We start from the raw sequence: 226,080 nt of genomic DNA, 5'->3' as shown, positions 1-226,080 counted from the left end.
TTGAGTTCGTGGGCGATGCTGGTGGACATCTGGCCGATGGCCGCCAGTTTTCCGGCCTGGACCAGTTCATCCTGGGCCCGGCGCAAGGTCTCTTCGGCCTGGCGTCGCTCGCGGATCTGGCCCTTGAGTCGTTCGTTGCTGGCGCGCAGGTCGGTGGTGCGTTCGGTAATCCGACGCTCCAGCTGATTGTTGGCTTCCTGCAAGGCTTCCCGGGCCGCAAGGCGGGTGGCGATGACCTTGCGCCGTTCGTTCCAGGCGATCAACAGGAACGCCACCAGGGCGAAGGCCACGGCCACCAGGATGCCTTGGTTGATCGCCTGGCGACGCAGGTCTTCAAGGGGCGTCAGCAGGGTGAAGTTCCACGGGGTATCGCTCAAGGGCCGGGTTTGCGACAAGTAGCTGATAGCGCGCTCGTCGGACACCAGTTCGGTGTTGGCCGGGAAGGTCAGCTTTTCCATGCCTTCGGCCAGGCGTTCCCGGGCCAGGGGCACCAGTTCGTTCAGAGGAAACCAATAATATTGCAGGCTGCGGGCCAGGCGTTCCTTGGTCTCGTCGCTCAGCGGCCGCACCGACTTGAGCCGTCGCGCCGGGTCGCTGGAAAGGATGATGATGCCGTTCTCATCACTGACGAACGCTTCCAGCCGCGCTCGCTGCCAGCGTTCCTCCATGGCTTCGAGGCGCACCTTGACCACGGCGACGCCGATGATCTTGCCTTGTTGTTCCAGGCCGTGGGCGAGGTAGTAGCCGGGCTCGCCGCTGGTGCTGCCGATGCCGTAGAAACGCCCAGGCTGGCCGCGTACGGCGTTCTGGAAATAGGCGCGGAAGGACAGGTCTTCACCCAGGTAACTGTCGACGTCGCGCCAGTTGCTGGTGGCCATGACCCGGCCGGTGGTGTCCATCACGTAGATGGCCCGGCTGCGGCTGCGGCGGTTCAGGCCTTCGAGGTATTCATTGACGGTCTTGCGATGCTCGGGCGTCGGATCGTCCAGCAGTTGCGAGACACTCGATTCAAGCTCCAGCAGGCTGGGCAGGTAGGTGTACTTGCTGATCTCGCTCTCGACCGCACGGGCGTGCAGTTCCAACTGGCGCTCGCCATTCTCGGCGAGGCCACGTACGCCATAGTGCTCGCTGATCCAGAAGCCGAGGTAACCCAGGCCGATCATCAGCGCAATGACCAGCGGCGGCAGGAACAGATGGCGGATCAGGCGGGGTTTCACGGCGAGTGATGGCGGCGCGGCGCGATAAAGGGTGGGGTCGCATTTCATCACAGAAGCCTTGGGTCAACCAGTGTGGCGGCGGTCGTCCTTCGAACGCGGTCCTGTGGCCAGAGATTGCTCCCGCTCGGCTCTGTAGGAGCTGTCGAGTGCAACGAGGCTGCGATCTTTCCCCTGTCACTTGGATCTCAAGCGAAAGATCAAAAGATCGCAGGCTTCGCCAGCTCCTACAGGGTCCAGCGAGAGCAATCTCTGGCCACAAGGACAAGCGCGCCTAAAGAAGGCGACGCTTTAGTGCTGCAGGATTTTCTCGAGGAAATGCTGCGCGCGTTCGGAGCGGGCGCTGATGTCGCCGAAGAACTCTTCTTTCGGGCAATCCTCGATGATCTGGCCCTGGTCCATGAAGATCACCCGGTTCGCCACTTTGCGGGCGAAGCCCATTTCGTGGGTCACGCACATCATGGTCATGCCTTCGTGGGCCAGTTGCACCATCACGTCGAGCACTTCGTTGACCATTTCCGGGTCAAGGGCCGAGGTCGGTTCGTCGAACAGCATCACCACCGGGTCCATCGCCAGCGCACGGGCAATCGCCACGCGCTGTTGCTGGCCGCCGGAGAGCTGGCCCGGGTGTTTGTGGGCGTGGGCGGAAAGGCCAACGCGCTCAAGCAATTGCAGGCCTTTCTTGGTGGCTTCTTCCTTGCTGCGACCCAGCACCTTGATCTGCGCGATGGTCAGGTTCTCGGTGATGGTCAGGTGCGGGAACAGTTCGAAATGCTGGAACACCATGCCCACGCGCGAGCGCAGTTTCGGCAGGTTGGTCTTCGGGTCGGCGATGGAGGTGCCATCGACCACGATGTCACCTTTCTGGAACGGCTCCAGGGCGTTCACGCATTTGATCAGTGTGGACTTGCCCGAACCCGATGGCCCGCACACCACCACAACCTCACCCTTGCTGACCTCGGTGCTGCAATTGGTCAGTACCTGGAAGTCCCCATACCACTTGTTGATGTTCTTGATAGAGATCATACGGCGAACCTTTTTTGCAGACGCTTGACCAGCAGCGAGGCGGCAAAGCTGATTGTGAAGTACACGAGACCTGCGATGATCAGGAACTCATTGGAGCGGCCGATGATGTCGCCATTGGCCCGCGAAGCATTGAGGAAGTCCACCAGACCGACCGTGTAGACCAGCGAGGTGTCCTGAAACAGGATGATGCTCTGTTGCAGCAGCAGCGGGGTCATCTTGCGAAACGCCTGGGGCAGGATGATCAGGCGCATGACCTGGCCATAATTCATGCCCAGTGCCTGTGCCGCGCCCATCTGGCCCTTGGGGATCGATTGCACGCCGGCCCGGACGATTTCGCAGAAGTACGCCGCCTCGAACATCATGAACGCCACGACGCAGGAACCGAACGCGCCGATTGGCGTGTCTTCGCCGGTGATCCAGCGCAGCACGAACGGCACCGCCAGGTAGAACCAGGTGATGACCAGCAGCAACGGGATCGAGCGGAAGTAGTTGACGTAGGCGCCGGCGATATTGGAGACCAGCTTGTTGTGGGACAGGCGCATCAGCGCCAGGATGGTTCCCAGAATGATCCCGCCGACGACGCCGAGGGCCATCAGCTTGAGGGTCATCACCATGCCATTCCACAAGCCGGGAATGGCCGGGATGATGCCTGTGAAGTCGAATTCCATTATTTACCCCCCACGGAGATCAGGCCGGGCACCGCGACTTTCTTCTCGACCATACGCATGAGCAGCATCAGGCTCATGTTCAGGGTGAAGTAGATCAGCGTCGCCAGGGTAAAGGCTTCGAACAGGTTGGCGGAGAACTCGGCGGTCTGCTTGGTCTGCGCGAGCAGTTCCATCAGGCCGATCAGCGAGGCCACGGACGAGTTCTTGAAGACGTTGAGGAATTCCGAGGTAAGCGGCGGAATGATGATCCGATAGGCCTGGGGCAGCAGCACGTTCCAGTAGATCTGCGGCAGCTTGAAGCCCATGGCGCGGGCGGCGGATTCCTGGCCGCGGGGCAGCGCCTGGATGCCGGTGCGCACTTGTTCGCAGACCCGGGCGGCGGTGAACAGGCCCAGGCACACCACGACGCTCAGGTAGGCCGAGGTGGTCGGGTTCAGGTCCTGCTTGTACCATTCCTGCATATCGGCGGGCAGCAGGTCCGGCACCAGGAAGTACCAGATGAACAGCTGAACCAGCAGCGGCACGTTACGGAAAAGCTCCACGTAGCACGTGGCGATACCCGACACCAGCCGGTTCGGCACGGTACGCATCACACCCAGGATCGAACCCAGCAGCAGGGCAATGATCCAGGCGACGACGGCGATGGCGATGGTCCAGCCCAGGCCGGCCACGTACCAGTCGAGATAAATCTCGCTGCCCACGCCGGTGGACTTGAAGAACACGCCCCAGTCCCAGTTGTAATTCATTAGGGTCTCCCCTCAGATCGTTCGATATACAAATGCCCGCCTGGGGAACTCCGTTCCCGCCCGGCTTGGAGGCCAGGCACACGCGATCGGCTCGACAGCCACCGGTTCGAGTGTTTCCAGATTTGCCAGCAGGGAGTGACCATCCCCTGAAAGGGCCGGGCCCCTTCAGGAGATAAGGTTAGTCAGAAATCAGGATTTCTTTTCGTCAGCCGCTTTGTCGGTCGGGTTGGCGATCAATGCCTTGAGTTCGTCGCTCATCGGGAAGCTCAGGTTCAGGCCTTTTGGCGGGATAGGTTGCATGAACCATTTTTCGTAGATCTTGTTGATCTCGCCCGAAGCGTAGGTGGCCTTGATGGCGTCATCGACAGCCTTTTTGAACGGCTCGTCGCCCTTGCGCATCATGCAGCCGTAGATTTCATAGGACTGTGGGGTGCCCGTGACGGCCCAGTCCTCGGCCTTCTTGGCCTTGGCGGCTTCGCCGGCCAGCAGGGCGTCGTCCATCATGAACGCAACGGCACGACCCGATTCCAGCATCTGGAAGGATTCGCCGTGGTCCTTGGCGGAGATGACGTTCATGCCCATCTGCTTGTCGGCATTCATTGCCTTGAGCAAGCGCTCGGACGTGGTGCCGGCGGTTGTCACGACGTTCTTGCCCTTGAGGTCGTCGAAATCCTTGTACTTGGAGTCTTTCTTGGACAGCAGTTTGGTGCCGATCTCGAAGATGCCAACGGAGAAGGCGACTTGCTGCTGGCGCTCGACGTTGTTGGTGGTGGAGCCGCACTCCAGGTCCACGGTGCCGTTCTGCACCAGCGGGATACGGGTTTGCGAGGTGACCAGGTTGTACTTGACCTGCAGGTTCGGCACGTCCAGCTCTTTCTTCAGGGCTTCGACGACTTTTAGCTGGATGTCATGGGAGTAGCCGACCGGTTTGCCGGAAGCGTCCGCGATGTAGGAGAACGGAATGGAGGCGTCGCGGTGGCCGAGCGTGATGACGCCGGACTCTTTGATCTTTTTCAGCGTGCCGGTCAGTTCGGCTGCGAAAACCGGAGTGCTGATCAGAGCGGCAGCAATGGCTGCGCCCAGGAGATGGGGAACGATACGCATCGATGTTTCCTCGACATTGTTTTTTTTATTTCGGCCGGTTCGTCGGCCCTGAGTACTTCGAAATGCCTGGCAGCTCCTGTTGTGTTGGCGTACAGGCATTCGTCTCGAGGAGTGTAGAGCATGAGTCGTGCCAGGCCAGTCGAGTCTGTGTAGGTTGTTGTTTTTAAAGGTAATTAATGTTTTGTTTCAGGTCTGTGCAGCCTGATTTATCCGGTTAGCCGAACTGACTGGCGGGTCGTGTTCGGAAAACCGAATGCTTTGAGCCCCACTAATCCCTGTGGGAGCGAGCCTGCTCGCGATGGCGATCTATCTGGCGATACTTATGTTGGGGCTGATGGCCTTTTCGCGAGCAGGCTCGCTCCCACAGGGTTCTGTGGCGGAGTCCAGATAGCAAAAAGCCCCTGAATCGCGGGATTCAGGGGCTCTTGGGTTCAGCCGGGTATCGTTCAGGCCGCTTCGATCTTGCGACGGTTATGCTCGACCTTGTCCAGGTACTGCTGCAGCTTCTCCTGCTCGGGCGCGGTGGTGAACAAGCCCAGCTTGCTGCGGCGCCAGAGGATGTCCTGGGCATCGACGGCCCACTCGTCGCTGCACAGATAATCGACTTCGCGGGTGTAGAGGCCGGCACCGAGGTGCTCGCCCAGGTCGCCGAGGTCATGCACGCCTTCGAGCATGCGCCAGGTACGGCTGCCATAGGTGGTGGCCCAGCGACGGGCGATGTCGGTGGGCAGCCAGTCGAACTTATCGCGAATCGCCGAGCATAGCGCTTGTGGGGTGGTCATGTTTTCGCCGCCGGGGAGGGCCTCTACGGCGGTCCAGCTCCCGCGCATCTGCGTGAAGTAGGGGGCCAACTGCGCCATGGCTGACTCGGCCAGTTTGCGATAAGTGGTCAGCTTGCCGCCGAACACTGACAGCAACGGGGCTTCTTCGCCGCCGCCCGACAGCGCGAGGGTGTAGTCCCGGGTCACCGCCGATGGGTTGTCGGATTCGTCGTTGCACAGCGGACGTACGCCGGAATAGCTGTGCAGGATATCGTCGCGGCTGATCTGCTTCTTGAAGTGGGTGTTGACCACCTTCAGCAGGTAATCGGTTTCGCCCTCGGTAATCGCTACCTTGGCCGGGTCGCCGGTGTATTCGCGGTCCGTCGTACCGATCAGGGTGAACTGGTTCAGGTACGGAATGGTGAACACAATGCGCTGATCTTCGTTTTGCAGGATGTGCGCATGCTCGCCTTCGTAGAGTTTCGGCACGATCAGGTGGCTGCCCTGGATCAGGCGGATGCCGTAGGGCGACTCCAGCTTAAGGTCATCGCGAATGAACTTGGCGACCCACGGGCCGGCAGCGTTGACCAGCGCCTTGGCGCGGATCGAAAACAGGCTGCCGTCGGCACGTTCCAGGTGCAAGTGCCACAAGCCTTTGCTGCGACGAGCGTTCACGCAACGGGTGCGGGTGTGCACATGCGCGCCTTTTTCCCGGGCGGCCATGGCGTTGAGCACCACCAGCCGCGCGTCGTCGACCCAGCAGTCGGAATATTCGAAGCCTTTGGTGATCTCGCTTTTCAAGGCGCTGTCGGCACCGAACTTCAGGCTCTTGGAGCCGGCGAGCTGTTCACGTTTGCCCAGGTGGTCGTAGAGAAAAAGGCCGGCGCGAATCATCCAGGCCGGGCGCAGGTGTGGGCGGTGGGGCAGCACGAAGCGCATTTGCTTGACGATGTGCGGGGCCTTGGTCAGCAGCACTTCGCGCTCGGCCAGCGCTTCGCGCACCAGGCGGAATTCATAATGTTCAAGGTAACGCAGCCCGCCATGGATCAGCTTGCTGCTGGCCGACGAGGTATGGCTGGCCAGGTCATCCTTTTCGCAAAGGAACACCGAAAGGCCGCGACCGGCAGCGTCCGCGGCAATCCCCACGCCATTGATACCGCCGCCAATGACGGCGACGTCATAGATCTCGGCGAGAGGGGGCGTAGGCAAGGTAGAAGTGGGCATCGGCTGGCCTCGGGCTCTTTTCGAATATTTGAATTCGAACATAAATGTTCATTTGCGAAAATACTAGCCCATAAGGACGGCAACAGCCAGTCGTCTTTGATTGAAAATACTGATCAAAGGAAGTTGAAAGGAAAATTTTCGAACAAAAAAGAGGATTGTGGAATGCTTCTGTGGCGAGGGAGCTTGCTTCCGCTGATGGCGAAGCCATCCCAAGCAGGCTGGCGTTTTCCTTCGGGCTAACCGCATCAGGCCGATTTTACGACGGCTACGCCGCCGAGCGGGAGCAAGCTCCCTCGCCACAGGGGATAGGGGGTGAAGTCAGACCACTTCCAGCCGAATCTTGTGCTGGCTCAGCAATTGCGCCAGGGCCGGCACGGGTTGCTGGTCGGTCACCAGGCAGTCGATCAGGCTGATGGGGCCCAGGCGGACCATGGCGTTGCGCCCGAATTTGCTGGAGTCCGCCGCCAACAGCACTTGCCGGGCGTTGGCGATGATGGCCTGGGAAACCCGCACTTCCTGGTAATCGAAGTCCAGCAGGCTGCCGTCTTCATCGATCCCGCTGATGCCCACCAGGGCAAAGTCGACCTTGAACTGATTGATGAAGTCGACGCTGGCCTGGCCCACCACGCCGCCGTCACGCCGCACGTTGCCGCCAGCGATCAGGACTTCGAAGTCGTCCTTGGCGCTGAGGATCGACGCCACGTGCAGGTTATTGGTGATGACCTTCAGATGATTGTGATTGAGCAACGCCCGGGCAATGGATTCGGTGGTGGTGCCGATGTTGATGAACAGCGAGGCGTGATCGGGGATCTGGGCGGCGATGGCTTCGGCGATGCGTTGCTTCTCGTCGCGCATCTGGTCGGCGCGCATGGCGTAGGCGGTGTTTTCCACGCTTGAATCGTAGGCGGCGCCGCCGTGGTAGCGGCGCAGCAGGTTCGCTTCCGCCAGTTGATTGATGTCGCGGCGGATGGTTTGCGGGGTGACGACGAATAACTGCGCCATTTCCTCGATGCTGACATAGCCGCGTTCGCGGACCAGTTCGAGGATTTGCTGCTGGCGGGGAGGCAGATTCATGGGGCTTCCTTTGGGCTGCCGTACAAAATTTGCCCATGATGCCGCAGGAATCCACTTCCGACCAGTTTCAGAACCTTATCGGGCCTTATTCAGCGTCTTCGTGAGGCTCCCAATCGCGAGTGCGGCTGACCGCCTTCTGCCAGCCAGCGTAGAGTTTTTCTTTCGCCGGCTCGTCCAGTTGCGGTTCGAATTCGCGCTCGATCACCGCTTTGCCGCGCAGTTCTTCCAGGCTGCCCCAGAAGCCGCACGCCAGGCCGGCCAGGTAGGCAGCGCCCAAGGCCGTGGTCTCGCGCATTTTCGGCCGTTCGACCCGGGTGCCGAGGATGTCGGCCTGGAACTGCATCAGGAAGTTGTTCGCCACCGCGCCACCGTCGACGCGCAGGGCCCTGAGGCGTTCACCCGAATCCTGCTGCATGGCGTCGAGTACGTCGCGGGTCTGGTAGGCAATCGACTCCAGCGCGGCGCGAATGATGTGATCGACCCGTACGCCGCGGGTCAGGCCGAACAGTGCGCCACGGGCATAGGGGTCCCAGTACGGCGCGCCCAGGCCGGTGAAGGCGGGCACCAGATACACGCCGTTGCTGTCCTTGACCTTGTTGGCAAAGTATTCGGTGTCCAGGGCGTCGTTGATGATCTTCAGTTCATCGCGCAGCCATTGGACCGTGGAGCCGCCATTGAATACGGCGCCTTCCAGGGCGTAGGCCACTTCGCCACGGGGGCCGCAGGCGATGGTTGTCAGCATGCCGTGATTGGATTTCACGGCCTTCTTGCCAGTGTTCATCAGCAGGAAGCAGCCGGTGCCGTAGGTGTTTTTCGCCTGGCCCGGCTCCACGCACATCTGGCCGAACAGGGCGGCCTGCTGGTCGCCGGCGATGCCGCCGATGGCGATGCCGCTCTTGGTGCGGCCATAGATTTCCGAGGACGATTTCACTTCCGGGAGCATTTCGCGGGGGATGTCGAGGATCTCGAGCATCTTCGCATCCCATTCCAGGGAGTGAATGTTGAAGAGCATGGTGCGCGAGGCGTTGGTGTAGTCGGTGACGTGGACCTTGCCGCCGGTAAATTTCCAGATCAGCCAGCTGTCGACCGTGCCGAACAGCAGCTCACCGTTGCGCGCACGCTCGCGGCTGCCTTCGACGTTGTCCAGGATCCACTTGAGCTTGGTGCCGGAGAAATACGGGTCGGTGACCAGGCCGGTGGTCTGGCTGATGTATTGCTCGTGGCCGTCACGCTTGAGCTGTTGGCAGATCTCGGTACTGCGCCGGCACTGCCAGACGATGGCGTTGTAGATCGGCCGGCCGGTGGTCTTGTCCCAGACCACGGTGGTTTCCCGCTGGTTGGTGATGCCGATGGCGGCCACCTGGTCATGGTGCAGGCCGGCCTGGGCCAAGGCTTCGACCATGACCGCGCTCTGGGTGGCGAAGATTTCCATCGGGTCGTGTTCGACCCAGCCGGCCTGTGGGTAATGCTGGGCGAATTCGCGCTGGGCGGTGCAGACCACGTTGGCGTCACGGTCGAAGATGATCGCCCGCGAGCTGGTCGTACCCTGGTCGAGGGCAATGATGTAGTTCTTGTTCTGGATATCGGTCATGTCGATTGCCTTGGGACGTAAAAGGAAGAAGCCACGGCGCAGGTTCGATGGGCAAGAGCCTGCGTCGACTGTTTCAGGATGTTCTGGGCTTGCCATCAATGGCCGGTTTTGCATCCTTTGTAGCAGCTATGGCGCTGGGCAGGTGGCGGGCAATCAACCCGCGATAGGCCGCAGCACCGAGGCACGCCCCCACGATCGGGGCAAAAATCGGAACCAGGAAGTACGGGATGTCGCGTCCGCCCGTGAGGGAAATTTCACCCCAGCCTGCGAAGAAAGTCATCAGTTTAGGACCGAAGTCCCGCGCCGGGTTCATCGCAAAGCCCGTCAGCGGCCCCATGGAACTGCCGATCACGGCAATCAGCAGGCCGATCAGCAGCGGCGCCAGCGGGCCTCGGGGCAAGCCGTTGTTGTCATCGGTCAGGGACATGATCACGCCCATCAGGATGGCGGTGATGATCGCTTCCACGAGAAAGGCTTGGCCGGTGGACAGTGCGGCGTGGGGGTAGGTGGAGAATACCGAGGCCAGTTCAAGGCTCGTTTCGGTGCCGCGAACCATGTGCCGGGACTGTTCGAAATCGAAGAATAGATTGCTGTACAGCGTGTAGACCAGAAGGGCACCGCAGAAAGCTCCGGCCACTTGGGACGCTATATAGAAAGGCAGCTTGCGCTTTTCGAAGTCGGTGAACAGGCTCAGGGCGATGCTGACGGCGGGGTTGAGGTGGGCGCCGGAAATGCCTGCGCTCAGATAGATTGCCATGCTGACACCGACGCCCCAGATAAGGCTGATTTCCCACAACCCGAAACTTGCACCCGCGACCTTGAGCGCCGCGACGCAACCGGTGCCGAAAAAAATCAGCAGGCCAGTTCCCAGGAATTCGGCCAGGCATTGGCTGGAGAGGGTCGGCTGTTGTAAAGCAGTTGTCATTCAAACCTCGGTTTTTTGTTGTTTTGCAGCGCGTTCGATACAGCACGATTGCGCGATTTCCACCGAGGCAGGATCCCCATCCTGATCTCGGGTTGCAGCTTGAGACATGCAATGTGGCTTTCAGTTTCGAAAAAATATAGACAAGAAACGCTGGTGTCAAAGGTCGAAAGTGAACCACTGGTCACATTTCAACTATTCGTGGTGTGAATGATTCTCTCGTTGACGGCGCGTCATCGGTGCTGGCAGCGCAGTCCCGAAGCCTTTTCGCAAACGATGGCTTAGAATTCGCTCAGTCTTTTTATGATTTCCTTGTCAGGAGTGGTCATGACACCCGCGTTGGATCTGCTTAAAAAAGTGCGCGCCGAACATCGCATCCACAGTTATGAACACGACCCCAAGGCTGCGTCCTATGGCTTGGAGGCGGCGGAAAAGCTCGGGCTGGATCCGGCGCAGGTATTCAAGACGCTGTTGGCGGCCAGTGAAAAAGGTGAGTTGTTGGTGGCGGTGGTGCCCGTGGCCGGGAGCCTGGATTTGAAAGGCCTGGCCCATGCTGCGGGGGTGAAGAAGGTCGAGATGGCCGATCCGGCCGCCGCGCAACGTTCGACCGGTTATTTGCTTGGCGGTATCAGTCCGCTGGGGCAGAAGAAGCGTCTGCGCACATTTATCGACAGTTCCGCGCAGCCACTCGCCAGCATGTTTGTCAGTGCGGGGCGGCGTGGGTTGGAAGTCGAGCTGGCGCCTTCGGTATTGAAGGAGCACACCGGGGCGGCGTTTGCCGACATCGGGCGTGCTTGAATAAAGGCGGGTGGCTGCTGCGCAGCCAAGCGGGAGCAAGCTCCCTCGCCACCGGGGTGTAAGGCTGGAGTTTCAGAGATGCCTGCGCTGTCGGGTGAAAATTCTGCTGATCTGTCACTGGATAAGCTGTACCACTACACCCCATGCTGGCGCATCAAAAAATAAGGAGAAGTGCCATGCAGCTTGCGTTTCATCAAGTCGATGCGTTCAGTGATCGGCCATTCGGCGGTAACCCGGCGATGGTCTATCGGCTCGACGGCTGGCTCGCCGATGACTTGATGCAGAAGATTGCCGCCGAACATAACCTGGCTGAAACCGCATTCCTGGTGCGTGAGGGCCCGCACTGGCATATCCGCTGGTTCACCCCCACCACCGAAGTCCCGCTGTGTGGACACGCTACGTTGGCCAGTGCTTATGTGCTGTTCGAGGTTTATCACGAACCTGTCGAGCGCCTGGATTTCATCTGCCGGTCCGGTTCGTTGAGCGTTACACGCGAGGGGGATCGGCTGTGGCTGGATTTTCCGGCCGTCGTGCCTGTCGAGTTGGGCGCCTCCCTGGCCGTGCAGAGTGCCTTGGGTGTCGAAGCGGTGGACGTGCTGAGTTCCAATGAACTGTTCGTGGTGCTGGAATCGGAGCAAGCGGTGCTCGATTGCAAGCCGGACATGGCGGCCCTGGCAAAACTGCCTTGGCCTGGGGCTATCGTCACCGCGCCGGGGAGCAAGCATGATTTTGTCTCGCGCTATTTTGCCCCAGCGATCGGTATCAACGAAGACCCGGTGACCGGCTCGACCCATTGCAGCCTGATTCCCTATTGGTCCAAGCGCCTGAGTAAACACGGGCTGACGGCTTATCAATGCTCGGCCAGGGGCGGGGCGCTGTTTTGCCGGTTGGAGGGTGAGCGGGTGAAGATAGGCGGGAATGCGACGTTGGTGGCCAGCGGGACGTTGATGTTGGGGTGATGGCATTCCCCGCTGGTGTGCGCCCTGTAGGAGCTGGCGAAGCCTGCGATCTTTTGATCTTTCGCTTGAGATTCAAGTGACTGGGGAAAGATCGCAGCCTCGTTGCACTCGTCAGCTCCTACAGGCTATAGCGCCGCACACCGCTGTCCACCGGCGTGATCTGCGCTGCCGTGCTGCCCGAGGCCTGGAATAGCACCAGGTGTTCAGCCGCCACGCGGATGCCGACATCGGCGCCGACCTGATGGTCGGCATGGCTGGGGAAGATCGATTCCAGTTGCGCGCCTGTCGCTAATTGCAGGCGGTACAAGGTGGAAGCGCCCAGGAAGGTCTTGCCGATGATTCTGGCGGTGAGTGGGCTGTCCGGGGCGTAGACGATGTCGTCCGGACGCAGCAACACGTCCACCGCACCGCCGATGGGCCAGGTGTAGGCGCGGTTGCCACGCAGGATGCCCAGCTCGGTCTGCACCGATTCCGGGCTGTCGAGCTGGCCGCGAATGAAGTAGCCCTGGCCAATGAAGCTGGCGACGAATGGCGTCAGCGGTTCGTGGTACAGGTTGTAGGGCGTGTCCCACTGTTCCAGGCGACCTTCCCTGAATACCCCGACATGATCACTCACTGCAAAGGCTTCTTCCTGGTCGTGGGTTACCAGGATCGCGCTGGTGCCACGAGCCTTGAGAATGTCCCGCACTTCATGGCTGAGCTTGCGTCGCAGCTCGCCATCGAGGTTGGAGAACGGCTCATCGAGCAACAGCAACTGTGGTTCCGGCGCCAGCGCACGGGCCAGCGCCACGCGCTGTTGCTGGCCGCCGGACAGCTCATGGGGAAAACGCTTGCCCAGGTGTTTCAGGTTGACCAGTTCCAGCAACTCTTCGACCACGCGGTCCTTGTCCGGATGCTTGCGAATGCCAAAGGCAATGTTCTCGGCCACGCTCAGGTGGGGGAACAGGGCATAGTCCTGGAACACCATGCCGATGCGGCGTTTTTCCGGGGCGAGGGTGAAACCGGCGCGGGAGATGGTTTCCCCGGCCAGTTGAATCTCACCCTCGTGCACCGGTTCGAAGCCGGCGATGGCGCGCAGCGTCGTGGTCTTGCCGCACCCGGACGAACCGAGCAGGCAACCGATATCGCCGGCATTGAGGTGCAGGTTGAGGTTCTGCACGACCCGCTGGTCCTGATAACCGCAGGCCAGGTTGTGCAAGTTCAGCAGCAGGGCGTGGCTCATGCGTGGTGATACGCCGGCTCGACCAGGAACTCAAGCAAGGCCTTTTGCGCGTGCAGGCGGTTCTCGGCCTGGTCCCAGGCTACCGAACGCGGATCATCCAGCAGGTCCATGCTGATTTCCTCGCCACGGTGGGCCGGCAGGCAATGCATGAACAACACGTCGGCATCTGCCAGGTCGAGCAGGGCCCGGTTGACCTGCAGTGGCGCGAACAGCGCCAGGCGCCTGGCGGTTTCTTCTTCCTGGCCCATGGAGGTCCAGACGTCGGTGCTCACCAGATGCGCACCGGCCACAGCCTGTTTCGGGTCACGGACGATGGACACCCGGTCCCCGGCCTTGGCCAGCAATTCGGCATTGGGGTCAAAGCCTTCAGGGCAGGCAATGCGCAGTTGAAAATCGAATTGCATTGCCGCTTCTATATAGCTGTTGCACATGTTGTTGCCATCGCCGATCCAGGCCACGGTCTTGCCCTGGATCGAGCCGCGGTGTTCGAGGAAGGTCTGCATGTCGGCCAGCAACTGGCAGGGGTGCAGGTCGTCGGACAGGCCGTTGATCACCGGTACGCGGGAATGGGCCGCGAACTCGGTCAGGGTGCTGTGGGCAAAGGTACGGATCATCATCGCATCCAGCATGCTCGACATGACGATGGCGCAGTCACTGATAGGTTCGCCACGGCCCAGTTGGGTGTCACGGGGCGACAGGAAGATCGCCTGGCCGCCCAGCTGGATCATGCCGGCTTCGAAAGAGATGCGGGTGCGGGTCGATGACTTCTCGAAGATCATCCCCAGCACGCGGTTTTTCAAGGGCTCGAACAGTACGCCGCGGTTACGCAGGTCCTTGAGCTCCACGCCTCGACGGATCACGCCGAGCAACTCATCGGGCGTGAGATCCATCAGGGAGAGAAAGTGCCTTGCGCTCATGATTGACTACCTTTTTGTAACTGACCGCAGATGCTCAAAGCCTTGTTTAATGAAAAAACGGGCGAGACCTGCGGCAAAAGCCGCACGGGGCGACGAAATAGGGGAAGGCGCGATCTTATAATTAAATGTCGCGTCTTACCAATAGGGCTACGGTTTTTGGGGATTTCAGCGAAGCCATCACGCGAATGCGATGGTGTATTTGAGGCCGGTTTCCTGACAGCAGCGGTCCATTTGTACACTGGCGTTGCTTGGCTTGGCAATCAGGCCCGGCGGGCGCGCCGTGGTCGATGGTCTGTTTATGCCGTGTCATCTCTTCCTTGCGCCTGTCTGCTGGTGCTTGTGAAACATTTCCTAATGCAAAGGCCTGGGTTATAAATGAGCCTCAGCGGCACAGGAGCCCGAAATGGATTCGAAAGAGCAACAACTGATGGAACTGCTGGGCCTGACCGCACGCTCGCTGACGCACCTGACGGCTTCGGTGACGTCCATGTCATTCGAATTGCTGCGCAGCGATGACGAAGTGACCAAGGCCGCCGGTCGGCGGATGATCGATCGCATGGCCACGATCAGCAGCGGCCTCGACGAGCATTGGCGGTTGATTGGCGAACTGACCGGTGTACCCATCGCCCAGGAACAAGTGGAAACCATCGAAGAAATCCAACTGTTGGCGCCACCTCCCGAAGGCCCGTGATGGCACTTCATCGGCGGGCCTGATGCCCGGCAATTCACAGGACGAACGTCGCTGGCGCTGCCGGGGATCACGCGCCATAGTTTTGTTCCCGCGGCCGAAAGCGCCCGTCACGAATAAAACAGAGACTGGCCATGACCAAGACTCTCCACCACCGTGCGTGCCATCTGTGTGAAGCCATCTGTGGCTTGACCCTCGAAACCACCGAGACCGACGGCCAGGACCTGGCGATCACCTCGATCAAGGGCGATGCGCTGGATACTTTCAGCCGCGGTCACATCTGCCCCAAGGCTGTGGCCCTGCAAGATATCCAGAACGATCCGGACCGCCTGCGTCAACCCATGCAACGCGTTGGCAGCGAATGGCAGCCCATCGCCTGGGACGATGCCTTTGCGCTGGTGGCCGAGCGCCTGGCGGATATCCAGGCGCGCCACGGCCAGAACGCGGTGGCGGTCTACCAGGGCAACCCCAGCGTGCATAACTATGGGCTGATGACCCACAGCAACTATTTCCTGGGCCTGTTGAAGACCCGTAGCCGTTTCTCGGCGACCTCGGTGGACCAACTGCCCCACCACCTGACCAGTCACCTGATGTACGGCCACGGCCTGCTATTGCCGATTCCGGACATCGATCACACCGATTTCATGTTGATCCTGGGCGGTAACCCACTGGCCTCCAACGGCAGCATCATGACCGTGCCGGACGTGGAAAAGCGCCTCAAGGCGATCCAGGCCCGTGGCGGCAAAGTGGTGGTGGTCGATCCACGCCGCAGCGAAACGGCGGCGATTGCCGATCAGCATGTTTTTGTGCGTCCGGGTGGCGATGCCGCGCTGCTGTTTGGCGTGCTCAACACGTTGTTCAGCGAAGGCTTGACCCGTGACAGCCATCTGCCGGTGGACGGCCTGGACGAGGTGCGCGAGGCCGTGGCTTCTTTCACGGCTGAAGCGATGAGTCCGCTCTGTGCGGTGCCGGCCGCGCAGATCCGGCAATTGGCCCGGGACTTCGCCGCCGCGCCGTCAGCGGTCTGCTACGGGCGGATGGGGGTGTCGACCCAGGCGTTCGGTACGCTGTGTCATTGGCTGATCCAGGTGATCAACCTGGTCACGGGCAATCTCGATCGGGTGGGCGGTGCGCTGTGCACCGAGCCGGCGGTGGACCTGGTGGCCACCACCTCGGGTGGGCATTTCAACCGTTGGCAGAGCCGAGTATCCGGGCGTCCTGAATATGCGGGGGAATTGCCAGTGTCGGCCCTGGCCGAGGAAATGCTCACCGAGGGCGAAGGCCAGATTCGTGCGTTGGTCACCGTGGCCGGCAATCCGGTGCTGTCCACGCCCAACGGGCGGCAGCTGGAGCAGGCGCTGGACGGGCTGGAGTTCATGGTCAGCGTCGATTTGTACATCAACGAAACCACCCGTTACGCCGACCTGATCCTGCCCTCGACTTCGGCCCTGGAAAACGATCACTACGACACCACGTTCAACCTGTTCGCCGTGCGCAACGTGACCCGTTTCAACCGGGCGATCCTGCCCAAGCCCGAGGGGGCGCTGCATGACTGGGAAATCTTCGTCGGCCTGGCCAAGGCCTTCGCCGCCCGGACCGGCAAGGAACTCAAGCCGACCATGCCGCCGGCGCAGATGATCGATTTCGGCCTGCGCAGCGGAGCGTATGGCGATGCCTCGCCGCACAAGCTGTCCCTGGCAACCTTGTTCGACCATCCCCATGGCATTGACCTCGGGGCACTCAAGCCCAACCTGGCCCCGCGCCTGAAAACCGAAAACCAACGGGTGCAGGCCGCGCCGGCGGTGATTCTCGCCGACCTGGCGCGCTTTGCCGCGTTGCGGGCGCCAGCGCCTGATGAGCTGCTGATGATTGGCCGTCGCCATGTGCGCAGCAACAACTCCTGGATGCATAACTTCCATCGGCTGGTGAAGGGCAAGCCGCGTCATCAATTGCTGATGCACCCGGATGACCTCGCTTCTCGCGGCCTTGTCGACGGGCAGCGGGTGACGGTCAGTTCGCGGGTGGGGGCCATCGACGTCGAGGTGCTGGGCAGCCTGGACATGATGAAGGGCGTGGTCAGCTTGCCCCACGGCTGGGGCCATGCCCGGCCGGGCGTGCAGATGAGCATTGCCAGCGGACAGCCAGGCTCCAGCGCCAATGACCTGACCGATGATTGTCAACTCGATGAGTTGTCCGGCAACGCGGCGCTCAACGGGGTACCGGTGAAGGTGGCGGCTGCGTAAAATTGTCTCTGAGCAGCACGTTCTGCTTTCCGTTACAATGCGCCACCGTGTCGACAACTGACGTCGCAAAGTTTAAGCCGAGGTGCTCCGTGGATATCATCGAAACGATTAAAGACCAGATTGCCAACAACACCATCCTGCTTTACATGAAAGGCTCGCCGAACGCGCCACAGTGCGGTTTCTCGGCCAAGGCAGCTCAGGCGGTGATGGCGTGTGGCGAGAAGTTTGCCTACGTGGACATCCTGCAGAACCCGGAAATCCGCGCCAACCTGCCCAAGTACGCCAACTGGCCAACCTTCCCGCAATTGTGGGTGGGTGGTGAGCTGGTCGGCGGTAGCGACATCATGACCGAGATGGCCGCTGATGGCTCGTTGCAGGCCACGATCAAGGAAGCGGTAGAGAAAGCTGCGGCGAACAAGGCCGACGCCTGATCCACCCCAAACCAATGTGGGAGCGAGCCTGCTCGCGATGAGGGTGTGTCAGTCAATTTGATGGTGACTGACACACCGCTATCGCGAGCAGGCTCGCTCCCACAAGGAATCTAGGTGAGCCTGGAATCCAGGGCAATAAAAAGCCCCGCCTCTCGTAAGAGGGCGGGGCTTTTTAGTGGCTTGCTTGCGGGGAAACCTACTCTTCACCCATCTGCGATTGCAGGTAGTTCTCAAGACCAATCTTGTCGATCAGGCCCAGTTGGGTTTCCAGCCAGTCGATGTGCTCTTCCTCGGATTCGAGGATGTCTTCCAGCAGTTCACGGCTACCGAAGTCGCCAACGCTTTCGCAATGGGCGATGGCGGCCTTCAGGTCGGCGTGGCCGGTGCGCTCGATGCGCAGGTCGCACTCGAGCATTTCCCGGGTGTGTTCGCCGATGTGCAGCTTGCCCAGGTCCTGGACGTTCGGCAGGCCTTCGAGAAACAGGATGCGCTTGATCAGCTTGTCCGCGTGCTTCATCTCGTCGATGGATTCGTGGTACTCGTGCTTGCCCAGCTTGTTCAGGCCCCAATCCTCATACATGCGCGCATGCAGGAAGTATTGGTTGATCGCGACCAGCTCATTGGCAAGGATCTTGTTGAGGTGCTGGATGACTGTAATGTCGCCTTTCATGATGAGGCCTGCCCTGTAATAGCTGTGTATAGGGCGGAGTTTGAGCCGCGTATTTATCAGTGTCAAACCTAAGTTATTGAATAATAAATGAAAATTAATCGGAATAAGAATGTTTGTGTTCCGCGTCTGGACGCTAACTATTTGATTTTCAGGCATAAAAAAACCGGACATTAAGTCCGGTTCCTTGAAAAGCTGTGTTTACGCGGCAGTAAATTCTACCGGGTAAGGGATCGAGGCCTGTGCCGTCTGCACCTTGGCGAGTGTTTCACGCACCACTTCCTTGGCCAGGCACGCACATTTGCCGCATTGGCTGGCTACGCCGGTGGCCTGGCGGACTTCGCGATAGCTGCAGCAACCTTCATAGATCGCTTCGCGGATTTGCCCGTCGGTGACGCCAGTGCAGAGGCATACATACATAAGTGAGAACCGTCGCTGGTTGTGACTCAATTGAGACGGATCTTAATGTTAACGAGAATGATTGTCAAAGTGGTTTCTCACGGTCTTTCCCCTGAGGGACGTCAGGCTGACGAACGGTTTTATCCAGCGCGACGAAAGCGGTACGCAGCGGGGCGGCGTTTTTTCGATACCACCGAAAAACCGTTGAAGACAGTCCAAATGCCCGGTGTATGATGGTCGGCCCTTGCAAGCGGGTTCGTGTCACAGGGCTGTCGCCTGAGGGTGGCAGGCTGGCCCGGACCTTGTTTTCACGCTATTACATCAGGAGATATCCAATGAGCGTACTCGTAGGCAAACAAGCCCCAGACTTTACCGTTCCAGCCGTCCTCGGCAACGGCGAAATCGTCGACAGCTTCACCCTGTCCTCGGCCATCAAAGGCAAATACGGCCTGGTGTTCTTCTATCCGCTGGACTTCACCTTCGTCTGCCCGTCCGAGCTGATCGCTCTGGATCACCGCATGGACGATTTCAAGAAGCGCAACGTTGAAGTGGTCGCTGTTTCGATCGACTCGCACTTTACCCACAACGCCTGGCGCAACACCCCGATCAACAATGGCGGTATCGGCCAGGTGCAATACACCATGGCTGCCGACATGAAGCACGAAATCGCCAAGGCCTATGACGTTGAGTCCGAAGGCGGCGTGGCTTTCCGTGGCGCGTTCCTGATCGACGACAAGGGCGTTGTCCGTTCGCAGATCATCAACGACCTGCCGCTGGGCCGTAACATGGAAGAGCTGATCCGTCTGGTCGACGCGCTGCAATTCCACGAAGAGCACGGCGAAGTCTGCCCGGCCAACTGGAAAAAAGGCGACAAGGGCATGACCGCTTCCACAGAAGGCGTGGCCGCTTACCTGACCGAGCACGGCGGCAAGCTGTAAACGCACATAGGCATAAAAAAACCGGCCCTCGATGGGCCGGTTTTTTTATGGACGTTTCAACGTTATCGACTGAAACGCAGAAACCCTGGGCATTGGGCACTGTGGCGAGGGAGCTTGCTCCCGCTGGGTGGCGCAGCCGCCCCAAACATCTTGTGAGCGCTTCGCACTCAAGCGGGAGCAAGCTCCCTCGCCACAACAGCCACAACAGCCACAACAGCCACAACAGCCACAACAGCCACAACAGCCACAACAGCCACAAGAGCCAGACCTGGCGCCGATGTCAGTCGTCGAAATCCTGCCAGCCACCCATCTCCTTCCACCGGTTGACGATGCCGCAGAACAGCTCGGCAGTCTTCTCGGTGTCGTAGCGGGCCGAGTGGGCTTCACGGCCATCGAAATCGATGTCGGCCGCCTGGCACGCCTTGGCCAGGACGGTCTGGCCATACGCCAGGCCAGCCAGGGTCGCAGTGTCGAAGCTGGAGAACGGGTGAAACGGGTTGCGCTTCATGTCCAGGCGCGCAACGGCGGCGTTGAGGAAGCCCAGGTCGAAGCTGCTGTTGTGGCCGACCAGGATCGCGCGTTTGCACCCGTTGGCCTTCAGCGCCTTGCGCACGCCACGGAAGATATCGGTCAGGGCCGTTTCTTCGCTGACCGCCATGCGCAACGGGTGATCGAGCTTGATCCCGGTGAACTCCAGGGCCGCCGCTTCGACGTTGGCGCCTTCGAACGGTTCGACCCGGAAGAAATAGGTGTGGTCAGGGAACACAAAGCCTTTTTCGTCCATGCCGATGGTGGTCGCGGCGATTTCCAGCAACGCGTCGGTGGCGGAGTTGAAGCCACCGGTTTCTACATCGACAACGACCGGCAGGTAACCACGAAACCGCGCGGCCATGGGGTGACGGGCGCCGCCGGAACCACCGTTGCCGTCCAGTTCGTCGTCGAAATGATCTTCACTCACGCGTTTTCCTCCAGCAGGCGCCAGCGCAGTTTTTCACCGGCGCGCAGCGGGATGACGGTCTGCTCGCCGAAGGGCAGGCTGACGGGGGCGGTCCATTCGTCACGGACCAGGGTAATACGATCAGTGTTCACCGGCAGGCCATAGAAATGCGGGCCGTGCAGGCTGGCGAAACCTTCGAGCTTGTCCAGCGCATTGCGCTGCTCGAACGCCTCGGCGTACATCTCGATGGCGGCATAGGCGGTGTAGCAGCCGGCGCAACCGCAGGCGGCTTCCTTGGCGTGCAGGGCGTGGGGCGCCGAGTCTGTGCCAAGGAAAAACTTGGGGCTGCCGCTGGTGGCGGCATCCAGCAAGGCTTCCTGGTGGGTATTGCGCTTGAGGATCGGCAAGCAATAGAAGTGCGGCCGGATCCCGCCCACCAGCATGTGGTTGCGATTGTACAGCAGGTGATGGGCGGTAATGGTCGCGCCGACGTTGGCCGGGGCCTCGTTGACGAACTGCACGGCATCGCCGGTGGTGATGTGCTCGAACACCACCTTGAGGGTCGGGAAACGCTCCACGACGCGGCGCATGTGCTCGTCGATGAAGATCTTCTCGCGGTCGAACACGTCGACGTCGCCCCGGGTGACTTCACCATGGATCAACAACGGCATGCCGACTTCGGCCATGGCCTCCAGCGCCGGGAAGATCTTGTCGATGCTGGTGACACCGGAATCGGAGTTGGTGGTCGCGCCGGCCGGGTACAGCTTGGCGGCGTGGACAAAACCGCTGGCCTTGGCGTCGCGAATTTCTTCGGGCTGGGTGCGGTCGGTGAGGTAAAGCACCATCAGCGGTTCGAAGCGGCTGCCAGCCGGGCGCGCGGCGAGGATACGCTGGCGATAGCCATCGGCCTCGGCGGCGTTGCGCACCGGCGGTACCAGGTTAGGCATGATGATTGCGCGCCCGAAGGTGCGCGCGACATCGGCGACGGTATGGGTCAACACAGCACCATCGCGAAGATGAATATGCCAGTCGTCGGGACGCAGCAGGGTCAGGCGGTCGGACATTGGGGGGCTTCCAGGCGGGTCAAACTCTGGGAATGCTACCGGAAAAGACCGATTCAGGCACCCGCTATCAAGTTCTGCCACAACTTACCGATAGCTCCTACAGGTGTGCCACGAATCCGTTCAGTGCCCCGGACAGGCGTCATGCCGTTCAAGCATGCGTCGATCTTTGTATAAAAGTCAGTGGAGCCTCCCGTGCGCCAGCGTTATCTAGCCTTGCTCAGTGTGTTTGCCAGCCTTCCCGCCATGGCGCTCACTTTCCAGACCCGTCTGGAGAGCATCGAGTGGACGGTCGAAGGCGACAAGTTCGAGTGCCGGCTGAGCCAGCCGATCACCGATTTCGGCAGTGGCGAATTCGTGCGCAAGGCGGGCGAGCAAGCCACGTTCCGGCTCAGGGCCTATAACCCGATGCTCGGTGGCGGCTCCGCAACGTTGCTCGCGGCCGCGGCACCCTGGCAGCCGGGACGGGGCGATATCAACCTGGGCTCGGTCAGGATCGGCAGTGGCGATGTGCTGTTCGACAGTTCCCAGGTACAGGCAGGCCGACTGATCAGCGGATTGATGGAAGGTCGCAGCCCCGTGGTTCGACGCAACACCGAGGATGGGCGCGTTTCTGAAGTCCGGCTGCTGCCCGTGCGCTTCAACAAGGCGTTCAACGATTACCAGGGCTGCGTGGCGAAACTGTTGCCGAAGAATTTCGAACAGATCAAGCAAACCCAGATCGGCTTCCCCGGCGAGGGGATTGAGCTGGACGCTCGGGCCAAGGCTCAGTTGCAGGTCATGCTCGACTTCATCAAGGCCGATCCTAGCGTCAATCATGTCGAGCTCGATGGCCACTCCGATAACAGTGGCAACCGTTTGACCAACCGTGAGCTTTCGCGCCGCCGTGCCCTGGCCGTCATGGATTTCTTCAAGGCCAATGGTTTCCAGGAGTCCCAGTTCACCGTGCGCTTCCACGGCGAGCGTTATCCGCTGGTTGCTAATACCAACGCAGCCAATCGGGCCAAGAACCGCCGTGTCGTCGTAAAACTGGAGCGGGTGGCGGCCACCCAGGCCCCGGCGCCACAGCCGCCAACACCTGCGGCAACGCCAGCGCCGCCTGCCGTGGCGCCCGCTGTTGCGCCGGGCAAGACGGCGGCACCGGTTGCCCCGGCCAAGGCCGCTGCACCTGCTACGGCGACTGCGCGCACTTCCTGATCCCGCCCGGATCGTCGCGCAATCGACATAATCTGTCGCTTCGTCGTCATAAGCTGTCGCGCCTCTGTAAATTATCCGCGCTGGACGTTAGACTTCCCGGCTTTCCGTACAACCCGTGGAGTGATGGCATGGCGGACGTAAACAAGGTCGTTCTGGCGTATTCCGGCGGCCTGGACACTTCGGTGATCCTCAAGTGGCTGCAGGACACTTATAACTGCGAAGTGGTGACCTTCACTGCGGACCTGGGGCAGGGCGAAGAAGTCGAGCCTGCACGCGCCAAGGCCCAGGCCATGGGCGTCAAAGAGATCTACATCGATGACCTGCGCGAAGAGTTCGTCCGCGACTTCGTGTTCCCGATGTTCCGCGCCAACACCGTTTACGAAGGCGAGTACCTGCTGGGTACGTCCATCGCCCGCCCGTTGATCGCCAAGCGCCTGATCGAAATCGCCAACGAAACCGGCGCCGACGCCATTTCCCACGGCGCCACCGGCAAAGGCAACGACCAGGTGCGTTTCGAGCTGGGCGCCTATGCGCTCAAGCCCGGCGTGAAAGTCATTGCCCCGTGGCGTGAATGGGACTTGCTGTCCCGTGAAAAATTGATGGACTACGCCGAGAAGCACGCGATCCCGATCGAGCGCCACGGCAAGAAGAAGTCCCCGTACTCGATGGACGCCAACCTGTTGCACATCTCCTATGAAGGCGGCGTGCTGGAAGACACCTGGACCGAGCACGAAGAAGACATGTGGCGCTGGACCGTCTCCCCGGAGAAGGCCCCTGATACCCCGCAATACCTGGAGCTGACCTATCGCAACGGCGATATCGTCGCGCTGGACGGCGTGGAAATGAGCCCGGCCACCGTGCTGGCGACCCTGAACCGGATCGGTGGCGAACACGGCATCGGTCGCCTGGACATCGTCGAGAACCGCTATGTCGGCATGAAGTCCCGCGGCTGCTACGAAACCCCTGGTGGCACTATCATGCTGCGCGCCCACCGGGCGATCGAATCGATCACCCTGGACCGCGAAGTGGCCCACCTCAAGGATGAGTTGATGCCCAAGTACGCCAGCCTGATCTACACAGGCTACTGGTGGAGCCCGGAGCGTCTGATGCTGCAGCAGATGATCGACGCTTCCCAGACCAACGTGAACGGTGTCGTGCGCCTGAAGCTGTACAAGGGCAATGTGATCGTGACTGGGCGCAAGTCCGACGACTCGCTGTTCGATGCCAACATCGCGACCTTCGAAGAAGACGGCGGTGCCTACAACCAGGCCGACGCGGCCGGCTTCATCAAGCTCAACGCCTTGCGCATGCGCATCGCGGCGAACAAGGGTCGCAAGCTGTTCTGATCCTGTTCATGCAAAAACGGCCTGCCTTGAGCAGGCCGTTTTTTTTGTCCCCCCTTTTCTGCCCATGCTCGCCGTCTACGGCATCGCTGCCACCTGATGGCTCATTCATCCTGTCCGTGCGCCGCGAGGTCTGCGCTGTTGAAAGCGATGTAGACAACGATATCGGCGTGTTTGAAAGGTTCCGATCGACCGGTCTTCAATAAACGCCGCGATTGGCTGCATACGCAGAGGGGATCCGGAGGTTCACGCCTGCATCGATGAGGACCTATCAGCCGCCGCTGGACCTTACCGGCCCGGCGCAACATTCGTTTGCGCCGACGGGTCGCCTCCTCCATGGTCTTCAGGAAGTGTTTGTTCTTGCGGAAATCCGAGGGTGAATACAAGGAACGATAATTGAAGTTGAGAGTAATGAAAAAAAGCAGCAATAAATAAAACGGAAAGCTGATCAGGAACCAGAGGTAATACTCTCGGTCCTGGTCATCCAGAAAAGGCAGGGAAATAGCCGCAGAAGTTTCGGATAGCGTTGCGAATATAGCGATAAGGGTCATCGGGTTGGTGATGGTCTTCAAAGGTTTGTTCATGGTGAATGCTCATGGAATATTCATGCTCGGTGAGTAAGTTTAAAAATAGGGATGATGATAAATAAAAGTGTGGCTGTAACCGTAGGGGCTGCCGATGTTCAGCAGCAGGCGCCTGGATGTCTTTATATATGAATTCCCGTTCCAGAAGTGCGGGGTGGGAGTTTTAACAGTAGATAATTCAGTTACTCTTTATGAGTGAAGTGTATCCCGACTGCCGGTCCGCAGGTGGGGGTGGCGGTGAAAGAACGCATTATTCATAGGGGTACCGGATTGTTGAGGGGGTTCGGACTTTCTCTGTAAAAAAATTCAGGACAGATTTTTCCCGGCGAGATTTGTAGGAATTTTCTGTATAGCTTGTAGGTTCTGTCTCTCGGTGCAAGCGGTCAGGGGGGGGCAGCATGCCAAGATAGAAATGACTAGGCTATTGTGCGTGCTCTAAAAATTCGAACAGCGAAGTTGGATTTGCCCATGAATAAAGTGCTGATCGTGGATGATCATCCCGTCATTCGTCTTGCTGTACGTTTGCTGATGGAGCGTCATGGTTACGAGGTCGTTGCCGAAACCGACAACGGCGTCGATGCGTTACAACTTGCTCGTGAACTTATGCCCGATATCGTCATTCTCGATATTGGTATTCCGAAACTGGACGGCCTGGAGGTTATTGCGCGTTTGACGGCAATACCTTCGTCGATGAAGGTATTGGTACTGACTTCCCAGGCGCCTGGACATTTTTCAATGCGGTGCATGCAGACGGGGGCGGCCGGTTATGTATGCAAGCAGCAAGACCTGACTGAGTTATTGAGTGCGATCAAGGCAGTACTGTCCGGTTACAGTTACTTTCCCAACCAGGCGCTGCATACGGTGCGGTCGAGCCTGGGTAATGCCAGTGAATCCGATATGGTCGATCGCTTATCAGGGCGGGAGATGATGGTCTTGCAGCAACTGGCGCGAGGCAAGACCAACAAGGAAATCGCCGATGGGATGTTTTTGAGCAACAAGACTGTCAGCACCTACAAGACGCGCCTGTTATTGAAGCTCAATGCCCGTTCGCTGGTTGACCTCATCGAACTGGCGCAACGTAATGGGCTGGTGTGAGGCTTGCGGTTACGCGTATTCAGTAAAAAGCCTCCATCAGGGAGGCTTTTACGTGTCAGAGGTCGAAGTCGTAATCGGCCAGTTGCTTCTGTAAACGGCGCTCTTCCAGCAGGTTATCGATGGTGCGGCGCTTGCTCAGATTGGTTTTAGCTACTTCCGGCACGACCGCAGTTTCAACGTCATCGGCCTCAACGGCGATGAATTCGTCTTCTACATCCAGTTGTTCTTTGCCAGCACTCATGGGTTCGACTCCAGGCTAAGACTGCCATTGGCGCTCCTTATATCGATAAACCACGGGCGGGTAAAAAAGATTTTTTCAATCGATGGATCGATAAAAGCAATAGCGCCTCAATCGTCCGACGTCTTGTGCTTGTATTCGCATAAATCTTCGATCCGGCAGCTGCCGCAGCGGGGCTTGCGGGCCAGGCAGACGTAGCGCCCGTGGAGGATGAGCCAGTGATGGGAGTCCAGCAGGTACTCCTTGGGGACAAATTTCATCAGTTTTTTTTCCACTTCCACCACATTTTTGCCGGGGGCCAGCCCGGTACGGTTGCTGACGCGGAAAATGTGGGTATCGACCGCCATGGTCAACTGCCGGAAGGCGGTGTTGAGCACGACGTTGGCGGTTTTGCGGCCGACGCCTGGAAGGGCTTCCAGTGCTTCACGCGTCTGCGGGATTTCACTGCCGTGGCGTTCGATCAGCAGGCGGCAGGTCTCGATCACGTTTTTGGCCTTGCTGTTGAACAGGCCGATGGTCTTGATGTATTCGGACAGGCCTTCGACGCCCAAGGCGTAGATCGCCTCCGGTGTGTTGGCGACCGGGAACAGTTTGGCCGTGGCCTTGTTGACGCCAACATCGGTGGACTGGGCCGACAGGATCACCGCAATCAGTAACTCGAACGGCGAGGAATACGCCAGTTCGGTTTTCGGTTCCGGGTTGTCCTCGTGAAAGCGACGAAATATTTCCAGGCGTTTTGCGGCGTTCATGGGCGCGGCGTTTCCTCGAGGGTTGAAGGGGATTTGGCAGCCGTCCAGGCCTGCCGGGCCGCCAACAGCAGCCCAAGCAGAATGAACCCGCCAGGGGCGAGCAAGGCCAAGGGAAGGCCACTGCCGATCAGCTCACGCACGGCGCCCAGGCTGATCATCAAGAGACCGAATACCCCAGCCAGCCGCAGGCGTCCGGGCAAGCGTGATTCAGTGAAGAAACCCGCATGCTCCAGCGCCACGCAGCTCAGGGCGATCCAGCCCATGTACAGGCTCAGCGGTCGATACCATTCCAGTGCCCAGGCCTGAATCACCAAGTCTGTGCAAGTGGTCAGGGAAGCGGCCAGCACGAGGGAGGCGACCAGTCGTTGAGCAGCCGCCAGGCGCTTTCGGACAAGTCCCATCGCCAAGCCATGGCAGCAAAGAGTCAAGGTCCAGGCCAGCCACAGCACCAGTGCGCCGACCAGCGTATCGCTCGCGCCAACCAACGGGACGAGCAGCAGGCCGTGAGTCAGGCCCCATGGTTTATTCATTCGCAGGCACTCCCGTCAACTGAGCCTGGTGCTCGTCGAAGTAACGCAACGCGTCGTGAACGGCCTGGAGTACCGCCCGGGACGTCACTGTTGCGCCGGCCAGTTGATCGAACTGTCCCTGGTCCTTTTTCAAGGCCCAGCCGCTGTCGTCAGGCGCCTGGCGGGATTTGCCCGTGAAGGTCTGCAACCAGGCGTTCGGCCAACCCGCAATTGCCGCGCCCAAGCCGGGGGTCTCGGCTTGGCGCAGGGTCTTGACACCCAGTAAGCGGCCCTGTGGATCAATGGCGACCAGCAATTCGATGCTGCCTTCATAACCCAGCGCCTGGCTGCGCAGCAACACGGCGCTCGGCTGGCCGCTGCGGGTCGCCAGGTAACCGCCCAGCAGCGTGCTATGAGCCAAGGTCACCGAGGCTGTGAAAACGGGGTGCGCCAAGGGCTGATTGTCATAGCGGTCAATGGGCAGCACGTCGAGCAAGGTCCTGTTCGCCAACGCTTGCTGCTGGGCCTCGATGCGCCCGGCTGTGCCGAGGTGCGTAAAGTAAGTGACCCCGCTACCGAGGCCGATCAACAGGATCAGGATTGCCACGCCGACGGGATTTTTCATGTCAGTGACCGCCGTTGTCGCGCCTCGGCAAACCGGTCCAATGCTGGCACACCAAGGTTCATGAGCAACACGGCGAACGCCACACCGTCCGGGTAGCCACCCCAAGTGCGGATCAGGTAGACCAGCAGCCCCATGCCCACGCCAAACAGCAGGCGGGCGAGGGGGGCCTTGGCGCCCGAGACCGGTTCGGTCGCGATAAAAAAGGCGCCGAGCATGGTTGCGCCGCTGAACAGGTGAAACAGCGGTGAACCATGGGAGTCAGACCCCGACCCGTTCCAGCACAACAGGCTGATGATGAACAGGCTCGCCAGCAGGCCCACCGGCGCATGCCAACTGAACACTCGCTGCTGCAACAGAAACAGACCGCCTGCCAGGAAGGCCAGGTTGACCCATTCGGCACCTCGACCGCCGAAACGCCCGAACGCCGGATCGTTGCCGAACAGCTCATCGATGGTCAGGCTTGTGTTGGTCCGCAGGCTATCCAAGGCGGTCGCCCCAGCCCAGGCATCCGGCGCCGGATGAATGCCGAACACCGTTTGCAAGCCTTCAAGCAGGCCCATGCCGTGGAGCGCGGGCCATTGACTCATATGGGAAGGAAACGCCACGAGCACCAGGGCGTACCCGAGCATCGCCGGGTTGAACGGATTGTTGCCGACACCGCCCCACAAGTGCTTGCCGAACAGCAAGGCGCAAGCGGCCGCCGTGACGGTCAGCCACCAGGGGCAATACGCCGGCAAGGCCAGGGCCAGCAGCGTGGCGCTGACCAGCGCACTGCCATCGTTTAGCTCGGGCTTGAGCGGCCGCTGCCGCACACGCAACACCAACGCTTCGACCGCCAGGGCGGTGAGGCCGGACAACAGCAGGTTCAGCGCCACGCCCCAGCCCTGGAACCACAGCAACGCCAATACGCCGGGCAGTGTCGCCAGCAACACCCGAGTCATCGCGGGTCGCAGCCGCTCGTCCAAGGGCTCAGGAAGCGGCATGGACGTCCACCTGGCGTTCGGCATCCTTCACCGCTTGCTCCAACGCCTGAAGTTGTTCATCCGATGCCGCTGCCGTGCGGGCTTTGCTCAGTTCGGCGCGGCGCATCGCCAGTTGGATCTTGGCCCGCTTCAGCTCGGCGCTTTGTGCCGGTGCCGGGGCTGGATTGGCCGCTGGTGCGGCGTTTTCCAGTTGGTTCAGCGCTTGCTCGGCTGCTTCGAATTGGCGTTGCAGCACGATCAGTTGCGACTGCTGCTCGAAGGTCGGCGGATGACCGAACGCTTTCAAGGATTTGTTCAACTGCGCCCGGCTCATGGCCAGGTCGACCTTGGCTTTTTTCAAGGCGGCATCGGCGGTGGCGGCTTTTTGTGCGCGCACGCGTTCCAGTGCGGCTTGTACGGGATCGAGCGGCTGCGCTTGTTCCTTGGCCTGCGCCGCGCGCTGGGTGCGAGCCAGGCGTTCGGCCTGGCGCTGTTCTTCTTCGCGGCGCAGGCGCGCATTGCGCTGTTCGAAGCGGTGTCGGGCGTGATTGCGCTTGGCGGTTCGCGCCTGCTGCTCGGCGGCGCTGAAGGCCAGGCCGCCGACAATCGGCAACACGCTTGCCGTCGGCAGAGGCCGCATCTCGATGCAGTCGACCGGGCAAGGCGCCACGCAAAGGTCACAGCCTGTGCATTCGTCGATGAGGACGGTGTGCATCAGCTTGGCCGCGCCGACAATCGCGTCCACTGGGCAGGCCTGGATGCACTTGGTGCAACCGATGCATTCGGCTTCACGGATAAAGGCGATTTGCGCCGGAGCCACGCCACGGCTGGTGTCCAGTTCCAGCACCGGTATTTTCATCAGCCCGGCCAGGGCCGCGATGGTTTCGCGCCCACCGGGGGGGCATTTGTTGATCGGCTCGCCTTGGGCGATGCCTTCGGCGTAGGGCTTGCACCCGGGATGGCCGCACTTGCCGCATTGGGTCTGGGGCAGCAGGGCGTCGATACGTTGAATCAGGCTCATGTTTTGACCAGCCCGCGCAATCCGAGAAAGGCCACCGCCATCAGTCCGGCGCTGATCAACTGAATAGGCAGGCCCCGAAAGGGCAGGGGAATAGCGTTATTGAAGGTGCGCTGGCGCAAATCGTCGAACAGGCTCAGCACCAGCCAGAAGCCCAGCCCGGCACCCAGGCTCAGGGCCACGGCATGGCCCAGGCCGCGGTCATCCTGGCTGTTGAGCAGCGTGACGCCGAGGATGCCGGCATTGCCGAGCAACAGCGGCCACAATCCATCGAACGGCATTGCTGGCAGCCAGCGTGCCAGCAGGCGCAACAAGGGCCCGATCAGCAAGATGCTCAACGGCAGCCACACCAACAGACGCAGGAATGTCAGGTTTGTCGGCACGAGCACCCCATGATCGAGCAGGTAGCCCAACGTGCCGACGATCAGCATTAGGCACGCCGTCGCCAGGCCCAAGGCGTGCACTTGCCTTCTACCGTTGGCTGCCAGCAGCGGATCGACGCCCAGCGGCCAATGCAACACCAGGTTGTTGATCAGGGCAGCGCTGAACAGCGTGAGGATGATTTCGGTCATGGGCGTGTTGGCGACGAAGGGCCTGTTACAAGATTAGGCATTATCCGGCACGCCGGAAGCGTGGGCCAGATATGAAAATCCCACAGCCACCTGCGAGGCGACTGTGGGATCGGTGCAGCGGGAGTCGTATTACTTGATCCGCTGGCCCGGCTTGGCGCCGCTGTCAGGGCTCAACAGGTAGATTTCCTCGCCGCCGGGGCCTGCTGCCATCACCATGCCTTCGGAGATACCGAAGCGCATTTTGCGCGGCTTGAGGTTGGCGATCATCATCGTCAACCGACCTTCCAGCTTGGCCGGGTCCGGGTAGGCACTCTTGATGCCAGAGAACACGTTGCGTTGCTCATCGCCGATGTCCAGGGTCAGGCGCAGCAGTTTGTCGGCCCCTTCCACGGCCTCGGCCTTGACGATCAGCGCCACGCGCAGGTCAACGGCGGCGAAGGCATCGAAGTCGATTTCCGGCGACAGCGGGTCCTTGGCCAGTTCGCCGTTGCCGGCAGGCGTTCCGGTATCGGTCTGGCTGGCGGCCAGGTCTTCCTTGGAGGCGTCGATCATGGCTTGGACCTTGGTGGCATCGATGCGGGTCATCAACGGCTTGAATTCGTTCAACTGATGGTTGCTCAGCAGCGTCTGGTGGTCGTTCCAGGTCAGCGGCGCAACGTTGAGGAACGCTTCGGCATCGGCGGCCAGCAATGGCAGTACCGGCTTGAGGAAGATCACCAATTGGCGGAACAGGTTGATGCCCAGGGCGCAGATGGCCTGGACTTCATCCTGCTTGCCTTCCTGCTTGGCCAGCGACCACGGGGCCTTGTCGGCGATCCAGGCATTGGCGCGGTCGGCCAGGGCCATGATTTCACGCATGGCACGGGCAAAGTCGCGGCTCTCGTAGGCGTCGGCGATGCTGGGGGCGGCGGCGAGGAAGGCGTCGGTCAGTTCCGGCGCGGCGTTACCGGCCACCAGCACGCCGGCGTTGCCCTTGTGGATGAACCCGGCGCAACGGCTGGCGATGTTGACGACCTTGCCCACCAGGTCGGAGTTGACCTTCTGCACGAAGTCTTCGAGGTTCAGGTCCAGGTCGTCGACGCCACGGCCGAGCTTGGCCGCGTAGTAGTAGCGCAGGTATTCCGGCGACAGATGGTCCAGGTAGGTCCGGGCCTTGATGAAGGTGCCGCGGGACTTGGACATTTTCTGGCCGTTGACGGTCAGGTAGCCGTGGACATTGATGGCGGTCGGCTTGCGGAAACCGGCACCTTCGAGCATCGCTGGCCAGAACAGCGCATGGAAATTGACGATGTCCTTGCCGATGAAGTGATACACCTCGGCCGTGGAGTCCTTGCCCCAGAACGCGTCGAAGTCCAGCTCCGGCGTGCGGTCGCACAGGTTCTTGAAGCTCGCCATGTAGCCGATGGGCGCGTCCAGCCAGACGTAGAAATACTTGCCGGGCTCGCCGGGGATTTCGAAGCCGAAGTACGGTGCATCGCGGGAAATGTCCCACTCTTGCAGGCCGGAATCGAGCCATTCGGCGAGCTTGTTGGCCACCGCGTCGTGCAACGTGCCACTGCGGGTCCAGCTTTGCAGCATCGCCTGGAAATCCGGCAGCTTGAAGAAGAAGTGCTGGGAATCCCTGAGCACCGGGGTGGCACCGGAAATCGCCGATTTCGGGTCTTTCAGGTCAGTCGGTGCGTAGGTGGCGCCGCATTTTTCGCAGTTGTCGCCGTACTGGTCTTCGGTGCCGCATTTCGGGCAGGTGCCCTTGATGAAGCGGTCGGCCAGGAACATGTTCTTTTCCGGGTCGAAGTATTGGGTGACGGAACGGGTGGCGATGTGCCCGGCGTCACGCAGCTTCAGGTAGATCTGGCTCGACAGCTCACGGTTTTCTTCGGCGTGAGTGGAGTGGAAGTTATCGAAGTCCACCAGGAACTCGGCAAAGTCGGCGCTGTGTTCGGCCTGGACGTTGGCGATCAATTGTTCCGGGGTGATGCCTTCCTTTTCCGCGCGCAGCATGATGGCCGAACCGTGGGCGTCGTCGGCGCAGACATAGATGCACTGGTTGCCGCGATGTTTCTGGAAGCGCGTCCACATATCGGTCTGGATGTATTCCAGCATATGGCCGAGGTGAATCGAACCATTGGCATAGGGCAGGGCGCTGGTGACGAGGATCTTGCGTGGCTCGGACATGGGGCTCGGCTACTTGATGAAACGGAGGTCGGCCACTATAAAGCGCCGGGAAATATATTTCACCCCACTGGCCTGTTTCAGAGTGCTGCGCGGTTGCGTGGCGAGGGAGCTTGCTCCCGCTGGGTGGCGAAGCTGTCTTGTAGGAGCTGCCGCAGGCTGCGATCTTTTGATCTTGATTTTTCGCTTGAGACTCAATTGTCTGGGGAAAGATCGCAGCCTCGTTGCACTCGACAGCTCCTACAGGTGCAGCCGAGCGGGAGCAAGCTCCCTCGCCACAAGAGTGTTCACCGGCCTTAATCGGGTCGCCACAAAAGCACGCGCGGCGTAGGATAGCCGCCTGTTTTCAAGTCTTGCTATCGGAGTTGCCCATGAGCGCCGTCAACCGCGCAGCGGTGGAAACCGTCCTTCGCCAGTACACCGACCCCTACCTGAACCAGGACCCGGTCAGCGCCGGATGCATGCGCGCCATCGACATCCAGGGCGATCGCGTCAGCGTCCAGCTGGAAATCGGCTACGCCGCCGACCTGTTCAAGAGCGGCTGGGCGCAGATGCTGCAAATGGCGATCGAAGGCCTGGACGGCGTGACAGCCGCGACAGTCCAGGTCACCAGCGTGATCGTCGCCCACAAGGCCCAGGCCCAGGTCCCGGGGCTGGCGAACGTCAAGAACGTGATCGCCGTGGCCTCGGGCAAGGGCGGCGTGGGCAAGTCCACCACCGCCGCCAACCTGGCCCTGGCCCTGGCCCGTGAAGGGGCGAAGGTCGGGATCCTCGACGCGGACATCTACGGTCCGAGCCAGGGCATCATGTTCGGGATCGCCGAGGGTACCCGACCCCAGGTCAAGGACCAGAAGTGGTTCGTGCCGCTGCAATCCCATGGCGTGGAAGTCATGTCCATGGCCTTCCTCACCGACGACAACACGCCGATGGTCTGGCGCGGACCGATGGTGTCCGGGGCCTTGCTGCAACTGGTTACGCAAACCGCGTGGGGCGACCTGGATTACCTGGTGATCGACATGCCGCCGGGCACTGGCGATATCCAATTGACCCTGGCGCAGAAAGTCCCGGTGGCCGGTGCGGTGATCGTCACCACCCCCCAGGACCTCGCCCTGCTGGACGCGCGCAAGGGCGTGGAGATGTTCCGCAAGGTGAACATCCCGGTGCTGGGCGTGGTGGAGAACATGGCTGTGCACATCTGCTCCAATTGCGGACATGCCGAGCATCTGTTCGGCGAAGGTGGCGGGGAAAAACTGGCGACCCAGTACGGCGTCGAATTGCTGGCCTCGCTGCCGCTGTCGATGGTGATCCGCGAACAGGCCGACGGCGGCAAGCCGACCGTCATTGCCGAGCCGGACAGCCAGATCGCCATGGTCTATCAAGAACTGGCCCGCCACGTGGGCGCGCGGATCGTGTTGCAGGAAGCCGCATCGCCGGCGATGCCGAACATCACCGTCAGCGACGATTGATAGATTGAAACCCTATCCACTGTGGGAGCGAGCCTGCTCGCGATGGCGGAGTATCAGTCACATCCAAGCTGACTGACCCGACGCCATCGCGAGCAGGCTCGCTCCCACAGGGGTTATGGGGTGGGTTTAGATCCGCAACCCGCCATCCATCTCCAGGATCCGGCCGGTGTAGTAGTCGTTCTCGAAGATATATGCCGCCGAATGGGCGATCTCCTCGGGCTTGCCCATGCGCTTGAGCGGGATCCCCGAGGTCATTTTCTCCAAGGCCTCGGGTTTCATGCCCAGGGTCATCTCCGTTTCGATGAAGCCCGGTGCGATGCCGGCGACACGGATGCCGTAGCGCGCCAGCTCCTTGGCCCAGGTCACGGTGGCGGCCGCCACACCGGCCTTGGCGGCCGAGTAGTTGGTCTGGCCGACGTTGCCGGCGCGGGAGATCGAAGAGATATTGATGATGGCGCCGCTGTTCTTCAGCTCGACCATTTTCGCCGCCACTTCACGGGTGCACAGGAACACGCCGGTGAGGTTGACGTCGATCACCGCTTGCCACTGGGCCAGGCTCAGCTTGGTCATTTCGCCGTCCTTGACCTTGAGCAGCAGGCCGTCGCGCAGGATCCCGGCGTTGTTGATCAGCCCGTGGATCGCACCGAAGTCCTCGGCGACCCGGGCAACCATGTCGATCACCTGATCTTCATTGGCGACGTTGCACAGGTAGGCACGCGCCTCGACGCCCTTGGCTGCGCAGGCGGCCACCGCCTGGTCGAGTTTTTCCTGGTTGAGGTCCACCAGCGCCAGCTTTGCGCCTTTACCGGCAAAATACTCGGCCATGGAGCGGCCCAGGCCCTGGCAACCGCCGGTGATAATGATTACTTTGTCAGTGAGTTGCATTCTCATGTCCAGATGGCACAGCGGTGGAGGGGACCCTTTGGGCGGTCTCTCGATTTGCGACGGGTTAGCCCGGCTGCACACGAGAACTTCCCCGTAGGTGTATCGGAACATACTCCAGTCACCTGACCGTTTTCTAGACGGATTTCATAAAAGGAGTCATAAATTGAGCGTTGAAGCTGCCAAGCATGCCCGGGAACTGCTGCTCAAGGAATACCGTGGAATGCTCTCCACTCATTCCAAATCCATGCCCGGCTTTCCGTTCGGCTCCGTCGTACCGTATTGCCTGGACGCAGAAGGCCGGCCGCTGATCCTGATCAGCCGCATCGCCCAGCACACTCACAATCTGCAAAAAGATCCCAAGTGTTCGATGCTGGTGGGGGAGCGGGGCGCCGAGGATGTGCAGGCCGTGGGGCGCCTGACCTATCTGGCCGAGGCACGGAAGCTCGAAGACAGCGCCGCCATCGAGGCGGCCGCCGAGCGTTATTACCGTTATTTCCCTGACTCGCAGAACTACCACAAGGCCCATGATTTCGATTTCTGGGTGCTCGAGCCGGTGCGCCATCGCTACATCGGCGGTTTTGGCGCCATTCACTGGATTGACCTGCTCACCCTGGCCAATCCCTTCGCCGGCAAAGCCGAAGCCAGCATGATCGAGCACATGAATGCCGATCACGCCAAGGCCATCGCCCATTACGTGGAATTGGCCAGCTTGCCGAAAAGTGAGCCGGCGCAACTGGTGGGCATCGACAGCGAAGGCATGCATTTGCGCATTGGCCAGGGCCTGCACTGGTTGGCATTCGCGACGCCTTGCAACACGCCGACACAAGTGCGCGAAGCCTTGGTTTACCTGGCTCACGCCGAGCAATGGCCAAAAAATGCCGAGATCGACGCTTGAATTCACGAAAGGTCGACGTCATTTAGGTTTTCATAGCAAGGCATTCTTGCGTTGAGGAACCTTTTGATGCGCCCTTTTTTGTTGCTCTTTCTGCTGTTCCCGGTGTTGGAGCTGTTCGTATTCGTCAAGGTCAGCGGTGCGATCGGGTTTTTCCCGGCGCTGCTGCTGGTCATTCTCGGCACGATGCTCGGCGTGTTCGTGCTGCGCATTGCCGGTCTCGCCACGGCGCTGCGTGCCCGTGAAAGCCTGAACCGTGGCGAGCTGCCTGCCCAGACCATGCTTGAAGGCCTGATGCTGGCCCTGGGCGGCGGCCTGTTGATCCTGCCAGGCTTTATCAGCGACGTGCTGGGCCTGGTCATGCTGTTGCCGTTCACCCGTCGGTTGCTGGCCAATAAAATGCGCCAGCGCGCCGAGGAGCAGGCCATGCGCCAGCGCGCCTTCGCCGATGACCTCCAGCCCCGTGGCGGTCCGGCTCCGCGTGAGCCTGTGGGTCGCGAGCCCAACGTGATCGAAGGCGAATTCGAACACCGGGATTCCAAGTAAAACCCTCGACACGGCGCCTTCGGGCGCCGTGCTTGTTTTGGCTGCGCAAAGTAAAAAAATTTCTGCCTCCACCCTTGTAATCCACTTGTGCGCCCTTATGTAACGGTCACCGCAAGGTTTCCGGTGGCGACACCGGACAGACTTCCGCGGTTCGACTGACGAACCGCACCCGGCTCTGCCGGCTTTTGTTAAACCCGCCGGGACTACACCGGCCGATGAAAACCAAAAATTAGGAGAGATCGACAATGAAGCTTCGTCCTCTGCATGACCGCGTCGTCATCCGTCGCAGCGAAGAAGAGAAGAAAACCGCTGGCGGTATCGTCCTGCCAGGTTCGGCTGCTGAAAAAGCCAACCACGGTGAAGTTCTCGCTGTAGGTCCAGGCAAGGCACTGGAAAACGGTGAAGTACGTGCGCTGGCCGTGAAAGTGGGTGACAAGGTTGTGTTCGGCCCTTACTCCGGCAGCAACACAGTGAAAGTCGACGGCGAAGACCTGCTGGTAATGAGCGAGAACGAAATCCTCGCTGTTCTCGAAGGCTGATTCCCCCGCCCATTTTCCCGTTACTACAAAGTATTTAAGGAATATCGATCATGGCTGCTAAAGAAGTTAAATTCGGCGATTCCGCCCGCAAGAAAATGCTCGCCGGTGTCAACGTCCTGGCTGACGCAGTAAAAGCGACCCTGGGCCCGAAAGGCCGTAACGTGATCATCGAGAAGAGCTTCGGCGCTCCGACCATCACCAAGGACGGCGTTTCCGTAGCCAAGGAAATCGAGCTCAAAGACCGCTTCGAAAACATGGGCGCGCAACTGGTCAAAGACGTTGCTTCCCGTGCCAACGACGACGCCGGTGACGGCACCACCACCGCGACCGTACTGGCTCAGTCGATCGTCAACGAAGGCCTGAAAGCCGTCGCTGCCGGCATGAACCCGATGGACCTCAAGCGCGGCATCGACAAGGCGACCATCGCCATTGTCAAAGAGCTCAAAGCCCTGTCCAAGCCATGCGCTGACACCAAGGCAATCGCTCAGGTCGGCACCATCTCCGCCAACTCCGACAACTCCATCGGCGACATCATTGCCGAAGCCATGGAAAAAGTCGGCAAGGAAGGCGTGATCACCGTTGAAGAAGGCTCGGGCCTGGAAAACGAACTGTCGGTTGTAGAAGGCATGCAGTTCGACCGTGGCTACCTGTCCCCGTACTTCGTCAACAAGCCGGACACCATGACCGCCGAGCTCGACGGCCCGCTGATCCTGCTGGTGGACAAGAAGATCTCCAACATCCGCGAAATGCTGCCAGTGCTGGAAGCCGTTGCCAAAGCCGGCCGCCCACTGCTGATCGTGGCTGAAGACGTTGAAGGCGAAGCCCTGGCGACCCTGGTCGTGAACAACATGCGCGGTATCGTTAAAGTCGCAGCCGTCAAGGCGCCAGGCTTCGGCGATCGTCGCAAGGCCATGCTGCAGGACATCGCCGTACTGACCGGCGGTACCGTTATCTCCGAAGAGATCGGCCTGAGCCTGGAAAGCACTACCCTGGAGCACCTGGGTAACGCCAAGCGCGTGATCCTGTCCAAGGAAAACACCACCGTGATCGACGGTGCCGGCGTCGAGGCTGACATCCAGGCTCGCGTTACCCAGATCCGCGCACAAGTGGCCGAGACTTCGTCCGACTACGACCGTGAAAAACTGCAAGAGCGTCTGGCCAAGCTGTCGGGCGGCGTTGCGGTGATCAAGGTTGGCGCCGGTTCCGAAGTTGAAATGAAAGAGAAGAAAGCCCGCGTTGAAGACGCCCTGCACGCTACCCGCGCAGCCGTCGAAGAAGGCGTGGTACCTGGCGGTGGCGTGGCACTGGTTCGTGCCCTGCAAGCCATCAGCGAACTCAAAGGCGACAACGATGACCAGAACGTGGGCATCCAGTTGCTGCGTCGCGCTGTAGAAGCACCGCTGCGCCAGATCGTTGCCAACTCCGGCGACGAGCCAAGCGTTGTGGTCGACAAGGTCAAGCAGGGTTCGGGTAACTACGGTTACAACGCTGCGACCGGCGAATACGGCGACATGATCGAAATGGGTATCCTGGACCCGGCCAAAGTGACGCGTTCGGCTCTGCAAGCGGCTTCGTCGATTGCCAGCCTGATGATCACCACCGAGGCGATGATCGCTGAAATCAAGGAAGACGCTCCAGCTGGCGGCGGTATGCCAGACATGGGCGGCATGGGTGGCATGGGCGGCATGATGTAAGCCAGCCTTACCCCTGTAGCGAAAAACCCCGCCTGCGAAAGCAAGCGGGGTTTTTTATTGCCTCATATTCATGAGCGACGCCTATCCCCTGTGTTCAGGCGCTGACGGGCTCGGTTCTGGCCGTGCATTCATCTTCAAGGGCCGGTCGGTACAGGATGTAGTAGTAACACCCCAGGCAAATCAGCCAACAGAACACCGCCGTCCACACGTTATGGGAAAAGAAGTGTGCCCCTTGCATCATCCGCCCCAGGGAAAACACCGTGCCCAGGGTGAAGGCAAGTACCAAGGCCTGGCGGGCCAGGCGCGGGCGACGGTCGCGCAGGACGAAAAACAGCGCGAACAAGGTGAACCCGGTGGCAGCATGACCGCCGGGCCAGCATCGACCGGGTTTGTCCGTGGCTGGACGTGGGCTGAGCAGCTCACTGTAGGTTTCCTTGCCGCCGAATTCTTTCAGGCTCCAGGGGCATTGCACGGCTGTCACCGCTTTCATCGGCGTGACGAAGGATGTTGCCAATGCCAGGGACAGTACCAGGCAGCCCAGCTCTCGCTTGAACGGTTTGAGCCGGGCGATGAAAAACGTGCCGATGAACCCCAGGATCGCCAACACAGAGAAGGCGATCACCACCTCCTTGGCTCGGTCGTGCAGGATGTCCTCCAGAAAAAAACTGTGCCGACCGATAAATCCACCCGCCGTCGGATCGTAGAAAAGCTTGGCCACGTCCATGTCCAGGGTGGTCAGTTCCAGCAATACCAGAATCGCTGCGACAACGGCAGGCAGGCCCAAGGCAACCCAGAAATTCAGGGGCCTGGAAGCGGGGCGGATGGCGGTGGGAACCATGGCAGTACCTTAGATGGGAGTTTTCGTAATCAGCGCGTTGCGCAGTCTGGCCTTCGTTGCGTTCGGCGGGTGTGAAGGTTGGGTGAAAAACTCGTCAACACCCACGCGGTCCTGTCCCCGGGAGCACTTGTCCTTTGTGGGAGCGAGCTTGCTCGCGATAGCGGTGGGGCAGCCCCATCAATATTGGATGTTCCGACGCTATCGCGAGCAAGCTCGTTCCCACAGGGGGCTCGCACTGTCACAGCCGATACAACCCTAGCCGTGAGCCACGCTTGGCCGTAAGCTGCGCGGGCCAAGCCAGCCGTTAACCGTGTACGCAGAGGTGCCCATGCGAATTCTATTGGTCGAAGACAACCGCGACATCCTGGCCAACCTGGCCGATTACCTGGGGCTCAAGGGCTACACCGTCGATTGTGCCCAGGACGGTTTGTCGGGGTTGCACCTGGCCGCAACCGAACACTACGACCTGATCGTGCTCGACATCATGCTGCCGGGCATCGACGGCTACACCTTGTGCAAGCGCCTGCGCGAAGACGCCCGGCGCGATACGCCGGTGATCATGCTCACCGCCCGGGATCAACTGGACGACCGTCTGCAGGGCTTCAAGTCCGGTGCCGATGACTACCTGATCAAACCGTTTGCCCTGTCGGAACTGGCGGCGCGGATCGAAGCCGTCATGCGTCGGGCCCAGGGCGGTGGCCGGCGGGCCTTGCAGGTCGGCGACCTGAACTACGACCTCGATACCCTTGAAGTGACCCGTGAAGGCAAGCTGCTCAAGCTCAACCCCGTGGGTTTGAAACTGCTGGCGGTGCTGATGCAGAAAAGCCCTCACGTGTTGCGCCGCGAAATCCTTGAAGAAGCGTTGTGGGGAGACGATTGCCCGGACAGCGACAGCTTGCGCAGCCACGTCCATCAACTGCGCCAGGTGATCGACAAACCGTTCGAAAAACCGCTGTTGCACACCGTGCACGGCGTCGGCTATCGCCTGGCCGAGGGCCGTGATGGAGTTTAAGCAGAGCCTTGCCCAACGGATCATCATCGCGTTTGCGCTGATGAGCGCATTGGTGGCCGGCGCGTTCGCCATGGGCATCGTGGCGACGGTCCATTTGGTTGAAGAAAAGCTGATTTCCGCCGGGCTGGGTGGCGACCTGCAACGGCTGTTGCTGATGGACAGCGTCTCGGACTGGAACCATCGGCCGGAGCCCGACCAGTTGTTTTATTTCAGCGGCGGCCCAGGGGACTTCGAGTTACCCAAGGACCTGCGCCATCTGGAACGCGGTTTCCACGAAGTATTTCGCGAGCAGTTGTCCTATCACGCCATGGTCGAGATCGTGGACGGTCGGCACTACGTGTTGCTGCAAGACCAGAGCGACTTCGAAGAGCGCGAACGGGTGCTGTTCGCCGTGGTGCTGGTGGGGTTCGTCCTCAGCCTGGCGCTGGCGGTATTCTTGGGGTGGGTCCTGGCACGTCGGGTGATGGCGCCCGTGGTTCGCCTGGCCCGGCAAGTGCGCCATCGCGACCAGCTCCTCGGTCTCGCGCCGCCACTGGCCCCCGATTATGCCGCCGATGAGGTGGGTGAACTGGCCGTGGCGTTCGATGCCACACTGGGGCGCTTGCGCCAGGCCCTGACCCGCGAGCGCTTGTTTACCAGCGACGTGAGCCACGAATTGCGTACGCCATTGATGGTCCTGGCGACCTCCTGTGAGTTGCTGCTGGAAAACCCGGCGCTGGACCCGCGCGGTCGTACCCAGGTCGAGCGTATCAATCGGGCCAGTGAAGAGATGCGCGAGCTGGTACAGACCTTCCTGATGCTTGCCAGGGCCGAGCGTGAAGACAACGGCATGTCGCCTCGGCTGACCCTGGGGCAGGTGGCCGAGAACCTTCTCGGCGTGTGGCGCGCGCCCATCGAATCCAAAGGCTTGACGCTGATCTTCGAACCCGGGCAAACCGCCGACACGCTGTACAACGCCACGTTCCTGACGGCAGTGATGGGTAACCTGCTGCGCAACGCCCTGCACTACACCGACCAGGGGTTCATCCGTCTTTCGCTGACCAGCACCGGATTCGTGGTTGAGGACAGTGGTGTAGGTATTCCCGAGGAAAAACGCGAGGCGATGTTCGAGCCTTTCGTGCGCGGTAACGAAAAGCGCGGTGAAGGCCTGGGGTTGGGGTTATCCCTGGTGCAGCGCATTTGCGAGAACCGAGGCTGGACGGTCAGCCTCAGTACGATGGAGCCTAACGGTTGCCATTTTGAAGTGGAATTGAATCAGCAGGGCTAAACGCCTACGTCGAAAAGTCTTGTAAACATTGGGCCGTTTACGTGACCTTATTTTCACAAAGACATGACATCTCGATTCATAAGGTGGGGCCAATCAGTCATGGAGCCCCTCCTCAATGCCCAAACCCATCAAGCTGGCTTTTTCCGAAAAATACAACGAGCAGCACGCCAAGGAATATTTTCATAAGCACCGCACTGGTTTGAGTCGTCGTCTTTCCAATCAGCGAGACCAACAATTGGCCCGGCGCGCATTGGCACTTGTCGGCGACCCCGGCCTCATCCTGGACTTGCCGTGCGGTGCCGGGCGTTTCTGGCCCTTGTTGGCCGAAAAACCGAACCGGGTCATCATCGGCGCGGACAATTCCGAGGCCATGCTCAATACCGCATTGGAAGCTCAACCGAGCGATGTCGTAAAACGGGTACGACCTTTGCACACTTCTGCGTTCGACATCGCCTTGCCTGATAACGCCGTCGATAGCATTTTTTGCATGCGCTTGCTGCACCACATCGGCGAAACCGAGCATCGATTAGCAATCCTTAGGGAATTCGAGCGCGTCAGCCGTGACAGCGTGATCGTTTCATTGTGGGTCGATGGCAATTTCAAAGCCTGGAAACGCAAGCGCCTGGAACGCACTCGTGGGCAGAAAGACTACCAGAATCGATTTGTGTTACCGACGGATACAGTAGAGAAGGAGTTTCGGCAGGCTGGGTTTCGCATTCAGGAACGACTGGATTTTCTACCGCTCTATGCCATGTGGCGAGTCTATGTATTACGCAAGAGGTAGCAGCATGGTTGTGCAGGCCATAGAGACAAGTGGCGTTTCCCACAGCAGCTTTGAACACTTCTGGAACCAGCAAGGTGAGTGGGTTGAAGAACCCAACGTGCGGCGTGGCGGTGAAAGCGGCGTGCAGCGGATCAGCAGCAACGGTGGCGAACCGTTGTATGCCAAGCGTCAAACCGGACACATTTATCGCAGTTGGTTGTATCCGTTCGGTCGACCGACCGTGCTGCGTGAGCAAGACGCGTTGCTGGCCTTGACCCGCCTGGATGTCCGCGTGCCCGAGCTGATTTTTTGCGGCGCCCAGCGCGACCCGGTCCACAAGTGGCGGGCGCTGCTGGTGACCCAAGCGTTGGAAGGTTTCGAGCAGATCAAGCACTGGTATGCCGGAGGCGGCCGTGAGCGCCATGGCGAAGCGGCGCATGACCAGATCCTCCGGGCTCTGGCTGAGAACCTGGCCCGCATGCACAAGGGCCGTTGGCAACATGGCTGCCTCTACATCAAGCATGTCTTTGTGCGGGTGACAGGAGAGGGCGAAGCGGCCAAGGCCGAAGTCGCCCTGCTGGATCTGGAGAAGTCTCGCCAGCGCCTGACTGCCCGGTATGCGGCCTTCCATGACCTGCGGCAACTGCGGCGCCATTCGTCGTTCAGCGATGCTGACTGGAAAAAACTCGTCTACTTTTATGAGGCGGCGTTTGGCAGCGCTATCAAAGGTTTATAGCAATGAAACTCGAAATTGCCAGAGGTTTGTTTTTAGTGGGCGCCTTGGGAATTGCATCGATGGCGGTGGCGGTATGGGAACAGCCACGCTCGCAGATCCTCAGCGTTTCGAATGCTGATGCACATTGTCCTTTGCCACGGGTGGCAAAGGCCAGCGAGGCGATCCAACCGGACAATGACCTGCTGCTGTTCATGTTCAGCCTGTCCCAAGGGATGAGGCCGCAGAGTTGAAAGCCCTGAAACCAAGATAAAGGCCTCCCTTGTGCGAGGCCTTTATTTTTGGGGACTGTCAGATCAACCCTTGCCACAAGGCTCCCCACTTTTCTCTCCAACAACATCAGGCTTTGTCCGGCTTTGCCAACAGCGTGTAGACGCAGGGCAGCACGAACAGGGTGAACAAGGTGCCAATCGACATGCCCGTGGCGATCACCGTGCCGATGTCGAAGCGGCTCACGGCCCCGGCACCTGTGGCGAAGATAAGCGGCACCATGCCGAATACCATCGCTGCGGTGGTCATCAGCACTGGCCGCAGGCGGATCGACGCGGCCTGTTCTATGGCCTCACGCGGCGTCAGGTTCTGTTCCCTGCGCAGCTGGTTGGCGAACTCGACGATCAAGATCCCGTGCTTGCTGATCAGGCCGATCAGCGTCACCAGGCCCACCTGGGTATAGATATTCATGCTCGACCAGCCGAGGAACAGCGGAATCAGCGCTCCGCAAATGGACAGCGGCACGGTCACCAGGATCACCAATGGGTCCCGGAAGCTTTCGAACTGTGCGGCCAACACCAGGAAGATAATCGCCAGGGCCAGGGCGAAGGTCATCCACAATGCACTGCCTTCCTGTACGAACTGGCGTGAAGCCCCGGCGTAGTCGAAGGCGAACCCCACCGGTGCTTCCTCCCGGGCGATCTGGCGGACGGTCTCGATGGCCTCGCCCATGCTCACGATGGGGAAGCCTGAAATCGTCACCGCATTGAGCTGCTGGAACTGGTTCAGTTGCCGCGGTCGCGCCCGGTCGCTGACCTTGATCAGGGTCGATAACGGTAGCGACTCACCCTTGGCATTTTTCACATAGTAATTGTTCAACCAGTCCGGGTTGTCCCGGAACGGTCGTTCGACCTGGGCAATGACTTTGTAGCTGCGGCCCTCGAGGGTGAAGCGGTTGATCTCGGATTCGCCCAGCAGTGTCGCCAGGGTACCGCCCAGGTCCTCCATGGAAACGCCCATCTGGGCGGCCTTGGCGCGATCGATATCGACTACGACTTCCGGCTTGTCGAACGCAAGGTCAATGTCCATGAAGGCGAACTTGCCGGACTCCAATGCGCGCTTTTTGACCCGGTCGGCGATCTCCAGCAGCGTCGCGTAGTCTTTCGGTGAGTTGATGACGAACGCGAACGGCAAGCCTTCACCGGTGCCCGGCAGCGAGGGCAGGTTGAAACCGAAGATCTGCAAACCAGGCACGCTTTCCAGCTTGGCCTGGACCTCGGGCAGGATTTCCATCTGGGTGCGGCTGCGTTCGTCCCAAGGCTTGAGCAGGAAGCCGCCGATGCCCGACTGCACGCCGTTATAGCCATTGATCTGGAACGAGGAGTAGTACTCCGGGAATTCCTTGAAAATGGTGATGAAGTGATCGGTGTACGTGTTCAGGTAGTCGAGGTTGGTGGGCTGCGGGGCATTGGCCATCATGAAGATGATGCCCTGGTCCTCGTCGGGAGCCAGTTCGGACTTGCTGAACATGACCAGCACCGGGATCAGCAGCAGCACGATCACCGCGAATACCAGCACCACTGGCCGGGTGTTGAGCGTGCCATGGAGCATGCGCTGGTAACGACCCTTCAGGCGTTCGAAGATCATGTCCAGCCGATGGGCCAGCCCCGAGGGATTCTCATCGTGACGCAGGAGCATGGCGCACATCATGGGCGACAGGGTCAGGGCAACGATCCCGGAGATCACCACCGCCCCGGCCAGGGTCAGGGCGAACTCCTTGAACAAAGCCCCCGTCAGGCCCTCGAGCAGACCGATCGGTGCATACACCGCCGCCAGGGTGATGGTCATCGAGATCACCGGCATGGCGATTTCCCGGGCACCTTCGATTGCGGCGTCGAACGGGGTCTTGCCCTCCTCGATGTGCCGGTGAATGTTCTCCACCACCACGATGGCGTCGTCCACCACCAGGCCGATGGCGAGCACCATGGCCAGCAGCGTCAGGAGGTTCATCGAGTAGCCCATCAACTGCATGAAGAACATCACGCCGATCATCGACAGGGGGATGGTCACCACCGGAATGACCACCGAGCGCAAGGCGCCGAGAAACAGGAACACCACGACGATGACGATCAGCACCGCTTCGAACAGGGTCTTCACCACCTCGTCGATGGATGCCTGGATGAACAGGGTGGCGTCATAGGCGATCTCGGCCTTGAGGTTGGTCGGGAGCTGGGCTTCCATCTCCGGCATGATCTTGCGCACTTCCTTGATCACATCCAATGGGTTTGCGCCCGGCGTGGCCTTGATCCCGATGTACACCGAGGGCGTGCCGCCAAAGGAACTGATGGTGTCGTAGTTCTCGGCGCCCATTTCCACGCGGGCCACGTCCCGCAGCAACACGCGGCTGTCGCCGTCGGTCTTGAGAGGGATCGCGGCGAAGGCTTCGGCGGACTTGAGTTCGGTATTGGCGTTGATGCTGGTGACGACGTATTCGCCTTTCACTTCACCGGCGGCGGAGAGGAAGTTGTGCTGGCGCACGGCACTGGTCACGTCGGCGGCGGTCAGGCCGAAGCCGGCGAGCTTGACCGGGTCCAGCCACAGGCGCATGGCGAAGACCTGGTTGCCGAGGATCTCCGCCTCGGCCATGCCGGGCAGTGTCGCCAGTTTGGGCTGAATCACCCGGGACAGGTAGTCGGTGATCTGCGGGTTGTTCAATTCCTTGCTGAAGAAGCTGATGTACATCAGTGCCGAGGCATCGGCGGCCTCGCGGCTCAGGACCGGGTCCTCGGCGTCCTGGGGCAACTGGTTCTTGACCTCGTTGGCCTTGGCCAGCAGTTCGGTAAAGAGCCGGTCGCTGTTGGCGCCGATGCGGGCATAGACCGAGATCACCGAGAAATTCTGGCGACTGACCGAGGTCATGTAGTCGATGCCTTCGGCACTGGCCAGGCTCTGTTGCATCGGTTGGGTAATGTAGCCCTGGATGGTCTCGGCGTTGGCCCCGGGGTAGGAGGTGGTCACCGTGATCAGGGCGTTCTCCATTTGCGGGTACTGACGCAGGGGCAACTTGCTCCAGGCCTGGAAGCCCAGCAGCACGATCAACAGGCTGACCACGGTGGCGAGCACCGGGCGGCGGATGAACGGATCGGTAAAAGCCATGGGGGTTCCTTGATCAGTCCGCGCGCGGCGGGCTGTTCTGTTCGGTCAGGGTCTTGTCGTCGCTGATGGCGATCGGCGTACCGTTGTCGAGCTTGAGCTGGCCGGCGATCACGACTTGGTCGCCGCTCTGCACGCCTTTGGAAACCAGCACCTGCCCGTCGCGTCGCTCGCCGGTTTCGACGAAACGCCGTTCCGCGATCAGGACCGGCTGGCCCTTGTCGTCCTTCTCGACATTGCCGTCGGCGGCTTTCTTCTGGGTCACCACGTACATGGAGTTGCCGTAGAGGGTGTAGGTCACGGCGCTTTCCGGCACGACGATTCCGGCCACCGTGTCCGGCAGGATCACCTGCAGGTTGGCGAACATGCCTGGCAACAGCTTGCCGTCGGGGTTGGCCAGGGTGGCGCGCACCAGGACGTTGCGGGTGCTGTCCTCGACCTTGGGGTTGATCGCGCTGATGGTGGCGACGAAGGTCTGCCCGGGATAGGCCGAGACGCTGACGTTGACCGACTGGGCAACGGCGAGCCGGGGCACGGTTTGCTCGGGGACGTAGAAGTCCACATACAGGCTGCTGAGGTCTTGCAGGGTGGCGATCACCGTGCCGCTGGCCAGATAGTCGCCGACATCCACCTGGCGAATACCGATGGTGCCGCTGAAGGGCGCGAGGATGTGCTTCTTGGCCAGCGAAGCCTTGAGCTGATTGACCGTGGCCTGGTTTTTCTTCAGTTGCGCCGAGAGCCGGTCGAATTCGCCCTTGGAGATCGCCTGGCTACCCACCAGTTGTCGGCCGCGACCGAAATCCAGTTGCGACAGGCCAAGGTCGGCCTCGGCGGTTTCCAGCAGGGCGCTTTCGACTTCGCTGTCCAGTTGCAGGAGCGGCTGGCCGGCCTTGACCTTCTGCCCGGACTGGAACTGCACCTTCTGCACGGTCCCGGCGATTTCCAGGCTCAGGTCCACGCCTTGCAGCGCCTTGAGGCTGCCGACGGTGGGCAGGCGGGCTTCCCAGGGTTGCTGGGCTGCGGTGGCCACGGCGACGCTGACCGGTGGTTTGGGCGCAGAAAACGTCTGGATCTGCTGGTAGACGGAGAAGGCCTTGTAGCCGGCGAGCAACAGCACCACCAGCAGGACAACACCCAACATGATCAGCATGCGGCGTCGCAGCATGTTCCACTTCCTTGGAAAAGAACCGAGAGAAAATACAGATAGGCGGGCACATTACTCTGAGTGTGCGGGCTATTCCAGATGCTGTCGGGTCGGTGGTGCGTGGGACTTTTCCGAAAAATCAGGGAGCTCGGCGCCGATGGGCTTCGCTCCCGTGTTCAGGCCAGATGCAAATGGTTGTCCCAGAGCCCTGCCGGCAGATCCAGCGGTTTTGCAACCAGTTGTGTCTGCCGACAATCGTAATAACGGCAACGTCCTTGGCCCGACGTCACGACAAATCCATTGTCCACCGCGCCCACGCCGGCACAGTCCGGCAGGGGCGCATCCAGGCGGACTTCACCGCTGTCCAGGTCCCAGATGAAGAAGCGGTTGCCACGGGGGGCGGTCAGGGCCACCAGGCGCAAGTCGCTGTGCACGGCAACGCTGGCGGTGTAGTGCCCCATGGCCTGCAATTGCTCTTCGGGGACCGGGAACGCCTGGAACGGTTGGCCCGGCCGCTTGATCGCCAGCAATTCCGACGATTCGTGGGCCGCGCCCATGAACTGCTGGCCGGAGACGATGGTGCCGTCGCTGGCGATGCCCAGGTGGCGCACGCTGTTCATCGACTGGGCGAGGGTTTCCTTGCTGAGCAGGGTGCCATCGCGTTGCATCAGCACCAGGCTAGGCTCCATGGCGTCGAGGTTCATTTCGACCCGGCTTTCGGCTTCGGTGCGAATGCCGCCATTGGCAACCACCAGCGTCTCGCCATCGGGCATCCAGGACACTTGGTGAGGACCGATGCCATGGGTGGAGATCTCGCCGCTGTGCACCAGGCGCTCGCCTTCGAAACGGTATACGCCCAACAGGCCGCGTCCCGGGTCGGTGGTGTCGTTCTCGGTGGCATACAGCCATTCGCCGCTTTTATGGATGACCGCGTGGCCGTAGAAGTGCCGGTTCGGCAACGAGGCGATGGTTTGCAGCAGCGTCCCGTCGCGCAGGTCGATCAGGTAACTTTCGGTGCCTGGGCGACGGGCGACGAACAGTGCAATCGGCTGCGTCGGATGGTTGATGATGTCATGGCAACGCTGGCCGACCTGGGTGGCGAACACCCGGGTGCCGTCCAGTCGATAGCCGACGGCGTAGTGCCTGCCGTCGCCATCGTCCCGTGCCGAAAGCAGTAGCGGACTCTTGTCCTTTTGCTTGAACAGCGTCCAGCCGCCCAGGGTGACGGCGCCGAGCAGCAAGCTGCCCAGTGCCAGGACCTGACGTCGAAACATGATCAGTCACCGTCGTTGGCGTTGAAGCCCAATTGAATGCCCAGCGCCTTGGCCAGTTCGCCTTCGTGCAGGCGATGGACGACGTTGAGGCTGTCGTACAAATCGTTGAGTTGCTGGCGCCCGGCATCGTCATTGAGCATTTCGGTCAACGAGCGCTGGCTGCTGGCGAACAGTTTCAACGAGGCATCGTAGGCGGCGTCGATCTTGTCTGCCAGTGGCTTCTGGTCGCTTGGCAGCAGGCCGCGCAGGCCCTTGTTGTCCACGCCGGCCCAAACGGTCCTGGCCGCGCTCAGGCTGGCTTCCAGCCCCTGCAGCGATGACTGGCTGCGCCAGGCATCGGCCTGGAACGGTTGAGGCACGCCCTTGCTCTGGCGGCCCATCGGCGTGCCGAGTTTTTTCTTCAACGTGTCCAGAGCCGTGACCTGCACGCGCAGCAGGTCGGCGATGGCCTCGTGGGAATCGGCGTAGCGCTGGTTGGGAAACTTGCTCATCTGGGCGAGCATGCCGTCATTGCTGTTCCAGCCCGACAGGATCTCTTCAGCGAGCTGCTTCTGGCGTTCGCCAATGGCGATGAGCAGCGGACAGTACTTGGCTTTCTGCGCGCTATCGGCCATGTCGATTTTCGCGTCGAACAGCAGGTATTCGTAGGCGGAGAGCCCTTGCACGACCACGCTGGACTTGGCCAGGCCGGCGGCGTCGATCTGCGGCTGGCTGTTGACCAATTGCTCGACCTGACGGCCCACCAGGTTTTTCTTGTCCGGCCAGAACTGCACCTGCCAGGCACGGTTGCCCTCGGCCAGCGGACCGATCAGCAGCGGTTGCAGCTCGGCCCAGGCTTTTTGCGCCTTGAGGAAGTCGGCGCGGGCGGTTTCCAGGTTTTCCTTGTCTTGGCAGAACGCCAGGGCACTGGTCGCCAGTTGCCGGTCGGCCTCGACCCAGCGGCTGTAGGTCGGCAGGATCACTTGCTTGGCGATGGCGGCCGAGGTGACGGCTTGCGGATCCTGGGGCGAGCAGGCGCCGAGGGCGATGGCGGCGAGGCTGGTGAACAACAGCTTGGGACGGAACATGTCAGGCTCCCATTTCTGGAAAAGGCATTTAAAGGGAATTCAGGAAGGCCAGCAACGCAGCGCGCTGCTCGGCATTGAACGCTAAAACCTGGCGCTGCGCCGCTTGTGCTTCGCCGCCATGCCACAGCACGGCTTCAAGCAGGTTGCGGGCGCGACCGTCATGCAGGAACTGGGTGTGGCCGTTGACGGTTTCGGTCAGGCCGATGCCCCACAGCGGCGGGGTTCGCCAGTCACGGCCGCTGGCCTTGAACTCGCTGCGGTTGTCGGCCAGGCCTTCGCCCATGTCGTGCAGCAGCAGGTCGCTGTAGGGACGGATGACCTGATTCGCCAGCTCCGGTTCGGCGGCGTTGGCGGCGGTGGTGTATTTCGGTGTGTGGCAGGACTGGCAGCCGGCCTGGAAAAACAGATTCTTGCCGGCCAGCACTTGGGGTGAATTCACGTCGCGACGGGCCGGCACCGCGAGGTTGCGGCTGTAGAACAGCACCAGGCGCAGGATATTGTCGCTGACTTCCGGCTCGCCCGCAGGGCCGTTGCCGCTGGGCGCGCGCTTGCAGTCGACTTGGGCTTCGGTGCAGTCGTCGAAAGGCCGCAGGCTGGTCGTCAGGCCCATGTCACCGGAAAACGCGTGGACGTTCTGTTGGTTGAGGTTAGGCTGCCCGGCTTTCCAGCCGAAGCGCCCCAGCACGGTTTTCTGTTGCACATCGTCCCAGACCAGGTTGGGGCGACCGGCGATGCCATTGTTCTCCCGCGCCTGGGCTTCGGCATTCGCCAGGAGCGCCTCGTCAGGGATGGCCTCCAACAGGCCCAGGCCGATCATCGGCGGTGCGACGCGGGCCGAAAAGCGCGTGTCGGGGTGCATCGGGCCATACCCCAACTGGGTGATCTGCAGGTTCGGCTTGCGCAGTTCGACGACGGTGCCGTCCTTGAAACGCACCGGGACCGGACTGTAATCGACCCGTACCTTGCCTTCGGGGGCGACGCCGGGCACCGACATGTCCTGCAATTGCCCACCGTAGACCGGCTCCGGCACCACGCCCAGTTGCTCGATGACCTTGGCGTAGGCCGGTGCATCGGGAATCGACAGGCGCACCAGCATCGACACCGCGCTGGTCGCGTCCGGCGCTGGCGGATGGCCGCGACCGTCCTTGACGTGGCAGTTCTGGCAGGCGTTGGTGTTGAACAGTGGGCCGAGGCCGTCCCGGGCGGTGGTGGTCGATGGTGCGATCACCCAGGGGCTGCGGAAGAAACTGTTGCCGACGCTGAAATCCACGCGCCGTGAGGGCGGCAGGTTGGCCGAGGGCAGGGAAAAGGCGTTCTGATCACTCTTGCGGACCGTCGCCGCGCCACCGGAACGGGCTTCACCCGGTTCGGCCTGGGTAAAACGCGGGGCATCATCGCAGGCACTCAGGCCCAAGGCCATGAACAGTGCGCATAAGCGAAGAGGCAACGACGGCATCGGGAATCCTGGGGGACGAGTAAAACGCGGGCGCAAAGTCTAACAGGGCGGGGCGGTTTGAATAAGAGGGATTATCGTTTGGTTTTTAGGCAGCACTTTAGCCAGCTTACCAAGCTGCTTTTCTAAGGCTGGCTCCAGCGTCCAGTCATTCCCGCCCTAACCGTTCGTCGGCAATCGGCTCTGACCTGTCAACCCTGACAGTAGCCGATCCTCCTTGGCTGGAGTTTGATGACCCCAACACCGAAAGGTCACGCGATTCTCACTCGCCAGGAAAACATGATGGATACCGAATCGTCTGTCTTGAACCATCCGTTCGATCTATTCCCTGTCTATATTCCGGGATGGAAGACGCCGGTACTTCCAGAAGGCCTGGCGCACGGCGGTATCCCACAGAGCATTTATGACGGTCGGCCCCAGGGATTGCAGTGCGTGATCTACGCATGGACCGAGCTCAAGAGCGGCTCCTGGACAATGGCGGTCCTTGATCGAGTTGACTTGTATGTCAACGGCGAGCTCTCGGGGGCAGGCTTTACCGTCCAGCCGGGAGAAGAAAATAAGGAGTACTTTCTCTTGGACCTTCCCCAGGGGAAACTGAGAGAAGGGGTCAACAGGCTGCATTACACAATAACCCGTCTCAGCGAAAATCCCGGTATTTCCGATGATTTGAATGTGCTGTACCACTTGCGGGCACCGGGTGAGCCGGCGCCCCAAGGCCTGGATCTGGTGATCCCGCCGGATGTGCTCCTTGATGGTGTCAGCGCCGAGCAGGCGGCGCAGGGTGTGACGTTTGGTTTTACCTATTCCAATCCGCGAGATTACGACAGCATCAGGTTTCTAGTGGGCAATGTGACCGTTCCTGTTGACGGGTTTGATGCCTCCAGACCGGTGACGCATACGCTGTTTACCGACACATTCAGGCAGGCCGGGGACAACCCCAATACAGCGCTCCAGTTCACGGTGACTGACCAGTTGGGCAACGCGAACCGGTCGTCGATCAAGCACTTGGATATCCATCTGGACCGCGTGCTGATCGCTCCCACCCTTACCCATGTAAAAGATTCCGCCGGTCAGGAGATTCCCGACAAAGGCGAAACAACCAGCACCACCTTGGAGCTGTCGGGCGAGGCAAGTAAAGGCAAGGAGATCGAGGTCTACGACGGCAGTGGAGCCAGTGCCGTCCCCAAGGGCAAAGCGCTTGCCGATGCGACGACCGGCCTATGGACCAGGGAAATCTCCGTCTCGGTCGGTGCTCGCCGCCTGTATGCGAAATCGCTCTACCACCCTACGAACGTCTATTCGAACGTACGCACCCTGACTGTGAGTCAGCTACTGAACCTGATTGAGCCCTCGGTGAAAGAGGCTAACGGCGCGATCTTGAACCCGATCAGCGCCAAGGACCTCCTAACCGTCGTGGTGCCGGCCAACGCTGCGCTACTGCCTGGCGACAAATTAAAAGTGACCTGGACCGGCGCGCCAGGAACATCCGTCGAGGGTTCGCATACTTCAGGCGAATCGTTGGTAAGTGCCGGGTTGGAGATACGGATCCCCAACAGCGTAGTGGCCTTCAACCTGGGCAAATCGGTGAAGGTCTCCTATGAGGTCACGCGAGGTAACGAGCCACCGATCCCTTCGCCGGTTTTTGACTTGGCGGTGCTGCCCCTGACGCAAGCCGACCTGCTGATGGCCAAGCCGATGATCCTGCAAGCCGCCAACAATGGCGAAGGCCCGGAACTCGACCTGGCCAGCTTCTCCGGTGAAGCTACTTTGAAGGTTACTCCCTGGCCGCTCATCGCCCTTGATCAGAAGGTATGGCTGCGCTGCGACGGCACCACGGCTGACGGTTTTCCGCATACGATCATCGTGCAAGCTGCCTCGGGCGTGACCGTGAACGAAGTTGGGGCCGGGCTGCTCAAGCCGGTTCCATGGGGGCAGCTGCAACTTTTGCGTGATCGCTCCGAGCTGAACGTCGTCCTGCTGGTGACCTTCGACAAGGCCCCTGATATCGCAACGGCCATCGAGTTCCCCTTGCGCACATACACGGTCAAGCCCGTGGTACTTGAAACACCGCTCATTACCTCGGTCAAGGACCCCAGCAACACCCTCATCTCCGAGGGTGGCTACACCTTGGCGACCACCGTGACGCTCACTGGCCAGGCAACGCCCAACACCAAGGTCGAAATCTTCGATGGCACTGAAAAGAAAAACACGGTCGAGGTCGATTCCAAGGGCTTGTGGGAGGACACCCTGAGCGGGCTCGACATAGGGAGTCACAGTTTTACCGCCCGGGCAATCATGCGAAATAACCCCGTGTCGCCGCCCTGGCGATTTACGGTGGTGGCGCGTCTGGCCATCGATCAAGCGGTTCACTTTCTAGTTGGGCTGCATGTCAGAACTGCCGCTATACCACCGAATCCGCCGCCTAACACGTACGTGGATCGAGTACCGTCAGGGGGGCTCGCCCCCTACTTCTACATGTCCAGCGATTCTACCGTTGCCGAGGTCGCTACCCAGACACAGCCGCGAGTTCTTTCAAGGGGGGAAGGAAACGCCACGATAACCGTGCACGATTCATCCGGTCAGAGCACTTCCTATCGAGTCACCGTTGCCAATGTTTGGCTGGTCAGCAGAGTCGCTCTAGGACGAGGAGCGTTTTTGGAGTGCTGGAATCAGGCGCAAGCTGAAGGAGGCACCATCCCTACACTTGAGGCGTGGGGAAAGCTCCTGTTGGCTTACAACGGCAATGCAGGTTTTGGCGGCGATCGTGCATGGACTGCGGATATTTCCGGTACCGGGCAGCGATGGGCTGTGATACCGATCGAATACAGCCATAAGATCTCAGTATATGAATATGACCATGCCAGTGCACTTAAGGCTGTGAAGGTATGAAGTCGCCCCAGCGCCAACCCGTTGGGGTTACCAGCATGGGTTGGCCGTCACGAACGTTGTCGAAAGCCCGCACGCCCTCCGTTTGCCAGGAACCGTCATGGACATTCAATCCTCTGCCTTGAACGAACAATTCGACCTGTTTCCCGTGATTATCATGGGTTGGGTGACGCCAGTTAAACCGGCCGGCCTCGCGGATGGCGGTATCCCCAAGAGCCTTTACGACGATCAGCCCAGGGGACTGAGGTGTCTGATCGACCCGTGGACCGAACTCCAGCGACGTTCCTGGACAATGGCGGTGGATGATCGAGCTGATTTATACGTCAATGACGATCCTTTTCCAGTGGCTGGCAAAGATGTGGGGCCTGGAGAAGAACAGCTGCGCATGGAGTTGTATGTGCCCCATGGGCGGTTATTGCATGGCATCAATCGGCTGCACTACAAGGTAACCCGTCCCAGCCAAAACGGTGAATCATCCAGGGACCTGCACGTGCTTTATCACTTGCGGGCACCGGGTGAGCCGGCGCCCCAAGGCCTGGATCTGGTGATCCCGCCGGATGTGCTCCTTGATGGTGTCAGCGCCGAGCAGGCGGCGCAGGGTGTGACGTTTGGTTTTACCTATTCCAATCCGCGAGATTACGACAGCATCAGGTTTCTAGTGGGCAATGTGACCGTTCCTGTTGACGGGTTTGATGCCTCCAGACCGGTGACGCATACGCTGTTTACCGACACATTCAGGCAGGCCGGGGACAACCCCAATACAGCGCTCCAGTTCACGGTGACTGACCAGTTGGGCAACGCGAACCGGTCGTCGATCAAGTACTTGGATATCCATCTGGACCGCGTGCTGATCGCTCCCACCCTTACCCATGTAAAAGATTCCGCCGGTCAGGAGATTCCCGACAAAGGCGAAACAACCAGCACCACCTTGGAGCTGTCGGGCGAGGCAAGTAAAGGCAAGGAGATCGAGGTCTACGACGGCAGTGGAGCCAGTGCCGTCCCCAAAGGCACAGCAACTGCCGATGCGACAACCGGCCAATGGACCAAAGACATCACCGTCGACGTTGGCTCTCGCCGCCTGTATGCAAAGTCGCTCTACCATCCTACGAACGTCTATTCGAACGTACGCAACCTGACCGTGATAGCTGAACCCCTGAGCATCGATACCAGCGACGCCATTCTCGACCAGTTAATGTTTAGAGCCGATAAGTTTCCTGATCGTCCGCCAGTAGGGGCGTACGTAGAGCGGATACCGTCGGGAGGTGTGCCTCCCTATACCTATACGTCCAGCGACCCAGAGAAGGCAGAGCTTTTTTCATCATCAGAACCACGGGTTGTCTCGAAGCACTCAGGGACCGCTACGATAACCGTTCGAGATAAAATGGGTGCGAGCGTGTCTTACCGAGTCATTACTTCCAACGTTTGGCTGCTGTTCGACTTAGGTCAAGACTATGAGTCGCGGACGTATTGGATTTGCTGGGAGGCTGCGTGGAACGCCGGGGGGACCATCCCTGACCTGGTGACTTGGGGAGCGCTTCGAACCATCCATGACGGTGACCCAGGTTTGGGTGACTCGCGTGCATGGTCTTCGGACCTAGGTCCCGGTGACAGGACTGTGTATACAATCAACCCTAAAACAGGAGACCGAGAGCTCCTGTCCCAGGATCACGCCTTAGCAAGGGGATGGATGATCAAAAAGGTATGACCTTTCCTTGGCATTGATGCGACGAGACTGGCGACGCGGCTCATTTCAGGTCTGGGGCCGGTGTGGCGAGGAGCTTGCTCCCGTTGGGCGCTGTAGGAGCTGCCGAAGGCTGCGATCTTTTGATCTTTTGATCTTTCGCTTGAGACTCAGCTGTTTGGGGAAAGATCGCAGCCTCGTTGCACTCGACAGCTCCTACACAGCTCCTACGCAGCTCTTACAGCCAGCGGGAGCAAGCTCCCTCGCCACGGGGTTTTGCTTTGGCTTTAAGGTTGCACGACAGCCCCCGGCACCAACGGCAGCTCCAGCGTCGCAATGAAACCGCCTTCGGGATGATTACCCAATACCAGCGCGCCGCCATGGCGTTCGGCGGCACGGCGCGCAATAGCCAGCCCCAGGCCATGGCCGGCGGCGGTCTGGCCGGGGGCGCGGTAGAACGGCTCGCCCAGTTGCCCCAAGTGCTCTGCATCCACGCCGGGCCCGTGGTCGCGCACGCTGATCAGGATCCGTTCGCCCTGTCGCAGCGCGCGCATTTCGATCGATTGTCCGGTTGGATTGAAGCGCTGGGCGTTGCGCAGCAGGTTGTCCACCGCTCGCTCGATCATGGTCGGCCAGCCCTTGAGGGTCAGGTCCGCCTCGGTTTCAAGCTGCACGGTTTGTTCCGGTGACGCCAGCTGCGCATCTTTTTGCAGGGTGACCAACAAGCCGTTGAGGTCTACCTCTTCGGCGCTGGCGTTGTCGGCATCGACCCGGGCCAGGACCAGGATTTCACTGATCAGGGCCTCCAGGCGATCGCATTCGCGGGTCAGGCGCGGCCAGAGCTTTTCACGCTCCTCGGGGCTGGCCCGTTCAGCCAGTGCCAGGGCAATGCGCAGCCGGGCCAGGGGCGAGCGCAGTTCGTGGGACACGTCGCGTAGCAGTTGTCGTTGGCTGGCGATCAGGCTTTGCAGGCGCGCGCCCATGCGGTTGAAGTCAGTGGCCAGTACGCCGAACTCGTCCCGCCGGTTGGCCAGCTTGGCAAGGCTGTTCTGCTGGTAGGCGGCCTGGCCCAGGTCATGTACCGCACCGCGCAGGCGACTCAGCGGACGGGTGATGGAGAACGTCACCAACAGGCTGAACAAGGTCAGCACCACCAACGCGATCCCCAGCGCACTGAGGGGCCAGAGCAGGCTGCCGCGGTGCCAGGCGTCCAGTTCGGGATGGGGAATGCGGTAGATGAACAGGTACGTATCGCCACTTTTGGCGCTGGTGAACTCGTCAGTCAGTCGTCGCCAGGGCAGGCGTCGGTCATCGTTGTTCTGCCGGGCCTCGAAGGCTGCGGCGCGGTGGGGGAAGGTGCCACGTACCACCGGGTCGCCGCTTTCGTTGAACACCTGGACGTCGATGTGATACTGGCGCTTGCGCTGTTGCAGGATGTCCTGGGCGGCGTCCTCGCCCTGGCTTTCATAGGTTTGCGTCCACTCTTCGGGCAGGGTGTTGAGACCCGGATGGCGGCTGAGGATCCAGGCGTCCTGGTTCAGCATGTGGCCCATCAGGATCGAAAGTCCTGCAACCAGGGCGATGGCCAGCCAGAAACTGGCCAGGATGCGCCAGAACAATGAACGCACGATAAATCCTCGAAAACAAAGAAAGCCCAACGGCAAGGGGCCGTTGGGCCGGGGGAACTTCAGTGCATTATTGCGCTTTTTGCGGCTGTTGCGCTTTCCAGGCCTTGAATTCGGCCCACTCGGCGCGACGCTCGGCCTGCTTCTTCTGGATCGCGTCGAATTCTTTTTGCTGTTCAGGCTTCAACAATCCACGGATCTGGGCATCGACCTTCTGATGCCGGGCTTCCATTTCGTCTTTCATGGCTTTCTGGTCGGCTGGCGACAACTTGGCCAGGTACTTGTCGACCAGTTCCCGCTGTTCGTGGCGCTGTTCGCCCATGATCTGGCGAATCTGCTGGCGTTGTTCGCGGCTCAGGTCCAGTTGGCTGTAGGGGCCTTTGTCGTGCATCTGGCCGCCATGACGCGGGCCGTCCATTGGGCCCATCGGGCCAGGGCCTTCGGGCATGGCCATGGCGACGGTCGGCAAAGCGGCAGCAAACATCAGAGCGATAAGGGTCTTGCGCATGGTGTGTCTCCTTGTCTCATTCCCGGTCAGTTCCGGATGTGTGCAGATTACGGAGATCAAGGTCAGCGGCGGTCAGGGGGGCGTAAAGCTTGGGTAAAGACGGTTAGGTGCAGGCCTGACAAATCCGGGAGTCGAACACAAATCCCTGTGGCGAGGGAGCTTGCTCCCGCTGGGCTGCGAAGCGGCCCCAAGGATCTTGCGGTTGCTGCGCAACCGAGCGGGAGCAAGCTCCCTCGCCACAGGATTAGCCATGCCCCTCGGTCCAAGCAATGTTCAGAGGCTGTAGTAATAACCCCGGCTACGCAGCGCCACAATGCGCGGGCGGCCGTCGGGATGCGGGCCGATTTTCTTGCGCAGGTTGCTCACGTGCATGTCGAGGCTGCGGTCGTACAGGGTCAGCTTGCGGCCCAAGGCGATCTGTGCCAGTTCCTGCTTGTCCAGCGGCTCGCCAGGCTGCTTGAGCAGCGCTTCGAGCAGGCGGCTTTCGGAGACGGTGAGGGTCTGTTCCTGTTCGTCGATACTGACCACGCCACGCACCGGGCTGAAGGTCAGGTCGCCCAGTTCGATCTGGCTGGACACGGCCGTCGGGTGGCTGCGGCGCAGCACGGCGCGCAGGCGGGCGGTCAGTTCCCGTGGGTCGCAGGGCTTGGCCAGGTAGTCGTCGGCGCCCAGCTCCAGACCGAGGATACGGTCCAGCGGTTCACCCCGGGCCGACAGCATCAATACCGGCAGCTCCGGGTGATCGTTGCGCAATTGCTTGAGCAGTTCCAGGCCACTGCCGTCGGGCAGCATCACGTCCAGGACCACGGCAGCCGGGGCGGTTTCGGCCAGGGCCTTGCGGGCACTCTGGCCATCGTGACAGGCGCGGACCTGAAACCCTTCCTGGCCCAGCCAACTTACGAGGAGCTCACACAGCTCCTGGTCATCATCTATCAGTAACAGCTCGCTCATGACTCACTCAATTTAGCCATTGCCGACGTTGTCTACGTCCACCGCTGGCAAAGATACCGCAGAGCAAGGCCAATAGCGCTACCCCGGCACCAATGACGAACCATTGCTGTTGATCGGTCAACAGACGCGGTAGCGGGCTGGCCTGGGCTTCCTTGAGTTGCAGCTTCAGGCGCTGGTTCTCCTGGCGCAGCCGGCCCACCAGTGCGCTTTCGCGTTCACCGTTGGTGTTCTGGAGTTGCTGGGTGAGTTCTTCACGCATGCGCTCGCTGTCTTTCAAGCGTTGCTGCAATTCGGCGATCTGGCCGCCAGCGCTCAGGGACAAGGGCGCCGAATGACTGCCCTCGGTGCTTTCCTCGCCATGGGCGGGTGCCCCGATCGCCAACGTGACCAATAACAGGCACAACGGACCTTTGCGCATTGCAACTCCTGAATTCCAATCGAGATTAGACAGGTTGTCGGCAGGCAAACGAGAACAATGAGCAATTGAACGCAATGAGCCGCGAAGGCTCATTGCGCCAGGGGCATTTACGGCATGACTTGCTTGAATGGCTTGACCACGACATTGGCATAGACGCCGGCCGCAACGAACGGGTCGGCCTCAGCCCATTGCTGCGCAGCGGACAGGGAGTCGAATTCGACCACCATCAGGCTGCCACTGAAACCTGCGGCGCCCGGGTCATTGCTGTCTACCGCCGGATGCGGGCCGGCCAGCACTACGCGGCCTTCGTTCTGGAGTTTTTGCAGGCGCTCCAGGTGCGCGGGACGAGCGGCCTGGCGTTTTTCCAGGGAATTGGCGACGTCGGTAGCAATGATTGCGTAGAGCATGTCAGTCCTCGGTTTTTGGCGTGGTGGGGTCGGCATCATGCAGATGACGGGACAGGTAGATACCCTGGCCAATCAGGAACAACAGCGTCATGCCCAGGCTACCGAAGACCTTGAAGTCGACCCAGTACGCCTGGAACGTGAACGCAACGAACAGGTTGGCGGCGCCGCAGAACAGGAAAAATGCGATCCAGGCAATGTTCAACCGGGTCCAGATCAGCTCCGGCAGGTTGATGGCATGGCCCATGATGCGCTTGATCAGCAGGCGGTCACCGATGAAGTGGCTGCCGATGAACGCGAGGGCGAACAGCCAGTTGACCACCGGGGCCTTCCATTTGAGGAAGGTTTCGCTGTGGAACGCCAGGGTCAGGCTGCCGAACACCAGGCAGGCGATCAGGGTCAGCCACTGGCTCTTCTCCAGCTTGCGTTGGGACACGAACAGCGCGCCGTAGACCACCAGGGAGCTGATGATCAGCACCGCGGTGGCGCTGTAAATACCGCCTACAGTCAAGGAGTGACCGGCGAAGTCGACGGCCCGGGGATCAAGTTTGTAGACGATGAAAAACAGCAGGAGCGGGATGAAGTCGATGAATTGTTTCACAGTGGCAGCCAGAAGCAGGATGTGGCGGCATAATAACAAACATCCTTGGCCGCGATAGGGCCAGCTGATTTGAGGTAACAAACTCTCGTGAATGTTGATTTGCACTGCCATAGCACGGCCTCCGATGGCGCCCTGGCGCCTGCGGTTCTGGTGGCGCGGGCGTTCGAGCACGGCGTGCGAGTCCTGGCCCTGACCGATCACGACACCCTCGAAGGCCTCGACGAGGCCCGCGGCGCCGCCACGGCGCTGGGCATGCAGCTGGTCAACGGGGTCGAGCTATCGTGTACCTGGGGCGGGGCGACCATCCATGTGCTGGGCTACGGTTTCGATGTGAATGCGCCGGCGCTGGTCCAGGCCATCGCACAGCTGCGCGACGGGCGCTGGCTACGCTCCGAGGAGATCAGCCGCAAGCTGGCCCTCAAGGGCATGCCCGGTGCGCTGGACGGCGCCCGGCAGATCCAGCAGGAACTGGGCGACAGCGGCAACGCACCAGCCCGTCCACATTTTGCCGACTGGATGGTGCGCGAAGGGTTCGTCAAGGACCGCGCCGAAGCGTTTCGCAAATGGTTGGGGGCCGGCAAGCTGGGGGACGTCAAGCAGCATTGGCCAACCCTGGAAGAAACCGTCCAGACCCTGCGGGCCGCTGGTGCCTGGGTCAGCCTGGCGCATCCATGGCACTATGACTTCACCCGCAGCAAGCGCCGCCGCCTGATCGCCGACTATATTCAAGCGGGGGGCCATGCCATCGAGGTGGTCAACGGCCATCAGCCCGCCGAGCAGGTGGGCAGCCTGGCGATCCTGGCCCGTGAGTTCGGCCTGCTGGTCACCGCCGGCAGTGATTTCCATGGCCCTGGGGGCTGGTCCGAGATCGGCGAATACCGCCCGTTGCCGGAAGATCTGCCACCACTCTGGTGTAGATTCAAACATGATCCCGTTACCGCCGCCGTCTGAACAGGTAGAACACGTGAGTCAATTTTTCCAGATTCATCCGGAAAACCCGCAAGCGCGCCTGATCAAACAGGCCGTGGAAATCATTCGTGGCGGCGGCGTGGTGGTCTATCCCACCGACTCGTCCTACGCCATCGGCTGCCAGATCGGCGACAAGAATGCCGTAGAGCGGGTCAGACGCCTGCGTCAACTGGACGACAAGCACAACTTCGCGCTCATCTGCAGCGACCTCTCGCAGTTGGGCCTGTTCGCCAAGATCGACACCGGCACGTTCCGCTTGCTCAAGGCGCATTTGCCGGGGCCGTACACCTTCATTCTCAATGCCACGCGGGAAGTCCCGCGGCTGTTGCTGCACCCGAAAAAGCGCACCATCGGCCTGCGGGTGCCGAGCCATCCCATCGCCCTGGCGCTGTTGGCTGAGCTGGGTGAGCCGCTGATGAGCGTGACGCTGATCATGCCCGGCGAGACCGAGCCGCTGACCGACCCCTATGAGATGCGCCAGATACTCGAACATCAGGTGGACCTGATCATCGACGGCGGTTTCGGCGGCATGTCGGCGTCCACGGTGATCAACCTGGCCGACGGCGAGCCCCAGGTGGTGCGTGTCGGTTGCGGCGATCCGACGCCGTTCATGGTCGAGGCCTGAATGTCCGTCGTGGAAACCGCCGTGGACAATGTCGACAGCCAGGCCGGCGCGCAGCAGGAGCTGCCGTTCGCCATGGTCTATGGCCAGGCGGTCATGGAAATGCCCCTGGACCTGTACATTCCGCCGGATGCGCTGGAAGTGTTCCTCGAAGCCTTCGAGGGCCCGCTGGACCTGCTGCTGTACCTGATCCGCAAACAGAACATCAACATCCTCGACATCCCTGTGGCGGAAATTACCCGCCAGTACATGGGCTATGTCGAGTTGATGCAGTCGGTGCGCCTGGAGTTGGCGGCAGAGTACCTGGTGATGGCGGCCATGCTCGCCGAGATCAAGTCGCGCATGTTGCTGCCGCGCTCGGCGGAGGTCGAGGAGGAAGAGGACGACCCGCGGGCCGAGCTGATCCGGCGCTTGCAGGAGTACGAACGCTTCAAGGTCGCCGCCGAAGGCATCGACGGTTTGAGCCGGGTGGGGCGCGATGTGGTGGTGCCCAAGCTCGATGCGCCCGAAGCGCGGGCACGCAAGTTGCTGCCGGATGTGAGCCTGGAAGAGTTGCTGATGTCCATGGCCGAGGTCCTGCGCCGGGGCGATATGTTTGAAAGTCACCAGGTCAGTCGCGAAGCACTGTCCACCCGCGAGCGCATGAGCGATGTGCTGGAACGGCTCAAGGGCGGCGGCTTCGTGCCGTTCGTCGAGCTGTTCACCGCCGAGGAAGGGCGCTTGGGGGTGGTGGTGACGTTTATGGCGGTCCTGGAATTGGTCAAGGAATCCTTGGTCGAGCTGGTGCAGAATGAGCCGTTCGCAGCGATCCACGTGCGGGCACGAGCCGAATAACGAGCAAATCAATGAATCTGACTGAACCCCGCGAGCTGGCCCCCTTGCTTGAAGCTTTCCTGTTGGCCTCGGGAAAGCCGCAATCGATGGAGCGCCTGTTCGAACTCTTCGAAGAAGGCGAGCGGCCCGAGCCGGCCGTGTTCAAGAAAGCCCTGACGCTGTTGGGCAAGTCCTGCGAGGGGCGGGCATTCGAACTCAAGGAAGTGGCGTCCGGTTATCGCCTGCAGATCCGCGAGAAGTTCTCGCCCTGGGTCGGGCGTCTGTGGGAGGAGCGGCCCCAGCGCTACTCCCGCGCCATGCTCGAAACCATGGCGTTGATTGCCTATCGCCAGCCGATCACCCGGGGCGAGATCGAAGATGTGCGGGGCGTGGCGGTCAACAGCCATATCGTCAAGACGCTGCTGGAGCGCGAGTGGATCCGCATCGTCGGCTATCGCGATGTGCCGGGCAAACCGGCGATGTTCGCCACCACCAAGGCTTTTCTCGATCATTTCAACCTGAAAAACCTGGATGACCTGCCGCCCCTGGCCGAACTGCGGGAGCTGGAACCCGAGCCGATGCTCGAGTTCGACGACGCCCCGGTACCCCAGGGCCTGCAGGAGCTGGCCGACGCCAGCGCCGAGCCTGAGGAACCGAAGGAAGAGACCAGTTTCCATTCGTTGTTGCTGGAGCTGGACACCATGGAGGAGGGCTTGAAGACTGACTTCGATGACCTGCTGCGTGAAGGGCCTGGTCCTGAGAGTGAGTCGGATGAGTTGGCGGAGCCCGATAGTGCGGTGGAGCCTGATCCAGAGCCAGAGCCAGAGCCAGAAGAAGACATCCTCGGTGTTGCCCAAGCCCGGGAAAAACTGCTGGCCGCCGTCGCCGCCCTCCAGCCGCCGGAGCCGGAACTGAGCGACGAAGAAGCCGAAGCCCGCGCCTTGGCCGAGGCGATCGAAAACGAACGGCGCCAGTTCGACGACTGATCCAGCTGACACCACAACACCCTGTGGGAGCGAGCCTGCTCGCGATAGCGGTCTGTCAATCGACATTGTTGTGGATGTGAAATCGCTATCGCGAGCAGGCTCGCTCCCACATTAGCTAATGACTCCGCCCAACTACGCGTCACCGGTCGGCGGAAAAAGCGCCGGGCGCTGGTTGATCAGCTAGTCTCTGATGCGCAACTGCCTCAACAGGCGTATGATTCGCGACCCCTTGGCGATCCCTTCGCCAAAGACCCGTTTTCAAAGCGTCAGGCCAAGCCTGACCCGACCACACCGGGAGGTGCCCAGAATGAAAGACCTAGACCAGAACGACAGCCAGGAAATCGGCCCAGCAGGCGAGAAGCTGCAAAAAGTCCTCGCCCGTATCGGCGTCGGCTCGCGCCGTGACGTGGAAGCCTGGATCACCCAAGGCCGGATCAAGGTCAACGGCAAAGACGCCACCTTGGGCCTGCGTGTCGACATGCACGACGCCATCACCATCGATGGCAAGGTGATCAAGCGCGAAGAGGCCGCCGAAACGGTGCGCCGCGTGATCATGTACAACAAACCCGACGGCGAGATCTGCACCCGTGACGACCCGGAAGGCCGTCCGACCGTGTTCGACAAGATGCCGCGTCCGAAAGAAGGCCGCTGGATCAACATCGGTCGCCTGGACATCAACACCACCGGTTTGCTGATGTTCACCACCGACGGTGAACTGGCCAACCGTCTGATGCACCCGTCCTACGAGATGGACCGCGAATACGCGGTGCGTGTGCGTGGTGAAGTCGACGATGAGATGATCGAGCGCCTCAAGGCCGGCGTTGTGCTGGAAGACGGCCCGGCGCGTTTCACCGACATCAAGCAGGCCCCCGGCGGTGAAGGTTTCAACCATTGGTACCACTGCGTGGTGATGGAAGGCCGTAACCGTGAAGTGCGGCGTTTGTGGGAATCCCAGGGGTTGGTGGTCAGCCGCCTGAAGCGCGTGCGTTTCGGCCCGGTGTTCCTCAACTCCGACCTGCCGATGGGCCGCTGGCGCGAAATGAGCCAGTACGAAGTCGACATCCTGGCCGCCGAAGTGGGTCTCAAGCCGGTGGCAATGCCGCAGATGACCGCCAAGAGCAAGGACAAGCTGGAGCGGATGCAGCGTAAATCCTCGCGCCCGATGGGCAAGACCGAGCGTGTGCGTACGCTGCGCCCGGCTGCTGACGGCGTGGCGACCGGCCCGCGTCCTTCGCGCGAGCCGCAGATCGAAGGCGAACGCCCGGCGCGCAAACCAGCACCGCGTCAGGACGGCGAGCGCGGCCCACGCACGCCGCGTCCGGCCAATGGTCGGAGCGAGCGCGGCGAAGGTCGCGGTGCCCCGGCGGGTCGCGGTACGCCCGTCGCCGATCGCCCGGCCGACACCAAGCGTCCAGCCAAGCCGGCGCCGAAAAAACGCCCGGGTATCATCCTGGCCGACCGCGACGCACCCTCGGGCAAGCGCCGTGGTGCCCCGGCAGGTTCGGGACAGCGTCCGGGGTTCGGGCGTCGTAAGCCGGAGTGAGGCAGTTGTGAGTTTCTAGCTGCAAGCTGCAAGAAAAAACGCCAACCGTTGGGTTGGCGTTTTTTTTTGTCTGGCTTAATTGATGCGGTGCCGATGAGTCCGTCATCGCGAGCAAGCTCGCTCCCACAGTTGATCTTCAGTGGATGGGAGATAGGTGTTCGACACCGTTCCATTGTGGGAGCGAGCTTGCTCGCGATGGCGGCGTCAGCCTTGCAGAAATCCCAACCTAAAGCACAAACCGTCCATCGAACACCGGCTCATTATCCAGCGCCAACATCCCTTTCTCGAAAATCAGATCCAGATGATGGCTGCCCTTGGCCCCGCCACCCAGCCCCAGGTGCAGGCCGCAGTGGCGCTCTTCGAAACCGGCATTGCGCGCGTACAGGCTCTTGACCCCTTCGTTGGTGCCGATCCCCAGTTCCTCGATGCGGCGGTTGGACGGGTTGGCGTCCAGGTATTTGTTGAAGTCGTGCTCCAGGCCCGGCACGTCGGTGGCGATTTTCTGAATGGTGGAGTCTTCAATCCAAAGCTCCAGCGGCGATTGCAGCACGCCGTATTTGCGTGCGAACGGGATGGTGCTCAGGAACGTGCCGACGAAATTCACCCGGCCATTGATGGTGTCGCTGTGGGTGGCGATTTCGCCGGGGGCGAGGTCGTAGTTGCCGAGGCCATTGATGTCGGTCCACTTCTTCACGCCGCCCAGGGCGGTGTCGAAATACGAGCCGTGGTCATCCTGGAAGCTCAGGGTCGTCGCTTGGGACATGCGCCGGATCAGGTGACTGTTGAGCCCGGCGATACGCTGGGGGATCACGCTGAAGGTGTCGTAGAAATAATCGCCGTAGTCCTTGAACAGCAGCGATTTCTTCCAGTTGTCGGCCATCACGCCTTGCAGCGCGCGGACAAAGTCCGGGCCGTCGGGACGTGGGTTGGGCAGGGTGGAAGAGTCGTAGAAGAAAATATACAGATCGCTGTCGGCAATGGCCTTGGACAGGCGCTCCGTGGATTCGAGGTCCAGGCGCATGGCGCTGAACCGGAAGGGCGAGCCGCTGCCCGCCTGTTCGGCAATGGCACTGGTCAGCGCTTCGTAGTCAGCGGTATGACCGAGCAACACCTTGGCGGACGGGATGCCGGCCAGGGCGGGATGGTGTTCGAGGTAGTAAAGGAAATGTGAGATGGCTCGTTGTGTGTCCATGCTTATTCTTCCCTGACAAGTTCATTTAACTTCCCTGACAACCGGCAAAGAGTGGCGGAGTCGACCGGCCGGATCGCCTCCGCCGGGCAATGCCTACAGAGGCCACATCGCCGTGCCGAACGGAACGACGGCGTCGGCTTGCATCATTTCAACGGCGGCCTCATGGGTAGGGGCTTCAAACCATTCGTCCAGTTGCAGTTCGGTTTCCAAGTCTTTGTCCAGTGCTTGCATAGTGAATCTCCTAGATGACTTTTACGGAAAACGCGGGCCGATTCGGCGAGTCATACCCGGCAGAATCGGCACCGCAAAACTCGCCGGCACGATGCCTTGGCAAGTCGCTGAAAACCTAGTCGAGGGTTTTTTGCTTTGCAAAATAATATTTTTATTTTTTTTATTTGAACTTTTTGTTCCATTTTTGGCGATGAGATTACTCATTCAAAAACAGCCGCCTGGGTGATTCATCTAATAGGTAGCTAGCTACCGTCAATTTGCAGTCAGCCTACGGAAATTTCCTACTTGGAAAGTCTGCGTTACGCACCGTAAAGCAATGCTGACGATTTTTGCCTGGTGAGCGGACCCCTATCGGCGTTTAGGCGGGCTGTAAGAAAAAGCTGCCGAGGGCACCGGTGTGACGAGTTTTTTGATACTTCGCGGCGCTTGTGTCAGGCCAGCGGGAAGGGTCAGATGCGCGCCATACCTGAAGTGCGGGGTGAGACGCTGATCCGGTGGTGTCTGGCAGCGGGAGGGCCGCAGTGTACAATGCGCCGCGTTTTACTGTGACCCTTCGCGTACCCACGCATTTTCAAGGTTATCCGCCTTGTTCACTCCGCCATGCCATAAGCGTGTCGGGTTCGATTTCGTCACAGATAAAAACAAATAGGTGACGCATGACCGTTGTAGAAAATACGCATTCGGGCGAGCTGAAACGCGGCCTGAAAAATCGACACATTCAACTGATCGCCCTCGGTGGCGCGATCGGCACCGGCCTGTTCCTCGGTTCGGCGGGGGTGCTGAAATCGGCCGGCCCGTCGATGATCCTCGGCTACGCCATCTGCGGCTTCATCGCCTTCATGATCATGCGCCAGTTGGGCGAAATGATCGTCGAAGAGCCGGTGGCCGGCTCCTTCAGCCATTTCGCCCACAAGTACTGGGGCGGTTTCGCCGGGTTCCTGTCGGGTTGGAACTGCTGGATTCTCTACATCCTGGTGGGCATGTCCGAGCTGACCGCGGTCGGCAAGTACATCCATTACTGGGCCCCGGAGATTCCGACCTGGGTCTCGGCGGCGGCGTTTTTCATCCTGATCAATGCGATCAACCTGGCCAACGTCAAAGTCTTTGGCGAGGCTGAGTTCTGGTTCGCGATCATCAAGGTCGTGGCGATTGTCGGCATGATTGCCCTGGGCAGCTATTTGCTGGTCAGCGGCCATGGCGGCCCGCAAGCGTCGGTGACCAACCTGTGGTCCCACGGTGGGTTCTTCCCCAACGGCGTGAGCGGCCTGGTGATGGCCATGGCGATCATCATGTTCTCCTTCGGTGGCCTGGAAATGCTCGGTTTCACCGCCGCTGAGGCCGACAAGCCGAAAACCGTGATCCCCAAGGCCATCAACCAGGTGATCTACCGGATCCTGATTTTCTACATCGGCGCGCTCGTGGTGCTGTTGTCCCTGACCCCTTGGGACAGCCTGCTGACCACCCTCAATGCTTCCGGAGATGCCTACAGCGGCAGCCCGTTCGTGCAGGTGTTTTCGATGCTGGGCAGCAACACCGCTGCGCATATCCTCAACTTCGTCGTGCTGACCGCTGCGCTGTCGGTGTACAACAGCGGCACCTACTGCAACAGCCGCATGTTGTTGGGCATGGCCGAGCAGGGCGATGCGCCCAAGGCCTTGTCCAAGATCGACAAGCGCGGCGTGCCGGTGCGTTCGATCCTCGCGTCGGCGGCGGTCACGCTGGTGGCGGTGCTGTTGAACTACCTGGTCCCGCAGCATGCACTGGAGTTGTTGATGTCGCTGGTGGTCGCGACCCTGGTAATCAACTGGGCGATGATCAGCTATTCGCACTTCAAGTTCCGCCAGCACATGAACCAGACCCGCCAGACGCCGCTGTTCAAGGCGCTGTGGTATCCGTACGGCAACTACATCTGCCTGGCGTTCGTGGTGTTCATCCTGGGTGTGATGTTGCTGATCCCTGGCATCCAGATCTCGGTCTATGCGATTCCGGTGTGGGTGGTGTTCATGTGGGTGTGCTACCTGATCAAGAACAAGCGCAGTGCCCGGCATGAACTGGCGGTGGCGACTGCCGCCAAGTAAGCCATCCTGAAATACAACAAACCCGGCCAAGTGCCGGGTTTGTCGTTTCAGGCAAGGCAACAGCTGCTCCCACATTGGTTCTTCAGTGGTCACAGAATTTGTGTTCACCGCCGCTCCCACAAGGGGATCGATGTTGTCTAGGGGATTCGCGGTATCCTGTGGGTCCTGATACCGGACACTTTCCATGCTGGTCATTTCCAACACCGTGCACATCCCGGACGCCGAGATCGAGCTGACGGCCATCCGCGCCCAGGGGGCCGGGGGGCAGAACGTCAACAAGGTCTCCAGCGCCGTGCACTTGCGCTTCGACATTCCGGCCTCGTCGCTGCCCGAGTTCTACAAGGAGCGGTTGCTGGCCCTGCGCGACAGTCGCATTACCAGCGACGGTGTGCTGATCATCAAGGCCCAGCAATACCGCACGCAGGAACAGAACCGCGCCGATGCGCTGGAGCGCCTCACCGAACTGATCCTCAGCGCCACCAAGATCGAAAAGAAGCGCCGCCCGACCAAGCCGACCCTGGGGTCGAAAAAGCGTCGCCTGGAGTCCAAGACCAAGCGCGGCTCGATCAAGGCCGGGCGCGGCAAGGTGGATTTCTAGTTCTTCTCCCGCGCTTCACGGTACCGAGGCGCCTGCCGGTACAGGTAGACACTCAGTGCCAGCCCACCCAGGGCCGCCAGCGCGGCGAACAGGAAGATCGAGGCAAAGCCGAAGCCTGCGGCAATCGCACCGGCCAGCGGCCCGGTGATTCCCAGCGACAAATCAATGAACAGCGAATAAGCGCCCACCGCCGCTCCGCGGCTGGAGGCTGGCACCAGGTTGACCGCTTCCACGCCCAGCGCCGGGAATACCAGGGAAAAGCCGAAACCGCTCAACGCCGCGCCCGCCAGGGCCCACTGGGCATCCGGTGCGAGCCAGAGCAGCAACAGGCCCAAGGTTTCCACCGACAGGCAGGCAATCGCCACGCGAAAGCCGCCCAGGCGGTTGATCAGGTTGCCGAACAGCAGGCGCGCGCCGATGAAGCTGGCGCCGAACAGGCTCAGGCACAGCACGGCGTTGTCCCAATGCTGCGTGGCGTAGTACAGGGTGATGAAGGTCGCGATGGTGCCAAACCCGATGGAACCCAGGGCCAGGCCGCAGCCATGTGGCAACACCCGCCCCAGCACGTGCATGAACGGCAGGCGTTCGCCAGAGACGATGGGCGCAGCGGTCTTGCGCCAGGCCAATGCCAGCCCCAACAAACCCAGCAAGATGATGCTGGCGCCCATGCTCCACAGCCCCAACGCATTGACCAGCCACACCCCCAGCGGCGCACCGATCGCCAGCGCGCCGTAACTGGCGATCCCATTCCAGGAAATCACCTTGGCGGTATTCGCCGCGCCGACCCGGCCGATGCCCCAGCCAATCGAACCGGAGCCCACCAGGCTTTCGGCACTGCCCAGCACCAGGCGACCGATCAGCAGGCTGATCAGGCTGAAGGTCGGCAAGTGGGGCGTCCAGGCCGACACCAGCATGAACACACCGCTCAGCCCACAGCCGGCGAGGCCGAACATCACTGCGCGCTTGCTTCCCAGGTTATCGATGATTCGCCCGGCGTAAGGGCGGCTGAGCAGGGTGGCGAGGTATTGCACGCTGATCACCAGCCCGGCGATCACCGCGCCGAAACCCAGTTCGCCATGGACGAACCCGGGCAGCACGGCCAGGGGAATGCCGATGTTCAGGTAGCCGATGAAGGTGAACAGGACGATGGAAACGACTTGCAGCGTGACCGCCAGGGGGCGCTGGGAATCTGACATGGGGAAGAGGTCCACGGAGCAGCTGGATAGATAGGCTGCTTATGATAACGGCGACCGTGGCGTCAGGGCGGGGAAAAGTAAAACTATTTGCCCAGCGGTGCTTCAGCGGTCGTTCTGTCCGCTAACCAGGCGTGTGGTGACCAGCGCGGCAATGGCGTTTTCTTCGCTGCCGAAACGCGCCAGCAGGGCCGCTTGTTTCTCAGCAGGAAGGCGGGTCCAGATCTCGACCATTTTCTCGGCGGTGCCGATCAGGACGCTGGCCTGGGCTTCGCTGAAGGGAGGGGTGTCATCGGTCATGGGGGGCTCGGGATTCAGGCAGTGTGGAAAGCGCATCTTAGCGCTTTCCACACGGTCTGGTGGTGCGGGTCAATCAGTCTTCGCTGTCGGCCTGGCGGCGTTCAGTGGCTTCCTTGGGCTCGGGTTGCTGGGCGTCAGGTTGCCCTCCGGCTTGTAGCGTGGTCGTCTGCTCAGTGTCGTGCAGGCTTGGGAAGGGGAGATTAGGGATCTCGTGCATTTCGCGCTCCTCGCAAAGTCTGTGGATAGATCTGGTAGATCCGCGCTTTTACAAAGCCTGGGCAGGATACCCCAGGAGAAATGACAAAAAGACTTTTAAATCCTGGCGGAGCGACAAATGGGATTGTGTGTACAGGTCATGTCCAATCAGCAAAACGGTCCCACTACCGGTGGTCGCCAGGGCTCAAGAACGCTCCGTACAGGTCGATGCCATGGACATATCCTCCACGTTCAGTTGCTACAGCGGACCCTGGACATGGAGGTTCTTTATTCGAAGAGATCGACCCCATGTTTCTACAAAAATCCCTGAGAGCCCAGATTCTTGCCCTGCTCAGCGGCAGCCTGCTGGCCATGTTGCTGATCGCCCTGGCGTCCTTTTACTTCCTTTCCAATGGCATCCAGAATTATCGTCAACTGATCGACGGGCCATTGCGTGCGTCGCAATTGATCGATGAGGCCAACGTGCAATTCAAGGTCCAGGTCCAAGAGTGGAAAAACGTCCTGTTGCGCGGCAAGCAACCAGCGGACCTGGATAAATACTGGAAGCAATTCGAGGCACGCCAGAGCGATGTCCAGGGCATCCTTGGCCAGTTGACCACCCACGAAGGTGTCCCGGCGCAGATCAAGGCGCGCATCGAACGCCTGCGCGGCGAACATGCCCAGTTGGGCGCGGCCTACCAGAAGGGCCGTGATGCGTTTGTGGCGGCGGGCGGCGACGCGGCGGCGGGCGATGCGGCGGTCAAGGGCGTGGACCGCGCGGCCAGTGAGCAGATGAGCGAGTTGGTGGTCGAGCTGCATAAGCTGGGCGATGAACAATCGGCGCTGATCAGTGCCGATGCCGACCGCACGATCATGCTGGGTACGGTGATCATGCTCGTCTCGGGATTGCTGGTCGGGTTGTTGAGCGTGTGGCTGGTCAACCGCAACCTGGTGCAGCCCATCCGTAACCTGATCGAGTACGTGACTCAACTGAGCCGCGGGCGTTTCGCCGAGCGTGTCACGAGCACGCGCCAGGATGAGCTGGGCGACCTGGCCCTGGCGGCCAACACGCTGCGCGATTTCCTCGCCGAAACCTTCACGCGCTTGCAGCGCAGTGCCACGGAGCTGGACAGCGCCAGCGGTGAGCTCAATGCGATTGCGAGCCTGATGAGCCAAGGCACCAGCGAGCAATTCGAACGCACCGATCAGGTGGCAACGGCAATGAATGAGATGTCCGCCACTGCCCAGGAAGTTGCCCGCCATGCCGCCGATGCGGCGCAAGCTGCAGATGATGCCGATCATTCGGCGCAGCAGGGCGAGAAAGTGATGCAGGGCACTATCCACACCATCACTCAAATGCGTGGCGAAATTGCCAACACCGCCACGGTGATCCGGCGCCTGGAAGCCGACAGTGGGCGCATCGGCAAGGTGCTGGAAGTAATCCGCGGGATTGCCGAGCAGACCAACCTGCTAGCCCTCAACGCCGCCATCGAAGCGGCCCGCGCGGGTGAGGCCGGACGTGGTTTTGCGGTGGTCGCCGATGAGGTTCGCAGCCTGGCCCAGCGTACGGCGTCATCGATCATCGAGATCAACCAGATCATCCAGACCGTGCAGACGGGCGCGGTGGACGCGGCCCAGGCCATCGAAAGCGGGCAGTCGCGCAGTGAAGCAAGTGTCGAGCAGGTGACCCAGGCCGGCGCGATGCTGGAGCGCATCACCCAGGCCGTGGAAGCGATTCGCGACATGAACCGTCAGATCGCCACTGCGGCGGAAGAGCAGACCTCGGTGGCTGAAGACATCTCACGCAATCTGACCGAAATCACCTGCATTGCCAGCACCAACCTGGACAACGTAAAGCGCACTGAAGCGGCCAGTCAGGATTTGCATGGGTTGTCAGGGCAGTTGAATGAAGTGACGGCGCGGTTGAGCGCCTGACGGTATTGACCTGTTTGGAATAGGGGCCTGATTAACACCTGGAGATTAACACTTGTGGCGAGGGAGCTTGCTCCCGCTGGGGGTAGGAGCTGCCGAAGGCTGCGATCTTTTGATCTTGATCTTTCGTTAGGGACGCGATTGTTTGGGACAAGATCGCAGCCTCGTTACACTCGACAGCTCCTACAGCGCCTGAGCGGGAGCAAGCTCCCTCGCCACAAAAGCTTATGCGAACCCGAGGTGGATCAATCTCAATAATCGCGCCGCTTGCGAAAAGCCCATCGGCCTGCGATCACGGTGAAGGTTGCTACCAGCGCCACCAGGATCCAGAAACCCTCGGGATCACTGGCCAGCGGTACGCCGCCGACGTTCATGCCGAAGAAGCCGGCAATGATGTTGATAGGCAACGCCAGGACCGTGACCACCGTCAGGGTGAACAGCGTGCGGTTGCTTTGTTCGTTGAGGTTGGCGGCGATTTCTTCTTGCAGCAATTTGATCCGCTCGCCCAATGCGGTGAGGTCGTTGATGATCAGGGCGAACTCCTCGGTGGACTTGCGCAGCTCCTTGACGTCTTCCTTTTGCAACCACTGCGGAGGGCGGTTGAGCAGGCGCAGCAACGAGCCCGGCTCCAGGGCCAGCAGGCGTTGCAGGCGCACCAGCACGCGGCGGTGGCTGCCCAGCTCGGCGCGGTTGTTGGACACGCGCGAAGACAGCAGTTGGTCTTCGATCTGGTCGACGCTGAGGCTGGTCTTGCGCACGATCTGGGTCAGCACTTCGCCTTGGTCACGCAGCAGATGCACGAGCAGTTCCAGCGGCGAGCGAAAGCATTCGCCGGCCTTGACCGATGAGCGCAGCTTGTCGACCGAATGCAAGGGTTGCAGGCGCGCACTGATGATCAATCGACTGTGCACGCACACCCACAACGTGGAGACATCCGAGGACACCAGGTTGCTGAGGTTGAACACCACATCGTTCACCACCGCCAGCAATGCCGAGTCCACATGTTCGATGCGGGTCGAGCGCGAGCCTTCGTGCAGGGCTTCGAAGAATTCCTCGGGCAAGGCCAGATGATTCTTCATCCAGCGCTCGCAAGCGGCGTGGGCCAGGTTCAGGTGCAGCCAGAGGAACTCGTCGGCGTCTTGCGGTTGTTGCAGGCTTTGCAGCGCCTGGGCCGAATCGATCTCCCGGCCACGCTCGCCGGGACGGAATCGAAACCCGTAAAGCAGGCCGAACAGGTCCGGATCGCGATGGCTTTGGTCGATGCTGTGGTTCATGAGGGCTCGCTGGCGGGAAGTGCCTGTCGCGGCGACAGGTTCACTTGAGCGGCATCATCGCAAGCTTTCTTGATGGTTTTGTGACAGGTGCACGGCGTCGTCAGACCGGCGGCGGTTTACAGACGGCGTACGCAAAGAAGCCGCGCAACTCGAAAGTTGCGCGGCTTTTTTAATCCATGGATCAAGTGTCTTGCTTGTTCGACAGGACTTTACCGGTGGTTGCGTCGAAGTCCACGTCGAACTCTTTACCGTCGGCAGTTTTCAGTTCCACTTCATACTCATAACCGTTGAAGTGGTTATCCAGGTCGGTGTCGGTGATGGTGGCGCCGGGGTGCAACTTCAGGGCTTCTTCATTCATCGACTCGAGGGACTTGATCTTGCCTTCCTTGACCAGTTGAGGAATCTGATCGATGCGAACGTCCGCCTGGGCCAGGCCAGCGGTGAGGGTCAGGGCAGCGGCGGTGAACAGGGCAGTCAACGTTTTCATTTGTCTTTTCCTTGGTGTCGTTAAAGGGTGAGTCGTTTAAGTAGGTTCAGATTATCTGTGGCAACTTAATTCACCCTTAATTCGAAAAAACTTGAAGCAAGTTTCCTGAACCCGTCTTTCGTCTCAGTAGCCGTTCTTTTCCAATAGTTGCGCCACACTGCCTGCCTCGGGGCGCTCTAAGTACTTGAGCAATTCACTGGCACGGTTGGTGAAGATGCCATCGACACCGGCATCCATTACCTTCTTGAAGTCCACCGGTTCATCCACGGTGTAGACGTGCACCAGCAAGCCCTGGTCGTGGGTGTACCGGTTCATCCACGGCTGCACCAGGTCCGAGTAGCTCTGGCTGCCGCCGTGGGTCAACGCCGCCGAAGGACCAGTGCCAATGGCGCCATGGGCCTTGGCATACTGGACCCACTGCTCGAACTCGGCCTTGTCCTTGGGCTCCTGCTTGGCGTAGTAGGCGGCCTTGTCCGTTTCGCCGGACTGGGCAAACGTCACCTTGGACTTGGGTTCGATGTTGCCTTCGCCCACCCACAGCAGCAGGATCTTCGGCACTTTCGGCATCTCTTTGTGCAACAATTCCAGGCTGTTCTTTTCAAAGGTCTGCAAAACCACTTTGCCCTTGCCTTGGCCGACACCGGTGGCGCTCTTGGCTAGTTTCGAGCCCGCGGGGCTGAGCCAGCCGCGGTCCTGCAGCTTGTCCTTCAGGTCGCGTTCGATACCGGGGAACAGCTTCGGCTCCTTGGTTTCGATGTACAGCCCTGGTTTGTGCAGCGGGTTGCCCTCGGCAATGTTGATTACTTCGTCGAGGGTGAGGATCTTCAGGCCGACGAATGAAGGGCGGGCGCGGTCCGGGTAGGCGGTGTTGAACCAGCTGCCGGCATCGAGGGTTTTCAGTTCCGCCATGGTGAACTCATTGGCGGTGCTGTCCTTGCGTTCGGGAAACCTGGTGGCGACATCGGTGGTGCGCAGCAGGCTGTCGTCATGCAGGACGAACAACACGCCGTCCTTGCTGCGCTGCAGGTCCAGTTCCAGGTAGTCGGCGCCCAGGTCGCGGGCGAGCTTGTAGGCAGCGGCGGTGGACTCCGGCGCGTCGAACGAGGCGCCGCGGTGGGCAATGACCGCCGGGTGCGGAATGCCCTGAAGGGTTGCCAGGGCCTTGGGGCTCGGGGCCTCGGAGGCTTGTGCCTGGCCGAAGCCGAGTACCAGGCTCAGCATCAAGGCGCTGCGGGTGAAGGTGATAGGCATGCTCGAGATCCTTTCGTGGGAGGTGCGAAAACCTATCTTTTAACAACTGAACGCTGTCGGCGCTATCGCCACACCGACATAAACCTGCGCAAAGCAGATTTTTCCCACGCATTTTTCGGCCGCTTTGCAGTACCCTTGGCCGCACCAGTTTCCCCGGCAGAGGGAGACCTTAAATCCTGTATTCGCTTGCCCTGCGTGTAAACCATCGATCAGACGTCCCGAGGGACGCATCCATGAGGTTTACCATGCGCACCACTTCGACATTCATCTGCCAGGCCGCCGACCAGCTCAAGGGTTTTGTTGGCCTGAACCGCAAGACCGGCCAATACATCGTGCGGTTCAGCGAAGACGCCTTTGGCATGGACGTGGCCGACGACGGCATCATCCCCACCAGCGAATTTGTCTGGGCCCCTGCGTCAGACGGCACCATGGCCCTCAGTCGTGAGCGAATCCAGTTGTTGCTGGACCAGAACATCGACGACCGGATCAACCTGACCGAACCTTTACGCGTGTACATGGCCCGCAATGACCTGCCGGAGATCCTGGCGGTGCGGCAATTGGTGTAAGGCTGAAGCTCAACTCTTGAATAGAACAGAAACCCTGTGGGGGCCCACAGGATTTTTAGAACGGCACGGTCCTGTGGCGAGGGAGCTTGCTCCCGCTGGGTCGCGCAGCGGCGCCCAAAAAGAGCGATGAGCGCTGCGCACTCAAGCGGGAGCAAGCTCCCTCGCCACAAAAGCTTTCCAGCTATCACGCCACAGATTGATCAACGGTAAACGCTGTGACATTAGATTGGGCGTTGGAAGGCATAGTCCCGTTCGACCTTGCACACTCTTGTATGGCATTGGGTATACCAGGTGGAGCGGCCTCGCTCACGAATCGCGCTGTGTTCGGGATGCTGCTTCCACGCCAGGATCGCTGCTTCATCGCTCCAATAGGACACGGTGATTCCCAAACCATCGTCGCCACGGGCCGATTCGACGCCTAAAAATCCGGGCTGCTGCCGGGCAAGGGCCAGCATACGCTCGGCCGCTTCGGCGTAGCCTTGGTCCCCCTCGGTACGCAAGGAAGTGAAAATCACCGCGTAATAATGGGCGCTCATGACATTTGCCTCGCGCAGGCTTGGACAAACGCGCTGACCAGCGGTGGCACGCGGCCTTCCAGTGCGGCACGTTCGGGCTGGAACAGCGTGGCGACAAAGAACGGATGATCCTGCAGCTCCACCGCTCGCAGATCGCCGACCGAATCCCGGGCGACGGCATGCAGGTGCTGGCTCAGCAGATCTTTTTCAAAGTCCGGATTGACCCCGAAGCGGCAATGGTAGCCCTCGAACGCGGTCTGTCGGCCATAGGCCTTGGCAATCCGCGAGCCCGCCTCAAGCTGAAGGCTGTCGATGGTTTCCACCAAGGCACAGCTCAGCGGCGTCAGCAGGGCTCGTTCAGCCTCTGGGAAGGTTTCACCGTGGACGGCATTGGTCCACCCCATCACGTTGCGAGCATATTCCAGCACGGCATGCTGAAAACCACCGCAGGTGCCCAGGAAAGGGCGACGTTGTTCGCGGGCAAAACGAATGGCATGCAAGGCGCCGGCTTCGTTTTGGTAGGGGCTGCCGGGCACGCACCAGACACCGTCGAAATCCTCCAGCACGGCATTGTCAGTAATGCGCGGTGTTGCCAGCCATTGGAAGCGAATGGCATGGCCGGTTTGTGTGCCAGCCAGCTCAAGCGCAAGGGGGATCGCCCGGTGAGCGATGATCTGAGGGTCGTGGTCGCCGACCAGGGCGATGTTCAAAGCACGCTGTTTTTCCATGAGAGGCTCGCCGCTTGTTGATTCCTGGTTGCCACTATAGATTGGCGTTCACGCAATCAATATTGGCGTTTACCCAAGTGATCAATGCAGCGACGCACTATCGGCTGGACTATCCCGATCTGTCCCTGATCCTGGCGCTGGTCCGTGGCGGCTCGCTGGCCCGGGCCGCTCGGCTGCTGCAGGTGGACGTGTCGACGGTGTTTCGTTCGGTACGTCGGCTGGAAGCGGCCCTGGGCCAGCCCTTGTTCGAGAAAAGCCGTTCCGGGTACTTACCCACGAGCCTGGCCCAGGCGTTGGCCGAACAAGCCGAGCGTGCCGAGCAGGCGTTGGAGGCGGCGCGGGTGGGGGTGGAGCAGGGCGGCGAGATCGTCAGCGGGACGGTGCGCCTGACGTGCAGTGATTCAGTCCTGCAAGCGTTGCTGCTGCCGGCGCTGGCGCGTTTCATGCCAGCTTATCCGGCATTGAGCCTTGAGTTGAGCACTTCGAACGACTTCGCCAACCTGAGCCGCCGCGATGCTGACATAGCCTTGCGACTGACCCGTACACCGCCGGAACACCTGGTCGGTCGCAACCTTGGCAACGTGGTTTACCGGGTATGTGCCGGTGCCACGTACCTGCGCTCGGCCAATGCCGATGACCTGGCTTCCATGACCTGGATCGCGCCGGATGATTTTCTCCCGGATCACCCCACCGTGGCCTGGCGCCGCCAGCATCTACCCGGTGTAGTGCCCGCCTATCGCTGCAACAGCATGCTCTCGGTCACCGAACTGGTGCGGGCCGGTTTAGGTGTTGCGGCGCTACCGGACTTTTTGATCGATGAAAATAAAGGTCTGATGCCCCTTGGCGAACCGCTGGTGGGATACGACACGGCGCTATGGCTATTGACCCGCCCAGACTGCCGGGCCTTGCGTTCGGTGGTGACCTTGTTCGATGAGCTAGGGCGCAATCTGCGCTGGGGTTGAGACTTAAGCCTGGTAACGACTCAGGAACATGTCGAGGGCCGATTCGATCACGTGGGCCTGCTCCTCCCGGGTCAGGCTCGGTTGCCCCATCGACACCTGTGGCCAGAAAGCAAACGTCTTGAGCAGCCCATGCATTTGTTGAGCGGCGAAGGCCGGCTCCACGGGTTTCAACCGACCATCGGCCTGGGCTTGGCGAATCCAGGCCGTCAGGCCTTCCTCACGCTGGCCCATGCGCGACACCATGTCCTGGGCTCGCTCCGGGGAGTGAATCGTTGCGGCGATGGCGATGCGCGCCAGGTCGAGGAAATTCTCGTCCGCCAGCATATGCAATTTGGCTTGCAGCAACCTTTGAAGCTGCTCCCGTAGCGGCGTTTGTGGGCTGTAGGGCATGTCCTGTTCTGCGGTAATGCTGTTCCATAACCGATTCAGAATCTCGGCAAACAGTTCTTCCTTGCTGGGAAAATGGTTATACACCGTGCGCTTCGATACGCCGGCGGTCGCCGCGATCCTGTCCATGCTGGTGATCTCGAAACCGCTGCTGCGGAATTCAGCAATCGCGGCCTGGAGGATGGCTTCGCGTTTTCGCTCGGTAAGGCGCTGCGGTACGGTCATGGGCAATTCGTCGGTTGAGATAAGAGAACTTACACTCGGCAGTTTACTTGCCTTGGGGATTCATGCAATCTAGAAACTACACCGAGTGGTGTAGTTTCTGTGTCAAACGGCTGAGCGTGCAAGCAACGGCCATCCAGCGTCCCACAACGACGAAGCGCAATGGCGACGACGTCCTTGGAGTTATCGCACCATGACCATTCCCTCTCTTTCGACCGACAGCCCGTCTGGCCATGACTCATCCCGGCAAGAACAGGGCAAATATCGCAACCATGCCTACACGCCGCGGGAAGGCTTTGGTACCACCCTGCGAATCATCTGGAACATGATCTTTCACAAGCCACGTTCCACTCGCCCAGCAGGCGCCATCGACGTTCAACCGTTAACGCGCGCCGCGCTGCTGGCCGCGCCGAACCACAGCGTTTTCCGTCTCGGCCACTCCACCGTGTTGCTCAAGCTGCGGGATAAATTCTGGCTGACCGACCCGGTGTTCTCCGAACGCGCCTCACCCGTGCAATGGGCCGGCCCGAAGCGTTTCCATCAGCCGCCCATCAGCCTGAAAGAATTACCGCCCATCGAAGCGGTGATCCTTTCCCACGATCATTACGACCACCTCGATCATCAGGCCATTCTCAAGCTGGCGGCCAAGACTCGCCACTTCCTGACGCCCCTCGGCGTGGGCGACACCCTGATCAAATGGGGCGTCGACGCCAGCAAGGTACGTCAGCTGGACTGGTGGCAAGGCACCGAGGTGGACGGCATCGAGTTCATCGCCACGCCCTCCCAGCATTTTTCCGGACGCGGCCTGTTCGACAGCAACAGCACTTTGTGGGCGTCGTGGGTGATGATCGACGGCGGCACGCGAATTTTCTTCAGCGGCGACACCGGTTACTTCGAGGGTTTCAAACGCATCGGCGAACAATACGGCCCCTTCGACCTGACGCTGATGGAAACCGGCGCCTATAACGTCGACTGGCCCCATGTCCACATGCAGCCGGAGCAGACCTTGCAGGCCCATATCGACCTCAAGGGCCGTTGGCTACTGCCAATCCACAACGGCACGTTCGACCTGGCGATGCATGCCTGGTATGAACCCTTCGACCGCATCCTGGCCTTGGCCTGGGAACGCAACGTTTGCATCACCACACCGCAAATGGGCGAAGCCTTCACCCTGACGCAGCCGCAACGTGGCCGCGCCTGGTGGCTGGATGTGGACCCCTCGACCTATCAGGACCAGGCCGGTATCGCCTAGAACCTGCGCTGCGGGAATCATTCGATCATCGCGTAATCGGAACGCCCCATCGGGTCCGGGGTCGCGCCCTTGATGTTCATGCCGCGCCCCGGAGCGAAGCCGGGGAAGAACACCAGGCCCTCGGCCTCCAGGCGAAACGCCAGGGCCAGGCGAGTCACATCGAGCAACTCGCCACCGACCTCGAAGCGGCGGATGGCCTGGACCGAGACGCCGGATTGCCGGGACAGCTCCTCGACACTCCAGCCCAACATGGCTCGCGCCTGTGCACAGTGGGCGGGGGTGAACTGATAGACAGCGATGCGTTCCAGGGTGGTTTTGATTGCGAGAGAGGCCATGGGGGTGCTCCAAAGCTGTGGGATTAAAAAATACTGTGTTTTTGTACAGTTGTTTTGAATCCCGATCAATCTCATTTTTTTGATCAATGACCGGCGGTCTTCGCCAACCAGGCGCTCGGCGCGTGACCCAATACGCGACGGAACATGGTGGAGAACGCAGCGGGACTGTCGTAGCCCAGGTCCAAGGCTATGCGTGTTACCGAATCCCCTTCAGCCAGGCGGGCCAACGCCGACATCACACACGCCTGCTGCCGCCACTGGCTGAAACTCAGCGCGGTCTGCCGGCTGAACAGGCGATTGAACGAGCGCAGGCTGATGTGCAATTGCGCCGCCCATTCCACGGGCGAGGCATGGGCGTCGGGGTGTTCCAGGAACGCCTGGCACAGGCTGAGCAGGCGAGGATCCTTGGGCAGCGGAAGGTGCAGGGGCAGGTGGGTGCTGCGCAGCAACTCGTGTAGTAGCAGATGAATCAACGCCCCGTCCCGACCCGCCTCGTCGTAGTCCGGCGCAAGCTCGACGGCCTCCATCAGCAACTGGCGCATCAGGGGCGACACACTGATGACCTGGCACTGCGTCCCCATGGCCATTACCGCGTCCGGTTCGATGTACAGGCTGCGCGTACTCACGCCCAGCATTAGCACCTCATGGTCGACCCCCGGCGGAATCCACACCGCCCGTTGCGGCGGCACCACCCAATTGCCGTCCGCCGTGCTGACCTGCATGACCCCGGTGGCACCGTAGAGCAACTGCGCGCGGCGATGGCGATGCAGCGGCAGTACTTGCCCGTGAGCGTAATCGGTGCCGATGGCAACGACGGCCCTGGGTGTCGCATCCAATAAATCGATCGAACTGTTGCGCATCGATGGGCCGCTCACGATTGGCGTAAATGCGAACATTATTGGCCTGTTTGCTACTGCAGGCCAAGCTTCGCCTCCCTATGGTAGGCGCCTCCCATTCCACGGATGCGCCTCGATGTTCTATGTATTGCTTGCCTGTTTCGGCTGCCTGAGTGGCATCACCGCCGTGCTGTTCGGCTTCGGCGGCGGCTTCGTCGTGGTGCCCTTGCTGTACCGCATGCTCACCGCCAGCCACGGTGCCGACGACCCTGTCGGCCAATCGGCGATGCACATTGCCGTGGCCACCTCGACCTGCGTGATGATCGTCAACGCACTGATCGCCACGGTGAAGCATCACCGCGCCCGCAACCTCATTCGCCATTATGTATGGCCGTTGGGCGGCTTCATCGGCCTGGGTGCGGTCGTCGGAGCTGTTGGCGCCATGTGGGCGAGCAGCGAAGTCATTCGCTATGGGTTCATCGTTTATTTGGGCGTGACCATTCTGGACTGCTTGTTCAGACGCGGTTTTCTGACACAGTCTGACGCTGTGATCCCACGGCGATTGGGCAGGGCAGAGGTCTCGGCTGGCGGGATCAGCATCGGTGCCATCGCTACTTTCCTGGGCGTGGGCGGCAGCGTCATGACGGTGCCGCTGTTGCGCCGTTGCGGGCTGAACATGTCGCGCGCGACGTCCATGGCTAACCCGTTGAGTTTGCCGGTTGCGGTGGCCGGGACGCTGACTTACATGGCCATGGCCGGGTTTACCGAGTTTGATTTGGGGCCGTGGTTTGTGGGTTACATCGACTTGATGGCCTTCGCTGTGCTCACACTTGGCGCGCTACTGGGTATTCGTCTGGCAACACCATGGATCGGACGGATACCGGATAAGGTCCATGCGCGGGTGTATGTGGGATTGTTGATGTTGGTGCTGATCGGGATGTGCCTGAGGTAGGGGTCGTTATTGACCCGCCAACCCCGGCGCCTCACGGATGATGAAGTGATCCAGGTTCTCGATATTGGCACTGAACACCCCGAACGTTTCTTCGGGGTTCTTCTTGCTCGGCACCTGTTTCAACTCCGGCGTGACGCCATAAAAGAAGCAATACAACGGCGCGTCACTGTCGATGGCATGCTTGATCTCTGCCAGGAACGCCTTGCGCTTGCGGTAGTTATCGATCAGCTTCTTGCTCAGGTAAACGGTGACCGAGTAAGGCTTCTTCTTCGCCTCGTCCGGCTGCTTGAACCAGACCTTTGCTTCGAAGTCGATGCGAAAACTCAGGGTGTAATCCTTGATCTCCTTGATCTTGCCCCAGTAAATCAAGCCCTTGTTGTCCTGCAAATACTCGATCTTCTTGAAGAACGATCCATAGGGCGCCGTGTGCTCGCCAATCTTCAGCGGCTTGCGCTTGAGCAGGTCCTTGTCCGCGAAGTTCGAGACGAAACATTCCACAGGGTGGGCGAAGACGCTGGTTTTGTCAGGTGTTGAATCCTGCGGGGAATGAACGCTATCACCGTGGGAAGATACGGAGGGAGGCGTAGGCCGAGTCGCGTCAACGTCCTTCGATGGGTCGGACGGCTTACGCAGGTACTGACGCCGTGTCAGCAACAGCTCCGACGGAAAATGTTCCTCGCGGTCGTCATCCGTTTCCGCCTCGCCACTCTCTACACCCAACCCCGGTGTTTTCGGACTGACATAAGGACAGCCCTCGATATGCTGGGTAGTAGGCTGATTCTTGAAATGCGGCGTGCGGATGTAATTGACGTTCTTGGCATTGAACGTCGTCAGCCGATTCTCTTCATCAAACGCCGCCCGACAGGCATCGTTGGGGCACTGAAAGCGCTCCTTGGCCGAATCGAAGGCCATGGTCTCGTCGAAATTCAGATCCCGAACGTCATAGATCGAAAGCTTGGCATCGAGGCTGAGGCAGTAGGCGGTGTCGAATTTCATCGGGGCTCGGGTCCGTGAGAGGAAGTGTATTAATACCGAAGGACGCGGCGGGCTGCACCCAAAGTTTCAACCCACCACAAACCCTGTGGGAGCGAGCTTGCTCGCGATCCCCAAAACCAACCCAGCCATCAAGCCCGCCACCCGTGGCGAGGGAGCTTGCTCCCGCTGGGCTGCGAAGCGGCCCCCGATCCGCAGTTTCTTACTCAGGGAAATCGATATCATAGTGCTGGTTTTTGCTCAACAACGTGGCCTCTAATTATTTCGAACAGAAATAGGAGAGATCGATTTTTCCTTTTTTGGGTATGTCATCAACATGGATTGGGATGATCTGAAAGTTTTTATCTTCGTGGCTAAATCGAACAACGTGACCGAGGCCGGAATCTCGCTCAAGGTTTCGGCCTCGACGGTGTCGCGCAAGATCGCAGCGCTTGAGGAGTCGCTCGGTACGGTATTGTTTTCGAAGAAAACCAACGGCTACTTCCTGACTGAGGCGGGAAGGGCGTTACTGCCATTGGCACTGGAAACGGAGGAGCGTTTCAAACTGATCGAGCGGCAGATGTCGCAACCGGGTGATCGGATGGCGGGACAGGTGCGCATTGATTGTCCGGAGCTCATGGGCACGCACTTGATCATTCCGCAACTCGCGGTATTTCACGATCAGCACCCCGAGATCAGCTTCGACTTCATTAACTCGGCGGTGTCGTTGAAACTCACACAAAGCCACAGCGACATCATTATCCGCTTGCGCAGACCGGAAAACGGTAACTTCACCATGCGCCGGGTCGGCACATTGATGCAGGGGCTTTTCTGCTCCCAGGCGTATGCCGATGCCAACGGCCTGCCGGTCGAACCCGCCGACCTCAAGCACCACAGTCTGATCGGCTGGACCGAAGAAATGTCGTACATGCCGCTCGCCCAATGGTTGAGCGAAATGGCTGGAAACCATAGGCTGTGGATGCGTGTTTCAAACCTGAATGCGCAGCTCAAGGCGGTCGAAGCCAATCTGGGGATTGCCGCGTTACCCGTCTATGTCGGACATCAGTCCGGTCTGTGCCAGGTGTTGGCCGATCGCCCTGCGCGCAGCTCGGAAATCTGGTTGTTGCGCAATCAGGCGACCCAGGGTGTGAGCCGCGTTGATCGAGTGGTGGAGTATCTGACGGAGCTGTTTCACCGCGATATTGCATGAACAATGGGTCTGGCCATAGAAACCTCCTTAAAGCGGACCGATGCGCAGGAAAATCCAAACAGCCACCGCTATCAACATCAGGCCGAACGCGGCGTTCTGAAACATCAGCAATTTGGGGCGCGATTGGATCAGTTTCTGCACGGTCGACCCCATCGACACCCAGATGACGTGCGAGAAGAAGTTCAGCGAAATCAGCGCCGCACTGAGGATCAACACGACCGTGCTGCTGGTCTCGCCGGAAGGCATGAACGTGGAAAACATCACCAGCAACATCACGATCCCTTGCACGTTGCCCAGTTGTACAACAATGCCGTCCCGAAATTGCAGGTGCATGGCCTTGTCGGTGGGCGCCTTCAGTGGCCGGCGCAGCATGCGCACACCCAGCCACAAGATGTAGAAACTGCCCACCACTTGCAGCGCCCATACCAGCGTCGGATTGTTCGTCAGCGTGTGATAAAGGCCTAAGCCGACCAGCACGGCGATCAGGAAGTAAGTCATGTCGAGCCCAACGATAAACCGCACCGAACGACGCACACCGCTTTGCGCACCCGACGTCGCCACCATCAAGTTGCCCGGGCCTGCACTCAGGGTCAGCGGCACCATGGTCGATAGCCAAAGCAACCAGTTGATGCTGAAAATTTCTTGCATGTTGTCTTCCTTAATCACAACGCGGACTGAACTCCGGCAAGTCTAATTCGCGGTTGCTTCTAAGGTTATAGCGAAGAGCGCAAGGCGGTTTCTCATAAATGGGGGAAGGGTGGTGGGGAGGAGGGCGCTCGCGACTACCACAAACAATTCAGCCATCAGGCCTGCCACCTGCCTGCGCCCTGACACCAACCCGTGGCGAGGGAGCTTGCTCCCGCTGGGCTGCGTAGCGGCCCTCGTTCCGCAGTTCCCTACTTTGAGAAATCGATATCATGATGCTGGTTCTTAGCTCGATCTGGAATTCTAATGGCTGCTTAGCTAAATCCATGGAGGCCGTTGTATGAGTGAACAGGTGCAAGTAACCCTGCAAGAAGCAAAATCCCACCTCTTACAACTGGGGGCGCGTGCGTGGCTGGGCGACAAGGTTGTGATCACCAATGCCGGCAAGCCTTATCTGGATCTGCTGCCCCATGTCGATACGCTTCAGGCGCGCAAGCCTGGACGGTTGAAGGGGAAGATTCGGATATCAGCGGATTTCGACCGCACCCCCGAGGATCTCATCAATGGCTTTGAGGGCCGGTTCTGAGTACAGAATCGCCAAAGCCGTGGAAACCTGCCCGAAATTTTCAAAACAACGCAGCAACCAAGCCCTACACCAACCTATGGCCTGACACCCGTGGCGAGGGAGCTTGCTCCCGCTGGGCTGCGCAGCAGCCCCAACTCCAAATTCCAGACAAAAAGCCGTCGCTCGAACACGGACGACGGCTTCTGCTGGAATCTCAAAACCCTCGCAAAATCCGAGAAGCTTTCCGCCACCAAGACTCATGCTGACTAAACGGATCATCCACCAGCACCGCCGGCATATCCCGCAAGCGAATCCATGGTTCATCCTGCCAGTGCAGCATGCAGAGCGACATCTTCGGCCAATCCAACACGCTCAACGTAGGCCGTTCCACATTATGCGAGTAGCGCTCATCCCGCAGGGTTGGCACCACCTGATGTGTGATCCACTCACGCAGCAACCGATACTCAGGGCAGTAGTGATAAACCAGCAACGCGAGTTTTTCGTAGGGAAGGGCAGCATGCCGGTTCCAGAAATAAACGCAGTTCTGGTCCTGTAGAAATAAAAAACCCCGTTTTCACGGGGTTTTTAGTTACGCGTGCAGCCTAGGATCTGTCTTTCGAATCAATCCCAGCTCAAAGCCCCACCCGTCTGATACTCAATCACGCGCGTCTCAAAGAAGTTCTTCTCTTTCTTCAAGTCCATGATCTCGCTCATCCAAGGGAACGGGTTCGTCGTCCCTGGGTACTCTTCCTTCAAGCCAATCTGCGACAAGCGACGGTTAGCGATGAACTTGAGGTAATCCTCCATCATCGCCGCGTTCATGCCCAGTACACCGCGAGGCATGGTGTCGCGGGCGTATTCGATTTCCAGTTGGGTCCCTTGCAGGATCATCTGGGTTGCTTCTTCCTTCATCTCGGCATCCCACAGGTGTGGGTTTTCGATTTTGATCTGGTTGATCACGTCGATGCCGAAGTTCAGGTGCATGGATTCGTCGCGCAGGATGTACTGGAACTGCTCGGCGACGCCGGTCATTTTGTTGCGGCGGCCCATGGAGAGGATCTGGGTGAAGCCGCAGTAGAAGAAGATGCCTTCCAGGACGCAGTAGTAAGCGATCAGGTTGCGCAGCAGCTCTTTATCGGTTTCCGGGGTGCCGGTTTCGAACTTCGGATCGGAGATCGAACGGGTGTATTTCAGGCCCCAGGCGGCTTTTTTCGCGACCGATGGGATCTCGTGGTACATGTTGAAGATTTCGCCTTCATCCATGGCCAGCGATTCGATGCAGTACTGGTAGGCGTGGGTGTGGATCGCCTCTTCGAAGGCCTGGCGCAGGATGTACTGGCGGCACTCCGGGTTGGTGATCAGGCGGTACACGGCCAGGACCAGGTTGTTGGCGACCAGGGAGTCGGCGGTGGAGAAGAAGCCCAGGTTGCGCATCACGATGCGGCGTTCGTCGTCGGTCAGGCCTTCCGGGTTTTTCCAGAGGGCGATGTCGGCGGTCATGTTGACTTCTTGCGGCATCCAGTGGTTTGCGCAGCCGTCCAGGTACTTCTGCCAGGCCCAGTCATATTTGAATGGCACGAGCTGGTTGAGGTCGGCGCGGCAGTTGATCATGCGCTTTTCATCGACGGCGACACGGGCGGAGGCGCCTTCGAGTTCGGCGAGGCCTTCGGCGACGTCGAGTTTGTCGAGGGCGGCCTTGGCGCGAATGATCGCGGCCGAGTCGCTGGCCGTCACGGCCCGGGCTTCGAGGGCGGCGGCACCGCCGGCGCTGTCGAGGCGGTCCATGTTGGCTTCAGAAGCGTGGCCGGCGTTGGCGCCTTTTACAGCGACTTCGCCACTGTCTTCTTTGTCGAATTCGTCCCAGCTCAGCATGACGTGTCGTCTCCTGCGTGAGGGCCAGATGCCCGATGAAGGCCTACTGGCCGCGGTGGATCTTGAAAAATCGTTTGTTGCAGCAGCTGACGCAGGCAATAAACAGAAAAATGTACGGGTCATTCCGGAGCGGCGGTGAACGCGAGGAGGCGACTGGCCTCTGCGTGGCTCCAGGCTGGCGTGATCCCCTGTAAGGGAATATTGCAGGCCCGTTTAAGGCGGCATTATAAGGACTTTTTTGCCTACGTGCTGCGGCGAAATAGCTCACAGAAGGGACGGCGGGTGGGATATCCGCGTGGGAGCGAGGGTTTACAAGGCTTTGGCCGCTCAAGATTTTTTTTGCATGAAGCGGATCGCGGATTTTTTTGATCAAAAAACCAGCGTTTTTTGCGATTTTGCACTACATGTTGTGTTTGTGGAGGCTTTTCGGCGGTTACAGACACAACCAGGCCCGAGCGAAATCGGGCCATGGAAATTGCCAGTTGTGATCAGCCGTTGGAGCAACCGGTGCCCATGATGCTGTAGCGCAGGATGTGGCGCTGGCCCTTGGAGTCGTCGTATTCCATCTTCGCCGGGACCACTTCGCAGACGTTCGGGATGTCACTCATGGAGATGACCTTGGCGATGTCCAAGTGAGTGGAGTAGGTGTACTCCTCGATGGCTGGTTTTTGCTGTGCTGCGTCGGTCGGGGCCTCATCCGCCATCGCGGTGGCGCACAGGCTGCCGAGGACCAGAACCCATAAAGCTTTCATCTGTATTTCACCTTTTTTGAGGTCGAGTGGGGTCACGCAACCTTTTTGGGGTTGCGTGTGGAGCAAGTATTGGAGGTTGGATTAACGGCCTTCGTGGGGGCTGTGTTGCGTTAATCGTGTTTGCCGGTTGGCGAGGTGGATTTTAGAAGGTGAGGGTGGGGGTAAACAGACTCGGTTTTGATAAACACTGTTGGTTGATCTGGTAATAATCGCTAGAGGTGGTGGGGTTGTCTGTTGCGTCTATGTTGGATGTGCTGCCGTCATCGCGAGCAAGCTCGGCTCCCACTAGTACCGACATTTTGTAGGGACTTGTTACTACCATCGTCGAATGGTTCTATAGGCCCGCCCCGGGCTACAACGGGATCATACAAAAACAACTATTGTCACCGAGGTAAGAAAGATGAGTGCGGCTTCTGTGTATCCCGTTCGTCCCGAGGTAGCGGCCAATACGCTGACTGACGAGGCGACCTACAAGGCCATGTACCAGCAGTCGGTCGTCAACCCCGATGGTTTCTGGCGTGAGCAGGCCAAGCGCCTCGATTGGATCAAGCCTTTCACCACGGTGAAGCAGACTTCTTTCGACGATCACCATGTCGACATCAAGTGGTTTGCCGACGGCACCTTGAACGTTTCCTACAACTGCCTCGACCGTCATCTGGCCGAGCGCGGCGATCAAATTGCGATTATCTGGGAGGGCGATGACCCGTCCGAGAGCCGCAACATCACCTATCGCGAGCTGCACGAAGAAGTCTGCAAGTTCGCCAACGCCCTGCGCGGCCAGGACGTGCACCGCGGCGACGTGGTGACCATCTACATGCCGATGATCCCTGAAGCCGTGGTCGCGATGCTGGCCTGTACCCGCATCGGTGCGATTCACTCGGTGGTGTTCGGCGGTTTCTCCCCTGAAGCCTTGGCGGGTCGGATCATCGACTGCAAATCCAAGGTGGTGATCACCGCTGACGAAGGCATTCGCGCCGGCAAGAAGATCCCGCTCAAGGCCAACGTCGATGACGCGCTGACCAACCCGGAAACCAGCAGCATCCAGAAAGTCATCGTGTGCAAGCGCACGGCGGGCAACATCAAGTGGAACCAGCACCGCGACATCTGGTACGAAGACCTGATGAAGGTAGCCGGTACCGTTTGCGCGCCGAAAGAAATGGGCGCCGAGGAAGCGCTGTTCATCCTCTACACCTCCGGCTCCACCGGCAAACCGAAGGGCGTGCAGCACACCACCGCCGGCTACTTGCTGTACGCGGCGCTGACCCATGAGCGGGTGTTCGACTACAAGCCAGGCGAGGTCTACTGGTGCACCGCCGACGTGGGTTGGGTCACTGGCCACAGCTATATCGTCTACGGCCCGCTCGCCAACGGCGCGACCACGCTGCTGTTCGAAGGCGTGCCGAACTACCCGGACATCACTCGGGTGGCCAAGGTCGTCGACAAGCATAAGGTCAGCATCCTCTACACCGCCCCGACCGCGATCCGCGCCATGATGGCCTCGGGCACTGCCGCTGTCGAAGGTGCCGATGGCAGCAGCCTGCGCCTGTTGGGTTCGGTGGGTGAGCCGATCAACCCGGAAGCCTGGGACTGGTACTACAAGAATGTCGGCAAGGAGCGTTGCCCGATCGTCGACACCTGGTGGCAGACCGAAACCGGTGGCGTGCTGATCAGCCCGCTGCCAGGCGCCACGGCGTTGAAGCCGGGTTCGGCCACGCGTCCGTTCTTCGGCGTGGTGCCGGCGCTGGTGGACAACCTTGGCAACCTGATCGAAGGCGCTGCCGAAGGCAACCTGGTGATCCTCGATTCGTGGCCAGGCCAGGCGCGTACGCTGTACGGCGACCATGACCGTTTCGTTGACACCTACTTCAAGACCTTCAGCGGCATGTACTTCACCGGTGACGGTGCTCGTCGTGACGAGGATGGCTACTACTGGATCACCGGTCGGGTGGATGACGTGCTCAACGTCTCCGGCCACCGCATGGGCACGGCCGAGATCGAGAGCGCCATGGTCGCCCACCCGAAAGTCGCCGAAGCGGCGGTGGTGGGTGTGCCGCACGACATCAAGGGCCAGGGCATCTATGTCTACGTCACCCTCAATGCCGGCGAAGAAACCAGCGAGGCCCTGCGCCTGGAACTGAAGAACTGGGTGCGCAAGGAGATCGGTCCGATTGCTTCGCCGGACGTGATCCAGTGGGCACCGGGGCTGCCGAAGACCCGCTCCGGCAAGATCATGCGCCGCATCCTGCGCAAGATCGCCACGGCGGAATACGACGGGTTGGGTGATATCTCCACCCTGGCCGACCCGGGTGTGGTGGCGCATCTGATCGAGACGCACAAGACCATGAACGTGGCCTGACGGTAACCCGTAACACCGAAAAGCCCCGCCCGGTAGTTGCCGGGCGGGGCTTTTTTTATGGGCGCGCTGGGAGGGCTTGAAGTGTGGTGCATTTGTGGCGAGGGAGCTTGCTCCCGCTCGGCTGCGCCTTGTAGGAGCGTAGGAGCTGTCGAGTGCAACGAGGCTGCGATCTTGTCCCAGGCAAGTGAGTCGCAAGCGAAAAATCAAGATCAAAAGATCGCAGCCTTCGGCAGCTCCTACCCCCAGCGGGAGCAAGCTCCCTCGCCACGGGGGTTGGTGTTTGGCTGACACGTGTTCGAATAAATATCGGCGTTCAATGTAGGACGCGCCTGAACGTTACCGGAGTTTCGAAATGTGTAACCAAAGGCGCCACAACGGGGGGATGTGAAACGCCAAGCCCCGTTACAGGGCGTTTCCAGATGTTCGCGAAAATAAGCCGACACGCTGTGCTTGCCGGATTAGAAGGGTTTGCGAATAATGGGCCCGCTATTTGCAGCATAGATCGGTTTCCCTTCTTTTGCTCTTGCATGAATTTGCGGGGCTGTCAATGTGCTCGAACAGCTTTCTCAGTGCTTCTGTAATTTGTTGTCGCATTGAAGAAATATCGGCTTCGGGCCTGTCGTTAGAATGCCGATCACTCGCTCGTCGTGGCTCGTTGGGTAAACCGTGAGCTTCCCAGGACGCAGCACCAACGTTCGTTTCACCCATTCGCATATTGGGCTGTTGCTCACTCTGCCGTTTTTGCCCTTTACCGATGGAGTCCCAAGATGAAGAAACTTGTGCTGCTTGGCGCCCTGGCACTGTCCGTGCTGTCCCTGCCGACCTTCGCTGATGAAAAACCCCTGAAGATTGGTATCGAAGCGGCTTACCCTCCGTTCGCCTCGAAAGCCCCGGATGGCAGCATCGTCGGTTTCGACTACGACATCGGCAATGCACTGTGCGAAGAGATGAAGGTCAAGTGCGTGTGGGTCGAGCAAGAGTTCGACGGCCTGATCCCGGCGTTGAAGGTGCGCAAGATCGACGCGATCCTGTCGTCCATGTCGATCACTGAAGATCGCAAGAAATCCGTTGATTTCACCAACAAGTACTACAACACCCCGGCCCGTCTGGTGATGAAGGCCGGTACCCAGGTGAGCGATGGCCTGGCCGAGCTCAAGGGCAAGAACATTGGCGTGCAACGTGGTTCGATCCACGAGCGTTTCGCCCGTGAAGTCCTGGCCCCACTGGGTGCCGAGATCAAGCCGTACGGTTCGCAGAACGAGATCTACCTGGACGTGTCCGCCGGTCGTCTCGACGGCACCGTGGCAGACGCTACGCTGTTGGATGACGGCTTCCTCAAGACCGATGCGGGCAAGGGCTTCGCCTTCGTCGGCCCGGCCTTTACCGACGTCAAGTACTTCGGCGACGGCGTCGGTATCGCGGTTCGCAAGGGCGACGCGTTGAAGGACAAGATCAACGGCGCGATCGCGGCCATTCGCGAGAACGGCAAGTACAAGCAAATCCAGGACAAATACTTCGCTTTCGACATCTACGGCAAGTAACGACGTCCCGCCACTCGTGCGAAATGGCGCAAGCAACAGGATCTCTGCGGTTTGCGCCATTTTTTCATCCCACTTTCGAGGACCTGAATCATGTTGAAAGGCTACGGGGCTGTGATCCTCGATGGCGCATGGTTGACGCTTCAGCTCGCCTTGTCGTCCATGGCGCTGGCCATCGTCCTGGGGCTGATCGGCGTCGCGTTGCGCCTCTCGCCGGTGCGTTGGCTGGCGTGGCTGGGCGACCTGTATTCCACGGTCATCCGCGGCATTCCCGACCTGGTGCTGATCCTGCTGATTTTCTACGGCGGCCAGGACCTGCTCAACCGCGTCGCACCGATGCTCGGCTATGACGACTACATCGACCTGAACCCGCTGGCGGCCGGCATCGGCACCCTGGGCTTCATCTTCGGTGCGTATCTGTCGGAAACCTTTCGCGGTGCGTTCATGGCGATCCCCAAGGGGCAGGCCGAGGCGGGCATGGCGTACGGCATGAACGGCTTCCAGGTGTTCTTCCGGGTGCTGGTGCCGCAGATGATTCGCTTGGCGATTCCGGGCTTCACCAACAACTGGCTGGTGTTGACCAAGGCCACCGCACTGATTTCCGTGGTGGGCCTGCAAGACATGATGTTCAAGGCCAAGCAGGCGGCAGATGCCACGCGCGAGCCTTTCACCTTCTTCCTCGCAGTGGCGGCGATGTACCTGGTCATCACCAGTGTCTCGTTGCTGGCTTTGCGTCACCTTGAGAAGCGCTACTCGGTAGGCGTAAGGGCGGCTGATCTATGATCTTCGACTACAACGTCATCTATGAAGCCTTGCCGCTGTATTTCAGTGGCTTGCTGACCACCCTCAAATTGTTGGCCCTGTCGCTGTTCTTCGGCCTGCTGGCGGCGTTGCCCCTGGGGCTGATGCGGGTGTCCAAGCAGCCGGTCGTCAACATGACGGCCTGGCTCTACACCTACGTGATCCGCGGCACGCCGATGCTGGTGCAGCTGTTCCTGATCTACTACGGGCTGGCGCAGTTCGCAGTCGTACGCGAAAGCTTTCTCTGGCCGTGGCTCTCCAGCGCCACGTTCTGTGCGTGCCTGGCGTTCGCCATCAACACCAGCGCCTACACCGCCGAAATCATCGCCGGCAGCCTGCGGGCCACGCCCAACGGTGAGATCGAAGCAGCCAAGGCCATGGGCATGTCGCGCTACAAGCTGTATCGCCGGATCCTGCTGCCGTCGGCCTTGCGTCGGGCGCTGCCGCAATACAGCAACGAAGTGATCATGATGTTGCAGACCACCAGCCTCGCGTCCATCGTGACCTTGATCGACATCACCGGCGCCGCGCGCACGGTGAATGCGCAGTACTACTTGCCGTTCGAGGCCTACATCACGGCCGGCGTTTTCTACCTGTGCCTGACCTTCATCCTGGTGCGCCTGTTCAAACTGGCCGAGCGCCGCTGGCTGGGTTACCTGGCCCCGCGCAAGCACTGATAACGCATCGATCCGATCGACTGCTCAACGACTGACGTTTTGTGAGAACCGACCGCATGTACAAGCTTGAAGTCCAAGACCTGCATAAACGCTATGGCAGTCACGAAGTGCTCAAGGGCGTGTCCCTGAAAGCTGCCGCTGGCGATGTGATCAGCATCATCGGCTCCAGTGGCTCCGGCAAGAGTACTTTCCTGCGTTGCATCAACCTGCTCGAGCAGCCCCATGCCGGCAAGATCCTGCTCAACAACGAAGAGTTGAAGCTGGTGGCGGGCAAGGACGGCGCCATGAAGGCCGCGGACCCCAAGCAGTTGCAGCGCATGCGTTCGCGGCTGTCGATGGTGTTCCAGCATTTCAACCTGTGGTCCCACATGACCGCGCTGGAAAACATCATGGAAGCGCCCGTGCATGTACTGGGCGTGGCCAAGGCCGAAGCGCGGGAGAAGGCCGAGCACTACCTGAACAAGGTCGGCGTGGCCCATCGCAAGGACGCCTACCCGGGCCACATGTCCGGCGGCGAGCAGCAGCGCGTGGCGATTGCCCGTGCGCTGGCGATGGAGCCTGAGGTGATGCTGTTCGACGAACCGACCTCGGCCCTCGATCCGGAATTGGTGGGCGACGTGCTCAAGGTGATGCAGGCCCTTGCCCTGGAAGGCCGGACCATGGTGGTGGTGACCCACGAAATGGGCTTTGCCCGTGAAGTGTCGAACCAACTGGTGTTCCTGCACAAAGGCATCGTCGAAGAAAGCGGCAACCCGCGCGAAGTGCTGGTGAATCCGCAATCGGAGCGCCTGCAACAATTTCTTTCGGGCAGCCTCAAGTAATCGCTCCCGTTACGCACCTGATTTGGGTCATGCTGCGCACCGCGCGCCAGATGGTCTAATTTGGTTGCAGCCGCTTTTGGCTTTAACACTGTTTTCGCTTCGGATCGCCCGCCATGACTGCCCATCGAATAGGTTTCCTGATTTGGCCCAGCACTAAAGCCTTGACGCTGGCGCTGGCCGAGGACGCCTTGCGTGTCGCTCAGCGGGTGCATCCGGATGTGGTCTACGAGCTGTCGTTCTTGCAGGCCGAACCGCCGACCGATGGCGCCTGGCAACTGCCGGGTGAACCTTGGGCCGGCAAGCTCGAGGGATTCCAGAAATTGTTCCTGCTGGCCGATGAGCCGCCGACCACGCTGGCCTCGCCCCTGAGCAGCGCCCTCAAGCAACTGGTGCGCGCCGGTTGTGTGATCGGCGGCTTGTCGGCCGGTGTCTATCCCTTGGCGCAATTGGGTTTGCTCGACGGTTACCGTGCGGCCGTGCATTGGCGCTGGCAGGACGACTTCTCCGAGCGCTTTCCCAAGGTCATTGCCACCAGTCATCTGTTCGACTGGGACCGCGATCGCCTGAGCGCTTGCGGCGGCATGTCGGTGCTGGACCTGCTGCTCGCGGTGCTGGCCCGGGATCACGGCGCGGAACTGGCCGGCGCGGTGTCGGAAGAATTGGTGGTCGAGCGCATTCGCGAGGGCGGCGAGCGCCAGCGCATCCCGTTGCAGAACCGTCTCGGCTCCAGTCATCCAAAGCTCACCCAGGCGGTGCTGCTGATGGAAGCCAACATCGAGGAGCCGCTGACCACCGACGAAATCGCCCAACATGTGTGCGTGTCCCGCCGGCAGTTGGAGCGGATCTTCAAGCAATACCTCAACCGCGTGCCCAGCCAGTATTACCTGGAGCTGCGCCTGAACAAGGCCCGGCAAATGCTGATGCAGACCAGCAAATCCATCATCCAGATCGGCCTGTCCTGCGGTTTCTCCTCGGGGCCGCACTTCTCCAGCGCTTACCGCAACTTCTTCGGCGCGACGCCGCGGGAAGACCGCAACCAGCGGCGTAGCAGCAGCCCGTTCGAATTGTCCTCGGTGCCGTCCGAACGCGGGTAGGGCAGATAAGGCTCCTGTGGTAAGGCAACTGACCTGTGGCGAGGGAGCTTGCTCCCGCTGGGCCGCGAAGCGGACCCAAACGGTAACCCCGGTGTGTCAGATTGATTGGGAGCCTTTCTGGGGGACGCTGCGCGCCCCAGCGGGAGCAAGCTCCCTCGCCACAGATAACGCCTCTCAAACTACAGTTGTCGCTGGGCAGGGAAATGTAGATGCCGCTGCCTCAAACCCCGCGGCAACGTTTAAACTGCGCCTTTGCGACGCTATTTGTCGCATTGCCGTAAACCCGCGCAAAACGTGGGTTGGCGCTATAAGAAGTTGTCGCTTGGCGGCAAGGCCGGGCTGAAAACTGTCCTTACAATCCTTACCAAGCCCGCCAGTTCCAGGCGGGTGTTCCTCATCAGGAGACTCCGATGTCCGTTGAGCAAGCCGCGGTACAACGCGCCGATTTCGACCAGGTTATGGTTCCCAACTATGCACCTGCTGCCTTCATCCCTGTGCGTGGTGCCGGTTCCCGCGTATGGGACCAATCCGGTCGCGAGTTGATCGACTTTGCTGGCGGTATCGCAGTCAACGTACTGGGCCATGCCCACCCGGCGCTGGTCGGTGCACTGACCGAGCAGGCCAACAAGCTGTGGCACGTGTCCAACGTCTTCACCAACGAACCGGCCCTGCGCCTGGCTCACAAACTGGTCAACGCGACCTTTGCCGAGCGCGCGTTCTTCTGCAACTCCGGCGCCGAAGCCAACGAGGCCGCCTTCAAGCTGGCCCGTCGTGTGGCGTTCGATCGTTTCGGCAGCGAAAAATACGAAATCATCGCCGCGCTCAATAGCTTCCACGGTCGTACCCTGTTCACCGTCAACGTCGGCGGGCAATCGAAGTACTCCGACGGTTTCGGGCCTAAAATTACCGGCATCACCCACGTTCCTTACAACGACCTGGCCGCGTTGAAAGCCGCGATTTCGGACAAGACCTGCGCCGTGGTGCTGGAACCGATCCAGGGCGAAGGCGGTGTGCTGCCGGCCGAGCAGGCCTACCTGCAAGGCGCCCGCGACCTGTGTGATGCCCACGACGCGCTGCTGGTGTTCGACGAAGTGCAGACCGGCATGGGCCGCAGCGGTCATCTGTTTGCCTACATGCATTACGGCGTGGTCCCGGACATCCTGACCAGCGCCAAGAGCCTGGGCGGTGGTTTCCCGATCGCGGCGATGCTCACCACCGAAGCGCTGGCCAAGCACCTGGTCGTCGGTACCCACGGCACCACCTACGGCGGCAACCCGCTGGCGTGTGCGGTGGCCGAAGCGGTAATCGACGTGGTCAATACCCCTGAAGTGCTGGCGGGTGTCAAAGCCAAGCATGCCAAGTTCAAGGCGCGCCTGGAACAGATCGGCGAGAAGTACGGCCTGTTCACCCAGGTGCGCGGCCTGGGCCTGTTGATCGGCTGCGTGCTGAACGAGGCCTGGAAAGGCAAGGCCAAGGACATCTTCAATGCCGCCGAACAGGAAGGCCTGATGATCCTCCAGGCTGGCCCGGACGTGATTCGCTTCGCCCCGAGCCTGGTGGTGGAAGACGCCGATATCGACGCCGGTCTGGACCGCTTCGAGCGGGCGGCGGCGAAGCTGACGCAAGCCTGATTTCAGACTTGACCGGCTCCAGTGTGGGTCGGGCTTTTGTGGGAGCGAGCCTGCTCGCGATTGGAATCGCCTCGGTCCGCCAGGCAGACCGAGTCGTTCGCATCGCGAGCAGGCTCGCTCCCACAGGAAGTCCGCTTCTGTGCTTAAGTTGATTTCCGGTTTTTATTCTTTGTGTATCGACCCTTTGGTCGAACCGTTTATTTCAAGTTAAGGAGTGACACCATGCTGGTGATGCGCCCCGCGCAAATGGCTGATCTGGGCGAGGTACAGCGTCTGGCTGCGGACAGTCCGATCGGTGTCACTTCCTTGCCGGATGACGTGGAACGCCTGAGCGACAAGATCGCCGCAAGCGAAGCCTCGTTTGCCGCCGAAGTCAGCTTCAACGGCGAAGAAAGCTACTTCTTCGTCCTCGAAGACACCGCGACCGGCAAGCTGGCGGGCTGTTCGGCCATCGTCGCGTCGGCCGGTTATTCCGAACCGTTCTACAGCTTTCGCAACGAGACCTTCGTCCACGCCTCCCGTGAACTGAAGATCCACAACAAGATCCACGTACTCTCCCAGTGTCACGACCTGACCGGCAATAGCCTGCTGACCAGCTTCTACGTGGTGCCGGAACTGGTGGGTTCGCCGTGGTCGGAACTCAACTCCCGTGGGCGACTGCTGTTCGTCGCCAGCCATCCGGAGCGGTTCGCCGATTCGGTGGTGACCGAGATCGTCGGCTACAGCGATGAAAACGGCGACTCGCCGTTCTGGGACGCCATCGGTCGCAACTTCTTCGACCTCAACTACGCCGCCGCCGAGCGCTTGTGCGGGCTGAAAAGCCGTACCTTCCTCGCCGAGCTGATGCCCCATTACCCGATCTATGTGCCGCTGCTGCCGGATGCCGCCCAGGAAGCCATGGGCCAGGTCCACCCGCGGGCGCAGATCACCTTCGACATCCTGATGCGCGAGGGTTTCGAGACCGATCACTACATCGATATCTTCGACGGTGGCCCGACGCTGCATGCCCGTGTCTCGGGCATCCGCTCGATCGCCCAGAGCCGCGTAGTGCCGGTCAAGATCGGCGAACCGGTCAAGGGCGCCGGTCGCCAATACCTGGTGGCCAATGCCCAGTTGCAGGATTACCGCGCCGTGCTGCTCGAACTCGACTACGCACCGGGCAAACCTGTGACGCTGGACATGGAAGCGGCCGAGGCCTTGGGCGTTGGCGAGGGTGCCAGCGTGCGCCTGGTGGCGGTTTAACGCTTTACAGCTGAGTTTCGCGGGTGGCGTGAGCGGCCCGTCTGAGGAGATAGCATGATCGTTCGTCCCGTACGCAGCAGCGATTTACCCGCTCTGATCGCCCTGGCCCGCAGCACGGGCACCGGCCTGACCACCTTACCGGCCAACGAAGAGCGCCTGGCCCATCGGGTCGGCTGGGCCGAGAAGACCTTTCGTGGCGAAGCCGGGCGCGGTGACGCGGACTACCTGTTCGTGCTCGAAGATGACGACGGTCGCGTGGTCGGTATTTCCGCCATCGCCGGTGCCGTGGGCCTGCGTGAGCCCTGGTACAACTTCCGGGTTGGCCTGACGGTCAGCGCTTCCCAGGAACTGAACATCTATCGGGAAATCCCGACCCTGTTCCTGGCCAACGACCTGACCGGCAATTCCGAACTGTGCTCGCTGTTCCTCCACGCCGACTACCGCAGTGGCCTCAATGGCCGGATGCTGGCCAAGGCGCGGCTGTTGTTCATCGCCGAATTCCCGCAGTTGTTCGGCAACAAGATCATCGCCGAGATGCGCGGCATGTCCGACGACAACGGGCGCTCGCCGTTCTGGGAAAGCCTGGGCCGGCATTTCTTCAAGATGGAATTCAGCCAGGCCGATTACTTGACCGGCGTCGGTAACAAGGCATTCATTGCCGAACTGATGCCCAAGTTTCCGCTGTACACCTGTTTCTTGTCCGAAGATGCCCGGGCCGTGATCGGCCAGGTTCATCCGGATACCGAACCGGCATTGTCGATGCTCAAGAGCGAAGGCTTCAGCTACCAGGGTTACGTCGACATCTTCGACGCCGGCCCGGCGGTGGAATGCGAAACCGGCAAGATCCGCGCGATTCGCGACAGCCAGGCGCTGGTGCTGGCCATTGGTACGCCGGGCGATGACGCCACGCCGTTCCTCATCCATAACCGCAAGCGCGAAGACTGCCGCATCACCGCGGCACCGGCGCGCTTCGCCGCAGGCACACTGGTGGTCGATCCTCTGACCGCCAAACGTCTTCAACTCAACGCCGGCGATCAAGTGCGTGCCGTCGCGTTGTCTGCTGCCCGGGAGTCGAAATGATGAACTCGTTGTACATCGCAGGGAGCTGGCTGGAAGGTCAGGGCGACCTCTTTGAGTCGTTGAACCCGGTGACCCAACAGGTGTTGTGGTCGGGTAACGGCGCCACGGCGGCGCAGGTGGAATCGGCGGTGCAGGCCGCGCGCCAGGCGTTCCCGGACTGGGCCCGCCGCTCGCTGGATGAACGCATCCAGGTGCTGGAAGCCTTTGCCGCCGCCCTGAAGAACCGCGCTGACGAACTGGCCCAGTGCATCGGTGAAGAAACCGGCAAGCCGTTGTGGGAAGCGGCGACCGAGGTGACCAGCATGGTCAACAAAGTCGCCATTTCGGTGCAGAGCTACCGCGAGCGGACCGGCGAGAAGAGCGGCCCCCTCGGCGATGCCACCGCCGTGTTGCGCCACAAGCCCCACGGTGTGGTGGCGGTGTTCGGCCCCTATAACTTCCCCGGCCACTTGCCCAATGGCCACATCGTGCCAGCGCTGTTGGCCGGCAACAGTGTGTTGTTCAAACCGAGCGAACTGACGCCGAAAGTCGCCGAGCTGACGGTCAAGTGCTGGATCGAGGCCGGTCTGCCGGCGGGCGTGTTGAACCTGTTGCAAGGCGCGCGGGAAACCGGTATCGCCCTGGCGGCGAACCCGGGCATCGACGGGCTGTTCTTCACTGGTTCCAGTCGCACCGGCAACCTTTTGCATCAACAATTTTCCGGACGCCCGGACAAGATCCTCGCGCTGGAAATGGGCGGTAACAACCCACTGGTGGTGGATGAGGTGGCGGACGTCGATGCGGCGGTCTACACCGTTATCCAATCCGCTTTCATTTCAGCCGGGCAGCGCTGCACGTGTGCGCGCCGCCTGCTGGTGCCGGAAGGCGCCTGGGGCGATGCCTTGCTGGCGCGCCTGGTGGCGGTCAGCGCGACCCTTGAAGTCGGTGCCTTCGACCAGCAACCGGCACCGTTCATGGGTTCGGTGATTTCCCTGGGCGCGGCGAAGGCGCTGATGGATGCGCAAAACCATTTGCTGGGCAAAGGCGCCGTGCCGCTGTTGGCCATGACCCAGCCGCATCCCCAGGCAGCCTTGCTGACGCCGGGTATCCTGGACGTGACGGCTGTGGCGGAGCGTCCCGATGAGGAGCTGTTCGGGCCGTTGCTGCAAGTCATCCGCTACAAGGATTTCGCAGCGGCAATCACCGAGGCCAACAATACGCAATATGGCCTGGCGGCCGGATTGTTGTCCGATTCCCAGGCGCGTTACCAGCAGTTCTGGCTGCAGAGCCGCGCCGGTATCGTCAACTGGAACAAACAGCTGACCGGTGCCGCCAGCAGCGCACCGTTCGGCGGCGTCGGCGCCTCGGGCAACCACCGCGCCAGCGCTTATTACGCGGCTGATTATTGTGCGTATCCGGTGGCTTCCCTGGAGACGCCAAGCCTGGTCATGCCCGCGAGCCTGACGCCTGGCGTGCGAATGGCGTAGCCCTTTTCGCGAGCGGGCTCGCTCCTACAGGGATTTACACAGTCCTTGTGGGAGCGAGCCTGCTCGCGAAGGCCGCGCTGCGGTCTTTACTGATGCCTATAAAAAACAGATTCTCGTGGAGCCTCGCTGATGAAATCCTATGAAGTCAACTTTGACGGTCTAGTGGGGCCGACCCATAACTACGGCGGGCTCTCGTACGGCAACGTCGCGTCCCAGAGCAACAGCCAGCAATCCTCCAACCCCAAGGAAGCGGCGTTGCAGGGCCTGGCGAAAATGAAAGCGCTGATGGACATGGGCTTCCAGCAAGGCGTGCTGGCGCCGCAGGAGCGCCCGGACGTGGCGGCCTTGCGCCGGTTGGGCTTTGCCGGCAGCGATGCCCAGGTCATCCAACAGGTCGCGAAAGAAGCGATGCCACTGCTGGTGGCCAGTTGCTCCGCCTCCAGCATGTGGGTGGCCAACGCCGCCACGGTCAGCCCGAGCGCTGACACGGCTGATGGCCGCGTGCACTTCACCGCCGCCAACCTGAACTGCAAATACCACCGCAGCATCGAGCATCCGACCACCAGCCGTGTGCTGGGGGCGATGTTCGCCAATCAGCAACACTTCGCCCACCACGCCGCATTGCCGGCGGTGGCGCAGTTTGGCGATGAAGGCGCGGCCAACCACACGCGTTTCTGCCGCGCCTACGGCGAGGCCGGTGTCGAATTCTTCGTCTTCGGTCGCAGTGCCTTCGACACCCGTTACCCCGCACCGCAGAAATACCCGGCGCGCCAGACCCTCGAAGCCTCCCAGGCGGTTGCCCGCCTGCACGGGCTGCGGGAGGAGGGCGTGGTGTATGCCCAGCAGAACCCGTCGGTGATCGATCAGGGGGTGTTCCACAACGACGTCATCGCCGTGGGCAATGGCGAAGTGCTGTTTTATCACGAGGACGCGTTCCTCGAGACCGACAAGATGCTGGCCGAATTGAGCAGCAAACTCGCCAAGGTCGGTGGGAAATTTCAATCGGTGTGCGTACCGCGTTCGGCGGTCACCGTCGATGATGCGGTACGTTCCTACCTGTTCAATAGCCAGTTGCTGTCGCGTCCCGACGGCTCGATGCTGTTGATCGTGCCGGAAGAATGCCGCAGCAACGAACGCGTCTGGCAATACCTGCAAGGCCTGACGGGCTCTGGCGGAGTCATCCGCGAAGTGAAGGTCTTCGACCTCAAGCAAAGCATGCAGAACGGAGGCGGCCCGGCTTGCCTGAGGTTGCGCGTGGCGCTGAACGAAACCGAACTGGCGGCCGTCAACCCAGGGGTTATCATGACCGCGTCGCTGTACGATTCGCTGACCCAATGGGTCGAGCGGCACTACCGCGACCGCATGACCGAAAATGACCTGGCAGACCCGCAGTTGTTGCTTGAATGCCGCGGGGCACTGGATGAACTGACACAAATCCTTAAACTTGGCGCGGTTTATCCTTTCCAGATCAATTGAAAGCGCGCGCGACCTGACTACAGTCAAAGCAGGGCGCGTTGCCTTATCCCCAGACGAGAACGTAAAGACATGAGCGATACCCTGCAGTTGATCCTTGAAGACACCGACGGCACCCAACTGGAAACTTCCTGCACCCGCGTCGCGGTGATGTGGCAAGGCAAGGAGCTGTGGATCCAGCAGGATGGCCGCGGTCAGCTGCTGATCGGCGTCGATGTCGAGGAAGGGGACGAGGAATACGCCAACCTGTTGTTGCGTCCATTGGCGACCAACCTGGTCAGCCTGCAACTGGAAATGGAACCGGCGGACGTCGGCGACGATGACCATGTCCATGGCCCGGATTGCGGCCACGACCATTAAGGAAACCGCGCTATGCTCGCCCTCGGCAAACTGCTTGAACTGACCCTCGCCGGCCGTGAACCGGCGGAGAAGACTCAACTGACTGTCGAAGGCGTACGGATGCGCTGGTTGAGCGAGGGCGCGCTGGAGGTCAAGCCGCCCGAAGCCCGGGATAACGGCCTGGACCTGCTGCTGTCGGCCGGTATCCACGGCAACGAAACCGCGCCGATCGAATTGCTCGACCGTCTGCTGCATGACATCGCCCGTGGTGATCTGAAACCGCGGGCACGCATTCTGTTCCTGTTCGGCAACCCCGAGGCCATCCGGCGCGGGGAGCGTTTCGTCGAACAGGACGTCAACCGCCTGTTCAATGGTCGCCATGAGCTGAGTGGCGGTCCTGAAGCGCTAAGGGCCTGTGAGCTGGAACGGCTGGCCGCCAGTTTCTTCAGTCGGCCGGAGCGCAGTCGCTTGCACTACGACCTGCACACCGCCATCCGCGGCTCGAAGATCGAGCAGTTCGCCTTGTACCCATGGAAGGAAGGTCGCGCGCATTCACGCCGTGAACTGGCGCGCCTGCGTGCCGCAGGCATGGAAGCGGTGTTGCTGCAGAACAAACCGTCCATCGTGTTCAGTGCCTACACCTACGATCAGCTCGGCGCCGAATCCTTCACCCTGGAATTGGGCAAGGCCCGGCCATTCGGGCAGAACGACGGGGTCAACGTCAGCCTGCTGGAAACCCGTCTGCAACAGATCATCGAAGGCAACGAGCCTGAGCTGGATGAGGGGCTCGATGGCCTCCAGCTGTTCAGCGTCGCCCGGGAAATCATCAAGCACAGCGACAGTTTCCGCCTGAACCTGCCGGCGGATATCGAGAACTTCTCTGAGCTTGGAAAAGGCTATGTACTGGCCGAGGACATCGCCCAGACCCGCTGGGTGATCGAGGAAGAGGGTGCGCGGATCATCTTCCCGAACCCCAAGGTCAAGAATGGCTTGCGGGCCGGGATACTGATTGTGCCGGCGACTGATGAGAACCTGGCCTGACTCAGTATCAAACTGACCCAAGACCCCTGTGGGAGCGAGCCTGCTCGCGATAGCGGTATATCAGCCGACATCTATAGCGACTGACACTCCGTCATCGCGAGCAGGCTCGCTCCCACATTTGGATCAGCGTCTGGGTTTAGACCGCTACCGCCCGCTGTTCACTGCGACGCAATGCCCGGGTCTTGTGCAGGGTATCGGCGCAAGTCTTCGCTGCTTCCTGGCCCTTGTGCACGAAATGCTCGAAGAAGAACTTCTGATGTTCTTCCCCCGCATGGAAGTGATGCGGCGTGAGCACGACCGAGAACACCGGCACTTCGGTTTCCAGCTGGACCTGCATCAGGCCGCTGATGACCGATTGGGCGACGAACTCGTGGCGGTAGATGCCGCCATCCACCACCAGGCCGGCGGCGACGATGCCGGCGTAGCGGCCTGACTTGGCCAGCAGCTTGGCGTGCAGCGGGATCTCGAAGGCGCCGCCGACTTCGAAGAAGTCGATATCACTTTCCTGGTAACCCTGGATGATCATTTCGGCGACGAAGCCTTTACGGCTCTGGTCGACGATTTCCTTGTGCCAGCAGGCCTGGATGAACGCGACGCGTTCGCCCGGATGACTTTTGCTTTTGCTGTCGATTGCGGTGGGTTGCATGTTCTGGTTCCTGTTTGTGTGAAAAACAGGGCGTCATGAATCGAAGGGGATTCGAGGGTACGCCGCGCACAAGACAGTCGCAGGCGGCCCTTGGGTGCCAATCCCGTTCTCTCTTCATCCGGACTATGACCGTCGGCCCCGGAATCACACCGGGTCTGCTGACCTTGTCGCTACCCCCCAAAAAACGAGGTAGCACCAAGCGCTCGCGGGCTATGCACGTTGCGTGCAATTACCGCCGGTGGGGAGTTGCACCCCGCCCTGAGAACGTTTTGCCGTCACGGCATGTGACGGCGGAGAATTTTTAACACATAAACCACTGTGGGAGCGAGCTTGCTCGCGATGGCGGTGGTTCAGCTTGCATCGATGCAGGATGTACTGCCGCCATCGCGAGCAAGCTCGCTCCCACAGGGGATCTGGATAATCTGTTGGGTTAGTGTGGTCCTGGGCTTGATTATTCCTCGCCATGCCCGCAGTAATTGCCCTTCGAAAGGGAATTCTCCCACCAGAACCCGAGGCCAGATTCATGAGTGTTATCGATCTTCGCAGCGACACGGTCACCCAACCTACCGCCGGCATGCTGGATGCCATGGGCAGCGCGCCGACCGGCGACGATGTGTATGGCGAAGACCCGACTGTCAATCGCCTTGAAGCTGAATTGGCCGCACGCCTGGGCTTCGCCGCGGCGCTGTTCGTGCCCACGGGCACCATGAGCAACCTGTTGGGGTTGATGGCCCACTGCGAGCGCGGCGACGAATACATCGTCGGCCAGCAGGCCCACACCTATAAATACGAAGGCGGTGGTGCGGCGGTGCTCGGTTCGATCCAGCCCCAACCCCTTGAGGTACAGGCGGACGGTTCCCTGGATCTGGCGCAGGTCGCCGCGGCGATCAAGCCCGATGACTTCCACTTTGCCCGCACCCGCCTGCTGGCCCTGGAAAACACCACGCAGGGCAAGGTGCTGCCGCTGGAATACCTGGCCCGGGCCCGGCGTTTCACCCAGGAACATGGCCTGGCCTTGCACCTGGACGGGGCACGGCTGTACAACGCTGCGGTCAAGCTGAATGTCGATGCCCGGCAGATCACGCAATACTTCGATTCGGTGTCGGTGTGCCTGTCCAAGGGCCTCGGTGCTCCGGTGGGCTCGGTCCTGTGCGGCACGGCCGAGCTGATCGGCAAGGCCCGCCGGCTGCGCAAGATGGTCGGTGGTGGCATGCGCCAGGCCGGGATTCTCGCGGCGGCGGGGCTGTATGCCCTGGACCATCACGTCCAGCGCCTGGCCGATGACCACGCCAATGCCCAGCGGCTCGCCGAAGGCTTGCGTGCGGCGGGCTACGAGGTCGAGCCAGTGCAGACCAACATGGTCTACGTGCAGATCGGCGAGCGGGCCGAGGCGATCAAGGCGTTTGCCGATGAACGGGGCGTCAAGCTCAGCGCGGCGCCACGCCTGCGAATGGTGACGCATATGGACGTAAGCGCGGCGCAAATCGACCAGGTGATCGCCACTTTCGTCGAATTTTCCCGCCAATGACCCGGCAACCGGGCCAATTGACAGTTTCTATCGCATAAACACGCTGTACCCCACGCGCAGGGCCGATATAATGCGGCCCTTTGCCGTTGCTTCGTCTGTTGACGTTTTGCACAGGCCTTTGGCCGCAGCCTCCGTGGAAGAACCTAATGAAAAGCGCAGAAATCCGTGAAGCCTTCCTTCGCTTCTTCGAAGAGCAAGGCCACACCCGAGTAGCCTCCAGCTCTTTGATTCCGGGCAACGACCCGACCCTGCTGTTCACCAACGCGGGGATGAACCAGTTCAAGGACTGCTTCCTGGGCCAGGAAAAACGTGCCTACACCCGTGCGGTGAGCAGCCAGAAATGCGTGCGTGCCGGCGGCAAGCACAACGACCTGGAAAACGTCGGCTATACCGCACGTCACCACACATTCTTCGAAATGCTGGGTAACTTCAGCTTCGGTGACTATTTCAAGCGCGACGCCATCACCTTCGCCTGGACCTTCCTGACCTCCGACAAGTGGCTGAACCTGCCCAAGGAAAAGCTCTGGGTGACGGTCTACGCCACCGACGACGAAGCCTATGAGATCTGGACCAAAGAGGTCGGTGTCCCGGCAGAGCGCATGGTGCGCATCGGCGACAACAAAGGCGCGCCTTACGCCTCCGATAACTTCTGGACCATGGGCGACACCGGCCCGTGCGGCCCTTGCACCGAGATCTTCTACGATCACGGCGCCGACATCTGGGGCGGCCCACCCGGCTCGCCGGAAGAAGACGGCGACCGCTACATCGAGATCTGGAACAACGTGTTCATGCAGTTCAACCGCACCGCCGATGGCGTGTTGCATCCGTTGCCAGCACCGTCGGTCGACACCGGCATGGGCCTGGAGCGGATCAGTGCGGTACTGCAGCACGTGCATTCCAACTACGAGATCGACCTGTTCCAGAGCCTGCTGAGCGCGTCGGCCCAGGCCATCGGCTGCACCAACGACAACCAGGCTTCGCTGAAAGTAGTCGCTGACCACATCCGTTCCTGCGGTTTCCTGATTGCCGACGGTGTGCTGCCTTCCAACGAAGGTCGCGGTTATGTGCTGCGCCGGATCATCCGTCGCGCCTGCCGTCACGGCAACAAGCTGGGCGCCAAGGGCAGCTTCTTCTATCAGATCGTCGGGGCGTTGGTGGCCGAGATGGGCGAAGCCTTCCCGGAACTCAAGTCCCAGCAGGCGCACATCGAGCGCGTGCTCAAGGCGGAAGAAGAGCAATTCGCCAAGACCCTGGAGCAAGGCCTGAAGATCCTCGAGCAGGACCTGGCTGAACTCAAGGGCAACGTGGTCCCGGGCGACGTGGTGTTCAAACTGTACGACACCTACGGTTTCCCGATGGACCTGACTGGCGACATCGCCCGCGAACGCAACCTGACCCTCGACGAGGAAGGTTTCGAGCGCGAGATGGAAGCCCAGCGGGTGCGCGCGCGTTCCGCCAGCTCCTTCGGCATGGACTACAACAGCCTGGTCAAGGTTGACGTGGCCACCGAGTTCACCGGATATGCCGGCACCACCGGTTCGGCCAAGATCGTTGCCATCTATAAGGACGGGCAGTCGGTCGACATCCTGAGCGAAGGCCAGGAAGGCGTGATCGTGCTGGACAAGACCCCGTTCTACGCCGAATCCGGCGGCCAGATCGGCGACAGCGGTTACCTGCAGGCGGGCAGCTCGCGTTTCGACGTGCGCGACACCACCAAGACCGGCGGTGCCTTCCTGCACCACGGCGTGCTGGCGTCGGGCAGCTTGATGATTGCCGCTCCCGTGGCGGCCCATGTCGACGCAGAGGTTCGTCACGCGACATCGCTGAACCACTCCGCCACGCACTTGCTGCACGCAGCGTTGCGCCAGGTGTTGGGCGAGCATGTCCAGCAGAAGGGCTCGTTGGTGGACAGTCAGCGCCTGCGCTTTGACTTCAGCCATTTCGAAGCCATCAAGCCTGAGCAACTCAAGGCGCTGGAAGAGATCGTCAACGCCGAAATTCGCAAGAATTCCCCGGTGGAAACCGAAGAAACCGACATCGAAACCGCCAAGCGCAAGGGCGCGATGGCGTTGTTCGGCGAGAAATACGGCGACAGCGTGCGCGTGCTGAGCATGGGCGACTTCTCCGTTGAACTGTGCGGTGGCATCCATGCCAACCGGACCGGCGACATCGGCCTGATGAAAATCATCAGCGAAGGCGGCGTGGCCTCCGGCGTGCGCCGGATCGAAGCGGTTACCGGCGCTGCGGCCCTGGCGTACCTCAACGCAGCCGAAGAACAACTCAAGGAAGCGGCAACCCTGATCAAGGGCAGCCGTGACAACCTGATCGACAAGCTGTCGGCTGTGCTGGAGCGCAACCGCCTGCTGGAAAAGCAACTCGAGCAGTTGCAAGCCAAGGCCGCCAGCGCCGCGGGCGACGATCTGTCGGCCCAGGCGGTGGACGTCAAGGGTGTGAAGGTGCTGGCCGTGCGTCTGGACGGCCAGGACGGCAAGGCGCTGCTGGCGCTGGTCGATCAACTGAAAAACAAACTCGGCCGCGCAGTGATCCTGCTCGGCAGTGTCCATGAGGAAAAGGTCGTTCTCGTCGCAGGCGTGACCAAAGACCTGACTGGCCAACTCAAAGCCGGTGATTTGATGAAGCAGGCCGCTGCGGCAGTGGGCGGCAAGGGCGGTGGTCGTCCGGACATGGCGCAAGGCGGTGGTACCGACGTCGGCGCACTGGACGCGGCACTGGCCCAGACCGTTGCATTTGTAGAGCAGGGTATTTAAGACAGTGCCGCGGGCTCGTGGTCTAGTGACGAGCCCGCGCGCTGTTGATTGAATTATTGGGCGCCCTTCATGGGCAGAGGCGGCTTTGAAATGGCTTTGATCGTACAGAAATTTGGAGGCACCTCGGTCGGCACTGTCGAGAGAATCGAACAAGTCGCCGACAAGGTTAAGAAATTCCGTGAAGCGGGCGATGACCTGGTGGTTGTGCTGTCGGCCATGAGCGGCGAGACCAACCGTCTGATCGATCTGGCCAAGCAAATCAGTGGCGACCAGCAACCGGTTCCCCGTGAGCTGGACGTGATCGTTTCCACCGGCGAGCAGGTGACCATTGCCTTGCTGGCCATGGCGCTGATCAAGCGTGGCGTGCCGGCGGTGTCCTACACCGGCAACCAGGTGCGGATCCTGACGGACAGCGCGCACAACAAAGCGCGTATCCTGCAGATCGACGACCAGAAGATTCGCGGCGACCTGAAGGCTGGCCGCGTCGTGGTCGTCGCCGGTTTCCAAGGCGTGGACGAGCAGGGCAACATCACCACCCTCGGCCGTGGCGGTTCCGACACCACGGGCGTGGCGCTGGCAGCGGCTCTCAAGGCTGACGAATGCCAGATCTACACCGATGTGGACGGTGTCTACACCACTGACCCACGGGTCGTGCCTGTGGCCCAGCGCCTGGACAAGATCACCTTCGAAGAGATGCTGGAAATGGCCAGCCTTGGCTCGAAGGTGTTGCAGATCCGGGCGGTCGAATTCGCCGGCAAGTACAACGTTCCGCTGCGCGTTCTGCACAGCTTCAAAGAGGGTCCGGGCACCCTCATTACTATTGATGAAGAGGAATCCATGGAACAGCCGATCATTTCCGGCATCGCTTTCAACCGCGATGAAGCCAAGCTGACCATCCGTGGCGTGCCAGACACCCCCGGCGTGGCGTTCAAGATTCTCGGCCCGATCAGTGCCGCGAACATCGAAGTCGACATGATCGTGCAGAACGTCTCGCACGATAACACCACCGACTTCACCTTCACCGTGCACCGCAACGACTACCAGTCCGCCGAAGCGATCCTGAAAAAGACCGCTGGCGAGATCGGTGCCCGGGAAGTGGTGGGCGATACCAAGATCGCCAAGGTCTCGATCGTCGGTGTCGGCATGCGTTCCCACGCAGGCGTGGCCAGCCGCATGTTCGAATCCCTGGCCAAGGAAAGCATCAACATCCAGATGATCTCTACCTCGGAAATCAAGGTTTCCGTGGTCATCGAAGAGAAGTACCTGGAACTGGCCGTGCGCGCCCTGCACACGGCTTTCGAACTCGACGCTGCTGTCCAACAGGGCGAGTAAAGCGTTGTCTTGAGGGCGCGGCTGGACCGCGCCCTTTGTTTTTCTGAATGGCGCGTCCCAAAACTGTTCTTTTGCCCGCGCTGGTCAATACTAGGCCTGTAGGCTTCGACCGTTTCGGTTGTAGGTCCAATGCCTTTTTTTTGCAGACTGTTGTCCCTTAAGTGAATTGCGTGAGGAGAAAGGTATGCTGATTCTGACCCGTCGGTGTGCAGAAAGCCTGATTATTGGCGATGGCGAAATCACCGTGACCGTGCTCGGCGTCAAAGGAAACCAAGTGCGTATCGGCGTCAACGCCCCGAAAGAGGTTGCTGTACACCGGGAGGAAATCTACCTGCGTATCAAGAAAGAGAAGGACGACGAACCAAGCCATTAATTTTTATCGATTTTTATGTTTGCAAACGGGGATGAAGGTGGTTAATATACGCCCCGTGTTGCGGAGAGCTGGCCGAGTGGCCGAAGGCGCTCCCCTGCTAAGGGAGTACACCTCAAAAGGGTGTCGGGGGTTCGAATCCCCCGTTCTCCGCCATTATTCGTTTAGTGCGTTAGAGCCTGGCTTGATCAGTAAGTGATTGAAATTACTGAAAAAAGCGCTTTACAAAAGGATTTGACGACCTATAATGCGCGGCAACAAATGCACTCGTAGCTCAGCTGGATAGAGTACTCGGCTACGAACCGAGCGGTCACAGGTTCGAATCCTGTCGAGTGCACCATTTAAGAGTCGTTTGCAGCAATGCAAATAACTTGGCTTCAACCAGTTGTGATCTGGTATAAAACCACAACTTGCACTCGTAGCTCAGCTGGATAGAGTACTCGGCTACGAACCGAGCGGTCACAGGTTCGAATCCTGTCGAGTGCACCAAACACCAAAAAGCCCGCGTTTAACGCGGGCTTTTTGCTGTCTACGATTTACCTTTCACACATCCCCTCTCATCGAACACGACCTCGGCGCTGCGACCTTTCTTCGCCTTGTAGGTATACCGTGTGCTCGAATTCCGAATCTTGATTGAATCTGGCTTGCCCAAGGCACTCTCCACGTCCTGTTGGCTCATGCCGGCGACGATGCGTCGTTCCAGGATGGCATCCCGGCGTTGCCTGGCATCGATGAGGTTCCCGCAGCGGTCCTGGACCTGACCCACCACGGTCGGTTCCTTGCGGGTGGTTGTGTTGCCGGATGTTTGCCGGCGCTCCGCCTCGGGCAGCATCGCTTCGGTCGTCGGCTCGGTCGAACCTGGGCTGTACGGGTGGATCTGCTGCAGCGACAGGGCTTCTCCCGGGCCGCAGCTCAAGGTGGTGAATGTCACGTGCCCCGCAATACTTTCGCAGCGGTGCACGGTCTGCCCGGCCGCCCACAAAGGCAGGCAGGGCAGGGCGGCGAGCAGGAACAGGTAGTGGCTGACGGGCATCCGGTCGTCCTCCTTGACGGTGCAGGAGAAAAGGGTAGTCGCTGCATTCCTGCCGGCGCGTGTGTTTTCTTTTCTGGATAAGTCGTCGTAGAGGAACAGGTTCAGCCTGGGTTCAGGTTTGTCTCGCAAGCGCTTGTTCTTGCCATGATTTTTTAGCGTTTTAAAGCGTCAAGCGGTGTATGATTGCGCCCGTCAGCCCCGCCGGGGCTTTGGAATATCTCCATGGACTTACCCAGTAGTTACTCAATTTTTAGTTTTGCCAATCATGAATTAACTGATTGATCCTTCCGGCGTGCTCCACTGCTGGGAGTGGAGTTCGCCTATGACCCAAGTAGAAGTCAAAAAAACGCAGGAAAGCCTTCAGGATCGTCTCGCTCAAGTCGTTGAGCTGCTGCAGCGCCAGCGGGTCGTCGAAGACCTGACGCATCGCCAGGAAGGCCCGCATCATGACCGGGTCGAGAACCTGGTCCACCGGCAGAATCTCGTCGAGTTGCAACGCAAGCTCGATGACCTGCACTCCGCCGACGTCGCCTACATTCTTGAAGCCCTGCCACTGGAAGAGCGCCTGACGGTCTGGCAGTTGGTCAAGGCTGATCGCGACGGTGACATCCTGCTCGAAGTGTCGGACTCGGTTCGGGAAACCCTGATCGCCGACATGGATGATCACGAGTTGCTGGCGGCGGCCAAGGAAATGGACGCCGACGAACTCGCCGACCTTGCGCCCGAACTGCCACGGGACGTTGTCCACGAACTGATGGAAGCCCTCGACGGCCAGCAGCGTGAGCGTGTGCGCTCGGCGTTGTCCTATGACGAGGAGCAAGTCGGTGCGCTGATGGACTTCGAGATGGTGACGATCCGCGAGGATGTCAGCCTTGAAGTGGTCTTGCGTTACCTGCGTCGCCTAAAGGAGCTGCCCGGCCATACCGACAAGCTTTTCGTGGTCGACTACGACGGCGTGCTCAAGGGCGTGCTGCCCATCAAGCGTCTGCTGGTCAACGACCCGGAAAAACAGGTGGCCGAAGTCATGGCCAGCGACCCGGTGAGCTTTCACCCGGACGAAGACGCCTACGATGCGGCCCAGGCGTTCGAGCGTTATGACTTGATTTCTGCGCCGGTGGTCGACAAGAACGGCAAGCTGATCGGCCGTCTGACCATCGATGAAATGGTCGACTTGATTCGTGAGGAAAGCGAAAGCGAAGTCCTCAACATGGCCGGTCTGCGCGAAGAAGAAGACATCTTCGCTTCGGTCTGGAAGTCCCTGCGTAACCGCTGGGCCTGGCTGGCGATCAACCTGATCACGGCGTTTGTCGCTTCCCGGGTCATTGGCCTGTTCGAAGGCTCCATCGAGAAGCTGGTGGCGCTCGCGGCGCTGATGCCCATCGTCGCCGGTATCGGTGGCAACTCCGGTAACCAGACCATCACCATGATTGTCCGTGCCATGGCGCTGGACCAGGTCAGCACCGGCAATACATCACGATTGATGCGCAAGGAGCTGGCTGTCTCCTTGATCAACGGCGTGATTTGGGGTGGGGTGATTGGCGCGGTGGCTTACCTGCTTTATGGCAGCTGGTCGCTGGGGGTGGTCATGACAGCCGCGATGACGCTCAACCTGCTGTTGGCAGCATTGATGGGGGTATTGATCCCCATGACCCTGGCCCGCATGGGGCGCGATCCTGCCATGGGCGCCAGCGTCATGATCACCGCCGTGACCGACAGCGGCGGCTTTTTCATTTTCCTGGGGTTGGCGACGATTTTTCTACTCTGATCGTTCGTCAGGAAACCGGCCTGCTTGGCGTTTACTTGGAAAAAAATGGCGCTTCCTTCAGAAATGGGAAGCGCCTTTTTTTTGGGGCTTCTTTTGATTGCTGGGGCGTCACCCAAAGCAAGGCAGCCGGCAGGTACAGTCGCTTATGCAACGGCGCCACGCTATCGCGAGCAAGCTCCCCACATGGATTGGCGAGTGTTCACGATGTGTGCACGACACAAAAACCTGTGGGAGCGAGCTTGCTCGCGATGACGCCGGCACATCCACCATTCATGTGACTGGACCACCGCCTTCGCGAGCAGACTCGCTCCCACCATTGGGTCGGAGTACGGCTGCCAGAACCAGGTCGGCTATAAGGTCGCCTCGGGGTGGTCCCCGGAGCAATGCCTCCGTTCAGAGGCGCCGAGCCTAAGCGAATCCTCTGCGTATCACTGCATCAACGCCAGCCGTGCAGCCAGCAACACAAAGGCTGCCGAGAATAGGCGGCGCATCCACCGCAGCACTGGCGGACGCTCCAGAACATGGTGGCGCATCGATGCGCAGAACACACCATAAAGGGTGAAGATGGCAAAGGTAATCGCCATAAAGACGAAGCTTAGCTGCAGCATGCGCCCCATGGCGTTCGTTTCTCCTGGCGCAAGAAATTGCGGCAGAAAAGCCAGAAAGAAAATCGACAGCTTTGGATTCAGCAGGTTGAGCAAGATTCCCGCAACAATCACCGCCCCATTGGATCGCGGCGTCTTGTTCGGATCAATGTCCAATGCTCCGCGGCTCTGGAGCGTGCTCCGTGCCATCCAAAGCAGGTAAGCGACGCCAAGGTACTTGATGACCTCAAAGGCCAGCATGCTGGCATGCAACAGTGCCGCGAGGCCTGTGGTGGCTGCCAGCATGTGTGGCACGACCCCCAGGGTGCAACCGAATGCGGCTACCACGCTTGCGCGCCAGCCTTGGGCCAGGCCGGCCGCCACCGTATAGACCACGCCGGTGCCAGGCGAGGCGACCACGATCAGGGAGGTGAGAAGAAAATCGAGGTTCATGCAGCGCGTCCTTGGAGTGATTGAGACTCCAGCCTGCCTGTCATGAAAAGGGGGATCTTGAACGAAATTGCAGGGCGCTAGTGCCCTTGTCGGGCGTACATGCCTGGTGAGAACCCAAAGCTGCGCACGAAGCATCGGGTCATATGGCTCTGGTCCGCAAAACCACTGGCAAGGGACGCATCGGCCAGCGGCATGCCCGCCGCGATCAGGTGTCGGGCTCGCTGAATACGTCGTTGCAGCAGATAGGCGTGGGGCGTCAATCCAGTCAGGCGGGTGAGCGCGCGTACGAGCTGAAAGCGACTTAAATCGGCTTCCCTGGCGAGCAAGGCAAGTGACAAGGGTGACTGCGGATCGTCGTCGATCATGGCTTTCGCACGGCTTGCCGCGACCCTTGGCATAGACGATACCGGCATGGGGCGGTCCAGCAAATGTTCGAGCAAAAGCGCCAGCGTCTCTTCGATCTTCAGGTGGTCGCCAAGCGCCTCGGCGTGAGCGATTGTTCGATACAGGGTGCGGAACAATTCGGCCGCAGGCGGGTTTTGCAGAACCGGATAAGCGAACTCGCTGGCGCAGATGCCCCCCTCCCTGCTCATGTCCTCGAATGCCTGCGCGATCAGCGGTGGGTCGAAATACAGCATCTGCCAGCGACGCTTTCCGTCTCCGATGGGGGCACCGTCATGCACTTCGGCCGGATTGACCGATATAAGATCACCAGCGGTGGCCTCTACCGGGCCTCGGCCGCTGGCTGAGCGTTGCGCCCCGCGCACAAGCAAACCAATGCCAAAGTGTTCGTGCATATGCCGGGCAAACGTTCGATCCGAATCGGCCTCGACGATTTCCACGCCCAGCCCTGCGATTCTTCGAACCTTGAATGCATGACCTGTCATGCAGGCCTCCAAGCCCCTGTTGTTGGTTGATCAATTTAGCACCACTGCCATTGATCGGCAGGGGGGGGGGCTGCGATGAGCGCTCCAGGCAGGCCTGGGTCAAACGCCGGGCGAAAAAAAGCCAGCACGCGGCTGGCTTGAATATTTTAGCGGTGATCAGGTCGCGTCTGCGGCCATCTCGGCGTCATGGGCAATCAGCGAAACGAGGGCGTTCTGCTGGCGATGGGAGAGTTGTCGGAAGCGTTGAAGCAACTCGCGCTCATGCAAAGACAGCTCCGGGCTGTCCAGGCGCATGCTCAACTCTTCACCCAACGCACCTTCCTGAATCAGGCTTTGCTCCAGGCGCGCAATGATTTCAGAGTTCATGCTGCGATGATGATTACGAGCCACCTCGGCAATGCGTTCCCGCATTCCGTCTGGCAGACGTACGACGAACTTGTCAGCCGTACGGCTGGAATAAATTGCCTGTTTCATTGGGCGCATATTTATTTAACCGGTTAGTTCAGGGGAGCGGTTCTTGGGATTTGGCCGCAGGATGTCGATAGGACAAGCCCCATTGCCAAATGTTCAACCTGAATTGTTAAGAGGCCCGCATCATGCCTCAAAATTGCCAGATCATTGGCGCCAATTCTGTGACAAATTCTGATCCGGGTAAAGGCGTTATGCCAGCACCTTTCATCAAAAAATGCGGACTGGTTGGAAAAAAACAACAGGTTCGCAGTTTGTGACCGTCGGATTGTGTCGATGTGCCATACCGTCTGGCGGATAACGGAAATGGACAAAAGCTGTGCCGTCCCTGTCTTGTACAAGGATAGTGGCAAATGGCCGATTTACTAGGGTGAGCAAGCCAGGGGCGGATGAATGGTGACCGGGGGCCCGCCACTAAGGCCCTGCCGGCCTTCCCGGCAGTACCATTTGCCTACACTTAAAAGCAGGGACAACATGACAAACGCAGGGTAGGTCGTTAACATGCACGCCGTCCCGCGCACCGCATTTCTTGTGGTTGATTTGTGTCTCAGTAGCTCAATTGGATAGAGCATCCCCCTCCTAAGGGGAAGGTTGGCAGTTCGAACCTGCCCTGGGACACCATTATAAACAGTGAGTTAGCGCAATGACCGCTGACTTCTCCTGCTTGCCTTCCCCTTTCCTCCAACGATCAACCCAGGCTTGATCGCGCCGTTCATGCCTTGCACCGCTTCCTTGTTCCTCAAGCTGTGACCGATTGCCCATTTTTACCCTTCTGTATCGAGCTTGCTTTCGCTCGGTTGCGCAGCAACCGCCAAAAAACAGGTCCGCTGCGCGCCCCAGCGGGAGCAAGCTCCCTCGCCACGGGTGTTCAGCCGGTCCTCGGTAATTGGTTTCTCCGACACCTTCCCCTTAACGGAACGCCATCGCCTGCCGATAACCCGATGAGCCCGTTTCTCTTTAACGTTTCGGCTCGCAATGTGCGTCACGGCACAGCCAGGCCAAGCGGGTGCTGAAATCCCTTGAACGTTGCTGGCTGGTGGCTATCATCTGCGCGCCTCGGGGTTGTGACACGGCGTTTCGTTGTTCTGCCATTGGGTTATTTTCTTACTTGCCTGGACATCCTCGATGCTGGCGTACCACCAAAAAAGTTTTCTGATCGTCGATGATTTCTCGGATTTCCGCAGTTCGATCCGCTCCATGCTGCGTGAGCTGGGCGTCAAGGACGTGGACACCGCCGACACCGGAGAAGTGGCGCTGCGCATGTGCTCGCAGAAGCGCTATGACTTCATCCTGCAGGATTATCACCTGGGCGACGGGCGCAAGAATGGCCAGCAGGTGCTCGAAGACCTGATGGTCGAGAAGTTGATCAGCCATGAAAGTGTCTTCCTCATGGTGACCGCCGAGACCAGCCAGGCGATGGTGCTCAGTGCCTTGGAGCACGAGCCGGATGCGTACCTGACCAAGCCGTTCAACCGCTCCGGCCTGGCCCAGCGGCTGGAGCGGCTCGAGCAGCGCAAGACTCTGCTCAAGCCGATCCTGCAAGCCCTCGACCGTGGCAAGCCAATGGAAGTGCTCAATGCCTGCATCGCCCTGTGCAAACAGGACCCGCGCTACGGGCCGTTGTGCTTGCGTTATCGCGCCGATGCGTTGCGCGACCTGAATCAGAACGAAGCCCTTGAGCGGCTGTACAACTCGATCATCGCGGATCGCCCGTTGCCGTGGGCCTACGCGGGGCTGGGCAAGTTGATGTTCAAGCGCGGCCAAGTGGCGCAGGCCAAGGCCGTTTATGAAAAGGCCTTGAAAGTCTTTCCGATGATGCCGGCGTTGTACGACGGCATGGCCGAAGTGCTGATGGCCGAAGGCGACACCAAACAGGCGCAGCACGTGCTGGAAGAAGCGGTGCGTCTGTCGCCGCTGGCGGTGCGCCGTCAATCGTTGCTGGGCAAGCTGGCGATGGCCAACGAAGACTACGACACGGCGTCCCGGGCTTATCGACAGGCGGTCGGGCAGGGGGCGCAGTCGCGCTTCAAGGACCCGGAAAGCAACCTCGGCCTGGCCCATGCGCTGATCAGCAAGGGCAGCGAAAAAGGCCTCGATACCCGGACCCGGCTGGAGATCAACACGACCCTCAGTGCGGTGGCGAAGGATAACCTCAACGATCCCGGGCTGCAGGTCCGGGCGCGGCTGATGAAGGCCACCAGCCTGTTGCTCAACGATGCCGAAACCGCCGAAAAGCTCACCGAACAGGCCTTGCAGCGCCTCGATGGCATGGAGCAATTCATGAGCGCCGAGGCCGCGTTGCTGGTGGCCAAGCAGTTGCAAATGCTTGGCCAGACCAGCGCCGGCGAGTCGATGCTCAAGAACTGCGCGGAAATCTACGGTGATGACCCGACGGTGATGCAAGGCATCGCCAAGCTCACCGACGACCCGAACATCCTCAATCAGGGCAATGCCGCCGCCGAGTTGAACCGCGAAGGCGTGCGCGTCTACAAGACCGGCGCATTGCCAGAGGCGCGAGAGCTGTTCCGCCGCGCGCTGAAGATGCAACCGAAGAACATCAGTATTGCCCTGAACATGGCGCAATCGCTGCTGCATGGCACCGACACCAGCGTGGAGTCGGAACTGCTGCAGGAGTGCCGCGCCTGCCTGAAACTGGTGGGCATGATGCCCGACACCGATGCGCGTTTTGCGCGTTATCAAAAACTGCGAAGCAAGGCATTTGGCGATGAATGACAGCGAACAGGCACTCGATTTCTCCACGGTGATCGCGTCGACAGTGCACGACATGAAAAACTCCCTGACCTTGCTCATGCAGGCGCATACGCAATGGCTCGAGCGTTTGCCCGACGCCCAGCGGCAGACCTCGGAGCAGGGCGTCATCGAGTTCGAGTTCGCCCATCTCAATGGCCTCATGGTGCAGTTGCTGGGGCTGTACAAACTCGGTGTCAACCAGTTGCCGTTGCACCCGGCCTACCATGAGTTGGACGACTTCATCGAGGCGCAACTGGCCGGCCATCAGGACTTGTTCCGCAGCCGTGGGATCGTGGTCACCTACGACGTCGATCCGCTCAGCCCCCTGGGTTTTTTCGACCGTGAGCTGGTGGCGTCGGTGCTCGACAACTGCATCAACAACGCCATTCGCCATGCGCGCCAAGCATTGCTGATCAGCGTGAGCGACGAAGCCGGGCAACTGGTGCTGACCATCAACGACGACGGCGAAGGTTACCCGCCGCAGATGATCGAGCGTCAGGCCGAGTATGTGCAAGGTATCAACCACAGCAGCGGCAGCACCGGGCTGGGCCTGTACTTCGCCGCGCGGATCGCCGGGCTGCACCAGCGTGGCGGCGTGAGTGGGCGGACCGAGATCGCCAATGGCGGTGTGTTGGGCGGTGGGGTGTTCCGGCTTTATTTGCCCTGAGCGATCGTCCTGACAATACCAATCTCCTGTGGGAGCGAGCTTGCTCGCGATAGCGGTGTATCAGTCAACTCAATATTGGCTGAGCCGACGCCATCGCGAGCAAGCTCGCTCCCACATTCGTATTGCATAAGATTTTAATTGCCTCCGGGTGCTTGATATTCCGAACAGCTGGAGCCTATTTTGTACGGGTTGCCGTTCGCGGCTCGCACATAACAAGGATTGCGTCATGACGACCGATGGCCAGCGTTCACTCGCGCAGCGACTGACGGGCATTGATGAGATTGAATGTGTCACGCCGGATTTGAACGGCGTGCCGCGGGGCAAGGTGATGACCGCCGAAGGTTTCCTCGAAGGCCGGCGGTTGCAGTTGGCGCGGGGGGTGCTGCTGCAGTGCATCATGGGCGGTTATCCGCCGTCGCGTTTCTACGGCAGCGACGACGGCGACCTGGCGCTGGTGGCCGATCCGAAACAGATCCATCGCCTGCCCTGGAGCCAACAGCCCCGTGCCCTGGCGATCTGTGACGCCGATGAATTGGCCGGTGAAAGCTCCCGACTCTCGACGCGTGGCCAGCTCAAAGCGGTTGTCGCACGTTATGCCGCCCTTGGCCTGACGCCGGTGGTGGCGACTGAGCTGGAATTCTTCGTGTTCGCCCCCAACCCGGACCCGACCCAGCCGTTCCAGCCGCCGCTGGGCCTGGATGGGCGGCGCGAGGACGGCCAATCGGCGTTCAGCGTCAGCTCCAACAATGGCCTGCGTCCGTTCTTCAGTGAGGTCTATGAATGCATGGCGGCGCTGGGCTTGCCTCGCGACACCTTCATGCATGAAATGGGCGTGAGCCAGTTCGAGATCAATCTGCTGCACGGCGATCCTGTGTTGCTGGCCGACCAGACCTTCCTGTTCAAGCACCTGCTCAAGGAAGTCGCCCTCAAGCATGGCCTGACCGTGGTCTGCATGGCCAAGCCCCTGGCCCACACGCCGGGCAGTTCGATGCATATCCACCAGAGCGTCGTCGAGGCGAGCAGCGGTCGCAACGTGTTCAGCGACGAAGCGGGCGAACCGACGGCGGCGTTCCGGCATTTCATCGGGGGGCAACAGGCGTGCCTGGCGGACTTCACCGCGTTGTTCGCGCCCAACGTGAATTCCTACCAGCGCCTGTGCCACCCGTTCGCCTCACCGAACAATGCCTGTTGGTCCCATGACAACCGTTCGGCCGGGTTGCGGATTCCCGCCAGTTCGCCGCTGGCCCGACGGGTCGAGAACCGCTTGCCCGGGGCCGATGCCAATCCCTACCTGGCAATCGCCGCCAGCCTGGCCGCTGGGTTGTATGGGATTGAACATCGGCTGGAACCGAGCGCGGCGATCCAGGGTGAATTCGAAGTGCCGGATAATCTGTCGCTGCCATGTACCTTGCATGCCGCCCTGGAGCGTCTGAAGCGTAGTCATCTGGCGAAGGAACTGTTCGGCACGGAGTTCATCGAAGGCTACATCGCCTCCAAGACCCTGGAACTGACCAGTTTCTTCGACGAAATCACGCCCTGGGAGCGGCGTGTCCTCGCGGCCCAGGCCTAACCAACCGTCGCATTCGGGCTATCTTCAATAGATAGCCCTTACTCACCTCAAGGAGCCGCTCGGAACGCCGATGCGCCAAATCTGGAAACCTTTTCGAGCGCTTTATTTCGCCTCGCTGATGATGTTGATCGGCTCGGGCCTCTTGAGTACTTACCTGGCCTTGCGCCTGGCCGCCGACCATGTGGACAGCCTCTGGGTCGGTGCGCTGATGGCCGCCAACTATTTCGGCCTGGTGCTGGGCGGCAAGATTGGCCACCGGCTGATCGCCCGCGTCGGGCACATCCGCGCCTACTCGGCCTGCGCCGGGATCGTCGGGGCGGCGGTGCTGGGCCATGGCCTGGTGGACTGGCTGCCGGCCTGGATCGTGCTGCGGATGATCGTCGGCCTCGGCATGATGTGCCAGTACATGGTCATCGAGAGCTGGCTCAACGAACAGGCCGACGCCAAGCAGCGCGGGGTGGTGTTCAGCGGATACATGATCGCCTCGTACCTGGGGCTGGTGCTGGGCCAGTTGATTCTGGTCGTGCACCCGGCCCTGGGACTTGAGTTGTTGATGCTGGTGGCGCTGTGCTTCGCCTTGTGTCTGGTGCCGGTGACACTGACCCGTCGGATTCACCCGGCCCCGCTGCATCCTGCACCGATGGAGCCGCGTTTCTTTATAAAACGCGTGCCACAGTCTTTGACCACGGTGTTGGGCTCTGGGCTGATCGTGGGTTCCTTCTACGGCCTGGCGCCGCTGTACGCCTCCCAGCAGGGCCTGAGCACCGAACAGGTCGGTCTGTTCATGGGCTGCTGCATTTTTGCCGGCCTGTTGGTGCAGTGGCCACTGGGCTGGCTATCGGATCGTTATGACCGAGCGCTGCTGATCCGCTGCTTCGCTCTGGCCTTGGTGGTTTGTGCATTGCCACTGGCCATCCTGTCGAAGGTGCCGCTGGAAGTATTGTTCGTCGCGGGGTTCTGCTGTTCGTTGGTGCAGTTTTGCCTGTACCCGCTGGCGGTGGCGTTTTCCAACGACCACGTCGAGGGCGATCGCCGGGTGTCGCTCACGGCGATGCTGTTGGTGACCTACGGCGTGGGCGCCAGTATCGGCCCATTGGCGGCCGGGGTGCTGATGAAGCTGTTCGGCAGCCAGATGTTGTATGGCTTCTTCGCCCTGTTTGCGTTGGTACTCGTGTGGCGGATTCGGCCGAAAGCGGTCACCAATCTGCATCAGGTCGATGATGCGCCGCTGCACCATGTGGCGATGCCGGACAACATGACCAGTTCGCCCTTGGTGGCGTGCCTCGATCCGCGGGTCGACGAACAGGTCGTGCAGGAGCAGATGCAGACGTCGCCCAGTCCGGAGATGGAGCCTGAGCCAGCCACCGAAGCCGCTGCGGAAACCGAGGAGCCCGAGGGCCCCAGTTTTACCCAGGCCAGGCCTTGAAACAGGCATAAAAAACGGGCAGTCACCGCAAGGGACTGCCCGTTTTTTATGCCTCGACGATCAGAGGTCGTCTTTGTCGAAACGACGGGCTTCGCGCTGGAGCTGATAGACGAACCGCTCGACTTGCCGTTGCACCAGGCCACTGATGTTGTGGAAGCGTACGCCGGCGAACGTGGTGTTGAATCTTTCTTCGAAGTGCAGATAACGCAGCTCGACCGGGGCGGTCATGTTGCCAAACGGCAGGGCTGCGATGAAGCGCTCATACACCTGGCCCAATTGCAGTCGTTCCGTGATATCGCCTTCGAAACGCAATTTGCAACCGGTGGCGGAAATGTCCAGCAGCTTGCCGTCCACGGGGGACTTCATCTTGTCGCCGCCCAGCTCAACGCTCACCAGCTGGGCCAGCTTCAAGGCGGCGCGGAAGGCGTTGCGACGTTGATGGTAGACCACTTCGTCAGGCAGGGCGCCGCGATAGCAGCGACCGTCGCTGGATTCATCGATGGTCAGTGGACCCTTGCCATCCCACGCAATGCGCACGCCGTCATGGAAGCCCTCGACGCGAAACGGCTCGCCGGCCAGCAGGAAACGTTCGCCGTCCCGGGGGATCATTTCATCCAGGGCGATGGAGTTGGTCTCGCGATCGACATTGACCAGATAGCTCTGGAAGCGCTGGGTACGTTCATGGAAGGTAATGATCAGCGGGTCGTGGCTATCTTGCAGCATCCGCAGGTTGCCGGAGATTTCCAGGGGCGTGGTGAGGACCTTGGGGGGCTGCGGAGCATCATCCGCGTTTGAGGCATTGAACACGGTGGGTCAATCTCCAGGCAAAATACGACTACGAATAGCCAGCATTTTGCCAGCATGTATCGTGCGTTGATAGAGCGAAGGCATCGTTCGTTTCATGCCTGGCTGAGCGGACGGTGCTTGACCATTCTGGCCGTCGAACCGCTGGCGTCATACAGCGTCGGGATTTCGCCACCGTTAAGAATGCGCAACTGGTTGGCGGTGGCGACCTGCTGCATCTGGATCGACTGGCCATTGCGGGTGTTGGTCGCCTGGCATTGGGCGAGCAAGTCGTTGAGCACTTTGCTCTGGGACAGCAACTGATCGCCGATGGTCGACTGGCTGGCCAACTGCTCAAGGCCGTCATGACTGGCGGGTAGGTTGAGGCTGGCGAGGATCTCGCTGCGCTTGCGGCCATGCTGGTCGAGCAAGATGATCAGAGCCTGTTTCTGCGCCAGGATGTTTTCCAGCAAAGGCATGTCACGACCGTGCAGTGCCACGGATTCGGCCTGCAATAACTCCAGCAATTGTTGCGCTGGAACAAAGTCGTCGATGATCAGTTGCAATAATTGAGTGTCGTGCATGGCTGGCCTTGGGTCTTAGCGTCCAAAAGCCTGGCGCAGGCGGCGGCCTAGCGCTGGGCTTCGAAGTTGAGCAGTTTGCTGGCTACGCGGTTGCTGTCGACTTTGTAGCTGCCATCGGCGATGGCTGCTTTCAACTCGGCCACGCGGGCGTTGTCGACGACAGGTTGATCGCGCAGCTTGTCAGTGACCTTCTGCAACTGCTGAGCCTCATTGCTGAGGTGTACCGACTCCCCGTTGCTGACCTGTTCGGCTGGCGTGGACAGCGGCGCGGATTTGTCGGTTTCGACAGTTTCCTTGGTGGCGCTGGTACGCGTAGTGCCTGTCAGCGGTGAAGAGCTGTTTAAACGATTGAAATCGATGACCATGGTAAAAAACCTCTGGGTATTTGGACGCTTGCCATGTTTTCGGCCATCCCCCAAAAAACTTTAGGCTCATTTATTCAATGAACGTGCGCACGTCTGCGCTTGCCTTTGCGTAAGGCACAGTCTAGGGAACACCGGGATCAAGCGCCAGCTTTCTACCTCCTCTACCGAGTCATTACATCGCCACTTCCACTTGGCCTGGGGCCATCACCTGCGCCTTGATGACGCGCTGGGAATTGAGGTTTTTTACCCGTATCTGTTCGCGCATGCCGCCGTTGGACAAGGCTTCGCCGGGCATCCGCACGGCCAGGGAGCCGCTGCGGGCGGTGATGACCACCTGGTCGCCCTTGCGGACCACTTCGGCCTGTTCCAGGTGCACCAGTGTCACGACCTGGTCGGCGACCATTGGTCGGACAAGTTTCTGTCCGATGGCCTGATCGACGGAGGTCAGGAAACCCTGGCTGATCTGGCTGACGTCCCGTTCGCGCAACATGACGTCCTGGGGCTCGACGATCCCGGCCCGCTTGAGCGGGCGCGTGGTCGTGACGATTTCCCGGAACAGGCGCACTTGGGCGGGCACGAACACCGTCCAGGGCGCGGCGCTGTCGCAACGGACCTTCACCGTGACACGGCCCAGGGGCCGGGCCGGGCTCTCCAGCGAAGCACTCAGTTCCCTGTCACACATGGGCATGCGCAGGCGCGGGTCGAGCTGGTTGACTTCGATTTCGTAACGACCTTCGGTTTGACTGGTTGCCAGGTAGTCTTCTACGGTGAATTCAAGAAAGCCCTGAGTGACGCCGATAAGGAGATCAGGCAAGGTAACCGGAACCGCCGCAAGGGCAGGAGCGCCCGAGGTGAACAGGCAGGCAGCCAGCAGTGCACCGAGCCAGTGGCGGCAGTGAGTGATCAGGCGTCGAGAAAATGTCGTTTGTGCGTTCATGCCGGTTCAATAGCAAGCCCCGTGCCGTTTAGTGATGAATGCGCGTCGGACACATTAGCGTTAGGTAGGAGTCAGGGCATGGCGGGAGTAATGGATTCGGTAAACCAGCGCACCCAGCTGGTCGGTCAGAATCGCCTGGAGCTGTTGTTGTTCCGTCTCGACGGCCAACAAATGTATGGGATCAACGTATTCAAGGTCCGCGAGGTGCTGCAATGCCCCAAGCTGACCCTGATGCCCAAGTCCAGCCCCGTCGTGTGCGGTGTGGCCAATATCCGGGGTGCGACCATCCCGATTCTCGACCTGGCGATGGCGACCGGTTCCGGTCGGCTGCTGGACCAGAGCAATCCGTTTGTGATCATCACCGAGTACAACACCAAGACCCAGGGTTTCCTGGTGCGCTCGGTGGAGCGCATCGTCAACATGAACTGGGAAGAGATCCATCCGCCGCCCAAGGGCACCGGTCGCGATCACTACCTGACGGCGGTGACGCGGGTCGATAACCAGTTGGTGGAAATCATCGACGTGGAGAAAATCCTCGCCGAAGTGGCGCCCACGCCGGAAACGATCTCCGTCGGTGTGGTGGATGCCGAGACCCAGCACAAGGCGGTTTCGCTGCGGGTGCTGACCGTCGACGATTCTTCGGTGGCCCGCAAGCAGGTGACCCGTTGCCTGCAAACGGTCGGCGTCGAGGTGGTGGCGTTGAACGACGGACGACAGGCGCTGGACTACCTGCGCAAGTTGGTCGACGAGGGCAAGAAACCCGAGGAAGAGTTCTTGATGATGATCTCCGACATCGAGATGCCGGAGATGGATGGCTACACCCTGACCTCGGAAATCCGCAGCGACCCGCGTATGCAAAAGCTGCACATCATCTTGCATACTTCATTGTCCGGTGTTTTCAACCAGGCGATGGTCAAGAAGGTCGGTGCCGACGATTTCCTGGCGAAGTTCCGCCCCGATGACCTGGCGTCCCGGGTGGTCGATCGGATCAAGGCAGCAGAATAAAGTAAAGGTCGGGCGCGTTGTGCGCCCGGCAAGTCAACACGATGAAAGAGGCGGTATCTTGTCTACGGGTAATTTGGATTTCGAACAGTTCCGGGTCTTCCTGGAAAAAGCCTGTGGCATCTTGCTTGGTGAAAACAAGCAATACCTGGTGTCGAGCCGTCTCAATAAATTGATGGAGCAACAGGGCCTCAAGTCATTGGGCGAGCTGGTGCAGCGTATCCAGACCCAACCGCGCAGCGGCTTGCGCGAGATGGTGGTGGACGCGATGACCACTAACGAAACCCTGTGGTTTCGTGACACCTATCCGTTCGAGGTCTTGAAGAACAAAGTGCTGCCAGCGGCCATCAAGGCCAGCCCGGGCCAGCGCCTGCGAATCTGGTCGGCGGCCTGTTCGTCGGGGCAGGAACCCTATTCGTTGTCGATGTCCATCGATGAGTTCGAGCGGAGCAACCTGGGCCAGTTGAAAGGTGGCGTGCAGATCGTCGCCACCGACCTGTCCGGCACCATGCTCAATAATTGCAAGACCGGCGAGTACGACAGCCTGGCCATCGGTCGAGGCCTGTCGCCGGATCGCCTGCAGCGCTACTTCGACCCGAAAGGGCCGGGTAAATGGGTGGTCAAGGCGCCGATCAAGAGCCGAGTGGAGTTCCGCTCGTTCAACCTGCTGGACAGCTACGCCAGCCTGGGCAAGTTCGACATCGTGTTCTGCCGCAACGTGCTGATCTACTTCTCGGCCGAAGTGAAGAAAGACATCCTGCTGCGTATCCACAGCACGCTCAAGCCGGGCGGCTACCTGTTCCTGGGCGCCTCCGAGGCGTTGAACGGTTTGCCGGATCATTACCAGATGGTCCAGTGCAGCCCGGGGATCATCTACCAGGCGAAGTGATGGGCTTGGGGTGTCAAAAAACGGGAGTCCATGGGCTCTCGTTTTTTTTGCCTGTTGATATTCATTCACCACCGTCCCCTGTGGGAGCGAGCCTGCTCGCGATGCGGTATTCCAGACGTCATCAATGTGAACTGACACACCGCTATCGCGAGCAGGCTCGTTCCCACAGTGGAACGCATTCATCCTGCAGAAGCGGCAGAAAAGCGGCAGCCGGCGGAAGCCGATTGCCGCTTTTCTGGCATTGCCGCTTTGCCGATCCCCGCAAAGCCCCGGTTTACGGGGCTTCTGAAAGTGGCACGACGCTTGCTAAAGCCATCGTACGTATATTCTGGTCACCCAAAGGTTTCCGACATGAGCATCAGCTTCGATAAAGCGCTCGGTATCCACGAACAGGCCCTGAGCTTCCGCGCCCAGCGTGCCGAAGTCCTGGCCAACAACATCGCCAACGCCGACACGCCGAACTACAAGGCGCGTGACCTGGACTTTTCCAAGGTGCTCGCCGAGCAGAACGAGAAGACCAAGAACGGCCACTTCGCCTTGAACATGACCAACAGCCGTCATATCGAAGCCGAAGGCCTGGGCAGTGGCGACGAATCGCTGATGTATCGCACGCCGATGCAACCGTCGATCGACCAGAACACCGTGGACGCTCAACTGGAACAGTCCAACTACGCGGAAAACTCCGTGAACTTCCAGGCCAGCTTCACCCTGCTCAACAGTAAGTTCAAAGGGCTGGTATCGGCCCTGCGCGGAGAGTAAGCCATGTCGATTGCTAGCGTATTCAACATTGCCGGCAGTGCCATGAGTGCCCAGACCACTCGCCTGAACACCGTCGCCAGTAACATCGCCAACGCCGAGACCGTTTCGTCGAGCATCGACCAGACCTACCGCGCCCGCCACCCGGTATTCGCCACCATGTTCCAGGGCGGCCAGTCCGGCGGCAGCGACTCGCTGTTCCAGGACCAGGACGCGGCGGGGCAGGGCGTACAGGTGCTTGGCGTGGTCGAGGACCAGAGCAACCTCGAAGCACGTTATGAGCCAAACCATCCGGCCGCGGACGCCAAGGGTTACGTCTATTACCCGAACGTCAACGTCGTTGAGGAAATGGCCGACATGATTTCCGCCAGTCGTTCGTTCCAGACCAACGCCGAAATGATGAACACCGCCAAAACCATGATGCAGAAGGTCCTGACCCTCGGTCAGTGATAAGGGGCGATTCATATGAGCGTTACCAGTACAACAGGCGGTTTGAGCCTCAACGAGATTCTGGCCAACTCCTCGGTCAAGACCAACACCACGACCGATGGCCTGGGCGCGGCTGCCAATGCGGCGACCGGGAAGAAAGAATTGGGCAAGGACGCGTTCCTGCAACTGCTCGTTACCCAGCTGAAAAACCAGAACCCGCTGGAGCCACAGGATAACGGCGAGTTCGTTGCCCAGTTGGCGCAGTTCAGCAGCCTGGAAGGCATCACCACGCTCAACGAAACCGTGAGCGGCATCGCCGGCAACTACAACTCGTCCCAGGCCCTGCAGGCTTCGTCCCTGGTCGGTCGCTCGGTGATCGCTCCCGGCGACAAGGCTGTGGTCGATACCTCCAAGAGCCTCAACGGCACGGTGGTGGTGCCGACATCGGTGTCCTCTGTCGCCGTCAAGATCGTGGACAAGGACGGCAAGACCGTTCGCACCATCGACCTGGGCAGCCAGAGCGCCGGCAACTCCGCCTTCATCTGGGATGGCAAGAACGACGCGGGCACGACGGTCGAATCGGGCACCTACACCTTCGCCGCTTCGACCACCATCGATGGCAAGGCCACGTCGCTGATCACCAACCTGCCGGCCACGGTCAGCAGCGTGACCATCAGTCAGACGGGCGGTGAGCTGATGCTCAACCTGGCCGGGCTGGGCAGCATCGCGCTGTCCAAAGTACAAACTATTGGTATGTAGAGCCGACTAACCGGCAAAAGGAGTCAACATGTCTTTCAACATCGGCCTTAGCGGTCTCTATGCAGCCAACAAACAGCTGGACGTGACCGGCAACAACATCGCCAACGTGGCGACCACCGGTTTCAAATCGTCCCGTGCGGAATTCGAAGATGTCTACTCGGCCACCAAGCTGGGTTCGGGCAGCAAGACCGTCGGCAACGGCGTGCGCCTGGCCAACGTTTCCCAGCAGTTCGGCCAAGGTGACGTGAACAACACCGGCAACGTGCTGGACATGGGCATCCAAGGCCAGGGCTTCTTTGTCTTGAGCAACGACGGTTCGCTGAGCTACACCCGTGCCGGTACCTTCAAGACCGACAAGGAAGGTTTCATCACCAACAGCGATGGCACTGCGCGCCTGCAGGGTTATGGCGTGGATGCCAACGGCAAGATCCAGAACGGCATCTTGACCGATCTGCGCATCGACACCTCGAACCTGCCGCCGACTGCCACCAGCCTGGTCTCCTCGACAATCAACCTGAACTCGACGGCGACGGCGATCACTGCGGCGTTCAATCCGGCTGACACGGCCACGTTCACCAAGCAGTTCACTACCCCGGTCTATGACACTCAAGGTAACCAGCACTCCATGGACCAATACATGGTCAAGACTGCCGGTAACACTTGGAACGTCTACACCTTGATCGATGGTCGTAACCTAAACGGCACCGCGCCGACCACGACTGGTGCGAACGCGCCTATTCCATCGACCATGAGCTTTGATTTGAACGGCAGGCTGACTCAGGTGAGCACTCCGCCAGTGCCGCCTGCCACCGCGCCGACCATCAACAACGACCTGGTATTGACCGGCTGGGTTCCTGGCACCGTGACCAACGGAACCTGGACCGCCAACGGTGCCGCCAGCGCGCCGACTATCACGATTTCCATGGGCAACACCACACAATACAACGCCGACACCGCCCGCTCGATTCCAACCCAGAACGGCTACGCCACCGGCCAGATCACCAACCTGACCATCGACGGCAGCGGTGTATTGCTGGCTAACTTCAGCAACAACCAGACCAAGCCGATCGGCCAGCTCGCGCTCGCCAGCTTCACCAACGAGCAGGGCCTGCAGCCGGTAGGCGGCACCAGTTGGAAAGAAACCTTCGCTTCGGGCATCCCAGGCTATGACGCCCCACAAACTGGTACCCTGGGTTCGATCGTTTCCAACTCCCTGGAAGAGTCCAACGTCAACCTGACCAACGAACTGGTCGAGTTGATCAAGGCGCAAAGCAACTACCAGGCGAACGCCAAGACGATCTCCACCCAGAGCACCATCATGCAAACCATCATTCAGATGACTTGATGCCGATGGTGGTTTGAAGGCTGCACAAGGAGCCCCTCGAAAGAGGGGCTTTTTCATGGGTGGCTATTTTGTGTTGGCTGTCCCGGCCTCATCGCGAGCAAGCTCGCTCCCACATTGTGACCTGTGTACACATACCCCTGTGGGAGCGAGCTTGCTCGCGATGAGGCCAGTCCAGGCGCCGACTTTTCTCCAGGCAAAAGAAAACCCCCGATAAACCAGCGGTCTATCGGGGGCTTCTTCAGCAGGCGCTTTTACACGCCCACCCGCTCAGCTTATTGGCAAGCTTCGCAATCCGGCTCGTCAATGGCGCAGGCCTTTGGCACTGGCGCCGGTCCTGCTGGAGCAGCCAGGACCGAATCGTCACCGTGGTTGCCGCCGCTGGAAACCGCGTTCAGCTTGCCGGTGTTGATGGTCGACTTCTCGGTGCTGGTGGCGGCCAGGGCACGGAGGTAGTAAGTGGTTTTCAGGCCACGGTACCAGGCCATGCGGTAGGTCACGTCCAGCTTCTTGCCCGAGGCGCCGGCGATGTACAGGTTCAGCGACTGAGCCTGGTCGATCCACTTCTGGCGACGGCTGGCGGCGTCGACGATCCATTTGGTGTCCACTTCGAACGCGGTGGCATAGAGCGCTTTGAGCTCTTGCGGGATGCGTTCGATCTGCTGCACCGAACCGTCGTAGTACTTCAGGTCGTTGATCATGACCGAGTCCCACAGGCCGCGAGCCTTGAGGTCGCGAACCAGGTACGGGTTGATCACGGTGAATTCGCCCGACAGGTTCGATTTCACATACAGGTTCTGGTAGGTCGGTTCGATCGACTGCGACACGCCGGTGATGTTGGCGATGGTGGCGGTCGGTGCGATGGCCATGATGTTGGAGTTACGGATGCCTTTCTGCACACGGGCGCGAACCGGTGCCCAGTCCAGGGATTCGTTCAGGTCAACGTCGATGTACTTCTGGCCGCGCTGGGCGATCAGGATCTGTTGCGAGTCCAGCGGCAGGATGCCCTGGGACCACAGCGAACCCTGGAACGTCTCGTAGGCGCCACGCTCGTCGGCCAGGTCGCAGGAAGCCTGGATCGCGTAGTAGCTGACCGCTTCCATGGACTTGTCGGCGAACTCGACGGCAGCGTCCGAACCATACGGGATGTGCTGCAGGTACAGCGCGTCCTGGAAGCCCATGATGCCCAGGCCGACCGGACGGTGCTTGAAGTTGGAGTTCTTCGCTTGCGGCACCGAGTAGTAGTTGATGTCGATCACGTTGTCGAGCATGCGCACGGCGGTGTTCACGGTGCGTTGCAGCTTGGCGGTGTCCAGCTTGCCGTCGACGATGTGGTTCGGCAGGTTGATCGAGCCCAGGTTGCAGACCGCAATCTCGTCCTTGTTGGTGTTCAAGGTGATCTCGGTGCACAGGTTCGAGCTGTGGACCACGCCCACGTGCTGCTGCGGGCTGCGCAGGTTGCACGGGTCCTTGAAGGTCAGCCATGGGTGGCCGGTTTCGAACAGCATCGAGAGCATCTTGCGCCACAGGTCTTTGGCCTGGACGACTTTGAACAGCTTGATCTTGTTGTACTCGGTCAGGGCTTCGTAGTACTCGTAGCGCTCTTCGAAAGCCTTGCCGGTCAGGTCGTGCAGGTCCGGCACTTCGGATGGCGAGAACAGGGTCCACTTGCCGTCGTCGAAGACACGCTTCATGAACAGGTCAGGGATCCAGTTGGCGGTGTTCATGTCGTGGGTACGACGACGGTCATCACCGGTGTTCTTGCGCAGCTCGATGAACTCTTCGATGTCCATGTGCCAGGTTTCCAGGTAGGCACAGACCGCGCCCTTGCGCTTGCCGCCCTGGTTGACCGCAACGGCGGTGTCGTTGACCACTTTGAGGAACGGCACGACGCCCTGGGATTTGCCGTTGGTGCCCTTGATGTACGAGCCCAATGCGCGCACCGGGGTCCAGTCGTTGCCCAGGCCGCCAGCGAATTTCGACAGCATGGCGTTGTCGTGGATCGCGCCGTAGATGCCCGACAGGTCATCCGGAACGGTGGTCAGGTAGCAGCTCGACAGTTGCGGACGCAGGGTGCCGGCGTTGAACAGGGTCGGGGTCGACGCCATGTAGTCGAAGGACGACAACAGGTTGTAGAACTCGATCGCACGGTCTTCGCGCTGCTTCTCTTCGATCGCCAGGCCCATGGCTACGCGCATGAAGAAGATCTGCGGCAGTTCGAAACGCACGCCATCCTTGTGGATGAAGTAACGGTCGTACAGGGTTTGCAGGCCCAGGTAGGTGAACTGCTGGTCACGCTCGTGGTTGATCGCCTTGCCGAGTTTTTCCAGGTCGAATTCGGCCAGGACAGGGTTCAGCAATTCGAACTCGATACCCTTGGCGACGTAGGCCGGCAAGGCCTTGGCGTACAGGTCGACCATTTCGTGGTGGGTCGCGCTCTCGGCGACTTCCAGGAAGCTCAGGCCTTCGGCACGCAGGGTGTCCATCAGCAGGCGGGCGGTCACGAAGGAGTAGTTCGGCTCGCGTTCCACCAGGGTCCGCGCGGTCATCACCAGCGCGGTGTTGACGTCCTTGAGGGCGACGCCGTCATAGAGATTCTTCAGGGTTTCGCGCTGGATCAGGTCGCCATCGACCTCTTCCAGGCCTTCGCAGGCCTCGGTGACGATGGTGTTCAGACGGCCCATGTCCAGCGGCGCCAGGCTGCCGTCGGCGCGTGCGATGCGGATCGAAGGGTGGGCCTGGACCGGTGCGTCGGCCGGGGAGCGGGTAGCACGTTCCTTGGCGCGGGAGTCACGGTAGATCACGTAGTCGCGGGCCACTTTCTGCTCGCCGGCACGCATCAGGGCCAGTTCGACCTGGTCCTGGATTTCTTCGATGTGGATGGTGCCGCCCGAAGGCATGCGACGCTTGAAGGTCGCGGTGACCTGTTCGGTCAGGCGAGCCACGGTGTCGTGGATTCGCGACGAAGCGGCGGCGGTGCCACCTTCAACTGCGAGAAACGCTTTGGTGATGGCGACGGTGATCTTGTCATCGGTGTAAGGAACGACAGTGCCGTTACGCTTGATCACACGCAGTTGGCCCGGCGCGGTGGCGGACAGATCCGGGCTCGAATCGGCGGCCAGCGGCGCGGTGCCCTGCGGGTTCTCGCGAGTTGTGTCGGTGTGCATGGGTGTCTCCACGTTCTCTATGTTTGTTTGGGCACCATCACGGTGCCCACCGTTCCGTCCTGAAGCACTACAACCGACTGGCGCCGGGCATAACAACTTCGGGACAGTAGGAAGCAGGCGTTTAATGCTGCTTCCATCCGAAGTTCTCAGGTTGCGAGCAGGGCTCGAAACCGGGTTGCCGGGGTGGCAGCAATTGACTGCAACACCCGTACCGTTTCGGTCGCTTTCGACCTTGAAACAGTTGCCATCCGCAGGGGCGGTCTGGGCTTGGGGAAATGCGATGTTTCAGTTGGACAGAAGCAAGAAAAGCGCTTGAATTCTCTGCCCGACTTGTGTTTGGTTTTTGGCCTGAAACCCTACATGTAGGGTTTTTTACGCGGCGGGCTACAAGATAATGCGTTTTCGGGGGGTATGCAACGTACTACCTGTGGATAAGCCTGTGCGTAATTTGTGTGCGAAACGTAGAACAGCTCTGTAGGCCGCGACCTAGCTGGAGTGGACCTTTTTTCATCGGTTTCGACGATCCGAAAACAGCCCGGCAGTTTTTTGCGGGCGCGGACGTTACCACATAAAAGCCACCCGATCGAAACGCATTTGTCCGCTTGTTTTCTGGGCAGGCGACGTTTATACAATCGGCCCATGCATGGGTGTGTTTATCCTCCTTTAACATGACAAAAAGATGGGTGGAGCAGTGGAGCTGCGTAGGAGCTGTCGAGTGCAACGAGGCTGCGATCTTTTCCCAGACACTTGAATCTCAAGTGAAAGATCAAAAGATCAAAAGATCGCAGCCTTCGGCAGCTCCTACAGAACTCTGCGTGAGCAATCTGGCCACAGGGGTTTGCGCTGATCCTTCCTTTTATATTCGCAGCAAGACGAGGCCCCAGTGGAACAAGAAGCCTGGCAGGTATTGATCGTCGAGGATGACCAGCGTCTGGCCGAGCTGACCCGGGAATACCTCGAAAGCAACGGGTTGCGGGTCGCCATCGAAGGCGACGGAGCGGTGGCGGCGGCGCGGATCATTGCCGAGCAACCGGACCTGGTGGTCCTGGACCTGATGCTGCCCGGCGAAGACGGCCTGAGCATTTGCCGCAAAGTGCGCGAGCACTATGACGGGCCGATCCTGATGCTCACCGCCCGCACCGACGACACCGATCAGATCCAGGGCCTGGACCTGGGCGCCGATGACTACGTCTGCAAGCCGGTTCGCCCGCGTCTGCTATTGGCACGCATCCAGGCCCTGCTGCGGCGCAGCGAGCCGGAGCCGAGTACGGCGCAGAAGCCACGGCGCCTGCAATTCGGCCCGCTGGTGGTCGACGACGCCCTGCGCGAAGCCTGGTTGCAGGGCAACGGTATCGAGCTGACCAGCGCCGAGTTCGACCTGCTGTGGCTGCTGGTGTCCAATGCCGGGCGCATCCTGTCCCGGGAAGAAATCTTCACCGCCCTGCGCGGCATTGGCTATGACGGCCAGGACCGTTCCATCGACGTGCGCATTTCACGCATTCGCCCCAAGATCGGCGACGACCCGGACCATCCACGATTGATCAAGACCATCCGCAGCAAAGGCTATCTGTTCGTTCCTGAAGCTTGCGTAGACTTGGCGCCGTGAATTCGATCTTCCTGCGTATTTATGGCGGCATGTGCGCGGCGCTGGTGTTGGTGGCGGTCCTCGGCGTGCTGGCCCTGCACCTGCTCAACCAGACCCGCGGCGAGCAATACCGCGAGCGCCTGGCCCACGGCACGTTTTCGTTGATGGCTGATAATCTGCGGCCGATGAACGACACCGAGCGACGCCGGGCGCTGGCGGTGTGGGAGCGCCTGCTGGGCATTCCCCTGGCGTTGCAGACCTTCTCCCAGACTGACCTCGACCTGGGCCAGCGCACCCGCGTACTGCGCGGCCAGGCACTGGTCGAGCAGACCGGGCCGCACGCGGCGAAAGTCTATCGGCTGGTCAATGATGCCGAGCAATTGATGCTGGTGGGGGAGGTCCAGCAGATCAGCGAGCAATTGGCCCGCGCGACCATTTACCTGTTGGCTGACGAGCTGGTGCGTTACCCGGTGGCCGAACAGCCCAAGCGGCTGGCGCAGCTGGAACAGGAAAAAGGCTTTGGTTTCGACCTGCGACTCATGACCGCCGAGCAGGCCGACATGGACGAAGACCAGCGCCGTCGCGTGTCGGAGGGCGATACGGTGATGGCCCTGGGCAAGGGCGGCGACTCCATCCGGGTCTTCGCCGGCATGGTCGGCACGCCGTGGGTGCTGGAGATCGGCCCGCTGTACCAGATGAACCCTTATCCGCCGCAATGGCTGGTGCTGATCGCGGCGCTGGGGTTGAGCCTGATCGGCTTGATCGTCTACCTGTTGGTGCGTCAGTTGGAGCGGCGCTTGCGTGGCCTGGAGTCGGCCGCCACGCAGATCGCCCAAGGCAGCCTGGAAACCCGGGTGCCGGCCCGAGGCGCCGACTCGGTCGGGCGACTGGCCGCAGCGTTCAACGGCATGGCCGAACACCTGCAGCAACTGTTGGCGATTCAGCGCGAACTGGTGCGGGCGGTGTCCCACGAATTGCGCACCCCGGTGGCGCGCCTGCGCTTCGGCCTGGAAATGCTCGGCAGCGCCACCACGCCCCAGGCCCGGGACAAATACCTGGCGGGCATGGACCACGACATCGAAGACCTGGATCGGCTGGTGGATGAAATGCTCACCTACGCGCGCCTGGAACAAGGTTCACCGGCCTTGAATTTCCAGCGGGTGGATCTGGATGCGCTGGTCAATCAAGTGATCGATGAACTGGGGCCGTTGCGGGCCGGGATCACGGTCGAGCGCGGTCTATGCCTGTCGGCCGCCGATTGCGATGGCGCCTGGGTCGAGGCCGAGCCACGTTTTCTGCATCGCGCCTTGCAGAATCTGGTGGGCAATGCCATGCGCCACGCCCATTCCAAGGTCACGGTCAGCTACCAGGTGGGCCAGTTGCGCTGTCGCGTGGACGTGGAAGACGACGGGCCGGGCGTGCCGGAAGCGGCGTGGGAGCGGATCTTCAAACCCTTCCTGCGCCTGGACGACAGCCGCGCCCGGGCGTCGGGCGGTCATGGGCTGGGGCTGTCGATCGTGCGGCGGATTATCCACTGGCACGATGGCCGGGCGCTGATCGGCAAGAGCAAGAGCCTGGGTGGGGCGTGCTTCAGCTTGAGTTGGCCAAGGCATCAGGACAGGTCTTGAGAGATGTGGCGACCCCATCGCGAGCAGGCTCGCTCCCACATTGGAATGCAGTCACCTGTGGGAGCGAGCCTGCTCGCGAAGGCGGTACTCCCGACACTACAAGTCTCAGGCCTTGACCCCCACCAGGCTCAACAACTGCCCATCCTTCACCCCAAACTGCGCCTGCAACTCACTGCCATGGCACCACTCGGCCGACAGGTCCGTCAGCAGGCGCAGTCGCACCTGCCCGTCGTGTGTCCAGTCCAGCACCTCGGCATGTTCGAAGTAAAAACGCTGCCTGACGATGGGGTACAGCGCCTTGAACAGGCTTTCCTTGACTGAAAAGGTCAGGGTCACCAGCAAGGCCTGGTCATCGCGCGTGAGCCGGGCCATGCGCTGCAATTCTGGCGAGGTGAGAATTTCACCGGCCAGGCGTTCGGCGCGTTCGGGGTCGAGCAGGTTTTCCACGTCCATGCCCAAGCCTTGCCAGTGTTCTTTTTTCGCGACGATGGCCGCTGCCCGGCCAGTACTGTGGGTGATCGAGCCGCTGATATGCGCCGGCCATACAGGGGCGCGGTCTTCGCCAATGGCCGGCACGCAAATCTGGCCGTCGACTCGCTGCAACGCCGCCCGGGCGCAGATCCGCCCGGCCAGGAACTCTGCCTGACGCTTGGCCACCGAGCGCTGGATGCTCGCCGGTGGCTCGATGGCGCTGTTGGGGAAGTCGGCGCCTACCAGCAACAACGGGTCGAAGCGGGTACTCAGCAGCACCGTATCGGGCAGGGCGTCGGGCAATAGCCAGTGCTCATCCAGGGGCGAGCAGCAGGCGGGCAGGGCGGGGAGTGTCTTCATGCCGGGCATTTTGCCGGGTTGGCTGGAGGCTGGGTAGTGGGGGGCGTGTGTAGGGAGCAGAGGCCGGCTTTTTGTGGCGAGGGAGCTTGCTCCCGCGGGGCTGCGAAGCGGCCCCAAAAGATCTGTGAGCGCTGCGCACTCAAGCGGGAGCAAGCTCCCTCGCCACAAAAACATCATTTTTTCAGCTGAAAGAAGTGTTCTCAGCCAAAGATTTTCTTGAAGAACTTCTGCATGTCCGCCCACGACTTCTCATCGGCTTCCTTGTTGTAGCCAATGTCCGGCCCGCCATGCTCGCCGTGGCTCAAGCGGTCGGCATCGGGGTTGCTGAAGCCGTGCTTGGCGCCTTCGAGGCTGACGAATTTATAGTCGACACCGGCCTTGTCCATCTCGCTCTTGAACGCGGTGACGTTGTCCTGGGTGACCATGCTGTCCAGGGCACCATGTTCAACCAGCACCTTGGCCTTGACGCTGCCGGGCGTGGCCGGGGTGTTGGTCACCAGCGCACCGTGGAAGCTCACCACGCCGGCCAGCGGCACACCCTGGCGCGCCGCATCGAGCACCACCTTGCCGCCGAAGCAATAGCCAATGGCGGCGAGTTTGTCCGGATCGGTCTGGGGCTGTTTCTTCAGCAGGTCGAGACCGGCCTGGAAGCGGGCGCTGGCCGCCTTGCCGTCCTTGAGCGCCGCCTGCATGAAGGCCATGGCGTCCTTGGGATGCTCGGTGTTCTTGCCGTCGCCGTACATGTCGATGGCCAGGGCGCTGTAGCCCAGGCCCGCGAGGTCACGGGCGCGGCGCTTGGCGTAGTCGTTCAGCCCCCACCATTCATGCACCACCACCACGCCTGGTCGCGGGCCTTTGACTGCGTCGTCATAAGCGTAATAACCGATCAGCTGGGTGCCGTCGGCACTGGTGTAGGGGATCTCCTGGGTCTGGATGGCGGCGTGGCTCACGCCGCTCATGGCCAGAAGTACAACAGCTAGCAGCCTGCGCATGACGGATCTCCTTATAAAAGTGGTCCGCACAGATTAGCCGATTCATTCAGCGCAGGTTCAGAGAACGTTCAAGGGGTGTTCAGGGACCGCTGGTTAAGGTGGCGACGACTTCACGAAACATCCACGTTGCAAAGGAACTCGACCATGACTGCTATGAAAAAACTGCTGTTGGCTTTCACCGTGCTGGGCGCCACCGCCATGGCCCACGCCGATGACAACTTCGCCAGCCTGACCCTGGGCCAGACCAGCGACAAGGTGAAGAAATCCAACGCCTTGGACAGCGCCCTGAACAACCCGAACGCCGACGGCATCATCGGCAAGGACACCACCTATGGCCTGCGATTGGGCAAGCAGAACGACCAGGGCCGCTACTACGCCACCTACGACAACGTTTCGGGCACCCACAACGGCATCAAGTTGCGCCAGGAAAACCTGCTGGGCAGCTACGATGTGTTCTATCCGGTCACCAGCAGCACCAAATTGTTCGGCGGCGGCACGGCGGGCCTGACCAAGCTGACCCAGGATTCGCCCGGCTTCAGTCGCGATAGCGACATTGGCTACGCGGTGGGCTTGCAGGGCGGCGTGCTGCAACAAATTTCGCAAAACACCTCGGTTGAACTGGGTTACCGTTACCTGCGCAGCAACGCCAGCACCGAGATGAGCCCGCACGGTGGCGACAAGGTCGGCTCGCTGGACCTGACCAGCAGCGCCCAGACCTACCTGTCCGCCAACTACACGTTCTAAGCGGTCGGGGGCGAGGGTGAGGAGATCCAGCCGGATCGGTCGAAGACGATCCGGCGCCTTTCGTTGAAGTGTGCCGCGCTGGATGGTTTGATTTGCCTGGGGAGAGGCTCCATGAAATTACTGGTCGTCGAAGACGAAGCGCTGTTGCGTCATCACCTGCAGACCCGGCTCACCGACAGCGGCCATGTGGTGCAGGCCGTGGCCAATGCCGAAGAGGCCTTGTACCAGGCCCGGGAATTCAACCATGACCTGGCGGTGATCGACCTGGGCCTGCCCGGCATCAGCGGGCTGGAACTGATCCGCCGGCTGCGCGCCCAGGACAAGACGTTTCCGATCCTGATCCTGACCGCCCGCGGCAACTGGCAGGACAAGGTCGAAGGCCTGGCCGCCGGTGCCGACGACTACGTGGTCAAGCCGTTTCAGTTCGAAGAGCTGGAGGCCCGGTTGAACGCCTTGTTGCGTCGCTCCAGTGGTTTCACCCAATCGACCATCGTCGCCGGGCCGTTGCTGCTGGACCTCAACCGCAAGCAGGCGTCCCTCGACGAAGAGCCGCTGGCGTTGACCGCCTACGAATACCGCATCCTTGAATACCTGATGCGCCACCACCAGCAGGTGGTCGCCAAGGACCGCTTGATGGAGCAGCTTTATCCCGATGACGGCGAACGTGATCCCAACGTCATCGAGGTGCTGGTGGGGCGCCTGCGCCGTAAGCTGGAAGCCCCGGCCGGCTTCAAGCCAATCGACACCGTACGAGGCCTGGGTTACCTGTTCAACGAGCGCTGCCAGTGATTCGTTCGCTTCGGCTGCGGTTGATGCTGGCCGCCATGACCCTGGCGGCGCTGTTCATGCTGGCCTTGTTACCGGCCATGCAAGGTGCGTTCAGCCTGGCCTTGCAGGAATCCATCGAGCAACGCCTGGCTTCGGACGTGACCACGCTGATTTCCGCCGCCCGAGTGGAAAACAACCGCTTGAAGATGCCGGCGCAGTTGCCCGACGAGCGCTTCAACCTCGCTGATGCCCGTCTGCTGGGCTACATCTATGACCGCGAAGGGCGACTGGTCTGGCGGTCGAAGGCCACCCAGGAAGAAAACATCAATTACACGCCGCGTTATGACGGCCAGGGCAACCAGTTCGCCCGCATTCGTGAAAACAACGGCCAGGAATTTTTTGTCTACGACGTCGAGATCAAGCTGCTCGGCGGCCAGAGTGCGGCGTTCAGTATCGTCACCCTGCAACCGGTGCGCGACTATGAAGTGACCTTGCAAGGGCTGCGGGACAATCTTTACCTGGGCTTTGGTGCGGCCTTGTTGGTGTTGCTGGCGTTGTTGTGGATAGGCCTGACCTGGGGGCTGCGGGCATTGCGGCGCCTGAGCCAGGAACTGGATGAAATCGAAAGCGGCGCCCGGGAAAGCCTCAGTACCGAACATCCCCGGGAACTGTTGCGCCTGACCGGCTCCCTCAACCGCTTGCTCGACAGCGAGCGGGAGCAACGTAGCCGTTATCGCGACTCCCTCGATGACCTGGCCCACAGCCTGAAAACCCCGTTGGCGGTGTTGCAGGGCGTCAGCGAGGACATGGCCCGACGCCCCGAGGACCGTGGCCAGGCCTGGGTACTGCAAAGCCAGATCGAGCGCATGAGCCAACAGATCGGCTACCAGTTGCAGCGCGCCAGCCTGCGCAAAAGTGGGCTGGTGCGCCATCAGGTGCGCTTGCGCCCGGTGTTGCAAAGCCTGTGTGACACCTTGGATAAGGTCTATCGCGATAAACAGGTCACGGTCAGTTTCGATCTGCCGGACCACTGCCAGGTGCCGATCGAACAGGGCGCCTTGCTGGAAATGCTCGGCAACCTGCTGGAGAACGCGTATCGGCTGTGCCTGGGCGAGGTGCGCGTCAGCGTGCACCAGATCCTCGGCGGCACGGAGTTGAGTGTCGAGGATGACGGGCCGGGCGTGCCGCCGGATCAACGGGCGCGGATTCTCCAGCGTGGCGAGCGCCTGGATCGCCAGCATCCGGGGCAGGGCATTGGGTTGGCGGTGGTCAAGGACATCATCGAAAGCTACGGCGCCAAGTTGACCTTGGGGGATTCAGAGCTGGGTGGGGCGGCGTTCCGGATTCATTTTCCGGTGGTTTGACTGGAATGTTTTTGGTGGGTTTGTGGGCCGTTGTGGCGAGGGAGCTTGCTCCCGCTGGGCTGCGAAGCGGCCCCCAAAAACTTGCGAGCGCTGCGCACTCGAGCGGGAGCAAGCTCCCTCGCCACAGGAGCCGGTAGATACAAAAAGCTGGGTATTACCCTCAGCTCTCCAACGCCCTGTAAGCCCCCGGCGTCAGCCCCGTCCACTTCTTGAACGCCCGGTGAAACGCCGATGGTTCGGAGAAGCCCAACTGCTCGGCAATCTGCTGCAACGACAACTCCGCACGCCCCAGATGGTAGATGGCGATATCCCGCCGCAGCTGATCCTTGAGTTCCTGGAAGCTGGTGCCTTCCTCCCGCAGATGCCGGCGCAAGGTCTGTGGGCTGATGTGCAAGTGGGTGGCAACGGTGTCCAGGTCGGGCCAGCGTGCCGTGTCGCGGCTGAGCAAGCGGCGCAGCTGGCTGCTCAGGCTGTGGCCATCGTCCGGGCGCGACAGCAGGTCGGCAGGGGAGCGTTCGAGAAAATGCTTGAGGGTGCGCTCGTCCTGCAGCAGCGGCATGTCCAGGTAGCGGCTGTGGAACAACAGGCTGCTGCTGCGCGCTTCGAACATCAACGGACAGGGAAACAGTAGGTCGTATTCGGCACCGTGGGCGGGCTTGGCATAGCCGAACGTCACCTGCTCCAGGCCGATCCGCTGGCCGATCAGCCAACTGGCGAGGCGATGCCAGACCACCAGCAGGCTTTCAGTCAGGAAGTGATCCGGGTCCCAGAGCGTCGAATCGTCCAGCACCAGCCGCACGCGTTCGCCTTCGGTGTCCAGCGTCAGGCGCGGGGCGTCGGGGAACAGACTGTAGAACAACAAGCCGCGCTGAAGGGCCTTGCCCAGGGTCCGACAGTGGATCAACGCGTGACACATCATGGCAAACGTCCCGGGTTTACTCGCCGCCCGGCCGAACCCCAGGTATTCGTCCTCCATCGCCAGCCACAGGGCCTGCAACAGGCGGGCGAACTGCTCCGGCGCAATCCGCGCGCGCGGCTCATCCAAGAGTTCGGGGCTGATGCCCAACTGTTGCAGCAAAGGCAAGTAGTCGAAGCCTTGCCGACGCGCACCGCCCAGGGCTGCGCGGGCGAAGTGGCTGGCAATCGTGCGTTGGCGCATGGCAGAAATCCGTCCGTTAAGCGGGCGATGGTAGCAGGGGGCTGACGCTGGACAAGGCGGATATCCGCCAAATCCCGGAGCGGTAAACCCCCTGCGGGCGGAAATCCGCCACCTCTCACCGTCCTGTTTAACCGTTGATGAATCCCCAAGCCCTTCTGTAGTCACGGTTGTAGGGCTTTCTCAGAAAGTGGCACGGGCCTTGCGATAGAGCCTGCAGGTCTGCCGCGTGCAGCCGAAAAAAACAAATCCCTCCAGTGCAGGAGGGTTCGCAATTGAGGTGCCGTGGACGACAGGTGGAAGTCGTCACGCGGGACTCTTGAGGAAGGTTTGCCATGACGACTCGTCAGCCACTGTACAAATCCCTGTATTTCCAGGTGATCGTAGCCATTGCCATCGGCATTTTGCTCGGCCACTTCTACCCGCAGACCGGTGTTGCCCTGAAGCCATTCGGCGACGGGTTCATCAAACTGATCAAAATGGTCATCGCTCCCATCATCTTCTGTACCGTCGTCAGTGGTATCGGCGGCATGCAGAACATGAAATCGGTGGGCAAGACCGGCGGTTATGCGCTGCTCTACTTCGAAATCGTTTCCACCATCGCCCTGCTGATCGGCCTGGTCGTGGTCAACGTCGTGCAGCCGGGCGTCGGCATGCACATCGACGTGGCGACCCTGGACACCAGCAAGATCGCCGGTTTCATCTCGGCCGGTAAAGACCAGAGCATCATTGCCTTCATCCTCAACGTGATCCCGAACACCATCGTCGGCGCGTTCGCCAACGGCGACATCCTGCAAGTGCTGATGTTCTCGGTGCTCTTCGGTTTCGCCCTGCATCGCCTGGGTGCCTACGGCAAGCCGGTGCTGGACTTCATCGATCGCTTCGCCCACGTCATGTTCATCATCATCAACATGATCATGAAGCTGGCGCCTATCGGTGCGTTCGGTGCCATGGCTTTCACCATCGGCGCCTACGGCGTCGGTTCGCTGGTGCAACTGGGCCAGCTGATGATCTGCTTCTACATCACCTGCGTGGTGTTCGTGCTGGTGGTGCTGGGTGCCATCTGCCGCGCCCACGGCTTCAGCGTCGTCAAGCTGATCCGCTACATCCGTGAAGAACTGCTGATCGTGCTGGGTACCTCCTCCTCGGAATCGGCCCTGCCACGCATGCTGATCAAAATGGAGCGCCTGGGTGCCAAGAAGTCGGTCGTAGGCCTGGTCATCCCGACGGGCTACTCGTTCAACCTCGACGGTACTTCGATCTACCTGACCATGGCTGCGGTGTTCATCGCCCAGGCCACCGACACCCCGATGGACCTGACTCACCAGATCACCCTGCTGCTGGTGCTGTTGCTGTCGTCCAAAGGCGCGGCTGGCGTGACCGGTAGCGGCTTCATCGTACTGGCGGCCACCCTGTCGGCCGTAGGCACCTTGCCAGTGGCCGGCCTGGCACTGATCCTGGGTATCGACCGCTTCATGTCCGAAGCCCGCGCCCTGACCAACCTGGTGGGCAACGCGGTTGCCACGATCGTGGTTGCCAAGTGGGTCAAGGAACTGGACGAAGACCAGTTGCAGATTGAACTGGCTTCCGGCGGTCGCGGTATCTCCGATGTCCGTGAAGATGACGAGCAGATCGCGGCGGCGCAGATTGCAGCGGCTGAAACCTCTGCTCCAGGCGCTATGAAGTAATCTTCAGGCTGCAATGAAAAACCCGCTTCGGCGGGTTTTTTTTGCACCGTGTTTTCCGGGTGAAGTGCTTTTTGTGGCGAGGGAGCTTGCTCCCGCTGGGTTGCGAAGCAGCCCCAGGATGTATCTGCTGCTGAGGGGCTTCAGGTAATACACAGGGGTCTGCTGCGCAGCCCAGCGGGAGCAAGCTCCCTCGCCACAATGGGGGCACACTGAGCGCAATGGTCATCCCCTGTGACACCTGCGGTAATTGCCTCGCCACCCGCTCCTGCCTAGTCTTTAACCATCACTCCGTGGAGATCGCCCATGCAAGGCCCACTGGCATCGCTCAAGGTTCTGGACTTCTCGACCCTGCTGCCCGGCCCGTTCGCCTCGCTGTTGCTTGCGGACATGGGGGCCGAGGTGTTGCGCATCGAGTCGCCGACCCGCCAGGACTTGCTGCGGGTGCTGCCGCCCCATGACCAGGGTATCTCGGCCAGCCACGCCTACCTCAACCGCAACAAGCGCAGCCTGGCCCTGGACCTCAAGCAGCCGGAAGCGTTGGAGGTGGTCACGCAGTTGCTGGGGGACTACGACATCCTGCTGGAACAGTTTCGCCCCGGCGTAATGGAACGGCTGGGCCTTGGGTACGAGGCCTTGAAAGTCATCAACCCGCGGCTGATCTACGTGTCGATCACCGGCTACGGCCAGACCGGCCCCTATAAGGACCGTGCCGGCCACGACATCAACTACCTGGCCCTGGCGGGGCTGGCCAGCCACACCGGCCGTGCCGACAGCGGGCCGGTGCCGCTGGGCATCCAGGCGGCGGACATCGCCGGTGGTTCGTTGCACGGGGTGATCGGGCTCTTGGCGGCGGTCATCGCCCGCCAGCAGAGCGGGCAGGGCCAGCACCTGGACGTGAGCATGACCGACTGTGTGTTCAGCCTGAACGCCATGGCCGGTGCCGGTTACCTGGCCTGCGGCGTGGAACCGGGTTGGGAAAATCAAATGCTCAACGGCGGCAGCTTCTATGACTATTACCGCACCCGAGAGGGTCGCTGGATGTCGGTGGGCAGCCTGGAGCCGGCCTTTATGCAGGCGTTGTGCGGGGCTTTGGGGCGACCGGAGCTGGCGGCCCGGGGACTGTCGCCCAAGCCTGAACAGCAACAGGCCCTCAAGCAGGCGCTGCAAGCCGAGTTCGAGAAACATGACTTTGCCGAGCTGTGCCGCTTGTTTGCCGGGATCGATGCCTGCGTCGAGCCGGTGCTGAGCCTGGAGGAGGCTGTGCGGCATCCGCAATTGCAGGCTCGGGCATTGGTGACACAGGTGCCCCGAGGGGATGGTTCGACTCAAGCGCAGATGGCTTGTCCGTTGAAGTTTTCCGAAGGGCTGCCCGAGCCTCGGCATGTTGGCGCGGGGCTGGGGGCTCATACGGATCAGGTGTTGGGGGCGTTGGGGTTCAGTGATGAGCGGATCGCTCAACTGCGCAGTGCCAAGGTGGTTTTGTAGTGCCCTCAATGGCCCCTTCGCGAGCAGGCTCGCTCCCACATTGGATCTCTGGCGTTTGCAAAGTCCCATGTGGGAGCGAGCCTGCTCGCGAAGGGGCCAGTCCAAGCACTACAAAAATCACTATTCGACCCGAGTCTCCCCACTGAACACCAAGGTATTGCGACAACTACGGCACAAATACCGTCGCCCCTGGCGCACCAGGCTGTGGCGTTGGGCCGAGAACGGGAAGTCGCTGCCATCGCAAGGGCACTTGTAGATGTAGCGGGTCACGCTGCGGCGTTTGATTTCGTAGGTGTGGCAACGGTTGGGCGGCAGTTCGTACACCCCGCGCATGATCAATTGCCATTCTTCGCCATGGGCTTGGATGCGGTCGCCAAACAGCTGGTGTGCGATCAAGTGTGCGACTTCGTGGGCGACGGTCTGCTTGAGGAAGTCTTCGGCGTTTTCCCGGTACAACTGTGGATTGAAGCGCAGCAGATTTTCATGCAGGTGCGCGACACCGGCCTTCTGGCCACGCAATTTGAAGCTGACCACCGGGCGTTTGAAAGGACGTTTGAAAAAGGCTTCGGCTTGTTGGTAACACTCTTCGACGCGGGTATTGAGTTGCTCGAGCATGCTTTACGGGTCTCCAGAAGCCCGAGTATGCCGCAAGCGCCGGCCGTTGCGAATCGTCCAGGCGCCCAGTGGTCGTTCCAGACACAGGAAGGCCGCCTTTCGGCGGCCTGTGTCGGCAGATCCTGCTTTTTTATGGGAGGGCGCTACGTCAATTGGTATAGACCGGGCCAACGCCCAGCCCCCAGACGATCACCGTGAACGCCATGATGGCCACCAGCACCACCAGGCCGACGGCGAGCACCGAGCTGGAAAACAGAAATCCTTCGTCCTGGGGAATGTTCATGAACGTCGGCAAACCCACATACAGCAGGTAGACGGTGTAGCAGATTGCCGCCGTGCCAACGATCATCCCCAGCCACATGTGCGGGTAGAGCGCCGCCAGGCCGCCGATGAACAGAGGGGTCGCGGTGTAGGTGGCGAATGCGACGCAACGGGCCAGGCTCGGATTGGCGTCGTAGGTGCGGGCCATCCAGTGGATAAAGGCACCCATCACCGCCACGCCGCCCAACATGGCCAGGTACGACATGATGGTCATCCACAGCGCACTTTCCTGCGTGAGCATGACCGGTGGACGATTGCCGATGACCCATCCCACCTGCGTGGTGCCGATGAACGCCGAAACCGCGGGAATGGCCGCCAGGATCAGCGTGTGGGTGAGGTACATGTGGCTGATGCTTTCCTCCTGATCGCCACGGATTTCTTTCCATTCTTGATCAGGGTGGGTAAAGAGCCCTGCGACATGTCGGATCATAGTCAGTCACTCCTTTGTTATTGCCATCGCCCCCCAACGGAGCGCCTACGGGCCAAAACGGCCAAGTAAGTAAAGGTCTAGATATGTGTGCGACCTTATGTCGCAGTATAGGAAGGAGTTACTCCGAGGGGGATGGGGGGCTTAGAGCAAATCGCGCTGTAGCGGGGCCGGCTAATCGCGGCTTGATCTGTATGCACAATTTCGCTGGCGAACAGATTCCCTGTGGCGAGGGAGCTTGCTCCCGCTCGGCTGCGAAGCAGACGCCAACAGGACGACCCAGAGGGTTGCTTCGCAACCCAGCGGGAGCAAGCTCCCTCGCCACAAGGGCCGTGCCACAGCAGGGATTTTTTGCGTAAAATGCCGGCCTTTCGTCACACCTCACGGATTTCGCGTCATGGGCACTCTTACGGTCAACCAGAACAAACTGCAAAAGCGCCTGCGCCGCCTGGCCGGTGAGGCGGTCGCCGATTTCAACATGATCGAGGACGGCGACAAGGTCATGGTCTGCCTGTCCGGCGGCAAGGACAGCTACACCTTGCTCGATGTGCTGATGCATTTGCAGAAGGTTGCGCCGATCAAGTTCGACATCGTCGCGGTGAACATGGACCAGAAGCAGCCGGGGTTCCCCGAGCATGTGCTGCCGGCCTACCTTGAGTCGCTGGGCGTGGAATATCACATTGTCGAGAAAGACACTTATTCGGTGGTCAAGGAACTGATTCCCGAAGGCAAGACCACCTGTTCGCTGTGCTCGCGCCTGCGTCGCGGAACGCTCTACACCTTCGCCGACGAGATCGGTGCGACCAAGATGGCTTTGGGGCACCACCGTGACGACATCGTCGAGACGTTCTTCCTGAACATGTTCTACAACGGCTCGCTCAAGGCCATGCCGCCCAAGCTGCGCGCCGATGACGGGCGCAACGTGGTGATCCGTCCGTTGGCCTATTGCAACGAAAAAGACATCCAGGCCTATTCGGATTTCAAACAGTTCCCGATCATCCCCTGCAACCTGTGTGGCTCCCAGGAGAACCTGCAACGCCAGGTGGTCAAGGAGATGCTCCAGGAGTGGGAACGCAAGACCCCGGGCCGTACCGAGAGCATTTTCCGCGGCTTGCAGAACGTCATTCCGTCGCAACTGGCGGACCGCAACCTGTTCGATTTCACCAACCTGCGCATCGACGAAAACGCCACGCCGCGGTTCGTCAATGTGGTGAACCTCTGACGAGGGCAGGGCTTCTATTTACGGCGCTCGCGGGCGCCGTTTTCATTTCCGACCCCAGGAGAGGGCATGCGCGATTACAAGTGGCTGCACGAGTACTGTCTGAACCGCTTCGGTTCGGCGGCTGAACTGGAAGCCCATCTGCCTGTTCCCAAGACCCCGGCGCAACTGCGCAAGATCAGCGACGACCGCTACCTCTCGACCCTGGCACTGCGGGTGTTCCGCGCCGGGCTCAAGCACAGCCTGGTGGACGCCAAGTGGCCGGCCTTCGAAGAGGTGTTCTTCAAGTTCGACCCGGAGAAAGTCGTGCTGATGAGCGCCGAGCACCTGGAGCGGCTGATGCAGGATGCGCGAATCATCCGCCACCTGGGCAAGCTCAAGAGCGTGCCGCGCAACGCGCAACTGATATTGGACGTGGCCCACGAAAAAGGCAGCTTCGGCGCGTTGATCGCAGACTGGCCGGTGACCGACATCGTCGGCCTGTGGACCTACCTGAAAAAACACGGCCACCAATTGGGTGGCCTGTCGGCACCGCGCTTCTTGCGGATGATGGGCAAGGATACCTTCGTGCCCAGTTATGACGTGGTGGCGGCGCTCAATGCCCAGGACATCATCGACAAAGTCCCCACCAGCCTGCGGGACCTGGCAACGGTGCAGAATGCTTTCAACCAGTGGCATGAGGAGAGCGGTGGGCGGCCGATGTCGCAGATATCGATGATGCTGGCTTATACAGTGAATCATTGAGACCGGGTTGCGGCCATCGCGAGTGAGCTCGCTCCCACAGGGGATTTTCGGCGTTCAAAAATCCAATGTGGGAGCGAGCTTGCTCGCGATGGCGGCCTATCAGGCGACGGAGATATCTCCCTCGCCAGCCAACCGCCGGTTCAACTGAAACCGCCAACGCACATACAGCAAGGCCGAGCAGAACACTGCCACGCTCGCCGCCATTTCCAGCACGCCGAACAGTTGCCGGTTCGGGTCATAGGCCGCCAATGCGCCCTTGATGAAATACAGGTTCACCACGAAGCACATCCACGAGTGTCCACGGGCGCTGCCGCTGAGCATGCCGGGTGCGAGGATCAGCAGCGGCACCAGTTCGATCAGCAGAATCACCCAGGGCCTCGCGCCGTGCAGGTCAGCGATCAGCAGGTAGTAGGCGCTGAGCAACCCCACCAGGCCGAAAAAGCACAGCAGGCTGAGGACGCGGGCCAGACGTACGCGCGGTTCCAGCCATTGGATGGAAGGCAGGATCTTCGGCTTTTTAGCCACGGCCGTTCTCCAGCAGCAGGGCGGTTTTCGCCAGGCGCGAACCCAGGGCGCGGCACAGGGCGACTTCATGTTCGTTCAAGCCGCTTTTGCCATCGGCCCCGGCGTGATGGCTCGGGCCGTAGGGCGTACCGCCGCCCTGGGTGTCGATCAGGGCCGATTCGCTGTAGGGCAGGCCGGTAATCAGCATGCCGTGGTGCAACAGTGGCAGCATCATCGACAGCAGGGTGGTTTCCTGGCCGCCATGCAGGCTTGCCGTGGAGGTGAACACCCCGGCCGGTTTGCCCACCAGTGCGCCGGTCAGCCACAGATTGCTGGTGCCGTCGAGAAAGTACTTGAGCGGCGCGGCCATGTTGCCGAACCGGGTCGGGCTGCCCAGGGCCAGGCCGGCGCAGTTTTTCAGGTCATCGAGGCTGGCGTAGAGGGGGCCTTGCTCAGGGATATCCGGTGAAATGGCTTCGCACTCGGTGGAGATCGCCGGCACCGTACGCAGCCTGGCTTCCAGCCCGGCCTGCTCGACACCACGGGCGATCTGCCGGGCCATTTCGTTGGTGGAGCCGCTGCGGCTGTAATACAACACCAGGATGTACGGCGTGGTCACGGCAGGATCTCCAGGATCTTCTCCGGCGGCCGGCCGATCATGGCTTTTTCACCGGCTTCAAGGATCGGCCGCTCCATGAGTTTCGGGTGCGCGGCGATGGCGGCGATCAACTGGGCCTGGCTCAGGCTTGCGTCGGCCAGGTTAAGTGCCTTGTATTCGTCCTCACCGGTGCGCAGCAATTGCCGGGCGCTGATGCCGAGCTTGCCCAGCAGGCGCTCCAGTTGCGCGGCGTCGAGCGGGGTGTCCAGGTAGCGGACCACGGTCGGCGTCAGGCCGCGGGCCTCCAACAGTTCCAGCGCACCGCGGGATTTCGAGCAGCGCGGGTTGTGATAAAGCGTCAGATCGGTCATGAGCGGGTCGCATCTTGCGTAAGGTGGCGGCTATTCTACTGTGCCGCGAAGTCCCTAGCACCTTAGAGAGGTGACGGGTCGCAGCAACGTTCACATTCAGACAAGGATTGGCACATGGCAAGGCGATTGATGGCGGCACTGACATTCTTGGGCATCCTGTTGCTCGCCGGTTGCGGAAACGACTACGGGGTGGACCAGAACGGCCAGGCCATCGCCTCGCAGCGGCTGGACAAACAATGGCTGGTGCTCAACTACTGGGCGGAATGGTGTGCGCCGTGCCGCACCGAAATCCCGGAATTCAATGCCTTGGCCGAACAGCTCAGGGGGCGCAACGTCGGCGTGTTCGGGGTCAATTTCGACCAGGTGCAGGGCGAAGAACTCAAGAGTGCCAGCGACAAGATGGGGATTCGCTTCACGGTATTGGCCCGGGATCCGGCCGAGATCTTCGACCTGCCGCGCAGCGAAGGATTGCCGGTGACCTACATCATCGATAACCAGGGCAAGGTGCGCGAGCAGTTGCTGGGGGAGCAGACGGCGGCGGGGGTGATGGCCAAGCTTGAGGCGTTGCAGGCACTGTAGGAGCTGTCGAGTGCAACGAGGCTGCGATCTTGTCCCAGACAATTGAATCGAAGGCGAAAGATCAAGATCAAAAGATCGCAGCCTTCGGCAGCTCCTACAGTGCAGTCCAGCGGGAATAATCTCTGGCCACAGATGCCTCTCAGCCTCAGCCTTCCTCCAGCCACCACCGCAGCGGCTTGCCCTGGGCCGGCCAGAAGCGCATCTGCTCGATGGGCGAGATGTCCCAGCGTTCGACCTTTTCCAAGGCCTGCAAGAAGCGCGTCTCCTGCTCCATCAGCGCCGGGGCGCAGAGCTTGCGGGTGCTGCCGATCTTGCCGAAGCTCAAGCGGTGGCCTTCCAGCGTATAGGGCGCGAACCAGTGGTTGCAGCCGCCGTTGCCATAGGCTCGACCGTCATCCCCAAGGGTGATGGTCAGGTGGCTGTAGTCCATCAATGGCCGTTCGCCGATCCACTCCAGGATGTAGCTGCGGTTAGGTTGCAACTGCACAGGTTCAGCAGCACACCCCATCAGGCTCATGCCGATCGACGCGGACAGGGCCAAACGTTTCATCAGGCGGCTTCCCGGCATTTCGGGCACAGGTGTTTTTCACCCACGGTGGTCCAGCCCAGTTCGGCGATTCGCGCAGTGGCGGCCGGTTTCTCGGCCTTGACGCCAAGCTTGGCATCGACGGCGAATTCGAAGCTCAATTCCTTGGCACAAGCATCACAATTGACCTGCCAGGTGTGGATCGCCAGTTCGCCGAACACCGGGCCGGTGGTCATGGCGGTCCATTGGCCCATGGGCTTGAGCAGGTGCCGCACGGTGTCCACGGTCAGGCGCATGGACAAGTCCTTGCTGCCCTTGAGCGTGACGAGCAACACATCGTTGGCCTGGATCGAACCGCCATTGCCGGTCACCTGGTAACGGCCCGGCGCCAGGGCGCGGACTTCGGTCAAGGTGTGCTGCGGGTTCATCAGGGTGTAGCGGAAATCGTGTTCGGCCATGGGTCCTCCAAATAGGCGCGACATGCTAGCACGGGGCATGGCTTGGGATGGTCTCGATGGCGGGCATCGGGAGATCGGGCCGACGAAACTCCATTCCCTGTGGGAGCGAGCTTGCTCGCGATGGCGGCGGATCGGCCAGTATTGATCTTGACTGACACACCGCTATCGCGAGCAAGCTCGCTCCCACAAGGGGGGGCTGGCTCAAGGTTTAGTTGTCCACCAGATTCTGCGGCGTGCCAGCCGCCCAGGCGGCGATGTTGTCCAGGGTGGTCATGGCAATGGCGGCCAACGCCTCGTGGGTCAGGAAGGCCTGGTGGGCGGTGACAATCACGTTGGGGAAGGTCAGCAGCCGTGCCAGCACGTCATCCTGCAGGGGCAGGTCAGAGCGATCCTTGAAAAACAACTGGGCCTCTTCCTCGTACACATCCAGGCCCAGGTAGCCCAACTGGCCGCTTTTCAACGCCGCGATCAAGGCCGGTGTGTCCACCAGGCCGCCGCGTCCGGTGTTGATCAGCATGGCGCCGCGTTGCATTGCGGCCAGCGTTCGGGCGTTGATCAGGTGCCGGCTCTGTTCGTTCAACGGGCAATGCAGGCTGATGATCTGCGCTTGCGCCAGTAGTTCGTCCAGGGGCAAGTAGCGGGCGCCCAAGGCTTCGATCTGTGGGTTGGGGCAGGGGTCGTAGGCCAGCAACTGGCAGCCGAAACCGGCCATGATCCGCGCGAACGTAGCGCCGATCTGCCCAGTGCCGATCACCCCGACGGTCTTGCCCACCAGGTCGAAGCCGGTCAGTCCATGCAGGCTGAAATTGCCGTCCCGGGTGCGGTTGTAGGCACGATGCAGGCAGCGATTGAGGGCCATGATCAACGCCACGGCATGTTCGGCCACGGCGTGAGGCGAGTAAGCCGGAACCCGGACGATGCTCAAGCCCAGGCGCTTGGCGGCGAGCAGGTCGACATGGTTGTAGCCGGCCGAGCGCAAGGCGATCAGCCGCGTGCCGCCTGCGGCCAGCCGCTCCAGCACCGGGGCGCTCAGGTCATCGTTGATGAAGGCGCACACCACTTCATGCCGTTCGGCCAGGGCCACGGTGTCCAGGTTCAGGCGGGCGGGCTGGAACTGCAACTGAAGGCCTGCGGGCGTCGGGGCCTGGGTGAAACTGTCGCGGTCGTAGGTCTGGCTGCTGAAAAAAATCACGCGCATGGCGGCCTCCTGGCAGAAAAACAAGCCCCTAGGACTAATGCCGATCAGTTAAGTGGATACCACGGCGAAACACACAAACCGTGGCGAGGGAGCTTGCTCCCGCTGGGCTGCGCAGCAGCCCCAAACAGGGCCGCTTCGCGACCCAGCGGGAGCAAGCTCCCTCGCCACAGGAATATTGCTGGGCTTCATTTCTCTTAACTGACTGGCATTAGCCCGTAGGAGCTGTCGAGCGAAGCGAGGCTGCGATCTTTTGATCTTTCGCTTGCGACTCAATTGTCAGCGTAAAGATCGCAGCCTCGTTGCACTCGACAGCTCCTACGGTCCGGGGTCGGAACGTGGATTTTCAGCGATTCCGACCTCCAGGGTATTGCCCTGGATCAGGCGCTGATACGCGCTTCGCTCGCCAGGCGGTTGATGGCCCGCTCCAGTTCTTCCAGGGCGACGGCAGCCTTGGGGTCCTGTTGCTTGAGCAGGGTTTCGCTGCGCTGGCAGGCCGCACGCAGTTGCGGCACGCCGCAGTAGCGGGTGGCGCCGTGCAGGCGGTGGACCCGTTCGATCAAGGCGTTGTGATCGTTGGCCTCGCTGGCCTGGCGGATCGCTTCGCGGTCGGCTTCCAGGGACGCCAGCAGCATCGCCAACATGTCTGCCGCCAGGTCGGCCTTGCCGGCGGCCAGGCGCAAGCCTTCTTCGTGATCCAGCACCAGCAGTTCGCTGCCACCCTGGGCATCGCTGCTGCGTTCCGGCGACTGGTTGCGCAGGGCCAGGCCGGTCCATTTGAGCACCACTTGGGCCAGTTGCCGTTCGCTGATGGGTTTGGTCAGGTAGTCGTCCATGCCGCTTTGCAGCAGGGCGCGCTTTTCGTTGGCCATGGCGTGGGCGGTGAGGGCGACGATCGGCAGCGGCGTGCAGTGTCGCTCGCTTTCCCACTGGCGGATCGCCTCGGTGCTCTGGCGACCGTCCATGCCGGGCATCTGCACGTCCATCAACACCAGGTCGAAGGTTTCCTTCTGCACGGCCTTGACCGCCGCGTAGCCACTCTCCACCGCCAGCACCTTGGCGCCCATGTCTTCGAGCAGGGTCTGCACCAGCAGCAGGTTGGCCGGGTTGTCGTCCACGCACAGCACTTTCGGGGCGCGGCTGGAAACCGGCTCGCTGGGTTCGCTGCGGGGCGGACGCGGGTTGACCAGGTCGGACAGCGAACGACGCAACTTGCGGGTGCAGGCCGGCTTGGCCTGCAACTGGCTGTGAGGGTTGGGCACCGAGAGGTGGTACAGGGTCTGTTCGGTGGTGGGGCACAGCACGAGGACTTTGCAGCCCAAGTGCTCCAGGTCCCAGATGTGCTGGTTGAGGCGCTCCGGCGGCATGTCGTTGCTGGTGATACCCAGCACGGCCAGATCGATCGCCTGGTCGGTCTGGTGGGCGACGGTGATGCCGTTGGTCAGGCTCTCCAGGGTGCTGAACGGCGTCACTTGCAGGCCACAGTCTTCGAGCTGGTGCTGCAAGGCCTGGCGGGACAGTTCATGATTCTCCAGCACCGCCACGCGTCGGCCCAGCAACGGCGGACCCGGCAGGTCCTCGGCATCGTCACGGGTCTTGGGCAGGCGCAGGCTGATCCAGAACTCCGAGCCTTCGCCAGGCGTGCTGTCGACGCCTATTTCGCCACCCATCTGCTCCACCAGGCGTTTGGAAATCACCAGGCCCAAGCCGGTGCCCCCCGGTTGCCGCGACAGTGAGTTGTCAGCCTGGCTGAAGGCCTGGAACAGCGCCCGCACGTCTTGGCTGGACAGGCCGATGCCGGTGTCCTGGATGCTGATGCGCAACTGCACGCTGTCTTCGTGCTCGTCTTCGAGCATGGCCCGGGCGACGATGGTGCCCTCGCGGGTGAACTTGATCGCGTTGCTCACCAGGTTGGTGAGGATCTGCTTGAGGCGCAACGGGTCGCCCACCAGCGACAGCGGTGTGTCCCGGTAGACCAGGCTCACCAGTTCCAACTGCTTGGCGTGGGCGGCGGGGGCGAGGATGGTCAGGGTGTCCTGCAGCAGGTCCCGCAGGTTGAACGGAATGCTGTCGAGCACCAGCTTGCCGGCCTCGATCTTCGAAAAATCGAGGATTTCGTTGATGATCCCCAGCAGGCTGTCGGCGGATTTCTCGATGGTGCCCAGGTAGTCGAGCTGGCGCGGGGTCAGTTCGCTTTTCTGCAACAGATGGGTAAAGCCAAGGATGCCGTTGAGCGGTGTGCGGATTTCATGGCTCATGTTCGCCAGGAACTCGGATTTGATCCGACTCGCCTCCAGGGCTTCCTTGCGGGCCAGGTCCAGCTCGATGTTCTGGATCTCGATGGTTTCCAGGTTCTGGCGCACGTCTTCGGTGGCCTGGTCGATGCTGTGCTGCAATTCTTCCTGGGCGTTCTGCAAGGTACTGGCCATGCGGTTGATGCCCGAGGCCAGTTCATCCAGCTCCTGACTGCCCAGCGGCGGCAGGCGGGTTTCCAGGTGGCCGTCCTTGAGTTGCGCCACGGCTTGCTTGATCTGGCTCAGCGGGCGGTTGATCGTGCGGCCCATGCGCAAGGCCAGCAGCGCGGTCAGGCACAGGCCGGCGCCGATCAATAGCAGGCTGGCAAACAGGCTGCGGTAACCGCGCAGCAACATGCCGCTGTGGGACAACTCCAGCTCGACCCAGCCCAGCAGGCGGTCGGCCTCTTCGGGAATCAGCTCGCCCGCCAGGTTGCGGTGCTTGCCGAATACCGGCAGCAGGTAGCGCGTGGCGTCATTGCCGGTGCGTTGCAGCAACTGCGCACTGTTGCCCTCTGGTGCCCGGTTGAGCATGGTCGGGCCGGCGTGGGCCAGCGGCGCGCGGTCGGGGGCGAGGAAAGTCACGGCGCGTACGTCCGCTTGCTCGAGGGACTGGGTGGCGATGCGCTCCAGCAGATCGGTGTCCTGGCGGCTCATGGCAGGGGCGACCAGCGGTGCCAGCTGTTCGGCGATCATCTCGCCCCGTTGCAACAACTGGGCGTGCAGGTCCGCTTGCTGCATCCAGGTGAAATAGCCGCCCAGGACCAGCGCCATCAGGCTGGTCGGCAACAGGGTGAGCAACAGCACACGGCCTTTGATTCCCAGTTTCTTGAGCACACTTGTCTCCTGCATCCAGCGGTCTGATTGAACTGTGCGCGCATCCGGCACGCACTACCTGGGCAGTGTAGCGATTTGCGGGTGGGGGTTCTTTGGAAAATTCGTGTCCGCTGTGCGTCGGTCCTGCTGGGACTTTGCCACAGTGGATCTGCAATCGCTCAGTGAATGTCCGCCGATAGCCCTGTGTCAGAGGAGGACGGCTGTGGATGCTTCGGCGCCTCCGCAGGAGAGTTCCTCATTGCTTTATTGAAAGTGATCAGGCGATCTGTGGTTGCTTTCCAGTCAGCGAGCCTGCTGTAGGCGTTGATGAACCAGCTAAGGTTTTCACTTAAATTTCCAAAAGCCGAATTTATCTGCATCAAATCACCAAAGGTTATATGGCCGGCAAAGAAGCGCGGGGCGGCCAATAAGCTGCTTAGAATCAAGGCCAGTTGGCCATATGTCTCCGTGAACAACGATAGGCGCATTTTTATTTGTATTATTTTGCGGAAGTTTGCCAAGCTACTTTCGAGCTTGTGATTAATATTGCTTTTCTCAGGTTCGTGTTCCAAGAGAGAAGGAGCTTTTTTGAATTTCTCCCGGAGCTTGATTAAGAAGTAGCGTAGATCGGCTTCCAATCGTTGTTGGTTGTTGCTTAAAGAAATTAGATTGAAGCCGATTTTTTGACTGACCAGAGTTCCGATAAAAGCATATGTAATAGCGGCTAGGAACATGTAGCAAGGTATCGTGATTCCCCAAAGTGCAGCATCACCGGAGGCGCGGATTAACACTACGCTGAAGGTTATTACGCTGGCGGTAGTAAAGATTAGTCCGCAAGCCAGGTCGATGGTCTCAAAGGTAAATTTATTAACGTCCTCTGCGATGCGTTGGTCTGGATTGTCTACCTCGTTTCCAGTTTGATCGGTTTGGGCAGGATCTAGTGTCCAAAGGAAAAGGTAATGGTTGGTTAACCATCTTCGCCATCTCAAAGCCAAGATGTCAACCAAGTATGCTATCAGGACCGATCTGAAGACAGAAAAAATGACGACACCTATGAATATCAATATCAGAAGATAAAATTGTTTTATATCGCCTTCCTGTATTGCGTCATAAAAGTACCTATACCATTCGTTAACGATCAGCGCTGTGGCAACGGCCAGAAGCGACAGAAATATAAGCAGTACCGCTGTAATCCAAGCGAATATTCGTTCCTTACTTTGCCAATACGGCAATAAGATAGAAAGGGTGTTTCTGATAAAACTATCACTGTGTTGCGAAGGTCTGGAATTTAAAGGGTCACGGTCCATGCTGATCTCGTTATGAGGTTCCTTGTTTATGATCTGTTGTGCTGTGTCAGTTCAATCTCCAAAAGCCCAACAGTCCCAAATTTTCTGAAAGTCTTAATCGTGCGGTGTGCCAAACGTTCAAGGCGTTAATGTGCTGAGCTTCAGCGCCTGCGTAGGTATTTAAAGCGCTTAACAATTCAATCATGCTACCCACCCCGGATCGATAGCGACCTTGCACTACCTCAAGGGATTGTTGTGACTGTGTGATCAACTTGTTGGTATGGTTCAGTCGCTGAAACTCATTACTTAGGGTTTGATAGTTTTCCCAGAGTTCAAGCGATAACCTCAGTTGTTCCTCCAGAAGTTCTTCCTTGCTTGCCTCAAGACGGGCGATATCACTGCGTATCTGATATTTTCGGCTGAAGCCATCGAATAGCGGAATGCTTAATTGCAGGCCAACGGCTCTATCCCGGTCACGTCTGTCGCCTTTAAGCATCTGGGATTGATCAACCCGGGTATGGGAAATATCCGCCGTTAGTGAAAGGGTCGGTTTTCCAGCCGCGCGACTCTCATTAAGCTTCGCTTCAGTGGCTTTGATCCGAGCTCTAACGGCTACCAAAGCAGGGTGATCTTGTTGGGCTTGTTGAAATAGCTCGTCAATTGTCTTGATAAATCGCGTATCGGGTAATGATGTTAGATCGCCCTCCAATGCGAATGCTGTCTCAGGAGAGAGTCCCATGCGCAGCGCAAGCAGCCCAGTGGCATTGCGGAGCGCTCCCTGATCGCGAATGTGATTCAGACTGGCTTGGGAATAGGCTGCTTTCGCTTGCAATAAATCGGAAAGTGCTGCGGCTCCAGATCGATACTTCGCTTCTGCTGCGTCGAGATTTTCCACTGCAAACGATGTAACCTTTGATGAGGTGATCAAGCTGCGCTGAGCGGCAAGAGCTCTGTAGTAAAGCTCTGCTGCGGAAGCGAAAGATTTTTGCAGTACGGCGTCTTGATTGGCATTGGCAGCAACCAGGAGCTGCATGGATCTTTTTAGCTCGGCTTCCCTATGCCCAAAATCGAACAGTACCCAACTGAAATGCAACCTATTGGAAATCTGCCGTTGGTTTCCTTCGCTGGAAAGTTCGCTGCGTTGCTCATAATCAGTAACGGTCCGTCCCGTAGACATGCCGCTGCTGCCGGTGAGTTTCGGAAAATATAAAGATCGACTGACTCCGATTTGAGCGGCTTGCGCTTTTGCATGAGCCCAGGCCGAGCGTGTTTTGGGATCATTGCAAAGTATCCGTTCTATGGTCTCCTGTAGAGATAATTTTGTAGGAATACTTCCGAAGGTGCACGGCTGATCCGTGTAGATACTTGCTTTTGAAGAGGCTGATGTGACGTGGTTTGGCGCAACAAGCTCAGCCCCCATAGCTGATAACGTTATGCCCCCGACAAGTAGGGAGAGGGCACAGGTGGAATAGCCCTTCATCTGATTGCATTCACATTTGCGTGGAAGGGGGACGGTTTTAATTTACCGGATTCTAATATGAAAACCCGATCCGCTGACGCGATCGTCTCAGGCCGATGCGCGACTATTATTCGAGTTATTTTGAGCGAGCGTATGGCGTCGTTGACTAATTGCTCGCATTGCAGATCGAGATGGCTGGTGGCTTCATCAAGGAATAAAATCCTGGCTTTTTTATAAAGCGCACGAGCCAAGAGTACGCGTTGTTTCTGCCCGCCTGAGAGCACCGTCCCCATGTCCCCAACCAGCGTGCTGTATCCCATAGGCATTGATTGGATACTATTATGGATCGCGGCCATTTCTGCACATTGCATGATCCAGGACATATCAGCATCCTGATCGAAAAAAGAAATGTTCTCCGCCAGTGATCCGGCAAACAAGACATCATCCTGCATCACCGTGCCGACCATGTCACGGAGTGTGTCTACGCGCATGTCTTTTACTTCTATTCCGGCAATTTTGATTTGCCCTTCGCTGGGAGAGAGAATCCCTAGCATCAAGTTGATCAAAGTGCTTTTTCCCGCACCGGAGGCTCCCGTGATAGCTATCGATTCTCCCTCGGCGATAGATAAGTTCAGCTTGTCAATAATATAAGGCTCTTGGTCAGAGTAACGGTACATTAAGTCTCTTATTTCTATATGGGCGCTGCGTGTACAGGGGATGGCTAAATTAATGTCCCCGTGGCTATCCTCCGGCGGATGAAGAACAATATCGGCTAAGCGCTCACCGTAGAGTTGAAGCATATGCAATTCGAAAAAATGGTCCACCAGATTCGACACCCTACTGACAAATTGTGTCCTATAGGCGGTGAAGGCCATCAATACACCCACACTGAAATGTCCACTCATTACCATACCGGCGCCAAACCACACCGCCAGCAGGTTTTCGATGCCGAAAAGTAACCCGTTCATTTGGGTGTAAAGAAGTTGCATTTTTTGAGTTCGAATATCTGCATTGATTTGTTCGATCAACAGGCCTAACCAAGTGGAGCGTCGCTCATCGGGTCGCCGGAATAGCTTGATCGCGCGAACACCTCTGATGGTTTCTAAAAAATGGCTCTCCTGACGCGCCGCGTGGATAATTTGTTCCTCCGTTGCCCGGCGAAAAGGGGAGTACCAGATGCAGCGGCCTAATATATAAAGCGCCATGGTGACGAGGGAAATAGAAGCCAGAGTAGGACTGTACATAAACATTAGTACCAATGTAGCAATACTCATCAGACCATCAAGCACACTGGAAAAAAATGCGGCGGTGAGTGTCTGTTGGATATGGTTTACTGCGCTAAAGCGCGATACGACATCGGCCAGATGTCGTCTTTCAAAAAAATGAATGGGCAATCTCAACAAATGAGTGAGTACGTTGGCGCGCCATTGCACGCTAATCATCGTGTTCATGTGAATCAACACCCATGCACGAATGGCTGTCACCCCCTGTTGCATAAGCATTAACAACCCAAAGCCCAATACAAGGGTTTTCAATAACTCGTTGTCTTCACTGACAAGCACATTGTCGATTGTCCACTGGAGAAAAAACGGACTGGCGAGAGAAAATATTTCCAGCGCGAACGCCAGTAGAAGTACTTGCAACAGTGATCGATACAGCCCCGTCGTTTTTCCAAGCATCTTGGAAAATTTGATATCGGGCTTCTTTTTCTTCTCTTCAAAATTAAACGCTGGCCATAATTCCAGCGCTATTCCGGTGAAAAACTCACTGCTCTCGGTAAGTGATATATGTCGAATGCCTCGGGCCGGATCATGTAACACTAGGTGGTTTTTACGTACGGACTTCAAGACTACAAAGTGATTGAAATCCCAGTGAAGAATACAGGGCAGTTTCAGTTGCAGAAGATCTTTCATGTCAAGCCTGACGGCACGTGTTCCCAGCTTCAGTTGGTCGGCTATTTGAATGATCTGTTTTAATGTCATGCCTTTTAATGAGGTTTGGAATCTGTTTCGGAGTTCATACAAACTTGAGTTATGCCCATGGTAGCCAAGTATCATGGCTAAACATGCCAGACCGCATTCAGTGGCTTCGGTTTGCAGTAATAATGGAAGCCGGCGTCCCCAGTGGAGTGAGATTGCATTTGTGTAATTCAACGGCGCTGCTCCTAGAGCCTACCCGTCAGGCTATAAAGAGGCTCAAGAACCCATTCATAAAGATGACGAGTCTCTTGCATGATGTCCGCTTCAAGTAACATGCCGGTTTGTAATGACCGTTGTTCGCCATAGGCCAGGACATGCTGCTTGTCCAGACCTACGCGTATTCGGTAATAGCGTTCGCCGTCCAGACCAATGCCGGGTATTTCTCCGACCGTGCTTGCAAGTTCCACGGCAGAAACCGAGGCCTTGGAGATGGATTTAACGATGCCGTTGTGTTGCCCGAATTTTTGATAAGGATAGGCTTGATAGCGAATACGTACTTCATCGCCAACTCGGATGAAACCGATGGACTTACTCGGAGAATAAAGCTCGGCGTGCAATGAGGCGTTGTTTGGAACGATGCTTAAAAGCGGTCTAGCGGTACCTGTGGACTGTCCGGGCTCTGCCAAAATGGCAGTCACGACACCTTCTTGAGGCGCCTTGATAACTAATATACGCCGCGCCTCACTCTCGATGATCTCTCGATCAATTTCCGATAGCGTTCTATGAATGATGGCGAGTTGATTTTCATGTCGAGCGGATAAGCCAGAAAGCTCGTTGCGGCGTTCGGTTATCCGTTGTCGCAGCGCGGAGCGGTCACGGTCAAGGGTATTTAGTTTCTGTCGATGATTGAGTAGCTCTGCCTGCCGTTGCTGTAGCTGATCCATGGCTATATATCCCTTTTCCATTAAACCTGAATAACGACTGGTGGCATTGGAAGCCAAGGCAACCAGCTGTTTTTGACTGGAAATTTGCCCGGCTAAAATATCCAACTCGTTTTTTAAGCTGCTTAAATGGCTGGTAAGGCTTTTCCTTTGATCAGCCTGCAGTGTTTTTGTTTTTGTGAGTTCATCAATTAAGGACCGTTTTCTTTCCTTAAGGTTGCTACTAATACTTTCCTGAATTGGATCGGAATTTTCGCCATAGTGCTCGCTGGATAATGTGAGCAAGTGGGTGCCCGCCTTAACGTGCTGCCCCTCATGAATGAAGCTTTCAAGCACCCGTCCTTGTTGTGGTGCATAAACTTTAATCTGCCCCGAAGAGGGCAGTAATTGCCCAGCTATGCTGCTTCGCTTGGTATAGCTTCCCCATATGAAAAAAATAACAACGATTGATGCAAGGGCTGTGGCGAAGACTGTGAGGAAGGCGAACGAGACGGGGCGAATCAGGACGATGTTGCCTAACCATTGCACCTGTTGGGCTTCTAGAGCCTCTGTTCTGAATAACGACGTGTCTTGGGTCAATGTGAGCATTCCTTGCTGACAATAGTTGTATCCCGGAGCTCCTTGGGAAGGCATGCCGCATCGCGGCGTGGCTGTGAAGATTCCCATAGACGGCCGCTTGGGTCACCCCTACATGTGTAGGGTACAAATCTTCGAATTTCGTCGTTATCGTTGATTTATGTGTGCTGTTTGGAAGGGCGTTAGGTGAGCGATTCAAAAGTTGTGCAGCGAGGACGAACATATGGCCGAAAATGTTATAAAAAGGTTAAAGCTTAGGGACCAGCTGTCAGGTGGTCCTTCCAAGATCTTCGTTTTGGTTGGAAGAAATATAATGGTCTCCTTACTGATAGCTTTGGTATTTGTTTTTATGGAGAAATTTTCATTGAGAAATGATTTTTCAGGTTGGGAAGTTGTGGGAGGAACAATTGGATACTTGGCGGTAACTGCTAAGAAAATGTATTTTGATGAGGCATCTGCTGAATTAAGAGTCAGAGCTAATATGGAGCCAAGCTTGTTGCGGGACGCAATGCTATCCATCGGATATTCAGAGAGGCGTGATGGTGTGTATTTCTCGGATGATTGCAAATCCGAAGTTATCACATGCACCATCCAAAGGAGTGTCGCAATTTTTACTGGGCCATACGACCGACTGGTGACATTATCACGTGCTCTATAGTGAAGGTTTTTGGTAGTTGATTAGTGCTTGCAGGCGATATCGCGATGGTCGCCTATTCTGGGAAGTAAAATAGCTCCCCATCCTTTGGGTTGAATGAGCATTATTGTGGCGGCCTCCAACGTCTGTTTATGAATGATGCATTCTTAGATGTTTAATGGCTTTCGTCGTATTACCGAAACGAAAACGAAAGTCAATAATCTAGATTTTCCCTTTGTTCCACTCTAGTTCGGTGCTGCCTAACCACCGAGCGCCCTAGGCTCCCAATAAGCTGTTGGCTCAACGTAAGTGCTAATCATGATTGCATTCCCGTGCTCCTGGTGAAGTTATGCCGCGTCGCGACGAGGCAGTGGAGACATCCCATAGATGTCCTTTTAAGTCACCCCTACAAGTGTAGGGTACAAATCATCGAATATCGTCGCTATCGTTGAATCATATGAGCTGTTCGGAACGCCGAGGTTGAGCAATCTATGACAAAACTATCGGATCTGCATGAGGTCTTCGTGAGGTTCAAGGCGGAAAAAATTGAAGGCACGTCCATCGTCCAATTTAATAACTACTTGAAACTTAACCTGACTGAAGAAGAGGTTCTTTCCCAGTACAGCTACATTGTAGGAGGGAGAGATATTGCTGGAGCAGAAAGGAATGAAAAGCTTTTCTATGCTGAGAGATACGGTGGAGACGGGATTTATAAAAACGGAGGTGGCGGGCGCTGCGGTTTTGACGGGGTATATCAACTAAAAGGGATTGGGCCTAATGAATTAGTTGCCCCTGATTCCGATGAGGCACATGGAAACGGTTTCTTATCTATTGAGGCCGCGATTTATGAGTCGATATGGGCGGAAATAATAAATATAGCTCTTCCCTACGGAGCGGTGAGGACGGTCGCTGTCATTGATGCAGGATGCAAATTTAGTCAAGAAGGTCAAACATATTCACGTGCTCTATTAGTCCGAGAGTCAGCGGTACGTCCCGCACATTTTATGAGAGCAGTTTACTTCAAGGAGCAATTTACCGGTTTGTTATGTGGTGATGCAAGGCGCGTAAAATTTGCTGTACAGAGGTTGGTCGATTTTCTTCCTGTCAGTTCATATGAGTTATATGGGATTTCCACATTATCTGATCGTATACGTACAGGTTTAATCGAGCTGGCGAGACGTTATGCTCGACAATTTTCAGCTGCAAGAGCGAAGCGTATTATTCACTACAATGTCAGTGCCTCAAACGTTTCGCTGAGTGGCGCATGGATGGATCTCAGTGGGGTAAGAATTTTTTCCAAATTGATTGGATGTGACAAGTTGGATCTGACTGGTTTTTTGACAGAGTATGAGCCGGTCTTACGAAGCATTCATGATATTTGCTATTACTTAAAGAAATATGAAGTCGTAGATGCTGAGTTTCAGGTTGAAATTTTTCGTTTGGCGATGAATGAGTTTTGGGATGAGTATCAAAAATACCTGCGTTTCTACAATGCCATACAGGTGGGATTCCCTAGTTTTTTTCTGACTAAACAGGTAACTAATAGTCGAGAGTTTCTAAAGTTTTCATCTTGTCTCCAGCGGCTATTGGACTCAGATTGTTATGAATTGGTTGAGCAAGGGCCAGGCCTAGCCTGGAAAGGCTATGAGTATAAAATGGCGCGTATATATGTCCATGCGCTTAAAGCAAAAGTTTTTAATGGTGCGTCAGATGTGTTTTTAACGTCTGCTGAAAACGTATTTTTAATAAATGAATTTTGTCGTGTTTATGGCGAGCTTTTTGAACTTATTGTTGGATTTGTTGAAGGGGGTGGCATTGATCGCAGACGCTTCGCAATCGCGGTGGCAATTAATGTTATTAGGTTGAATAGACGACCGCATGCAATTTTAGATCTGAGGGAAAGCTTGTCAAAAATCGAAAGGCCTATTGGGCGAAATGACCCGCCATACGACTGTCTTGAAAGGAAAGTGAAGTGCTGGTCGACCCTTGTTTTTAGCTGTGGTGTTGATTCGAAGATCCCCTTTTGGCTTGGCGCAACAATGAATATTTTTTACGACATTGCTTCTGGTGTGTTTGTGGTTAGAAGATGCGATGGCGAGACTGTCGTAGAGTCTCTATGTGGACTCTGGAATGTGGCAGATGTAAGTGATGTGATGTCTTTTTATTCGAATGTATGGAGTATTTTGAATGAACAATATTGATGTGTATGTTGCTCCTCGATGTTGCAAGTTTGAAAGCAAAGCTAAGAAGGTCGGATATGCTTGTCTGATAGCGTTCATGTGTAATCGATACTCTCTGTATCAGATAATGACGTTAAAGCTTTGGATTATTCCTGCTATTGATCATGGTCAAATTGTTTTTTTCTTCGATAAGACCAGTGCCCCGCTAGGGTATGTGAGCTGGGCATATTTGGCGCCGGATAGTGAAGCACGCTTGCTGCATGACTCCGACTTTTTATTGCATGCTAGTGAGTGGAACGAGGGAGGTAATGTTTGGATAATAGATTTCTGTTTTCCCAGGGGAGGTATAAAAGAAGCCGTGTTATGGCTAAAAAAATTCTTTCGTAAAGAGGGGGTTGATAAGCTTCATTGGATGCGGAGAAATAAGGAGTGTACGGTTAAGCAGGTTTCTATTTATAGGCTTTGAGTGTTTCGCTTTCCCGGGTTGTGTCGGAAGGCAATAGTTTAGACAATCCAATCAATAAAATGAGGTAGTAGCAATGCGACCATTAACAGATGCGGAGATTGATTTTATTTCTGGCGGTGTAGGTCCCGTTGGAGGAGTCGTAGGAGCTGTAACTGGAGGAATTATTGGCGCATATGGCGGCGCTGTAGGTGCAATGGCTACGGCGGCGGCCGATGGATCAACCTCCGCGCGTGGTGGTAGGAATAGTGTTATCGCTAGTGCTCTTTCTGGCGGAGCTGTAGGCGCGGTAGGGGGAGCGTTGATCGGTTCGGGGGCTGGGCTGGCAGGCGCTGTTGGTTCGGTGGGTCTAGGTGCGGCAAGTTATTCAGGAATTATGGGGATTATGGCGTAGCGCCACTCCTAGGTAATCGGCACGGTTTATTTTCGCTAAATAAGCCGTGTTTGGATTTTTGGGTCTTTGTTTTATTTTGTTAGGGAGGGGAGGATGAATGATAGTGTTGTTTTAAATTATTATAATTATCCTGTGTTTTTGGTTGGCGGTATCGTAATTACTAACGTTTCATTTTTCTTTAAGGTGGATTTGTGGGGGGTGTTGTTCTTTGTGTTTATGTGGTTTTCTATTGTTTTGTTTTTCTGTTTTAAGGGAGTTGAGGTGCTTTGGTTGGATAAAGGGGATATATGTTTTCGGCGTAAGTTTAAAGTGGTGTCATTTGCACAGCGTGCTGCTAAGATTAGCGTGAATAATAGTTTATTTAAACCCATTGAGGTGGTGGTGACGGTGTCAGGTCGAAAGGAGATTTTTTTGTTGCCTGGATTTATACCCGAAGAGCAACGTGAGTGTGTGGTCGAAAGGATTAAGAGATTCTGCTTGGAGCATAATATAGCTTATCTGTGATTTTGTTGAGCTTGAGTCTCAGGTTGTCGATATTTCCTTCAAATGAGTGGAGGTAGGCTGACGTTTAGTGTCTAGCTCCTTTGTATTGGTGTGGTTTGTGTGTTCGATTACAGGGGAAAGATGTCTATGTTGTTGAAATGTGTGATAGGGGCTGTGGCGGGTTTAGCAATAGGGTTGTTTTTTAAAGGTGCTGAATTGATCCTGAAAAAGGTGTGTGGTTGTGTTGTGTCGGATAGGTATAAGCAGCTGTACTTTTTCTTTGGGATCATGTTCATGGTTGTGTATGGAACGCCTGCTTTGAATGCTTACATTGGTGTCGGTTAAGTGTTGTGCTCAGGAAGTAATTGATTTTGCAAGAGATCCTGTCTGTGTAAGTTAGTTTGATGCTATATTTTTAATGGTGTGATACTGAAGGGATGTAAGGCGCGTAATGCTTTTAAGGCTTGTTTAGCTTCTCCGAGAATAACTTTCCCCTGGAGTTCACCCCTTTCTTCCGTAAAATTGAGGAGACGTATTCTCGCACCGTGAAGTCACTAATGCCGAGCACTAAGGCTATTCTTTTGTTTGTTTCGCCTTGCAGAAGTAATTGCAATACTTCGTGTTCTCGTTTTGTTAGGTCTTTATTGTTTTTCTTCAATTGACTATTCCCTGGTTGAGATTAAGTGCTGAATTGCTTGGTAATAATATATCGATATGTCTGCTGATTCGCTAGTTTATGAATGTCTCGATGAATCGCAGGAAAGATCCGATAAAAAACCGTATTCCTACAGATTTTTATGTGTTGCGAGGAAAGAACTTCCCTTGCGGGGTAATAAGTACTACAGAAAGTGGCAGGTCTGACAGTTAGATGGAGCGAAATGGAGGAAGCAGCAGGTTGGCGACGTCTCTATAACTTCTCCCTGTTCGGATACGTTCCTGTCATCCTGGGGCTGCTTTGGGTCAGGTAACGTCCCATAAAACATCGAGCGTTGCCTCCATGGCGAGGAAGCTTACTCTCACCGGGGCGCAACTTTTATCTCCAGCTCGAGCGGCGCAGCCAGGCTGTCAATGGATTTACGGAAGTCGACGGGGGTGGGGTGTGGATAGACTTTTCGACCTGGGTGTCGGGTCGATCATGGCGGATGGGCTTCAGAAGGGGATCGGGAGCGCAGCATTCGAGATCAGATGGAAGGTTTGAAGGCGGGGTTTTAACTTTATGTATAAGTCAACGATAAAGCCTTGGCGCAGGGACAGGTCTGACCACCCAGCTAGCCATTGATCGCACCCGGCATGCCGGTAGCCAATTCGCGTTTTCCAATCAGGCGAGGAAAGTCGAGGAGTGGGGGAGCCTCGGGGAGGACGCACCCCCCAGCCCCGCGAACCTGTTAGATCTCCTACTCCCGACGTATGTCACGTGCCCGCTCACCCTCCCCAGTCACCAGCCACACTTCACTGACACTCAGCAAACGTGCCAATGGCTCCACCCGCTGTCGAGGTATCCCCCGCGCGCTCCAGTTCGTCAGGCATTGAGGGCTGACACCTAGCACCGCGGCAAACCCTGAGGGAGAGATATCGTACTCTTCCAATAGGTTGCGCAAGCGTTGCCCGCAAGCGCGCCGGGCGCTGGGTTGTGGATCTTTTTGTTTCGCGTTGACCATCGTTATTGCTCTGCATCTTGCTCGTACGTTTAGCGCTACAACTGTAAAGAACACGGTGCAAAGCCAGATAGCCTTGCCTGCTTGGTCATCACTACAAAAAGGAACGAACCCACAAACAGGCAGGAAGAGAGCTTACAGACGGTGCTCACAACAGATATGCATGCGCGATTTGAGCGCTAAGAATCTGTAGGAAAAAGGGATTGTGTGAAGTACGGAATCGACTACATGGGCCTGAGCACAGGCGCGCACGAGAATCCGGTGGCGAGGAAACAAGCTCCCCCGCAAAGCAGCACACGCCTCGCTTATTCCCATAAGCCATAACCCCCTTACTTTGCGTGATATGGCCTCGCCGGGTTTGCCGGTATGATAGGCGCCCCCGCAGCCCGGATTGCGAATACGCCATGACTTTGCAGTACCCCACCATCGCCGATTGCGTCGGCAACACTCCGCTGGTCCGCTTGCAGCGCTTGCCCGGCGTGACCACCAATACGCTTTTGCTCAAGCTCGAAGGGAATAACCCGGCGGGTTCGGTCAAGGACCGGCCGGCGTTGTCGATGATCACCCGTGGTGAATTGCGCGGGCAGATCCAGCCCGGCGATACGCTGATCGAGGCGACTTCCGGCAACACCGGTATTGCCTTGGCGATGGCGGCGGCGATCAAGGGTTACAAGATGATCCTGATCATGCCCGACAACTCCAGCGCCGAGCGCAAGGCTGCGATGACGGCCTACGGCGCCGAGTTGATCCTGGTGACCCAGGAGGAGGGCATGGAGGGCGCCCGGGACCTGGCCGAGCGCATGCAGGCCGAAGGCCGGGGCAAGGTGTTGGATCAGTTCGCCAACGGCGACAATCCCGAGGCTCACTACACCACTACCGGTCCTGAGATCTGGCGCCAGACCGACGGCACGATCACTCATTTCGTCAGCTCGATGGGCACCACCGGCACCATCATGGGCACTTCGCGCTACCTGAAAGAACAGAACCCGAACGTGCAGATCATCGGCCTGCAACCGATGGAAGGCTCGGCCATCCCCGGCATCCGCCGCTGGCCCGAGGAGTATCTGCCGAAGATCTACCAGGCCGAGCGCGTGGACCGGATCATCGACATGGCCCAGAGCGAAGCCGAGGACGTGACCCGTCGCCTGGCGCGTGAAGAAGGCATCTTCTGCGGCGTGTCTTCGGGCGGTGCCGTGGCGGGGATGCTGCGCCTGTCCAAGGAAGTGGAGAATGCGGTGATCGTCGCGATCATCTGTGACCGTGGCGACCGTTACCTGTCGACCGGCATTTTCGACGCGCCCAACTGATGGCCAAGCAAGAAAGAGGCTTGCGCTTCCAGCCCAGCGGCGGAAGCCGGGCCCCGCAAGTGCCCACTGGTAAAAAACAGCGCTTGACCATTGAGCGCCTGGCCAACGATGGCCGGGGCATTGCGTTTGTCGAGGGCCGCACCTGGTTCGTCATCGGCGCCCTGGCCGGTGAAGAGGTCGAGGCGCGGGTGCTCGGTGCCCACGGCAAGGTGGTTGAGGCACGCACCGAGCGTGTGTTCCTGCCCAGTGAACTGCGCCGCCCGGCGCCGTGCATCCATGCCGGTCGTTGCGGCGGGTGCAGCGTCCAACATTTGCCCCATGACGAACAACTCGCCCTGAAACAGCGCATGCTCGCCGAGCAATTATCGCGAGTGGCTGGGGTTGAGCCCGATGAATGGGCGGCGCCGTTGAGCGGGCCGGAATTCGGTTACAGGCGTCGCGCCCGGGTGGCGGTGCGTTGGGACCAGAAGGCAAAAAAACTCGAAGTGGGTTTCCGCGCCGCTGGCAGTCAGGACATCGTTGCCATTGGTGATTGCCCGGTGCTGGTACAGCCCTTGCAGCCGATCATGAGCCGCCTGCCGGAGATGCTTAGACGCTTGAGCAAACCCCAGGCGCTGGGGCATGTGGAGTTGTTCGCCGGTTCGTCCCTCGCGGTATTGCTGCGTCACATGGCGCCGCTGTCGGAGGCCGACCTGACGATCCTCAAGGATTTCTGCGCGTTTCATGAAGCCCAGTTGTGGCTGCACGGTGAAGATGGACCACAACCGGTCGAGCCCGGGCAAGCCCTGGGGTTTCGCCTGGACGCCTGGGACCTTGAGCTGGCGTACCGGCCTGGGGATTTCATCCAGGTGAACGCCGGGGTCAACGAGGCGATGATCGCCCAGGCCCTGCAATGGCTGGCGCCGCGAGCCGAGGAGCGGGTGCTGGATCTGTTCTGCGGCCTGGGCAACTTTGCCTTGCCGCTGGCCAAGAGCGTGCGCCAGGTGGTGGCCGTCGAAGGTGTGCAAACCATGGTGGACCGCGCGGCGGCCAATGCCATCAGCAACAATTTGAATAACACTGCCTTTTTTCAGGCCGATTTATCCCAGCCTCTGGCGGATGCCGAATGGATCGGCGAAGGCTTTTCTGCGGTACTCTTGGACCCACCCCGTGACGGTGCTTTCGAGGTGGTGCGCAAGCTGTCGTCCCTGGGTGCCAAACGGTTGGTTTATGTTTCGTGCAACCCGGCAACTTTGGCCCGGGATACGGTCGAACTGATCAAGCAGGGCTACCGGTTAAAACGTGCCGGGATTCTCGATATGTTTCCTCAAACGGCACATGTCGAGGCCATGGCGTTATTTGAAGCGAGCCAGGATGGCTTGTCCGACTGACCCGTTCGTGCCAACCCGCCATAGCCTTGGGCGGGAAACACGGACAGCGAAGGTCAGCGAAGTTGACGCATTGAATCTGCGTCGTAGGGAAGGTAAGTAAAGATGGTACAGGTGAGAGCACACCAGCCGATCAACACCGACGGCAGTATCAATCTCGAGGCTTGGCTCGATCATGCGGTCAGCGTCGACATGGCACTGGATCGCGAAGCCTTGAAGGCCGCCTGCGAGTTCGCTCGCGAGGCGGAGCAACAACACAACGCGGCGAAGAACCTGTGGTCCGAAGGCACCTCGAGTTTCCAGACGGGCCTGGAGATTGCCGAAATTCTCGCTGACCTCAAGCTCGACCAGGACTCCCTGGTGGCGGCGGTGCTGTACCGCGGCGTGCGCGAAGGGCAGATCCAGCTACCGGTGGTCAGCCAGCGCTTCGGCACCGTGGTGGCCAAGCTGATCGACGGCGTGCTGCGCATGGCCGCCATCAGCGCCAGTCTCAGCCCGCGCCAGTCCATGGTGCTGGGCACCCAGGGTCAGGTGGAAAACCTGCGCAAGATGCTGGTAGCGATGGTCGACGACGTACGCGTTGCGCTGATCAAGCTGGCCGAACGCACCTGCGCGATCCGCGCCGTGAAATCCGCCGATGACGAAAAGCGCAATCGCGTCGCCCGGGAGGTGTTCGACATCTACGCCCCCTTGGCCCACCGTCTCGGTATCGGTCACATCAAGTGGGAGCTGGAGGACCTGTCCTTCCGCTACCTGGAGCCCGACCAATACAAGCAGATCGCCAAGCTGTTGCATGAGCGACGCCTGGATCGCGAGCGCTTCATCACCGATGTGATGACCCAATTGCGCGAGGAATTGCAGGCCACCGGTGTCGAAGCCGACATCAGTGGCCGGGCCAAGCACATCTACTCGATCTGGCGAAAAATGCAGCGCAAGGGCCTGGAATTCAGCCAGATCTACGACGTTCGTGCCGTTCGCGTACTGGTTCCGGAAATGCGCGACTGCTACACCGCGCTGGGGATCGTCCACACCTTGTGGCGGCACATTCCGAAGGAGTTCGACGACTACATCGCCAACCCCAAGGAAAACGGCTATCGCTCGCTGCACACCGCGGTGATCGGTCCCGAGGGCAAGGTCCTGGAAGTGCAGATCCGCACCCATGCCATGCACGAGGAAGCCGAGCTGGGCGTCTGCGCCCACTGGAAATACAAGGGCACCGACGTCAAGTCCGGGTCCAACCATTACGAAGAGAAAATCTCCTGGCTGCGCCAGGTGCTCGAGTGGCATGAGGAGCTGGGTGACATCGGCGGCCTGGCCGAACAGCTGCGCGTCGACATCGAGCCGGACCGGGTCTATATCTTCACGCCCGACGGCCACGCCATCGACCTGCCCAAGGGCGCGACACCGCTGGACTTCGCCTACCGGGTCCACACCGAGATCGGCCACAACTGCCGTGGCGCCAAGATCAACGGGCGAATCGTGCCGCTCAACTACAGCCTGCAGACCGGTGAACAGGTCGAGATCATCACCAGCAAGCACGGCACGCCGAGCCGCGACTGGCTGAACCCGAACCTGGGCTACATCACCACCTCCCGGGCCCGGGCGAAAATCGTCCATTGGTTCAAGTTGCAGGCCCGCGACCAGAACGTTGCCGCCGGCAAGACCCTGCTCGAGCGTGAACTCGGTCGCCTCGGCCTGCCGCAGGTGGATTTCGACAAGCTGGCCGAAAAAGCCAACATGAAAACCGCCGAGGACATGTTCGCCGCCCTCGGTGCCGGCGATCTGCGCCTGGCGCAGTTGGTCAACCTGGCCCAGCAACTGGTGGAGCCAGAGCGGGGCAACGAGCAACTGGAGTTGATCCCGCGCAAGGCCACCGGCTACAAGCCGGGCAAGCGCGGCGATATCCAGATCCAGGGCGTGGGCAACCTGATGACCCAGATGGCCGGCTGCTGCCAGCCATTGCCGGGGGATGCGATCGTCGGTTACATCACCCAGGGCCGCGGCGTGAGCATTCACCGCCAGGACTGTGCCTCGGTGCTGCAACTGGCCGGTCGCGAGCCGGAGCGGATCATCCAGGTCAGTTGGGGCCCGGTGCCGGTGCTCACCTATCCGGTGGACATCATTATCCGCGCCTACGACCGCTCCGGTCTGCTGCGTGACGTCTCCCAGGTGTTGCTGAACGAGCGGATCAACGTGCTGGCGGTCAACACCCGTTCGAACAAGGAAGACAACACCGCGCTGATGTCCCTGACCATCGAGATCCCGGGGCTGGATGCGCTGGGTCGGTTGCTGGGGCGGATCTCCCAGTTGCCGAACATCATCGAGACTCGGCGTAACCGGACGCCGGGTTAAGCGCAGTCCAAAAATGTGGGAGCGAGCTTGCTCGCGACAGCGGTCTATCAGACGCATCAATGTTATCTGACACACCGCAATCGCGAGCAAGCTCGCTCTCACAGGGATTCATTTGATGGGATGGATTGATGTACAGCCTTGAAGACCTGCTCCACCTGATGAACCGCCTGCGGGACCCGCAGTACGGCTGCCCGTGGGACATCAAGCAAACCTACCGGACCATCGTCCCCCATACCTTGGAAGAAGCCTACGAAGTGGCCGACGCGATCGAGCGCGGCGATTTCGATCACTTGCAAGGCGAGTTGGGCGACCTGTTGTTCCAAGTGGTGTATTACAGCCAGTTGGCCCGGGAAGAGAACCGCTTCGAATTTGCCGGCGTGGTCGACAGCATCACCCGTAAGTTGATTCGCCGCCATCCCCACGTATTTCCTACCGGTGACCTGTATGCGCCCGTGGATATCCCGCGCCTGAGCGAAGAACAGGTCAAGCAGCGCTGGGAAGAAATCAAGGCTGAGGAGCGGGCCGAGAAAGCTTCGGCGCCCGAACAATTGTCGCTGCTCGACGATGTGCCGGGAGCGCTGCCAGCGTTGTCCCGTGCGGCGAAGTTGCAGAAGCGTGCCGGCCAGGTCGGTTTCGACTGGCCGGGTCCGTTGCCGGTGCTTGATAAAGTCCGGGAGGAGTTGGACGAAGTGCTTGAAGCGATGGCCGATAACGATCCGGTGGCCATCAGCGATGAGATTGGCGATCTGCTGTTCAGCGTGGTGAACCTGGCTCGCCATCTCAAGGTCGACCCGGAAACCGCACTGCGTGACGCCAATGGGAAATTCGAGCGGCGCTTCCGATTTATCGAACAGGCATTGCGCGACACCCATCGCCCAATGGAAGATTGCACCCTCGAAGAGTTGGACGCCTTGTGGGGCGAAGCCAAACGTCAGGAAAAGAATTTGCCCAGCTGTGGCTGAGGCCGTTGCCTAAGTGAGTAAGCACCATGAGCCTTTCCCTTCGCGACCAGTTGCTCAAAGCAGGGCTGGTCAACCAAAAGCAGGCCAAGCAGGTCGGCAAAGAGAAACAAAAGCAGCAGCGCCTGGCCCACAAAGGCCAGATCGAACTGGATGACTCCCAGCAGCGCGCCGCCCAGGAAGCCATGGCCGAAAAGGTCAAGCGCGACCAGGAACTCAACCGGCAGCAGCAGGAAAAGGTCGAGCAGAAGGCCCGGGCCGCACAGATCAAGCAATTGATCGAAGTTTCGCGCCTGCCGAAGCTGACCACCGAGGACTACTACAACTTCGTCGACGACAAGAAGGTCAAGCGCATTTCGGTCAATACCCTGATGCGCAACAAGTTGAGCAGTGGTTCCCTGGCGATCGTCCATCACGCCGGCGGCTACGAAGTGATCCCGCGCGAGGCAGCCCTGAAGATTCAGGAACGCGACCCCAAGCGCATCGTCCAGCTCAACACCCAGACCGAAGAAGTGGATGCCGATGATCCGTACGCGGCGTATCAGATTCCTGATGATTTGATGTGGTAAGCAGGGCGCAATGCCATTGAGCTGAAACACCGGACCTGTGGGAGCGAGCTTGCTCGCGATAGCGGTCGGTCAGTGTAGATATGTTGACTGATGCCCCGCTAATCGCGAGCAAGCTCGCTCCCACAGGTGTTTTGTGTGGCTCAGGATTGCGCGGTCTTACGCGAACGCTGCCGTTCCTCACGCTCCAGCTCAGCCTTGTAGCTGTGGGCGTCCGTCTCGGAGTGGAACATCCCCACCAGCAGATCCTGTTGATGCACGTCCCAGATCCGGATACCGGCGGCAATGCCTTCGTGGGACATATGGGCGTCGTCGCGTTCAGTTACTTTCACAGTCATCTTGCAAGCTCCAATCTCTGTTATCTGCAGCAAGGCGTGTGCAGGACTTTGTTATAGATTTTGATAGCGTGCTAAGTAAATGCCTCGGTTCGTTAAGAAGTTTTCATGGAAAGTACAACGATCCTGCAGGCCAGGCAGTGCGCGGCATTCGGTCGCAGGTGGCGTTCATGAAAAAGGTTTCATGTTGCCAGGCATGAACGCAAAAAAACGGTGGGAGCGAGCTTGCTCGCGATAGCGGTGTGTCAGTCGACAGTGGAGTTGGCTGATCCGGCGCTATCGCGAGCAAGCTCGCTCCCACCGGTTTATTCCCACAGGCCTATCGGCCGGGACTGAAATCCGGGCAACAAAAAGCCCCGCATGGGCGGGGCTTGGTGTTATCAGCGTCGATCAGCTACCTTTCACAGCCTTGCCGTTGACCGTGCCGTCCTGGAGCATGATGTTGTACTCCTTACCGTCGGTCTCGACCTGTTGCAGGCGCACCAGCAGATAGTCCCAGTCCTTGGCGAACCAGAGCACGGTGATGCGCTTGCTTTGTGTCGGGTCTCGCACGCGCTCGACCTTGATCGCGTCGATCTGGCCGGCCTTGGTGTCGACCTTCTCCGAACCCAGGACGCGGAAGTCATAGGTATCGACTTCGCCATCGTCGACGACTTGATAGCTCATGCTTTTCTTGCCGGCGGCCACGTCGTGTTGCAGGGCCAACTGGTAAGTGGATTTATCGACCATGCCACGGTTGAGCGGCAGCTTGACCGCGTCACCGCGATCGGTGCCGGTGACCATCTTGGTGTTCCAGTCGAAGTCCAGGTCGGCCTTCTTGGCCTTGCCCAGGCCGCCCCGTTCGAAGTGGTAGGACTGTGGCAGCAGGGTGTCCTTGTCCAGGGTCAGGGTGCTTTCTTCGGTCAGGCTGGCGATCATCATCGAAGCCTTGAAGCTCAGCTTCCAGGTGCCATTGGCTTCCTTGGTCAGGCTGCGCTCGGCAGTGCCGCTCATGGGCAACTGCTTCCAGTCGGCGGTGTAGCTGGCGGAGAACGGTTGAAGGTCTGCGGCCTGTGCCAGGGGCAAGGCAAGCAGAGCGCAAGCGAAGAGCAGGGCGCGACGCATAAAATCTCCTAGTATCGAATCAAATGGCCGCTGGCGGCGAGCAACTGGCCGTCCAGTGAGGCACCGCGATCGTCGAGGGTCAGCCTTCCTTCGGCAAACCAACGCACGGCCATCGGGTAGATCTGGTGCTCGCGGGCGTGAACCCGTTGCGCCAGGCTTTGCGGCGTGTCGTGCAACTCTACCGGTATTACTGCCTGTACGACCAGTGGTCCGCCATCGAGTTCCTCGGTGACGAAGTGCACGGAGCAGCCGTGCTCCGTGTCTCCGGCCTCCAGCGCGCGCTGGTGAGTGTGTAACCCTTTGTATTTGGGTAGCAGCGAGGGGTGGATATTGAACAGGCGGCCCTGGTAATGACGCACGAAGCCAGCGCTGAGGATGCGCATGAAGCCAGCGAGTACGACCAGTTGCGGATTGAAGGTGTCGATCTGTTCGATCAGCGCGGCGTCGAAGGCTTCGCGGCCCTCGAACGCCTTGTGATCCAGGACGCGGGTGTCGATGCCTGCGTCCCTGGCACGTTGCAGGCCGTAGGCATCGGCGCGGTTGGAAATCACCGCGCGGATACGGACCGGGCTGTCGCCGGTCCGCGTGCTGTCGATCAAGGCCTGCAAGTTACTGCCGGTGCCGGACAGCAGCACCACCACGTTACAGGTTGCGGACATCAGTGCGCCTTAAGGTTTTTCAGCTCGACCTGTGCAGCGCCTTCGGCCGCAGTGGCGATCTGGCCGATGACCCAAGGCTGCTCGCCGGCTTCACGCAGGACGTTCAGGGCAGTCTCGACGTGCTCCTGGGCCACGCAGATGACCATGCCCACGCCGCAGTTCAGCACGCGGTGCATTTCGGTTTCATCGACGTTGCCTTTCTCTTGCAGCCAGTCGAACACGGCCGGGCGGGTCCAGCTCGCCACGTCGACCACGGCCTGGGCGCCCTTTGGCAGCACGCGCGGGATGTTGTCCAGCAGGCCGCCGCCGGTGATGTGGGCCATGGCCTTGACGGCGCCGGTGTCCTTGATCAGCTTGAGCAGCGGCTTGACGTAGATGCGGGTCGGAGCCATCAGCAGGTCGGCCAGTGGCTTGCCGTCGAGCTGGGTATTTTCAATATCGGCACCCGAGACTTCGATGATCTTGCGGATCAGCGAGTAGCCGTTGGAGTGCGGGCCGGAGGACGGCAGGGCAAGCAAGGCATCGCCGGCGGCGACTTTCGAGCCGTCGATGATCTCGGCTTTCTCCACGACGCCAACGCAGAAGCCGGCCAGGTCGTAGTCTTCGCCTTCGTACATGCCGGGCATTTCAGCGGTTTCGCCGCCGACCAGGGAGCAGCCGGACAGTTCGCAGCCGGCGCCGATGCCGGTCACGACCTGGGCGGCGGTGTCGACGTTCAGTTTGCCGGTGGCGTAGTAATCGAGGAAGAACAGCGGCTCGGCACCGCACACCACCAGGTCGTTCACGCACATGGCCACCAGGTCGATGCCGATGCTGTCGTGCTTGTTCAGGTTCAGGGCCAGGCGCAGCTTGGTGCCGACGCCGTCGGTGCCGGAGACCAGGACCGGTTGCTTGTAGCCGGCCGGGATCTCGCAGAGGGCGCCGAAACCGCCCAGGCCGCCCATGACTTCCGGACGCGCAGTGCGCTTGGCGACGCTCTTGATGCGTTCGACCAATGCTTCACCGGCGTCGATGTCTACACCGGCGTCCTTGTAGCTCAGGGAGGGTTGCTTGCTCATGATCCAGGCCTTTAAAGGGGGATTTCTGGGTAACGACCGATCGCCGGGGCCATTGAATAACCGTTGTACGAATTATTCCGGGAGCCCAGCCATTGCCGGTCTGCGAAGGCGCGCGATTTTATCAGGCTTGAGGGGCAGCGGCCATCCTCGTGCCGACGGGCAGGGACATATCCGCGGAAAAAAACCGATATTTCTTATATTGGTACTGCGCAACGCCTCTGTATAAGGTGTAGCGGTAACCGGTTATGGTGATGACCGTGCGAAACTTCCACTGGGCGTGTGAATGATTTGCCGGGTGCTGTGGTCACAGCCATGCTCAATCTTCTTCACACGGCCTGTTCCAGCCGTTATGTCCGGGAATCTTCCATGCGTTTGTTCAAATTCTTGTCCGTGGGCTGCTTGTCGCTGATCAGCCTGGCGAGCCATGCCGAAACCGTCAATGGCCTCTATCAAGTGCTCGAACCGGTCACCAGCCAGACGCCGGAGGAGCGCAACCAGGCGACGCTGCGCGCCCTGGATACGCTGGTGCTGCGCCTGACCGGCGACGCCAAGGCTGCCCAGAATCCCGGGTTGGCGGCCATCCGCCAGGACCCGCAACAAATTATTCTTCAATATGGCTACGATGCCGGTCCGCCGGAAAGCCTCAAGGTGGACTTCGACCCGGCGAGCACCGACCGGGCATTGCGCTCGGCAGGCTTGTCGCTGTGGAGCGCGAATCGGCCATCGATCCTGGGCTGGTGGCTGAACGACTCGGCCGAGGGCTCCAGCCTGGTGGGCGACGGCCAGGCCAGCGCCACATCGCTGCGGCGTGCGGCGCAGCATCGGGGCCTGGCGCTGCACCTGCCGCTGGCGGATTTGAGCGAGCAGATCGTCGCCACCGCGCCGAACCTGGAAGGCAGTGACCCGGCGCCTCTGCGCGAGGCCTCGGAGCGCTACGCGACGGACGCCTTGCTGGCGGTCCACGCCAAGGAAGAGGGCGGGCAGTGGCATGGCACCTGGCGCCTGTGGCTGGGGGACCAGCGTGAGCAGGGCACTGCCCAGGGCGCCGATCCCGCGGCCTTGGCCGATGCGGTCATGCTTGCGGTGAGTCAGCGCCTGGCGCCGCGTTTCGTCGCCAAGCCGGGCGTGGCCACCGAGCAACTGCTGGAAGTGCAGGGCATGAACCTGGAACGTTATGCGGCGCTTGGGCGTTTGCTCGAACCGTTCGGTGGGCAGTTGCAGCGGGTTGAAGGGGACCGGATCGTCTATAAGGTCAACGGCAGCGCCGAGCAACTGAAAGCGCAGTTGGCCCTGGCAAAACTGCAGGAAGTCCCACCCGGCGAGGCCGTCGCGCCGGCGCCGGTGGCGCCCCCTGCTGCCGATGGTTCGGCCCCGGTTGCAGCACCTGCGCCTGCGCCGGCCGCCAACTTGCGGTTCCGTTGGTAGGTTGTCTTTCTTTATATAGCTAGGAGTGGTTCATGGGCGATACGCGGCGTTGGTTCTGGTTGGGTGGTGTTGCCCTGCTGTTCGCGTTTATCTATCTGCTGCACCCGATCCTCACGCCGTTCCTGGTTGCGCTGCTGTTGGCCTATCTGTTCGACCCGGTGGTGGATCGCCTGGAGAAACTCGGCCTGTCGCGGACATGGGGTGTGGTGGCGGTCTTTGCGTTGTTCACCTTGATCGTGGTCGCGTTGCTGCTGGTGCTGATCCCGATGCTCGCCAAGCAACTGCTGCGCCTGTACGAATTGGCGCCGCAGATGCTCGATTGGTTGCAGCACAGCGCGGTGCCGTGGGTGCAGTCGAAACTGGGGTTGGCGGACGGCTTCTGGAAGTTCGACAAGGTCAAGGCCGCCATCAGCGAGCACATGGGCCAGACCACCGACATCGTCGGCGTGGTATTGAGCCAGGCCACGGCGTCGAGTCTGGCGTTGATCGGCTGGCTGGCGAACCTGGTGCTAATTCCCGTGGTGGCCTTCTATCTGCTGCGGGATTGGGACCTGATGATGGCCAAGATCCGCAGCCTGCTGCCGCGCCATCGCGAAGAACGCATCATGACCCTGACGGGTGAATGCCATGAAGTGCTGGGTGCGTTCGTGCGCGGGCAACTGCTGGTGATGGTGGCCCTGGGCTTCATCTATGCGGCAGGGCTGATGCTGGTCGGGCTGGAGCTGGGGTTGTTGATCGGCTTGATCGCCGGGCTGGCGGCCATCGTCCCGTACATGGGGTTCGTGATTGGTATTGGCGCGGCATTGGTCGCCGGGTTGTTCCAGTTTGGCGGCGACCTGTACCCGATGGTTGGCATCGTGGCGGTGTTCATGGTCGGGCAGGCCCTGGAGGGCATGGTACTGACGCCGCTGTTGGTGGGCGACCGCATTGGCCTGCATCCGGTGGCGGTGATCTTTGCGATCCTGGCGGGGGGCGAGTTGTTCGGCTTCACCGGGGTCCTGCTGGCGCTGCCGGTGGCGGCGGTGATCATGGTGCTGGTGCGGCATATGCACGATCTTTACAAGGATTCGGATATCTATAGCGGCGTCGAAGACCCTGACCTATAGGGCAAATGACAGGCGGGGTGTCAGGGAAACTGACGCTCCGCCCCCTTGTCGCTGCAAACCTTTGATTTTGCTCGTGGTCCGGCGCATTGTGCGGTCCGCGTCACGGGTATAAACTTTGCGCACTTTACACAGAGGCCACTAACGGTTCCTTGGGAACTGTTCAGTCAGCATGAAACCGATTCAGCTGCCCCTAGGTGTGCGTCTGCGCGATGACGCCACCTTTATCAATTACTACCCAGGCGCCAATGCCGCTGCACTCGGCTATGTCGAGCGGCTTTGCGAAGCCGACGCCGGCTGGACCGAAAGCCTGATCTACCTGTGGGGCAAGGACGGGGTAGGGCGCACGCACCTGTTGCAGGCCGCGTGCCTGCGGTTCGAGCAGTTGGGTGAACCGGCGGTGTACCTGCCGTTGGCCGAGTTGCTCGACCGTGGCGTTGAAATCCTCGACAACCTTGAACAGTACGAGCTGGTCTGCTTGGACGATCTCCAAGCGGTGGCCGGCAAGGCTGACTGGGAAGAAGCACTGTTCCATCTGTTTAATCGCTTGCGCGACAGCGGTCGACGCTTGTTGATCGCCGCCTCGACCTCACCCCGGGAGCTGCCGGTGAAGCTGGCGGACCTCAAATCCCGCCTGACCCTGGCGCTGATTTTCCAGATGCGCCCGCTGTCCGACGAAGACAAGCTCCGTGCCTTGCAGCTGCGCGCTTCCCGTCGTGGCCTGCACCTGACCGACGAAGTCGGGCATTTCATTCTCACCCGTGGCACACGCAGCATGAGCGCATTGTTCGAGCTGCTCGAGCGCCTCGACCAGGCCTCGCTCCAGGCCCAGCGCAAGCTGACTATTCCTTTCTTGAAAGAAACTTTGGGCTGGTAACGGTTTTTTCGACGAGATCTTCTGTGGCGAGGGAGCTTGCTCCCGCTTGAGTGCGAAGCGCTCACAAGAAGGGGCTGCTGCGCAGCCCAGCGGGAGCAAGCTCCCTCGCCACAGCCCGCGGTCCTGCTGGGCGGCAGGCCACATGGCAATCAAAATGGGCTTAAGCGCTTAGATGTAAACGTAAAACCGAGAAGTCACATTTGCATCGATTGAATTTGCAAATGAGGTTGATAGAAGGCATAGTCTCGCCATCTTTACTACTTCAGCCACGGTCGTGCCCATGCTAAATCGCTTCGCACCCCTCGTGCCTCTCGCACTCGTTACCCTGTTGTTCGGTTGCGCTGCCCACTCTCCAGTGTCCCAGCAAGCGCCACAACCACAGGTCCAGAACTCTGTTACTGCCCAGTCTTCCTCCGTTGCGTTCCAGGAAGAAATGGCCTCCGACAAAGAACTCGCAGCCTTCGCCGGCAGCAAGCCTTACCAGCTTCCAGTACTGGCTGACAGTATCCTGGAACGTGGCATGTCGTTGATCGGTACTCGCTACCGTTTTGGCGGTACCTCTGAAGCCGGCTTCGATTGCAGCGGTTTCATCGGTTATCTGTTCCGCGAAGAGGCCGGCATGAACCTGCCGCGTTCCACTCGCGAAATGATCAACGTGAATGCGCCGCTGGTAGCGCGCAACCAGCTGGAACCCGGTGACCTGCTGTTCTTCAGCACCAACGGTCGTCGCGGTCGCGTCAGCCACGCCGGTATCTACCTGGGCGACAACCAGTTCATCCATTCCAGCAGCCGCCGCAGCGGTGGCGTTCGGATCGACAGCCTGGGCGACAGCTACTGGAACAAGACCTTCATCGAAGCCAAGCGCGCCCTCGCCATGGCACCGACTGTGGTCACTGCTCGCAAGTAAGCACACACAGTTTGTAAGGCAAACTTAAAGTCTTACTTGAAGTTTGCCCCATAGCCGCTAGAATCCTTGATCATTGATTGATGGCAATCCGCCTGCGTACTCCGCAGGCGAATTTGTTTTCATGCCCACGGCAGAAAAGCCGCATCCAGGTCAGGATTGTTCTGCATATGTCGACGTCGGCCCGCCTCGCGCTCATCTTCCTCGCCGCACTGCTCAGTGCGTGCGCCAGCCGCACCCCGCCGCCAGCACCCGTGCGGGCTCCGGTGGTCTTCGCCCCCTCGCAACCCTTTTCGCCGGCCGCCGAAGATGTACTCTTTCGGGCGCTGGGTCTGGTGGGTACGCCTTATCGTTGGGGCGGCAACACGCCGGATTCAGGTTTCGATTGCAGTGGCTTGATCGGTTATGTGTACCGCGACGCCGCCGGTATTGCCCTGCCACGTTCCACGCGGGAAATGATCAGCATGCGGGCGCCAGAAGTGGGCAAGGACGCGTTGCAGAGCGGTGACCTGGTTTTCTTCGCCACCAACGGCGGCTCCCAGGTCAGCCATGCCGGGATCTATGTCGGCGAAGGGCGCTTCGTCCATGCGCCGGCCACGGGCGGCACCGTCAAGCTCGACAGCCTGTCCAAGGCTTATTGGCAGAAGGCTTATCTGGGTGCCAAGCGTGTGCTGCAGCCGGAACACCTGGCGCGTAATCCTTGACGATTGAATTTTTGCGCCGCTGGAGTGCTTTTGTGGCGAGGGAGCTTGCTCCCGCTCGGTTGCGCAGCAACCGCTAGAAAGCTTGGGGCTGCTGCGCAACCCAGCGGGAGCAAGCTCCCTCGCCACGGGGATCGGTTTCAGCCCTAGTTTTTCGACACCCGCCAAATCTTGTTCCCCACATCATCAGCCACCAACAACCCACCCTGCTTGTCGATGACCACCCCCACCGGGCGGCCTTGGGCTTTTTCATCGGCGTTCAGGAAGCCGGTCAGCACATCCACGGGTTGCCCCACCGGTTTGCCGCCATTGAACGGTACGAAAATCACTTTATAGCCACTGTGGGGCTTACGGTTCCAGGAACCGTGCTGACCGATGAAAGCTCCTTCGGTAAACGGGGCGGGCAAGGCGCTGCCCTCGGCGAAGGTCAGGCCCAATGATGCCGTGTGCGGGCCGACGGCGTAGTCCGGGGCAATGGCCTTGGCCACCAGGGCCGGGTTCTGCGGTTCGACCCGGGCATCGACGTTCTGCCCGTAATAGCTATAGGGCCAGCCATAAAAGGCGCCGTCCTTGACCGAAGTGATGTAGTCCGGCACCAGGTCGCTGCCGATCTCATCCCGCTCGTTCACCGCTGTCCAGAGCGCGCCGCTGCGCGGCTCCCAGGCCAGGCCGTTGGGGTTGCGCAGACCGGAGGCGAAGATCCGGTGATTGCCGCTGGCACGGTCCACTTCCCAGATGGCGGCGCGACCTTCTTCGGCCTCCATGCCATTTTCCGCGACGTTGCTGTTCGACCCGGTGGTGACGTACAGCTTGCTGCCGTCGCGGCTGGCAATCACATTCTTGGTCCAGTGGTGATTGAGCGTGCCCCCGGGCAGATCGACGACCTTGGTCGGTTGTGCCTTGATTTGCGTATCACCCTCTTTATAGGGGAAGCGGATCAGTCGGTCGGTGTCGGCCACATACAGGTCATTGCCGACCAGGGTCATGCCGAACGGCGAGTTGAGATTTTCCAGGAACACCGTGCGGGTTTCGGCGATGCCGTCGTGATTGGTGTCGCGCAGCAGTGTGATGCGATTAGGGCTGGGCACCCCGGCACCGGCGCGGCCCATGACCTTTTTCATCACCCAGCCACGGACACCCTTGGAATCGTCTGGCTTGGGCGGGGCATTGGTTTCGGCCACCAGCACATCGCCATTGGGCAACACATAGAGCCAGCGTGGATGGTCCAGCCCTTCCGCAAATGCGCCCACTTGCAGGCCCTGGGCTGGCGTTGGCTTGGTGCCTTGCGGCCAGCCGATGGCTTCGGCGATGTTGACGGTGGGGATCAGGGTCTTGTTCGGTTCAGGCAGCTTCGGCGCAGGGCCGGTGCCGTCGGAGACTTGCAAAGTGGAAGACTCGCCACAAGCGACAAGCCCGGCGGCAAGGGCGACGATCAGAAGATGAGGTGGCTTGAGCATGCTGGCTTCCCTATGAATGCATGTGGTTATTCATAGAGGAGCGTAGACGCGCGATGGTTCAACTGTGGGTAGGCCAGTCAGTCAGGCAAGATGTCTGCGGTGTATATGAGTGCTGTGTCCGGCTGAAAATCCTGTGTGGGAGCGAGCTTGCTCGCTCCCACCGTGGTCTTTCACCGCTCCTTGCTGAGCGAATCAACCATGAGCCTGTTTGAACAACACCGCAATGCCGGGATGGTACTGCCCGGCTTCGTTGCGCAACTTGCGGTAGGCGTAGGGGAAATACCAGGCCACGGCGCAGGTGTTTTCCTTTTGCAGGTCGTCGATCATGTCCTGCAGTTCTTCAGGCGTGGCGCTTTGCTGGGCTTTTTGCGGCGAGACGAACAGGCAGCCCAACTTCAGGTCGCTGGCGTAGCTGATGCGCTTGGCATCGCTGGCGACTTCCGACAGCGGTTGGGTCAGGTTAAGGTTATTGACCTTGGGCCAGCGTTGGGTGGCCTGGATGAAGGCGCGTTCCTCGGTGCTGGCGATGAACAGATCGGCGCTGACGTTGCGTTCGCCGTCTTCATTCTGCTTACGGGTCGGCGCGTTCTGCAGGGTGACCATCTCGGCCATCCAGGCAGCGGCCGAAAGCAAGCCGAGGTTGGCCCGTTCATCGAACCAGTAGGGCGTGTCGTTATCGCCGCGCACGGCGTTGTAGCGGTCGATAGAGTCAAACCAGCGTTCCAGCACCGGGCGCAGGAATTCCAATTTTGGATTGCTGATGATCATGCCTTGCATGTCTTGCCCTCTTATTCTTGTGATATCGGGTCGTGATGCCTATTTGATATCATTTGCCGTAGCGTGGCACAAGATTGACGTCACTTTATTGATCCTGGCCAATGTTCCGTGCGTGAGCCGTGGCGGCTTTAATTGACGCTCCATCCCCAACCCTCTAACCTTCGCCGCTTGTTTCAGGTGCTCTGTGACCGCGTTCGACAGAGTGAAACAGGGAAGCCGGTGAGTGCACACGAACCCGGCGCTGCCCCCGCAACGGTAAATGAGTCAACGCTACGTATAGGCCACTGTGTCGGATGACATGGGAAGGCGCGCAGCCAGGCACCACGCCGCTCATGAGCCCGGAGACCGGCCTGATTCATCCAACGGCATCACGGTGGGCGATGCCAGGCTTGTTGCCGTCTTTTTTCGTGCCCGCCCGCCGTTATCCAATCCCCTGCGGAGGCTTCCCCATGACCGACTCCCTCATCACCGATACGTCTGATCGCGACGAACGCCACCTGGCGCGCATGCTGCGCAAGAAAGCCGTGATCGACGAGCGCATCGCCAACTCGCCGAATGAATGCGGCCTGCTGCTGGTGCTGACCGGTAACGGCAAGGGCAAGAGCAGCTCGGCGTTCGGCATGCTGGCACGGTCCATGGGTCATGGCATGCAGTGCGGCGTGGTGCAGTTCATCAAGGGCCGCAACAGTACCGGTGAAGAATTGTTTTTCCGTCGCTTCCCGGAGCAGGTGCGCTTTCACGTCATGGGTGAAGGCTTCACTTGGGAAACCCAGGACCGCCAGCGCGACATCGCCGCCGCTGAAGCTGCCTGGGCAGTTTCGCGTCAGTTGCTCAGTGATCCCTCCATCGGCCTGGTGGTGCTCGACGAATTGAACATCGCCCTCAAGCACGGCTACCTCGACCTCGACCAGGTCCTGAGCGATCTGCAGGCCCGTCCGCCGATGCAGCATGTGGTGGTGACCGGTCGAGGCGCCAAGCCCGAGATGATCGAGCTGGCCGACACCGTGACTGAAATGGGCATGATCAAACATGCATTCCAGGCCGGCATCAAGGCGCAGAAAGGCGTCGAACTGTGAGCGATCCCGCCATGACTGGCCGCCACTGTCCGGCGGTGCTGATCGCAGCGCCGGCCTCGGGCCAAGGCAAGACCACCGTCACCGCGGCGCTGGCGCGGTTGCATCGCAACCAGGGACGCAAGGTGCGCGTGTTCAAATGCGGCCCGGACTTCCTCGACCCGATGATCCTGGAGCGGGCCAGCGGTGCGCCGGTCTATCAATTGGACATGTGGATGGTCGGCGAGCAGGAAAGCCGCCGGCTGTTGTGGGAAGCCGCCGCCGAAGCGGACCTGATCCTCATTGAGGGGGTGATGGGGCTGTTCGACGGTACGCCGTCCAGCGCCGATCTGGCACGGCATTTTGGCGTGCCGGTGCTGGCGGTGATCGACGGCACGGCCATGGCCCAGACTTTCGGCGCCCTGGCCCTGGGCCTGGCGCGTTATCAACCGGACCTGCCGTTCGCCGGGGTCTTGGCCAACCGGGTCGGCACCTTGCGCCACGCGCAATTGCTCGAAGGCAGCCTGACCGAAGGCTTGCGTTGGTACGGCGCGCTGTCCCGGGAAACCGGCATCGAATTGCCCAGCCGTCACCTCGGGTTGGTCCAGGCCAGTGAATTGAACGACCTCGACCTGCGCCTCGACGCGGCGGCCGAGGCCCTGGCCGGCAGTTGCGAAGTGGCGCTGCCGCCGGCCGTGGCGTTCGCCGCGCCCGAGGTGGTCGCCGTTGAGCCGTGGCTCGATGGGGTGCGCATCGCCGTGGCCCGTGACGAAGCGTTCGCTTTCACCTATGGCGCCAGTCTTGATCTGCTGCGGGCCATGGGCGCCCGACTTAGCTTCTTTTCGCCGATCCACGACCGCGAACTCCCTGAGGCGGACAGCCTTTATCTGCCCGGCGGTTATCCAGAGTTGCACCACGTTGCGTTGGCCGGGAACACGCCGATGCTGGCCGCGATCCGTGCTCACCACGCCGCCGATAAACCGTTGCTCGCCGAATGTGGCGGCATGTTGTACCTGCTTGATTCATTGACCGATGTCGACGGCGTGCGCGCCGAACTGCTGGGTTTGCTGGCCGGCGATGCGCAGATGCAAAAGCGCCTGGCGGCCCTGGCGCTGCAATCGGTGGATTTGCCGGAAGGCAACTTGCGTGGGCACACCTACCATCACTCCCTGACCAGCACCGAGCTTGAACCGATCGCCCGTGGCCATAGCCCGAATGGCGGGCGAGGGGCGGAGGCCGTTTTCCGGCAGGGGCGGATGACGGCGTCCTATGTGCATTTTTATTTTCCGTCCAATCCCAGGGCGATTGCTGCGTTGTTTGCGCCCGATGCTGAGACCGCTATCGCGAGCAAGCTCGCTCCCACAGGGGATCCAGTGATCTCAAGTGCAGCGCCAACCAATGTGGGAGCGAGCTTGCTCGCGAAGCGGCCATGACCGACACCGCTTTCTCCCAGGCCGAACGCGAAGCCATCTACCGCGCCATCGCCGAGCGCCGCGACATGCGTCATTTCAGCGGCGGCACGGTGGAGCCGGCGTTGCTGCGCCGTCTGCTGGAAGCCGCGCACCAGGCCCCCAGCGTTGGCCTGATGCAACCGTGGCGGTTCATCCGCATCAGCGACCGTGCCTTGCGTGGGCAGATCCGCCAACTGGTGGAGCAGGAACGCATTCGCACCGCCGAGGCCCTGGGCGAGCGCAGCGACGTATTCATGAAACTCAAAGTCGAAGGCATCAACGACTGCGCCGAAGTGCTGGTGGCGGCCTTGATGGACGACCGCGAACGGCACATCTTCGGCCGCCGGACCTTGCCGGAAATGGACCTGGCCTCGCTGTCCTGTGCGATTCAGAACCTGTGGTTGGCTTCCCGCGCCGAAGGGTTGGGGATGGGCTGGGTGTCGTTGTTCGAACCGCAAGCCCTGGCCGACCTGCTAGGCCTGCCCGCCGGGGCCAAGCCGCTGGCGGTCCTCTGCCTGGGCCCGGTCGAGGGTTTCTACCCGGCGCCGATGCTCGCCCTGGAAGGGTGGGCGCAACCGCGTCCGCTCAATGAACTGCTGTATGAAAACCGTTGGGGAGTGAGCCCATGAGTGTGGCCTTGCTCAGTGCCGCCGCAGTGGCGCTGGATGCGCTGCTAGGCGAGCCCCGGCGCTGGCATCCGCTGGTGGCGTTCGGCGGTTTTGCCGATCGCATCGAGCAGCGCTTCAATGCCGGCGGACGCGGCTGGCGCAGCCACGGGGTGACGGCTTGGGTGATCGCGGTGGTGCCGTTGACGCTGCTCGCTACGGCCCTGTCGTGGGCGCCGATGGTGGGCTGGTTGGTAGAGATCCTGGCGTTGTACTGTGCCCTTGGCCTGCGCAGCCTCGGTGAACATGTCGAGCCGGTGGCGCGGGCGCTGCGCAGCGGTGATCTGGAGCAGGCGCGCCAGCGTGTAGGCTATCTGGTCAGTCGCGAAACCGCCGAGCTGGATGAAACCGCCGTGGCCCGTGCTGCCACCGAATCGGTGCTGGAAAACGGCAGCGATGCGGTGTTCGCCGCGTTGTTCTGGTTCGCCGTGGCCGGCGCGCCCGGAGTGGTGCTGTATCGCCTGAGCAATACCCTCGACGCCATGTGGGGCTATCGCAATGAACGCTTCGAACGCTTCGGCTGGGCGGCAGCCAAGATTGACGATGGGCTCAACTACGTTCCGGCGCGCCTGGTGGCGTTGACCTACGCGCTGCTCGGCAAGACCCGTCTCGCACTCAAATGCTGGCGCACCCAGGGCCCGACCTGGGACAGCCCCAACGCCGGACCGGTGATGGCTGCCGGGGCCGGAGCGCTGGGTGTCGAGCTGGGCGGGGCGGCGGTTTACCACGGCGAACTGCACCAACGTCCCCCCTTGGGCGAAGGCGTGCCGGCGAGTGCGGACTCGATTGATCGCGGCTGGCAATTGGTCCAGCGCGGGGTATGGTTGTGGTTGCTGATTCTCTGCCTGGGAGCTGAGTTTTATGCTTGAGCACGGCGGACGCTTGCGCAGCGCGGCCCGGCAATACGGTATAGCCGAGGCTGATTGGCTCGACTTGTCCAGCGGCCTCGCGCCTTGGCCGTTCGACGTCCCGGCGATTCCCCTGCGAGCCTGGGCGCGCCTGCCGGAAACCGATGACGGCTTGGAACAGGCCGCCTGCGATTATTACGGTGCGTTGGACGTGCTGCCGGTGGCCGGTTCGCAGATGGCCATCCAACTGTTGCCGCGTTTGCGTCGCAGCGGCAAGGTCGGCGTCCTGTCGCCGTGTTACGCCGAACACGCCGAAGCCTGGCGCCGCAGTGGCTATATCGTGCGCGAAGTGCTGGAGGCGGAAGTGGACTTTTTCCTCGACAGCCTTGACGTGCTGGTGGTGGTCAATCCGAACAACCCCACGGGCCTGAGCCTGGACCCGGAACGTTTGCTGGACTGGCATGCCCGCCTGGCCCAGCGCGGTGGCTGGCTGGTGGTGGATGAAGCCTTCATGGACGTCACCCCATCGTTGAGCCTGGCGGCGCACACTCATCTGGTCGGGCTGATCGTGCTGCGCTCGTTCGGCAAGTTCTTTGGCCTGGCCGGGGTGCGCCTGGGCTTTGTCTTGGCCGAGCGGCGCTTGCTCAGGTTGCTCGCCGAACAAGTCGGGCCGTGGGTGGTCAGCGGGCCGACCCGGGTGCTGGGCCAGGCCTGCCTGCTGGACAGCGCCGCCCATGAGCGCCAGCGCCAACGCTGCGAAGCCACCAGCCAACGCCTGGCGCTGTTGCTCGAACGCCAGGGCTTCAAACCTCAGGGCGGTTGCGGATTGTTCCAGTGGCTGGTCACCGAACACGCCCAAGGGCTTCACGATTTCATGGCCCAGCGCGGCATTCTGCTACGTCTGTTCGTGAACACCAGCAGCCTGCGCTTCGGGCTTCCGGCCGACGACGGCGAATTCCTGCGCCTCGAACAAGCCTTCGATGCCTACGCCAAGGACAACCCATGACCACAGTAATGGTGCAGGGCACCACGTCCGATGCCGGTAAAAGTACCCTGGTCACGGCCTTGTGCCGCTGGGTCAGGCGCCAGGGTGTGGGCGTGGTGCCGTTCAAGCCGCAGAACATGGCCCTCAACAGCGCCGTGACGGCCGACGGCGGCGAAATCGGTCGCGCCCAGGCGGTGCAGGCCCAGGCCGCCGGCCTCGAACCGCACACCGACATGAACCCGGTGCTGCTCAAGCCCAACAGCGATACCGGCGCCCAGGTCATCATTCATGGCCGCGCCGTCACCACCATGAACGCCGTGGCTTATCACGATTACAAAGCCATCGCGATGCAAGCCGTGCTGGCCTCCCACGCGCGCTTGAGCGCGGCCTATCCGGTGGTGATGGTAGAAGGCGCCGGCTCGCCGGCCGAGATCAACCTGCGTGCCGGCGACATCGCCAACATGGGCTTTGCCGAGGCGGTGGATTGCCCGGTGCTGCTGATCGCCGATATCAATCGCGGGGGGGTGTTCGCCCATCTGGTCGGCACGCTGGAGCTGCTGTCCCCCAGCGAACAGGCGCGGGTCAAAGGTTTCATCATCAACCGTTTTCGCGGCGACATCGCCTTGCTGCAACCGGGCCTGGACTGGTTGGAGGCGCGCACTGGCAAGCCGGTGATCGGCGTGTTGCCGTACGTCATGGATCTACACCTGGAAGCCGAGGACGGCCTCGATCAGCGCCAGATCGACAAGGCCGAGCAAGTGCTCAAGGTGGTGGTGCCGATCTTGCCGCGCATCAGCAACCACACCGACTTCGATCCGTTGCGTCTGCACCCGCAGGTCGACCTGCAATTCATCGGCCCCGGTCAGGCCATTGCGCCGGCCGACCTGATCATTTTGCCCGGCTCGAAAAGCGTGCGCAGCGACTTGGCTTACCTGCGCGCCAACGGTTGGGAAGCAGCGATCCATCGTCACCTGCGCTACGGCGGAAAGTTGCTGGGGATTTGCGGTGGTTTGCAGATGCTCGGCCAACAGGTCCACGACCCGTTGGGCCTGGAGGGCGCGGCCGGTTCCAGTGCCGGGCTGGGCCTGTTGGAGTTTGAAACGACGCTGGAACACGAGAAGCAATTGCGCAATGTGCGCGGGCGATTGGCGTTGGAAGCGGCCGAGGTCAGCGGCTACGAGATCCACGCGGGCGTGACCAGCGGCCCGGCCCTGGAAAACGCGGCGGTGCATCTGGAAGACGGCCGTTGCGACGGCGCCCAGAGCCTCGACGGACAGGTGTTCGGCACTTATCTGCATGGTCTGTTCGAATCACCGGCGGCCAGTTGCGCGTTGTTGCGTTGGGCGGGGTTGCAGGATGTGCAGGCGGTGGATTACCACGGGGTGCGCGAGCGGGACATCGAGCGGCTGGCGGATCTGGTGGAGCGGCATCTGGATACTGGATTGTTGCGTGAGCTTTGTGGGATTTGAGGTGGCTGTACCGGCCTCATCGCGAGCAAGCTCGCTCCCACATAGGATCTTTGATGATCACAGAATTCAGGCACACCTAAATCAACTGTGGGAGCGAGCCTGCTCGCGATGGGGCCGGCAGCAACACCACCAGCCCATGTCCCCACATTGGATTTATGGGTATACACAAGCCCCTGTGGGAGCGAGCTTGCTCGCGATAGCGCCAAATAAAAGGTAATGACCCATGCTGCAACTGATCCTCGGCGGCGCCCGCTCCGGCAAGAGTCGCCTGGCCGAAAAACTCGCGACAGACACCGGTTTGCCGGTGACCTACATCGCCACCAGCCAACCCTTGGACGGCGAGATGAACGCGCGTATCGCCCAGCACCGCACCCGCCGGCCGGCCGAATGGGCGCTGGTGGAAGAGCCCTTGGCCCTGGCCCGGGTGCTGCGGGAAAACGCCGCCCCCGGGCAATGCCTGTTGGTGGATTGCCTGACCTTGTGGCTGACCAACCTGCTGATGCTCGACGCTCCCGAGCAACTGAACGCCGAACGCGAAGCGCTGCTGGACAGCTTGGCCGCGCTGCCTGGGGAGATCATTTTTGTCAGCAACGAAACCGGCATGGGTGTCGTGCCGCTGGGCGAGCTGACTCGCCGTTACGTCGATGAAGCCGGTTGGCTGCATCAAGCCCTGGCCGAACGTTGTCAGCGCGTCGTGCTGACCGTCGCCGGCCTGCCCCTGACTCTCAAAGGTACTGCGTTATGAATCATCGCTGGTGGCTGGACCCGTGCAAGCCCGTCGATAACCAAGCACTGGAACTGGCCGCGGCCCGTCAGCAACAGCTGACCAAGCCGGCCGGCTCCCTGGGGCGGCTGGAATCGGTGGCAGTGCAACTGGCGGGCCTGCAAGGGCAGGTCAAGCCAAGCCTGGACCGGCTGTGGATCGCGATTTTCGCCGGCGACCACGGCGTGGTCGCCGAGGGCGTATCGGCCTATCCCCAAGAGGTCACCGGGCAAATGTTGCTCAACTTCGTCAGCGGTGGCGCGGCCATCAGCGTCCTGGCGCGGCAACTGGGCGCGTCCCTGGAAGTGGTCGACCTCGGCACCGTCACGCCTGCGCTGGACCTGCCCGGTGTGCGGCACCTGAACGTCGGGCCGGGCACGGCGAATTTCGCCCAGGGCCCGGCCATGACATTGAGCCAGGGCGAGCAGGCCCTGCATGCCGGGCGCGACAGTGTGCTGCGTGCCGTCGCGGCCGGGGCGCAATTGTTCATCGGCGGCGAGATGGGCATCGGCAACACCACGGCCGCCAGCGCCCTGGCCTGCGCTTTGCTCGAATGCCCGGTGGCGCATCTGGTGGGGCCGGGCACGGGGTTGGACGCTGCGGGTGTCAGCCACAAAGCCCAGGTGATCGAGCGGGCCCTGGCGCTGCACGCCGCCCAAGGCAACGACCCGTTGCAGACCCTGTACAACCTCGGCGGTTTTGAAATCGCCGCGTTGGTCGGTGCGTACCTGGCCTGTGCCCAGCAGGGCGTCGCCGTGCTGGTGGATGGCTTCATCTGCAGCGTCGCGGCCCTGGTGGCGGTACGCCTCAACCCCGCGTGCCGACCGTGGTTGCTGTTTGGCCATCGCGGTGCCGAGCCGGGCCATCGTCACGTGCTGGAAACCCTCGGCGCCGAACCGCTGCTGGATCTCCGCCTGCGCCTGGGCGAGGGCAGTGGCGCGGCGTTGGCGGTGCCGTTGTTGCGCCTGGCCTGTGACCTGCACGGGCAAATGGCGACCTTTGCCGAAGCGGCCGTGGCGGATCGTCCGGCATGACCTTGCGCCTGGACCTGCTGCGTCATGGCGAAACCGAGCTGGGCGGCGGCTTGCGCGGCAGCCTCGACGATGCCTTGACGACCAAGGGCTGGGAGCAGATGCACGCGGCTGTCGAGCAAGGCGGGCCCTGGGATCGCCTGGTGAGCTCGCCCTTGCAGCGCTGCGCCCGTTTCGCCGAGCAACTCGGCGCCCGGCTCAACGTGCCAGTGCACTTGGACAAAGACCTGCAAGAGCTGCATTTTGGCGCCTGGGAAGGGCGTAGTGCGGTAGCGCTGATGGACACCGATGCCGAGGCACTGGGCCAGTTCTGGGCCGATCCCTATGCCTTCACGCCGCCCGATGGTGAGCCGGTGCTGGCATTTTCCAGCCGCGTCCTGGCGGCGGTCGAGCGCCTGCACGCGGCCTATGCCGGTCAGCGGGTCTTGCTGGTCAGCCACGGGGGCGTGATGCGCCTGCTGCTGGCCCAGGCCCGTGGCCTGCCTCGGGAGCAGTTGCTCAACGTCGAAGTCGGTCATGGCGCGCTGTTTTCTTTGGCGGTGTCGGCGGGTTTAGCGCTCAAAGAGGCGGAGTGACGATGTTGCCCTTCTGGATCGCCCTGCAATTTCTCAGCAGCCTGCCGGTTCGCCTGCCCGGCATGCCCGAGCCCGGACAACTGGGCCGTTCGCTGTTGTTCTATCCGCTGGTGGGGCTAGTGTTCGGTGGGCTGTTATGGGCATTGGATTCGCTATTGCTCGGCGCGCCGTTGCTGCTTCATGCCGCGCTGCTGCTGACGGCATGGGTGCTGCTTAGCGGAGGGTTGCACCTGGATGGCCTGGCCGACAGCGCCGATGCGTGGCTCGGTGGTTTCGGCGATCGCGAACGGACGCTGCTGATCATGAAGGATCCGCGCAGCGGGCCGATTGCCGTCGTGACGCTGGTGGTGGTGCTGCTGCTCAAATGGGCTGCGCTGGTGGCGTTGATCGAGCAGAAGCAGGCCTTGGCATTGCTCATCGTGCCGATGCTGGGGCGTGGCGCATTGCTGGGGTTGTTCCTGACAACGCCCTATGTGCGTGCCGGTGGGTTGGGCCAAGCGCTGGCCGACCACCTGCCGCGACGTTCGGGCTGGCAGGTGTTGGCTGCCTGCGCGCTGGGCTGCCTGCTGCTGTTGGGGTGGGCCGGGCTGTTGACGTTGGTCGTGGCCGCGTTGGTCTTCATCGGGTTGCGACGGATGATGCTGCGCAGGTTGCAGGGCTGCACCGGGGATACGGCGGGCGCCTTGCTGGAGTTGCTGGAAACGGCCGTTCTGGTCGCCTTGGCGGTGAGTTGAATCCGGATCTTGTCGACAGGACAGCGTTCATTTAAATTTGCATTCACTTAGTCGCGGGTATATACACGCATCATGCTTCCTTCCCAATGTCTGTGCATCAACCTGCGTCGTGCCGCACGTGGCGTCAGCAGGTATTACGACGGCGCCCTCGACGGCTTCGGGATCAACGTTGCCCAGTATTCTTTACTGAACAACCTGGCGCGCCTGGACCAGCCAAGTATTTCTTCCCTGGCCGAGGCCATGGGCTTGGACCGCAGCACCCTGGGGCGCAACCTGCGGGTGCTGGAGGGCGAGGGGCTGGTGGCGTTGGCCGAGGGTGACGACCTGCGTAACCGCATCGTCGTGCTCACGGACGCGGGGCGGGCCCGGTTGGCCGCAGCGCTGCCGGCCTGGGAAGCGGCGCAACAGAAACTGATCGACAAGCTGGGCGCGGAAAAACGCGCGACCTTGCTGGCCTTGCTGGATGAGCTGGCGTGAAGCCGGTTCGTCCGATGATAAGTGGGTATATACCCGCGACTGGAGAACAAGAATGACATCGATGTGGCGTACCTGTGGTTGGGTCCTGGTGGGCAGCGCGCTGATCCTGGCGTTGTCCCTGGGCGTGCGGCATGGCTTCGGCTTGTTTCTGGCGCCCATGAGTGCCGATTTCGGCTGGGGCCGTGAGGTGTTCGCCTTCGCCATTGCCTTGCAGAACCTGATCTGGGGCCTGGCGCAGCCGTTCACCGGCGCGCTGGCCGACCGCTTCGGTGCGGCGAAAGTGGTGCTGATTGGCGGTGTGCTCTACGCACTCGGCCTGGTGTTCATGGGCATGGCCGATTCGCCATGGTCGTTGTCGCTGAGCGCGGGCCTTTTGATTGGCATCGGTCTGTCGGGTACGTCCTTCTCGGTGATCCTGGGCGTGGTCGGACGTGCCGTGCCGCCGGAAAAGCGCAGCATGGGCATGGGTATCGCCAGCGCCGCCGGTTCCTTCGGCCAGTTCGCCATGCTACCGGGTACGCTGGGGCTGATCGGCTGGCTCGGTTGGTCGGCGGCGTTGCTGGCGCTGGGGCTGCTGGTGGCGTTGATCGTGCCGTTGGTCAGCATGCTCAAGGACGCGCCGTTGCCGGTCGTCGGTCATGAACAGACCCTGGCCGAGGCCTTGCGCGAGGCGTGCAGTCATTCGGGTTTCTGGCTGTTGGCCGTGGGCTTTTTTGTCTGTGGTTTCCAAGTGGTTTTCATCGGAATACACCTGCCGGCCTATCTGGTGGACCAACACCTGCCCGCCAGTGTCGGCACCACTGTGCTGGCCCTGGTCGGGCTGTTTAACATCTTTGGTACCTACACCGCCGGTTGGCTGGGTGGGCGGATGTCCAAGCCGCGCCTGTTGACCGGGTTGTACCTGATGCGGGCGGTGGTGATCGGTCTGTTCCTGTGGTTGCCAGTGACGACCACCACGGCGTACCTGTTCGGCATGGCGATGGGCGTTTTGTGGCTGTCGACGGTGCCGTTGACCAACGGCACGGTGGCGACCCTGTTTGGTGTTCGAAATCTGTCGATGTTGGGTGGGATCGTATTCCTGTTCCATCAGTTGGGCTCGTTCCTCGGTGGTTGGCTGGGCGGCGTGGTGTACGACCGCACCGGCAGCTACGACTTGATCTGGCAGGTATCGATCCTGCTCAGCCTGTTGGCAGCGGCGTTGAATTGGCCGGTGCGTGAACGTCCGGTGGCGCGCCTGCAAGTCCAGGTCGGTGCGGCATGAGTCGCGTCGGCCCGTGGTTGATCGCGGTCGGCGCCGGCCTGCTGCTGGCGTTCGCCTGGTGGGGCTGGCATCAGGGCGGGTTGGCCTTGATGCAGTTGGGCATGGGCACGTGTTGAGCAATGGACGGCGTCAGGCGTGGGGGAGTAACGTCGTGGTCTGACAGGTTTTTAAGGACATACCGACATGTTGATGCGCTGGTTTGCTGTTCCCGCCCTGTTGTTGGCTGTGACCGGGCACGTCTGGGCCGCGGGTTGCCCGCCGTTGCTGGAGGGTTCGTTGCCCAAACTGCGGGCCAAGGAAACCGTTGATTTGTGCCAACGCTTCGCCGGCAAGCCACTGGTGGTGGTCAACACCGCCAGCTTCTGTGGGTTTGCCCCGCAATTCAAAGGCCTCGAGGCGCTCAACCAGCGCTACAAGGACCAAGGGCTGCAAGTGTTGGGGGTGCCGTCCAATGACTTCAAGCAGGAAGCCAAGGACGGTGCTGAAACCGCCAAGGTCTGCTACGTCAATTACGGCGTGACCTTTACCATGACCGAACCGCAGCCCGTACGTGGTGCGGATGCGATACCGCTGTTCAAGCACCTGGCTGAACAATCCGGCGCGCCGAAATGGAATTTCTACAAATATGTGGTGGACCGCCAGGGTAAAGTCGTTGGCAGTTTTTCCAGCCGGATCAAGCCTGACGATCCCGATTTCATCAAGGCGGTAGAGACGGCCATTGCCTCCCAACCCTGATTGCTGGCCACGAAAAAGCCCCGCTTCTTTGCAGAGAGCGGGGCTTTTTTTGCTTCAGGTGGCGAGAGGTTCAGGTTCGCCGTGAATTATCAGAAGCGGTAGGTTGCACCCACACCAAAACCGTTGGCGCTGTTTTCGTATTTGGCGTTGTAGGACTGGCCGAGGGCATTGTTGCCGCTGACGTTGACTTTTTCTTCCTTGAGGTAGGAATAAGCCACGTCGATGGTCAGGTCTTCGGTTGGGCTCCAGCCGGCGCCCAGGCTGAAGATGGTCCGGTCGCCGGTCGGGATGCGTGGCGAACGGTCAGTGTTGTTGGTCGGTGCCTGATCGAAGGTCAGGCCGGTACGCAATACCCACTGCTTGTTCAACTGGTAGGAGGTACCGATGGCGTAGGCCCAGGTGTCATGCCAGTTCTGCTCTTCGGTGATGGTGCCGAGAGCAGGGTTCAGTAAGCCGCCGCCGCTGCCGGTGCCTTCGTTTTCCACGGTGATTTCTTTCAGGCGGCTCCAGCGAGTCCAGGTGCTGCCGGCGTAGACGGTCCAGGCATCATTGATTTGCTGGGTAACCGAAAGGTCGACCGATTCAGGGGTGGTGATGTCCAGCGAAGCGTCGTAGCGACCGTCGGTAAGCAGGAAGCCAGGTGTACCGGCGCCCGGGTTCACTTCCGTGTGGCCTTCAAGCTTGTACTTGACTTTGGAATGGTAGGTCAGGCCGACACGAGTGGTGTCCGTTGCCTGGACCAGCACGCCAATGTTGTAGCCGTAGCCGATGTCGTCACCCTTGATCTCCACGCCGGCCTCAGGCAGGCCTGGTACGCCGAGCTGCGATTCCAGGCTGCCGGAAATACGGTTGATGGTCGGGCCGAAACCGATCGAGACCTTGTCGTTGAAGGCATAGCTGACGGTTGGCTGGAACGTGACGACTTTCACTTCGCTCTTGCTGCCGAAACTCCGGCCCTGGAAGCCGTTTTCATAATCGGTGATCAAGCCGAACGGTGCGTAGACACCCAGGCCGAAAGCCCATTGATCATCGATAGGCTTGACGTAATAACCCATCGGGACGCCGGTGAGCGGGACCATGTCGCCCTTGTTGGAACCGGATTGGGTGCCGCTGGCATCGTCGATATCGGTGGAGGCATCAATGGCGGCGAAACCACCGGTGACTTGCTGGCGCTTGAGGCGCGACATGCCGGCCGGGTTACCAAACACGGTGCTGGCGTCATCGGCAGAGGAAGAACGACCTGCGAAACCAGTGCCCATGCCACTGATGCTTTGTTCGTTCAAGGCAAAACCACTGGCGAAAAGTTGCGTGGATGCCAAGGTAACGGCAAGGCCGAGGGTGGTTTTGAGCATCATTTTTTTCATTGTTAGAACTCCTGGTGATCACCGGGGCGAAAATTACCAACATTTTCGTTCAAGCGCTATAGCCTGGATGGCTTGATTTAGAGCGGTTTTGTAGGACAATCCGACCAGATTCGCGACCGTTGTAGGAAGTTTCCAAATTTCCCATCAGCAGGCGACCTGATTCAGCGGCGAAACACAGCTTTGCCAGGCGCAGGTAAAATCTCGCAGGCGCCCTTGGGGATGAAAGGTCTGGCGCCAGATGCGGGCCATGCCCAGCAGGTCATCGGCGTCCGGAAGCGCGGTGTTCTGTTCCTCCACCAGCAGCCAGGCGATGGCGGTGGCGTAGCGCAGGTTGACGGTCAATTCCAGATGCGGGCCGCTGAGAAAGGCGTGCTGGCTGGCCAGGCCGCGTACCAGGCTGGCCCGTTCCGGATCCCGTGCCAGGTAATGGTCCCAGAGTGCCTGGTGCCGGGGTTCGGTAATGCGATACAGGCCATGCCCGCGGCGATCATGCAGGGCTGAACCCAAGGCGGACTGGCTGGCGGCAATGCCCAGCAACAAGGATTCCGCCGTTGCGCTGTGACGCTCAAGGTAGAGGAGCGTCGGGCGGATCACATATCGACACAGTTCGCTGGCAGCGATACCCATAAAACCCTCGGAATGTGAGGTGGGCGGAGCCTGAAGAGTGTGGGCTTGGCAGCAGTGGATCGGTCCAGGCCCCGCCGGAAGCGGATCATGCCGCTTGACTTGAAGTGTAGTGTCATATTCCCGCTGTAAAGGACTGTTTTTAAAACATCTTCAGCGAACGGTTATAACTGTTATATCCCTTGGTGCTTACGCCGTTTCGCTTTATCGAGAAATTCCAGGCAATAAAAAGCCCCGCTTTATGGGCGGGGCCTTTGGGGTTTCAGCCTTTCTGGCGTCTCAGGCAACCAGTGCCTGACGGGTACGCTCGATCACGGCCTGCAGCGGCTCTGCGCTGGAGTACTGGTCGGGGTACAAGCGTTCGCTGTGACGGGCGATGCCGTGTTCGTTGACCAGTGTGAAGCTGAAGCAGCCTTTGCGAGCGGCCATGATCAGGCAGTTCATCGGGGCAAAAGCGTTGGTGAGGGTGCGGATAGCATCCTGTGCGTGGATTTGATTGGACATGTTATGGGTGTTCCTACAAATGACACGGTTAAGAACCGTGCAACGTTAAAACGTTCCAGTAACGTCGACCACCATTGGTCGAACGAAGAACCCGACTGGAACAAAGCAGCCAGTTTGAGCGCTATATAAAGTGCGCGCTTGGGCTGGCAGGTAGGTACTTAGGAGGGCAGGCAACACATCGAGGGCAAAGGTTCTGGGCCCAGGGTGAAGATCCTGATCAATTTTGCAGGTTGGTTCGGTCAGAGTAATGAGCCTGGCAACACCCTTTGCATTCGATCAAAGGCTATGTTGGCGCAAGGTTTACCTGGAAACCATCGAGGGGGCCGGTCTCCTTTTTTCGGTGAGGCGTCCTTTGAAGGATGGCTGACCGCGGAGATGTGTTCGACCCGGAATTGACTTTCAGCTTGGTACTAACGCCGCGAATACTAACGGATCGAACCCGTGAAGGGAAGAGCGTTGGTTAAAAAATATTCAAGTTAGGCCTGGCAGCAAGTCGAGCCATGACCTGTGGCGAGGGAGCTTGCTCCCGCTGGGCTGCGCAGCAGCCCCAAAAGAAAGGGCCGCTGCGCGCTGGAGCGCCAGCCCGGCCCAGCGGGAGCAAGCTCCCTCGCCAGGGTGGTTTTCAACCCGATCCAAGAACGAAGGCGTAGCACAGGAACCCAACGGCTGCTGGTGTGGTTAGGTTACCCACACGTCGCGCATGGCCTCAGGTTATCCCCAGCTTCTACCGCCAGATGCGCCAAAAAATCGCAGCGTTATAACCGGTTCGGCTGTTACTTGTGCACACTCGCGGCACCACTTGTCACCGTTCTGTCATGTCGAAACAATCCGGGGTGGGTGCCTGTATCCAAAATTTAAGTCAATGAAAAACATCGCTTTTTTTTGCTGGTGAAAAAATCGTCAGTTTGAGCGCAGGCCCCGTTCCATAGGGCTTTGCGCGAGTTCAGGGTCGGTTGTCCACTGAGTTATCCACAGGTTCTGTGGATTGTCCCAAGCGCTTGCTCTAGCACGGGCGTGCCGGTTTTTTTTCGGCTTTACCCGTACGAAAAAAGGAGTAGAGTGGCGCGCCTTCCGATCTGTCCCACAGTGTTTTATGAAGTTTCGCTCAGTATCAACTCCTGTTACCTCAACACCCTCTCGTGTTACCCCACCCAAGCGTATTTCGATGCGGGTGGCCGAGTGGCTGCTCGATAACCCGCGGCTCGGGGACAGCCCCAGCGTCAAGCACTTGGCTGGTCGTTTGCTCAAGCAACCGGCCCGTGAAGGCGTGGTGGCTGCGCAAAGTCGCCTCGGGCAGTTGATGTGCCGTGAATGCGGCAACGCCCGGGATCGACGCATCGGCCACGATCTGCTGCGCCAGGCCGCCCGGGCCGGCGATGACAGCGCCCGTCGGGCCCTCGGTGAAATCGAGGACTGAAGTCTGATACGAAGACTGAGCTGGGCAACCCCCAGCCGCTTGGTTAACCTTCGGGCTTTATTTGATCGGCAGGAAATGTCATGGCTATGGATTTGACCAGCCTGTTGTTTGGCCTGGCAGGCGCTGCGGTGCCGTTGCTGGCACTGGCCTGGCACCTGCAACGCCAGGCCGGCGCTGCGCAGACCGAAACGGCGCTGCTGGAAGAGCGCCTGGCCACGGCCCACATGGCCCATGATGGCCTCAACGCCCAGCTCGATGCCTGCCGCGACGAGATCAGTGACCTGAGCCAGGCCAACGCCGCCAAGCAAGCCGAGCTTGCCGCGGCCTGTCGCGAAGTCGATTTGCTGCAGATCGAGCGCGACAATGCCCGGGATGCCGCCCACGCCTGGAACCTTGAACGCGCCAACAAGGAAGCCGAGCTGCGGCGGCTCGATGCCCAGGCGGCGTCGTTGCAGGCCGAACTGCGCGAGCAGCAGGAGAGCCATCAGCAACGCCTGGATGACCTGCAAGGTTCGCGAGACGAGCTGCGGGCGCAGTTCGCCGAGCTTGCCGGGAAGATCTTCGATGAACGTGAGCAGCGTTTCGCCGAAACCAGCCAGCAACGCCTGGGCCAGTTGCTCGATCCGCTGAAGGAGCGCATCCAGTCCTTCGAAAAACGCGTTGAAGAAAGTTATCAGGCCGAGGCCCGGGAGCGCTTCTCCCTGGGCAAGGAACTGGAGCGCCTGCAACAACTCAACCTGCGCCTGAGCGACGAAGCCACCAATCTCACCCGGGCGCTCAAAGGCCAGAAGACCCAGGGTAACTGGGGCGAGCTGATCCTGGAGCGGGTGCTTGAACATGCTGGCTTGGAAAAGGGGCGCGAGTATCAGACCCAGGTCAGCCTCAAGGGCCCGGACGGCGAGCGTTTCCAGCCGGACGTGTTGATTTATCTGCCGGGCGACAAGCAAGTGGTGGTCGACTCCAAAGTCAGCCTCACGGCCTATCAGCAGTACGTGGCCGCCGAAGATGACGCCATCGGCCAACTCGCCCTCAAGCAACATGTGCTGTCGTTGCGAACTCACGTCAAAGGCTTGGCCGGGAAGGACTACAAGCGTCTGGACGGTTTGCACAGCCTGGATTTCGTGTTGCTGTTCGTGCCGATCGAAGCGGCGTTCTCCGCCGCCCTGCAAGCCGAGCCGAACCTGTTCCAGGAAGCTTTCGACCGCAACATCGTGATCGTCAGCCCGACCACATTGTTGGCGACGCTACGGGTGATCGACAGCTTGTGGAAACAGGAACGCCAGAGCCAGAACGCCCGGGAAATCGCCGAGCGGGCGGGGTGGCTGTATGACAAGTTCGTCTTGTTCATCCAGGACCTGGACGAGATTGGCAGTCGTTTGCAGCAGTTGGATAAAGCCTACAGCGCTGCGCGCAACAAGCTGACGGAAGGGCGTGGCAACCTGATCAGTCGCAGTGAGCAACTCAAGCTGCTTGGCGCCCGGGCCAGCAAGAGCTTGCCGGCGGAGTTGCTCGAGCGAGCGATGACGGGGGCGGACGGGTTGCCCGAGTTGTCCGAAGAAGCCGAACCTTCTCAAGACTGAAGCAAGCCCTAAGGCTGAAGCAAAACCCTGTGGCGAGGGAGCTTGCTCCCGCTTGAGTGCGCAGCACTCACAAAAGAGGGGGCCGCTGCGCAGCCCAGCGGGAGCAAGCTCCCTCGCCACAGAGGCCACTATGTTCCCAGGATAACGGTGTGGTGCCTACAACGGTAAATGCCGACTCAACAACGCCCGCAACGCCGCCGGCTTCACCGGCTTGGCCAGGTAGTCCAGGCCCGCCGCATGCACCAGCGCCACTGTCTCGGGACGGCCATCGGCGCTGATCACTACCCCCGGCACCGGTTCCCCCATGCGTGTGCGCAACCAGGCCATCAGTTCGGTACCGGTCTCGCCGTCGTCCAGATGAAAGTCCACCAGCGCCAATTGCGGGCGACCGCCCTGGGCCAGCCAACGCTCGCATTCCTCGCGGTTGCGCGCTGTCCACACCTGGCAACCCCAGCGTGTCAGCAGGCTGTTCATGCCGATCAGGATGCTGTCTTCGTTATCGACGCACAGCACCTGCGCGCCGCTTGGCAGATGACCGTTGGGTTCGACTACGGGGCTGGGTACGAGGGCCTGTGTATGGGCCAACGGCACACTGACGCTGAACACGCTGCCGCGCCCCGGCCATGAACGCACGCGCAAGGTATGGCCCAGCACGCGGCAGAGCCCGTCGGCGATGGCCAGGCCCAGCCCCAGGCCTTTTTCGGCGCGGGTCTGGTGGCTGTCCAGGCGCTTGAACTCTTCGAAAATCACCTGCAGCTTGTCCTCGGCGATGCCCGGCCCGCGATCCCAGACTTCCAGGCACAGCTCGCCGTTGCGCCGGCGCACGCCCAGCAACACCGGGCCTTTGGCGTAGCGGAACGCGTTGGTCAGGAAGTTCTGCAAAATGCGCCGCAGCAGCTTGATGTCGCTGTCCACCCGTAGCTGTGAGCCGCGAACCCGGAACTTCAAGCCTTGTTCCTGGGCCAGCGCCGTGAACTCTGCGCCGAGCGTATCGAACAGGTCGTTGAGGGCGAAGGGTTTGCGGTCGGGGTTGATCTTGCCGTTTTCCAACCGGGAGATGTCCAGCAGGTCGGTGATCAGGTCTTCAGCCGAGCGCAGCGAACTGTCCAGGTGGTGCACCAATTGCCGGGCCTCGCTCGGCAAACCGTCGTGCTGGTGGGACAGCGCGGCGGAGAACAACCGCGCGGCATTGAGCGGTTGCATCAGGTCGTGGCTGACCGCCGCCAGGAACCGGGTCTTGGATTGATAGGCCGCTTCGGCGGTGCTCTTGGCTTCGGTCAGGGCCAGGTTCAGTTGGGACAGTTCCCGGGTGCGCTCGGCCACCCGTTGCTCCAGCCCCTCGTTGGCTTCGGTCAGTGCTTGGGCGGCCTCACGGAACGCGGTGATGTCGGTGAAACTCATGACAAAGCCGCCACCGGGCATCGGGTTGCCGATCAGCTCGATGACCCGGCCGTTGGGGAACAGTCGCTCGGAGGTATGGGCGCGGCCCTGGCGCATCCAGTGCAGGCGCCGGGCGACGTGGACTTCCGCCTCGCCCGGCCCGCAGAGGCCACGTTCGGCGTTGTAGCGGATGATGTCGGCAATGGGCCGGCCGACACTGATCAAACCGTCCGGGTAGTTGAACAGCTCCAGGTAGCGCCGGTTCCACGCCACCAGCCTGAGGGACTGGTCGACCACGCTGATGCCCTGGCTGATGTTCTCGATGGCGCCTTGCAGCAGGGCACGGTTGAACTGCAGCACTTCCGACGCTTCGTCCGCGATCCGGACCACGTCTTCGAGCTGCATCTCCCGACCTTCAATGGCGGCTTTTACCACGGCGCGTGTCGAAGAGGCGCCGAGTACACCGGCCAGCAGGCGTTCGGTGTGGGCGATCCATTCGCTGTCGGCGTTCTGGTTCGGGTTGAAGCCTTTGCCCTGGCGGTAGGCAAAGCGAATGAAACTCTGCCGCGCCCGCTCTTCGCCGACGAAACGCGCGGCCAGTTGCAACAGGTCTTCGATGTGCACCGCCAGCATTGAGCGGGGGTTGGGGCGGGCGCTGATTTCCTGACCGATAAAGCGCCCGGCCTGCCAGTGTTCCGAGACCCGTGTGCGCGATAGCACGGACACCCAGGCAAACAGCGTGAAGTTGCCGGCCAGGGACAGGACCACCCCTTGGGTCAGTGGGGTAATCGGCAGGTTCAATGGATTGCCGTGCAGCCAGGCCAGGCCCGGGAAGCTGCTGAGCGACCAGCCCAGGCTGTGGGCGGCAATCGGCAGCACCAGGGTGTAGAACCACAGGAAGATCCCCGTGGCGAGGCCGGCGAACACACCACGGCGGTTGGCCTGTTTCCAGTACAGGGCGCCGAGCATGGCCGGGGCCAGTTGGGTCACGGCGGCGAAGGCGATCTGGCCGATGGTCGCCAGGCTCGCCGTCGAGCCCAACAGCCGATAGCTGACATAGGCCAGCAACAGGATCACCACGATGCTCACCCGCCGCACCGACAGCATCCACTGACGGAACACCTCGAAAGGACGTTCGGCATTGTTGCGGCGCAGCAGCCACGGCAACAGCATGTCGTTGGAAACCATGGTGGATAGCGCCACACTCGCGACGATCACCATGCCGGTGGCCGCCGAGGCGCCGCCGATGAACGCCAGCACGGCCAGGGCCGGGTGGGCCTGGGCCAGCGGCAGGCTGATGACGAACGAGTCCGGCAGCACCGAACTGGGCAGCATCATCTGCCCGGCGAGGGCGATGGGCACCACGAACAGCGCGGCCAGGGCCAGGTAGGCGGGGAACACCCACTTGGCCAGGCGCAGGTCCTGGGGCTCGATGTTTTCCACCACGGTTACGTGGAACTGCCGCGGCAAGCAGATGATTGCCATCATCGCCACCCCGGTCTGCACCACCATGGACGGCCAGTTGATGGTTTCTTTCCAGTACTGCTCCAGGCGTGGGGCGAGCATCGCCTGATTGAACAGGTCGTCGAAGCCGTCGTACAGGCCGTACGTCACGAACGCACCGACCGCCAGGAAGGCAAACAGTTTGACCAGGGATTCGAAGGCGATCGCCAATACCATGCCGCGGTGGTGTTCGGTGGCGTCCAGGTTGCGGGTACCGAACACGATGGTGAACAGCGCCAGGATCAGCGAGACGATCAGCGCGGTGTCCTGGGCGCGGGTGCCCATGGCGTCGGCACCGGCGCCGATCAACAGGTTCACCCCGAGCACGATGCCCTTGAGTTGCAAGGCAATGTACGGCAGCACGCCGACCAGGCAGATCAGCGCGACCACCACCGCCAGGGATTGGGATTTACCGTAGCGGGCGGCGATGAAGTCGGCGATGGAGGTGATGTTCTCCTGCTTGCTGATCATCACCATTTTCTGCAGGACCCACGGCGCCAGCACCAGCAGCAGGATCGGTCCGAGGTAGATCGGCAGGAATGACCAGAGCTGTTCAGCGGCCTGGCCCACGGCGCCAAAGAATGTCCAGCTGGTGCAATACACCGCCAGCGACAGGCTGTAGACCCAGGCCCGCACCCGAGGCGGCAACGGCGTGCTGCGTCGGTCGCCGTAGAAGGCGATGGCGAACATGATGGCCATATAGGCCAGGGCGACAACGGCGATCAGCCCGCTGGACAGCGACATGGAAACTCCCCGACAAAGACACCGGGACTTGCGCCCGGCAGGACAGTCTCGCATGCCCGCTCGGGTTCGTCAGTGTCGACCAAGGTCGAGGCGCGGTGGGGTGTCGCAGGTGGGGGGGCGCGGTGTTTGGGCGGGCCTCATCGCGAGCAGGCTCGCTCCCACACTTGATCTCCAGTGAATATAGAGCTTGGGTTCACTTCAAACCCCTGTGGGAGCGAGCTTGCTCGCGATGGCGCCGTCACTGACCCAACGCAATATCCACCAACCGATACAACTCTTCCGCCGCCAACGGCGCGCTGGCAAAGAGAATGCGGAACACTGTCGGCGCCACCACCACATTGATCAGCCGCTCGACGCCCGGATTGGGTTCATCGGGGTAGCGGTCCAGGATGATCTGCAACTGCCGGCTGATGATCCCCACGCAATACCCCGGCGTGGCGCAGGCCTGGATGTCGCGCATCATGTTGCGACCGGGCTCGGAACTCATTTCGTCCAGGTACTGCTCGGCCCAGGCGCGCAAGTCGCCACGCAAGCTGCCGGTGTCGGCCGGTTCGCCGTCTGGGCGCATGCGGGCGATGGCGACATCGGCCAGCAGCGCCGGCAGATCGCCCCAGCGCCGATAGATGGTGGACGGGGTTACCCCGGCGCGCGCAGCGATTTGCGGCACGGTCAGGCTCGCGCGGTCCTGCTCTTGCAACAGGGCGCGGACCGCCGAATGAATCGACTCCTGGACCCGGGCGCTTCGACCGCCGGGGCGTAAACCTTCTTTAATAGCCATGCGTCAGACCTTAACACAAAGAATTTGCTTTAAGCGCACGCCGGTAGCACACTCCGCAAAAGCAAAAAATTAGCTTTTGTGAATGTTCCTGTGGAGCGTGCCCATGTCCAGTCCAGCTTCGACCCGCGCCAGCCTGATCTTCCTGGCGCTCACCTTGCTCGGTTTTCTCGCCGCCTCCAGTGCGCCGACGCCGTTGTATCACCTCTATCAGGAACAGTTGCAGTTTTCCCCGGCTGTCCTGACGCTGATTTTCGGCGTGTACGCCTTCAGTCTGCTGGCGGCCTTGCTGACCGTGGGGTCGCTGTCGGATTACCTGGGCCGCAAGCCGGTGATCTTCGTGGCGCTGTTGCTCAACATACTGGCGATGCTGCTGTTTATCGGCGCCGACAGCGTGGCCTGGTTGATCGGTGCCCGGGTGATCCAAGGGTTCGCCACCGGCATGGCCACCAGTGTATTGGGTGCTGCCTTGCTGGATTTCGACCGTCGCCAAGGCCCGCTGATCACCAGCATCGCGCCGCTGTTGGGCATGGCGTGCGGGGCGCTGGGCTGTGGCCTGCTGGCCGAGTTCGCACCGTTGCCGTTGCAACTGACCTACTGGCTGCTGCTGGGGGTGTTCCTGGCCCAGGCCGTTTACCTCTGGCGCCTGAAAGAAAGCGTCAGCCCGCAAGCCTGTGCCTGGCAGTCGTTGCGCCCGACCTTGCACGTGCCGCTCCAGGCGCGGCGAGCGTTGTGGCGAGTCTTGCCACTGGACCTGGCGGCCTGGGCGGTAGGTGGTTTCTACCTGTCACTGGCACCGTCCCTGGTGCGAGCGGCCACCGGATCGACCTCCAACCTGATCGGTGGCGCGCTGGTGGCGGTGCTGACCCTCAGCGGCGCGTTAGCCATCTACCTGTTGCGCAACCAGGAGGCCGACAAGATGTTGCGCCCCTCCGCCAGCCTGTTGGTGATCGGCCTGGCATTGGTGCTGGTGGCGGTGCATGGCGCCAGCTTGCCGTTGTTCTTCATTGGCACGCTGGTCACGGGTGGTGGTTTCGGCGCAGGGTTCCTGGGGGCATTGCGCAGTCTCATGCCGCTGGCCTTGCCTCATGAACGGGCCGGTTTGATGTCGGCGTTCTATGTCCTCAGTTACCTGGCCTTCAGCCTGCCGTCGTTGCTGGCGGGGAACCTGACGCGGGTGTTCGGCTTGATCCCGACGACCGATGGTTATGGCGCTGTGTTGATTGTGTTGTGTGCCGCTGCGTTGTGGGGGCTGCGCCAGTCGGTAAAACCACTCAGCGATGGCGTTCGGCCCTGAAACCGAGCATGCAGGCGCCATTGGCAGTGGGTTAGTCTTGGCGCCTCAGTTTTCTTCTGGACGGATCCCTTGAAAATCATTCGCAGCAAGTCCTTCACCGGTGACCGCGCCTGGGCGGCACTGGATATCGCCAACATGAACGGCATCACCACGCGCCTGCACTGGACCGATCAACCCTACAAATGGCACATCAACGACGGCCAGGAAGTCTTCGTGGTGCTCGATGGGCAGGTGCAGATGTGCTATCGGGAAGAGGGCGTCGAAAAGGCGACTTTGCTGGACGCCGGGGACATTTTCTACGCCTCGGTGGGCACCGAGCATGTCGCCAAGCCTTTGGGCGAAGCGAGAATCCTGGTGATCGAGACCGAGGGCAGCGTCTGATGCTTATCTGTAAAACAGATGACATATAGAGATATTACCCGTTATATAGATAATCTTTCCGGCTCTAGCATGGTGGCACCTCATCCGAGGACAGGAGTTCGCCATGACATGCTGTGCCGCAAAAAACCGCTTGCGCCCCTTGAGCCATTTGCCCAGGCCGTTGGAGGCCATTCGCCAATTCACGCCTAACTGGTTCGCCGTGACCATGGGCACCGGTGTACTGGCGTTGGCCTTGGCGCAATGGCCGGCGCAGATGCCCGGCCTGCGCGCCTTGGGCGAAGGATTGTGGTTGTTCAACACGCTGTTGTTCGTGATGTTCACCCTCATGTATACGGCCCGTTGGGTGCTGTTCTTCGACGAAGCACGAAGGATTTTCGGACATTCAACGGTCTCGATGTTTTTCGGCACCATCCCCATGGGGCTGGCGACCCTCATCAACGGCTTTTTGGTCTTCGGGTTGCCGCGCTGGGGAGAGGGCGCGGTGGCGGTGGCCGAGGCGTTGTGGTGGATCGACGTGGCCATGTCACTGGCCTGTGGCGTGCTGATCCCATTCTTGATGTTCACCCGTCAGGAACACCGGATCGACCAGATGACCGCCGTGTGGTTGTTGCCGGTGGTGGCCGCCGAAGTCGCGGCGGCCAGCGGTGGGCTGTTGGCGCCGCACCTGGCCGACGTTCATGGGCAACTGGTCATGCTAGTGACCAGCTATGTACTTTGGGCATTTTCCCTGCCGGTGGCGTTCAGCATCCTGACGATTCTGCTGTTGCGCATGGCCCTGCATAAACTCCCTCACGAGAACATGGCCGCCTCGAGCTGGCTGGCCCTCGGCCCGATTGGTACCGGTGCCTTGGGCATGTTGCTGCTGGGCAACGATGCCCCGTTGATTTTTGCCGCCAATGGCCTGCCCGGCGTAGGCGAAATCGCCTCCGGGTTGGGCCTGGTGGCCGGCATCACGCTGTGGGGCCTGGGGCTCTGGTGGATGCTGGTGGCGCTGCTGATCACCGCGCGCTACCTGCGCGCAGGCATTCCCTTCAACCTCGGTTGGTGGGGTTTTACCTTTCCCTTGGGCGTGTACGCGCTGACGACACTGAAGCTTTCGGAGCTGCTGGGCCTGGGTTTCTTCGGCGTGTTCGGTGCTGTGCTGGTGGCGATGCTGGTGGTGCTGTGGCTGATCGTTGGGCGGCGTACGGTCCAGGGCGCCTGGCACGGTGAGTTGTTTGTGTCGCCCTGCATTGCAGGGCTGGCGAAATAATCGCTAAAGACAGGTAATGTGTGGCCTGGATCGAAAAACGTTCATTCCAATAAGCGTCCACGCCACTCAGGAACATGGAAGATGAGTCACCCTTCGCAGTTCACCTTGCTTCGCACGCGGCGTTTCCTGCCGTTCTTCATCACGCAGTCCCTGGGCGCGTTCAACGACAACATTTTCAAGCAGTCGCTGATCCTCGCCATCCTCTACAAACTGACCATCGAGGGAGATCGCTCGATCTGGGTCAATCTCTGCGCGCTGCTGTTTATCCTGCCGTTCTTTCTGTTCTCTGCATTGGCGGGGCAGTTCGGGGAAAAATTCGCCAAGGACGCGCTGATTCGTCTGATCAAGCTTGGCGAAATCGTCATCATGGCGGTGGGCGCGGTGGGTTTCCTGTTCGATCACTTGTGGCTGATGCTACTGGCGCTGTTCGCCATGGGCACGCATTCGGCACTGTTCGGTCCGGTGAAGTACTCGATCCTGCCCCAGGCCTTGCGCGAAGATGAGCTGGTCGGCGGCAACGGGCTGGTGGAGATGGGCACCTTCCTGGCGATCCTGGCCGGTACCATTGGCGCCGGGATCATGATGTCTTCGGCGCATTACGCCTCGGTGGTGTCCGCCGCGATCGTCGGCATTGCCGTGCTCGGCTACCTGGCCAGCCGCAGCATTCCGCGCGCGGCGGCGGCCTCGCCGCAAATGCGCCTGAACTGGAACATCTTCAGCCAATCCTGGGCCACCCTGAAACTGGGGTTGGGGCAAACCCCGGCGGTGTCCCGGTCGATTGTCGGCAACTCCTGGTTCTGGTTCGTCGGGGCGATTTATCTGACGCAGATCCCTGCTTATGCCAAGGAGTGGATGCACGGCGACGAAACCGTGGTGACCTTGATCCTGACGGTGTTCTCGGTGGGGATCGCCTTGGGTTCGATGCTCTGTGAAAAGCTTTCCGGGCGCAAAGTCGAGATCGGCCTGGTGCCGTTCGGCTCGTTCGGGCTGACCGTGTTTGGCCTGCTGCTGTGGTGGCATTCTGGTGGAATCCCCGCCAGCGTCGAAGGCCACGGTTGGCTTGAAGTGCTCGGTTTCGGTCACGCCTGGCTGGTGTTGATCGACATCCTTGGCTTGGGTGTCTTCGGTGGTTTCTATATCGTGCCGCTGTACGCGTTGATCCAGTCGCGCACCGTCGAGAACGAGCGGGCGCGGGTGATTGCCGCCAACAATATTCTCAATGCGTTGTTCATGGTGGTCTCGGCCATTGTCTCCATCGTGTTGCTGAGCCTGGCCAAGCTGTCGATCCCGCAGTTGTTCCTGGTGGTGTCGGTGCTCAACATCGGCGTCAACGCCTACATCTTCAAGATCGTCCCCGAGTTCAGCATGCGTTTCATGATTTGGTTGCTGAGCCATTCCATGTACCGCGTGGAACATCGCAACCTGGAGGCGATACCGGATGAAGGGGCTGCGCTGCTGGTCTGCAACCACGTTTCTTTCGTCGATGCCTTGCTGATTGGCGGCGCGGTGCGTCGGCCGATTCGCTTCGTGATGTACTACAAGATCTACAACCTGCCGGTGCTGAATTTCATCTTCCGCACCGCCGGGACGATTCCGATCGCCGGGCGCCAGGAAGATATCCATATCTACGAAAAAGCCTTCAAGCGAATTGCCCAATACCTGAAGGACGGCGAGCTGGTATGCATTTTCCCTGAGGGAAAATTGACCGGTGACGGTGAGATCAATGAGTTCAAGAGCGGACTGACGCGCATCCTCCAGGAAACCCCGGTGCCGGTGATTCCCCTGGCGCTGCAGGGCTTGTGGGGCAGTTTCTTCAGTCGCGACCCGGCCAAGGGGCTGTTTCGCCGGTTCTGGTCACGGGTGACGCTGGTGGCGGGTTCGGCGGTAGCGGTCGAGGCGGCTGAGCCAGCGAAGTTGCAAGCGCTGGTGGGGGAGTTGCGCGGAGTGGTCAGATAAGCCAAAAAAACTGTGGGAGCGAGCTTGCTCGCGATAGCGGTCTCTCTATGACATGAATGCCGGCAGACAGATTGCAATCGCAAGCAAGCTCGCTCCCACAAGTGAATTTACGCGCTGACCTTGAGTCCGATCAACCCAGCAACGATCAACGCCACGCTGGCCAGGCGAACCAGCGCCATCGACTCACCAAACAAAATGATCCCGGCGATCACTGTGCCCACGGCACCGACCCCGGTCCAGATTGCATAGGCGGTCCCCAGCGGCAGTTCCTTCATGGCCAAGCCAAGCAGGCCGAGGCTGATCGCCATGGCGGCGATGGTCAGTGCGGTGGGGAGAGGGCGGCTGAAGCCGTCGGTGTACTTCAGGCCGACGGCCCAGCCGACTTCGAACAGGCCGGCAAAAAACAGAATGATCCAGGACATCACACACCTCATCGATGGGTGGGGTCGTCCCCGGATAATGACGCGATGGCGTTGCGGGGTCGTCCCCGCATTGGGCGCAAGAGTGCCCAATGCTGACTGTTTGGTCAAGTCGCTCGGTCAATCCGCCGTTTGACGGGCAAGCAGTTCACGGTCCTGTTTTTCACTCATGCGCCGGAAGTACGTCGAGAGCAGGGCGCCGGAAATGTTGTGCCAGACGCTGAACAGTGCGCTGGGCACCGCCGCCAGCGGCGAAAAGTGTGCGCTCGCCAATGCCGCGCCGAGGCCGGAATTCTGCATGCCCACTTCCAGTGACAGGGTTTTTCGCTGGGCCAACGGCAAGCCGAACAGACGCCCGGTGAAGTACCCCAGCAGATAACCGAAGCTGTTGTGCAGCATCACGATTGCCATGATCAGCAGGCCGGATTCGGCGATCTTCGCCTGGCTGGCCGCAACCACCGCCGCCACAATGATTACGATGCTCACCACCGAAATCAGCGGCAACACGTCTATGGCATGCCGCACCCGGGCACCCAGCAGGCGTTGCGCAACGATGCCCAGCGCGATCGGTACCAGGACAATTTGCAGGATCGACCAGAACAACGCCGAGAACGACACCGGCAACCAGGCCGAGGCCAGCAGCCAGATCAGCGCTGGGGTCAGCAGAGGGGCGAGCAGGGTGGTGATGGCGGAAATCGCCACGGCCAAGGCCAAATCACCGCGAGCCAGCCAGGTCATGACGTTGGAGGAAGTGCCGCTCGGGCAGCAACCCACGAGGATGACGCCGACGGCGATCTCCGGCGGCAGGCTGAACACCTGGCAAAGCAGCCACGCGGTGCCGGGCATGATCACGAATTGGGCAACCACCCCCAGGGCTACGCGTCCCGGACGGCGAGCGACTTCGGCAAAGTCTTCCAGCTTCAATGCCAAGCCCATGCCGAACATCACCAGGCCCAGTAGCGGCACGATGGCGACTTTCAGGTCGACGAACCATTGCGGTTGCAGGAAAGCCAGTACCGCGAAAAACAGTACCCAGTAAGCGAAGGTATTGCCGACAAAACGACTCAATGCAGCCAATGCGCGCATGACCTGATCCTTATTATTCAAGTGGAACCACATAAACCAATGTGGGAGCGAGCTTGCTCGCGATAGCGGAGTGTCAGTCAACATCGCTGTGGCTGTCATACCGTTATCGCGAGCAAGCTCGCTCCCACATGGGCAACCAGAAGCCTTTTAGATCCCCTGCGGAATCTCTTCACCACCCAACGCTTCAACCAGCGCCGGCAGGAACTCGCCGAACGTCAGCATCATCAGCGTGAAGCTGGCATCCAGCTGGCCGAGGGCTTCGTCGCCACCGTCCTGCTCCGCCTGGTCCTGCAGCAGGTCTTCGAACTTCAGGCGCTTGACCACCATCTTGTCGTCGAGCACGAAGGACAGCTTGTCCTGCCAGGCCAGCGACAGTTGCGTCACCACCTTGCCGGTGTTCAGGTGCAGCTGGATTTCGTCGCTGGTCAGGTCCTGGCGCTTGCAACGCACAATGCCGCCGTCTTCGTGGGTGTCGCGCAGTTCGCATTCATCCAGCACGAAGAAATCATCTGCGGCTTTCTGGGTCTTGACCCAGTCGGTCATGGTGGCGGTCGGGGCCATCTTGACCGTCAGCGGACGTACCGGCAGCGAGCCGATGACTTCGCGCAGGGTCGACAGCAGGTCTTCGGCGCGTTTCGGACTGGCCGAGTTCACCAGGATCAGGCCCTGTTTCGGCGCGATGGCGGCGAAGGTGGACGAGCGACGGATGAACGCACGAGGCAGGAACGTCTGGATGATTTCATCCTTGAGCTGGTCCCGTTCCTTTTTATAGACCTTGCGCATTTGCTCGGCTTCGATCTCTTCGACCTTTTCCTTCAGGGCATCGCGCACGACGCTGCCCGGCAAGATGCGTTCTTCCTTGCGCGCGGCGATCAGCAGGAAGTCCTGGCTGACGTGCACCAGCGGTGCGTCTTCGCCTTTGCCAAACGGCGCGACGAAACCGTAAGTGGTCAACTCCTGGCTTGCACATGGACGCGCCAGTTTGCTGGCCAGTGCAGTTTCCAACGCCTCGGCATCAAAAGGCAGATCTTGGGTCAGGCGATAGATAAGCAGGTTTTTGAACCACATGGGGTGAGTCTCTCCTTTATACAAAGGGGGGCATTATTCTCTTCGCGGCGCCATAGGCCAACCCTTCGCTAAGCCTTTGGAAGGCCTGAAAAAATTAATTTAAAAAGTGCTTGCCAGCTTAAAGACTGCTCCGTAGAATGCGCGCCACACCGAAAGCGAAGGGTGATTAGCTCAGCTGGGAGAGCGTCTGCCTTACAAGCAGAATGTCGGCGGTTCGATCCCGTCATCACCCACCATTCGTTCAACGTGTTACGCGCAGCGGTAGTTCAGTCGGTTAGAATACCGGCCTGTCACGCCGGGGGTCGCGGGTTCGAGTCCCGTCCGCTGCGCCATATTCGGTAACCTGGAACACTGAACGCCAGGTCACCACGGAAAGCCCGCTAATGCGGGCTTTTTGCTGTTTGTTGTTCCTGCGGTGTGTGTCGCTCCTGTTTTTTTTGCTGAATTTACTAATTAAATCAGCACGTTACGAAAAACTGTGAGAGAATGCGCCCCGCATCGAAAGTGAAGGGTGATTAGCTCAGCTGGGAGAGCGTCTGCCTTACAAGCAGAATGTCGGCGGTTCGATCCCGTCATCACCCACCAAGCTTTCAATGTTACGCGCAGCGGTAGTTCAGTCGGTTAGAATACCGGCCTGTCACGCCGGGGGTCGCGGGTTCGAGTCCCGTCCGCTGCGCCATATTCGGTTATCTGGAATGCTGAACGCCAGGTGGCTACTAGAAACGACGCTTTTCCTTTACGAGGGGAGAGCGTCGTTTTTTTTTGGTTCTCTTTTTTGTGTGTATATCCGTTACCGAAGAAACGGATATACACCCAAAACCCATCGTCTATTACTCAGCATTCCGCCGATGCCGATAATCGCTGACCGCCTCATACACCGCCTTGCGCAACCGATTAATCCCACCAATCGGACGATGCGCCTCAATCCCAAACCAAGGATTGAACGACTGATTATCACAAGCCAGATTCAGCTTGGGCGTATCAAAATCCTGAGCCGGCACCTTAATGCGCGCCACCGTCTCAAACAGCGCATCACTTTCCTTCCATTCAATACTGGTGTCTTCGATCGGCATGTACTTGCTCGGATCCTGACGCTGGATCTGCAAGACAAAACACGCAGGCACCCGATCTGTGGATAACTGCTGATTCAGTGCGCTACGCAAGAAATTCGGCAAATCCTGATTCTGCGGTGGCAGGGTATAGGTTGGACAGCTGTCCGGATCCGGCGCGACGCGAAACTTGGCGTTGGCCTCGCCAAACTTATAAGGCGATACCGAGAAATAAGTGGTCTGGGTCGGACTGGCCGGCGCCGGCGAGAGGGTCGCCAAAGCGATGAACAGATGCCGAATCTGCCACGTGCGCGGGTCCAGGCTCGGAAAAAAAGCCATCGCCTTCTTCCCGTCAGCCTGAGCAGCCACATTCTGACGATATTCGGCGACATCACTGACAAAGAAGTTCGGATGATTGAACATCACGAAATCCTGCTCGCCGAATGATTGCCGGTCCGCCAGCAATTGCTTACCGGGCACGTTCAGCAGCTTGATCGCCATTCCACGGGCATCGCGCAGGCTATCGAATTGCGGATAGGCGTTGCCGTTGGACAAGCGGATCGTGGCCTGCCAGGTCTTGCCCGGTTCGGCGAACACCCCCTGGCGCAACGGAGCAGGCAGGTCCTTGGGCACCTGGACCTCGGCCATGACGCAACCGTGCGCCTTGGCGTGGGCGTCGCGCAGGTAACGCGTGCCTTCGCGGTGTTGATCGACGATGCGAATCGCGGTCTGGATGATGTCCTGGGTCATGGCGGCTTCGCCGGGTGCGACCTGTTCCTTGTCCGGGACCGGTCCCTTGTGTTGCCAGGCAAACCAGGCCGAGGACAGTGCCCAGCCGAGCAACCCGATGCCCAGCAGCCATAGGAGCGTCTTGCCCAAAAAGGCGCCGAGGCGCAGCCAGAGGGTGATCAGCATGCCAACATCCTTTTACCGGTGGGGTTCATCATTACAGTTGCGACTCCAGTGGCCCGCCCAGCACTTTTAAATACTCCAGCAAGGCCCAGCGTTCCTGCGGTTGCAGCAAGCGGCCAATGACGCCGTTACCGCGTTCGCCTGCGCGGAACTCGTGGCCGCTGTTGTGATTGCCGGTAATCCGGGTATCGAAGATAAAGCCGTTGGTGAAGGCTTCGGTGCGATAACCCAAGTGGCGTGGGTCGTATTCGAAATTGCCTTTATAGAACGTGGTCGCGCGCTCGTCCTGGGGGGACAGCAGTTGATAGATCGTCGGCACCGAGCCGTTGTGCAGGAACGGTGGCGTGGCCCAGACACCGGCCAGCGGCCGGGCCTTGTAGGCGCGCAATTCACGGACACCGATGGGCAGGCCGAAACCGTCCAGGGCCGGGCGCTCAGCGGGGGTGACGCCGGCGTCGCGGTAAGCGCGGTTTTCGACGAAGGCGGTGACGTAGGCCAGGCCTTTGGCGACCGAGAGTTGGCTCAGGTCCAGCGGTTCCGTCGGGGTCGGGTGCAGTTGCACTTCCAGCTTCGCCAGCTCGGCCGGGTCCCATTGCAGGCTGGTCAGGTCGTAACGGTGGTCGGCGATGTTATTGGCGGTGCCCGGGTCGGTGCCGATCACCTGCACAGGCAACATGTGCAATTGCTGGACTGGCCTGTCAGGCCCCTGGACCACTTTGGGCACATGGCAGCCGGCGCAGTTTTCGGTGAACAGGGCTCGGCCCTGGGCAGCCAGCGGTTTATCGATCGCGCCCAGCAACGCTTCCGGCCACTCGGGCGGCTTGAGCAGTTGCAGGGTTTCTTCGATCTTGTTCAAGTCGCGCACGCGCACGCTGGAGGGGTATCGCGCGTCGCCTTGCAGCGGTTTGCCTTGGGTGTCGAAGAAATTCAGTGTGGCGCCGACCCCCAACGCTTCACCGACGTTGCGGGCCATCGGTTGCTGCGCCGATCCGTTCCACTGCACCCAGTCGAAGGTCCACATTTCCCACAGCTGCGGGTAATCCACCGGTGCGTTGGCGACCCGGTAGTTTTCCGCCGAGATGGCGTCGCCAAAGCTGGCATTGGCGATACGGCCGAAGGCGTCGGTACGGCCAGGGCCTTCCTCGGTGGGATAGAGGCCGCGATGGGTATCGTTCCAGGCCACCCGCAGGAAGGTATCGAGGGAGTTCTTGAACGCCTTGCGCAGGTCCTCGTGGCGGGCATCGTAATCTTTGCCCAGCACCTGGCGGGCGAAGCGCTCGAATTTCCATGGGTTGTAGTAGGTAGACGCCAGACTGGCGACCAAGGCCTGTCCGAAACTGCCACCGCGCAGCGTAGGGACACTGGAAGGCAGCACGTGCTGTGCCGAGCCACCGTCGATCCTTATCGCCTGGCCCTTGAAGCGCAATTCGCCGGTATGGCACGCAGCGCAGGTGATATCGAGGAATTGGTCGGCGCTGCCGGCGTTCTGGTGCCGGGTGAAACCCACCGGCAAATTGCCGGGATTGTCGGGCGTGGCTTTCTGGGCCGGATCGATAAGGAAGCCAAAGCGCGCCAGATACTCCGGCGATGCGAAGCGTTGTTGCGAAAACGGCAGTTCGAGGGCCGTGAACCAGTCGTAGCGCAGGCCTTTGACCTGGGTGCCCTGGGGCGTGAAGTAATACGTCTGGCGCTCGGCGGCGCTCCATTGATCCAGGTAATGCACCTGTTCGATGGGCTCATAGAAGGGCAGCCGAGGATTGGCGACGTAGTAAAGCACCACGGCGACGGCGACAATCAGCAGCGCGAGAAGCAGCAAGAGAATGCGAGAGAGGAGGCGCACGGTTACGTCCTTGTTTTTTTGATATGCCCTTATGCCTCAGCGCTGCGCAGCGGGCAAGTGGCCAGTAGGCCTGGCCTGTGGGGGGGCGGCAATGTGTCCCTGTACGTAACAGATGACAGATGCTTCATTTATCCGGGATTAAAAAGCGTTTGCGGACCTGAACTTATCATCACTTTGTGGCTCACATGCCGGTAGCCATTGGTCGTGGCCGCCTGATAAGCTCGCGGCTTTACTCGATTGCCCTTTAGGCGCATGAACAAGGAAATAGCATGAAACAGCATCGGTTGGCGGCGGCGGTAGCCCTGGTTGGCCTGGTACTTGCGGGTTGCGACTCGCAGACCAGCGTAGAGCTGAAAACCCCGGCGCAGAAAGCTTCCTACGGTATCGGCCTGAACATGGGCAAGAGCCTGGCTCAGGAAGGTATGGATGACCTGGACTCCAAAGCGGTTGCCCAGGGCATCGAAGATGCCGTCGGCAAGAAAGAACAGAAGCTGAAAGACGAAGAACTGGTCGAAGCCTTCGCGGCGCTGCAAAAGCGTGCCGAAGAGCGCATGGCCAAGATGAGCGAAGAGTCGGCAGCCGCCGGCAAGAAATTCCTCGAGGAAAACGGCAAGAAAGCCGGTGTCACCACTACCGCTTCCGGTCTGCAGTACGAAGTGGTCAAGAAAGCCGATGGCGCACAGCCTAAGCCGACCGACGTCGTGACTGTTCACTACACTGGCAAGCTGACCAACGGCACCGTGTTCGACAGCTCCGTCGAGCGTGGCAGTCCGATTGACCTGCCGGTCAGCGGCGTGATCCCGGGTTGGGTCGAAGGCCTGCAACTGATGCACGTCGGCGAGAAGTACAAGCTGTACATCCCGAGCGACCTGGCCTACGGCGCCCAGAGCCCGAGCCCGGCCATCCCGGCGAACTCGGTCCTGGTGTTCGACCTGGAGCTGCTGGCGATCAAGGATCCGGCAAAAGAAGACGCAGCCAAGTAATCGCGTCTGCTATAACGACAACGCCTCGCTTATGCGGGGCGTTGTCGTATCTGGGCTGCGGCGAATGGCAAAAAAACCGAACGCACGCTGCGGGCTATAGTCATAGGCAATACAGGCGCTGTGCTAGACGCAGTCAGCCGGTCAAGTCAATGAAATATTGGGTTTTTTTATGTGAGTAAAAAACGCCCGATCTAAGCCGGGCCCTTATGAAACGGGGGCTTCAGCGGTGAAATGCAGCTCTGTTCACAAGGTTATCCACAATTTGTGTGGATAACATTTCAGTGGGAGAAAAAATGAAGGCCCCGTGGAATTTTGCGCGATTTCTGCCGTTGGCAGGCCGCCTGCTGGCCCGCGGTCGTTTGCCGACACTGCTCTTCGCCGTTGCCAGCAAAGGGGCCCGGGAGGGTGGGCGGCTGGGCAAGCTCAAGGAGGACCTGCGCCTGTTGCAGGCCTTGTGCCTGGCCTACTGGCGGGGCGAATACCGTGCTGTCAGCGCCAAGTCGATGCTGTCGGTGGTGGCCGGACTGATGTATTTCCTCAGCCCCTTGGACGCGATTCCAGACCTTTTGCCGATGTTTGGCATGTTCGACGATATCGCGGTGCTGGCATGGATCATGAAAACCCTCGACGTCGAACTCGAAGCTTTCCGCGCCTGGCGTTATCGGCAGTCCCCCGAGACGCTGGCCAAAGTCGAAAGGCTTCCCGACACCCCGGAACAGCTCCAACTCCAAGGTCAAAAAAAGCCCTGACGCCCTGAGAATTCATCACCCCGCGACCTTAGCCGGTATTTAGGATTACACTTCCAAGGAAAAAGGCTGACTTGCTAAGTGTTGTTGTCCTACGGGGTAAACATGGATATTCAAATAATCACACGTGACGGAGAGCCCGAATACGCGGTTTTGCCGTGGGATCAGTACCAAGCGTTGTTGAAAGCAGCAGGCATCGATCAAGCACCGCCGCGTGAAGCTACAGTCCGTCACGCGGCAGCCCCCGGCCAGGTTCTCCCTGGCCTGGATCAATTACGCAGTTTGCGCGAAGGGAAGGGCATCGCCATCGAGGCGCTGGCCCGCACGGTTGGCATCAGCCCGTCTTATCTGGCCTTGATCGAAAGCGGCGAGCGTCAGCCCGATGCCGCGATTCGGCGCAGTCTGGCCTGGGAGTTGACGGTGCCGGGTTGGAGGGAAGAATCGTGAGCGTACGCATCAGTCGGCAGCATTGGGATGGGTTGTTGGGTGAATTGGACCAGGCGCGGCGCCAGCGCCATTTATTGACTTATCGCGCCTTGCTGGAGCGCTTGCAGCTACCCAGCCCGGCCATGCAGACCTTGACTGCGGCCCTTGAACACCTGGCGGCGCTGGACGCCCGGGCAGAACAGCCGCTGCGCAGTTCCTTGGTGATCAGCCAGGGCGCCAGTCGATTGCCGCGCACCGGGTTCTTCGAATGCGTTGAACGCCTGGGCCGCTTTTCCGGGCCTTCCGATGGGGTGGCTGCCGCCTCCTGGCACGCTTCGGAAGTGGTCCGGGTGTTTGAATACGAGTACCCCGAGTCGGCGGAGGCCTGAGTGCTCTGGCGACTCAAGGCGCGGGTGGGTTATTGGCTGGCGCGCCGGTTGTTTCATTGGCCCTGGTTCGTCCGCCAGGCACGTGGCTGGGCCTGGCTCGAGGGCCAGTTCTCGCGCATGGCGAACCTGGGCGACGTCGGTGCGCAAAGCTTCTATGGGCATATCCTCACCTTCCGCGGCCAAGGGCTGGGCGCCCGTGAGGAAGGGGTTCGCCTACTGCGGCTGGCGGCACTGGCCGGTGATGGCAAGGCCGCCTATCAGGTCGGCGTGATCAGCCTGGCCGGTACAACCAGCAAGGCACCGGACCCGGTCGAGGCGGCTCGCTGGTGGACCTTGGCGGCGAAAGCCGGGCATCCGTTGGCCGAGATCAAGCTAAAGGCTCTCGAAGCCCGGGACCTCTAGCGTGTTCCCCTGGGACATTCGTTGTGCAGTCCGGCGAATTTAGCGAATCGCCCTACGTCCTTTATCCCTTTCCCCTGACTTAATTCCCCCGTCATCCCCGGCACAGTCTCGTGCTCCCTGAGTGCTGCGAGACGTTGCCCATGTTCGACCGTTTTTCCCTGCTGGCCCTTGAACGAGCCCTGTCCTGATGGAGCAGGTGAACCGTATCGAGCAGGAGCTCGACAGCTTCAAAGACACCCTGTCGGTCTACCGCGAGCAGCTCGAGCGCTGGTATAGCCGGGCGGCGGACCGGGCCAGCCATGCGGCCGACTTGCCCGCGCTGATGGGCATGGAGCGGCTGATCCGCTTCGGCGACAGCACGACCGCCGTCAGCAGCGGCGACGATGATTTCCTTTCCACCGTCGTCCAGTGCCCCCAAGGCGGGGTGATGACGATCGAGAGCAAGTTCGAGTCGGTGTACGACATCCCCCTGGGCGACATCGTGGTGGATGTCGTGGATGTGGACAGTGGCGAGGTTACGCCGGTCACCCTGGACGCCCAGGGCCTGGGGACCTTCAAGGGGGAGGCGGGCAAGTCCTATCGGGTGCATGTCCAGGGCGAGGTGTCCGCCCAGCAGATAAAAAGCCTGTTTTCTTCCTACGATGGTTTGACTGGCGATCTGACGGACTGGCTACGCGGCGAGTGGCAAGGTTTCAAGCCACGATGGGCGCAGCAGTCCCTGGCGACTTCGGCGGCCGCGGTGGGGAACGGCTTGCTCGCCGGCAGTTGGGCGGCGATCGAGGGGGTATGGGACAGCATCAGCCTGCTGTCGGACATTCTCAAGGATCCTGGTCAGTTTGTTCAGCGACTGGGTGACAGCGCTGAGCGGTTGAAGCAGCTGGCGCGAGACACCCCGGCGGTGATGGCGAAGCTGCAACTACTGGCCAGCGACGAAGCGGCGCTGTGCCTGTTGGTGCGCACGGCGAGCCTCTGGCTGGAGATGTTGCCGCCCAGCGAGATTGCTGGCGAAACGGCCGAAGCCCTATCGACCGTGGTGGTGCAGTTGGTGATCGACTTGCTGATCGGCGTGGTCTTGACCTTTGCCGGGGCGGGGGCCGGGATCGCCTACCTGTCGATGCGGTTGGCCAGGCACAGCGTAACCTTGCTGAACGCCATGCAGCGTTTCATCAAGGCGATCTTCGCCGTGGTCAACGGCTTCATGACCTACGTGGACCGCTACAAAACCGTGGCAGCACGCGGCATAGCGGCGGGGATAAAAAAAGGTCGGATGCAACTGCGCTGGGATGCACAGCGCAACACCACACTGAAAAAACACGAACCCCACGACGACGCCCCCGCCCAATCGAAAAACCCCAACGGCGACAGCGCCGACACCGCGGCCCAGACCCAGACCAGCGGCTGCCCGGTGTCGATGGTCACTGGCGAAGAACTGCTGACCCTGGACGACGGCACCCTCGACGGCCGCTTGCCGTTCGTCTTCACCCGTTTGTACCGCACCAGTGCCGCGGACCTGGACATCGGCCTCGGGCGCGGCTGGAGCCATGCCCTGGCCCATCGCCTGGAACTCGACGGCGAGCAGGTCACCTGGGTCGACCAGGAAAATCGTCGCACGCTCTTTCCACTGCCCACCACCCAGCGCCCGGCGATCCACAACAGCCTGGCCCGGGCGGCGATCTACCTGGGCACCGAGCCGGACGAACTGATCGTCGCCCAACCCGGCGAAAACGCGCCGTTCCTGCATTTTCGCGACGGCCACCTGATCGCCCTCAGCGACCGCTACGACAACCGCCTGAGCGTTCAACGCAACATCCACGGCGACATCAGCCGCCTGGACAACGGCGCCGGGCGTTCCTTGCGCCTGCGCTATCAACAGCGTCACCTGATCGCCGTCGACTACCAGAGCTTCCACCCGGCCGTCACCCTCGACGACGCCTGGCGGACCGAACAGACGCTGGTGTCCTACCGCTACGACGGACGTTTCCGACTGATCGAAGCGACCAATGCCGCCGGTGAAAGCGAACGCTACGACTACGACGACCGGCACGTCATTCTCCAGCGGCAACTGGCCGGCGGCGCGAGTTTCTACTGGGAGTGGCAAGGCGTCGGGCCGGCGTCCCGTTGCGTACGGCATTGGGCCTCGTTTGCGCAGATGGACAGCCGCTACACCTGGGGCGAGGACGGCAGCGTCACGGTGCAGCACCTGGATGGCAGCCAGGAAGTGTATGTCCACGACGACCGGGCGCGGCTGGTGCGCAAGGTCGAGCCCGACGGCGGCGAGCACCTCAAGGCCTATGACGAACAAGGCCGGTTGATCGCCGAACAGGACCCGCTGGGAGCGGTCAGCGAATACCGCTACGACGATGTCGGACGGCTGGTGGCGCTGACTCCTCCAGACGAGGCGCCGACGTCCTACGAATACCGCAACGGTTTCCTGCACACCCGTCAGCGCGGCAAGGCCGTGTGGACCTACCGCCGCAATGCCCGGGGCGATGTGATCGCCAGCATCGATCCGGACGGCCAGCGTACGGAATATGCCTACGACGCCCACGGACAACTGCTGGCAAGGTACGACCCGGACGGCGGCGAACATCGCTTCACCTGGAGTCGCCTGGGCCAACTGACCGAAGAGGTCTTGCCCGACGGCGGTCGCCGGTCTTTTTCCTACGACGCCCTGGGACGTTTGCTCAGCCGCCGGGACGAACACGGCGCCCTCACGCATTATCAATGGGACGCCGTTGGCCGCCTGCTGCAAGTGACCCTGCCCACCGGTGCCACCCGGGCCTGGAGCTACAACGCCTACGGCAAGGTCATCGCCGAGCGCGACGAGCAAGGCCGGACCACCCGCTACGAATACGCCGACGACCTGCACCTGGTCAGCCGTCGCCTGAACCCCGACGGCAGCGAGCTGAAGTATCGCTACGATTCGGCGCGGCTGTTGCTGACCGAGATCGAAAACGAATCCGGCGAACACTATCAGCTGGACTACACGCCCAACGGCTTGATCCGACAGCAAGTCGGCTTCGACGGCCAACGCACCGCCTACGCCTACGACCTCAATGGTCACCTGCTGGAGAAGACCGAGCACGGCGAGGACGGCTCGCAATGGGTTACCCGTTACCAGCGTGACGCGGCCGGGCGACTGCGGGTCAAGACCTTGCCCGACGGCCAGGCCACCGAATACCGCTATGACGAGTTGGGCCGGCTGGTCCACGTCGACGACGGCAGCGACCATCCGCTGGCCTTCGAATACGACGCCCAGAACCGGCTGGTCACTGAACACCAGGGCTGGGGCACCCTGCGCTATCGCTACGATGCCTGCGGACGCCTCAACCACCTGCGCCTGCCAGACGACAGCCGGCTCGACTACCACCACGCCCCGGGTGGTGCGCTGACCGCCATCGACCTCAACGGCGCGCGCTTGACCGAGCACCGCTTTGACGGCGGTCGCGAACGACAGCGCCAGCAGGGCCGGCTGCTCAGTGACTATGCGTACGACGAACAAGGCCGCCTCAAAGCCCAAACCGTGTGGCAGAACCCACAGCAGCAACTGTTCTGGCGCGATTATACCTACAGCCCCAAAGGCAACCTCCAGACCCTTTCCGACCACCGAAACCGCCGCAGCTACCAGTACGATCCTCTAGATCGCCTGACCCGCATCGACTTTTCCCACAGCGAGCCGCCGGAACACTTCAGCCACGACCCGGCCGGCAACCTGTTGATGCAGGACCGCCCCGGCCCGACCACCGTCAAGGGCAACCGCCTGCTGAGGGAGGGTGACCGCCACTACGACTACGACGCCTTCGGCAACCTGATCCGCGAACGCCACGGCCAGGCCCTGGTCAGCGCCTACCGCTACGACAGCCAACACCGCCTGATCGGCGTCACCACGGCCGACGGCCGCGAAACGTCCTACCGCTACGACGCCTTCGGCCGACGGATCAGCAAGACCGTGGACGGCCTGACCACGGAATTTTTCTGGCAGGGCGACCAGCTCGTCGCCGAAAACAGCCCGCGCCATCACCGCAGCTACATCTACGAACCGGGCACCTTCCGTCCACTGGCGATGCTCAACGGCGAAGGCCCGGAAAAAGCCACGCCGTTCTACTACCACCTCGACCACCTGGGCACGCCCCAGGAACTCACCGACCCCGCCGGCCAGATCGTCTGGT

General features: G+C 60.3%; 209 protein-coding genes, 8 tRNA genes, 2 pseudogenes and 2 riboswitches (1 of these 221 only partly in view). Of the genes and pseudogenes, 120 read left to right on the top strand and 99 right to left on the bottom strand.

The features are described from left to right. The 9 genes from aauS to AD659_RS20540 form a co-directional block, all read right to left on the bottom strand. Positions 1 to 1,265, bottom strand: the 5' portion of a protein-coding gene (gene aauS, locus AD659_RS20580) for a two-component sensor histidine kinase AauS (protein ID WP_053124570.1). Its footprint begins 637 nt before the window's first position; only the first 1,265 of its 1,902 coding nucleotides appear in the window; its start codon is at positions 1,263 to 1,265; the stop codon falls past the left edge of the window. A gap of 240 nt (positions 1,266 to 1,505) precedes the next feature. Then, entirely contained in the window at positions 1,506 to 2,240 is a 735-nt protein-coding gene (locus tag AD659_RS20575) for an amino acid ABC transporter ATP-binding protein (protein WP_018614195.1), read from the bottom strand. Continuing rightward, positions 2,237 to 2,908, bottom strand: a complete 672-nt coding sequence (locus tag AD659_RS20570) for an amino acid ABC transporter permease (RefSeq protein ID WP_014339892.1) — start codon at positions 2,906 to 2,908, stop codon at positions 2,237 to 2,239. Before AD659_RS20570 ends, AD659_RS20575 begins: the two co-directional genes overlap by 4 nt. After that, entirely contained in the window at positions 2,908 to 3,654 is a 747-nt protein-coding gene (locus AD659_RS20565; protein WP_053124568.1) for an amino acid ABC transporter permease, read from the bottom strand. The genes AD659_RS20570 and AD659_RS20565 overlap by 1 nt, the downstream gene beginning before the upstream one ends. A 189-nt stretch (positions 3,655 to 3,843) precedes the next feature. Then, entirely contained in the window at positions 3,844 to 4,758 is a 915-nt protein-coding gene (locus AD659_RS20560) for a glutamate/aspartate ABC transporter substrate-binding protein (protein ID WP_053124566.1), read from the bottom strand. A 446-nt stretch (positions 4,759 to 5,204) separates the two neighbouring features. Continuing rightward, on the bottom strand, positions 5,205 to 6,743 hold the full coding sequence (gene glpD, locus AD659_RS20555) for a glycerol-3-phosphate dehydrogenase (protein ID WP_053124885.1): 1,539 nt from the start codon (positions 6,741 to 6,743) through the stop codon (positions 5,205 to 5,207). Between the two features lie 318 nt (positions 6,744 to 7,061). After that, a complete protein-coding gene (locus AD659_RS20550; protein ID WP_039591738.1) occupies positions 7,062 to 7,817 on the bottom strand; it encodes a DeoR/GlpR family transcriptional regulator in 756 nt (251 codons plus the stop codon). Positions 7,818 to 7,902: 85 nt separating this feature from the next. Continuing rightward, positions 7,903 to 9,408, bottom strand: coding sequence for a glycerol kinase GlpK (gene glpK, locus AD659_RS20545; protein WP_053124564.1), 1,506 nt, complete (start codon positions 9,406 to 9,408; stop codon positions 7,903 to 7,905). A gap of 73 nt (positions 9,409 to 9,481) precedes the next feature. Then, a complete protein-coding gene (locus tag AD659_RS20540; protein ID WP_053124562.1) occupies positions 9,482 to 10,333 on the bottom strand; it encodes an MIP/aquaporin family protein in 852 nt (283 codons plus the stop codon). 324 nt (positions 10,334 to 10,657) lie between these two features. Here AD659_RS20540 and ybaK point away from each other — a divergent pair, with 324 nt between their 5' ends. Next, positions 10,658 to 11,128: a Cys-tRNA(Pro) deacylase gene (ybaK, locus tag AD659_RS20535; RefSeq protein ID WP_053124560.1), complete on the top strand. Its 471-nt coding sequence runs from the start codon at positions 10,658 to 10,660 to the stop codon at positions 11,126 to 11,128. A 176-nt stretch (positions 11,129 to 11,304) separates the two neighbouring features. Continuing rightward, positions 11,305 to 12,087, top strand: a complete 783-nt coding sequence (locus AD659_RS20530; RefSeq protein WP_053124558.1) for a PhzF family phenazine biosynthesis protein — start codon at positions 11,305 to 11,307, stop codon at positions 12,085 to 12,087. 118 nt (positions 12,088 to 12,205) lie between these two features. Here AD659_RS20530 and AD659_RS20525 read toward each other — a convergent pair whose 3' ends face one another. Next, positions 12,206 to 13,309 (bottom strand): ABC transporter ATP-binding protein, encoded by a 1,104-nt coding sequence (locus AD659_RS20525; protein WP_053124555.1) that lies wholly within the window; start codon positions 13,307 to 13,309, stop codon positions 12,206 to 12,208. Next, entirely contained in the window at positions 13,306 to 14,226 is a 921-nt protein-coding gene (gene argF / locus AD659_RS20520; RefSeq protein WP_053124553.1) for an ornithine carbamoyltransferase, read from the bottom strand. The genes AD659_RS20525 and argF overlap by 4 nt, the downstream gene beginning before the upstream one ends. Positions 14,227 to 14,629: 403 nt before the next feature. On the opposite strand from argF, the gene AD659_RS20515 reads away from it, so the two are divergent. The 3 genes from AD659_RS20515 (at position 14,630) to grxD (ending at position 17,588) form a co-directional block, all read left to right on the top strand. After that, positions 14,630 to 14,917: a hypothetical protein gene (locus AD659_RS20515; protein WP_053124551.1), complete on the top strand. Its 288-nt coding sequence runs from the start codon at positions 14,630 to 14,632 to the stop codon at positions 14,915 to 14,917. A gap of 131 nt (positions 14,918 to 15,048) precedes the next feature. Then, positions 15,049 to 17,157 (top strand): molybdopterin oxidoreductase family protein, encoded by a 2,109-nt coding sequence (locus AD659_RS20510; RefSeq protein WP_053124548.1) that lies wholly within the window; start codon positions 15,049 to 15,051, stop codon positions 17,155 to 17,157. An 89-nt stretch (positions 17,158 to 17,246) separates the two neighbouring features. Continuing rightward, complete coding sequence (gene grxD / locus AD659_RS20505; protein WP_053124546.1) at positions 17,247 to 17,588, top strand: Grx4 family monothiol glutaredoxin; 342 nt, start codon at positions 17,247 to 17,249, stop codon at positions 17,586 to 17,588. Between the two features lie 196 nt (positions 17,589 to 17,784). Here the strand turns inward: grxD and bfr are convergent, their stop codons facing one another. Together bfr and AD659_RS20495 are read right to left on the bottom strand one after the other, a co-directional pair. Then, positions 17,785 to 18,258 carry a bacterioferritin gene (gene bfr, locus AD659_RS20500; RefSeq protein ID WP_053124544.1) on the bottom strand — a complete coding sequence of 158 codons (474 nt, stop codon included), beginning with the start codon at positions 18,256 to 18,258 and terminating at the stop codon, positions 17,785 to 17,787. 198 nt (positions 18,259 to 18,456) lie between these two features. Next, positions 18,457 to 18,675 carry a bacterioferritin-associated ferredoxin gene (locus tag AD659_RS20495; protein ID WP_003178704.1) on the bottom strand — a complete coding sequence of 73 codons (219 nt, stop codon included), beginning with the start codon at positions 18,673 to 18,675 and terminating at the stop codon, positions 18,457 to 18,459. A gap of 314 nt (positions 18,676 to 18,989) precedes the next feature. On the opposite strand from AD659_RS20495, the gene AD659_RS20490 reads away from it, so the two are divergent. After that, entirely contained in the window at positions 18,990 to 19,592 is a 603-nt protein-coding gene (locus AD659_RS20490; RefSeq protein WP_053124542.1) for a peroxiredoxin, read from the top strand. Positions 19,593 to 19,872: 280 nt separating this feature from the next. Here the strand turns inward: AD659_RS20490 and rnt are convergent, their stop codons facing one another. Next, on the bottom strand, positions 19,873 to 20,550 hold the full coding sequence (rnt, locus tag AD659_RS20485; protein WP_003204947.1) for a ribonuclease T: 678 nt from the start codon (positions 20,548 to 20,550) through the stop codon (positions 19,873 to 19,875). Beyond that, positions 20,547 to 21,593 (bottom strand): dihydroorotase, encoded by a 1,047-nt coding sequence (gene pyrC, locus AD659_RS20480; protein WP_053124540.1) that lies wholly within the window; start codon positions 21,591 to 21,593, stop codon positions 20,547 to 20,549. The genes rnt and pyrC overlap by 4 nt, the downstream gene beginning before the upstream one ends. Positions 21,594 to 21,785: 192 nt before the next feature. Between pyrC and AD659_RS20475 the strand changes: the two genes are divergently transcribed. Both AD659_RS20475 and AD659_RS20470 read left to right on the top strand, forming a co-directional pair. Then, entirely contained in the window at positions 21,786 to 22,787 is a 1,002-nt protein-coding gene (locus AD659_RS20475) for a flagellar protein MotY (protein WP_053124539.1), read from the top strand. A 128-nt stretch (positions 22,788 to 22,915) separates the two neighbouring features. Beyond that, entirely contained in the window at positions 22,916 to 24,133 is a 1,218-nt protein-coding gene (locus AD659_RS20470) for an argininosuccinate synthase (RefSeq protein ID WP_053124536.1), read from the top strand. 305 nt (positions 24,134 to 24,438) lie between these two features. Here the strand turns inward: AD659_RS20470 and AD659_RS30020 are convergent. Then, positions 24,439 to 24,714, bottom strand: a pseudogene (locus AD659_RS30020) (hypothetical protein); the annotation flags it as partial. Between the two features lie 468 nt (positions 24,715 to 25,182). Between AD659_RS30020 and AD659_RS20460 the strand changes: the two are divergent. Further along, a complete protein-coding gene (locus AD659_RS20460; RefSeq protein ID WP_053124532.1) occupies positions 25,183 to 25,809 on the top strand; it encodes a response regulator transcription factor in 627 nt (208 codons plus the stop codon). A gap of 55 nt (positions 25,810 to 25,864) precedes the next feature. Here the strand turns inward: AD659_RS20460 and AD659_RS20455 are convergent, their stop codons facing one another. The 8 genes from AD659_RS20455 to metG all read right to left on the bottom strand — a co-directional run bounded on the left by AD659_RS20455 (position 25,865) and on the right by metG (position 32,657). Further along, the gene (locus AD659_RS20455) at positions 25,865 to 26,050 is read right to left on the bottom strand and encodes a PA3496 family putative envelope integrity protein (protein ID WP_053124530.1); all 186 of its coding nucleotides are present in this window, start codon (positions 26,048 to 26,050) and stop codon (positions 25,865 to 25,867) included. Between the two features lie 107 nt (positions 26,051 to 26,157). Then, positions 26,158 to 26,796, bottom strand: coding sequence for an endonuclease III (gene nth, locus AD659_RS20450; RefSeq protein ID WP_053124528.1), 639 nt, complete (start codon positions 26,794 to 26,796; stop codon positions 26,158 to 26,160). Then, a complete protein-coding gene (locus AD659_RS20445) occupies positions 26,793 to 27,326 on the bottom strand; it encodes an Rnf-Nqr domain containing protein (RefSeq protein ID WP_053124526.1) in 534 nt (177 codons plus the stop codon). The genes nth and AD659_RS20445 overlap by 4 nt, the downstream gene beginning before the upstream one ends. Further along, positions 27,319 to 27,930 (bottom strand): RnfABCDGE type electron transport complex subunit G, encoded by a 612-nt coding sequence (locus AD659_RS20440; protein WP_053124524.1) that lies wholly within the window; start codon positions 27,928 to 27,930, stop codon positions 27,319 to 27,321. Before AD659_RS20440 ends, AD659_RS20445 begins: the two co-directional genes overlap by 8 nt. Further along, the gene (locus AD659_RS20435; RefSeq protein WP_053124522.1) at positions 27,927 to 28,913 is read right to left on the bottom strand and encodes an RnfABCDGE type electron transport complex subunit D; all 987 of its coding nucleotides are present in this window, start codon (positions 28,911 to 28,913) and stop codon (positions 27,927 to 27,929) included. The genes AD659_RS20440 and AD659_RS20435 overlap by 4 nt, the downstream gene beginning before the upstream one ends. Continuing rightward, a complete protein-coding gene (gene rsxB / locus AD659_RS20430; RefSeq protein WP_053124520.1) occupies positions 28,900 to 29,913 on the bottom strand; it encodes an electron transport complex subunit RsxB in 1,014 nt (337 codons plus the stop codon). Before rsxB ends, AD659_RS20435 begins: the two co-directional genes overlap by 14 nt. Continuing rightward, positions 29,910 to 30,482: an Rnf-Nqr domain containing protein gene (locus tag AD659_RS20425; RefSeq protein WP_053124518.1), complete on the bottom strand. Its 573-nt coding sequence runs from the start codon at positions 30,480 to 30,482 to the stop codon at positions 29,910 to 29,912. The genes rsxB and AD659_RS20425 overlap by 4 nt, the downstream gene beginning before the upstream one ends. A 129-nt stretch (positions 30,483 to 30,611) precedes the next feature. Next, a complete protein-coding gene (metG, locus tag AD659_RS20420) occupies positions 30,612 to 32,657 on the bottom strand; it encodes a methionine--tRNA ligase (protein WP_053124517.1) in 2,046 nt (681 codons plus the stop codon). 368 nt (positions 32,658 to 33,025) lie between these two features. On the opposite strand from metG, the gene apbC reads away from it, so the two are divergent. Next, entirely contained in the window at positions 33,026 to 34,120 is a 1,095-nt protein-coding gene (gene apbC / locus AD659_RS20415) for an iron-sulfur cluster carrier protein ApbC (protein ID WP_053124514.1), read from the top strand. 126 nt (positions 34,121 to 34,246) lie between these two features. On the opposite strand, the gene AD659_RS20410 is transcribed toward apbC, so the two are convergent. Continuing rightward, complete coding sequence (locus tag AD659_RS20410) at positions 34,247 to 35,005, bottom strand: SDR family oxidoreductase (protein WP_053124512.1); 759 nt, start codon at positions 35,003 to 35,005, stop codon at positions 34,247 to 34,249. A 163-nt stretch (positions 35,006 to 35,168) separates the two neighbouring features. On the opposite strand from AD659_RS20410, the gene AD659_RS20405 reads away from it, so the two are divergent. The 4 genes from AD659_RS20405 to groL all read left to right on the top strand — a co-directional run bounded on the left by AD659_RS20405 (position 35,169) and on the right by groL (position 38,676). After that, positions 35,169 to 35,900, top strand: a complete 732-nt coding sequence (locus AD659_RS20405; protein ID WP_053124510.1) for a HugZ family pyridoxamine 5'-phosphate oxidase — start codon at positions 35,169 to 35,171, stop codon at positions 35,898 to 35,900. A 66-nt stretch (positions 35,901 to 35,966) separates the two neighbouring features. Further along, the gene (locus tag AD659_RS20400; protein WP_053124508.1) at positions 35,967 to 36,443 is read left to right on the top strand and encodes an FxsA family protein; all 477 of its coding nucleotides are present in this window, start codon (positions 35,967 to 35,969) and stop codon (positions 36,441 to 36,443) included. A gap of 245 nt (positions 36,444 to 36,688) precedes the next feature. Next, a complete protein-coding gene (locus AD659_RS20395; protein ID WP_003204913.1) occupies positions 36,689 to 36,982 on the top strand; it encodes a co-chaperone GroES in 294 nt (97 codons plus the stop codon). Between the two features lie 50 nt (positions 36,983 to 37,032). Then, positions 37,033 to 38,676, top strand: coding sequence for a chaperonin GroEL (gene groL, locus AD659_RS20390; RefSeq protein WP_053124505.1), 1,644 nt, complete (start codon positions 37,033 to 37,035; stop codon positions 38,674 to 38,676). A 94-nt stretch (positions 38,677 to 38,770) separates the two neighbouring features. Here groL and AD659_RS20385 read toward each other — a convergent pair whose 3' ends face one another. Next, a complete protein-coding gene (locus AD659_RS20385; RefSeq protein WP_053124503.1) occupies positions 38,771 to 39,514 on the bottom strand; it encodes a phosphatase PAP2 family protein in 744 nt (247 codons plus the stop codon). A gap of 328 nt (positions 39,515 to 39,842) precedes the next feature. Here AD659_RS20385 and colR point away from each other — a divergent pair, with 328 nt between their 5' ends. The 5 genes from colR (at position 39,843) to AD659_RS20360 (ending at position 43,522) form a co-directional block, all read left to right on the top strand. Continuing rightward, positions 39,843 to 40,526, top strand: coding sequence for a two-component system response regulator ColR (gene colR, locus AD659_RS20380; RefSeq protein WP_053124501.1), 684 nt, complete (start codon positions 39,843 to 39,845; stop codon positions 40,524 to 40,526). Then, on the top strand, positions 40,516 to 41,793 hold the full coding sequence (locus AD659_RS20375; protein ID WP_053124499.1) for a sensor histidine kinase: 1,278 nt from the start codon (positions 40,516 to 40,518) through the stop codon (positions 41,791 to 41,793). The genes colR and AD659_RS20375 overlap by 11 nt, the downstream gene beginning before the upstream one ends. 115 nt (positions 41,794 to 41,908) lie before the next feature. Continuing rightward, positions 41,909 to 42,577, top strand: a complete 669-nt coding sequence (locus tag AD659_RS20370) for a class I SAM-dependent methyltransferase (RefSeq protein ID WP_053124498.1) — start codon at positions 41,909 to 41,911, stop codon at positions 42,575 to 42,577. A gap of 4 nt (positions 42,578 to 42,581) precedes the next feature. After that, positions 42,582 to 43,292, top strand: a complete 711-nt coding sequence (locus AD659_RS20365; RefSeq protein WP_053124496.1) for a lipopolysaccharide kinase InaA family protein — start codon at positions 42,582 to 42,584, stop codon at positions 43,290 to 43,292. Positions 43,293 to 43,294: 2 nt separating this feature from the next. Beyond that, positions 43,295 to 43,522, top strand: a complete 228-nt coding sequence (locus AD659_RS20360) for a hypothetical protein (RefSeq protein ID WP_053124494.1) — start codon at positions 43,295 to 43,297, stop codon at positions 43,520 to 43,522. A gap of 106 nt (positions 43,523 to 43,628) precedes the next feature. Here the strand turns inward: AD659_RS20360 and AD659_RS20355 are convergent, their stop codons facing one another. From AD659_RS20355 to AD659_RS20335, 5 genes are all read right to left on the bottom strand, one after another. Next, positions 43,629 to 46,655: a multidrug efflux RND transporter permease subunit gene (locus AD659_RS20355; RefSeq protein WP_053124492.1), complete on the bottom strand. Its 3,027-nt coding sequence runs from the start codon at positions 46,653 to 46,655 to the stop codon at positions 43,629 to 43,631. A 13-nt stretch (positions 46,656 to 46,668) separates the two neighbouring features. Further along, entirely contained in the window at positions 46,669 to 47,817 is a 1,149-nt protein-coding gene (locus AD659_RS20350) for an efflux RND transporter periplasmic adaptor subunit (RefSeq protein WP_053124490.1), read from the bottom strand. 155 nt (positions 47,818 to 47,972) lie between these two features. Beyond that, on the bottom strand, positions 47,973 to 49,070 hold the full coding sequence (locus AD659_RS20345; RefSeq protein ID WP_053124488.1) for a DUF1513 domain-containing protein: 1,098 nt from the start codon (positions 49,068 to 49,070) through the stop codon (positions 47,973 to 47,975). A gap of 2 nt (positions 49,071 to 49,072) precedes the next feature. After that, entirely contained in the window at positions 49,073 to 50,137 is a 1,065-nt protein-coding gene (locus tag AD659_RS20340; RefSeq protein WP_053124486.1) for an imelysin family protein, read from the bottom strand. A gap of 28 nt (positions 50,138 to 50,165) precedes the next feature. Next, positions 50,166 to 51,593: a di-heme oxidoreductase family protein gene (locus tag AD659_RS20335; protein WP_053124484.1), complete on the bottom strand. Its 1,428-nt coding sequence runs from the start codon at positions 51,591 to 51,593 to the stop codon at positions 50,166 to 50,168. Positions 51,594 to 51,872: 279 nt separating this feature from the next. Between AD659_RS20335 and AD659_RS30260 the strand changes: the two genes are divergently transcribed. Next, positions 51,873 to 54,479 (top strand): hypothetical protein, encoded by a 2,607-nt coding sequence (locus tag AD659_RS30260; protein WP_231987645.1) that lies wholly within the window; start codon positions 51,873 to 51,875, stop codon positions 54,477 to 54,479. 97 nt (positions 54,480 to 54,576) lie between these two features. Beyond that, on the top strand, positions 54,577 to 56,181 hold the full coding sequence (locus AD659_RS20325; protein WP_053124481.1) for a hypothetical protein: 1,605 nt from the start codon (positions 54,577 to 54,579) through the stop codon (positions 56,179 to 56,181). Positions 56,182 to 56,444: 263 nt separating this feature from the next. Here AD659_RS20325 and AD659_RS20320 read toward each other — a convergent pair whose 3' ends face one another. The 6 genes from AD659_RS20320 to AD659_RS20295 form a co-directional block, all read right to left on the bottom strand. Beyond that, the gene (locus tag AD659_RS20320) at positions 56,445 to 57,785 is read right to left on the bottom strand and encodes a sensor histidine kinase (RefSeq protein ID WP_053124479.1); all 1,341 of its coding nucleotides are present in this window, start codon (positions 57,783 to 57,785) and stop codon (positions 56,445 to 56,447) included. A 67-nt stretch (positions 57,786 to 57,852) separates the two neighbouring features. After that, entirely contained in the window at positions 57,853 to 58,290 is a 438-nt protein-coding gene (locus AD659_RS20315; protein ID WP_053124476.1) for a Spy/CpxP family protein refolding chaperone, read from the bottom strand. A gap of 273 nt (positions 58,291 to 58,563) precedes the next feature. Next, positions 58,564 to 59,241 (bottom strand): response regulator transcription factor, encoded by a 678-nt coding sequence (locus AD659_RS20310; protein ID WP_053124474.1) that lies wholly within the window; start codon positions 59,239 to 59,241, stop codon positions 58,564 to 58,566. Positions 59,242 to 59,248: 7 nt separating this feature from the next. Continuing rightward, on the bottom strand, positions 59,249 to 59,659 hold the full coding sequence (locus tag AD659_RS20305; RefSeq protein WP_053124472.1) for an SH3 domain-containing protein: 411 nt from the start codon (positions 59,657 to 59,659) through the stop codon (positions 59,249 to 59,251). A gap of 107 nt (positions 59,660 to 59,766) precedes the next feature. Continuing rightward, the gene (locus AD659_RS20300; RefSeq protein ID WP_003204875.1) at positions 59,767 to 60,066 is read right to left on the bottom strand and encodes a YciI family protein; all 300 of its coding nucleotides are present in this window, start codon (positions 60,064 to 60,066) and stop codon (positions 59,767 to 59,769) included. A 1-nt stretch (position 60,067) separates the two neighbouring features. Continuing rightward, the gene (locus AD659_RS20295; protein WP_041476107.1) at positions 60,068 to 60,664 is read right to left on the bottom strand and encodes a septation protein A; all 597 of its coding nucleotides are present in this window, start codon (positions 60,662 to 60,664) and stop codon (positions 60,068 to 60,070) included. Between the two features lie 87 nt (positions 60,665 to 60,751). On the opposite strand from AD659_RS20295, the gene AD659_RS20290 reads away from it, so the two are divergent. The 5 genes from AD659_RS20290 to rluB all read left to right on the top strand — a co-directional run bounded on the left by AD659_RS20290 (position 60,752) and on the right by rluB (position 65,597). Continuing rightward, positions 60,752 to 61,615, top strand: a complete 864-nt coding sequence (locus tag AD659_RS20290) for a PHP domain-containing protein (RefSeq protein ID WP_053124470.1) — start codon at positions 60,752 to 60,754, stop codon at positions 61,613 to 61,615. Positions 61,616 to 61,628: 13 nt separating this feature from the next. Further along, positions 61,629 to 62,258, top strand: coding sequence for an L-threonylcarbamoyladenylate synthase (locus AD659_RS20285; RefSeq protein WP_053124883.1), 630 nt, complete (start codon positions 61,629 to 61,631; stop codon positions 62,256 to 62,258). Beyond that, entirely contained in the window at positions 62,259 to 63,089 is an 831-nt protein-coding gene (locus tag AD659_RS20280) for a segregation and condensation protein A (protein ID WP_053124469.1), read from the top strand. Positions 63,090 to 63,100: 11 nt separating this feature from the next. Continuing rightward, the gene (scpB, locus tag AD659_RS20275; RefSeq protein WP_053124468.1) at positions 63,101 to 64,054 is read left to right on the top strand and encodes an SMC-Scp complex subunit ScpB; all 954 of its coding nucleotides are present in this window, start codon (positions 63,101 to 63,103) and stop codon (positions 64,052 to 64,054) included. A 307-nt stretch (positions 64,055 to 64,361) separates the two neighbouring features. Beyond that, complete coding sequence (gene rluB / locus AD659_RS20270; protein WP_053124466.1) at positions 64,362 to 65,597, top strand: 23S rRNA pseudouridine(2605) synthase RluB; 1,236 nt, start codon at positions 64,362 to 64,364, stop codon at positions 65,595 to 65,597. Between the two features lie 226 nt (positions 65,598 to 65,823). On the opposite strand, the gene AD659_RS20265 is transcribed toward rluB, so the two are convergent. The 3 genes from AD659_RS20265 to AD659_RS29855 form a co-directional block, all read right to left on the bottom strand. Continuing rightward, positions 65,824 to 66,789 (bottom strand): M29 family metallopeptidase, encoded by a 966-nt coding sequence (locus tag AD659_RS20265; RefSeq protein ID WP_053124464.1) that lies wholly within the window; start codon positions 66,787 to 66,789, stop codon positions 65,824 to 65,826. A gap of 93 nt (positions 66,790 to 66,882) precedes the next feature. Continuing rightward, positions 66,883 to 67,020 carry a hypothetical protein gene (locus tag AD659_RS30015; protein WP_003178782.1) on the bottom strand — a complete coding sequence of 46 codons (138 nt, stop codon included), beginning with the start codon at positions 67,018 to 67,020 and terminating at the stop codon, positions 66,883 to 66,885. A 21-nt stretch (positions 67,021 to 67,041) separates the two neighbouring features. Then, entirely contained in the window at positions 67,042 to 67,224 is a 183-nt protein-coding gene (locus tag AD659_RS29855; RefSeq protein ID WP_153043905.1) for a hypothetical protein, read from the bottom strand. A gap of 452 nt (positions 67,225 to 67,676) precedes the next feature. Here AD659_RS29855 and AD659_RS20255 point away from each other — a divergent pair, with 452 nt between their 5' ends. Next, the gene (locus AD659_RS20255) at positions 67,677 to 69,098 is read left to right on the top strand and encodes an amino acid permease (protein WP_053124461.1); all 1,422 of its coding nucleotides are present in this window, start codon (positions 67,677 to 67,679) and stop codon (positions 69,096 to 69,098) included. Between the two features lie 184 nt (positions 69,099 to 69,282). Continuing rightward, positions 69,283 to 69,696, top strand: coding sequence for an alternative ribosome rescue aminoacyl-tRNA hydrolase ArfB (gene arfB, locus AD659_RS20250; protein ID WP_053124458.1), 414 nt, complete (start codon positions 69,283 to 69,285; stop codon positions 69,694 to 69,696). Here the strand turns inward: arfB and AD659_RS20245 are convergent. The 3 genes from AD659_RS20245 to AD659_RS30010 form a co-directional block, all read right to left on the bottom strand. After that, positions 69,693 to 70,892: an MFS transporter gene (locus AD659_RS20245; RefSeq protein WP_053124456.1), complete on the bottom strand. Its 1,200-nt coding sequence runs from the start codon at positions 70,890 to 70,892 to the stop codon at positions 69,693 to 69,695. The two genes, arfB and AD659_RS20245, sit on opposite strands and share 4 nt — an antisense overlap. Before the next feature lie 102 nt (positions 70,893 to 70,994). Beyond that, the gene (locus tag AD659_RS20240) at positions 70,995 to 71,225 is read right to left on the bottom strand and encodes a hypothetical protein (protein WP_082343592.1); all 231 of its coding nucleotides are present in this window, start codon (positions 71,223 to 71,225) and stop codon (positions 70,995 to 70,997) included. 37 nt (positions 71,226 to 71,262) lie between these two features. Then, entirely contained in the window at positions 71,263 to 71,406 is a 144-nt protein-coding gene (locus tag AD659_RS30010) for a hypothetical protein (RefSeq protein WP_162893862.1), read from the bottom strand. 287 nt (positions 71,407 to 71,693) lie between these two features. Between AD659_RS30010 and AD659_RS20235 the strand changes: the two genes are divergently transcribed. Then, the gene (locus tag AD659_RS20235) at positions 71,694 to 73,319 is read left to right on the top strand and encodes a methyl-accepting chemotaxis protein (protein WP_053124453.1); all 1,626 of its coding nucleotides are present in this window, start codon (positions 71,694 to 71,696) and stop codon (positions 73,317 to 73,319) included. A gap of 248 nt (positions 73,320 to 73,567) precedes the next feature. Here AD659_RS20235 and AD659_RS20230 read toward each other — a convergent pair whose 3' ends face one another. The 3 genes from AD659_RS20230 to AD659_RS20220 form a co-directional block, all read right to left on the bottom strand. After that, positions 73,568 to 74,590 carry a transporter gene (locus AD659_RS20230; RefSeq protein ID WP_053124451.1) on the bottom strand — a complete coding sequence of 341 codons (1,023 nt, stop codon included), beginning with the start codon at positions 74,588 to 74,590 and terminating at the stop codon, positions 73,568 to 73,570. Positions 74,591 to 74,771: 181 nt separating this feature from the next. Then, the gene (locus AD659_RS20225; protein ID WP_053124450.1) at positions 74,772 to 75,077 is read right to left on the bottom strand and encodes a PepSY domain-containing protein; all 306 of its coding nucleotides are present in this window, start codon (positions 75,075 to 75,077) and stop codon (positions 74,772 to 74,774) included. Positions 75,078 to 75,200: 123 nt separating this feature from the next. Next, a complete protein-coding gene (locus AD659_RS20220) occupies positions 75,201 to 76,328 on the bottom strand; it encodes a glycerophosphodiester phosphodiesterase (protein WP_053124448.1) in 1,128 nt (375 codons plus the stop codon). Between the two features lie 245 nt (positions 76,329 to 76,573). Between AD659_RS20220 and AD659_RS20215 the strand changes: the two genes are divergently transcribed. Further along, entirely contained in the window at positions 76,574 to 76,894 is a 321-nt protein-coding gene (locus tag AD659_RS20215) for a DUF2025 family protein (RefSeq protein WP_053124446.1), read from the top strand. Positions 76,895 to 77,115: 221 nt separating this feature from the next. Here AD659_RS20215 and AD659_RS20210 read toward each other — a convergent pair whose 3' ends face one another. Next, complete coding sequence (locus AD659_RS20210; protein WP_053124444.1) at positions 77,116 to 77,430, bottom strand: antibiotic biosynthesis monooxygenase family protein; 315 nt, start codon at positions 77,428 to 77,430, stop codon at positions 77,116 to 77,118. Then, positions 77,427 to 78,137: a CTP synthase C-terminal region-related (seleno)protein gene (locus AD659_RS20205; RefSeq protein ID WP_053124442.1), complete on the bottom strand. Its 711-nt coding sequence runs from the start codon at positions 78,135 to 78,137 to the stop codon at positions 77,427 to 77,429. Before AD659_RS20205 ends, AD659_RS20210 begins: the two co-directional genes overlap by 4 nt. Positions 78,138 to 78,151: 14 nt before the next feature. On the opposite strand from AD659_RS20205, the gene AD659_RS20200 reads away from it, so the two are divergent. Next, positions 78,152 to 79,099 (top strand): LysR family transcriptional regulator, encoded by a 948-nt coding sequence (locus AD659_RS20200; protein ID WP_053124439.1) that lies wholly within the window; start codon positions 78,152 to 78,154, stop codon positions 79,097 to 79,099. A gap of 3 nt (positions 79,100 to 79,102) precedes the next feature. Here the strand turns inward: AD659_RS20200 and AD659_RS20195 are convergent, their stop codons facing one another. Next, positions 79,103 to 79,711, bottom strand: coding sequence for a TetR/AcrR family transcriptional regulator (locus AD659_RS20195; protein WP_053124437.1), 609 nt, complete (start codon positions 79,709 to 79,711; stop codon positions 79,103 to 79,105). A 190-nt stretch (positions 79,712 to 79,901) separates the two neighbouring features. On the opposite strand from AD659_RS20195, the gene AD659_RS20190 reads away from it, so the two are divergent. Beyond that, the gene (locus AD659_RS20190) at positions 79,902 to 80,960 is read left to right on the top strand and encodes an MBL fold metallo-hydrolase (protein WP_053124435.1); all 1,059 of its coding nucleotides are present in this window, start codon (positions 79,902 to 79,904) and stop codon (positions 80,958 to 80,960) included. 17 nt (positions 80,961 to 80,977) lie between these two features. On the opposite strand, the gene AD659_RS20185 is transcribed toward AD659_RS20190, so the two are convergent. Both AD659_RS20185 and AD659_RS20180 read right to left on the bottom strand, forming a co-directional pair. Next, the gene (locus AD659_RS20185) at positions 80,978 to 81,295 is read right to left on the bottom strand and encodes a helix-turn-helix domain-containing protein (protein ID WP_053124433.1); all 318 of its coding nucleotides are present in this window, start codon (positions 81,293 to 81,295) and stop codon (positions 80,978 to 80,980) included. A gap of 83 nt (positions 81,296 to 81,378) precedes the next feature. After that, positions 81,379 to 82,155: an AraC family transcriptional regulator gene (locus AD659_RS20180; protein WP_053124432.1), complete on the bottom strand. Its 777-nt coding sequence runs from the start codon at positions 82,153 to 82,155 to the stop codon at positions 81,379 to 81,381. A 112-nt stretch (positions 82,156 to 82,267) separates the two neighbouring features. Here AD659_RS20180 and AD659_RS20175 point away from each other — a divergent pair, with 112 nt between their 5' ends. Then, positions 82,268 to 83,083: a sulfite exporter TauE/SafE family protein gene (locus AD659_RS20175; protein ID WP_053124429.1), complete on the top strand. Its 816-nt coding sequence runs from the start codon at positions 82,268 to 82,270 to the stop codon at positions 83,081 to 83,083. 6 nt (positions 83,084 to 83,089) lie between these two features. Here the strand turns inward: AD659_RS20175 and AD659_RS20170 are convergent, their stop codons facing one another. Further along, positions 83,090 to 84,079: a hypothetical protein gene (locus tag AD659_RS20170; protein ID WP_053124428.1), complete on the bottom strand. Its 990-nt coding sequence runs from the start codon at positions 84,077 to 84,079 to the stop codon at positions 83,090 to 83,092. 313 nt (positions 84,080 to 84,392) lie between these two features. Between AD659_RS20170 and AD659_RS20165 the strand changes: the two genes are divergently transcribed. Then, complete coding sequence (locus AD659_RS20165; protein ID WP_053124426.1) at positions 84,393 to 85,265, top strand: LysR family transcriptional regulator; 873 nt, start codon at positions 84,393 to 84,395, stop codon at positions 85,263 to 85,265. Positions 85,266 to 85,292: 27 nt separating this feature from the next. Here AD659_RS20165 and AD659_RS20160 read toward each other — a convergent pair whose 3' ends face one another. Further along, positions 85,293 to 85,913 carry a LysE family translocator gene (locus tag AD659_RS20160; protein ID WP_053124424.1) on the bottom strand — a complete coding sequence of 207 codons (621 nt, stop codon included), beginning with the start codon at positions 85,911 to 85,913 and terminating at the stop codon, positions 85,293 to 85,295. Between the two features lie 337 nt (positions 85,914 to 86,250). Between AD659_RS20160 and AD659_RS20155 the strand changes: the two genes are divergently transcribed. Further along, positions 86,251 to 86,496, top strand: coding sequence for a type II toxin-antitoxin system Phd/YefM family antitoxin (locus AD659_RS20155; protein ID WP_053124421.1), 246 nt, complete (start codon positions 86,251 to 86,253; stop codon positions 86,494 to 86,496). Positions 86,497 to 86,689: 193 nt separating this feature from the next. On the opposite strand, the pseudogene AD659_RS30255 reads toward AD659_RS20155, so the two are convergent. The 3 genes and pseudogenes from AD659_RS30255 to AD659_RS20145 all read right to left on the bottom strand — a co-directional run. Continuing rightward, positions 86,690 to 86,968, bottom strand: a pseudogene (locus tag AD659_RS30255) (BRO-N domain-containing protein); the annotation flags it as partial. A gap of 128 nt (positions 86,969 to 87,096) precedes the next feature. After that, positions 87,097 to 88,347 (bottom strand): ribonucleotide-diphosphate reductase subunit beta, encoded by a 1,251-nt coding sequence (locus AD659_RS20150; protein ID WP_053124419.1) that lies wholly within the window; start codon positions 88,345 to 88,347, stop codon positions 87,097 to 87,099. A gap of 488 nt (positions 88,348 to 88,835) precedes the next feature. Further along, the gene (locus tag AD659_RS20145; protein WP_053124417.1) at positions 88,836 to 89,099 is read right to left on the bottom strand and encodes a DUF2790 domain-containing protein; all 264 of its coding nucleotides are present in this window, start codon (positions 89,097 to 89,099) and stop codon (positions 88,836 to 88,838) included. Between the two features lie 400 nt (positions 89,100 to 89,499). Between AD659_RS20145 and acs the strand changes: the two genes are divergently transcribed. The 13 genes from acs to astE all read left to right on the top strand — a co-directional run bounded on the left by acs (position 89,500) and on the right by astE (position 104,658). After that, entirely contained in the window at positions 89,500 to 91,455 is a 1,956-nt protein-coding gene (acs, locus tag AD659_RS20140; RefSeq protein WP_030142462.1) for an acetate--CoA ligase, read from the top strand. Between the two features lie 767 nt (positions 91,456 to 92,222). Continuing rightward, positions 92,223 to 92,996 carry an ABC transporter substrate-binding protein gene (locus tag AD659_RS20135; RefSeq protein ID WP_003204802.1) on the top strand — a complete coding sequence of 258 codons (774 nt, stop codon included), beginning with the start codon at positions 92,223 to 92,225 and terminating at the stop codon, positions 92,994 to 92,996. A gap of 90 nt (positions 92,997 to 93,086) precedes the next feature. Further along, entirely contained in the window at positions 93,087 to 93,776 is a 690-nt protein-coding gene (locus AD659_RS20130; RefSeq protein WP_003178836.1) for an ABC transporter permease, read from the top strand. Beyond that, positions 93,773 to 94,471 carry an ABC transporter permease gene (locus AD659_RS20125; protein WP_053124415.1) on the top strand — a complete coding sequence of 233 codons (699 nt, stop codon included), beginning with the start codon at positions 93,773 to 93,775 and terminating at the stop codon, positions 94,469 to 94,471. Before AD659_RS20130 ends, AD659_RS20125 begins: the two co-directional genes overlap by 4 nt. A gap of 56 nt (positions 94,472 to 94,527) precedes the next feature. Next, positions 94,528 to 95,292 (top strand): ABC transporter ATP-binding protein, encoded by a 765-nt coding sequence (locus AD659_RS20120; protein WP_053124413.1) that lies wholly within the window; start codon positions 94,528 to 94,530, stop codon positions 95,290 to 95,292. Between the two features lie 113 nt (positions 95,293 to 95,405). Further along, a complete protein-coding gene (locus tag AD659_RS20115) occupies positions 95,406 to 96,386 on the top strand; it encodes a GlxA family transcriptional regulator (protein WP_053124411.1) in 981 nt (326 codons plus the stop codon). A 410-nt stretch (positions 96,387 to 96,796) separates the two neighbouring features. Further along, a complete protein-coding gene (locus AD659_RS20110; RefSeq protein ID WP_053124409.1) occupies positions 96,797 to 98,017 on the top strand; it encodes an aspartate aminotransferase family protein in 1,221 nt (406 codons plus the stop codon). A gap of 222 nt (positions 98,018 to 98,239) precedes the next feature. After that, entirely contained in the window at positions 98,240 to 99,259 is a 1,020-nt protein-coding gene (aruF, locus tag AD659_RS20105) for an arginine/ornithine succinyltransferase subunit alpha (protein ID WP_003178851.1), read from the top strand. A gap of 54 nt (positions 99,260 to 99,313) precedes the next feature. Further along, on the top strand, positions 99,314 to 100,339 hold the full coding sequence (gene astA / locus AD659_RS20100) for an arginine N-succinyltransferase (protein ID WP_039591862.1): 1,026 nt from the start codon (positions 99,314 to 99,316) through the stop codon (positions 100,337 to 100,339). Further along, positions 100,336 to 101,805, top strand: a complete 1,470-nt coding sequence (astD, locus tag AD659_RS20095) for a succinylglutamate-semialdehyde dehydrogenase (protein ID WP_162277310.1) — start codon at positions 100,336 to 100,338, stop codon at positions 101,803 to 101,805. Before astA ends, astD begins: the two co-directional genes overlap by 4 nt. A gap of 129 nt (positions 101,806 to 101,934) precedes the next feature. Beyond that, on the top strand, positions 101,935 to 103,281 hold the full coding sequence (astB, locus tag AD659_RS20090) for an N-succinylarginine dihydrolase (protein WP_053124407.1): 1,347 nt from the start codon (positions 101,935 to 101,937) through the stop codon (positions 103,279 to 103,281). A gap of 69 nt (positions 103,282 to 103,350) precedes the next feature. Further along, positions 103,351 to 103,638 (top strand): hypothetical protein, encoded by a 288-nt coding sequence (locus tag AD659_RS20085; RefSeq protein WP_003178862.1) that lies wholly within the window; start codon positions 103,351 to 103,353, stop codon positions 103,636 to 103,638. Between the two features lie 12 nt (positions 103,639 to 103,650). Then, positions 103,651 to 104,658: a succinylglutamate desuccinylase gene (gene astE / locus AD659_RS20080; RefSeq protein ID WP_053124405.1), complete on the top strand. Its 1,008-nt coding sequence runs from the start codon at positions 103,651 to 103,653 to the stop codon at positions 104,656 to 104,658. Positions 104,659 to 104,794: 136 nt separating this feature from the next. On the opposite strand, the gene AD659_RS20075 is transcribed toward astE, so the two are convergent. Further along, on the bottom strand, positions 104,795 to 105,304 hold the full coding sequence (locus AD659_RS20075; RefSeq protein WP_024618891.1) for a 6,7-dimethyl-8-ribityllumazine synthase: 510 nt from the start codon (positions 105,302 to 105,304) through the stop codon (positions 104,795 to 104,797). 101 nt (positions 105,305 to 105,405) lie between these two features. After that, positions 105,406 to 105,574: riboswitch (FMN riboswitch) on the bottom strand. 253 nt (positions 105,575 to 105,827) lie between these two features. On the opposite strand from AD659_RS20075, the gene ltaE reads away from it, so the two are divergent. The 7 genes from ltaE (at position 105,828) to AD659_RS20040 (ending at position 111,791) form a co-directional block, all read left to right on the top strand. Next, positions 105,828 to 106,832 carry a low-specificity L-threonine aldolase gene (gene ltaE / locus AD659_RS20070; RefSeq protein ID WP_053124402.1) on the top strand — a complete coding sequence of 335 codons (1,005 nt, stop codon included), beginning with the start codon at positions 105,828 to 105,830 and terminating at the stop codon, positions 106,830 to 106,832. Positions 106,833 to 106,978: 146 nt separating this feature from the next. After that, the gene (gene alaS / locus AD659_RS20065) at positions 106,979 to 109,600 is read left to right on the top strand and encodes an alanine--tRNA ligase (protein WP_053124400.1); all 2,622 of its coding nucleotides are present in this window, start codon (positions 106,979 to 106,981) and stop codon (positions 109,598 to 109,600) included. A gap of 90 nt (positions 109,601 to 109,690) precedes the next feature. After that, a complete protein-coding gene (locus tag AD659_RS20060) occupies positions 109,691 to 110,932 on the top strand; it encodes an aspartate kinase (protein ID WP_053124398.1) in 1,242 nt (413 codons plus the stop codon). A gap of 184 nt (positions 110,933 to 111,116) precedes the next feature. Beyond that, positions 111,117 to 111,305, top strand: a complete 189-nt coding sequence (gene csrA / locus AD659_RS20055; RefSeq protein ID WP_003178872.1) for a carbon storage regulator CsrA — start codon at positions 111,117 to 111,119, stop codon at positions 111,303 to 111,305. 62 nt (positions 111,306 to 111,367) lie between these two features. Next, positions 111,368 to 111,458, top strand: a tRNA-Ser gene (locus AD659_RS20050). 107 nt (positions 111,459 to 111,565) lie between these two features. Continuing rightward, positions 111,566 to 111,642 (top strand) — tRNA-Arg (locus AD659_RS20045). Positions 111,643 to 111,714: 72 nt separating this feature from the next. Further along, positions 111,715 to 111,791, top strand: a tRNA-Arg gene (locus AD659_RS20040). 40 nt (positions 111,792 to 111,831) lie between these two features. On the opposite strand, the gene AD659_RS20035 is transcribed toward AD659_RS20040, so the two are convergent. After that, a complete protein-coding gene (locus tag AD659_RS20035) occupies positions 111,832 to 112,335 on the bottom strand; it encodes a cell envelope protein SmpA (protein WP_053124396.1) in 504 nt (167 codons plus the stop codon). Between the two features lie 322 nt (positions 112,336 to 112,657). Here AD659_RS20035 and mgtE point away from each other — a divergent pair, with 322 nt between their 5' ends. Next, entirely contained in the window at positions 112,658 to 114,100 is a 1,443-nt protein-coding gene (mgtE, locus tag AD659_RS20030; protein WP_053124394.1) for a magnesium transporter, read from the top strand. A gap of 428 nt (positions 114,101 to 114,528) precedes the next feature. Here the strand turns inward: mgtE and AD659_RS20025 are convergent, their stop codons facing one another. The 3 genes from AD659_RS20025 to AD659_RS20015 form a co-directional block, all read right to left on the bottom strand. Then, on the bottom strand, positions 114,529 to 115,137 hold the full coding sequence (locus AD659_RS20025; protein WP_053124392.1) for a LysE family translocator: 609 nt from the start codon (positions 115,135 to 115,137) through the stop codon (positions 114,529 to 114,531). A gap of 77 nt (positions 115,138 to 115,214) precedes the next feature. Further along, the gene (locus AD659_RS20020) at positions 115,215 to 116,024 is read right to left on the bottom strand and encodes an AraC family transcriptional regulator (RefSeq protein WP_053124389.1); all 810 of its coding nucleotides are present in this window, start codon (positions 116,022 to 116,024) and stop codon (positions 115,215 to 115,217) included. Positions 116,025 to 116,180: 156 nt separating this feature from the next. After that, a complete protein-coding gene (locus tag AD659_RS20015; RefSeq protein ID WP_053124387.1) occupies positions 116,181 to 116,507 on the bottom strand; it encodes an Arc family DNA-binding protein in 327 nt (108 codons plus the stop codon). Between the two features lie 529 nt (positions 116,508 to 117,036). Here AD659_RS20015 and AD659_RS20010 point away from each other — a divergent pair. The 5 genes from AD659_RS20010 to AD659_RS19990 all read left to right on the top strand — a co-directional run bounded on the left by AD659_RS20010 (position 117,037) and on the right by AD659_RS19990 (position 122,906). Beyond that, positions 117,037 to 117,113 (top strand) — tRNA-Arg (locus tag AD659_RS20010). A 504-nt stretch (positions 117,114 to 117,617) separates the two neighbouring features. Then, entirely contained in the window at positions 117,618 to 119,225 is a 1,608-nt protein-coding gene (locus tag AD659_RS20005; protein WP_053124386.1) for a tetratricopeptide repeat-containing response regulator, read from the top strand. After that, positions 119,218 to 119,910, top strand: coding sequence for a sensor histidine kinase (locus AD659_RS20000; RefSeq protein ID WP_053124384.1), 693 nt, complete (start codon positions 119,218 to 119,220; stop codon positions 119,908 to 119,910). Before AD659_RS20005 ends, AD659_RS20000 begins: the two co-directional genes overlap by 8 nt. 328 nt (positions 119,911 to 120,238) lie before the next feature. Beyond that, positions 120,239 to 121,480, top strand: a complete 1,242-nt coding sequence (locus AD659_RS19995; protein ID WP_162277329.1) for a glutamine synthetase family protein — start codon at positions 120,239 to 120,241, stop codon at positions 121,478 to 121,480. A 70-nt stretch (positions 121,481 to 121,550) separates the two neighbouring features. After that, the gene (locus AD659_RS19990) at positions 121,551 to 122,906 is read left to right on the top strand and encodes an MFS transporter (RefSeq protein WP_053124381.1); all 1,356 of its coding nucleotides are present in this window, start codon (positions 121,551 to 121,553) and stop codon (positions 122,904 to 122,906) included. Between the two features lie 60 nt (positions 122,907 to 122,966). On the opposite strand, the gene AD659_RS19985 is transcribed toward AD659_RS19990, so the two are convergent. From AD659_RS19985 to flgA, 4 genes are all read right to left on the bottom strand, one after another. Continuing rightward, positions 122,967 to 123,713, bottom strand: coding sequence for a flagellar brake protein (locus tag AD659_RS19985; protein ID WP_053124379.1), 747 nt, complete (start codon positions 123,711 to 123,713; stop codon positions 122,967 to 122,969). 92 nt (positions 123,714 to 123,805) lie between these two features. Beyond that, positions 123,806 to 124,273: a flagella synthesis protein FlgN gene (locus AD659_RS19980; protein WP_053124377.1), complete on the bottom strand. Its 468-nt coding sequence runs from the start codon at positions 124,271 to 124,273 to the stop codon at positions 123,806 to 123,808. A 47-nt stretch (positions 124,274 to 124,320) separates the two neighbouring features. Further along, entirely contained in the window at positions 124,321 to 124,638 is a 318-nt protein-coding gene (flgM, locus tag AD659_RS19975) for a flagellar biosynthesis anti-sigma factor FlgM (RefSeq protein WP_053124375.1), read from the bottom strand. A 172-nt stretch (positions 124,639 to 124,810) separates the two neighbouring features. Then, positions 124,811 to 125,575, bottom strand: a complete 765-nt coding sequence (gene flgA, locus AD659_RS19970; protein WP_053124373.1) for a flagellar basal body P-ring formation chaperone FlgA — start codon at positions 125,573 to 125,575, stop codon at positions 124,811 to 124,813. 78 nt (positions 125,576 to 125,653) lie between these two features. Here flgA and AD659_RS19965 point away from each other — a divergent pair, with 78 nt between their 5' ends. The 6 genes from AD659_RS19965 to flgE all read left to right on the top strand — a co-directional run bounded on the left by AD659_RS19965 (position 125,654) and on the right by flgE (position 130,755). Continuing rightward, positions 125,654 to 126,580: a chemotaxis protein CheV gene (locus AD659_RS19965; RefSeq protein WP_014339783.1), complete on the top strand. Its 927-nt coding sequence runs from the start codon at positions 125,654 to 125,656 to the stop codon at positions 126,578 to 126,580. Between the two features lie 58 nt (positions 126,581 to 126,638). Further along, complete coding sequence (gene cheR / locus AD659_RS19960) at positions 126,639 to 127,466, top strand: protein-glutamate O-methyltransferase CheR (RefSeq protein ID WP_003204735.1); 828 nt, start codon at positions 126,639 to 126,641, stop codon at positions 127,464 to 127,466. Between the two features lie 351 nt (positions 127,467 to 127,817). Beyond that, positions 127,818 to 128,225 carry a flagellar basal body rod protein FlgB gene (flgB, locus tag AD659_RS19955; protein ID WP_053124371.1) on the top strand — a complete coding sequence of 136 codons (408 nt, stop codon included), beginning with the start codon at positions 127,818 to 127,820 and terminating at the stop codon, positions 128,223 to 128,225. A gap of 3 nt (positions 128,226 to 128,228) precedes the next feature. After that, positions 128,229 to 128,672 (top strand): flagellar basal body rod protein FlgC, encoded by a 444-nt coding sequence (gene flgC / locus AD659_RS19950; protein ID WP_053124368.1) that lies wholly within the window; start codon positions 128,229 to 128,231, stop codon positions 128,670 to 128,672. Positions 128,673 to 128,687: 15 nt separating this feature from the next. Beyond that, a complete protein-coding gene (gene flgD / locus AD659_RS19945) occupies positions 128,688 to 129,410 on the top strand; it encodes a flagellar hook assembly protein FlgD (RefSeq protein WP_053124366.1) in 723 nt (240 codons plus the stop codon). Between the two features lie 28 nt (positions 129,411 to 129,438). Beyond that, complete coding sequence (gene flgE, locus AD659_RS19940; protein WP_053124364.1) at positions 129,439 to 130,755, top strand: flagellar hook protein FlgE; 1,317 nt, start codon at positions 129,439 to 129,441, stop codon at positions 130,753 to 130,755. Positions 130,756 to 131,027: 272 nt separating this feature from the next. Here flgE and AD659_RS19935 read toward each other — a convergent pair whose 3' ends face one another. Beyond that, on the bottom strand, positions 131,028 to 133,919 hold the full coding sequence (locus AD659_RS19935) for a ribonucleoside-diphosphate reductase subunit alpha (RefSeq protein WP_053124363.1): 2,892 nt from the start codon (positions 133,917 to 133,919) through the stop codon (positions 131,028 to 131,030). 883 nt (positions 133,920 to 134,802) lie between these two features. Here AD659_RS19935 and AD659_RS19930 point away from each other — a divergent pair. Next, positions 134,803 to 135,525, top strand: a complete 723-nt coding sequence (locus AD659_RS19930) for a response regulator (RefSeq protein WP_053124361.1) — start codon at positions 134,803 to 134,805, stop codon at positions 135,523 to 135,525. Beyond that, positions 135,522 to 137,132: an ATP-binding protein gene (locus tag AD659_RS19925; RefSeq protein ID WP_053124360.1), complete on the top strand. Its 1,611-nt coding sequence runs from the start codon at positions 135,522 to 135,524 to the stop codon at positions 137,130 to 137,132. Before AD659_RS19930 ends, AD659_RS19925 begins: the two co-directional genes overlap by 4 nt. 105 nt (positions 137,133 to 137,237) lie before the next feature. On the opposite strand, the gene AD659_RS19920 is transcribed toward AD659_RS19925, so the two are convergent. Then, complete coding sequence (locus AD659_RS19920) at positions 137,238 to 137,963, bottom strand: 4'-phosphopantetheinyl transferase family protein (RefSeq protein WP_053124358.1); 726 nt, start codon at positions 137,961 to 137,963, stop codon at positions 137,238 to 137,240. Between the two features lie 200 nt (positions 137,964 to 138,163). After that, positions 138,164 to 138,955, bottom strand: coding sequence for a dienelactone hydrolase family protein (locus AD659_RS19915; RefSeq protein ID WP_053124356.1), 792 nt, complete (start codon positions 138,953 to 138,955; stop codon positions 138,164 to 138,166). A gap of 144 nt (positions 138,956 to 139,099) precedes the next feature. On the opposite strand from AD659_RS19915, the gene AD659_RS19910 reads away from it, so the two are divergent. From AD659_RS19910 to AD659_RS19900, 3 genes are all read left to right on the top strand, one after another. Further along, on the top strand, positions 139,100 to 139,699 hold the full coding sequence (locus AD659_RS19910; protein ID WP_053124354.1) for a hypothetical protein: 600 nt from the start codon (positions 139,100 to 139,102) through the stop codon (positions 139,697 to 139,699). A gap of 111 nt (positions 139,700 to 139,810) precedes the next feature. Then, positions 139,811 to 140,488, top strand: coding sequence for a response regulator (locus AD659_RS19905; RefSeq protein ID WP_053124352.1), 678 nt, complete (start codon positions 139,811 to 139,813; stop codon positions 140,486 to 140,488). Then, complete coding sequence (locus tag AD659_RS19900; protein WP_053124350.1) at positions 140,485 to 141,831, top strand: ATP-binding protein; 1,347 nt, start codon at positions 140,485 to 140,487, stop codon at positions 141,829 to 141,831. Before AD659_RS19905 ends, AD659_RS19900 begins: the two co-directional genes overlap by 4 nt. Positions 141,832 to 141,991: 160 nt before the next feature. On the opposite strand, the gene AD659_RS19895 is transcribed toward AD659_RS19900, so the two are convergent. Next, positions 141,992 to 142,990 (bottom strand): AraC family transcriptional regulator, encoded by a 999-nt coding sequence (locus AD659_RS19895; RefSeq protein ID WP_053124347.1) that lies wholly within the window; start codon positions 142,988 to 142,990, stop codon positions 141,992 to 141,994. 332 nt (positions 142,991 to 143,322) lie between these two features. Between AD659_RS19895 and AD659_RS19890 the strand changes: the two genes are divergently transcribed. Further along, the gene (locus AD659_RS19890; RefSeq protein ID WP_053124344.1) at positions 143,323 to 144,675 is read left to right on the top strand and encodes a dicarboxylate/amino acid:cation symporter; all 1,353 of its coding nucleotides are present in this window, start codon (positions 143,323 to 143,325) and stop codon (positions 144,673 to 144,675) included. 303 nt (positions 144,676 to 144,978) lie between these two features. After that, positions 144,979 to 146,160: a CaiB/BaiF CoA transferase family protein gene (locus AD659_RS19885; RefSeq protein WP_053124343.1), complete on the top strand. Its 1,182-nt coding sequence runs from the start codon at positions 144,979 to 144,981 to the stop codon at positions 146,158 to 146,160. 120 nt (positions 146,161 to 146,280) lie between these two features. Here AD659_RS19885 and AD659_RS19880 read toward each other — a convergent pair whose 3' ends face one another. Next, complete coding sequence (locus tag AD659_RS19880; RefSeq protein WP_053124341.1) at positions 146,281 to 146,775, bottom strand: SprT family zinc-dependent metalloprotease; 495 nt, start codon at positions 146,773 to 146,775, stop codon at positions 146,281 to 146,283. 148 nt (positions 146,776 to 146,923) lie between these two features. Next, complete coding sequence (locus AD659_RS19875) at positions 146,924 to 147,526, bottom strand: Yip1 family protein (protein WP_053124340.1); 603 nt, start codon at positions 147,524 to 147,526, stop codon at positions 146,924 to 146,926. Between the two features lie 394 nt (positions 147,527 to 147,920). On the opposite strand from AD659_RS19875, the gene ttcA reads away from it, so the two are divergent. Beyond that, entirely contained in the window at positions 147,921 to 148,745 is an 825-nt protein-coding gene (gene ttcA, locus AD659_RS19870; RefSeq protein ID WP_003178962.1) for a tRNA 2-thiocytidine(32) synthetase TtcA, read from the top strand. Between the two features lie 66 nt (positions 148,746 to 148,811). Next, positions 148,812 to 149,486, top strand: a complete 675-nt coding sequence (locus tag AD659_RS19865; RefSeq protein WP_053124338.1) for a DNA-3-methyladenine glycosylase I — start codon at positions 148,812 to 148,814, stop codon at positions 149,484 to 149,486. A 99-nt stretch (positions 149,487 to 149,585) separates the two neighbouring features. On the opposite strand, the gene AD659_RS19860 is transcribed toward AD659_RS19865, so the two are convergent. The 3 genes from AD659_RS19860 to arsC are packed head-to-tail and all read right to left on the bottom strand — an operon-like array spanning position 149,586 to position 150,959. Continuing rightward, on the bottom strand, positions 149,586 to 150,011 hold the full coding sequence (locus AD659_RS19860; protein ID WP_053124336.1) for a DUF2069 domain-containing protein: 426 nt from the start codon (positions 150,009 to 150,011) through the stop codon (positions 149,586 to 149,588). After that, complete coding sequence (wrbA, locus tag AD659_RS19855) at positions 150,004 to 150,609, bottom strand: NAD(P)H:quinone oxidoreductase (protein WP_053124334.1); 606 nt, start codon at positions 150,607 to 150,609, stop codon at positions 150,004 to 150,006. Before wrbA ends, AD659_RS19860 begins: the two co-directional genes overlap by 8 nt. Then, the gene (arsC, locus tag AD659_RS19850) at positions 150,606 to 150,959 is read right to left on the bottom strand and encodes an arsenate reductase (glutaredoxin) (RefSeq protein WP_053124331.1); all 354 of its coding nucleotides are present in this window, start codon (positions 150,957 to 150,959) and stop codon (positions 150,606 to 150,608) included. The genes wrbA and arsC overlap by 4 nt, the downstream gene beginning before the upstream one ends. 114 nt (positions 150,960 to 151,073) lie before the next feature. On the opposite strand from arsC, the gene AD659_RS19845 reads away from it, so the two are divergent. After that, on the top strand, positions 151,074 to 151,538 hold the full coding sequence (locus tag AD659_RS19845) for a TlpA family protein disulfide reductase (RefSeq protein WP_053124329.1): 465 nt from the start codon (positions 151,074 to 151,076) through the stop codon (positions 151,536 to 151,538). A gap of 145 nt (positions 151,539 to 151,683) precedes the next feature. Here the strand turns inward: AD659_RS19845 and AD659_RS19840 are convergent, their stop codons facing one another. The 8 genes from AD659_RS19840 to AD659_RS19805 form a co-directional block, all read right to left on the bottom strand. After that, a complete protein-coding gene (locus AD659_RS19840; protein ID WP_053124328.1) occupies positions 151,684 to 152,088 on the bottom strand; it encodes an META domain-containing protein in 405 nt (134 codons plus the stop codon). Continuing rightward, the gene (locus AD659_RS19835; RefSeq protein WP_053124325.1) at positions 152,088 to 152,522 is read right to left on the bottom strand and encodes a hypothetical protein; all 435 of its coding nucleotides are present in this window, start codon (positions 152,520 to 152,522) and stop codon (positions 152,088 to 152,090) included. Before AD659_RS19835 ends, AD659_RS19840 begins: the two co-directional genes overlap by 1 nt. 208 nt (positions 152,523 to 152,730) lie before the next feature. Then, a complete protein-coding gene (locus tag AD659_RS19830) occupies positions 152,731 to 153,720 on the bottom strand; it encodes a 2-hydroxyacid dehydrogenase (protein WP_053124323.1) in 990 nt (329 codons plus the stop codon). 377 nt (positions 153,721 to 154,097) lie between these two features. Further along, a complete protein-coding gene (locus tag AD659_RS19825; protein WP_053124321.1) occupies positions 154,098 to 156,848 on the bottom strand; it encodes a response regulator in 2,751 nt (916 codons plus the stop codon). A gap of 158 nt (positions 156,849 to 157,006) precedes the next feature. Then, positions 157,007 to 158,134 carry an SbmA/BacA-like family transporter gene (locus AD659_RS19820; protein WP_053124319.1) on the bottom strand — a complete coding sequence of 376 codons (1,128 nt, stop codon included), beginning with the start codon at positions 158,132 to 158,134 and terminating at the stop codon, positions 157,007 to 157,009. 46 nt (positions 158,135 to 158,180) lie between these two features. Beyond that, positions 158,181 to 159,593: a TolC family protein gene (locus tag AD659_RS19815; RefSeq protein ID WP_053124317.1), complete on the bottom strand. Its 1,413-nt coding sequence runs from the start codon at positions 159,591 to 159,593 to the stop codon at positions 158,181 to 158,183. Next, a complete protein-coding gene (locus AD659_RS19810; RefSeq protein WP_053124315.1) occupies positions 159,590 to 161,725 on the bottom strand; it encodes a peptidase domain-containing ABC transporter in 2,136 nt (711 codons plus the stop codon). The genes AD659_RS19815 and AD659_RS19810 overlap by 4 nt, the downstream gene beginning before the upstream one ends. Positions 161,726 to 161,736: 11 nt before the next feature. Next, positions 161,737 to 163,020, bottom strand: a complete 1,284-nt coding sequence (locus AD659_RS19805) for an HlyD family secretion protein (RefSeq protein WP_053124313.1) — start codon at positions 163,018 to 163,020, stop codon at positions 161,737 to 161,739. A gap of 211 nt (positions 163,021 to 163,231) precedes the next feature. On the opposite strand from AD659_RS19805, the gene AD659_RS29850 reads away from it, so the two are divergent. The 4 genes from AD659_RS29850 to AD659_RS19795 all read left to right on the top strand — a co-directional run bounded on the left by AD659_RS29850 (position 163,232) and on the right by AD659_RS19795 (position 167,183). Continuing rightward, entirely contained in the window at positions 163,232 to 163,666 is a 435-nt protein-coding gene (locus AD659_RS29850) for a hypothetical protein (protein ID WP_153043902.1), read from the top strand. Between the two features lie 467 nt (positions 163,667 to 164,133). After that, on the top strand, positions 164,134 to 165,843 hold the full coding sequence (locus AD659_RS29845) for a hypothetical protein (RefSeq protein ID WP_153043901.1): 1,710 nt from the start codon (positions 164,134 to 164,136) through the stop codon (positions 165,841 to 165,843). Next, on the top strand, positions 165,830 to 166,288 hold the full coding sequence (locus AD659_RS19800; RefSeq protein WP_053124312.1) for a toxin-activating lysine-acyltransferase: 459 nt from the start codon (positions 165,830 to 165,832) through the stop codon (positions 166,286 to 166,288). The genes AD659_RS29845 and AD659_RS19800 overlap by 14 nt, the downstream gene beginning before the upstream one ends. 484 nt (positions 166,289 to 166,772) lie before the next feature. Next, positions 166,773 to 167,183 carry a hypothetical protein gene (locus AD659_RS19795; protein WP_053124310.1) on the top strand — a complete coding sequence of 137 codons (411 nt, stop codon included), beginning with the start codon at positions 166,773 to 166,775 and terminating at the stop codon, positions 167,181 to 167,183. A gap of 436 nt (positions 167,184 to 167,619) precedes the next feature. Here AD659_RS19795 and AD659_RS29445 read toward each other — a convergent pair whose 3' ends face one another. Then, entirely contained in the window at positions 167,620 to 167,820 is a 201-nt protein-coding gene (locus AD659_RS29445; protein WP_082343590.1) for a response regulator transcription factor, read from the bottom strand. A 1,401-nt stretch (positions 167,821 to 169,221) separates the two neighbouring features. On the opposite strand from AD659_RS29445, the gene cysM reads away from it, so the two are divergent. From cysM to AD659_RS19765, 5 genes are all read left to right on the top strand, one after another. Next, positions 169,222 to 170,124 carry a cysteine synthase CysM gene (cysM, locus tag AD659_RS19785; RefSeq protein WP_003204682.1) on the top strand — a complete coding sequence of 301 codons (903 nt, stop codon included), beginning with the start codon at positions 169,222 to 169,224 and terminating at the stop codon, positions 170,122 to 170,124. Next, on the top strand, positions 170,124 to 171,494 hold the full coding sequence (rlmD, locus tag AD659_RS19780; protein WP_053124307.1) for a 23S rRNA (uracil(1939)-C(5))-methyltransferase RlmD: 1,371 nt from the start codon (positions 170,124 to 170,126) through the stop codon (positions 171,492 to 171,494). The genes cysM and rlmD overlap by 1 nt, the downstream gene beginning before the upstream one ends. 102 nt (positions 171,495 to 171,596) lie before the next feature. Beyond that, positions 171,597 to 173,843, top strand: a complete 2,247-nt coding sequence (gene relA, locus AD659_RS19775) for a GTP diphosphokinase (RefSeq protein WP_053124305.1) — start codon at positions 171,597 to 171,599, stop codon at positions 173,841 to 173,843. Positions 173,844 to 173,971: 128 nt separating this feature from the next. Beyond that, a complete protein-coding gene (mazG, locus tag AD659_RS19770; protein ID WP_053124303.1) occupies positions 173,972 to 174,805 on the top strand; it encodes a nucleoside triphosphate pyrophosphohydrolase in 834 nt (277 codons plus the stop codon). Positions 174,806 to 174,831: 26 nt separating this feature from the next. Continuing rightward, on the top strand, positions 174,832 to 175,371 hold the full coding sequence (locus AD659_RS19765) for a DUF2058 domain-containing protein (RefSeq protein WP_053124301.1): 540 nt from the start codon (positions 174,832 to 174,834) through the stop codon (positions 175,369 to 175,371). A gap of 140 nt (positions 175,372 to 175,511) precedes the next feature. Here the strand turns inward: AD659_RS19765 and AD659_RS19760 are convergent, their stop codons facing one another. The 4 genes from AD659_RS19760 to purM all read right to left on the bottom strand — a co-directional run bounded on the left by AD659_RS19760 (position 175,512) and on the right by purM (position 178,524). Beyond that, on the bottom strand, positions 175,512 to 175,706 hold the full coding sequence (locus AD659_RS19760) for a hypothetical protein (protein WP_053124300.1): 195 nt from the start codon (positions 175,704 to 175,706) through the stop codon (positions 175,512 to 175,514). A 387-nt stretch (positions 175,707 to 176,093) separates the two neighbouring features. After that, complete coding sequence (locus tag AD659_RS19755) at positions 176,094 to 176,807, bottom strand: DUF3108 domain-containing protein (protein ID WP_053124294.1); 714 nt, start codon at positions 176,805 to 176,807, stop codon at positions 176,094 to 176,096. Positions 176,808 to 176,815: 8 nt separating this feature from the next. Continuing rightward, positions 176,816 to 177,466, bottom strand: a complete 651-nt coding sequence (purN, locus tag AD659_RS19750; RefSeq protein ID WP_053124292.1) for a phosphoribosylglycinamide formyltransferase — start codon at positions 177,464 to 177,466, stop codon at positions 176,816 to 176,818. Beyond that, positions 177,466 to 178,524 (bottom strand): phosphoribosylformylglycinamidine cyclo-ligase, encoded by a 1,059-nt coding sequence (gene purM, locus AD659_RS19745; protein WP_003204658.1) that lies wholly within the window; start codon positions 178,522 to 178,524, stop codon positions 177,466 to 177,468. The genes purN and purM overlap by 1 nt, the downstream gene beginning before the upstream one ends. A gap of 366 nt (positions 178,525 to 178,890) precedes the next feature. Between purM and AD659_RS19740 the strand changes: the two genes are divergently transcribed. From AD659_RS19740 to AD659_RS19720, 5 genes are all read left to right on the top strand, one after another. After that, positions 178,891 to 179,949 (top strand): DUF2066 domain-containing protein, encoded by a 1,059-nt coding sequence (locus AD659_RS19740; protein WP_053124291.1) that lies wholly within the window; start codon positions 178,891 to 178,893, stop codon positions 179,947 to 179,949. 32 nt (positions 179,950 to 179,981) lie between these two features. Then, positions 179,982 to 181,055, top strand: a complete 1,074-nt coding sequence (locus tag AD659_RS19735) for an AI-2E family transporter (protein WP_053124289.1) — start codon at positions 179,982 to 179,984, stop codon at positions 181,053 to 181,055. A gap of 169 nt (positions 181,056 to 181,224) precedes the next feature. Next, complete coding sequence (gene hda, locus AD659_RS19730) at positions 181,225 to 181,929, top strand: DnaA regulatory inactivator Hda (protein ID WP_003178999.1); 705 nt, start codon at positions 181,225 to 181,227, stop codon at positions 181,927 to 181,929. Between the two features lie 280 nt (positions 181,930 to 182,209). Beyond that, a complete protein-coding gene (locus tag AD659_RS19725) occupies positions 182,210 to 182,836 on the top strand; it encodes a C40 family peptidase (protein WP_053124287.1) in 627 nt (208 codons plus the stop codon). 167 nt (positions 182,837 to 183,003) lie between these two features. Continuing rightward, positions 183,004 to 183,537, top strand: coding sequence for a C40 family peptidase (locus tag AD659_RS19720; RefSeq protein WP_053124285.1), 534 nt, complete (start codon positions 183,004 to 183,006; stop codon positions 183,535 to 183,537). A 143-nt stretch (positions 183,538 to 183,680) separates the two neighbouring features. Here the strand turns inward: AD659_RS19720 and AD659_RS19715 are convergent, their stop codons facing one another. After that, a complete protein-coding gene (locus AD659_RS19715; protein ID WP_053124283.1) occupies positions 183,681 to 184,991 on the bottom strand; it encodes a PQQ-dependent sugar dehydrogenase in 1,311 nt (436 codons plus the stop codon). Positions 184,992 to 185,183: 192 nt separating this feature from the next. Next, a complete protein-coding gene (locus AD659_RS19710) occupies positions 185,184 to 185,768 on the bottom strand; it encodes a hypothetical protein (protein ID WP_053124280.1) in 585 nt (194 codons plus the stop codon). Between the two features lie 158 nt (positions 185,769 to 185,926). Then, positions 185,927 to 186,136: riboswitch (cobalamin riboswitch) on the top strand. Between the two features lie 81 nt (positions 186,137 to 186,217). Between AD659_RS19710 and cobO the strand changes: the two genes are divergently transcribed. The 13 genes from cobO (at position 186,218) to AD659_RS19645 (ending at position 197,814) form a co-directional block, all read left to right on the top strand. Beyond that, entirely contained in the window at positions 186,218 to 186,844 is a 627-nt protein-coding gene (cobO, locus tag AD659_RS19705) for a cob(I)yrinic acid a,c-diamide adenosyltransferase (protein WP_189664816.1), read from the top strand. Between the two features lie 11 nt (positions 186,845 to 186,855). Beyond that, complete coding sequence (locus AD659_RS19700; RefSeq protein WP_053124881.1) at positions 186,856 to 188,253, top strand: cobyrinic acid a,c-diamide synthase CobB; 1,398 nt, start codon at positions 186,856 to 186,858, stop codon at positions 188,251 to 188,253. Further along, positions 188,250 to 188,900, top strand: coding sequence for a 5,6-dimethylbenzimidazole synthase (bluB, locus tag AD659_RS19695; RefSeq protein WP_053124276.1), 651 nt, complete (start codon positions 188,250 to 188,252; stop codon positions 188,898 to 188,900). Before AD659_RS19700 ends, bluB begins: the two co-directional genes overlap by 4 nt. Then, entirely contained in the window at positions 188,897 to 189,805 is a 909-nt protein-coding gene (gene cbiB / locus AD659_RS19690) for an adenosylcobinamide-phosphate synthase CbiB (protein ID WP_053124274.1), read from the top strand. The genes bluB and cbiB overlap by 4 nt, the downstream gene beginning before the upstream one ends. Then, the gene (cobD, locus tag AD659_RS19685) at positions 189,798 to 190,790 is read left to right on the top strand and encodes a threonine-phosphate decarboxylase CobD (RefSeq protein WP_053124271.1); all 993 of its coding nucleotides are present in this window, start codon (positions 189,798 to 189,800) and stop codon (positions 190,788 to 190,790) included. The genes cbiB and cobD overlap by 8 nt, the downstream gene beginning before the upstream one ends. Continuing rightward, on the top strand, positions 190,787 to 192,238 hold the full coding sequence (locus AD659_RS19680; protein ID WP_053124269.1) for a cobyric acid synthase: 1,452 nt from the start codon (positions 190,787 to 190,789) through the stop codon (positions 192,236 to 192,238). Before cobD ends, AD659_RS19680 begins: the two co-directional genes overlap by 4 nt. Positions 192,239 to 192,461: 223 nt before the next feature. Further along, entirely contained in the window at positions 192,462 to 192,983 is a 522-nt protein-coding gene (gene cobU, locus AD659_RS19675; protein ID WP_053124267.1) for a bifunctional adenosylcobinamide kinase/adenosylcobinamide-phosphate guanylyltransferase, read from the top strand. Continuing rightward, on the top strand, positions 192,980 to 194,035 hold the full coding sequence (cobT, locus tag AD659_RS19670; RefSeq protein ID WP_053124265.1) for a nicotinate-nucleotide--dimethylbenzimidazole phosphoribosyltransferase: 1,056 nt from the start codon (positions 192,980 to 192,982) through the stop codon (positions 194,033 to 194,035). Before cobU ends, cobT begins: the two co-directional genes overlap by 4 nt. Beyond that, positions 194,032 to 194,607 (top strand): alpha-ribazole phosphatase family protein, encoded by a 576-nt coding sequence (gene cobC, locus AD659_RS19665; RefSeq protein ID WP_053124263.1) that lies wholly within the window; start codon positions 194,032 to 194,034, stop codon positions 194,605 to 194,607. Before cobT ends, cobC begins: the two co-directional genes overlap by 4 nt. A gap of 2 nt (positions 194,608 to 194,609) precedes the next feature. Beyond that, positions 194,610 to 195,341: an adenosylcobinamide-GDP ribazoletransferase gene (locus AD659_RS19660; protein WP_053124260.1), complete on the top strand. Its 732-nt coding sequence runs from the start codon at positions 194,610 to 194,612 to the stop codon at positions 195,339 to 195,341. A 72-nt stretch (positions 195,342 to 195,413) separates the two neighbouring features. Then, positions 195,414 to 195,818 carry a MarR family winged helix-turn-helix transcriptional regulator gene (locus tag AD659_RS19655; RefSeq protein ID WP_053124258.1) on the top strand — a complete coding sequence of 135 codons (405 nt, stop codon included), beginning with the start codon at positions 195,414 to 195,416 and terminating at the stop codon, positions 195,816 to 195,818. A 52-nt stretch (positions 195,819 to 195,870) separates the two neighbouring features. Beyond that, positions 195,871 to 197,079 carry an MFS transporter gene (locus AD659_RS19650; RefSeq protein WP_053124255.1) on the top strand — a complete coding sequence of 403 codons (1,209 nt, stop codon included), beginning with the start codon at positions 195,871 to 195,873 and terminating at the stop codon, positions 197,077 to 197,079. Positions 197,080 to 197,262: 183 nt separating this feature from the next. Continuing rightward, a complete protein-coding gene (locus AD659_RS19645; RefSeq protein WP_053124253.1) occupies positions 197,263 to 197,814 on the top strand; it encodes a glutathione peroxidase in 552 nt (183 codons plus the stop codon). Between the two features lie 89 nt (positions 197,815 to 197,903). Here the strand turns inward: AD659_RS19645 and AD659_RS19640 are convergent, their stop codons facing one another. The 3 genes from AD659_RS19640 to AD659_RS19630 form a co-directional block, all read right to left on the bottom strand. Further along, a complete protein-coding gene (locus AD659_RS19640; protein WP_053124251.1) occupies positions 197,904 to 199,178 on the bottom strand; it encodes an OmpP1/FadL family transporter in 1,275 nt (424 codons plus the stop codon). A 144-nt stretch (positions 199,179 to 199,322) separates the two neighbouring features. Further along, positions 199,323 to 199,805, bottom strand: a complete 483-nt coding sequence (locus AD659_RS19635; RefSeq protein WP_053124249.1) for a hypothetical protein — start codon at positions 199,803 to 199,805, stop codon at positions 199,323 to 199,325. A 276-nt stretch (positions 199,806 to 200,081) separates the two neighbouring features. Then, positions 200,082 to 200,306, bottom strand: a complete 225-nt coding sequence (locus AD659_RS19630) for a hypothetical protein (protein ID WP_053124246.1) — start codon at positions 200,304 to 200,306, stop codon at positions 200,082 to 200,084. A gap of 1,093 nt (positions 200,307 to 201,399) precedes the next feature. Here AD659_RS19630 and AD659_RS19625 point away from each other — a divergent pair. Further along, positions 201,400 to 201,723, top strand: a complete 324-nt coding sequence (locus AD659_RS19625) for an SEL1-like repeat protein (protein WP_053124244.1) — start codon at positions 201,400 to 201,402, stop codon at positions 201,721 to 201,723. A gap of 194 nt (positions 201,724 to 201,917) precedes the next feature. Continuing rightward, the gene (locus AD659_RS19620; RefSeq protein WP_162277328.1) at positions 201,918 to 203,303 is read left to right on the top strand and encodes a DNA recombination protein RmuC; all 1,386 of its coding nucleotides are present in this window, start codon (positions 201,918 to 201,920) and stop codon (positions 203,301 to 203,303) included. Between the two features lie 156 nt (positions 203,304 to 203,459). On the opposite strand, the gene AD659_RS19615 is transcribed toward AD659_RS19620, so the two are convergent. Beyond that, complete coding sequence (locus tag AD659_RS19615) at positions 203,460 to 206,930, bottom strand: hybrid sensor histidine kinase/response regulator (RefSeq protein ID WP_053124240.1); 3,471 nt, start codon at positions 206,928 to 206,930, stop codon at positions 203,460 to 203,462. Between the two features lie 238 nt (positions 206,931 to 207,168). Next, complete coding sequence (locus AD659_RS19610; RefSeq protein WP_053124239.1) at positions 207,169 to 207,708, bottom strand: TetR/AcrR family transcriptional regulator; 540 nt, start codon at positions 207,706 to 207,708, stop codon at positions 207,169 to 207,171. A 103-nt stretch (positions 207,709 to 207,811) separates the two neighbouring features. On the opposite strand from AD659_RS19610, the gene AD659_RS19605 reads away from it, so the two are divergent. From AD659_RS19605 to AD659_RS19590, 4 genes are all read left to right on the top strand, one after another. Next, the gene (locus AD659_RS19605; RefSeq protein ID WP_053124237.1) at positions 207,812 to 209,002 is read left to right on the top strand and encodes an MFS transporter; all 1,191 of its coding nucleotides are present in this window, start codon (positions 207,812 to 207,814) and stop codon (positions 209,000 to 209,002) included. A gap of 69 nt (positions 209,003 to 209,071) precedes the next feature. Beyond that, positions 209,072 to 209,383 (top strand): cupin domain-containing protein, encoded by a 312-nt coding sequence (locus AD659_RS19600; RefSeq protein WP_053124235.1) that lies wholly within the window; start codon positions 209,072 to 209,074, stop codon positions 209,381 to 209,383. 103 nt (positions 209,384 to 209,486) lie between these two features. Continuing rightward, positions 209,487 to 210,635: a TDT family transporter gene (locus AD659_RS19595; protein ID WP_053124233.1), complete on the top strand. Its 1,149-nt coding sequence runs from the start codon at positions 209,487 to 209,489 to the stop codon at positions 210,633 to 210,635. 81 nt (positions 210,636 to 210,716) lie between these two features. After that, a complete protein-coding gene (locus AD659_RS19590) occupies positions 210,717 to 212,591 on the top strand; it encodes an MFS transporter (protein WP_053124231.1) in 1,875 nt (624 codons plus the stop codon). Between the two features lie 107 nt (positions 212,592 to 212,698). Here AD659_RS19590 and sugE read toward each other — a convergent pair whose 3' ends face one another. The 3 genes from sugE to rdgC form a co-directional block, all read right to left on the bottom strand. After that, positions 212,699 to 213,013, bottom strand: a complete 315-nt coding sequence (gene sugE, locus AD659_RS19585; protein ID WP_003204587.1) for a quaternary ammonium compound efflux SMR transporter SugE — start codon at positions 213,011 to 213,013, stop codon at positions 212,699 to 212,701. A 117-nt stretch (positions 213,014 to 213,130) separates the two neighbouring features. After that, on the bottom strand, positions 213,131 to 214,096 hold the full coding sequence (locus tag AD659_RS19580; protein WP_053124228.1) for a bile acid:sodium symporter family protein: 966 nt from the start codon (positions 214,094 to 214,096) through the stop codon (positions 213,131 to 213,133). Positions 214,097 to 214,243: 147 nt separating this feature from the next. Next, complete coding sequence (gene rdgC / locus AD659_RS19575) at positions 214,244 to 215,164, bottom strand: recombination-associated protein RdgC (protein ID WP_053124226.1); 921 nt, start codon at positions 215,162 to 215,164, stop codon at positions 214,244 to 214,246. Between the two features lie 160 nt (positions 215,165 to 215,324). Here rdgC and AD659_RS19570 point away from each other — a divergent pair. The 4 genes from AD659_RS19570 to AD659_RS19555 all read left to right on the top strand — a co-directional run bounded on the left by AD659_RS19570 (position 215,325) and on the right by AD659_RS19555 (position 215,843). Then, positions 215,325 to 215,400, top strand: a tRNA-Val gene (locus AD659_RS19570). Between the two features lie 19 nt (positions 215,401 to 215,419). Then, positions 215,420 to 215,496: transfer RNA gene (locus AD659_RS19565), tRNA-Asp, on the top strand. 177 nt (positions 215,497 to 215,673) lie between these two features. Next, positions 215,674 to 215,749 (top strand) — tRNA-Val (locus tag AD659_RS19560). 17 nt (positions 215,750 to 215,766) lie between these two features. Next, positions 215,767 to 215,843: transfer RNA gene (locus AD659_RS19555), tRNA-Asp, on the top strand. A gap of 151 nt (positions 215,844 to 215,994) precedes the next feature. Here the strand turns inward: AD659_RS19555 and AD659_RS19550 are convergent. After that, positions 215,995 to 217,128, bottom strand: a complete 1,134-nt coding sequence (locus AD659_RS19550; RefSeq protein WP_053124224.1) for a catalase family protein — start codon at positions 217,126 to 217,128, stop codon at positions 215,995 to 215,997. Positions 217,129 to 217,159: 31 nt separating this feature from the next. Further along, positions 217,160 to 218,965, bottom strand: coding sequence for a di-heme-cytochrome C peroxidase (locus AD659_RS19545; protein ID WP_053124222.1), 1,806 nt, complete (start codon positions 218,963 to 218,965; stop codon positions 217,160 to 217,162). 269 nt (positions 218,966 to 219,234) lie between these two features. Between AD659_RS19545 and bamJ the strand changes: the two genes are divergently transcribed. The 6 genes from bamJ to AD659_RS19515 form a co-directional block, all read left to right on the top strand. Next, entirely contained in the window at positions 219,235 to 219,948 is a 714-nt protein-coding gene (gene bamJ, locus AD659_RS19540; RefSeq protein WP_030142016.1) for a BamJ family beta-barrel-assembly machinery protein, read from the top strand. A gap of 293 nt (positions 219,949 to 220,241) precedes the next feature. Continuing rightward, complete coding sequence (locus tag AD659_RS19535; protein WP_053124220.1) at positions 220,242 to 220,697, top strand: YkvA family protein; 456 nt, start codon at positions 220,242 to 220,244, stop codon at positions 220,695 to 220,697. 102 nt (positions 220,698 to 220,799) lie between these two features. After that, a complete protein-coding gene (locus tag AD659_RS19530) occupies positions 220,800 to 221,141 on the top strand; it encodes a helix-turn-helix domain-containing protein (protein WP_053124879.1) in 342 nt (113 codons plus the stop codon). Further along, entirely contained in the window at positions 221,138 to 221,509 is a 372-nt protein-coding gene (locus tag AD659_RS19525) for a hypothetical protein (protein WP_003179080.1), read from the top strand. Before AD659_RS19530 ends, AD659_RS19525 begins: the two co-directional genes overlap by 4 nt. After that, on the top strand, positions 221,510 to 221,911 hold the full coding sequence (locus AD659_RS19520) for an SEL1-like repeat protein (RefSeq protein ID WP_053124218.1): 402 nt from the start codon (positions 221,510 to 221,512) through the stop codon (positions 221,909 to 221,911). A 187-nt stretch (positions 221,912 to 222,098) separates the two neighbouring features. Beyond that, a partial coding sequence (locus tag AD659_RS19515) for a DUF6531 domain-containing protein (RefSeq protein WP_053124216.1) occupies positions 222,099 to 226,080 on the top strand: 3,982 nt, incomplete at its 3' end.

Source organism: Pseudomonas thivervalensis, from assembly GCF_001269655.1.
In the GTDB taxonomy this organism is placed as follows: domain Bacteria; phylum Pseudomonadota; class Gammaproteobacteria; order Pseudomonadales; family Pseudomonadaceae; genus Aquipseudomonas; species Aquipseudomonas thivervalensis.
Note: the sequence above shows the minus strand (reverse complement) of the source record. Positions and strands in the feature narration are given on the sequence as shown.

What these genes read in the sequence shown, in the direction of transcription:
- hda (WP_003178999.1), top strand. Translation starts at nt 181,225, where the DNA reads ATGAAACCGATTCAGCTGCCCCTAGGTGTGCGTCTGCGCGATGACGCC.
- AD659_RS20190 (WP_053124435.1), top strand. Translation starts at nt 79,902, where the DNA reads ATGACCATTCCCTCTCTTTCGACCGACAGCCCGTCTGGCCATGACTCA.
- AD659_RS19725 (WP_053124287.1), top strand. Translation starts at nt 182,210, where the DNA reads ATGCTAAATCGCTTCGCACCCCTCGTGCCTCTCGCACTCGTTACCCTG.
- AD659_RS20425 (WP_053124518.1), bottom strand. Translation starts at nt 30,482, where the DNA reads ATGACCGAAATCATCCTCACGCTGTTCAGCGCTGCCCTGATCAACAAC.
- AD659_RS19735 (WP_053124289.1), top strand. Translation starts at nt 179,982, where the DNA reads ATGGGCGATACGCGGCGTTGGTTCTGGTTGGGTGGTGTTGCCCTGCTG.
- cobD (WP_053124271.1), top strand. Translation starts at nt 189,798, where the DNA reads ATGCTTGAGCACGGCGGACGCTTGCGCAGCGCGGCCCGGCAATACGGT.
- AD659_RS20165 (WP_053124426.1), top strand. Translation starts at nt 84,393, where the DNA reads ATGGATTGGGATGATCTGAAAGTTTTTATCTTCGTGGCTAAATCGAAC.
- purM (WP_003204658.1), bottom strand. Translation starts at nt 178,524, where the DNA reads ATGAGCAAGCAACCCTCCCTGAGCTACAAGGACGCCGGTGTAGACATC.
- AD659_RS20435 (WP_053124522.1), bottom strand. Translation starts at nt 28,913, where the DNA reads ATGCCGCTTCCTGAGCCCTTGGACGAGCGGCTGCGACCCGCGATGACT.
- AD659_RS19845 (WP_053124329.1), top strand. Translation starts at nt 151,074, where the DNA reads ATGGCAAGGCGATTGATGGCGGCACTGACATTCTTGGGCATCCTGTTG.
- AD659_RS19830 (WP_053124323.1), bottom strand. Translation starts at nt 153,720, where the DNA reads ATGCGCGTGATTTTTTTCAGCAGCCAGACCTACGACCGCGACAGTTTC.
- astB (WP_053124407.1), top strand. Translation starts at nt 101,935, where the DNA reads ATGAAATCCTATGAAGTCAACTTTGACGGTCTAGTGGGGCCGACCCAT.
- AD659_RS19910 (WP_053124354.1), top strand. Translation starts at nt 139,100, where the DNA reads ATGACTGCTATGAAAAAACTGCTGTTGGCTTTCACCGTGCTGGGCGCC.
- AD659_RS20410 (WP_053124512.1), bottom strand. Translation starts at nt 35,005, where the DNA reads ATGCAACTCACTGACAAAGTAATCATTATCACCGGCGGTTGCCAGGGC.
- AD659_RS19820 (WP_053124319.1), bottom strand. Translation starts at nt 158,134, where the DNA reads ATGGACCGTGACCCTTTAAATTCCAGACCTTCGCAACACAGTGATAGT.
- AD659_RS20570 (WP_014339892.1), bottom strand. Translation starts at nt 2,908, where the DNA reads ATGGAATTCGACTTCACAGGCATCATCCCGGCCATTCCCGGCTTGTGG.
- AD659_RS20310 (WP_053124474.1), bottom strand. Translation starts at nt 59,241, where the DNA reads ATGAGCGAGCTGTTACTGATAGATGATGACCAGGAGCTGTGTGAGCTC.
- mgtE (WP_053124394.1), top strand. Translation starts at nt 112,658, where the DNA reads ATGACCCAAGTAGAAGTCAAAAAAACGCAGGAAAGCCTTCAGGATCGT.
- AD659_RS20130 (WP_003178836.1), top strand. Translation starts at nt 93,087, where the DNA reads ATGTTGAAAGGCTACGGGGCTGTGATCCTCGATGGCGCATGGTTGACG.
- AD659_RS20365 (WP_053124496.1), top strand. Translation starts at nt 42,582, where the DNA reads ATGGTTGTGCAGGCCATAGAGACAAGTGGCGTTTCCCACAGCAGCTTT.
- AD659_RS20300 (WP_003204875.1), bottom strand. Translation starts at nt 60,066, where the DNA reads ATGCTCTACGCAATCATTGCTACCGACGTCGCCAATTCCCTGGAAAAA.
- AD659_RS19805 (WP_053124313.1), bottom strand. Translation starts at nt 163,020, where the DNA reads ATGCTCACATTGACCCAAGACACGTCGTTATTCAGAACAGAGGCTCTA.
- AD659_RS20490 (WP_053124542.1), top strand. Translation starts at nt 18,990, where the DNA reads ATGAGCGTACTCGTAGGCAAACAAGCCCCAGACTTTACCGTTCCAGCC.
- bluB (WP_053124276.1), top strand. Translation starts at nt 188,250, where the DNA reads ATGACCGACACCGCTTTCTCCCAGGCCGAACGCGAAGCCATCTACCGC.
- AD659_RS19615 (WP_053124240.1), bottom strand. Translation starts at nt 206,930, where the DNA reads ATGTCGCTGTCCAGCGGGCTGATCGCCGTTGTCGCCCTGGCCTATATG.
- AD659_RS19935 (WP_053124363.1), bottom strand. Translation starts at nt 133,919, where the DNA reads ATGCACACCGACACAACTCGCGAGAACCCGCAGGGCACCGCGCCGCTG.
- AD659_RS20235 (WP_053124453.1), top strand. Translation starts at nt 71,694, where the DNA reads ATGTTTCTACAAAAATCCCTGAGAGCCCAGATTCTTGCCCTGCTCAGC.
- acs (WP_030142462.1), top strand. Translation starts at nt 89,500, where the DNA reads ATGAGTGCGGCTTCTGTGTATCCCGTTCGTCCCGAGGTAGCGGCCAAT.
- AD659_RS30260 (WP_231987645.1), top strand. Translation starts at nt 51,873, where the DNA reads ATGGATACCGAATCGTCTGTCTTGAACCATCCGTTCGATCTATTCCCT.
- AD659_RS19645 (WP_053124253.1), top strand. Translation starts at nt 197,263, where the DNA reads ATGTTGATGCGCTGGTTTGCTGTTCCCGCCCTGTTGTTGGCTGTGACC.
- AD659_RS29855 (WP_153043905.1), bottom strand. Translation starts at nt 67,224, where the DNA reads ATGAGTAATCTCATCGCCAAAAATGGAACAAAAAGTTCAAATAAAAAA.
- colR (WP_053124501.1), top strand. Translation starts at nt 39,843, where the DNA reads ATGCGAATTCTATTGGTCGAAGACAACCGCGACATCCTGGCCAACCTG.
- AD659_RS20155 (WP_053124421.1), top strand. Translation starts at nt 86,251, where the DNA reads ATGAGTGAACAGGTGCAAGTAACCCTGCAAGAAGCAAAATCCCACCTC.
- AD659_RS19880 (WP_053124341.1), bottom strand. Translation starts at nt 146,775, where the DNA reads ATGCTCGAGCAACTCAATACCCGCGTCGAAGAGTGTTACCAACAAGCC.
- ttcA (WP_003178962.1), top strand. Translation starts at nt 147,921, where the DNA reads ATGGGCACTCTTACGGTCAACCAGAACAAACTGCAAAAGCGCCTGCGC.
- AD659_RS20445 (WP_053124526.1), bottom strand. Translation starts at nt 27,326, where the DNA reads ATGAATAAACCATGGGGCCTGACTCACGGCCTGCTGCTCGTCCCGTTG.
- AD659_RS19605 (WP_053124237.1), top strand. Translation starts at nt 207,812, where the DNA reads ATGTCCAGTCCAGCTTCGACCCGCGCCAGCCTGATCTTCCTGGCGCTC.
- AD659_RS20225 (WP_053124450.1), bottom strand. Translation starts at nt 75,077, where the DNA reads ATGAAAACGTTGACTGCCCTGTTCACCGCCGCTGCCCTGACCCTCACC.
- AD659_RS20305 (WP_053124472.1), bottom strand. Translation starts at nt 59,659, where the DNA reads ATGCGCAAAGGTCCGTTGTGCCTGTTATTGGTCACGTTGGCGATCGGG.
- AD659_RS20240 (WP_082343592.1), bottom strand. Translation starts at nt 71,225, where the DNA reads ATGCGCTTTCCACACTGCCTGAATCCCGAGCCCCCCATGACCGATGAC.
- astD (WP_162277310.1), top strand. Translation starts at nt 100,336, where the DNA reads ATGATGAACTCGTTGTACATCGCAGGGAGCTGGCTGGAAGGTCAGGGC.
- AD659_RS19660 (WP_053124260.1), top strand. Translation starts at nt 194,610, where the DNA reads ATGTTGCCCTTCTGGATCGCCCTGCAATTTCTCAGCAGCCTGCCGGTT.
- AD659_RS20205 (WP_053124442.1), bottom strand. Translation starts at nt 78,137, where the DNA reads ATGGAAAAACAGCGTGCTTTGAACATCGCCCTGGTCGGCGACCACGAC.
- AD659_RS19650 (WP_053124255.1), top strand. Translation starts at nt 195,871, where the DNA reads ATGACATCGATGTGGCGTACCTGTGGTTGGGTCCTGGTGGGCAGCGCG.
- nth (WP_053124528.1), bottom strand. Translation starts at nt 26,796, where the DNA reads ATGAACGCCGCAAAACGCCTGGAAATATTTCGTCGCTTTCACGAGGAC.
- groL (WP_053124505.1), top strand. Translation starts at nt 37,033, where the DNA reads ATGGCTGCTAAAGAAGTTAAATTCGGCGATTCCGCCCGCAAGAAAATG.
- AD659_RS20195 (WP_053124437.1), bottom strand. Translation starts at nt 79,711, where the DNA reads ATGACCGTACCGCAGCGCCTTACCGAGCGAAAACGCGAAGCCATCCTC.
- AD659_RS19840 (WP_053124328.1), bottom strand. Translation starts at nt 152,088, where the DNA reads ATGAAACGTTTGGCCCTGTCCGCGTCGATCGGCATGAGCCTGATGGGG.
- cbiB (WP_053124274.1), top strand. Translation starts at nt 188,897, where the DNA reads ATGAGTGTGGCCTTGCTCAGTGCCGCCGCAGTGGCGCTGGATGCGCTG.
- AD659_RS19640 (WP_053124251.1), bottom strand. Translation starts at nt 199,178, where the DNA reads ATGAAAAAAATGATGCTCAAAACCACCCTCGGCCTTGCCGTTACCTTG.
- AD659_RS20115 (WP_053124411.1), top strand. Translation starts at nt 95,406, where the DNA reads ATGACTGCCCATCGAATAGGTTTCCTGATTTGGCCCAGCACTAAAGCC.
- AD659_RS20375 (WP_053124499.1), top strand. Translation starts at nt 40,516, where the DNA reads ATGGAGTTTAAGCAGAGCCTTGCCCAACGGATCATCATCGCGTTTGCG.
- AD659_RS20265 (WP_053124464.1), bottom strand. Translation starts at nt 66,789, where the DNA reads ATGGACACACAACGAGCCATCTCACATTTCCTTTACTACCTCGAACAC.
- arsC (WP_053124331.1), bottom strand. Translation starts at nt 150,959, where the DNA reads ATGACCGATCTGACGCTTTATCACAACCCGCGCTGCTCGAAATCCCGC.
- AD659_RS19755 (WP_053124294.1), bottom strand. Translation starts at nt 176,807, where the DNA reads ATGCGTCGCGCCCTGCTCTTCGCTTGCGCTCTGCTTGCCTTGCCCCTG.
- AD659_RS20075 (WP_024618891.1), bottom strand. Translation starts at nt 105,304, where the DNA reads ATGCAACCCACCGCAATCGACAGCAAAAGCAAAAGTCATCCGGGCGAA.
- AD659_RS19990 (WP_053124381.1), top strand. Translation starts at nt 121,551, where the DNA reads ATGCGCCAAATCTGGAAACCTTTTCGAGCGCTTTATTTCGCCTCGCTG.
- AD659_RS20470 (WP_053124536.1), top strand. Translation starts at nt 22,916, where the DNA reads ATGGCGGACGTAAACAAGGTCGTTCTGGCGTATTCCGGCGGCCTGGAC.
- AD659_RS19875 (WP_053124340.1), bottom strand. Translation starts at nt 147,526, where the DNA reads ATGATCCGACATGTCGCAGGGCTCTTTACCCACCCTGATCAAGAATGG.
- glpD (WP_053124885.1), bottom strand. Translation starts at nt 6,743, where the DNA reads ATGCCCACTTCTACCTTGCCTACGCCCCCTCTCGCCGAGATCTATGAC.
- alaS (WP_053124400.1), top strand. Translation starts at nt 106,979, where the DNA reads ATGAAAAGCGCAGAAATCCGTGAAGCCTTCCTTCGCTTCTTCGAAGAG.
- AD659_RS20560 (WP_053124566.1), bottom strand. Translation starts at nt 4,758, where the DNA reads ATGCGTATCGTTCCCCATCTCCTGGGCGCAGCCATTGCTGCCGCTCTG.
- AD659_RS19915 (WP_053124356.1), bottom strand. Translation starts at nt 138,955, where the DNA reads ATGCGCAGGCTGCTAGCTGTTGTACTTCTGGCCATGAGCGGCGTGAGC.
- AD659_RS20395 (WP_003204913.1), top strand. Translation starts at nt 36,689, where the DNA reads ATGAAGCTTCGTCCTCTGCATGACCGCGTCGTCATCCGTCGCAGCGAA.
- cobT (WP_053124265.1), top strand. Translation starts at nt 192,980, where the DNA reads ATGAATCATCGCTGGTGGCTGGACCCGTGCAAGCCCGTCGATAACCAA.
- ybaK (WP_053124560.1), top strand. Translation starts at nt 10,658, where the DNA reads ATGACACCCGCGTTGGATCTGCTTAAAAAAGTGCGCGCCGAACATCGC.
- AD659_RS19885 (WP_053124343.1), top strand. Translation starts at nt 144,979, where the DNA reads ATGCAAGGCCCACTGGCATCGCTCAAGGTTCTGGACTTCTCGACCCTG.
- AD659_RS19655 (WP_053124258.1), top strand. Translation starts at nt 195,414, where the DNA reads ATGCTTCCTTCCCAATGTCTGTGCATCAACCTGCGTCGTGCCGCACGT.
- AD659_RS19760 (WP_053124300.1), bottom strand. Translation starts at nt 175,706, where the DNA reads ATGACTGTGAAAGTAACTGAACGCGACGACGCCCATATGTCCCACGAA.
- AD659_RS20180 (WP_053124432.1), bottom strand. Translation starts at nt 82,155, where the DNA reads ATGCGCAACAGTTCGATCGATTTATTGGATGCGACACCCAGGGCCGTC.
- scpB (WP_053124468.1), top strand. Translation starts at nt 63,101, where the DNA reads ATGAATCTGACTGAACCCCGCGAGCTGGCCCCCTTGCTTGAAGCTTTC.
- AD659_RS19715 (WP_053124283.1), bottom strand. Translation starts at nt 184,991, where the DNA reads ATGCTCAAGCCACCTCATCTTCTGATCGTCGCCCTTGCCGCCGGGCTT.
- aruF (WP_003178851.1), top strand. Translation starts at nt 98,240, where the DNA reads ATGCTGGTGATGCGCCCCGCGCAAATGGCTGATCTGGGCGAGGTACAG.
- AD659_RS20455 (WP_053124530.1), bottom strand. Translation starts at nt 26,050, where the DNA reads ATGAGTGCTGGCAAAGAACAACTGGATGTAGAAGACGAATTCATCGCC.
- AD659_RS19740 (WP_053124291.1), top strand. Translation starts at nt 178,891, where the DNA reads ATGCGTTTGTTCAAATTCTTGTCCGTGGGCTGCTTGTCGCTGATCAGC.
- purN (WP_053124292.1), bottom strand. Translation starts at nt 177,466, where the DNA reads ATGTCCGCAACCTGTAACGTGGTGGTGCTGCTGTCCGGCACCGGCAGT.
- AD659_RS20005 (WP_053124386.1), top strand. Translation starts at nt 117,618, where the DNA reads ATGCTGGCGTACCACCAAAAAAGTTTTCTGATCGTCGATGATTTCTCG.
- AD659_RS19865 (WP_053124338.1), top strand. Translation starts at nt 148,812, where the DNA reads ATGCGCGATTACAAGTGGCTGCACGAGTACTGTCTGAACCGCTTCGGT.
- AD659_RS19835 (WP_053124325.1), bottom strand. Translation starts at nt 152,522, where the DNA reads ATGGCCGAACACGATTTCCGCTACACCCTGATGAACCCGCAGCACACC.
- AD659_RS19530 (WP_053124879.1), top strand. Translation starts at nt 220,800, where the DNA reads ATGGATATTCAAATAATCACACGTGACGGAGAGCCCGAATACGCGGTT.
- AD659_RS20315 (WP_053124476.1), bottom strand. Translation starts at nt 58,290, where the DNA reads ATGCGCAAGACCCTTATCGCTCTGATGTTTGCTGCCGCTTTGCCGACC.
- argF (WP_053124553.1), bottom strand. Translation starts at nt 14,226, where the DNA reads ATGAGCGCAAGGCACTTTCTCTCCCTGATGGATCTCACGCCCGATGAG.
- AD659_RS30010 (WP_162893862.1), bottom strand. Translation starts at nt 71,406, where the DNA reads ATGCACGAGATCCCTAATCTCCCCTTCCCAAGCCTGCACGACACTGAG.
- cysM (WP_003204682.1), top strand. Translation starts at nt 169,222, where the DNA reads ATGACTTTGCAGTACCCCACCATCGCCGATTGCGTCGGCAACACTCCG.
- AD659_RS20510 (WP_053124548.1), top strand. Translation starts at nt 15,049, where the DNA reads ATGACCAAGACTCTCCACCACCGTGCGTGCCATCTGTGTGAAGCCATC.
- astA (WP_039591862.1), top strand. Translation starts at nt 99,314, where the DNA reads ATGATCGTTCGTCCCGTACGCAGCAGCGATTTACCCGCTCTGATCGCC.
- AD659_RS19535 (WP_053124220.1), top strand. Translation starts at nt 220,242, where the DNA reads ATGAAGGCCCCGTGGAATTTTGCGCGATTTCTGCCGTTGGCAGGCCGC.
- AD659_RS20215 (WP_053124446.1), top strand. Translation starts at nt 76,574, where the DNA reads ATGCGCACCACTTCGACATTCATCTGCCAGGCCGCCGACCAGCTCAAG.
- AD659_RS20280 (WP_053124469.1), top strand. Translation starts at nt 62,259, where the DNA reads ATGTCCGTCGTGGAAACCGCCGTGGACAATGTCGACAGCCAGGCCGGC.
- AD659_RS20060 (WP_053124398.1), top strand. Translation starts at nt 109,691, where the DNA reads ATGGCTTTGATCGTACAGAAATTTGGAGGCACCTCGGTCGGCACTGTC.
- AD659_RS20150 (WP_053124419.1), bottom strand. Translation starts at nt 88,347, where the DNA reads ATGCTGAGCTGGGACGAATTCGACAAAGAAGACAGTGGCGAAGTCGCT.
- flgE (WP_053124364.1), top strand. Translation starts at nt 129,439, where the DNA reads ATGTCTTTCAACATCGGCCTTAGCGGTCTCTATGCAGCCAACAAACAG.
- AD659_RS30015 (WP_003178782.1), bottom strand. Translation starts at nt 67,020, where the DNA reads ATGCAAGCACTGGACAAAGACTTGGAAACCGAACTGCAACTGGACGAA.
- cobU (WP_053124267.1), top strand. Translation starts at nt 192,462, where the DNA reads ATGCTGCAACTGATCCTCGGCGGCGCCCGCTCCGGCAAGAGTCGCCTG.
- flgA (WP_053124373.1), bottom strand. Translation starts at nt 125,575, where the DNA reads ATGAACGCACAAACGACATTTTCTCGACGCCTGATCACTCACTGCCGC.
- AD659_RS20350 (WP_053124490.1), bottom strand. Translation starts at nt 47,817, where the DNA reads ATGCTGCGACGCCGCATGCTGATCATGTTGGGTGTTGTCCTGCTGGTG.
- AD659_RS20230 (WP_053124451.1), bottom strand. Translation starts at nt 74,590, where the DNA reads ATGAACCACAGCATCGACCAAAGCCATCGCGATCCGGACCTGTTCGGC.
- AD659_RS19580 (WP_053124228.1), bottom strand. Translation starts at nt 214,096, where the DNA reads ATGCGCGCATTGGCTGCATTGAGTCGTTTTGTCGGCAATACCTTCGCT.
- AD659_RS20015 (WP_053124387.1), bottom strand. Translation starts at nt 116,507, where the DNA reads ATGCGCCCAATGAAACAGGCAATTTATTCCAGCCGTACGGCTGACAAG.
- AD659_RS20540 (WP_053124562.1), bottom strand. Translation starts at nt 10,333, where the DNA reads ATGACAACTGCTTTACAACAGCCGACCCTCTCCAGCCAATGCCTGGCC.
- AD659_RS19590 (WP_053124231.1), top strand. Translation starts at nt 210,717, where the DNA reads ATGAGTCACCCTTCGCAGTTCACCTTGCTTCGCACGCGGCGTTTCCTG.
- AD659_RS20440 (WP_053124524.1), bottom strand. Translation starts at nt 27,930, where the DNA reads ATGAAAAATCCCGTCGGCGTGGCAATCCTGATCCTGTTGATCGGCCTC.
- AD659_RS19905 (WP_053124352.1), top strand. Translation starts at nt 139,811, where the DNA reads ATGAAATTACTGGTCGTCGAAGACGAAGCGCTGTTGCGTCATCACCTG.
- pyrC (WP_053124540.1), bottom strand. Translation starts at nt 21,593, where the DNA reads ATGTCCGACCGCCTGACCCTGCTGCGTCCCGACGACTGGCATATTCAT.
- AD659_RS19920 (WP_053124358.1), bottom strand. Translation starts at nt 137,963, where the DNA reads ATGAAGACACTCCCCGCCCTGCCCGCCTGCTGCTCGCCCCTGGATGAG.
- AD659_RS19635 (WP_053124249.1), bottom strand. Translation starts at nt 199,805, where the DNA reads ATGGGTATCGCTGCCAGCGAACTGTGTCGATATGTGATCCGCCCGACG.
- AD659_RS20325 (WP_053124481.1), top strand. Translation starts at nt 54,577, where the DNA reads ATGGACATTCAATCCTCTGCCTTGAACGAACAATTCGACCTGTTTCCC.
- AD659_RS19815 (WP_053124317.1), bottom strand. Translation starts at nt 159,593, where the DNA reads ATGAAGGGCTATTCCACCTGTGCCCTCTCCCTACTTGTCGGGGGCATA.
- AD659_RS29850 (WP_153043902.1), top strand. Translation starts at nt 163,232, where the DNA reads ATGGCCGAAAATGTTATAAAAAGGTTAAAGCTTAGGGACCAGCTGTCA.
- AD659_RS20355 (WP_053124492.1), bottom strand. Translation starts at nt 46,655, where the DNA reads ATGGCTTTTACCGATCCGTTCATCCGCCGCCCGGTGCTCGCCACCGTG.
- mazG (WP_053124303.1), top strand. Translation starts at nt 173,972, where the DNA reads ATGTACAGCCTTGAAGACCTGCTCCACCTGATGAACCGCCTGCGGGAC.
- AD659_RS19795 (WP_053124310.1), top strand. Translation starts at nt 166,773, where the DNA reads ATGAATGATAGTGTTGTTTTAAATTATTATAATTATCCTGTGTTTTTG.
- relA (WP_053124305.1), top strand. Translation starts at nt 171,597, where the DNA reads ATGGTACAGGTGAGAGCACACCAGCCGATCAACACCGACGGCAGTATC.
- AD659_RS20160 (WP_053124424.1), bottom strand. Translation starts at nt 85,913, where the DNA reads ATGCAAGAAATTTTCAGCATCAACTGGTTGCTTTGGCTATCGACCATG.
- AD659_RS20335 (WP_053124484.1), bottom strand. Translation starts at nt 51,593, where the DNA reads ATGCCGTCGTTGCCTCTTCGCTTATGCGCACTGTTCATGGCCTTGGGC.
- AD659_RS20340 (WP_053124486.1), bottom strand. Translation starts at nt 50,137, where the DNA reads ATGTTCCGTCCCAAGCTGTTGTTCACCAGCCTCGCCGCCATCGCCCTC.
- AD659_RS19710 (WP_053124280.1), bottom strand. Translation starts at nt 185,768, where the DNA reads ATGCAAGGCATGATCATCAGCAATCCAAAATTGGAATTCCTGCGCCCG.
- AD659_RS19700 (WP_053124881.1), top strand. Translation starts at nt 186,856, where the DNA reads ATGACTGGCCGCCACTGTCCGGCGGTGCTGATCGCAGCGCCGGCCTCG.
- sugE (WP_003204587.1), bottom strand. Translation starts at nt 213,013, where the DNA reads ATGTCCTGGATCATTCTGTTTTTTGCCGGCCTGTTCGAAGTCGGCTGG.
- AD659_RS20025 (WP_053124392.1), bottom strand. Translation starts at nt 115,137, where the DNA reads ATGAACCTCGATTTTCTTCTCACCTCCCTGATCGTGGTCGCCTCGCCT.
- bfr (WP_053124544.1), bottom strand. Translation starts at nt 18,258, where the DNA reads ATGAAAGGCGACATTACAGTCATCCAGCACCTCAACAAGATCCTTGCC.
- rlmD (WP_053124307.1), top strand. Translation starts at nt 170,124, where the DNA reads ATGGCCAAGCAAGAAAGAGGCTTGCGCTTCCAGCCCAGCGGCGGAAGC.
- flgD (WP_053124366.1), top strand. Translation starts at nt 128,688, where the DNA reads ATGAGCGTTACCAGTACAACAGGCGGTTTGAGCCTCAACGAGATTCTG.
- AD659_RS20565 (WP_053124568.1), bottom strand. Translation starts at nt 3,654, where the DNA reads ATGAATTACAACTGGGACTGGGGCGTGTTCTTCAAGTCCACCGGCGTG.
- astE (WP_053124405.1), top strand. Translation starts at nt 103,651, where the DNA reads ATGCTCGCCCTCGGCAAACTGCTTGAACTGACCCTCGCCGGCCGTGAA.
- AD659_RS20175 (WP_053124429.1), top strand. Translation starts at nt 82,268, where the DNA reads ATGTTCTATGTATTGCTTGCCTGTTTCGGCTGCCTGAGTGGCATCACC.
- bamJ (WP_030142016.1), top strand. Translation starts at nt 219,235, where the DNA reads ATGAAACAGCATCGGTTGGCGGCGGCGGTAGCCCTGGTTGGCCTGGTA.
- flgC (WP_053124368.1), top strand. Translation starts at nt 128,229, where the DNA reads ATGTCGATTGCTAGCGTATTCAACATTGCCGGCAGTGCCATGAGTGCC.
- arfB (WP_053124458.1), top strand. Translation starts at nt 69,283, where the DNA reads ATGCTGGTCATTTCCAACACCGTGCACATCCCGGACGCCGAGATCGAG.
- AD659_RS19980 (WP_053124377.1), bottom strand. Translation starts at nt 124,273, where the DNA reads ATGCACGACACTCAATTATTGCAACTGATCATCGACGACTTTGTTCCA.
- AD659_RS20255 (WP_053124461.1), top strand. Translation starts at nt 67,677, where the DNA reads ATGACCGTTGTAGAAAATACGCATTCGGGCGAGCTGAAACGCGGCCTG.
- AD659_RS20110 (WP_053124409.1), top strand. Translation starts at nt 96,797, where the DNA reads ATGTCCGTTGAGCAAGCCGCGGTACAACGCGCCGATTTCGACCAGGTT.
- AD659_RS19625 (WP_053124244.1), top strand. Translation starts at nt 201,400, where the DNA reads ATGAAGTTTCGCTCAGTATCAACTCCTGTTACCTCAACACCCTCTCGT.
- AD659_RS20035 (WP_053124396.1), bottom strand. Translation starts at nt 112,335, where the DNA reads ATGCCCGTCAGCCACTACCTGTTCCTGCTCGCCGCCCTGCCCTGCCTG.
- AD659_RS19680 (WP_053124269.1), top strand. Translation starts at nt 190,787, where the DNA reads ATGACCACAGTAATGGTGCAGGGCACCACGTCCGATGCCGGTAAAAGT.
- flgM (WP_053124375.1), bottom strand. Translation starts at nt 124,638, where the DNA reads ATGGTCATCGATTTCAATCGTTTAAACAGCTCTTCACCGCTGACAGGC.
- cobC (WP_053124263.1), top strand. Translation starts at nt 194,032, where the DNA reads ATGACCTTGCGCCTGGACCTGCTGCGTCATGGCGAAACCGAGCTGGGC.
- AD659_RS19890 (WP_053124344.1), top strand. Translation starts at nt 143,323, where the DNA reads ATGACGACTCGTCAGCCACTGTACAAATCCCTGTATTTCCAGGTGATC.
- AD659_RS20170 (WP_053124428.1), bottom strand. Translation starts at nt 84,079, where the DNA reads ATGAAATTCGACACCGCCTACTGCCTCAGCCTCGATGCCAAGCTTTCG.
- AD659_RS20125 (WP_053124415.1), top strand. Translation starts at nt 93,773, where the DNA reads ATGATCTTCGACTACAACGTCATCTATGAAGCCTTGCCGCTGTATTTC.
- AD659_RS19610 (WP_053124239.1), bottom strand. Translation starts at nt 207,708, where the DNA reads ATGGCTATTAAAGAAGGTTTACGCCCCGGCGGTCGAAGCGCCCGGGTC.
- AD659_RS20135 (WP_003204802.1), top strand. Translation starts at nt 92,223, where the DNA reads ATGAAGAAACTTGTGCTGCTTGGCGCCCTGGCACTGTCCGTGCTGTCC.
- AD659_RS19595 (WP_053124233.1), top strand. Translation starts at nt 209,487, where the DNA reads ATGACATGCTGTGCCGCAAAAAACCGCTTGCGCCCCTTGAGCCATTTG.
- AD659_RS20385 (WP_053124503.1), bottom strand. Translation starts at nt 39,514, where the DNA reads ATGGTTCCCACCGCCATCCGCCCCGCTTCCAGGCCCCTGAATTTCTGG.
- AD659_RS19720 (WP_053124285.1), top strand. Translation starts at nt 183,004, where the DNA reads ATGTCGACGTCGGCCCGCCTCGCGCTCATCTTCCTCGCCGCACTGCTC.
- AD659_RS19895 (WP_053124347.1), bottom strand. Translation starts at nt 142,990, where the DNA reads ATGCGCCAACGCACGATTGCCAGCCACTTCGCCCGCGCAGCCCTGGGC.
- AD659_RS20370 (WP_053124498.1), top strand. Translation starts at nt 41,909, where the DNA reads ATGCCCAAACCCATCAAGCTGGCTTTTTCCGAAAAATACAACGAGCAG.
- AD659_RS20220 (WP_053124448.1), bottom strand. Translation starts at nt 76,328, where the DNA reads ATGCCTATCACCTTCACCCGCAGCGCCTTGATGCTGAGCCTGGTACTC.
- AD659_RS20145 (WP_053124417.1), bottom strand. Translation starts at nt 89,099, where the DNA reads ATGAAAGCTTTATGGGTTCTGGTCCTCGGCAGCCTGTGCGCCACCGCG.
- AD659_RS20085 (WP_003178862.1), top strand. Translation starts at nt 103,351, where the DNA reads ATGAGCGATACCCTGCAGTTGATCCTTGAAGACACCGACGGCACCCAA.
- rdgC (WP_053124226.1), bottom strand. Translation starts at nt 215,164, where the DNA reads ATGTGGTTCAAAAACCTGCTTATCTATCGCCTGACCCAAGATCTGCCT.
- apbC (WP_053124514.1), top strand. Translation starts at nt 33,026, where the DNA reads ATGAGCGCCGTCAACCGCGCAGCGGTGGAAACCGTCCTTCGCCAGTAC.
- AD659_RS19995 (WP_162277329.1), top strand. Translation starts at nt 120,239, where the DNA reads ATGACCGCCGAAGGTTTCCTCGAAGGCCGGCGGTTGCAGTTGGCGCGG.
- metG (WP_053124517.1), bottom strand. Translation starts at nt 32,657, where the DNA reads ATGTCCGAGCCACGCAAGATCCTCGTCACCAGCGCCCTGCCCTATGCC.
- AD659_RS20550 (WP_039591738.1), bottom strand. Translation starts at nt 7,817, where the DNA reads ATGAATCTGCCTCCCCGCCAGCAGCAAATCCTCGAACTGGTCCGCGAA.
- rsxB (WP_053124520.1), bottom strand. Translation starts at nt 29,913, where the DNA reads ATGAGCCTGATTCAACGTATCGACGCCCTGCTGCCCCAGACCCAATGC.
- AD659_RS20515 (WP_053124551.1), top strand. Translation starts at nt 14,630, where the DNA reads ATGGATTCGAAAGAGCAACAACTGATGGAACTGCTGGGCCTGACCGCA.
- AD659_RS20185 (WP_053124433.1), bottom strand. Translation starts at nt 81,295, where the DNA reads ATGGCCTCTCTCGCAATCAAAACCACCCTGGAACGCATCGCTGTCTAT.
- AD659_RS20210 (WP_053124444.1), bottom strand. Translation starts at nt 77,430, where the DNA reads ATGAGCGCCCATTATTACGCGGTGATTTTCACTTCCTTGCGTACCGAG.
- AD659_RS19965 (WP_014339783.1), top strand. Translation starts at nt 125,654, where the DNA reads ATGGCGGGAGTAATGGATTCGGTAAACCAGCGCACCCAGCTGGTCGGT.
- AD659_RS20120 (WP_053124413.1), top strand. Translation starts at nt 94,528, where the DNA reads ATGTACAAGCTTGAAGTCCAAGACCTGCATAAACGCTATGGCAGTCAC.
- AD659_RS19550 (WP_053124224.1), bottom strand. Translation starts at nt 217,128, where the DNA reads ATGCTGATCACCCTCTGGCTGCGCCTCGGCGCCTTTTTGGGCAAGACG.
- glpK (WP_053124564.1), bottom strand. Translation starts at nt 9,408, where the DNA reads ATGACCGATATCCAGAACAAGAACTACATCATTGCCCTCGACCAGGGT.
- cobO (WP_189664816.1), top strand. Translation starts at nt 186,218, where the DNA reads ATGACCGACTCCCTCATCACCGATACGTCTGATCGCGACGAACGCCAC.
- AD659_RS20245 (WP_053124456.1), bottom strand. Translation starts at nt 70,892, where the DNA reads ATGTCAGATTCCCAGCGCCCCCTGGCGGTCACGCTGCAAGTCGTTTCC.
- AD659_RS20460 (WP_053124532.1), top strand. Translation starts at nt 25,183, where the DNA reads ATGAATAAAGTGCTGATCGTGGATGATCATCCCGTCATTCGTCTTGCT.
- AD659_RS29845 (WP_153043901.1), top strand. Translation starts at nt 164,134, where the DNA reads ATGACAAAACTATCGGATCTGCATGAGGTCTTCGTGAGGTTCAAGGCG.
- AD659_RS20575 (WP_018614195.1), bottom strand. Translation starts at nt 2,240, where the DNA reads ATGATCTCTATCAAGAACATCAACAAGTGGTATGGGGACTTCCAGGTA.
- AD659_RS20525 (WP_053124555.1), bottom strand. Translation starts at nt 13,309, where the DNA reads ATGAGCCACGCCCTGCTGCTGAACTTGCACAACCTGGCCTGCGGTTAT.
- AD659_RS20020 (WP_053124389.1), bottom strand. Translation starts at nt 116,024, where the DNA reads ATGACAGGTCATGCATTCAAGGTTCGAAGAATCGCAGGGCTGGGCGTG.
- AD659_RS20495 (WP_003178704.1), bottom strand. Translation starts at nt 18,675, where the DNA reads ATGTATGTATGCCTCTGCACTGGCGTCACCGACGGGCAAATCCGCGAA.
- flgB (WP_053124371.1), top strand. Translation starts at nt 127,818, where the DNA reads ATGAGCATCAGCTTCGATAAAGCGCTCGGTATCCACGAACAGGCCCTG.
- AD659_RS19765 (WP_053124301.1), top strand. Translation starts at nt 174,832, where the DNA reads ATGAGCCTTTCCCTTCGCGACCAGTTGCTCAAAGCAGGGCTGGTCAAC.
- AD659_RS19800 (WP_053124312.1), top strand. Translation starts at nt 165,830, where the DNA reads ATGAACAATATTGATGTGTATGTTGCTCCTCGATGTTGCAAGTTTGAA.
- AD659_RS19630 (WP_053124246.1), bottom strand. Translation starts at nt 200,306, where the DNA reads ATGTCCAATCAAATCCACGCACAGGATGCTATCCGCACCCTCACCAAC.
- AD659_RS20345 (WP_053124488.1), bottom strand. Translation starts at nt 49,070, where the DNA reads ATGTTTCGACGTCAGGTCCTGGCACTGGGCAGCTTGCTGCTCGGCGCC.
- rluB (WP_053124466.1), top strand. Translation starts at nt 64,362, where the DNA reads ATGAAAGACCTAGACCAGAACGACAGCCAGGAAATCGGCCCAGCAGGC.
- csrA (WP_003178872.1), top strand. Translation starts at nt 111,117, where the DNA reads ATGCTGATTCTGACCCGTCGGTGTGCAGAAAGCCTGATTATTGGCGAT.
- AD659_RS20360 (WP_053124494.1), top strand. Translation starts at nt 43,295, where the DNA reads ATGAAACTCGAAATTGCCAGAGGTTTGTTTTTAGTGGGCGCCTTGGGA.
- AD659_RS20400 (WP_053124508.1), top strand. Translation starts at nt 35,967, where the DNA reads ATGCGCCCTTTTTTGTTGCTCTTTCTGCTGTTCCCGGTGTTGGAGCTG.
- AD659_RS20530 (WP_053124558.1), top strand. Translation starts at nt 11,305, where the DNA reads ATGCAGCTTGCGTTTCATCAAGTCGATGCGTTCAGTGATCGGCCATTC.
- AD659_RS20000 (WP_053124384.1), top strand. Translation starts at nt 119,218, where the DNA reads ATGAATGACAGCGAACAGGCACTCGATTTCTCCACGGTGATCGCGTCG.
- ltaE (WP_053124402.1), top strand. Translation starts at nt 105,828, where the DNA reads ATGAGTGTTATCGATCTTCGCAGCGACACGGTCACCCAACCTACCGCC.